Here is a 170673-nt window from a genome sequence, read left to right as displayed (position 1 = left end):
GCCCCACGGTGGTATAGACTCACAAACGCCGATCAGCAGACTTGGGCTGACCAAGGACAACCTCTTGAGGCTCCACACCTAGAGCATCGCTTCGCGACGGGTCCCTTCGTGGAGACGGGGGCGAGGGCTCTTCTCTGCGCCCCCCCCCGGCTTGAGCGAGGGACCTTGCAGACCTGGTGGTTTTCCCCCGGCGATTTTCTTTTTGCACGCCCGTACCAGTCTCGCCCACGGGCGGGGGCCCTTGCGGCGGAAAAAGCGCAGAACTTCAAAACCGAGCAGAAGACAATGACCACTATTATCGAAGCCGAAACCGTAGCCCGCCGCGTTCTCCGGCTACTCAATAGGCTGAGAAATCCCCGAGGGCGTTCGCAAGAGTTCGCGCGCCAGGGCGGATATCGATGAGCTCGCCTATCGGAGTATTTCCGACCGACGAGGGGGCGACGGTTACATTGACCATCACCCAAGTCGGTCCAGCGTCATCGAACGGATTGCCGTGCGCGAGCTCGCGCACGAACGAAGAGTGCCGTATCTGGTGCGGTTTCTGGTGCGGTCGTCGCGCTGACGGCAACGAAGACCCAGCAAGATGCTAATATTCTTGGTGGGCCCGGCAGGACTCGAACCTGCAACCAGACCGTTATGAGCGGCCGGCTCTAACCATTGAGCTACAGGCCCCGCCGCGAGCGGCTCGCGGGAACGCGCGGCCGGCAACGGTGCGCGGTTCGTTTACAGGGATGGGGGCGGGGGTGCAATGCTGGCCCGGGTGGATGGGAACGCCGAAGCAGCAATTCCGACGATTTCTAGATAAACGAAATGGGGGATGATGCCTGTATACCCCTGTTTTGCCCGACGAAGCAAAACCGCCTCCTGAAGGCTCGTTTTTCGGGTCGCTAACCCATTGAAATGACTAGCCTCGTCTACTGTGCATGGGGTTGTTTTGCAATATTTTGATGGGAGGGGCCTCCCGAGCCCCTCCTCGTGTCGTGCCGGCGGTGCCGCCAGGCCCTTCGCTAATCCACCGAGACCCCGGCGAACTCCACCACCTTGCGCCACTTCTCGGTCTCGTCCGCGACCAGCTTGCCGAACTCGGCCGGCGTCATCGGCTTGGGGAGGCCGCCGACTTCCGTGAGGCGGGCGACCACCTTCGGGTCCTTCAGCACTTCGCCGACGGCCTTGTTGAGGGTCTCGACCACCTCGCTCGGCGTGCCCTTCGGCGCGGAGATGCCGTAGAAGCCGACCGATTCGAAGCCCGGCACGGTCTCGGCGATCGCGGGCACGTCAGGCACGCTCGGCCAGCGCTGCGGCGAGGTCACGCCCAGTGCGCGGACGTTGCCGCCTTTCACCTGCTCCAGCGCGGAGGGCAGATTGTCGAAGATCAGCTGCACCTTGTTGGAGATGATGTCGGGGAAGGCGATCGCCGAGCCGCGATAGGGCACGTGGATCATGTCGCACTTGGTCATCGCCTTGAACAGCTCGGCCGACATGTGCACCGAGGTGCCGTTGCCGGAGGAGGCATAGGAGATCTTGCCGGGATTGGCCTTGCAATAGTCGATGAACTCCTGGACCGTCTTGGCCGGGAACGCGTTGGAGACCACCAGCATGTTGGTGAGCTGCATGATGCTCGCCACCGGCACGGTGTCGCGGATGAAGTCGAACGGCAGCTTCTTGTAGAGCGAGGTCGAGATCGCGTTGTTGGGCGCGACGAACAGCAGCGTGTAGCCGTCGGGCGGCGAGTTGATCGCAGCCGCGGCCGCGATGTTGCCGCCGGAGCCGGCCTTGTTCTCGACGATGAATTGCTGGCCGAGCCGGTCCGACAGCGCCTGCGCCATGATCCGCGCCACGATGTCGACCGGGCCGCCGGCGGCGAAGCCGATGAACCAGTGCACCGGGCGGTCGGGATAGGCGGCGGAGGCCTGAGGGGTGGTGCTGAAAACACCTAAGAGAACCGCGAGCCCGAAAACACCCCGACGCAAAATTCGCAACATGACGCCTCCCATTGTTCTATTGTCGTTGGGGGCATGCTTTCACAAAATCGGCTCGCTGCCTACATCGCCGCAAGTCGGTGTTGACGCAGGCTCCACGGGAATGACCATGAGATTCGCGATCATCGTTCTCGCAGCCGTGCTGCTTGCCGGCCCCGCTGCTGCGCAAGCCGGAGGCACGGCCATTTCGACCACGACACTCAGTCTGGGGACTGCGACACCCGGCGGCGGCTTTCCGCTCTATGGCAATGCCTTTGCCGAGGTGATGAACGCGGCCGATCCGCAACTCTCCATCGCGCCCCGCAACACCAAGGGCAGCAACGAGAACATCCCGCTTCTGGAGAAGGGCGAGCTCGATCTCGCGCTGGTCGCGGGCGAGCCGGCCTATGAGGCCTTCGCCGGCATCGGCCGTGCGCCGGTGCGGCTGAAGATATTGACGGCGATCTATTCCAACCCCGGCATGTTCGTGGTGCGCGCAGACAGTCCCTACCGGACCATCCGCGATCTCGTCGGCCAGCCGGTCGCGTTTGGCGCCAAGGGCTCAGGCCTGCCGATCCTGGCGCGCTATGTGCTGGATGGGCTCGGTCTCAAGCAGGACGAGGACTTCAAGGCGATCTATCTCGACCGCGCCGGCGACGGCCCCGCGATGGTCGAGGACGGCCGCGTCGCCGCGCTGTGGGGCGCCGGCATCGGCTGGCCCGGCTTTGCCGCGGTGGCATCGAGCGCGTCGGGCGCGCGCTTCATCGCGCCTGATGCGGACGAGATGACGCGCATCCGCGCCAAGCACTCCTTCCTGAAGCCGCTCTTGGTGCCGGCGAACAGCTATCCGCAACAGACCACGCCGATCGCCTCGCTCGGCTCGTGGAGCTTCGTGCTGACCCGCGAGGATCTGCCCGACGATGTCGCCTATCGCCTGGCGAAGACGCTGCACGGCGTCGAAGCGGCGTTTTGCAAGAAGCTCGCCCAGGCCTGCGAGACCACCGCGTCGAACACGGTCGCGGCTGCGCCGAGGGCGGAGCTGATCCATCCGGGCGTGATGAGATATTTCCGCGAGGTTGGAGTGATGAAGTAGCTCGCGACCACACCCGAGGTCGTCATGCCCGGGCTTGACCCGGGCATCCACGTTCTTGGCGCCGCACGAAAGATCGTGGATGGCCGGGACAAGCCCGGCCATGACGACATTCCGTGGTTTTGCTAGCTGTCTACTTCTTCACCATCGCACAGGCCGGGTCCGGCGGGCCGAACGCCTTGTCGCCGGAGATCGTGGTGAGGATCTTGTAATAGTCCCACGGATATTTGCTCTCCTCCGGCGTCTTCACCTGCACCAGCCAGAGGTCGTGCACCATCAGATTGTCCTCGCGAAGCTTGCCGTTGCGGGCGAAGAAATCCTCGATCGGCTTTTCGCGCATCTTGGCGGCGACCTTGAGCGGATCGTCGGTGCCGGCTTCCTTGATGGCGTTGAGATAATGCATCACGCTGGAATAGACGCCGGCCTGCCACATCGACGGCATCTTGTTCATCTTGGCGAAGTAGCGCTTCGACCATTCGCGGGTCTTGTCGTCCATGTCCCAGTAGAACGAGGTGGTCAGCAAGAGGCCTTGCGCCGCCTGCAGGCCGAGGCCGTGGATGTCGGTGATCAGCGCCAGCAGCGCCGCCATCTGCTGGCCGCCCTTGAACACGCCGAACTCCGAGCCGGTCTTGATCTCGTTCATGTTGTTGGGGGGACCCGCCGCAATGCCGATGATCTTGGCCTTGGAGGCCTGCGCCTGCAGCACGAAGGAGGAGAGGTCCGGCGTTGCCAGCGGCGGCCGCACCGAGCCCAGCACCTTGCCGCCATTGGCGGTGACGACGGCGGAGGCATCGCGCTCCAGCGAATGGCCGAAGGCGTAATCGTCGGTGATGAAGAACCAGCTGTCGCCGCCGCGCTTGACCACCGCGTCCGCCGTGCCGACCGCGAGCGCGCGGGTGTCGAACACCCACTGGATCGCGTAAGGCGAGCAGAACTTGCCGTGGAAGTCCGCGGTGCCGGTGGAGTGGGTGATGAACAGCCGCTTCTTCTCGTTGGCGATGTTCTGCACCGCGAGCCCGACCGCCGAGACCGGCACGTCGACGATCAGGTCAACCTGCTCGACGTCGTACCAGCGCCGCGCGAGCGAGGCGCCGATGTCGGCCTTGAGCTGGTGATCGCCGACCACGATGCTGATCGGCTTGCCGAGCACGGTGCCGCCGAAATCGTCGATCGCCATCTGCGCCGCCGTCACCGAGCCCTGGCCGGTCGGCGCGGAGGCCGGGCCGTTCATGTCGGTGAGCACGCCGATCTTGACGATGTCGTCGGAAAGCTGCGCCGATGCCGCGCCGGACAGCAATGCCGCCGTCAAGGCGGCCGCGACCGGCAGTCCAAATCTGATTGGATTCACGCTTGTCCTCCCCTGATCCGGCGCGTTGGCCGGTGTTGCCCCGGGTGTGCCCCCGGCTGAATTGGTTTCTTTTGCAACTATTTGGGGGCGGGCGTCAATGTCAGGCTGCGAAGCGGATCTGGCCTGCGGGCGAGGGATCGTAGCCGGTCAGTTCCTCGGCGCGCTGCCGCAGCCGTCTTTCGCCGAGAAACCGGAGCAGGGCCTGCATGGCGGGGCGGAAATAGCTGCGCTGCCGCATCGCAAGGTCGAAGTTTTCCCAGACCAGCGGCACGAAATCGAGGCCGGCGGAGCGCGCGGTGGCGCGCGTGGCGATGCCGCAATCGGCCTGTCCGGCGCGGACCAGTTCGGCAAGGTCCGGACCGGTCAGGCACGGGGCCTCGGCCCGGCGCAAATCGCGTGTCGAGGCCCCCGCGCGCTTCAGCAGCACGTCGAGCAGCATCTGCGCGCCCGTGCCCTGCTGCCGCATCGCCATCCTGGCGCCGCGCGCGAGCACGTCGGTCAGGCCGTGCAGGTGCTTGGGATTGCCTTGCGGCAGCACGAGACCCTGCTCGCGGCGCGCGAACGCGACCAGCACCACATCATGCAGGTCGGGGGCTGCGCGCAGCGCTTCGACACTGGCGGCGCCGGCGAGATCATCGGTTGCGTCGAGGCCGTGGAAGTGCACCGCCGCCGCCATCACCTCGTTACGCTGCAGGCGCTCGAGCCCGCGCACGCTGCCCTCGCTCATCGATCCCAGGCCCGAGCCGGATTCGCGCAAGGCCCAGTCCAGCAGTTCGTCCTGGCTGCCGCCGACGACCGGCGGCGGCTCCGCGATCAGCATGCCGGCCGGACGCGCGAGGCCCGACAGCACCCAGAGATCGAGCTCGTGCCGTGGGAAGAGCCACTTCCCGGTTACCTTGGTGCAGGGGATCGCGCCGGTGGTGACGAGTTCATAGAGCTTGCGTTCGCCGAGCCGAAGGTAATCGGCGGCTTCGCTGGTCGTCAGGAATTCCATCCTGCATTCCTATGCAAATTCTTGCTTCTTTTTGACGTTCGACGCAGGTGGAATTCTGCATTTCATCAGTTCGTGTCGCCAGGACCATGCCCGATCATCTCGCTGCTTTGCAACACATCCGCGCACGCGATTTCCGCTTTGGTGAACGATCTCAACGCATGCGCAGCCTTGCCGAAATTTCCCGATTTGGAGAACGCATCGGCGCAAGCGCGTCACGAGGGCGGCGCAATCGATCATCATCATGATCGTGTCACGAAAAATGGGAACCTGATCATGGGCCGCCTGTCCGTTGCATTCGCGCTCTTCTGCGGTCTCACCGCGGGCGTTGCGGCCTCAGCCGCGGAGGACCGCGGCATCGTCCTCGCCACGACGACCGCGACACAGGAGTCCGGCCTGCTCGACTATCTGCTGCCGATCTTCCACGACAAGTCCGGCATCGAGGTGACCGTGCTCGCGCGGCGCGCCGACGAGGTGCTGAACGGGCCGCGCAGGGGCGAGGCCGACGTCGTGCTGATGCATGCCCGGCCGCAGGAGGAGAAGTTCGTCGCCGACGGGTTGGGCGTGAAACGCTTCGACGTGATGTACAACGACTATGTGCTGATCGGGCCGAAGAGCGACCCCGCGGCCGTGAAGGGCAAGGACATCGCGACGGCGCTGAAGGCGATCGAAGCCAAGGGCGCGCCGTTCGTGACGCGCGGCGACCGCTCCGGTACTCACGCCGCGGAGCTCGCGCTCTGGATCGTCGCCGGTATCGACATCGCGGCCGCCAAGGGCGCCTGGTACCGCGAGGCCGGGCAGGGCATGGCCTCGGCTCTCGACGCCGCGCGCGCCGCCAATGCCTATGTCCTGTCGGATCGCGGCAGCTGGATCGCCTTCCGGGATCGCGGCGATCTCGACGTCGTCGTCGAAGGTGACAAGCGGCTGCTCAATCAGTACGGCGTGATGCTGGTCAACCCGGAGAAGTTTCCGAACGTGAAGAGGGAGCTGGCGCAGACCTTCATCGACTGGCTGATCTCGCCGGAAGGGCAGGCGGCGATCGCAGGCTACAAGGTCGACGGACAGCAGCTGTTCTTCCCCAATGCGGGCAAGTCGGGCGGTTGACGTTCTCACCGCCGGCGGTTGCCAAACCGTGCGATGCATGGTCCATCATGGCGCATGACCCAGCGCCTGCCGCCATCGCTGACACCGCTCGACACCGCGCTCGCCGCGTTGCTGCAAGGCGTCGGTTCGCTTGCACCGATGCACTTGGCGCTGACCGACGCGGCCGGTTGCATCGCCGCGGGCACTCCGCTGCTTGCGGCCCATCCGCCGCACGACGTTGCCGCCGCGGACGGCTGGGCGCTCCGCGCCAATGATCTCGTCGGCGCGTCCTCCTATTCGCCGCTGCCTCTGACGAAGCTGCCGGATTGGGTCGAGGCTGGCGATGCGATGCCGGCGGGATGCGACTGTGTGCTCGACGCCGACGCCGTGGAGGTGTCGGGACCGCTCGTGCAGGTGCTGGCGGAAGGCGTGCCGGGGCAGGGCGTCAGGCGTGCCGGCAGCGACATCGCGGAATGCACGCCTGCAGGGGCTGACGGCTATCCAATCGGTGCGGCTGACCTGCTGCTCGCACGCCTTGCCGGTTTGGAGCAACTCGGCGTGCGGCGGCCCCGGCTGCGTATCGTCAACGTGCCGGGCGCGACGGCGACGATGCATCTGGTCGCCGGTCTCGCGCGTACAGAGGGACTGGACGTGGAAACGCGTCAAGCCGGTGCGCGCGATGAAGCCTCGATTGCCGAAGCGCTTGATGCGTCCGCTTGCGATCTCCTGCTGATGGTCGGCGGCAGCGGCGTCGGCCAACGGGATGCCGCCGTTGCGGCCCTGGCCCGGCGCGGCGAAGTGATGGCGCACGGCCTCGCGCTCCAGCCTGGGCGTACCGCGGCGGTGGGCCGGCTCGGACGGGTTCCCGTGGTCGCCTTGCCTGGCTCGCCTGATCCGGCGCTCGCAGCCTGGTTCGCGCTCGTGCTTCCGCTCGTCGATCGCCTCTCGGCGCGTCGGACGCGCCGGCAGGTGACCTTGCCGCTATCGCGAAAGATTGCGTCGAGCGTCGGGATCGCCGAGATCGTGCTGTTGGCGGAGGAACATAAGACATGGAGGCCGCTTGCCGTGGGCGAATGGCCGCTCCAGGCGATTGCTCGTGCGGACGCATGGCTGCTCATTCCCGGCAATCACGAGGGATTCGCAGCAGGTGAGCTGGTCGATGCTTATCTGATGCGGCAGTGATATGGGTTCCGCATGACGATGATCCCGAAACCGCCAGAGCGCAGCGCGCTCGAACAGGAGCAATTCCTCAAAATCCTCTCGCGCGAGGAGGCGCTGGCGCGCTTCGAGGCGGCGCTGTTCCCGCGTGCGCTTCCGTCCGAAACGCGCAAGCTCGGTGCCGCGCTCGGCGCAGCGCTCGCGGAAGACGTCACGGCGCCGATCGACGTTCCCCCGTTCGACCGTTCCAATGTCGATGGCTTCGCCGTGCGTTCCGCCGATCTTTCCGCGGCCGGCGAGGGCGCTCCTCGGCGCCTCTCGCTGAACGGTGAGACCATCCACTGCGGCACCGCGCCGGCGCTGCAAGTCGCGGCGGGAACCGCAACGCCGATCGCCACCGGCGGTCCGCTGCCGCGTGGTGCCGACGCCGTCGTCATGGTCGAGCACACCCAGCCTGCCGGCCTCGATGCGATCGACGTGCGTCGGGCGGTCTCGCCTGGACAGTTCGTTTCGTATGCCGGATCCGACATCGCGCGCGGGGAAGCGCTGCTGCGCGCCGGCACCATCATCGGCTCGCGCGAGATCGGCATGCTGGCAGCCTGCGGCATTGCCGAGGTGATTGTCGCGCGCAAGCCGCGCGTGGCCGTGATCTCCACCGGCGACGAGCTGGTTCAGCCCGGCGGCGCCCTTCCGCCCGCCGCGATCTACGACACCAACGGCGCCATCGTTGCTGCTGCGATCGACGAGAATGGCGGCGAGGCCGTCTTCCTCGGCGCCGTTGCCGACGATGAAGCCAGGCTCGAAGCTGCCATGCGCGGCGCGCTTGCGGATGCCGACATGCTGGTGCTGTCAGGCGGTACCTCGAAAGGCGCCGGCGACCTGTCCCATCGCATCATCGGCCGGCTCGGCCAGCCCGGCATCATCGCGCATGGCGTCGCACTCAAGCCCGGCAAGCCGCTGTGCCTTGCGGTGTGCGACGGCAAGCCGGTTGTGATCCTGCCGGGATTTCCGACCTCGGCAATGTTCACCTTCCACGACATGATCGTGCCGGTGTTGCGCAAGCTGGCCGGCCTGCCGCCGCGCTCCGATGCCAAGGTGAGCGCGACCGTGCCGGTCCGCATCGCCTCCGAGCTCGGCCGCACCGAATTCGTCATGGTCTCGCTGGTTGCGGGCAAGCACGGCCTGATCGCCTATCCCTCCGGCAAGGGGTCCGGCGCGATCACGTCGTTTGCGCAGGCCGACGGCTTTCTGCGCGTCGACGCGCTCGCCGACCAGATGCCCGCGGGGACCAAAGCCGAGGTGACGCTGTTCACGCCGCATGTGCGCGTGCCTGATCTCGTCGTCGTCGGCAGCCATTGCACCGGCCTCGATCTCGTCACTGCGCAGCTTGCACATGCGGGCCTTGCCGTGCGCTCGATCGCCGTCGGCAGCCTCGGTGGTCTCGCGGCCGCCAAGCGCGGCGAATGCGATCTCGCGCCGATCCATCTGTTCGACGACAAGAGCGAGACCTACAACACGCCTTATCTCGTCGATGGGCTCGAGCTCGTGCCGGGCTGGCGGCGAATGCAGGGCATTGTCTTCCGCAAAGGCGACAGGCGTTTCGAGGGACTTGATGCGAAGGACGCCGTCACTGCGGCGCTCGCCGATCCCGCCTGCATCATGGTCAATCGCAACCAGGGAGCCGGCACGCGCATTCTGATCGACCGCCTGCTCGGCGGTGCGCGGCCGGAAGGCTATTGGAACCAGCCGCGCTCGCACAACGCAGTCGCGGCGGCCGTCGCACAGCAGCGCGCCGATTGGGGCATGACCATTGCGCCGGTCGCCCATGCGGCCGGCCTCGGTTTCATTCCGCTTGCGGAGGAGCATTATGACTTCGCGCTGGTGACGGCGCGCAAGGACAGGCCGGCCGTGCGGGCGTTTCTTGAGGCCCTCGGCTCAGACGAGGCGCGTGCGGCGCTGGAGCGGGCTGGATTTCGGCCCGCGTGATGGACGACGCGGCATGCAAGCCGCGCGACAGGGTGGGGGACGCGATGGCAAGGCCGCTTTCGGTTGCGATCGTGGGTCCCGGCATGGGTGGGCTTGCGACCGCCGCGGCGCTCATGCGCGTCGGTGTCGACGTGATGGTCTACGAGCAGGCCTTCCGGTTCGCACGCGTCGGCGCCGGCATCCAGATCGGCTGCAACGCCATGAAGGTGTTGCGCGCGCTCGGGCTGGAGGAGCGGATGCGGGAGCACTCGTTCTATCCGCGCTCCTGGAACAACCGCGACTGGAAGAGCGGCGACATCAAGTTCGACATGATCTTCGGCGAGAGCGCGGAAGAGAAATTCGGCGCTCCCTACCTGCTCGCCCATCGCGGCGATCTGCATGCGGCGCTCGCGAGCGCCGTGCCGGAACTCGTGAAGCTGAACCACAAGCTGGTCGGTCTCGACGAGACCGGCGAGGGCGTCCGCTTGAGCTTTGCAGACGGCAGCAGCGCCGTCGCCGATGCCGTGGTCGGCGCGGACGGCGTCCATTCGACAATGCGCGACATCCTGTTCGACACAGCGCCGGCCAAGTTCACCGGCCGCATCGCCTATCGCACGACCTATCCAGCGACACTGCTCGTTGGGAAGACAATCGACGACTGCACGAAGTGGTGGGGCGAGGACCGCCACATCGTGATCTATTACGTTAAGTCTGATCGGAGCGAGGTTTATCTCGTCACCAGCCAGCCCGAGCCTGACTTCCGCATCGAGTCCTGGTCTGCGAAGGGCGACGTACGCGATCTGCGCGCCTCGTTCGAGGGCTTTCATCCGGAGGTCGGCAAGGTGCTCGCCGCGTGCCCCGACGTGCACAAATGGGCGATCATGGACCGCGAGGCGCTCGACCGTTGGGCAGACGGCAAGGTGACCCTGCTCGGCGATGCCTGTCATCCCATGACGCCCTACATGGCGCAGGGCGCGGCGATGGCGATCGAGGATGCGGCAGTGTTGTCGCGATGCCTCGACGGCATCGACCGCGATGGCGTCGCAGATGCATTCCGCCGCTTCGAGGCAACCCGCAAAGCACGCACGACCCGGGTGCAGGAGACGTCTCGCGCCAACATCTGGCTGAAGGAGCGGACCGATACAAGCTGGGTCTACGGCTACGACGCCTGGTCGGTGCCGCTGGCGGCTTGAGCGGCCTGCTCGCGCCGGCGCTCCCGTTCCTCGGCTTCGGCCAGCTCACACTGTGCGGCGGCCGGTAACGGTTTCGGGTCCGGCGGGACATCGACGGTGTCAGGCTTGCTCTGCTGTTTCGTGCGATCAATCACGTCCGAGACATCGAGCGTGAAATCGATGACATCGAAAATGACTTCCAGGAGAGAGTCGGCCATGGCGCATCCCGGAGCAACGTCCCAATCATTGGTCGTTCGCTTGTCTGCTCCGGTTCAAGGTTGATGAACTTGGGCTGGTCTTCACGCCGCCGCAAGGCGTTCGGGCTCGGCGATATCCTCGATCGTGTAGGCGTTGAAGAACGGATAGAACGTCTCAGTCACACGACAAATCTACCAATTCTGGAAAGTGACATCGCGCGACAGTCCACTGCAGGTAGTTCGCAAGCGTGGCGGGCAACTTACTAATGGCCGTGAAGATTACGGCTCACTACTTCTTCCCAATCACCCTGTCCAACAGTCTTGAGAAGGCTTGGGTAGCCAAGCGAAGCTCGTATTGCGACGATCGAGACGTCGCTACAGGTCTGATCTGCCATCTGAGATAGAACCGAAGATAGGGGTCGCTTATATCAATTTTGCGTTCATCAGCATCCCAGTCGATCCCTGCATCATTGCCAATATTCTGGGAGATGCTTGCCAGATGTTTCAACGCGGATGTTACTTCGTGCTTTTGCGGTGGATCTTCCGCGAGGAGATCAACTAGTCCAAGCCTTAGTTCTTCATATGAAATGCTTGCGTTTGGCCCCGTCGCGGAGATCGCCATAAGAATAGCTTTGTAGATGTCCGCCGTTCCTCCCGATTTTAGCCGTCGTTTTCTTCGAGACTTGCGGCTCTGGGGACCAACTTCGAGTTTTTGATAGATTGGATGCCCGAAATCGCGCGACAGTCTCTCGCATATTGGAACGAAGTCATATTGATCTGAGATTGTGATTGGGTCGCTTGGCCTTTGATCAACCCCAATTCCTGCGCAAATTTCCCAGCACAGCTTTTGCATGAGGAATGGACTACCCTGTGCCTCATCGGCTAGTCTGCTCAGGATGCGCGCTGGGCAAATGATGTTCAGTGCTGCGAATCCTCGCTCGCCAATCATCTTGAGATCAGCGATATCCCATGGGGGCGAGATGACTGAATAAACGCGCCCCTGTAACTCGTTCTCAGCCTTAACAGCGTCGAGGCCTCGATGTGTCACGGAGAGCAGCACAAGCTTTAATCCATTAAAGACTGGGCCCTTGATATTTCTCAGGAACGAAGTCCTGGCTTCCGGAGGCAAATAGTGAAAATCGTCCACGACTAACGTGATCATGCGATCAGATAGACGCTTGATCGCCGAAGACATGGAGTCGATCTTATAAGTGCGCTTTCCCTCTTCGCTGCTGAGCAACGAGCCTTCCACCGAGAAAAAGTTCTTCAAGCCGGCGGTAAATCCTGCTTTTCCTTCCTCTCGATGAGATTTCGAAATTTCGACCGGGTAGTTGAGGATGTAGCAGATCTTGTCCCAGATTTGATGGGACGATTCAATTTGGCCACCTTCGACCCATACGTACTCTTTGTCGCCAAGAATCTCCTTACAAAGAACCGTCTTTCCTGTTTTAGTCGGTCCGGCGAGAGAAACAATTTGGTTAGGTACCTTGAGCGCCCTTTGCAGGTCGTCTCTGATCTTGAGGTGATCGCGTTCGACGTAAGTGACGGATGGTTGGCCGCCGGCGACGAAGACCGTGTCACGAGTGACGGGACTCTTAGGAGCTGCTCTTGCCATGATAGTGCCTTACGACCCGCGCTGACATCGAGTTTGGACCGGACTTGTTGCGTTGATGTTATCGGATCAGAATGCCCATTTCCATCGCTGTTACGAAATCAGATATCTACCTATCCTGATCCCAACAAAATTAGGGATGTGGTAGGTCAGAGTACTACCTAGCTTCCGCTATGGGCCAGCAGCCTTCTCGGTGTACGACCTTGCCACGCGTACTACTAGAACACCTCATCCAGAGCCGCCAGCCGCTCCGCCTCGGCGATATCCTCGACCGTGTTGGCATTGAAGAACGGATCGAGCGGCGCGGTCGGCCACGTCACCGTCGCCAGCGGATAGCGCGCGGTCCAGCGGTCGATCTTGCGGAGGTCTTCGACGACGAGCGCGTGGCGCAGCTCGTCGCGCAGGGCGACCTTCCAAAGACCGATCACGGGGTGCGATTGCTCGCCCGAGGCGGCGACCGCGAGCTGCGCGTTCTCGCGGCTCCGCGCATCATGCAGGCGGGCGACCAGATCGCGCGGCAGGAAGGGGCAGTCGCCGGCGGCGCTGAGCACCCATTCGATCTCCGGCCGGTTCGTCGCGGTCCAGTCGAGGGCGGCCAAAATACCGGCGAGCGGGCCTGGGAAGTTGGGCACGTCGTCCGCGATGACCTGCAAGCCGAATGGGGCGAAGCGCGCGGGATCGCCATTGGCGTTCAGGATCAATCCGCTGCATTGGGGCGTCAATCGCGCGATCACGCGTTCCAGAATGGTGCGGCCGCCGATGGTGCGCATTGGCTTGTCGCCGCCGCCCATGCGCCGCGCCAGGCCGCCGGCGAGCAGCACGCCAAGAGTTGGTGGAATGTGCGTGGCCGGGAAATCAGTCGTCACCACCTTCACCCTTGCGCTTGTGCTTCGCCGACTCCTCCTCGACGTAAGCGAGGTCCTGGTCGTAGACGATGCGCTCCTCGCCCGCGAGGACGATGAAGCGCTTGCCGCGGGTGCGTCCGACCAGCGTCAGCCCGACCTGCCTTGCGAGATCGACGCCCCAAGCGGTGAAGCCGGACCGCGACACCAGGATCGGAATGCCCATCCGCACCGTCTTGATCACCATCTCCGAGGTGAGGCGCCCCGTCGTGTAGAGGATCTTGTCGCCGGGGTCGACGCCGTGGCGGTACATCCAGCCGGCGATCTTGTCGACGGCGTTGTGCCGGCCGACGTCCTCGGTGTAGCAGAGCGGGGCGCCTTCTTTGCACAGCACGCAGCCGTGGATCGCGCCGGCCTCGAGATAGAGCGAGGGCATGGTGTTGATGGTCTGCGTCATCTGGTACAGCCAGGAGGTGCGCAGCTCCGCCTTCGGCAGCGCGACGCTCTCGACTGCCTCAAGCAGGTCGCCAAAGGCCGTGCCCTGCGCGCAGCCGGAAGTCTGCGTGCGCTTCTTCAGCTTGGCCTCGAAATTGGTGTGATGTTCGGTGCGCACCACGACCACCTGGAGATCGTCGTCGTATTCGACCTCGGTGACGGCGTCATTATATTTCAGCATGTTCTGGTTCAGCAAATAGCCGAGCGCCAGATATTCCGGATAGTCGCCGATCGTCATCATGGTGACGATCTCCTGCGCATTCAGGTAGAGCGTCAGCGGCCGCTCCATCGGCACCTTGATCTCGACCCTGGCGCCGGTCTGGTCGGTCCCGATCACGCTCTGGGTCAGGCGCGGATCGTCCGGATTGGGGATGATCAGGGGCACCGGGGCTTTGTCGATCTTCATCATGGCGGTGAGGTTAGCATGACATTCGCGTCAAGCCGATATAAGCATGAGCGAGAATAGGTAAATCCCTCCGTTCGTCATTGCGAGCGTAGCGAAGCAATCCAGACTATTTCCGCGGCGACGGTCTGGATTGCTTCGTCGCTTCAGTGCAAAATTGCTGCGCAATTTTGTCACGAGCACCTCGCAATGACGGGGAGGAGCTGTGGTTCCACCACAGACCATGCGACCTGCTGAGACGGAGCTGGAATGAAGGTCATCGGCCTGGCGGGCTGGAGCGGTGCGGGAAAGACGACGTTGTTGACGCGGCTGATCCCGCATTTCAACGCGCAGGGCCTTCGCGTCTCGGTCATCAAGCACGCGCATCACCAGTTCGACGTCGATGTACCCGGCAAGGATTCCTGGCGGCATCGGGAGGCCGGCGCGGCCGAGGTGCTTGTGGCTTCCTCGAACCGCTGGGCCTTGATGCACGAACTGCGCGGTGCGGCGGAGCCGCGGCTGCCGGAACTGTTGGGCAAGCTGTCCGCCGTCGATCTCGTCGTGGTCGAGGGCTTCAAGCGCGAGCCGCATCGCAAGATCGAGGTGCATCGCGCGGCAAACGGAAAGCCGCTGCTGTTCCCAGACGATCCCGGGATTGCCGGGATCGCGACCGACACCGCCATTGACACCGGGCTGCCGACTGTCCATCTCGACGACATCGAAGGCGCGGCGGCCTTGCTGCTGCGCGCGGCGATGCCGGTCGAGGAAGCGGTGGCGAAGAGCGCCGCGATACGCTGACGAGGCACCATGGCGCAACTCTCTGACGATTGCTTTGCCTTCGGCGGCCCGATGATGTCGGTCGACGACGCCGTCGGTCTCATCACGACGCGCGTCAGCGCCATCGCCGATCTGGAGACAGCGACGCTGGTCGAGGCGGACGGGCGCGTGCTGGCGCGCGACGTCGCGGCGCCGCTGCCGCTGCCGCCCTTCACCAACTCGGCCGTCGACGGCTACGCCGTGCGGACCGCCGATCTCCCTGTTGGCGCCGAGCATGCGCTCGCGCTGGACGGCCGCATCCAGGCCGGCGGGCTTGCCCAGGCAGCGATCAAGCCCGGCCACACCGCGCGCATCTTCACGGGCGCGCCGATGCCGCCGGGTGCGGAAACCGTCTTCATGCAGGAGGACGTCCGCATCGATGCTTCAGGCAGGATCGTGCTGCCGCCGGGGCTGAAGCCTGGAGCCAATGTCCGGCCCGCGGGCGAGGACATTGCCCAGGGACATGTCGCCCTCCGTGCGGGCCAGCGCTTGCGGCCGCAGCACGTCGCGCTCGCGGCGGCGTTCGGACTTGTCAGTCTCGACGTCGTCAGGCGCATTCGCGTTGCGGTGTTCTCGACCGGCGACGAGCTGGCGTCCCCCGGCGAGCCGCGTGCCGCCTCGCAGCTGTTCGATTCCAACCGCTTCATGCTGATGGCGATGCTGCGCCGTCTCGGCTGCGAGGTCAGCGACCTCGGCATTCTCCGCGACGAGCGGACCTCGCTTGCGGACGGCCTGAAGCAGGTGGCGGGGCAACACGATCTGATCCTCACCACCGGCGGGGTCTCGACCGGCGAAGAGGATCACGTCAAGGCCGCGGTCGAGAGCATCGGCTCGCTGGTGCTGTGGCGGATGGCGATCAAGCCCGGCCGGCCGGTGGCGATGGGCATCATCGACGGCACGCCGCTGATCGGACTGCCCGGCAATCCCGTCGCGAGCTTCGTGACCTTCGTCCATGTGGTGCGGCCGACACTGCTGGCGCTGGCGGGCAGCTTGCCGGAACCATTGACGCCGATCCCGTTGCGCGCGGCGTTTACCTACAAGAAGAAGGCGGGCCGGCGTGAATATGTGCGCGTTTCCTTGCGGCGCGCGCAGGACGGCGGGCTCGAGGCCATCAAGTTTCCGCGCGAGGGGGCGGGGCTGTTGTCCTCGCTGGTCGAGACCGAAGGCCTCGTCGAGCTCGGTGAAGAGGTGACGCAGGTCGAGCCGGGGCAGGACGTAGGCTTTTTGTCCTATGCGGGTCTGTTCTAGAGAGTCCTCTCGTTGACGCCATCGCTCCCTCCCGCCATGTTGCCGCCATGACCAGAACGACGCTCGATCTCACGGGACTGAAATGCCCCTTGCCCGCCCTGAAGACGCGCAAGGCGCTCAAGCCGTTACAGCCGGGCGATCAGCTCGAGGTCCATTGCACTGATCCCTTGTCGGTGATTGACATTCCGAACCTGATCCGCGAGACCGGCGACAAGGTCGAGATCACCGAACGCAACGAGGCGCGCATCGTGTTCCTGGTCGAAAAGAGCGGCGCCTCGTAGAAAGGCGAATGTTCACGGCGGCGACGTTTGACTATGTTGCAGCTGCGGAGGAACGGTCGGGACTTCGCTGCAATGCGAAAGCACCGCTGTATGCGGTGGAATGAGCTCAAACCTAAACTCTCAAACCCAAGACATCGGGCATGACTTTCTCAACATCGAGGGCAAGCGTTGCCGCAAGTCCTGCGGTGGGGCGCGAGCCTGCCGTCAAGTCCGGCAAGACGGCTGCAGGGCCGGAGTTCGGGGCGCTGGCGCAGGCCTCGATCCTGATCGTCGACGACGAGCCGGGCATGCGGAATTTCCTGGTGCGCACGCTTGGACCGCGCTGCAAGCTTGTGGACGAGGCGGCCGATACCGACCAGGCTTCGCGCAAGCTCGATTCCAACCGCTACGACGTCGTCATTCTCGACAACATCATGCCCGGCAAGAACGGCGTCGATTGGCTCGCCGAGCAGCGCGCCGTCGGTTTTTTCGCCGACGCCATCCTGATCACCGCCTATGCCGACCTCGACACCGCGATCCAGGCGCTGCGCGCCGGCGCGGCCGATTTCGTGCTCAAGCCGTTTCGCTCCAACCAGATCCTCAACGCCGTGGCCCGATGCCTCGACCGTGTCCGCCTCCAGCGCGAGAATTATGTCCTGCGCTACGCCCTGCGTGCCTCGTCCGACCGCACCTTCCTGCGCGACAATCTGATCGGGCAGTCGGCGGCCACGCTGCGCGTGCGCGAGACCATCGCCCGCGTCGCGCGCCTGCCGACCTCGGTTCTCCTCACCGGCGCATCCGGCACCGGCAAGGAAGTGGCAGCACGCTCGATCCACTCGCTATCCGACCGCGCCGACAAGCCCTTCGTGCCCGTGAATTGCGCGGCGATCCCGCCGGATATGATCGAGGCCGAGCTGTTCGGCCACATCAAGGGCGCCTTCACCGGCGCCGATTCGGGGCGTGAGGGCCTGTTCCTGTACGCGCATGGCGGCACGCTGTTCCTCGACGAGATCGGAGAGCTGCCGCTGCCGATGCAGAGCAAGCTGCTCCGCGTGCTCGAAGACCGCCGCGTCCGTCCGGTCGGCTCCGAGCGCGAAGTTCCGGTCGACCTGCGTTTCATCTTCGCAACCAATGCCGAGCTCCAGAAGGAGGTCGAAAACGGGCGTTTCCGGGCCGATCTGTTCTATCGGCTCAACGTGATGCAGATCCCTTTGCCGCTCCTGAAGGATCGCGGCGACGACGTGCAGGAGCTTGCCGCCATCTTCATGAGCAAGCTGTCGGCTCAGCTCGGCATGCCGCCGGTGCCGATCGACGCCTCGGTGCGGGCGGCGCTCGCAAGTTATGACTGGCCAGGCAACGTGCGCGAGCTGCGCAATTTGATCGAGCGCACGCTGATCCTCGGCGCCTTCCCCGACGATTTTGCCGGTCCTCGCAACGACGGTCAGTCGGCGCCTGCCGACAGTCTCGCGGAGCTCGAGCGCCGTCACATCCTCGGTGTGCTGAAGGAGGTCAATGGCAACCGCGAGGAGGCGGCCCGGCGCCTCGGCGTGTCGCGCAAGACCATCGATCGCAAATGCGCGTTATGGGATGTCTGATGGTGCCCGCCGCAGCGACGAGCTTGTGCGGAGACGCTCCGTCCGCTTCCGGTTGCTCGCGATCGCCTTGCTGCCGATGCTGGTCATCCTGCCGCTCCTGCTCGGTGTTGCGATCTTTCGTTGGAACGCGAAATTCGACGCGGCCCTGATCTCCAAGGTCAACGGCGATCTCACCATCGCCCACCAATATCTCGCTCGTATCCTGGAAAAGACCGGCGTCCAGGTCCGGGCGCTCGGCCTGTCGGCCCGCTTCCACGAGGTGCTGGCACCGGATGCGCGCGGCTCGCTGCGCGATCTGCTCGACGAGACCCGCAAGGAGATCGGTCTCGATTTCCTGTACCTGACCAACGATCGCGGCGACGTCCTGGCCTCATCGCCGCCGCTGCAGCGTCGACCGAGACATGACTGGCCGATCGTCATGGCGGCGCTGTCGGGCAAGGTCGCTGCGACGGGCGTAGACATTTTCGGCAATGACGAGCTCGCCGCAATTTCGCCGGCCCTGGCCGAGCGGGCGCGATTGGACCTGGTGCCGACCCCGAACGCGGTGCCGACCGACCGCAGCACGGAGACGCGCGGCATGGTTGTGCACGCGGCGAGCCGGGCGATGCTGCCCGACGGTGGCGCCGCCGCGCTGGTCGGCGGCACGCTGCTCAACCAGAACCTCGAATTCATCGACACGATCAACGATCTCGTCTACCGCGCGGCGAGCCTGCCGGAGGGCAGCCAGGGCACCGCGACGCTGTTCCTGGACGACGTGCGGATATCGACCAACGTCCGTCTGTTCGAGGGACGTCGCGCGCTCGGCACGCGCGTGTCGGCGGCGGTGCGCTCGGCTGTGCTGGGCGAGGGGCGCACCTGGCTCGACAGCGCTTTCGTCGTCAATGACTGGTACATCTCGGCCTACGAGCCGCTGGTCGACAGCTTTGGCAAGCGGGTCGGCATGCTCTATGTCGGCTTTCTGGAGAAGCCGTTCAGCGAGGCGAAGTACCAGACGCTGGCGATCATCATCGCGGCGTTCATCGCGATCACCGCTGCGACCGTGCCGATCTTCCTGCGCTGGGCGACCTCCATTTTCATGCCGCTGGAGCGTGTCACGGCGACGATCGGCGAGGTGGAGCGCGGGAACCTCTCCGCCCGGACCAAGATGCCGGTGTTGGGCGACGAGATCGGCCGCGTCGCGGTTCATCTCGACAGCCTGCTCGACCAGATCCAGGAACGCGACCGACAGCTCCGGGAATGGAACGAGGAGCTGAACGTCCGCGTGCTGGAGCGCACCCGGGACCTCGAGCACGCCAATCTCAAGCTCGAGGCAACCACCAAGCAGCTCATCATGTCCGAGAAGCTGGCTGCGATCGGCGAGATCACCGCCGGAGTCGCGCACGAGATCAACAATCCGATCGCGGTGATGCAGGGCAATCTCGACGTCGTCCGCAGCGTGTTCGGGGCCGACGCCGACAAGGCGAAGGTCGAATTTCGCCTGCTCGACGAGCAGATTCACCGCATCAGCCAGATCGTGACCAAGCTGTTGCAGTTTGCAAGGCCGGAGGAATATGCCGGCTATGTCGAGCGCCATGCGCCCGCGAGCGTCATCTCCGACTGTCTGCCGCTGGTGCAGCATCTTCTGAACAAGACAGAGATCGCCGTGGTCAGGGACGACCGCGCCAGCCGGCTCGTGCTGATGAACCGGAACGAACTGCAGCAAGTCCTGGTCAATCTCATCGTCAACGCGATCCACGCCATGCCGGACGGCGGGACCCTGACGCTCCGCTCCTTCGACGCCGAGCGCGACGGCCATCAAGGCGTCGCCATCGAGGTCACTGACACCGGCATCGGCATGAGCAATGAGGTGATCGAGAAGATATTCGATCCCTTCTACACCACGAAGCGGCGGCAAGGCACCGGACTGGGCCTCTCCATCAGCCAGACCCTGATCAAGCGCCAGGGCGGACAGATCACGGCCGAGAGCCACCTCGGTTCCGGAAGTACATTCACGATGTGGCTGCCGGAAGCGACCTGACTGGACATTTTGTCCCGGGAATTCAGGACATTTTGTCCGACGTGGCACGTTGCGCTGCGGGAAGCCGTTGAATCAACACGATGCGACCTCTGGCACGCGCGTTGCTCATGTCGAGACAGGGTGTTGAGGGGGGATGAGGGCGCGATAGCCGTCACTGCAACGCTGTTGGCCGGCGAAGGGACATCGCCCGCGATCAGTTGCTTGCTCGGCGCACAAGACGCGATGCGCGCCATACGATTCCACTTCGGCATGAATGAAGACGGACCTGTCATGCGCGGCTGCCAAGCACGCGTATGACCGGTTTCAAACCGATGTGCCGGCAAGGCCGCGCTTGGGAGGTAATGCTGATGACGACTGCCGATACCGTACTTGCACCGGTTGGTGCTTCCGGCTTCCTCGATCGTGAACGCACGATCGCGACCGCCGGCTTCAATCGCTGGCTGGTGCCGCCTGCGGCGCTGTGCATCCATCTCTGCATCGGCATGGCCTACGGCTTCTCGGTGTTCTGGTTGCCGCTGTCGCGTGCGATCGGCGTCGCCGCGCCGAAGACCTGCGGTGACATTTCGCTATTGCAGGAGCTGTTCACGACCAGCTGCGACTGGAAGGTCGCCAGCATGGGCTGGATGTACACGCTGTTCTTCGTGTTGCTCGGTATCGCGGCTGCGGTCTGGGGCGGCTGGCTGGAACGCGTGGGACCGCGCAAGGCCGGCTTCGTCTCGGCGCTATGCTGGTGCGGCGGCCTCTTCCTCGGTGCGATCGGAGTCTACACCCATCAGCTCTGGCTGCTGTGGCTGGGTTCGGGCGTGATCGGCGGCGTCGGTCTTGGCCTTGGCTATATCTCGCCGGTGTCGACGCTGGTGAAGTGGTTCCCGGACCGCCGCGGCATGGCGACCGGCATGGCCATCATGGGCTTCGGCGGCGGCGCCATGATCGGCGCGCCGCTGGCGAACCTCTTGATGAACTACTTCAAGACCCCGACGTCGGTCGGCGTCTGGGAGACCTTCGTCGCGATGGGCGTCATCTACTTCGTGTTCATGATGATCGGCGCGTTCCGCTATCGCTTGCCGCCGCCCGGCTGGCAGCCCGAAGGCTGGACCCCGCCGTCCAAGGCCAACGCGATGATCTCGAAGAACAACGTGCATCTCAATGACGCACACAAGACACCGCAGTTCTGGCTGATCTGGTGGGTGCTCTGCCTGAACGTGTCGGCGGGTATCGGCGTGATCGGCATGGCTTCGCCCATGCTGCAGGAGATCTTCGCCGGCAAGCTGATCGGCCTGCCGGACGTCGGCTTCAACGCGCTCGATGCCGGTCAGAAGGCGCAGATCGCGGCAATCGCCGCGGGCTTCGCCGGATTGCTGTCGCTGTTCAACATCGGCGGCCGCTTCTTCTGGGCGTCGCTGTCGGACAAGATCGGACGCAAGAACACCTACTACACCTTCTTTATCCTCGGCATCGTGCTCTATGCGCTGGCGCCGACCTTCGCGGCGATGGGCTCGAAGCTGCTCTTCGTGCTCGGCTTTGGCATCATCCTGTCGATGTATGGCGGCGGCTTTGCGACCGTGCCGGCCTATCTCGCCGACATGTTCGGCACGCAGTTCGTGGGTGCCATCCACGGCCGGCTGCTGACGGCATGGTCCACCGCGGGCATCATCGGCCCCGTCGTGGTCAACTACATCCGCGAGTTCCAGCTCGCGGCTGGCGTGCCGCGCGATCAGCTCTACAACACCACCATGTACATCCTGTGCGCGATGCTGATCGCGGGCCTGATCTGCAACTACCTGATCAAGCCGGTCGATTCGAAGTGGCACATGAAGGAGGCAGATGTCGCCAAGCTGCAGGCGGCGAGCGCCAGCGCTGCCGCCGCGGGCCCGCACGGTTCCTACGGCATCGGCTTTGGCGGGCTCGACGCCAAGGCGGCGCTGTTCTGGGCCTTCGTCGGCGTTCCCCTGCTCTGGGGCGTGTGGAAGACGCTGGAGAGCGCGGTCAAGATATTCTGATCGCCCATTCGTCGCGAGCGGCGGGAGCACACCATGCGCGCGCTCCCGCCGGTCGTTTCGCTTGTTTCAAAATCACCCTGGGGGAATTCGATGGTTCGTAAACTCGTTTGTGCAGCCGCCGTGCTGCTCGTCGCCGGCGCCCTGCAATCCGCATCCGCACAGACCGCGGCGGCACCGGCTGCAACGCCGCCCGCCGCGACCGAGGCCAAGCCCGGCAAGATCAAGCTGACGGTGCAGAAGCTCAAGGACATGAAGGCCAAGTGGAGTGCCAACAAGCCGAAGCTCAGGGAGTGCCGCAAGGACGTGAAGGCCAAGGGCCTCGCGGGCGACGATCGCTGGTTCTATATTGAGGAGTGCATGGGCAAGAGCTGACCCCATCAGCATCGGGGCATGGAGGGTCACCTCTAGCCTCGGAGCGGGAGTCGATACGATTTCGCTATCGCAGCATGGGAAGCCTTTATTGATCTCCAGACCAATTCAGGCTTCGTTCTAGCAGTTGGCGCGTTGGGCGAACGCAAGGCCGTATCCGGGCAGCGATCCAGGGTTGCCCTTGGGGCGCGCTTAACTGCTTCCGCGAGCATGATAATCTTCTTGGCATCTGGCATGCCAGAAGCTAGAACTGGAGTCGTTCTAAAAGACGGGATCGAGACGAATCGATGAGCCACGACGTGCATGAGGTCCGCTCGTTCGAGCATCCGGGCGAGGGGCGGAAGCGAGCCAAGGCCACGCCCAAGGGGCGGCAGGTCGATCCCACCGCCGCGCACGAGATCGAGCAACTGCTCGGCGACAGGCCGCGCCGGCGCGATCTGTTGATCGAATATCTGCACCTGCTCCAGGACAAATATCATCAGATCTCGGCCGCGCATCTCGCCGCGCTCGCCGACGAGATGAAGCTCGCCTTCGCCGAAGTGTTCGAGACCGCGACCTTCTACGCGCATTTCGACGTGGTGAAGGAGGGTGAGCCCGAGATCGCGCCGCTGACGATCCGTGTCTGCGATTCTCTCACCTGCGCGATGCTCGGCGGCGAGAAGCTGCTCGCGGATCTGCAGGAAGCCTCGGGCCCCGGCATCCGCGTCGTGCGCGCGCCCTGCGTCGGGCGTTGCGACACCGCGCCGGCCGCGGAGGTCGGGCACAATTTCGTCGACCATGCGACCGTCGCCAACGTGATGGCGGCCGCCAAGGCCGGTGACACCCACGCTCATCTGCCCAAATACATCGACTACGACGCCTATGTTGCCGGCGGCGGCTACAAGCTGCTCGGCCGCGTGCGGTCGGGCGAGTTGCCGACGGACGACCTCCTGAAGGGCCTCGACGACGCCTCGCTGCGCGGCCTCGGCGGCGCCGGCTTCCCGACGGGACGCAAATGGCGCGCGGTGCTCGGCGAGCCCGGCCCGCGGCTGATGGCGATCAACGGTGACGAGGGCGAGCCCGGCACGTTCAAGGACCGCGTCTATCTCGAGAGCGATCCGCACCGCTTCCTCGAAGGCATGCTGATCGGCGCGCATGTCGTGCAGGCCTCCGACGTCTACATCTATCTGCGTGACGAATATCCGGCCTCGCGCGAGATCCTGGAGCGCGAGATCGCAAAGCTGCCGCCGGGCGGGCCGACCCTGCACATGCGCCGCGGGGCCGGCGCCTATATCTGCGGCGAGGAATCCTCGCTGCTGGAAAGCATCGAGGGCAAGCGCGGCCTGCCCCGGCACAAGCCGCCTTATCCATTCCAGGTCGGCCTGTTCGGCCTGCCGACGCTGATCAACAACATCGAGACGCTGTGGTGGGTGCGCGACATCGTCGAGAAGGGCGCCGAGTGGTGGAAGGGCAACGGCCGTCATGAGCGCCACGGCTTGCGCAGCTTCTCGGTCTCCGGGCGTGTCAAGAATCCCGGCATGAAGCTCGCACCGGCGGGCATCACCGTGCGCGAATTGATCGACGAATATTGCGGCGGCATGGCCGATGGCCATCAATTCTACGCATACCTGCCGGGCGGTGCCTCCGGCGGCATCCTGCCGGCGTCGATGGACGACATCCCGCTCGATTTCGGCACGCTGGAGAAATACGGCTGCTTCATCGGATCGGCCGCGATCGTGATCCTGTCGCAACAGGACAGCGTGCGTGCGGCCGCATTGAACCTGATGAAGTTTTTCGAGGACGAGAGCTGCGGCCAATGCACGCCATGCCGCGTCGGAACCCAGAAGGCGGCGCAGCTGATGCAGAAGCCGGTCTGGAACCGCGCTCTGCTGGAGGAATTGAGCCAGGCGATGCGCGATGCCTCGATCTGCGGGCTCGGACAGGCGGCATCGAATCCGCTAGCCACCGTGATCAAATATTTCCCTGACGAGTTCAAGGAAGCGGCTGAATGACCAAGATTGCGTTCGAGCTCGACGGCAAGCAGGTCGAGGCCAAGCCCGGCGAGACCATCTGGCAGGTGGCGAAGCGGCAGGGCCGCGAGATTCCGCATCTGTGCTATTCACCCGCGCCCGATTATCGGCCCGACGGCAATTGCCGCGCCTGCATGGTCGAGATCGAGGGCGAGCGCGTGCTGGCTGCGTCGTGCAAGCGCACGCCGTCGATCGGCATGAAGGTGAAGACCGAAAGCGCTCGTGCGACCGCTGCGCAGAAGATGGTGATGGAGCTGCTCGTCGCCGACCAGCCGGCGCGCGAGACCAGCCACGATCCCGATTCGAAATTCTGGCACTGGGCCGAGACCACTGGAGTCACCGAGAGCCGCTTCCCCGCCGCCGAGCGCTGGGCGACCGACGCCAGCCATCCGGCGATGCGCGTCAATCTCGACGCCTGCATCCAGTGCGGCCTGTGCGTGCGTGCCTGCCGCGAGGTCCAGGTCAACGACGTCATCGGCATGGCGTATCGCAATCACGATTCCAAGATCGTGTTCGACTTCGACGATCCCATGGGCGAGTCCACGTGCGTCGCCTGCGGCGAATGCGTGCAGGCCTGTCCGACTGGCGCGTTGATGCCGGCCGTGATGCTCGACGACAAGCAGACCCGCGTGACCTATGCCGACAGGAAGGTGGATTCGCTCTGCCCGTTCTGCGGCGTCGGCTGCCAGGTGACCTACGAGGTCAAGGACGAGAAGGTGATCTATGCGGAAGGTCGCGATGGCCCCGCCAATCACAATCGTCTCTGCGTCAAGGGTCGCTTCGGCTTCGATTACATCCACCATCCGCATCGTCTCACAAAACCGCTGGTGCGGCTGCCGAATGCGAAGAAGGATGCCAACGACCAGGTCGATCCCGCCAATCCCTTCACCCATTTCCGTGAAGCGAGCTGGGAAGAAGCGCTCGACATCGCCGCCAAGGGCCTCGTCAAGATCCGCGATGAGAAGGGTGCGAAGGCGCTGGCCGGCTTCGGCTCGGCCAAGGGCTCGAACGAAGAGGCCTATCTATTCCAGAAGCTGGTGCGCACCGGCTTCGGCTCCAACAATGTCGACCACTGCACCCGCCTGTGCCACGCCTCGTCGGTGGCGGCGCTGTTCGAGGGCCTGAGCTCAGGCGCGGTGTCGGCACCGTTCGCGGCTGCGATGGATGCCGAAGTCATCATCGTGATCGGCGCCAACCCGACCGTGAACCATCCGGTCGCCGCGACCTTCATCAAGAATGCGGTCAAGCAGAACGGCGCGAAACTGTTCGTGATGGATCCGCGGCGGCAGACGCTTTCGCGGCATGCGACCAAACATCTGCAGTTCAAGCCGGGCTCCGATGTCGCCATGCTGAATGCGATGATCAACACGATCATCACCGAAGGCCTGACCGACGACCAGTATATCGCCGGCTACACCGAAGGCTTCGAGGACCTCAAGGAGAAGATCAAGGAGTTCACGCCGGAGAAGATGGAGGCGATCTGCGGCATCCCGGCGCAGACCCTGCGCGAGGTCGCGCGGACCTACGCGCGCGCAAAATCGTCGATCATCTTCTGGGGCATGGGCATCAGCCAGCATGTCCACGGCACCGACAATGCGCGCTGCCTGATCGCGCTGGCGCTGATCACCGGTCAGGTCGGCCGTCCCGGCACGGGCCTGCATCCGCTGCGCGGCCAGAACAACGTGCAGGGCGCCTCCGACGCCGGCCTGATCCCGATGTTCCTGCCGGACTATCAGCCGGTCGGCCGCGACGATCTGCGCGGCAGCTTCGAAAAGCTCTGGCAGCAGGATCTCGATCCCGTCCGCGGCCTGACCGTGGTCGAGATCATGAACGCGATCCACGCCGGCGAGATCACGGGCATGTATATCGAGGGCGAGAACCCCGCGATGTCCGACCCCGATCTGCAGCATGCGCGTCACGCGCTTGCCATGCTCGACCATCTCGTGGTGCAGGATCTCTTCGTCACGGAGACCGCGTTCCACGCCGACGTGATCCTGCCGGCTTCGGCCTTCGCGGAGAAGGACGGCTCCTTCACCAATACCGATCGCCGCGTGCAGCTCGCGCGCCAGGTGATCAAGCCGCCCGGCGATGCGCGGCAGGATCTCTGGATCATCCAGGAGATCGGCAAGCGCATGGGCCTGCCGTGGAATTATGCCGGTCCCGGCGACGTCTTCACCGAGATGGCGCAGCTGATGCCGTCGCTGAAGAACATCACCTGGGAGCGGCTGGTGCGCGAAGGCGCGGTGACCTATCCAGTCGACGGCCCCGACGTGCCCGGCAACGAGATCATCTTCACCACGGGCTTCCCGACCGCCAGCGGGCGCGGCAAGATCGTGCCGGCCAAGGTGATCCCGCCGGACGAGATCCCGGACGACGAATATCCGATGGTGCTCTCGACCGGCCGCGTGCTGGAGCACTGGCACACCGGCTCGATGACGCGCCGCGCCCAGGTGCTCGACCAGATCGAGCCCGAGGCGGTCGCCTTCATGTCGCCGAAGGACATGCGCAAGAAGAACCTCGCACCCGGCGATTTCATCCGCCTGGAGACCCGCCGCGGCGCGGTCGAGGTCAAGGTCCGTTCCGACCGCGACGTGCCCGAGAACATGGTCTTCATGCCGTTCTGTTACGCGGAAGCAGCGGCGAACCTGCTGACCAACCCGGCGCTCGATCCGTTCGGCAAGATCCCGGAGTTCAAGTTCTGCGCGGCGCGCGCCGAGCGGGCGGAGATGCGGGACGCGGCGGAGTAAGAGCCATCGTTTGGCGGCGCGGTGCCGCCAAACCAACGGTGTCGTCCCTGCGAACGCACGGACCCATACCGCGTGATCTATCGACTGCCGACGGTCGCAGTCCCTGACGCCGGGTCTTCGCCAAACTCCTCCCTGGGGTTATGGGTCCGTGCGTGCGCGGGGACGACGGTTGAATGTGTGGCGGGCATAGCTGCCAAACCGTCAATGCGAGTGAAGCAATCCAGACTGTCTCTCCGACGGGATTTCGGATTGCTTCGCCGCTTCGCTCCTCGCAATGACGGTGGTAAACATCGTCCATGTCCAAAGTCACCCCAGCCACGCGCGCGCTCACAGCCGCCGGTGTCGCCTTCACCGTTCACACTTACGACTATGATCCCGACGCCGAGAGCATCGGGCTGCAGGCGGCGGCCGCGCTCGGTGAGGACCCAGGGCGCGTATTGAAGACGCTGATGGCGCTGGTCGACGGCAAGCCGGTCTGCGTGATCGTTCCGTCGGACCAGGAAGTCTCGATGAAGAAGCTCGCCGCTGCGGTCGGCGGCAAGTCGGCGCAGATGATGAAGCCGCCGGAGGCCGAGCGCGTCACCGGATACAAGGTCGGCGGCATCAGCCCGTTCGGGCAGCGCAAGCAGGTACCGACCGTGATCGAGCAGAGCGCGCTCACCCACGACCTCGTCTATCTGAACGGTGGCCAGCGCGGCTTGCAGGTACGGCTGAAGCCTACCGACGTGCGGGATGTCCTCAAGGCGGTCGCCGCCGATGTGCTGGCGTGAGGACGGCGGAGCGCAATCATGATTCGGCCGCAGTTCCTGTGGCTCGCGGCTGTGCTCGGGCTCTGCCTGCCGGCTGAGGCGCATCAGGTCAACCTTGTGACGGCTCGTGTCGCGCTGGCCGGAGATCGTACGGTGAGGGTCGAGTTGGGCCTGAAGGGCAGCGATATCGATCGTCTGATCGGCGCCAAGGTGTACGATGCGCGGCAGGACACGGTCGATCCGGCCGCGATCGGTGCGGCCAAAGCTGCGATCCTCAGCTATTTCGAGACGCACCTGGCCGTGATAAGCGACGGCACAGCTTGCCCGCGCGGCGATGTCGCGATCCTGCCCGATGGCGACGGTGTCATCTATCGCACCCGTTTCGCCTGCACCGGGGCCGGCGACATCGTCTACCGCTCCAGCGTGCTGACCGGGAGAGATACGGCCGCTCGCCATGTCGTTCTGATCGCAAGAGACAAGTCCGAAACGCAAGCTTTGCTCGACGCGGGCCATACGACGGTGACGCTTTCGGCGGCGCCGTCGTCGTGGTCGACCGTCGAGCGTTATCTGCTCACCGGCATCGAGCATATTTTCCTTGGCTACGATCACATCGCCTTCCTGATCGCCGCGATGCTGTGGGCCTGCCGGTTGATCCCCGTCATCAAGATCGTCACCGCTTTCACGGTCGCACACTCGATCACCTTGTCGCTGGCCGCGCTGGATCTCGTCGTCGTCACCGGCCGCATCGTGGAACCGACGATCGCAGCGTCGGTCATCGTCGTGGCCGTCGAGAATTTTATCTCGCGCGATATCGACAGGCGCTGGCGCGTCGCTTTCTTGTTCGGCCTGATCCACGGCTTCGGCTTTGCCGGCGTGCTTCGTGAAGTCGGCTTGCCGCCGAATGCGATCGTGCCGGCTCTCGGTGCTTTCAACATCGGCGTCGAGATCGGGCAGATCGCGATCGTCGTGATTGTGCTGCAGGTGCTCGGGCTGCTGGACCGGCTGCCGGTCGCGTCGAACCGGTGAGGGCGGCAAGGCTGGTCTATGCGATATCAGCGGCAATCAGCCTGCTGGGCAGCTATTGGTTGATCATGCGCGTCTTCGAGGCTTGATCGCGAGCCACGCGTCCGGCTCCACATTCCATCGTCGCGCGTCAGGCCTCTCTCCTCTGCAGGGGCATTCCTTCCCACGATTGCGGTGTGGACTTGAGTTCGCTCGCGAGCCCTGTATAGATCTGGATTAGAAATAGAATATCGTTCTATCTGACAGAACGACGGCTTCAAGGGATGAAACGATGGAATCCGAATGCGTTCGCCGCGACGCCGATCCGCCGGTGTCATTCACGCCTGACGCCGTTCTTGCGGCTTTCAAGGCGATCCCCGATCTGCTGGTGCGCGATGCGGCGTTGACTGCGCGCGGCCGGTGGCTGGACGTCGACTGTCTGCTCGGGCCAAGCACGCAGCCCTTTCACGTCGCGATCCGCGCCGGCCGGATCGTCGATATGACGCCGACGCCGGTGCTGATGCGCTCCTGGCGCTTCGCCTATCGCGCGACGCCCGCCGCGTTCGCCGCCTATTGGCAGACGATGCCGCCGGCGGGATGGCACGATCTCCTGGCGTTGACCAAGCGTGGGCAGGCAACGCTCGAAGGCGATCTGCATCCGTTCATGACGCATCTTCAGTACTTCAAGGACCTGCTGGCGCTGCCCCGGCGGAGCGCCTTTGGAGGTGTGTCATGAACGGCTTTGTAGAGCCGATCGTCGGGCGCTACGTCCATGTCGAGATCGATGGCGAGGTCAACCGGATCTATTTCGAGGAGAACGGCAGCGGCATCCCATTGGTCTGCCTCCATACCGCCGGCTCGGATGCGCGGCAGTGGCGTCACCTGCTCGTGGACGATGAATTCACCAAGCATTTCCGCGTCATCGCCTTTGACATGCCCTGGCACGGCAAGTCCAATCCGCCCGACAGCCAATTTGGCAGCGAATACCGGCTGACCACTGCCAGCTACACCGCGACCATCCGCGCGTTCTGCAAGGCGCTCGGGCTGGACAGGCCAGTGGTGATGGGTTGCTCGATCGGCGGCCGTATCGTGCTCAATCTCGCTATCGCGCATGCGCACGACTTCCGCGCCTTGATCGGGCTCGAGGCCGCGGATTTCCAGCAGCCATGGTACGACACGGCGTGGCTGAACCGGCCCGACGTTCATGGCGGCGAGATCTGCGCTGCCCTGGTGTCGGGATTGATCGCGCCAAACGGCCCCGAGGCCGCGCGCAATGAAACGCTGTGGGGCTACAAGCAGGGCGGCCCCGGCATCTTCAAGGGTGATCTCTATTTCTATCGCGTCGATGGCGACCTGCGCGGACGCACCTGTGCCATCGACGTCAGCCAATGTCCGCTCTACCTCCTGACCGGCGAGTACGACTTCTCCTGCACGCCCGAGGACACGCTGCGCACCGCCGCCGGCATCCCCGGCGCGAAGGCGACCGTCATGGAGCGGCTCGGCCATTTTCCGATGAGCGAAAACCCTGACCAGTTCCGCCGCTACATCGCGCCGGTGCTGCAAGACATCCTCGATAAGCAGAAGTTGTAAACGGGAGGCGTATGTTATGAAGTTGCGTTGGGTGATGGCGGCCGTTCTGGCCGTGCAGGCGAGTGCCGCAATTGCGGCCGACAATGTTATCAGGATCGGCGTGCTCAACGACCAGTCCGGCGTGTTCGCGGACAATGGCGGACGCGGCTCGGTTGCGGCCGCAAAGCTCGCAGCCGAAGATTTCGGCAACGAGCTGCTCGGCAAGAAGATCGAGATCATCTCGGCCGACCACCAGAACAAGCCGGACATCGCTTCGGCCACGGCGCGAAAATGGTTCGACAACGAAGGTGTCGACATGATCGCGGACGGCGCGGCATCGTCCGCCGGCTTTGCCATCCTCGAAGTTGCCAAGCAGAAGAACAGGATCTTCGTCATCTCCGGCCCCGGCTCGTCCGATTTCACGGGAAAATCCTGCTCGCCAGTCAGCTTCCACTTCAACTACGACACCTATGCGCTGTCGAAGCTGACCAGTGACGCGATCACGCGTGCCGGTGGCAAGACCTGGTATTTCGTCACGGCCGACTATGCCTTCGGTCACGCGCTGCAGCGCGACGCCACGAAGTTCATCGAGGCGGCCGGTGGCAAGGTGATCGGCTCGGCCGCGCATCCGCTGGGCACTGCCGACTTCGCCTCGTTCCTGTTGCAGGCGCAGGGCTCCAAGGCCGACGTCGTTGGTCTCGCGACATCAGGCGCCGACGTGCAGACCGCGATCAAGCAGGCCGGCGAGTTCGGCGTCGTCGAGGGCGGCCAGAAGCTTGCCGGCCTGCTCGTCTTCATCACCGACGTGAATTCGCTCGGCCTGAAGGTCACGCAAGGCCTGCAGGTGACGACCTCGTTCTACTGGGATCTCGACGAGCAGACCCGCGCCTGGTCGAAGCGCTACGCTGGCCTGATGGACGGCAAGGTTGCCAGCATGGTGCAGGCCGGTGTCTACAGCGGCGTCCATCACTACCTCGCCGCCGTGAAGGCCGCCGGCACCACCGACACGACGGCCGTTGCCGCCAAGATGCACGAGCTGAAGGTCAACGACATGTACAACAAGGATGTCGCGATCCGCCCCGACGGGCGCGTGCTGCACACGATGTACCTGGTCCAGGTGAAGAAGCCGGAGGAATCCAAGTACAAATACGATTTCTACCGGGTCGTCAGCTCGAAGCCGGGCGGGGAGGTTTTCCGGCCGATGAGCGAGGGTGGTTGCCCGCTGGTGAAGTAAGTGCGGCGACCGGACGGCTTGGTCGCCGTCCGGTCGCAGGATTTCGAGGAGAATACGGAATGTCTGGTTCGATTGGATTCATCGGTCTCGGCGTCATGGGCGAGCCGATTTGCCGCAACCTGTTGCGCAAGAGTGGACGAACGGTGCTTGCGTTCGACCTCGATGCGGAGCCGTTGGCGCGGATCGTAGCCGACGGCGCGACCGCGGCGAAGTCGATCGGGGATGTGGTCGCCGGTGCGGAGACGATCTTCCTGTGTCTGCCCAGCGCCAAGCACGTGACGTCCGTCTTCGAGGGCATCCTGCCGGCGATCAGGCGCGGCCAGACCGTGATCGATCTTGGCACCTCCGATGTCGGCCAGACGCGGTCTTTCGCCAAGCAACTCGCCGACAACGGTGCACTCTGGATCGATGCTCCGATCGCGCGCACACGCCAGGCCGCGCAGGACGGCACGCTCAGCGTCATGGTTGGTGCGACGCCCGAGCAGTTCGCTGTGGTCGAGCCGCTGATCCGGCATTTTGCCACCGATGTCACGCTCTGCGGCGGGACCGGCGCGGGGCAGGTGACCAAGATCCTGAATAACATGGTGCTGTTCGAGACAGTCAACGCGCTGGCCGAAGCCGTCGCGCTCGCCAAGCACAGTGGCGTCGAGCCGAAGCTGCTGCTGGAGACGCTGTCGAAGGGCTCCGCAGACAGCTTCGCGCTGCGCAACCATGGCATGAAGGCGATCATCGCGAAGGAGTTTCCGCTGCGGGCCTTCTCGACCGAATATGCCATGAAGGATCTGTCCTACGCGCTGGAGCTGGGCGCCCAGGCCGGCCTGAGCTTGCGCGGCGCGGCGCTGATGCGCGAGATTTTCCAGGAGACGATCGACAAGGGCATGGGCGATGCGTATTTTCCCGTCATCGCCAAGCTGATCGATCCCTCTGGATTTCCCCAATAGGAGACCCGATGCCTTCGCCCGGTGTCGCCGCCGTTGACCGAGCCCTGAGCATTTTGGCGGCCTTCGAGGATGCGCCGGAGCCGATGACGCTGGCCGAGCTCGCCCGGCGCACCAAGATGTACAAAAGCACGCTGCTTCGGCTGATGACGTCGCTGCAGGAGTTCGGCTATCTCGTGCAGTTCGCCGATGGCCGCTACCATCTCGGTCCGACGCCGTTCCGGCTCGGTGCGGTCTACCAGCGCAGCAACAACATGCATGACCGGGTGATGCCGCTGTTGCGTCAGCTCGTGGCCGACGGGACCGAGAGCCCCTCATTCCACGTGCGGCATGACGCCAGGCGCCGGCTCTGCGTCTTTCGCGTCGATTCCCAGCATTCGACGCTGGACCGGGTGGAAGCCGGCATGCTGCTGCCGCTCGACCGCGGCGCGGCGGGCCGGGTCATCCTCGCCTTCGACGGCGAGAAAGGCGAAGCCTATGACGAGATCCGCGAGGGCTGCATGGCGGTGTCCTTTGGCGAGCGTGATCCCGATTGCGCCGGGCTCGCCTGCCCGGTGTTCGGACCCGGTGGCAAATGTGTCGGCGCCTTGTCGCTCTCGGGGCCCAAGCCGCGCTTCACGCGGGACAACATCAAGGCGATGACCACACTGCTGTTGAAGGCCGCCATCCGGCTGACGCGCGCGCTCGGCGGGCCGACCGAAGCCCTTGATGGCGTGCTGGCCGCCGCGGCCGACGACGCGCGGCCTTCGCGCCGGGCACGACGATAGATTACTGCCTCTGCAGCAGCTTGAGCCGGCAGCGCAGCGCCTCCCGGATATGGGCGCGCGCGAGCTGCTCGGCCTTGTCGCCATTGCGTGCGGCGATCGCCGCGATGATGGCCTGGTGCTCGTCATGGCTGGTCGAGGGACGGCCCGATACGGTGAAGGTGGTCGGGCCGAGCAGGGCGATCCAGTCCTGCAATTCGCGCGAGGCATTGTCGAGATAGCGGTTGCGCGCGGCGCGGCAGATCGCCTCGTGGAAGGCGCGGTTGAGGCGCGCCATCTCGGCGGCGTCGGCCTCCTTGATCTCGACGGTGGCCTGCTCGATATCGCGCAGCGCATCGATCTCGGTGCTTGACGCGTGTTCGGCGGCGAGCCGGGCTGCTGCGCCTTCCATGATCTCGCGCATGGCGTAGAGCTCGAGGACTTCGGAGATATCGAGGCTGCGAACGATCAGCCCGCGGCGGGCGGGCTCGACGAAGCCGCGCGCGGCGAGCCGGCCCAGCGCTTCACGCACCGGCGTGCGGCTGACCTTCAGCCGCTGCGCCACTTCCTCCTCGCGCAGGCGGTCCCCGGCGCGATAGCTGCCGGCCTGCAGCGCTTCGCAGAGCGAACGGAATACCGCTTCGCCAAGCGCCACGCCGCCCCCGCGCGCGATCGGTCCGCCTGCCTTCACCGGACGTCTGGCCATGACCCTCGTTCCAGCCGGCTGCATCCTGCCCATGCAGGGATGCCGCTTGCATGAGTCATGTATATCTTTGTATACAATAGTACGCAATGGCGCCCGCCGCGACCGGTGGCCGCCGCGTGGTAGAATGTTTCGAGCTTGGTCGCATCGGACAAACGGCATGAGCAGCAAGTACGACGTGCTGGTGATCGGCGGCGGCAATGCGGCGCTGTGCGCGGCGATCGCGGCGCGCCGCGGCGGCGCCTCGGTGCTGGTGCTGGAGGGCGCGCCAAAATTCTACCGCGGCGGCAATACCCGCCACACCCGCAACATGCGCTGCGCCCATGACGCCGCGACCGAAATCCTGACCGGTCCCTACACCGAGGAGGAATTTTGGGAGGATCTGCTGCGGGTCACCGGCGGGCAGACCGATGAGGAACTCGCGCGCCACATGATCCGGGAGTCCAAGGACATCCTGAACTGGATCGTGGAGCAGGGCGTGCGCTGGCAGCCCTCGCTCGGCGGCACTCTGAGCCTCGGCCGCACCAACTCCTTCTTCCTCGGCGGCGGACGGGCGATGCTCAACGCGCTGTACCTGACCGCGGAGCGGCTGGGCGTCGACGTCGAATACGACGCCGAGGTCACCGACCTCGTCATCGAGGACGGCATGTTCCTCGCCGCGCGCCTGAAGCGGCCGATCAAGGGCGAGACCGAGATCCGCGCGACGTCGCTGGTCGCCGCGGCCGGCGGCTTCGAGGCCAACATCGAATGGCTGAAGCAATATTGGGGCGAGGCCGCCGACAACTTCCTGATCCGCGGCACGCCCTATAACCGGGGCTCGATCCTGAAGATGCTGCTCGACAAGGGCGTGCAGGAGGTCGGCGATCCCACCCAGTGCCATGCGGTCGCGATCGATGCCCGCGCGCCGAAGTTCGACGGCGGCATCATCACGCGACATGATTCCGTCGTGTTCGGCATTGTCGTCAACAAGCATGCCCAGCGCTTCTACGACGAGGGCGAGGATATCTGGCCGAAGCGCTACGCGATCTGGGGCCGGCTGGTCGCGGCGCAGCCCGACCAGATTGCCTACATCATCTTCGATTCCACCGTCGTCACCAGCTTCATGCCGACGCTGTTTCCGCCGATTGCAGGACAAACGATCGCCGAGCTTGCCGGCAAGCTCGAGCTCGATCCGGCCGCGCTGGAGAAGACGATCACCGAATTCAACGCCGCGGTGCGGCCCGGCACCTTCGACCACACCATCCTGGACGACTGCGTGACCGAGGGCATCACGCCCCCCAAGACGCATTGGGCGCGCAGGATCGAGACGCCGCCTTATCTCGCCTATCCGGTGCGTCCCGGCATCACCTTCACCTATCTCGGCACGCGCGTGACCAAGGAAGCGCGGATGCTGATGGCTGACGGCAAGCCGTCCGGCAACATGTTCGCGGCCGGCGAGATCATGGCGGGCAACGTGCTCGGCAAGGGTTATGCCGCCGGCATGGGCATGACCATCGGCAGCGTGTTCGGGCGGATCGCAGGACGGGAAGCGGCGAAACATGCACGGAACTAGTATCCTCGACGAAGCCGACCGTCTGATGACGGTCTGCAATTCCTGCCGCTATTGCGAGGGATTGTGCGCGGTATTTCCCGCGATGGAGATGCGGCGCGCCTTCTCCGACGGCGATCTCAACTATCTCGCCAACCTCTGCCATTCCTGCGGCGCCTGCTACGTCGACTGCCAGTTCTCGCCGCCGCACGAATTCAACGTCAACGTCCCGAAGACGCTGGCGGTCGCACGCGCGGAGTCCTATGCGGCCTATGCCTGGCCACAGGCGCTGTCCGGCGCCTTCGCGCGCAACGGCCTCGTCATCAGCATCGTCGCTGCACTCAGCATGGCGGCCTTCATCCTCGGTTTTGCGGCCTTGAACGACCGCGGCGTGTTGTTTGGCGTGCACATCGGTCCCGGTGCGTTCTACAGACTGATGCCGCACAACGCGATGGCTGCACTGTTCAGCGCCGCATTTCTTTATGCCATCCTCGCGCTTGTCATGAGCGTACGCGCTTTCTGGCGCGACATCGGCACGCCGATCGGCGGCAGAGCCGACGGCGGCTCGATCTTCCAGGCGATCCGTGATGCCGGCGAGTTGCGTTATCTCCATGGCGGCGGCGTCGGCTGCTACAACGAGGACGACAAGCCGACCGACCGGCGGAAGCTTTTCCATCACCTGACGTTCTACGGGTTTCTGCTGTGCTTTGCCGCGACGTCGGTGGCGACGCTCTATCACTACCTCCTCGGGCGTGAGGCGCCGTATCCGTGGTGGGATATGCCCGTCGTGCTCGGCACGTTCGGCGGGATCGGCCTCATTGTCGGACCGATCGGGTTGTTCGTCGCCAAATCTCGCCGGGCGCCCGAATTGCTGGACGAGAGCCGCTACGGAATGGATGTCGGCTTCATCGCCATGCTGTTCCTGACCGGGCTTACCGGCGTGCTGCTTCTGATCCTGCGTGAGACCGCTGCCATGGGACCGCTATTGGCGCTGCATCTCGGTGCGGTGTTCGCGCTGTTCATCACGATGCCTTACGGCAAGTTCGTGCACGGCATCTATCGCTTCGCGGCCCTGGTGCGCTATGTGCAGGAGCGGCGCAGCGAAGCCGGCTCCTGAGATTCGGACGGCCGGAATTGGCCTTCGCGCAGGAAGGCGATCGTCTGTGCGATCGCGACCGCATGATTCGGCAGCCCGGTATGGGATGCCTTCACCACGACATGGTCGGCCATGCCGGCGAACATCGCGCTTTGCACCGAGACCCGCCCGTCATTCGGCCTCGGGAGGACGAACTGGCCGGCGACAGGATCGATGAAGCGATTGCCTGCGATCACGCCGACGGGATAGTCCACGGCGGGCAGGGTGTTCGTCCGGGGCGCGGTTGTGAGCTCGAGGCCGGCAGGCCCGTAGAAGGCTCTGAAGAGGCGAGATCCGCTCAGGAGATCGGCGACCTCACTACCGCCGTTCGGCGTGCCCAGCATCACGACGCCGCCTAGCCGCTGCGGTCGATGTCTGGCGATATAGGCGCGTGCCACGAGACCGCCCATCGAATGCGCGACGAAATGTAGCGGCGTGGTGCGTTCGGCGAAACGGCTGATCTCCGGCTGGATGTCGTCGGCGAGCGCCGCGATCGGTTTTCTGCGGCTCGCATAGTCGATGTTGAGCGTCGCGAAGCCGCTCCCCTGGAGCGATCGCTCAAGGCGTCTCATGGATGCCGAGGTGCGCGCGATGCCGTGAAGCAGAACCACTCCCGGGCATCGCGCGTCGCCTGAATGAGGCGCCTCGTGCATCTGGCTTACGCCACCTCGCGCTCCGGCGCAGACGCCTGCTCGCGGGCCATCGTCGTTGCCGTGACGTAGTCGGTCTTGCCGGTGCCGAGCAGCGGCACCTTGTCGACCACCATGATCGCGGCGGGAACGGTGAGCTCGGACGCACCGATCGCCTTGGCCTGGCCCTGCATCGCGCTGCGCTCGGCGGTCTTCTCCGTCGTCAGCAGCACGATGCGCTCGCCCTTGCGCTGGTCCGGGATCGACACTGCGACCGAAGCGGCCTGCGGCCACAGCGTGGCCGCGATGGCTTCGACCGCCGACAGCGACACCATTTCGCCTGCGATCTTGGCAAAGCGCTTGGCGCGGCCCTTGATGGTGATGAAGCCGGCAGCGTCGATCGCGACGATGTCGCCGGTGTCGTGCCAGCCCTCGGGGAGCACTTCGAGAACGCCGGGATTCTCCGCCCGCAAGTAGCCGAGCATCACGTTCGGGCCGCGCACCGAGAGCCGTCCACCTTCCTCGATGCCGGGCACCGGATCGAGGCGGCTTTCCATCAGCGGCGACAGACGGCCGACGGTGCCGGGGCGGTTGGCCATCGGCGTGTTCATCGCCAGCACCGGCGCCGTCTCGGTGACGCCGTAGCCTTCAAGGATGCGGATGCCGTAGCGCTCCATGAACACCTGCCGCGTGCGATCCTTGACCGCCTCGGCGCCGGCGATCACGAGGCGCAGGGTGCGGAAGTCGTAGGCATGGGCCGAACGGGCATAGCCGGTGAGGAACGTGTCGGTGCCGAACAGGATCGTCGCGCCGGTCTGGTAGATCAGCTCAGGCACGATCCGGTAGTGCAGCGGGGAGGGGTACATATAGATCGGAATGCCCGCGAGCATCGGCATCATCATGCCGCCCGTGAGCCCGAACGAGTGGAACACCGGAAGCACGTTGAACACCTTGTCGTTGGCGTTGGCATCGACCCGCGCCAGCGCCTGCGCCGCATTGGCGAGGATGTTGCGGTGGGACAGCACCACGCCCTTGGGCGTGCCTTCCGAACCCGAGGTAAACAGCACTACGGCCGGATCGTTAGCCTGGCGGACGATGCGCGGCGTCGTCCCGGCGAGCAGGCCCTTGACCTTGTCGGCCACGCCGATCGAGGCGCGGACGTCTTCGAGATAGACGACGCGCGCTTCCGCCGAGATCGCGGCCATCAGCTTGTCGAGCTTGCCCTTCTCGATGAACGCCTTCGAGGTCAGCACGGTCTTGACCTGCGCGGCCTTCATGGCGGCGAGCACGTTGACCGGGCCGGCCGAGAAGTTGAGCATGGCGGGAACGCGGCCGATATTCTGCAGCGCCATGAAGACGACGGCGACGCCCGCCGAGTTCGGCAGCAGCACGCCGACATTCTCGCCGACGTCGGTGCCGATCTCGAGCTTCCGGCTCAGGACCTGTGCGCCGAGGATCAGCTTGCGATAGGTCAGCTTGGTGCCGAGCGCGTCCTCGATGATCACCTTGCCGGTGTCGCGGTCGCGATAGGCGTGTCCGAGCGCCTCGAACAGCGAGTGATCGAGCATCGCGTTCTTCACCAGGGCGTCGATCATCACGTCCTGGAGCGCGGCGCCCGCGGCATTGCGGCGGGCCTTGCCCTTCAGCGCTTCATCCACCGGCAGCTTGACCGGCGGCAGGATGGTGACCGTCACCCGCGGAAACCACGAGCGCTTGATCTGGCTGGAGTTGAGGTAGCTGAGATGCGAGCGCTGGGCACCTTCGATGCGCACGGGCACGACCACGGCGTCGGCCTTGTCGGCGATCATCGCAGTGCCGTCATAGACCTTCATCAGCGAGCCGGAGACGGTGATGCGTCCCTCCGGGAAGATCACCACCGGCTCGCCGGCGGCAACGAGCTTGATCAGGTCGCGCGCGGCCAGCGGCTTGGTCGGGTCCATGGTGTAGTGCTTGACCACGCGCAGGAACGGCTTCGCCCACCAGGCCTTGGCGATGCCGGTATCGACCGCGAAGCTCGCATCGATCGGCAGTACGGCGTGCAGCAGCGGGCCGTCGATCAGGCTGACATGGTTCGGCGCGATCAGCATGCGCGTTCCCGGAGGCGGCAGGTTTTCGAGGCCGCGGATCTCGGTACGGAACAGTGCGCGGAACAGGAGGCCACCGAAGTCGCGCACGCCCTCCTTGCCCCACTTGGTCAGTACGAACCACACCGCACCGAAGCTGGCGACGCCGAGGCCGAAGAAGATCCAGCCGATATGAAGGCCAGCCGCCTGCAAGAGCGCGACGAACAGCGAGCCGACCACCATGAAGGCGGCCTGCAGCACGTTGCCGGCGGCGATGATGCGGGCACGCTCGGACGCGGCCGACCAGGCCTGGACCGCGGCAAAGGAGGGAACGACGAACAGGCCGCCGCCGAATGCGAAGGCGACGAAGTCGACCAGCATGCGCAGGCCTGCGAACGAGGTCGCGAAATCAACCGCCGCGATCTCCTGACCTTTGGTGGTCACGCCGATCGCCCAGGCGAGATCGAGGCCGGCAAACCCCATGATGATGGCGCCGATCGGCACCAGCGCGAGGTTGGGGCGAACGTGGCTGAGGCTGGCGGCGAACAGAGAGCCGATGGCAATGCCGATCGCGAAGATCGCAAGGCACAGCGTCACCACGCCTTCGGTGCCGCCCACCACCTCCTTGACCAGCGCCGGCAGCAGCGACAGCACGATGGCGCCGACCAGCCAGAACCAGGAGACGATCACGGTGCCGTCCCACAGCCGGTGGTCGGCGTGCAACGTCCTGAGCAGGCTCACCGTCGAGGTCCAGGGATTGGTATCGACGGGCAGGTCGGGCGCGGAAGGCGTCGTCTGCGGAATGCGGGAAGCAAAGGCCCAGGACAGCAGCGCCAGCACGACCACCGCGGATGCAACCCAGCCCATATGCGCGGATCCGGCCACGAACTGGCCGCCGGCGACGGTGCCGAGCAGGATGGCCATGAAGGTCGCGCCTTCGACCAGCGCGTTGCCGGTCGCCAGCTCGCCAAGCTCGAGCTGGTCCGGCAGCATGGCGTATTTCACGGGGCCGAACAGGGCGGCGATGGTGCCGAACAGCGCGAGCGCTGCGAACAGCAGCGGCACCGAATGCAGAAAGAAGCCCGCCGCGGCAAAGCCCGCAGCGAAGATCTCGGCGAATTTGAGCCGACGCGCCACGACGGATTTGACGTATTTGTCGGCGAGCTGGCCGCCGAGACCGGACAGGATGAAATAGGGAAAGATGAAGACGGCGCCTGCCACCGTCACCAGCGCATCGCCGTGGCCGGTCGCGGCGCTGTAAAGCAGGATGATGACGAGCGCGTTCTTGAGTACGTTGTCATTGAGCGCCGAGAAGAATTGCGCCCAGAACAGCGGCGCAAAGCGGCGTGACGACATCAATTCCCTGATCATGACTAGTCCTGTTTTGGAAAGGCAGAATGAGGTTCGTTACGTTGTTCTTGGAGCGTCACGACCGGAAGGGGAGGGGACGAACGATTGCGGGCGGTGATCGCCGCCCTGCCTTGTCCCCTCGGTCCCTCTGATCCTGTTGGTCTCCATGCGGTGTCGTTAGGTTCGCAAAATATCTGGTCGCGCCTTCCCGGGTATGCGGCGAACGATGAGGAAAAGCTGAACCGCGTCACTGAAGTCTGCCGAGATCGGCCGCGAACATCGGGACATGGTGAGTCCTTTCTTGCAACCAGTTCGTGCATTCGAGCCGACCCGCCTGTGCAGGTCGCGCGTGACTCAGGTGAGATGGGCGAGGTGACGAAAGGGCGAGAGGCGGCGGAGCAGGCCGAACCGGCGGCCCTCTTGACGCGCACGCGCGCGGCTCGCCCGCCACATCCGGAAGGTCGCCCGGCGTTCCGCGAGCACGCCCGCAACGTCGCAGGCATTGGCGATGCGATTGATCGGCGCCATTGCGACCCGCAGCAGGGCCTGGCCAAAGCCGGTCACGAGAGCGGCGGCGTCATCGATGAAGGTGGCGGCGATATCAACAGCGAGGGTTTGCATTTTGCAGGTCTCCGGGTTAATTTGAACAATGTTCACATGAGTAGCTTGAAAATGAACAATGTTCAAGAAGAATCGCTGCGAGACCAGAAAAAAAATCGGCGTCGGCTCCAGATCCTGGAGATTGCGCGCCGCATCATCGCAACTAAGGGATTGAGATCGTTGAAGGTTCGCGATGTCGCGGAGGCCGCCGGCTGTTCCGTTGGCAGCGTCTATAACGAGTTCGGGGACTTCGACGGGGTGATCCTGACCGTCAATCGGGAAACCGTTCAGGCTCTCACGGCCCGGCTGCGCGGGGTCCCGGCCGACGATCCGGTGCGCCAGCTCTACGGGCTCGCGGCCACCTATCTCGAATTCTTCGCCGAGCACGCCAACCTGCTGCGCTCGCTGTTCGAGCACCGGATGGAGGACGACCGTCCGTATCCCGACGACATCCTGCAGATGGTGATGGATGCTTTCGCGCTGATGCATCCACCCCTGGTGCGGCTGCTACCGAACGCGGACGACGTGAAGATCGCGCTGCTGTCGCGCACCCTGTTTTCCGCCGTGCACGGCATCATCTCGCTCGGACTGGAAGAGCGCATGGTCGCCGTGCCGCCGCAGATGCTGCGTCAGCAGGTGGAGCAATTCGTCGACACCCATCTCACGGGTCTCGGGATTCTGCCTTTGCGGTGAACGGAGCGGGCGACCTCAGGCCCGTGCAGCTTCGCGCGGCCGTGTTGCAACGACGATGACATCAGGTCTTCCACCGTCGACCTGAACACGGTTGCGTCCCTTGTCCTTGGCGCGATAGCAGGCGGCATCCGCGCGCCGCATCGCGTCCTCGAGCGTGGTGTTGCCCTCGGCGATGCAGGCGACTCCGATGCTGGCGGTCACCGCAAAGCAGCGATCGTCCCAGGCGAAGGTGAACATCTCCAGCGAGCGTCGCAGCCGTTCGGCGATATCGACCGCGTTCGCGGGCGAGCACTGCGGCAGGATCAGGCCGAATTCGTCGCCGCCGAGGCGCGCCACCAGATCGTGCGGGCGCCGTTCCTGTTGCAGGAGGCGCGAGACCTGGCAGAGCAGGCGATCGCCGGCGAGGTGCCCGCAGCTGTCGTTGACGTTCTTGAACTGGTCAAGATCGAGCAGGATCAGGCTCAGCGAACCTGCCGCGGCAACGTCCAGCTCGCCTTGCAGTCGCGCCTCGAAGGCGCGGCGGTTGGACAGGCCGGTCAGCCAGTCGTGCGACGCCTGGAAGGCCAGACGTTCCTTCTCGGCATGCAAGGCGTCTTCGAACGCCTGTCGTTGCAGCACCAATCGCCGGGTGTGCCAGATCAGGAGCAGGACGAGCGTGATGGCGGTGACGATGTTGATGCCGGTCAGCGTCAGCTTGATGGCGCGGGAGCCTTCGCCGAGGACGGTCGAGAATCGGTTGGCATGCACCGTGAACTGGGCGTTGAGCTCGGAGAGCCGTGACGACAGCACTTGCAGGCGGCGCGCGTCCCGAACAGGACCGTTGTCCCACTCGGAGCGGATGACCTCGCCGAAGACGCTCAGCTCCAGCAGCATGGGGTCGGTAGCGGCCCACTCCCGGATTGCTTCCTGCAGGAAGCTGACGCGGTTGAAATAGCGAAACAGCCAGATCAGTCCCGGAACGTCATCGGGATGATTGCCGCCTTGCAGAAAGCCGATGCGGGCCGCCTCGACGTCGACCGGATCGCGCTCGAGCGCCCAGCGCGCGAACTCGTCGCCGATGGGAACAGCGAGCGAGGCCTGGTATTGCGCGAACTGGCTGGCGTCGCCCGAATGCAGGTAGAGATTGAGGAAATAGACGGCGTTCTTCTGCGAACGCGACCACAACGCTTCACCCGCGACATAGGCCCGGACCGAAGACATCACCTCGAGACTGAATCCCGCGATCGCCGCCTGGAGCACGACGACCATCACGAAAGGCGAGACGAGCTTGATGACGTGAAGGAAGCTGCGTTCCTTCATCGACATGGCTGTTCTGCGAAACACTCTGACGTTCCCCAAATCGGCGATGCCCCCATCGGAGCGCTGCGCCTGCAACGCAAAGTAGATGAGATGGTTGCTTAACTCGATCTGAAAGACGCGGAGGACAGCATTGCAGGGTGAAGGCGTCGTGAAATGAATGTCCGCAGATTGCTTCAAATACCTGGGAATGGGGTGAACCGGCGTGTCACATCCGTCGTGCGTGCGTTGACGAAAGAGGTGAGGGCCGGGCTAGACCAGCACCGGCTTGCGCACGCGGCCGGCGTCACCGAACACGCGCAGGTAACGCTCGATCTCCGAGGGCATGCCGGTCGCCTTCTCCGGATTGTCGGAGAGCTTGACGGCGGGATGGCCGTCCACCGACGACACCTTGCAGACCAGCGAGATCGGATCGAGGTTGAACGAGCCGTCCGGCGTGCAGCCGACGAAGTCGTTGGTGAGGTTGGTGCCCCAGCCGAAGGAGAGCCGCACCCGGCCGGCGAAGTGGTGATAGGTCTCCTCGATCGAGCCGACATCCATGGCATCCGAAAAGACCAGCAGCTTGTCCCTGGGATTGCGGCCCTTCTTTTCCCACCAGGCGATGATCTCCTCGCCGGCCTGGATCGGGGGCGCGCTGTCGGGGCGGAAGCCGGTCCAGTCCGCGACCCACTCCGGCGCATCGCGCAGGAAGGCCTTGGTGCCGAAGGCGTCGGGCAGGGCGATCAGGAGGTTGCCGCCATAGGTCTGGCGCCACTGGTCGAGGATGCGATAGGGCGCCCAGCGCAATTCCTCGTCGTCCCTGGCGAGCGCGGCCGCGACCATCGGCAGCTCGTGCGCGTTGGTGCCGATGGCTTCGAGATCGTTGTCCATCGCCAGCAGCACGTTGGAGGTGCCGATGAAGGACGAGCCAAGGCCCTCCTTCACGGCTTCCACGCACCAGCGCTGCCAGAGGAAGCCGTGACGGCGGCGGGTGCCGAAGTCTGATAGGCGCAGATTTTCGAGCTTGCGGAGACGCTCCACCTTGGTCCAGAGCTTGGCCTTGGCGCGGGCATAGAGCACGTCGAGCTCGAAGCGGCCGCGGCCCTTGATCGCGGCACGGGAGCGCAGCTCGTTGAGGATTGCGAGCGCCGGAATCTCCCACATCGTGGTGTGGGTCCATGGCCCGTGGAAATGCAGCTCGTACTGGCCCTCGACCTTGCGCAGCTCGTATTCGGGCAGGCGGAATTCGGCCAGCCAGCGGATGAAGTCCGCCGAGAACATGTGGGTCTTGCCGTAGAAGGTGTTACCGGCGAGCCAGATCAGCTCCTTCTTGGTGAAGCGGATGGTGCGGGCGTGGTCGAGCTGGGCGCGCAGCTCACTCTCGTCGATGATGTCGGCGAGGCGCACATGACGCGAACGGTTGATGACCGAGAAGGTTACCTTCTGATCCGGGTAATCTTCCCGAATCATCTGCAACATCAACAGCTTGTAGAAATCGGTGTCGAGCAGGCTGCGGATGATGGGATCCAGCCGCCAGCTGTGATTGTAGGTCCGGCTCGCAATGTCGGTCACTGTCATGGGCGTATTTTAGCGTGGCTCCCCCTGCGCAACCAGTGGGTTTGGGAAGGGCAGTCTTGCGGAGGGCGGCACCTCAATCACGCCCTGGCGGCCGTCGCTGCGACAGTCTCGAGCTGGCTCCTGACCCAGCGATGGGCCGGGTCCTTCTGATAGCGCTGGTGCCAGACCATGAACATCGGCAGCTCGGCCAGCGTCCGCGTGCGGGACGCCAGCGGGATCCGCGTCTGCGCGAAATCGCGCATGATCCCGGACGCCAGCAGGCTCGGCATGCTCGCCAGCATCTGCGAGCCGCGAAGGAAGGACGGCACGCCGGAGAAGCTCGGCACGGAGATCGCGATGTCGCGGTGAAGACCGTTGGCGGCCAGCCGGCGGTCGAAGTCGAGCCGCTCATTGTCGGTATAGACGACCGTAATGTGCCGCGCCGCGAGATAGGCCCCGCGGCCGGCCGGGGCGGCGCGCATCTTGGGATCGAAGTAACAGACGTAATGATCGCTCAAGAGGCGCTTCTGCACGATATCGACACCGGATGGCGGCAGTGGCGTGATCAGGACGTCGCAGCGGTTTTCGCGCAACATCGCGGGCGAGGGCGACTGCGAGGGGATCACGCGCAGGTTCAGGCCCTTCACCTGCGCGGCGACATGGGTGAAGAACCGCGGCAGCAGCAGATCACGCTGGAAATCATTGGCGGCGATCGTCAGCGAAAGCTGCGCGCGGGCCGGCTCGAACGTGACGCCGCCGGCAAAGCTTCGCATCTCGTCGATCAGCGCCCGTGCCTTCGCGGCGAGGGCCTGGGCATGCGCGGTGGCGACGATGCCGCGGCCGGATTTCGCGAACAGCGGATCGCCTGCGATCCGCCGCAGCTTGTTCAGCCCGTGGCTGACGGCGGATTGCGTCAGGCCGAGCCGCGTTGCCGCCGCGGTGACCGATCCCTCCTCCAGCACGGCGAGGAACAGTTCGAGCGCGTGGCCGTCGAGGGCCAAATGATCGATTTCTTTCATGCAATATATTATAATTGATCTATTTATTCAGGGAATAGGCCGCGCCATGATCTCCCGATAAGCCGCGTCCGGACCCGGGCGCCGAAGGGAGAGACACGATGAATGCCCAGGCGCCAGCCTTGCGGGATCCCCGCCTCAACCGCCCCGAGCCCTTGACGCCGCCGCTCGGCGACGGCGGCTTCTTCCAGCGTGATCGCTCCATCCATCCGCCCGCACATGCGCCCGGCTACAAATCCTCGGTGCTGCGTTCGCCGCGGCAGGCGCTGCTGTCGCTGGAGAATTCGATTTCGGAGATCACCGGGCCGGTGTTCGGCCACAACGATCTCGGTCCGCTCGACAACGACCTGATCCGCAACTACGCCAAGGACGGCGATCCCATCGGCGAGCGCATCGTCGTCCATGGTCGCGTGGTCGACGAGACCGGCCGGGGCGTGCCGAACACGCTGGTCGAGTTCTGGCAGGCCAATGCCGGCGGCCGCTACCGGCACAAGAAGGACACCTATCTGGCGCCGATCGATCCGAATTTCGGCGGCTGCGGCCGCGCCCTGACCGACGACACCGGCTATTACAATTTCCGCACCGTGAAGCCGGGCCCCTATCCCTGGCGCAACTACGTCAACTCCTGGCGTCCTGCCCACATCCATTTCTCCGTGTTCGGCTCGGGCTTCGCGCAGCGGCTGATCACGCAGATGTATTTCGAGGGCGATCCCCTGATCCCGATCTGTCCGATCCTGACGACGATCCCGGACAAGGATGCGCTCGATCGCCTGGTCGCGCCGCTCGATCTCAACGCCTCGACGCCGTTCGACTCGCTCGCTTACCGCTTCGACATCGTGCTGCGCGGCCAGCGCTCCACCTATTTTGAAAATCGCACCGCGGGGAACTGAACCCATGCCGCAGCCGCTCAACTATCTCAAGGAAACGGCGTCGCAGACCGCCGGCCCCTATGTCCATATCGGCCTGATCCCGGCGATGGCGGGCTTCGACATCTTCGAGAAGAATTTTTCCAACGTGCTGGTGACGCCGAATACCGAGGGCGAGCGCATCACGCTGGAAGGCAAGGTGCTCGACGGCACCGGCACGCCGCTGCGCGACGTGCTGCTGGAGATCTGGCAGGCCAATGCGGCGGGTCGCTACAATCACCCGGCCGATCGTTCGGCCGGCGCGCTGGAGCAGGAGTTTCGCGGCTGGGGCCGCGCCGGCTCCGACTTCGAGAGCGGTCTCGTGACCTTCGAGACCATCAAGCCGGGCGCGATCACCGACAGAGCTGGCCGGACATGCGCGCCGCACATCAACGTCTGGATCGTCGCGCGCGGCATCAACATCGGCCTCAATACGCGGCTCTATTTCTCCGATGAGGAAGCCGCCAACGCCGCCGACCCCGTGCTCAATTTGATCGAGCAGCCGTCCCGGCGCGGGACGCTGATCGCCAAGCGCGGCGAGCGCGCCGGCAAGGTCGTGTATGCCTTCACGATCAATTTGCAGGGGCCCGAGGAGACGGTGTTCTTCGACGTGTGAGGCGTCTAGGCCTCTTCGCCATGGAGCTGCGCGCGGAAGGCGCGCGGTGACACGCCCGTGGCTGCGGCATAGACGCGGCTGAAATAAGCGGGGTCCTCGAAGCCGAGTGTGTAGGCGATCGTCGAGATCGGCAAATTGGTGTAGACGAGGTTGCGCCGCGCCTCGCGGATCATCCGGTTGAGGATGAGGTGCGAGGCGGTGTCGCCGGTCGCGGCCCGTGTGATCCGGTTGAGATGCGTCGGGGTCACGGCCAGCGCCTCGGCGTAGTCGGCGACGCTCCAGCGTTCCAGATGGTGCTGCTCCAGCAGCGCCTCGAAGCGGCGGAACAGGCTGGACTCGACCGTGCCGTTGCCGCCGCTCTCGCTCGTGAGCGCGCGTGCCACCAGCCCGATCATGGCGGAGGACAACGCGCGCAGCACATGGGCGCGGCCGAAATCGCGCGCGGCGTGTTCGGCGAAGATCTGCTTCATGGTGGCGCGGATCTGCGGTGTGCCGCGCACCACGGCCGAGCGCGACAGCGCACCGCGCAGGCCCTCGGCGGCGAGCAGCGCCTCGTCCAGGATTTCCGCGGCGATGGTCAGCACCCACCCTTGCGTGTCGGGCTCGAAGCGGAAGCCGTGGACGTGGCCGACGGGCACGTTGACGACCTGCATCGGCTTCAGCGGCACCACGCGTCCATCCAGCGTCGCCTCGCCGCCGCCGCGCTCGATCAGCAGCACCTGGTGCAGCCGGGCATGGCGATGCACGGCCAGGGTCCAGTCGTGCAGCACCGAGCGGGACGCGATGGTCTCGCAATGCACGACGTCGGGCAGATCGCCGGACTCGCCGAACAGATTGTAGATCCGGATCGCGGGGGCTGCGCTTCTCATGTTCGAATAGTACAAGACAATGGCGAAACCCTCCATCGGTCTGCGGCATCAAATCTGCAAAAAAGTGCCGACGGGAGGACGCAAAAATGAAAGTTCAGGTCTGTATCATCGGCGGCGGGCCGTCCGGGCTGTTGTTGTCCCAGCTCCTGCACCTCAAGGGCATCGACACGATCGTGCTGGAAAAGTACAGCCGCGATCACGTGCTCGCCCGCATCCGCGCCGGCGTGCTCGAGCACGGCTTCGCCAAGCTGATGCGCGAGGCGCAGTGCGGCGAGCGGATGGACCGCGAGGGTGAGATTCACACCGGGTTCGAGATCGCCCATGACGGCGTGCTGTCCAAGATCGACCTGCACAAGCATTCCGGCGGCAATTCGGTGCTGGTCTACGGCCAGACCGAGCTGACGCGCGACCTCTACGAGGCGCGGGACCGGCTCGGCGGCAAGGTCGTGCACAATGCGGAGGACGTGACGCCGCACGATCTGACGTCGGACCGGCCCTACGTGACCTACCGGTCGAACGGCGAGGCCGTCCGCGTCGATTGCGACTACATCGTCGGCGCCGACGGCTTCCACGGCGTCAGCCGCAGATCGATCCCGAAGGACGTCTTGCGCGAGTACGAGAAGGTCTATCCGTTCGGCTGGCTGGGCGTGCTGTCGCGCACCAAGCCGGTGTCGCCCGAGCTGATCTATGTGAAGCACGAGCGCGGCTTTGCGCTTTGTTCTTTGCGCTCGCAGGTGCTGAGCCGCTACTACGTCCAGGTGCCGCTGACCGACAAGGTCGAGGATTGGTCGGACGATGCGTTCTGGGCCGAGCTGAAGCGGCGTCTGCCCGAGCATGTTGCGGGCAACCTGATCACGGGGCCATCGATCGAGAAGAGCATCGCGCCGCTGCGCAGCTTCGTCGCCGAGCCGATGAGCTATGGCCGGCTGTTCCTCGCCGGCGATGCCGCGCACATCGTGCCGCCCACAGGTGCACGTGGTCTGAACAGCGCCGCGTCCGACATCTACTATCTCTATCACGCTCTGCTCGCGCACTATCAGAATGGCGATGATTCCGGCCTCAAAGGCTATTCCGCCAAGGCGCTGGCGCGGATCTGGAAGGCGCAGCGCTTCTCCTGGTGGATGACGATGCTCTTGCACCGCTTCCCCGACCGGCTCGACTACGAGGATCGCCTGCAGCAGACCGAGCTCGACTATCTGCTTTCGTCGGAGACGGCGCAGCGTCTGCTCGCGGAGAATTATGTGGGACTGCCGTTTTAGGGTGATGCTCACTTCACCCTCCCCTGGAGGGGGAGGGTCGATCGCGCGCAGCGCGAGCGGGGTGGGGTGATCTCTCCACACGGCCGCTGTTCGATGAGGAGAGACTGTCACCCCACCCCGTCTCACATTTTCGCTGCGCTCAATGTGAGCCGACCCTCCCCCTCCAGGCAGGGCTATCGCATGTGACCGATAAGGCTGAGAAGGAATTCGTCTTCCCAGCCTGCTCGTTTGACCTTCTGTCGCATGGAGATGCGGGCGGGGTGGGCTCGAATGAGATTGATTGCAGCTCGCCGCAAGATCGCGAAGTTCTCGGGGCCGTTGTTTTTTCTGGTTCGGCAAGCGTCTTCGCCAAAGACGACATCGAGCACCCAGTGCAACTGATTCTCGATGCTCCAATGGCCTCGGACGACCTGCAACAATCGTCTTGCGGGCAGGTATTTGGACAACAAGTAATATCGCACGGACGGCTTGCCGGCGGGTTTGCCATGCAGTCGTCGGCGCGAAGTGATGCGAGCCACGGCCGCCACTCCGGGAAAGCGGTTTGTCGTACCCAGACTGATGTTGCGCATGACGGTGGCGCGCCGGGATTCGCATCGATCGTGCGTGCTCGGCTCGCGTCGTTGAGCCACGCTGCGCTTGCCCGAGCGGGCAAAGCAGCGCTCGACCTCCGCGAACAGTTTGCTTTGATTTTCCTTGAGAGCCAGCACGTAGTGGGCGCCACGCTCGAGCACCTTCTTGGCGAAGGGACGATTGCAATGCAGGGCGTCGGCAGTGACGATGCAGCCTTCGAGCGAAAGCATTTGCAGCACATCCAGGGCACCTTGGGCCTCGTTGCGGCCTGGCGCCTTGCATGCAGCCAGGGCCATGCGGGCTTCGGTCGCAAAGACATTGACCATGTGCAGTGGCGTGGCGCTGCGACCGCGTTCGTAGGCTCCTCGAACAGCTTTGCCATCGACTGCCACCACGCCGGTGAGCTTGATCCCGTTGGCCTCTGCGAATGCTGCCATAAAGCTTCGGAAGGCTTGTTCGAAAGCCCCCGGATCGAGCGCGTTGAAGACCCGGCTGAACGTATCGTGACTGGGGATTCCGTGCTCCAACCGAAGGAATTGCCGCAACAGCTTTTCCTTGGACGACGCGAACACCTCCATATCCGTCGCGCCCTGTCCTCCGCACAACACCGTTGCCAGCGCGATGACGATGAGATCCAGCAGGTCGTGCAGTGCGTTGGGTGCACGCGGATCGGGCAACGTACTGAAGATACTGCGAATCTTGCGCATAGGACCCCCACGCCGAATCGGGAGTCCTCTTCAGAATCCATATCGCTGGACCGCGCAATACCACCCTCAAAACCACATGCGATTCCCCTGCCCCTCCAGGGGAGGGTAAGAGCGCCGTTACTTCCCTTCCAGCGTATTGACCGGTGTCCAGTCCGGGGGCGGGGGATTTGCAGCGAGCGCACGTGCGCGCTTCGCAAACAGAGCCGACGCCGGATCGACGTCCGCCATCTGGCCGAAGGCATCCGCTGCCTTCGCATAATCCCGCGCGCGCCAGCGGGCGAGCCCCTCCGCATAGGCTGCAGCCGCCTTTGCCTGATCGGCGCTCTCCGCGCCTTTCTCCGCCAGCGGCTCGAACACCCTGACCGCCTCGCCGCGGCCGAGCACCCTGATCGCGTCGAGCTCGCGCCAGGCGAAGGCATCGCCGGTCTGCGCCATCGTGGATTCCGATGCCATGATCGCGGTGCCGTAATATTTGTTGGCGCCCTCGAGCCGCGAGGCGACGTTCACGGTGTCGCTCATCACGGTGTAGTTGAAGCGGCGGCGCGAGCCGATATTGCCGACCACGGCTTCGCCGCTGTTCAGCCCGATGCGGTGCGACAGACGATGGCCGGCGAAGGCGGGGTGATCGGCATTGAGCTCCGCCAGCTTGTCGTGGCATTTCAGCGCGGCGCGAACCGCGTTGCGTGCGTGGGCGGGATCGTCGGCCGGTGCGCCGAACATCGCGACGATGGAGTCGCCGATATATTTGTCGACATAGCCGCCATGACTTTCGATGATGTCGGTCATGGCGGACAGATATTCGTTCATCAGCGTCACCAGCTCGCCCGGCGTCATGGTCTCGGCAATGGACGAGAAGCCGCTGAGGTCGGAGAAGAACATGGTGACGTTGCGCATCTCGCCGCCGAGCGCGGGCATCTTGCCGGAGGCGACCATGGTCTCGATGACCTCGGGCGCGAGGTAGAGGGCAAAGCTCTTGCGCAGGAAGCGCTCGTCGCGGTCGGCCAGCACGAAGCGGTAGCCGATCATCGAGGCGAGTGCCGCAAGGCTGGCGAGCGTCGGCTCGGTCAGCGGCAGTGCCAGGGCGTGGACGAAGGCAGCGACGGCAATCGCCGCATAGACGGCGGTCGATGCGAGCCAGACGATCGCGGCGGTGGTCGGCGCGAAGGCGCAGGCCGCGCAGACGATGATCGCGGCAAACGCGATCGTGAGGATGGTGCGCAGCGGAAAGCCGAGCTCGGTGACCGCGTCGTGCTCGATCAGGTTTCGCACGACCGTGGCGTGCACGAAGACACCCGCGACGTCGCTGCGGGCTTTCTGCGGCGGGCTTGCCGGCGCGGGCAGGGCGCACCGCTCTGCCGGCGTTCCATCATAGCCGCCGGACAGGCGCATCGAGGTGAGCTTGCGGTCCTCGAAATTCAGGATCGTGCCAAGCAGCACGACCTTGCCGTCGAACGCGCGGCGAAAGAAGTCGCGGTCCCCCTTTTCGACGCAGGCGCGCAGATCGACGAAGGAGTAGGTCGGGATGTCGCGTCCCAGTCCCCGGAAGTTGAGCGTCACGGTATTCGGCACCGCACTCGGAATCGCATAGCCGGACAATCCGGTCGCGCCAGACGGCGCAATTTCCGGCTTTGCGCCCGTCGCGCGGGCGGCGAGCTCGACCGCCATCGCGGGGACCGGTCGCCCCTCGATGGCAAAGCTCAGCGGCATGCGCCGGATGACGTCGTCAGGGTCGGTGTGAACATTGAGCGCCCGCACGGTGTTGCGCACGGCCACCTGCTGTGCGCGATAGGGCACGTCCGGATGGTCGTTGCTGAGGATTTCGCCGAGCACCAGTTTGCCGCTGTCGGAGATTTGCCGGAGCGCGATCAGATAGTCCCGGTCAAATCCCTTCAGCCGGGCGCCGAACGACGTGTCGCCGAAGGGAATCTCCGACTGCTCGATCGAATTCTTGAAGATGACGTCGAAGCCGATGACCTTGGCGCCGCCTTCGGTGATGCTGGCGAGCACCCGGCCGATCTCGCGCGTCCAGGTTTGCGTCGGCGATCCCTGAAAGGGTGGGGTCTCGTACGTCTCCCCGTCGATCGCCACGACGACGACCGGCGACGTCGCGGGATCGCGGCGATCGCGGACGAGCTTGCCGCGCAGCGCCGTGAGGATGTCGAGCGAGAGGCCTTGCAGGGTCTGCAGCGGCGGAGACGTGAAGATTGCGCCCGCAACGAGCGCAATCAGGATCGTTGCAACGATGTCCCGTCCCCCGATCCGCCGCATCGCCCCGTCGCTAGGTCTGCTTATTCGAGCCGCAGCAGGCGGCCGATGATCGGGGTCGGCGCGGCGGTGGCGCTGGCGTCGACCTGGAAGGTGTAACGCTTGCTGCCGATGCTCGCGAGATAGCTGCCGCCCGGGGTCAGCGACTTCCCGGCCTTGGCGAAATCATAGAACTTGCCGCGGGTCATGACGTCGTTCTTGAGCGGTACGCTGATCGTGGGCTCCTTGCCGTCGGTGCGTTCGATCACCAGCGTGCTGCCGCTCTTGGCCTGGACGATGGGAGCGACGCCGTAGATCGTCGGCAGCTTCGACGGAGCGGCCTTGGTGTCGGACCGCATGGTCCGGAACGTGGTTGCCGCACTCTGGTTCGCCTCGCGCTCGGAGAGCTGCGCCGCCTTGGTGTCACAGGGCACCTTGGCACGCTGGACGTCGCCGAGCTGCACGGTGCTTTGCTCGGCGCCGACGAGCACGACGCCTTCGCTGATCGTCTCGCGCAGGCACGATTTGAGATAACTGAGCGTGATGCTGGCCTTCGGTCCGAGCTTGATGATCTTGCCCGCAGCGACGTAGTCCATGAACTCGACGCCATCGACCTTGCCTTGCACATCCTCGACGATCGCAGCCGGCGTCTCTGCCAAGGCGGGGGCCGCAATACACAACGCGCCGACGACAGCGCCGATCAGGCTTCTCATGGGTCTTCTCATTCCATTCGACCGATACTTTGCCGGTCCCCGTCCCGGAGCGATGCCTAGCAGCGGATCGCCCGGGCAAGTGTGACCGGAATCACTCTTTGATATTGGTGCACTCTATCAGGAAGAGGTTCAAATCGGCGACCGGAGAAAAATCAAGTCGCGGCAAAGTGTTGGCGGGTGGATGCTGTCAAGCGGCCGGGATCGGCTGGTCGTCGACCGGACGTTTCTCCGCTGCACTCTCCAAAGTGGGAGCGAGAGGGGGCGCCGCTTTTTGAAAGGGCGTCGTTCGCCGACCGGTGGCGATCTCGATCACCTCGTCCCAGCGCGACAGAAAGGCCTCGACGCAGGCTGGATCGAACTGCCGGCCTTTGTTTTCGGCCAGGTAATTGCGCGCCACCTCGAGCGGCATCGGCTCCTTATATGGCCGCCGTGTCGTCAGGGCGTCGAACACGTCGGCGACCGCAACCACGCGCGCGGCGACCGGGATTTCATCCGCCCTGAGGCCGTTCGGATAGCCCGCGCCGTCCCAGCGCTCGTGGTGGCCTGCGGCAATTTGCGCACCGAGCCGGATCAGCTCGCAGCTGGAATCGGCCAGGATGCGCTCCCCGATCGTCGCATGCGTCCGGATCACCGCCATCTCGTCGTCGGTGAGCTTGCCGGGCTTGAGCAGGATATTGTCGGGAATGGCGACCTTGCCGACGTCGTGCAGGGGCGCGGCGAGATAGATGTCGCGGCAGAGCCGGGCCGGCAGGCCGAGTTGCTCGGCGATGATGCGGCTGTAGCGGGCGACCCGCAGCGTGTGCTCGCCCGTGTCGTTGTCGCGGAATTCGACCGCGAGCGCGAGCCGCAGGATGATCTCCTCCTCCCGCTCTCCGAGCTTTCGCGTCGCGGCCTCGACTTCGCTGGCCAGATGCGCGGCACGGTCGTTGAGCTTGCGCACGGCTGCACCGAGCTGAATCAAGTTCCGCAAACGCACTGTCATCTCGACGCTTTGCGGCTGCTTGGGCAGGAAATCGGTCGCACCGGCCTGCAGCGCTTCCATCTTGACGTCGTCGGTCTGCCGCGAGGTGATCATCGCGATCGGAATGTCGGCACAGCCGGGTAAGGTACGAAAGACGCGGATGAAGCTGATGCCGTCCATATGCGGCATCTCGTAGTCGACCAGCACGAGGTCGAAGACGCGCTCGCGTGCGCAGGCCAGCGCCTCCACGGGATCGAGGAAGGTGGTGGCTTCGACCAGACCTTCGGTTTCGATGTGGCGTTTCAGGAAGTTGAGGACGGATCGGCTGTCGTCAACCAGCAGCGCTTGGGTCAGCATCGGCGGCCGGGGCTCTCTTCGCTGGCAAAGACACGGACTCCACGCATAACCCGAGCGAGTTTAACGTGAAGCAAATGCGCCGTGTCGGCCACCACGTCGCGGGTGAGATTTCAGGCTGTTTACGCCTGCACACGCCTGCGCGAATTCCAGGACAATGTGACCCGTAGTTGTACGGATGTCCGCGTTAGGGGTTTGCTCACCCGATTCGCGTCAAACGAGTATCGGAATTTTTACAAAGGCGGATACCGCGATGGCGCTCAATCCCACGGAGCCGAAGTGGTCGTTGCGGTTACCCGCAGATTGCAGCATCGCGGCCATTCGCAATGTCTACGAGCTCATTCGCGAGGCGTTCGGCCGGCAGGAGCGGCTCGAGATCGACTGTTCGAGTGTCGACAAGGCCGACGTGACTTCGATCCAGCTGCTGCTGTCGACCGCCAAGACGGGCGAAGCCCAGGGCCGTCCGGTGGTCCTGACCTCCTTCTCGCAGTCCCTTCGCAATACCCTTCGCCGTGCCGGCTTCGCCAGCGAGGCGATGATCGATCAGCATTTCCCGCAAAAGAAAGATGGCACCTGATGGCCACGATTCTCACGGTCGACGATTCCCCAAGCATCCGGCAGATGATCAAGGTCGTGCTCGAGCCGGCCGGTCACAACGTGATCGAGGCCGGCGACGGCGCGCAGGGGCTCGCCAAGGCGCAGGCCGGCAAGCTCGACCTCGTGATCACCGACCTCAACATGCCCGTGATGAACGGGCTGGAGCTGATCCGGGCGCTGCGCAAGCTGCCGAGCGCGGTCGGCATGCCCATCGTGTTCCTGACCACCGAATCCAACGACACGGTGAAGCAGGAAGCCAAGAGCGCCGGCGCCACCGGTTGGATCACCAAGCCCTTCAAGCCGGAGCAGTTGCTAGCAGTGGTCGGCAAGCTGGTGCGCGCATGAGTGGGATGGATCCGACCGAGGTCTTTCGCCAGGAAGCCAGCGAGCTCTTCGAGGTTCTTGAGGGAGCCCTGCTCGATCTCGGTCAGCGTCCCGACGACCGCGAGCTGGTCGATTCCGCCTTCCGCGCCCTGCATACCATCAAGGGCTCGGGCGCCATGTTCGGCTTCGACAAGGTCGCCTCCTTCACCCACGAATTCGAGACCGCTTTCGACCGCGTCCGCAAGGGCGAGATCAGGCCGACGCAGGAGCTGATCTCGGTCGCGCTCGCCGCCAAGGACTACATCCGGGCGCTGATCGAAGATCCCCAGTCCACCGATGACATCATCGGCGAGGCCATCCTCGACGACCTCAAGCGCTTCGTCTCGGCCGACCAGCCTGCCGCTCCGGTCGTCGAGATCGCCGAGGCGCCCGCGCTGGCTCCGGCTGAGAGCAAGCAGGCCGGCTGGCATCTCCATCTGGAATTCGAATCCCACATCCTGCGCAACGGCTCGAACCCGCTCGACCTGCTGGAAGATCTCTGCAAGCTCGGCCCCTGCTTCGTCGTGCCGATTACCGACGGCATCCCCTTCCTCGACGAGATGGACCCCGAAGACTGCTATCTCAAATGGGACGTCAAGCTGCACGCGGCCTGCGACAAGGATGCGATCGACGACGTCTTCATGTTCGTGCAGGACGAGATGAAGCTGACGCTCTCGCCCCTGGAGCACTCCGAAGCGCCTGCGCCGGCGCCGCTGTTCCAGCTGCTCGACGAGGAACTGGCTCCCGCGGCCGAAATGCCTGCGCCGGTGGTCGAGGCTGCCGCCGCGCCCGTCGCCGAGCAGCCCGTCGCCGAGCAACCCGTCGCCAAGCAACCCGTCGCCAAGGCGGAGCCGAAATCCGAATCGAAGCCTGAACCGAAGTCCGAGGCCAAGCGCGACGATCGCGGCATTGCCACCGTCCGCGTCCAGGCCGAGCGTCTTGACGAGCTGATGGACCGCGTCGGCGAGCTCGTCATTGCCCAGGCGCGCCTGACCCAGCTCGCTTCGTCCGGCTCGGACCTCTCGATCAAGATGATCGCCGAGGAAATCGAGCGCCTTGCCTCCTCTCTGCGTGACACCACGATGGGCGCGCGCATGGTGCCGATTGGCTCGCTGTTCGGCCGCTTCCGCCGCCTCGTGCACGATCTGTCGCGGGACCTGTCCAAGCCCGTCGAATTCGTCACCTCGGGCGAAGACACCGAGCTCGACAAGACCATGATCGAGTGCCTGGCCGATCCGCTGGTGCACTTGATCCGCAACGCGATCGACCACGGCATCGAGGACACCGCGACGCGCACTGCCAACGGCAAGACCGAGCAGGGCCGCATCGAGCTCGCCGCCGTTCATTCCGGCGCGCAGGTGCTCGTCACCGTGAAGGACAATGGCGGCGGCCTCAACACCGCGCGCATCCGTGCCAAGGCGGAAGAGCAGGGGCTGATCGCGGCGGGCGCCGTGCTGACCGATCACGAAATCCACCAGTTCCTGTTCCACCCAGGGTTCTCGACCGCGCAGACCATCTCGGCGCTGTCGGGCCGCGGCGTCGGCATGGACGTCGTCAAGCGCACCATCGAGAACATGCGCGGCACGATCGACCTGTCGACCCGGCCGGGTCAGGGCACCACCGTGACGCTGCGCCTGCCGCTGACGCTCGCGATCATCGAAGGTCTCCTGATCCGCGTCGGCGAGGGCCGCTACATCATTCCGCTGTCCGCGGTGGAGGAATGCATCGAGCTGACCGCCGAGGACGAGCGCTCCCGCGGCCGCAACTTCCTCAACGTGCGCGGCAATCTCGTGCCCTTCCTCCGGTTGCGCGAGATCATGACCGCATCCGGTGCGCCCGACCGGCACCAGAAGACGATCATCATCTCGACCGGCGAAACCCACGTCGGTCTCGTTGCCGACCAGATCATCGGCAACCACCAGACCGTGATCAAGTCGCTCTCCAAGCTGCACTCCGACGTCACGATCTTCTCCGGCGCAACGATCCTGGGAGACGGCACGGCAGCGCTGATCCTCGACGTGGCGCAGCTCGTCGCGTTGGCGCAGTCGAAGGTCGAAAAGCAGCACATCAGCGAGGCGGCGTGATGAACGAGGGTTTGACTGGCGAGCGACAGTCGGGCGCGATGCAGGTCGTAATGATCGGCCTCGGCGAAGAGAAATTCGCGCTCGACGCCGGCCTGGTGCGCGAGATCATCGATCCCGTTCCCGTCACCAAGGTGGCAGGTGCGCGGGCCTTCGTTCCCAGCGTGATCAACGTGCGCGGCAACGTCATTCCGCTCGCCGACCTGCGCATTCGCTTCGGCATGCCGCAGCTCGACGATTCCGCCGACACGCGCATCGTCGTCATAGAGCTCGAGCTCGAAGGCGAGCCTGTCCTGGTCGGCGTCACCGCCGACAAGGTCTACGAGGTCACCGAGATATCGCAGACCGACGTGCAGCAGACGCCTCGCGTCGGCATGCATTGGAAGCCGGAGTTCATTCGCTTCATTGCGAAGTGGCGTGAAGAGTTCGTCATCGTTCCGAACATGGAACGTATCTTGAATTGAAACAAGGTCTCGGGGCGAGATCGGTAGGGGCTGAAGATGAGATTTACGGTCAAGGCAAAACTAGCCGTCGCGTTCGGCCTGGTCATTGTTCTGTCCATGATCGCCGGTGGCGTGGCCTACATGAAGCTCGGCGACATGATGGCGACGGCGGATAGCATGGTCATGCGCGCCAAGCGCATGGAGAGGGCCACCGAGATCGAAAAGACCATTCTGCTCCAGCTTCGAGCGGAGAAGAACGCGATTCTCGGGACTGACGCCGAGGCCCAGCAGTTTGCTGCTGACGCTGCCAAGCGCCGCGACGAGGCGATGAAGACCCGGGATGAAGTCTACGCGTTGGCGAGTGAAGCGGGCAAGAAGCTGCTCGACGCCTTCTCCGGCGTCTACGCCAAGATGAATGCCTACCAGGAGGAGACGATCCGCTTGGCGAGGACGGACAAGGCGAAGGCGACCGAGCGCTCGATGAACGAGGGGCGGAAGGTGGTCGCGGATGCGCTGGAGTCGATGGGCGTCTATGTGCAGAACACGAAGAAGCAGATGGCCGATCAGGCCGCTCAGTCGAAGGAAGAGGGGCATCAGGCGCAATTCCTGTTGATGACCCTGCTCGGTATCTCGCTCGCGATTGCGATTGGCGCAGCGCTGTGGATTTCGATCTCGATCAGCCGTTCGCTCGGCCGGGCGGTCAGTCTCGCCGGCGCGGTGGCCGATGGCGATCTCAATCAGACCATTCCTTCCGCCAGCAACGACGAGATCGGCGACCTGGTCAGATCTTTGAACGCGATGGTCGAGAAGCTGCGGCAGATCGTTGCCGAGGCGCTGACGGCTGCGCAGAACGTCTCCGCGGGCAGCCAGGAACTTTCCGCCAGCGCCGAGCAGCTGTCGCAAGGTGCGACGGAACAGGCTTCGTCCGCCGAGGAAGCCTCCTCCTCGATGGAGGAGATGGCCTCGAACGTGAAGCAGAACGCGGACAACGCCAACCAGACGGAGAAGATCGCGGCTCAGTCGGCCAAGGATGCGGAGGCATCCGGCGTCGCGGTGGGCCGCGCCGTCGAGGCGATGCAGACCATCGCTGAGAAGATCACGATCGTGCAGGAGATCGCGCGTCAGACCGACCTGCTCGCCCTCAACGCGGCAGTCGAGGCCGCGCGCGCCGGCGAGCATGGCAAGGGCTTTGCCGTGGTGGCTTCTGAAGTGCGCAAGCTTGCCGAGCGTAGCCAGGCGGCAGCCGCCGACATCGGCACGCTGTCGACGGAAACCGTGAAGGTCGCGCAGGAGGCCGGGGACATGCTGTCCAAGCTCGTGCCCGACATCAAGAAGACCGCCGAGCTGGTGCAGGAGATCACTGCGGCCTGCCGCGAGCAGGACGTCGGCTCGGCCCAGATCAACCAGGCGATCCAGCAGCTCGACAAGGTCGGCCAGCAGAACGCCAGCGCGTCCGAACAGGTGTCCTCGACGTCCGAGGAGCTCGCCTCGCAGGCCGAGCAGCTCCAGTCCACGATCTCGTTCTTCCGGATCGAGGACGGCGCGCGCAAGGAGAAAGCGGTGGTCGAGCCGATCGATCGCGCCGTGGGTCAGCTTCGCGCCAAGGCCGCGCACATGGCGGCCGCCGATCGCGGAGCGAAGAAGCCGATGCCTGCCCGCAAGCCGGCGCGTGCGATGAAGGTCGCCGGTGGCGGCGGTGGCTTCGCCTTCGACATGAACGACGGCGAAGACGATCGCGACGCCGAGTTCCAACGCTGATCAACCGGTCCGGCCTCGTGCCGGACCGCACTCGTTTCCAAACCCTCGGAACCCCGGACTGCATCATGGCCGCAACCTCGCAATATCTGACGCTCGGGCTTGCCGGCGAGACGTTCGGCATCAGCATCCGCAATGTCCGTGAGATCCTCGACATGCGGCCGATCTCGCGGCTTCCGCACGCCCCGAACTTCCTGCTCGGCATGATCGACGTGCGCGGCAGCGGCTATCCGATCGTCGATCTCAGGACCAAGCTCGGCCTGCCGACCGTAGCCGCCACGGAAGCGACCCGCATCATCATCCTCGACGTGCCGATGAAGGACCGTCTGGTCGGCGTCGGCTTCGTCGCCGACTGCGTGTTCGAGGTCACCGACATTGACGAGCAGGCGATTGAGCCCGTGCCCGAAGTCGGCGGGAAATGGCAGTCCGACTATGCCGCCGGCATCGGCCGCAAGGGCGAGAAGTTCGTCGTGATCTTCGATCTCGCCAAGCTGATGGCGAACGACAGGATCCCGGAAGCGCGCGAGGCCGGCGCGGATGCGTCGCGGGCTGCCTGAGTTTTTGTATCGCGTGAGCGTAAGCACCCCCAATTTGAAACCAACGAGACTGACATGAGATTCACCGTCAAAGCCAAGCTTGCCAGCGCCTTCGGCGTCGTCATCCTGCTGTCCATGATCGCCGGCGGCGTCGCGTACCTGAAGTTGAACGAGATGGTCACGACGGCCGAGCACCTCTCGGCCCGGGCCGGCCGGCTGGCGAAAGTCGGCGAGCTTCAGGAAGCCGTGCTGCTTCAGGTGCGTGCGGAAAAGAACACCATCCTGGCTGCCGATGCCGATCAGGACAAATTCATCGCCCAGATCACCCAGCTCCGCGAGCGCGCGATGAAGGTGAAGGACGAGGTCTTTGGCAGCGCAAGCGAGACCGGCAGGAAGATGATCGAGACGTTCGCTGCGGCATATGCAAATGCGAACAACGTCCAGGATCAAACACTCGCGCTGGCAAAGCACGATCGCGCCAAGGCGGGCGAGCGCTCGATGACCGAAGGCCTGAAGGCCACCACGCCGGCACTCAACGCGGCGAGCGATTACATCACCTATGTCAAGAAGCAGATGGCCGCCGAGAGCGAACAGGCCAGAGTTGAGGGGAGCCGCGCCACGATCATTCTGCTCTCCCTGATTCTCGCTTCGCTGGTGATCGCCGTCGGTGCCGCGGTCTGGATGGCGCTGAACATCAGTCGGTCGCTTTCCAGCGCGGTGAGCCTCGCTGACGCCGTGGCAATCGGCGATCTCAGCCAGAAGATCGAGTCTTCCAGCAATGATGAAATCGGCGATCTCATCAAGTCACTCAATACGATGACGGTGAACCTGAACCAGACCGCCGCCCTCGCCAACGAGATCTCGCAGGGCAACCTGATGGTCGAAGCCAAGCCGCTGTCGGACAAGGACACGCTGGGCCTCGCACTGGAACGCATGGTCATGAAGCTCCGCCAGATCGTGTCGGAAGCGCTCACCGCGGCCCAGAACGTCTCCGCCGGCAGCCAGGAACTCTCCGCCAGCGCCGAGCAGCTGTCGCAGGGCGCGACCGAGCAGGCTTCGTCCGCCGAGGAAGCGTCCTCCTCGATGGAGGAGATGGCCTCGAACGTGAAGCAGAATGCCGACAACGCCAACCAGACCGAGAAGATCGCCGCGCAGTCCGCCAAGGACGCGGAGGCTTCCGGCGCAGCCGTCGGCCGCGCCGTCGACGCGATGCAGACCATCGCCGAGAAGATCACGATCGTGCAGGAGATTGCCCGGCAGACCGACCTGCTGGCGCTCAATGCTGCGGTCGAAGCCGCCCGCGCCGGCGAGCACGGCAAGGGTTTTGCGGTGGTCGCTTCCGAAGTGCGCAAGCTCGCCGAGCGCAGCCAGGCCGCCGCGGCAGAGATCGGATCGCTGTCGTCCGAGACCGTGAAGGTCGCGCAGGAGGCCGGCGCGATGCTCGCCAAGCTCGTCCCAGACATCAAGAAGACCGCCGAACTCGTCGAGGAGATCACCGCCGCCTGCCGCGAGCAGGACGTCGGCTCGGCTCAGATCAACCAGGCGATTCAGCAGCTCGACAAGGTCGGTCAGCAGAACGCCAGCGCCTCCGAGCAGGTGTCCTCGACCTCGGAGGAGCTCGCCTCGCAGGCCGAGCAGTTGCAGTCCACGATTGCCTATTTCCGCATCGAGCAGGGCGGACGGGGCCCGGCGCCGATCGATCGGGCGGTCAGTCAGCTGCGGGCCAAGGCTGCCACCATGGCGGCCGTCGAGCGTCCGACCAAGAAGGTCGTGCAGGCCAAGCCGGCGCGGGCCGTGAAGGCCGCCGGTGGCGGTGGCTTCGCCTTCGACATGCATGACGGCGAGGATGATCGGGACGCCGATTTCCAGCGCTAGGACCCGCGAGGGCGCCTGCGGACCGGTTCGTTCGGTGCGGACCGGTTCGCTTTCAGTGGTTACGTGAACGCGTGGGATTCAACATGGCCAGGATGGCCCGACATTCAGTGCAGGCGGCCATCCCGGACGAGGGCCGTCGGCCATGATGCCTGCCATACAGGACACGGCCGTGCATCTGTCCGACCGCCACTTCCGGACCATCGCCGAATTGATCGAAGGCCAGGTCGGCATCAAGCTGCCTCAGGGTAAGCGGCTGATGCTGGAGGGACGGCTGCACAAGCGCGTGCGCGCGCTTAATTTCTCCGATCTCAACGAATATGTCGAGAACCTGTTCGAGGCGGACCATTTCGACACCGAGCTCACCCATCTCATCGATGTGGTGACGACCAACAAGACCGACTTCTTCCGCGAGCCGCAGCACTTCGCGTTCATGCGGGACATCGCCATTCCTGCCTTGCTGAGGTCGCACGGACGGAAGAACGCGAACCTGAAGATCTGGAGCTCGGCGAGCTCCACCGGCATGGAGGCCTACACCACCGCGATGGTGCTGGACGACATGACGCGGAACGGCTCGCGTTTCCAGTACCGCATCCTCGGGACCGACATCTCGACCGCGGTGCTGCGTCTTGCCAAGACGGCGATTTACACCCGCGACGTGCTCGCTCCCGTGCCGGAGCAATTCGTGAAGCGGTACTTTTCGTCGTCGCGGGACAAGTCGCGCGGTGAGGTGCGGGTCGTGCCGGAGCTTCGGCGCATGACGCACTTCATGCGGATGAACCTCATGGACAAGTCCTACCCGGTCGACCGCGACGTCGACATCATTTTCTGTCGCAACGTCTTGATTTATTTCGAACGGGAGACGCAGCGCAAGGTGGTGGAGCAGTTGTGCAGCCATTTGCGCCCGGGCGGCTATTTGCTGGTTGGACATTCGGAATCGATGATTCACAGTGCCGTGCCTGGGCTGAAGCAGGTTCAGCCAACCATTTTCCAAGTCTAGCCGGAGCGCCGCCCAAAATGCCGAAGCAGAAAGTTCGCGTGCTGATCGTGGACGATTCGGCGTCGGTGCGCCAAATCCTTCTGACGATCCTGTCCGAAGACCGCGATATCGAGGTGATGGGAACGGCCTCGGATCCGTTCGTGGCAGCGAAGCGTCTGCAGGACGAGATTCCGGACGTCATGATCCTCGACCTCGAAATGCCGCGCATGGACGGCATGACGTTCCTGCGCAAGATCATGGCGCAGCGTCCGATCCCGGTGATCATCTGCTCCTCGCTCACCGAAGAGGGCTCCAACGTGATGTTCGAGGCGTTCGAGGCGGGCGCGGTCGATATCGTTCCGAAGCCGAAGATCGACACGCGGCAGGCGCTGCTCGAATGCTCGACCCGGCTGCGCGAGGCCGTGAAGTCTGCGGCGCGCGCGCGGGTGCGTCCGCGTTCGGAGCGTCGGGTCATCGAGAAGAAGCTGACGGCCGACGCCATCATCCCGCCGCCGGTGCAGGGCAAGACCCGGCCGACGACGGAACGCATCGTGTGCATTGGCGCCTCGACGGGCGGCACCGAAGCGCTCAACGACGTCCTCGAGATGCTGCCGGCGCATTGTCCGCCGCTTCTCATCGTCCAGCATATGCCGGCCGGATTCACCGCGGCGTTCGCCAAACGGCTCGACAGCGTCTGCCAGATCAGGGTCAAGGAGGCCGAGGATGGTGAGCCGGTGTTGCCGGGCTGCGCCTATATCGCGCCCGGAGCCCGGCACATGCTGCTCCAGCGTATCGGCCTGCGCTACCAGATCGCGATCAAGGACGGTCCGCCGGTGTCGCGGCATCGTCCCTCCGTCGACGTGCTGTTCCGCTCGGCGGCCCAGCACGCCGGCGCCAATGCGCTCGGCGTCATCATGACCGGAATGGGCGACGACGGCGCGCGCGGGATGCTGGAGATGCGCAAGCTCGGCGCCTCGACGCGGGCGCAGGACGAAGAGAGCTGCGTGGTGTTCGGCATGCCCAAGGAGGCCATCGCCTTTGGCGGTGTCGAGAAGGTCGTTTCGCTGCACCATATCCCGCGCGAGATCATGCACTGGTATCAGGCCGGGCACGCTGCGGTGGCGGGTTGATGGTCATGTCGGTCGTTCCGGCCAGCACGCTCGCTGAGGCAACCGCCGCGATCGAGGACGTCTCCTCGCGGATCGAGGACGTCTTCGCGCGCGTCGGCAACGAGCTCGGACGCGGCCATCTCCTCTTCAAGGAGCTGAACCAGGGCCTGGCGACGCTCTCGGGCGAGCTCTCCGGTGCCGAGATCGAGGGCGCCGCGACGGCATTGCAGGAGATTGCCGCGCGGCTGAGCGAACTGGCGCAGGCGCTGCCGGCGGAGAGCGCGCTGCTGGAGACGATCGGCAAGAGCACGGCGGAGGCGTCCTCGCTGCTCAAGCCGCTGTTCAAGCATATCGGGATGATCACCATCATCGCGCGCAGTGCTCGGATCGAGGCGGCTTCCCTCGACGGCGACCGCGAGGGCTTTCTCGCCTTCACCCAGGAGGCCTATGATCTCGGCAGGGCCGTGCAGCGCTCGATCGAGGGCTGCGCGCGGGACCAGCAGCGCCTGTCCGAGGCGGTCGCAACCGCCTCCGGCCGCCAGAAGGAGTTCGAGAGCCGCTACCGGGCCCAGCTGATGTCGGAGAGCGCCGAGCTCGGCGCGGCCTATTCCGGCCTGCGCGACCAGCGCAGCAAGAGCAGCCATCTGGCCGACCGCGCAGGTTCGAGCACCAGGAAGATCGCCGAGGCGGTCGGCAGCGCGATCATCTCGCTGCAGGCAGGCGACAGCACGCGTCAGCGTCTCGAGCACGTGGCCCGCGGCCTCGGCCTTGCGTCGGACGCCGCGCCGAGCCTCGTCCCCGAACCTGTTGCGAGCGATGACGGCGTGCGCGCGATCTGCCAGTTGCAGGCGGCCCAGCTCAGGGATGCCCAGCGCGAGTTCGGCGGCGATGTCGGCCAGATCGTCCGCGCGCTGACCACCATCCTGCGCGATGCGGACAGCGTCGCCGGTCACGGCCGTACGCTGTTTGGCGGCGAGGAGGACGGCTCGTCGTTCCTGACGCGGATCAAGCAGACGCTGGCGCATGCGTCGAGCCTGATCGCCACCTGCGAGGGTGCAGGCCGCTCGGTCGACGAAGCGCTCGCGATCGTCGAGGACACGCTGGCAAGATTTCGCCAGGCGATCGCCGGGCTTGCCGAGGCGACGGTCGACATCACGCTGATCGGAATGAATGCCGGGCTCAAGGCGAGCCATCTCGGCAGCCGCGGCAGCGCCTTCGTCGTCATCGCCAACGAGCTCAAGGCGACCGCCGACCAGGTCTCGGCGGGAGCCGGGCGCCTGAGACCCGTGCTCGACGGTATCGAGCGCTCGGCCCATGAGCTGAAGGAGCTTCGCGTGCAGGGTGATCCCACGCAGCTGGCCAAGCTCGAGCCGCAAATCCTTCTGGCCCTGCGCGAGGTCGAGGCCGGCAATGAACGGCTCGGCAAGCTGATGACCCGGCTCGTGAACGAAGGCGCGGAGTTCGAGAGGCTGATGAATTCGGCCCAGGGCCAGATGACCACGCTCGGCGACAGCTCCGCGGCTCTGCCCGAAGTCGCCACGCGGCTCGAGACCGCGAGCGGCGGCGCGCAGCGGCTCCAGCCGGAGATGCAGGATCAGGCGATCCTCGACGATCTCTACGCACGCTACACGATGGAGCGTGAGCGTGACGTTCATCGCGACGTCCTGCAGGCGCTCGGACTTCAGTCGACCGCCGCCGCGCGGCGGGTCGAGGCGGTCGCGACCGCGGACGACGGCATCGAATTGTTCTGACGGCGCCGCCTCGGGCGGCGGCAATTTGACGGGTCGGCTTTGCAGGGCGTTAACCGTGGCGGAATGCTCGCCACCACGGTCATTGTCGCGCCCCAGAGTTGGTTGCAAATACCAGTAAATTTTACGACGGGTGTTTCCATGCTGAGAGAAGGCAAATACGCGGCCTGGTTCAGGACCCCGCGCGCCCAGGGCACGGGCATCGTGCATCTGGCCGAAGGACGCATCTCCGGCAGCGACAGCTTCTTCACCTATGGCGGCTCCTATCGGTTCGATGACGAGCAGCGCTTCACGGCCGTCCTGACGACGCGGCGCCATGCCGAGGGGCCACCGACCGTGTTCGGTCTGGACGAAGTCGAGGTCAACCTCGCGGGCGTGTGCAGCGGTGCGATGGCGACGTGCTCTGGAACGGCGAGGCAAGCGCCCGACGTGATGTTCGAGGTGACGCTGATCTACAGCCAGGACGATGCGCCGGCTGCGGAAGCTCGCGGCGCCGTCGTGAAGCTCAATGACAAACTGCCCAAGGGTCTCGACGGCCGTTCGCGGCCGCGTCATTTCCCGGCACCTCCGCGGCCTCCCGCATCTTAGTCTTGCGTTGACGCTGTCGCAGCGAAACGGGCTGCGACCGCGGCGCGATAACGGTGCATTTAGGCGCAGACGGCTAAGGATGAGGCCGCTTTCAAAGGGACGGACGAGAACATGCCTCAGATCTGGATGACATACGACGAACTGGCGACGCTCAGCGGCTGCACGCCGGCGGAAGCCAGACTACGGGCCATGCATTTGTCGCTCGACCGCCGCAAGAGCCGCGACGGCGCGACGCGGGTCAAGCTCGACCTCGCGCTGACCGCCAAGTTCTTCGCATCGATCCGCGAAGCGGATTTCGATCTCGACGGCGCCATCGCCGCGCTCCAGAGCACGCACAGGCACATGGCCGAACTACTGGCGCCAACCGGGTTCCGCGAGCGCGGGGCCGCCTAGGCACTCGCCTCGCAGGCTCGGATGCACCTGGACGTCCGATAGGTTTTCGCGAATCAGGCATAGTCTCGTCTTCGGAAGATATGGCCGGAACCGGGGTTTCAACCGAGACGGGTCATGGAGCCCGCAGGAGAATGCCATGAGGAACGCCACGTATCGGGTCGGGGTGACTTTGTTGGGAACGGCGGTGCTCGGCGGGCTGTTGACCGTCACGGCCGCGCCGTCACGTGCGGAAGTCGTCAAGCTGCGGGCCGACCTCAAGGGCAGCAATGAGGTGCCGCCGAACAGCTCTACCGGTTCAGGCAAGGCCGAGGCCACGTTCGACACGGAGACGAAAGTGCTGACCTATACGGTCACCTATGCCGATCTCACGGGGCCGGCGATGGGCGCTCATTTCCATGGTCCGAGCGAAGCGGGCAAGAACGCCGGCATCGCGCTGCCGTTCAAGACGGTGCAAAGCCCGATCCAGGGCAATGCCACGTTGACGGACACGCAGGCGGCCGATCTGCTGGCCGGCAAGTGGTATGCGAACATCCACACGGCCGCAAATCCGGGCGGCGAGCTGCGCGGGCAGATGATGAAGTAGGAGGACTGCGGCGCTGAACAGATCGTCAGCGCCGTGCGCTTCAGGCGGGCGGCCGGGGCAGGAAGGCCAGGATTGTCTGGGCGAGGATGACGCCGACGGTCCCGCCCGCCGCCTTTTGCAGCACGTCCAAAAAGCCCGGATCGCGATCGGGAGTCAGCGCCTGCAGGACTTCGAGCCCCGTTGCGACGGCCAAGACGAGCGAGCAGGCCAAGACCAGCCTGCCGGGCAACAGGAAGGCCAGAAGGAAACCCAGCAGGCCATAGGCGCTGAAACGTTCGATGACGACGATCCAGTAGGCCTCGCTATGCCCCATGAGCGCCGGCCGTCCCGCCAGTCTTGCCAGGGTGGCATAGACGATGAGAGCGAGGCAGATGGCCGCGGCCGCGATGAGGTGATTCCGACGCATGGCCTACCATAGCCGCTTGGCTGCCATCCCGCTTTGAAAGACGAGAATATCGTTAAAGGCATCCCGCCGTCGTCCGGGCGCGAACGGTCGAAAGCGAGCCGCCGCCGGGGCATCGGAGCCGTGGAAGCGCGCGTGGCGTACGATGAGATGTCCTCCGGCTGAGCCGGTCAGGCCACCAGGACATCGCCGGACGGCGCGACGGCTGCGGCGTTGCGGCGTGACTCGACGAGCTCGCTGAATTTGGCAAACGGAAGCGGTGCGGCGACGAGATAGCCCTGACCTTCCTCGACGCCGGACGCGATCAGGGCGCGGCGCTGCTCCTCCGTCTCGATGCCTTCGGCAACGACCGTCATCCGGAAGTCCTTGGCGAGCGCGACCAGCATCTCGACGATCGTCGTGGTCGATGCGTCCACGGTGATGGTGTCGACGAAGAACTTGTCGATCTTGATCGCGGTGGCGCCGAGCCCCTTCAGCCGCGACAGCCCGCTATGGCCAACGCCGACGTCGTCGATGGCGACGCGGAAGCCGTGGTCACGCAGCTCGGCCACCACGGCTGCCGCGTGCGTGAGATCGTCGAGCTCGTCGCGTTCGGTCACTTCGACCACGATCTGGCGCGCGGATATTCTGGCCGCCAGGACCGTGCGGCGCAGCGTTTCGACGAAGCCGGCACTCAGCAGGTGCTTGGGCACGACATTCACGGACATCTTGAAGCTCTTGTCCGCCCTCAAGACGGTCTGCAGGTCGGAGAGCGCCGACCTCAGGATCTGCCAAGTCATCGCCTGGATGCGCCCGCTGGATTCGGCCAGCGGAATGAAGTTCATGGGCGGCACCACCGTGCCGTCCCGACGAACCCAGCGCGCCAGAACCTCGCAGCCCGTGATCCGGCCCGTGGCGAGCTCGAAGATGGGCTGGTAGTACGGCTTGAATTCGCCGGCTGCGAGGGCGCGATCGAGATCGGCGACCGGCCCTTCCATCCGGCGGCTGCGCGCCAGCAGCATGCCGAAGAGCGCACCAAGTCCAAGGGCGAGCGCGAGCGCCGGCCAATACGACTCGCTGTTCCAGCTCGACAGAACTGCACGCTCGAGCCGGATGGTGGCGTGAAGCGGGAAGCGCGTGGAATGCCTGTCGAAGCTGATCGGCCCTGGCAGCGGCCTGTCGGCATCGAGCCGGAATGCGCCGAGCTTCTCGCCGTTGCTCAAGGCGAGGACCACTTCGCTGTGCGCGCGGAGCTCGGCGGGCATGAGATCGAACAGGCCGGCGTTGATGCCGACAATGGCGACCAGCGCCGAGCTCCGATTGACGTCCCTGAGCACGCCCAATGCGTCGCCGCCGAACTGCTCGACGCGGAACAGCGAGAGCTTCCTGTCGTGCGAGGGCAGCATGTCGCGGCGATCCGCCCATCCCTTGTCGAACTCGAGCGTCTCGGAATAGGCCGAGCAGATCACCGATCCGTCCGGATTGACGAGGCGGACGTCCTTGATCGCCGAGCGCTGGTAGACATGGAGCCGCACGGCTTGCAGCGCTGCCGGCGCGCAGCTGGCGAGATCACGCTTGGCGAGCTCGTCGAGGCTGGCCACGGCAAAATCGACGGCCAGTTCGGAGCGGCGCAGGACGACCTCGGTCAGCTCGTTGAGCTGGTGCACCTGCTGGTGGCGGATGACAGCCTCTGCCGCGAAATGGCCCGCCAGCCCAAAAGCCATCGTGCTCGCAAGCACGAGCGCCACAAATGGAAGGTTCGCTCGCTGGAGTCTCATCCGGTCCGGGCGGAATTCAGGAGAGGCTGGGGACTGATCTTGCGAATGATCCTAGCCAGAGGAGGCTAAGATAGGGTTTAACGGCCAGACCGGTCCGGAAGGGCTCCGAGTGGTTTGCCTGGCCAATGGTCGCGCGGCCTAAGCATGGAAAGTTGAGCAGTATGATCAGGACGTTAAGCCTCCTCCTGTCGTTAGTCGTCGGAAGCTCCGCGGCCTGGGCGCAGGGAACCAAAGACCAGCCGTCGGGCACTCAGCCCACCTCGTCCACCCGCAGCGGCACAGCGACGAATTCCAGCTCGGACAGTATGGGTGGAGCGTTCAAGGGGACGGGTACCCCCAACTACGGAACCAGTCCTGGGATGGGTTCACAGAAGAAGACGCGCAATTAGGCTCAACAGCCCCGGGGGACCGAAGGCAGCGCGCTGAGCCCGGTTCACCGTGGGCGGGCCGCGATGGCTTCTGGATAAGGTCTGCTGGACTCAACGGTGTGGGCCGCGGCGGGACCGCGGGCGGCCCGCAGCCGGAGCACGACAAAGGCGATGTTGATCGCCAGCCAAATCAACATTGCGGAAATGGCAAAATGGAGCACTGCCAGACCTCACTGCGACGTCTGGTGTTAACACCTCACGGTTGCCCTGGTTCCGTGCTGCAAGGCGCAAGGCTGCACGGGCTCCGCTTGGAGTGTTGCCGAAACGGCGGACAAGGAAAGCTGTTGGCCGCGAGGAGCTGTTCCCGGACTAGCTCTTCTTGCCCGGCTTCGACTTCAACGAAAGACCAAGCCGCAGAGCCATGCGCTTGATCGCATCAGGCGAGCGTCCGAGAACTTTCGCCGCCTCTTCCAGCGAAGCCGAAGACTTGGCCAACTCCATGAGCCGGCGGTCTTCCTTGAACGACCAGGGCTTGCGCGCCATAACCGAAATGATCCTCTTCGACACAATGACAAAGCCGCCAAGCGACCCATGTTCGCTCGACGGCTTTGCTTGGGTGGGGCCAGGCTTGGGGGAGCCTGGTGCGAAGATGGATATGCGTTTCGTGAGACTTCGCAACAAACAACGCGGATTAAGCTAACCTCTCAACCTTACCGCGAAGAAATCGGCACGCGAGGCACCGTATAACCACGGCATTTCCAGGGTGAATCCGATGCGCGCCGTCTGATGATCGTGGTTGGAGCCGGCGAAGTTGCGCCGACGCTCCAGCCGTCGCGCGCAGCGGCACCGGCCAATGTTTGAAGCGCCAGATGAACGAGGGTTCATGGTGCCGGCGTGTCGAGTTCTGGTAAAAAGAACTGGAGCCTCTTCGCCGCACTTCGTGCCCTGACGTGCCGACCACTCTTCGAGCACCATGTTGCACAAACTTCATCTTCGTCTGACAAAAGTTTCGGCGCTAGCGATCTTGAAGTCGACGCCACGAAAAGATGAAATGAGCGCGGGAGGAACGTTCCGGCAAATATGGGAACATTCCAAATGCTGGCTGTCTTGGTTCTGATTTCGATTTTCGCAGCGGGCTTTGGCTGCGGCTATGGTGTACGGGCGTGGCGCTCGCGGAAGCGATCGGCGCGATATCGTCTTTATGCGCCTTACACCCCCGCCGCGATGGAGACCGGTCGGCCGCCGCGGCCGTCGTGAACGCAAGGCGCGCGTCGCCCAACGGAATGCCGGTCGTTGCGACGTCGAAATAACCATGTGCGGTTAGGTTAATCCGTCGCCGCCCTTGAGCGCTCAGGAAAGGCAACCTAAGACGGAACAATTCACGGCGAGCTTGGGCCTTCAATTTTTGGAAGGCCGCGCGGGTAGGCGTAGATGACGTGGCTGATTGCGTTGCTGGGCGCGACGACCTGTGCCCTCGTTTTGATTGCGTTTGTTCTTGGCTATGGCCGGCATCTAGGGGATCTCCCAGGTCCTTGGATCATGAACGAGGGCCATTCGAATGATTGATCAACGGCACAATGCGCCGCGCAGGTATTTCGTTGATGCGCAGGGGCACCGCGTTCTGATCGGCCTTTCGCTGGAGGAGACGGCGGAATTCGAAGCCCTGGATCTTGCGCCAACGGAGACAGTGCAGCTCATGGCCCAATCCGGCATGGATAAAGTCGCCCCGGTTGACGACGTCCGGTGGCTTGAGCTCTATTCCAAGCACGAAGGCGCCTGGCGGGCGTGGATCGCACAAAGCCAGGCGGGGCGGGCGCGGGATTCAGGCTTTGTTAACTATGTCTGACCGATGGTAGCGGCTTAGATCTCGATAATGGGGATGGCCCACATGTTTCAGCTGTTCCTGAGAGCGCGCGCGCACAACCTTCTCGGCTCCCGCCGTGAAGACAAGGGCTTCAAGGCCCGCTCCGCCGAGCGTGACGCGGAGACGGACCGCGCAAGGATCGGCGCCGTCATGGCTGCGATCGACACGGCACTACGAGATGCGGAGAGGGAACAGGTCGGGCTCAACCGACGTGTCGACGATGCGCTTGCGCGTGCTTCCGTCACCTTCGGAAACGGCACCGACGAGTATCTCGAGCGCGAGGCGCTGGACAATCATCACCAGGATCTGTTCGCTGCCGACATCTCCAACGGCCAGCGCCGGCTCAAGGAATTGGCAAGCAGCATTGCGCATCTGAAGTTCGTCAAGACCGCAATGCTCACGCGCTTTCCCGATTTCAAGCCGCCGCAGCTGAACAGCTAGGATAGGCAGCCGCGCGCTCTGCGGCCATCCTTCGAGACGCACCGCGTGACAATTCGGCGCCGCTTTGCCGTTTGGCGCGTCGATGCTTTTTGCTATGGTTCCGGCAAGCACTCATGGTTTGAAGGAGCAACAAGGTGCCGATCAGGGATATGCGAAGGTTGTTTGGATTGGCATGTGTGCTGACATTGGCTGCGCCGGTGACGGCGTCGGCCATTACCGTCGAAGTGGCACGCGCCTGCGATGCGGCGGTGGCCAAGGCCTTCCCTCCGAGGCAGATCGGCAACCCCGCGGCCGGCAGCGCCAAGGGAACGGCCAAGGATCAGCGTGAATACTTCCAGAAATGCGTGGCGAACAACGGAAAGGTCGACGACGCGCCGGCTGAGCCGTCCAAGGACAGCAAGCCCGGCAAATAGCCGTCGGCTATCGCTTTAGCGCGGCGGCGGGCAGGGCGAATAGAACGCGCCGTTCGCCGCATTGATGCGTTCGACGCATTGGTTGGGATCGGTGACGGTGCCGGCCACGGTGAAATCGTAGCCCATGCCTTTGACGACGACGACGTAGCGTCCGGGCGACAGCGTGAAGCCGTCCTGCTCGGGTTGCAGCAGCAGCATCCTCTGCTGATCTTCGACCGGCCCCACCTTGTAGGGGTAGGACATGCTGCGAATGACCCAGGAATCGCCCGCGCTGACCATGGCGGCCTTGCCGGAGGCATCAACACCCATTGACCGCGACACTTTCGCGACGACGCGGACTTCGGTCACGCTGGCCTCGATGCTTCCGTCCGGCCTGAACACGATGAATCTGACGTCTCCGCTCGTCAGCGTCGTTGCGCTCGGCGTGCTTATGGCCGCTGAGATCGCAACGCGGCGGTCAGGAATCTTTCCGGGGACGGGCTTCAGTTCCTGCAATTGCCCCTCGTTCAACGCGTAGACGCCGAAAGTCGTCGGCAAAGGCATCGAGGGTTGTGCAGCGGGCGCGGGCTCCTTTGTGGTGTCGGGCGACCGCTCGACAGGCTCGTTCTCCGTTGGGGTCGCCGTGGCGGCCGGCGGGGGCTCGGGACTGGTCGGCACCGGCCCGGATGGCCGCGATGATTGTGTCAGTGCGGCCACCTGCGTCTTCAAACGCGGCCATAAGATCACCGCGGCGCTTGCTCCGGCCATGAGCAAAAGAATGCCGGCCAGTCGAACAAGAGAGGTGAAGGTGCCGCTCCGTTTGGGCTGATCGAGCGATGGCGGCGGTGCCACGGGACGGCGCGGGGTTCCCGCATCCTTCGGAACAGGCGGTGCAGCCGAAACGGGTGATGCCGGAATAGGCGGGGGAGGAGTGCTGGCGACCGGTGGGGGGGCCGAAACGGCGGCTGTCGCGCCGGCCTTTGGCGCCTCCGCTGCAGCGCTGCGCGCGAAGGTACGTTCGACCTCCTTGATGGCGCGTTCGAGGACCTGCTGAAGCTCGCGCGATTCCCGCGCGTCCGCGTGCGTGAATTGCTCCATCAGCTTGACGCGCGCCAGCTCGTAGACAATCTCCCGCATCTGCTGGGGATCGTCGGATACGGCGCGGATTCGGCTCGACAGGAGACGGATAAACCCGGCTTTGATCTGTTGCGTCGAAGGAGCGTTGTCCGCGGTTTCACCGGAGTCGGTCATCAAGGCCGATCAAGTAGCCCGGATGAGGCCATTTCGCTAGGATTTTCCGCTCGATACGTCGCGACGGAGACAGCTGTCCCGGCACGCCCAGGCTGCTCGTGTCGTTCGAAGATGCTTGCTTTTAGGGGAAAACCTGTGACATTTCGCGGAGCTCCTCATTCCGGTGTTCGACCATGCGCGGCGTTCTAGCAGTCCTCTCGGTTCTGACGTTCCTGGCTTCGCCTGCCGTTGCGCAAGGGACCAAAGATCAGGCCAACACCACGAGCTCCAGCATCATCACGACGCCTACGAAGAAGGCACAGACCAATCAGGCGGCCTCGCGGCCGACCGCCGTTCGGAACCTCTCGGGCAGCCTGCCTGCTGGAAAGTCGGCCCAGGGCGTATGGCGCGATGGCAAGCTTGTCGCCGTTCCCCGCTGAGGCCGCCGCCCAACGAACCGTGAAGGAACGGTGATCGCCTCCCTGACGTTCTTGCTCGGGAGATATCGTATGAAACGACCAGTTCTGATCGCCATTGCTATGCTTGTGCCCGCAGCTGCCTGGGCCCAGGGCGTCAACGATCCATCGACGCCCAACCGCAACGTGACCATCGTCAATCCGTCGCAGCCCGCGCCCCCCAACGCGACGCGCAATATTCCGAGCCGGATCGAGCCGCCCGTGACGACCGGCGGCGGACGCGCGCGGCCCTATTACGGGAACAGGACCCGGGGCAGCGGGTCGAGCCGTCGCTAGTCGCGCCTTTCACCCCTCGGCATGTCTTGAGCTATTGCGGGTTGACCTCGACCTCCAGGGTTGACGTCCCTGCATCGTGTCGGTTCTTGCCTGAGATCAGCAGCGTGAACTTGTCGGTGCCGTGCGTCTGGTTCTCGGCCGAATAGCGGAAGCCGGAGCCAACCACGGCCAACTGTCCGCGTGACGGTCCGCTCACGACCGAGACGTTGAAGATCTGCATGTACGACCAACGCAGGCCCTGGATGCACTCCGCGCCGGGCGCGATCGACATCGTCCATTTCACCGTGTCGTGCGACAGCGCGAACGGCGTCCGCTCCTTGATGCAGAGCGGGCTCGCCTGCGCAGCGAGGCAGGACGCAGCGAAAGCGGCAGCGGCTAGCAACAATATTGGTCCTGCGCGCATTGTCGGCGATCCCACGAGCGGATGCCGAAAGCTAGCAGCAATGAGCTAATGAGGTCTTAGAAGGGGGCCGGTTGCCTGTCTCTGATCATCTGAGGCGATCTCGGATACAGCAACGATCCGTCGGCCTGGCTTGGAACCAAACCATTCTGCCTCCGGTTTTGTCCGACGGGTCAACTTGAATTTCGGAAGGCGGCTTCGATTTCGGGAAATTGGTAACCCCTTGATTTGGCTCGGGCCGTCTACTGTGCATGGGGTTGTTTTTCGATTTTTGTCAGCCGGACCCGAAGCTTCAGGGCCAAAGCAGCTGACGGCGGATCCACCGTCTTGCAATTGGGAACCTGATGAGCTGAAGTTGCGGCGGCCTATGACTGCTGTTGGTCGTCCTTGGAGTCACCGGAGTGCAATTCACGCGCCGCAAGTCCGTATCAGATCGCCGGATGCCGGGAGATGCGCCGGTCAAGGCGATCTTGGCCGCCGCTGTCGGACTTGCCGTCTATGTTAGCGGTCCGCTCTCATGTCGTGCTCAGAGCGAACCCGAGCCCTCGCTCAGCGACTATCTTCCGCCAAGCGAGCCGGAAGTGACGCGCGACGCATGGCGGCAACGGATCGAGGACGCGCGCCGCCGCGCCAAGGAGGTCTCGCGCGAGCGGCGGGAGCATCCCGAGCTCTACAAGCCTGTCCCGGAAGACCCGGACCTCGTCGCGACCGAACGTCTGCTTCGCGACGACAGCCTGCAGCGAGGCGACATCGTCACGACCAAGAAGGGCATGTTCGTCTATCAGGGGCGATCCGACCAGCCGCGCCGCGATCAGGACTTCGTGCCGGTCAATCCGAAATCGGTGCGCTGAGGCTCAGTACCGCCGCAGGATCTCGTTGAACTTGGGATCGGTCACTTTCGTGGTCTCGAGCAGCAGCGACTTGCCCTGCGGCGTCGCCTGCACATAGGCCGCGATCAGCAGCGGCTCGTAACGGGAGCGATTGGCCAGTGCGGCGCGGATGTCGGATTGCGCCAGCAGCTTGATCTCTTCGTCGGTCGCAGCCGCGCTGGAGGTCACTGTCCGCACGCGCGCGAAGGCGACGTCGATCGGCACCGATCCGGTCAGATAGGACATCTTCACCGCAGGCGTCGCCGCTTCGCCGGCCTGGGCCTGCAGCGTGCCGAGCGTGAGCCAAAGCGCGGGCCTGATCGGCGAGATCTTCAAGGCCGTGACGATGGCGGCCTGGGCGGCCTTGTTCTCGCCGGCCCTTCCACCGGCATCGATTGCTGGGTGGTGAAGAACGTCGGCGGCCCTCGCCGCCGCGTAATTCGCGAGCAGGTCGCCATCCAGCGAAACCGAAGCCAGGACCCCGCCGGCCGCCAGCTTGGCCTTCTCGGGCGGGATCTCGCCCGAGAACAAATCACTCGCGCGAAAATCCGGTCGGACGAAATCGCCGTAGAACGCCATGGCGGCATGAAGCGCCAGCAAGACCGCGGTGCAGATGCCGATGACGCGAAGCAGGATCATGCGGTTCATGGTGAAATCGACGAGGCCTGTGAGGGCGGAGCGAATAGGGGATTCGAAGGGCAGCCGAAGCTCTTAAATTGCCATCAGACTATCGCCTTGGATCGTCAGCAGCGTCAAGTTTCCGGTCGCGTAGGCGCCGGTGTCGATATTGATGCGGTTCGGGCGAATATCGGGCACGCTGACCGGCGTATGACCATGGACGATATATTTGCCGAAGCGTTCCTCGGAGGCGAGGAACTCCTCGCGGATCCAGAGCAGGTCCTCGTCCTTCTGCCGCTCGAGCGGGACGCCAGGCTTGACGCCGGCGTGCACGAAGAAGAAGTCGCCGCAGGTGAACGACGAAGGCAATTGCTGCAGGAAGGCCAAGTGCTCGGGAGGAAGCGCGCGCTTCAATCCTTCGATCAGCTCGACCTGTTGTTCCGCGGTCGGGTTCATGGTCGGCGTGATGCCGTAGGAGACCAGCGTCAGCAGGCCGCCATAGTGGCGCCACTCCTGCAGGCGGACGGGGTCCTTGAGGACCTCGAGCAGGAAGATCTCGTGGTTGCCCTTGAGGCAAACCGTCTCGTGCGATTTCGAGCGTGCGATCAAGAGATCAAGAACGGCGCGTGAGTCCGGGCCGCGATCGACATAGTCGCCGAGGAAGACCTGGATGGCGCGTTCGGGAGCCGAGCGGGCAAGATCCGCGTCGATCACGGTTAACAGGGATTGAAGCAGATCGGCGCGGCCATGCACGTCCCCGATGGCATAGACGCGAATGCCGTCGGGAAGCCGCGGCTTGGTCTTCTTTCGAAAGCGTGAGGAAAGGCCCATCAGGTCGGTCGAATCGCATCCAGCGTCACGAGCGGAACGTCGTGACCGCTCTTAGCAGAACAAGTTACACATCGGTATTCTTAATTGTTTCCGACAAAGGTGCCCGCATTTTGATTAAAGGATCGCGCGGCCTTTGAGCCGTATTTCAAGACGTCTCGCGTAGCGTCTTCCCAACAAGAAATGGGGAGCGCGACATGCGCAAAGTTGTGAAGTTCCTGGCGGCCGTGGCCGCCATCGTCGTTGCTGCGGGGGTGCAGCAGCGCGCTGAAGCCGCTTTCGTCGGTGCGCCGATGGGGCTGCGCGGGGCCATCCAGTACATCAAGTTCGATCAGCCGACGCTGGCGCCGATGGCGTTCACGCTATTTTGCCTGAAGTACAAGGACGAGTGCAAGCCGCGTCCGCAGCAGATCGTCTTCCGGGGCGGTCGCCTGAAGCTTACGGCCGAGCGGTTGGCGCAGATGCAAGAGGTCAATCAGCAGGTCAATACCGCCATCCGTCCCGAGGCCAATCTGGAAGGGCTGCGCGGCGAGAAATGGCTGCTGCATCCGGTGAGCGGCGACTGCAACGACTACGCTGTGACAAAACGCCACGAGCTGATCGCCAAGGGCTTTCCGGCGCGTTCGGTGCTGCTCAGCGAGGTCGTGACCACCTGGGGCGAGCATCATCTCGTCGTCGTGGTGCGGACCTTCTCCGGCGATCTCGTGCTGGACAATCTCTCCGGCCACATCCTGCCGTGGTCGAAGAAGCCCTATCGCTGGGTTCGCATCCAGTCGCCCAAGAACCCGAACTACTGGGCTTCACTTGGCGACCGCGCGGTCTGATGATCGGCGCTCTATCGTGACGAGGATTGGCTGACGCTCTGCGACAGCCCCAATCCCACGATCACCGAAAGACACAGGATTGCCGCGGGCCGCAGCAATCCTGGCCCTGCGAAGCTCTGGACCAGCGCAAAGAGAAGACAGGCCGCGGCGGCCGCAGGGAAGAACGAGTCGCGTCCGCGCTGCAAGGCGCCGAAGAACAGGCGCACCAGCGCGATCAGGCCTGCCACCAGCGAGACAACGAGACCGATCGCTCCCATGCCGGCGAAGATCGCTGTCGCCGTCGACGGCGCCGTCAGGGCCGCGCCGGCATCGCTCTGATAGATCCTGGCGATGGCCGAGAAGGTTCCTGCGCCCGCGCCGAACCAGCGCGTATCCGCCAACATCCGCTCCAGCGCCGCGCGCGTCTCCGCCCCCATATCGGGTGTGAGCCGCATGAGGATCGGCCCGGAGCTCTGTTCGAACATGAAGGTCAGGACAATGGCGGCCCCGATCAGCGCGGCGGCCGCCAGCGCGCTGGCGGCCAATGGCGACAGATCGAGCCGGCGGATGACGAGGATCAGCAGGATCAACACAATGCCGAAGCCTGCCGCGACCGCATTGTTGGTTCCGGACAAGCCAAACACCGCAGCCGCGCTGATCAAGGCTCCCGCAAGGCCGAGCAGACCAAGCACGATCGAGCGGACCAGCGAATGACGCGTTTCGGCCCGCTCGGCGGCAAGCTGCATGATCGCCAGATTCAGGACGAGGCCGAAACCGGCCAGGGTCGTCGCGAACTCGGACGTTGCGGCAGTTCCTGCAACTGCGGGCGAGAGACGATGCAGATCCAGGGTCAAGGCGGAGACCGCGGTGACGCCACCGAGGACGAACAGGACCAGCTCGGCGCGGCCGCGATCGCGGACGACCACGATGGTCACGCCGAGCAGCGCGGTCGCGGCCAGCGCCAGCATCAATGCATTCAGGGTCAAGCCGAGATCGGCGGTGATCGGCCCGAGCGAGAGGCCACCAAGGACGTCGCGAGCGCTCGCCCAGATCGGGTGCGCCAAGCTCAATGGAAGCGGGGCGAGCTGGGCGGCGACAAGAACGGGGATCGCGATCAGGATCCAGCGCCCCCAGGAAGTCGCGCGCATATAGTGGTCGTAATCGGCCTTTCGCGCACTTAGCGTGGCTGCCAGCAGGCTGAGCGCGGCAGCCATCGTCCCGAGCTGCGCACCGAACTTGGCGCCGGCGATTTCGAGAGCGGAAGCGGAAACGATGGAAACGATGAGGGCAAAATAAGCGAGGGACAAACGGCGCGCTCGAAGGGAATCCTGAAACGGTCAGGTCACCATACAAGCGAGCGGGGGCTTTTCAAGCGAAGCTCGGTTCGGGCCAACAACTTGCCTGCCAACCCTTCGCATGCGCGCGAAAGGTTGATCGCAAAGAGAGATCAGCGCGCGCTCTTGACCGGCCGGGCAAACACGCGCGCGGCGCGGGCGGCGGCAAGGCTGAAGCGGGCGGCCGAGCCGAAGAGGTAGCCGGCCTGGAGCGCCATGGCGGCGAAGGCCGCAGCCTTCAGGCCTTCGAGGACGCCAAGACTGGTCATCAGGCTGACCGGCAGCACCGTGAGCACCAGGGCGAATGTGACCGGCAGCAGCACCAGGACGCGAAAGCGTTGGCCCAGCACGGCACCTACCAGAAAGCTGAAAATCAAAAGCGCGGTCATCCGAAACACTCCGTGTCTCGGACACTAGGTTCCCCACCCTAAAAAGACCCTTAAGCTGTATGGCTAAATTTGGCCTATTGACCGCAATTTGCCAGCAGCGAGTTATAGGCCTCCCGTAGCCCGTTCAGGGCGACCACGCCTTTGATCTCGCTGTCGCTTTCTTTGACGATCAGGGACAACGAGGCGGTCGTCTGCCACTTGCCGTCGGCAAAGGCCGAGATCTCGTCGGGCAGCAGCACCGCAGCGCCAGCGGCCGCCATGCTGGCCTCGACGGTCAGGGTGCCGCCGCCGCTCGTGGCGATGGTGACCTTGGGATGGCTCCGCGGCGGAAAGGGCCTGATCAAGGCCACCAGCACGTCGATCTTGCCCTTGGGCGCGCAGCGGACGATGAGGCCGGCAAAGTCCGGATCGGACTGGGTGGTGTCCGCGGTCTTCGTGATGGCCGCGAAGCTTTCGCCCTCCTTAACTCCTTGCGTGCGGCTGAACTTCCAGACGGAGGAGGGGGCAGGTGCGGCCACTTCCACGAGGGGGATACCCGTGCACGAGGACCGCGCGCAGGGACCCGCCGCGCCGAAGGGGCGGTCTGCGCCGCCAAGGAACGATCCTGCCAGGAGGGTGAACAGAAGGAGGCCAGGCACGAGGAAATCCTATCTTGCGGGTTCCAGCCTTTAGCAGACGGAGACGAGGTCAAGAAGGCCGGCGCCGACGCGCCGAGCCCTTCGCTTGGGCGGAGTGCTCGCCGACCAGGCACACGAAATACAACAAATGGTCACAAAGGGTTAAACCAAGATCCAAAACGTGGCCCGCACGCAACAGTCGGTGACCGATCGTCCGTTAACCATTCACGAACCCTTGTCGCACTGCCCGCGTCGCCGTACCACTTCAAGGTAATTGGGGTCTCCTGGGGCGCGATTCATGCATTCATTTGCCAAAGCTTATGTATTCACGCCGGCATTTCTGGCCGCCGCTTTGGCGCTCGGAGCCTGCTCGACCAATCCCGGCTCCGGTCCGCTGACGGACGACGTTAACAACAAGATTCAGACGGAAAGCGCGCCGGCCTATGAGCTGGTGCCGCTCAATCCGGCCACGGTGAAGATCCTGCACACGCATGAGCCCAAGGGGCTTGCCGGCGTGTTCACGGATCGCCGTCCGCCCGCCAGCATCGTGTTCGGCATCGGCGACGTCGTCAGCGTCACCATCTTCGAAGCGGCGGCAGGCGGTCTGTTCATCCCGGCGGAAGCCGGCGTCCGTCCCGGCAACTATGTGACGATCCCGGATCAGTCGGTCGACAATGACGGCTTCATCACGGTGCCCTATGCCGGTCAGATCAAGGCCGCGGGCCGCACGGCGGTGGAGATCCAGCGCTCGATCATCGAGAAGATCGGTAACCGCGCCATCGAGCCGCAGGCGGTGGTTTCGATGTCGTCACAGCGCACCCAGCTCATCAGCGTGCTCGGCGAAGTCAATTCGCCGGCGCGTTACCCCGCGAGCGCGGCGGGCGCCAAGGATAAGGTGCTCGATGCGATCACCCGCGCCGGCGGCATCAAGGGCCAGGGCTTCGAGACCTGGGTCATGCTGGAGCGTGGCGGACGGCGGGCTACCGTGCCGTTCGAGAATCTCGTGATGGCGCCCGAGAACAACGTCTATGTGCGTCCCGACGACAGCATCTACGTCTATCGCGAGCAGCAGAAGTTCATGGCGTTCGGCGCCAGCGGCCAGAGCGGCGAGTTCAACTTCGATGCCTGGCGCATCAACCTCGGCGAAGCCGTCGGCAAGGCTGGTGGTCTCCTCGATGGTCAGGCCGATCCCGCTGCCGTGTATCTCTATCGCCGCGAGCCGCGCGAGGTTGCAGCCCAACTCGGCATCGACGTGAGCAAGTACACGTCGGAGACGATCCCGGTCATCTTCAACGTCAACTTCCGCGATCCGGGCGGCTTCTTCCTGGCCACCAAGGTCATGATGAAGAACGGCGACATCATCTACGTCTCGAACTCGCGCAACGTCGAAGTTGCCAAGTTCCTGAACTACATGCGGGTGATCATGGCGACCGGCAGCGATGCCGTGAACCTCAGCAACGATGCGCTGATCTTCCGCAACAACATCAAGCTGGCGCCGTAAGACGCCGACTTGATCGACCAACAGCGATGGCACCGGGGCCTTGTCCCGGTGCCATTTTCGTTGTGCGATCTGATCAATATTGTCGGGCTTGCGGGATCCCTGCTGGGATCGCGGCACTACTCAGCAGGCGCCGGTCATCCGTTACCCCGCTGTGTTGCAAGGGGCTGCATGCGCTTTCGAACAATTGGGCGAATTCCGGCCCTCGTCTTGCTCGCTTTCGGGCTCGCACCGGCCGGGACGGCTCTCGGCGCGGCCGCGGAGCTGGGCGTTCGCCACCGCATCGACGTGATGGTCTCGGCCGAGCCCGATGCTCCGATCTTGTCGCGCCTGAAGGGAAGCAAGGGCGAGCTGTCCTTCACGGTCCGGCTATCGGCGAACTCCAAGGAGAGCAAATTCTTCGGAATGCTGCGTCCGTCTTTCCCTGACATCGTCATTCCCGACGGCGCGGGCAGACCGCTGGTCCAGCAGACCAAGCTCTGGGAGGAGGAGGTCTGCCACCAGCGCCGCGGCCTGCCCAAGGTCACGGTGACGCAGCTCGGCGGGCATTTTGGCGAGGGGGACGGGCGGATCGAGATTTCGGCCATCAACCGGCACATCGGCGTGCTGGTCCCGCCCGACGAATTAACCCCTGGAATAAAACTCGATCAGGGGAGTGATAGCTTTGGGCTATTCTATGCGTTCCGGGCCCAGACCCGGAACAGCCGTCTCAACGTCGATCTGAAGATCTACCCGATCGATTGCTTCCTCTAAGCTCAGAGCAAAGCTCGCAAGAAAGCTCGCAAGACACCACGATGCGCCTTTGGCCTCCCGACATCAGCTTGTCCAGGATTCGTTGGTCGTGGAGCCTGCCCGCGACCTTCATCCTGTTCGCAGTGGTGGCTGGCGCGCCGTTCCCGTTCGGCTCGACCAATGATCTGTCGATCGCGTTCTGGTGCCTCTGTCTCGGCATCGCGGTGATCTTCGCGCCGACGCGCGATCTGCGAGCGCCGCATCTGTGGCTGCTCGCCGGCATCGGCGTGATCGTCGCCGCTTACGCCTTCGTGCTGCACGAGCAGCTCTCCGACCATCCCTTCCTCGCGCCGTTTCAGCCGATCTGGAAGCAGGCCTCGGATCTCCTTGGCGTGCCGATCGCGCCCTCTGCTTCGATCGTGAAGAACGAGGCGTTCTTCGCGCTCGGTGCGCCGCTCGCCAACATCCTCGCCATCGTGCTCGGCATCACCGTCGGTGCGAACCGCGATCGCGCGCGCCGCATGCTGTGGGTGATCGCGATCTCGGGGGCGGCTTACGCACTCTACGGCGTACTCTCGTTCCTGATCGAGCCCACCATGATCCTGTGGCGGGACAAGACGGCCTATCTCGGCAGCGTCACCGGCACCTTCATCAACCGCAACACCGCGGCGGCCTATTTCGGCTCGGCTGCGGTGATCTGGATGCTGCTGATCCTGGAGGACGTCCGCCGGCGCCTGCCGGAGCGGCACATCGAGTGGCGGCGCCTGTCGCTCGATCTGCGCACGATCCCGCCAAAACAGATCCTGCCGCAGCTCGGTTGCCTCCTGATCTGCCTGATGGCGATGTTCATGACGACCTCGCGCGCCGGCGTCGGCCTGTCGCTGCTCGCGATGATCGTTTCGTTCACGCTGTTCCTGCGGAAGGACCTGCCGCCGCGCACCGGCATCTGGATCTCGCTGGGCTCCGGCATCGCCGTCGCACTCGGCCTGTTGCAACTCCTGGGCGGCCGTGTCTCCAGCCGCTTCGACAGCCAGGGCCTGGTCGACGAGGGCCGCATCGAGGCCTGGAAATCGACGGTTCGGATCATCGGCGACAATCCCTGGTTCGGCACCGGCATGGGCACCTTCCAATGGGCCTTCCCACCGTACCGCAGCCCCAACATCTCGATTCGCGGCGTCTGGGACGCCGCGCATTCGACGCCGCTGGAGCTTGCCTCGGAGGTGGGCATCCCCATGGCGCTGCTGGTGGCGCTCGGCTGGGCCGTCATGCTGCTGGTGCTGGCGCGGGGCGTGTTCACCCGTCGGCGCGACGCCATCATCCCGCTCGCGGCAGCGGCGACCGCGACGCTGTCGCTGCTGCATTCGTGCCTGGATTTCACCCTGCAGGTGCCCGGCTACAGCATTCCGTTCTTTGCGCTTTTCGGCGCGGGCCTTTCGCAGTCCTTCCGCACGCAGGAAGGCCGGCCGGCGGCGGGGGCGGACCCCACCAGCCGGCGAGGCGAGGGCCGTCCGGCAACCGTGGACGCAGCCCCGAGCCGGGTGCCTCAGCTTCATAAAAGTGTCTAGATTTGAAGCAGTTGCGCCGTTTACGAAGTCTTTAGAATAAGTGGACAGCCCCTTCCTCTTCCGCTACGTTCCTGCAACGAGCACAGCCATTTGCCCGGGCCGAGGAAGCAATTCGGGGCAGCTGATTTTTGGAGGTTTGTTTATGAGCGTTATCAGGATTGCGCTTCGCATGGCTGCCGCCGCGGCCCTCGCCGTGACGCTTCAGTCGGCCGCCAGCGCCGCCGTTTACCCGCCGCAGCGCCAGCTGCCGGCCACCGTCATTTCCGACTTCAAGGCCGCGCCCAGCAGCCTGCTGCAGCAATATCCGACCGGCGGCCCGCAGCTGATCTCGCGCGTGCGCGACCTCGGCGCCTCCGATCCGACCACGCTTCCCGGCCTGATCGCGCTGCTGAAGGATCCCGCGACCACCAAGGACCAGATGCGCGGCATCGTCGCCGGCCTCGCCCAGGTCGCCCGCATGGCCGCCCAGTCCGACCAGGCCTATGCCAATGAGATCCAGGCCGCGATCGCCGGCACCGGCAACGCCGACGTGATCGCCGCCTACCAGGCCGCGACCGGCGACGTCGCAATCGCCGCGACCGGCGGCGGCGCGGGCGGCGGTGGCACCGGCGCGGGTGGCCCGACGGGGACCAGCGGTTTTGCGACCGGCGGCAATGGCGGTGGCGGCACCACCTTCGGCCGCAACACGACCGCCAACAACGCGCCCAACGGCGGCAACGGTGGCGTCGGCAGCACCACCAACAGCGTCAGCCCGCGCTAAGCGGAAACGGCCCTCGTGGCCGGCCCATATCACTTCACGGCAGCGGCGCCCGCGGGCGCCGCTTTGCTTTTGCGCCGTTAAGCCTCCCGCAAAAAGTCGCGCAAAGCGCGGCAGTGCACTGCATCGAACGCGTTCAATTGCAGGCCGGCTTGTGCTAGTGTGGCGCGCAGCGCGGTACCTCGGCATCCGGTTTGCTCCGGAGTGTCGGCAGGCTTTTGGCCAGCATTGATCTCAAGACGACAGATCGATCCATTTTCAGGAATTGCTAGATGTTGCAGGTGAACAAGCCGACCTCGGAGATCAACCGTGATTTCGCCGAGGCCGACGGCTCTCCGTCGCAGACACTGATCTCTTACATGGAGATCGCTCGTCGCCAGTTCCCGACCATTGTCGCGATCGTCTCGGCCTGCGTGATCCTGGCGCTGCTCTACCTCTTCACCGCCGCGCCGCTGTTCACCTCCACCGCCTCGATGGTGATTGATACCCGCAAGGTGCAGCTGTTCCAGCAGCAATCCGTGCTCGGCGATATCGCGATTGATTCCGCCACAGTAGAAACCCAGGTCGAGATCCTGAAATCCGAGAACATTAGCCTCGCAGTGATTCGCGATCTACACTTGACTGAGGATCCCGAATTCACCGGCAGCGGTGGCGGCCTGTTTGGGACCGTTATTACCTCGGTAATAACCCTCTTCTCTCCTGGTACCGCGTCTTCCGAATTTGAGCTGACACGCAGGGCGCTGGAGCGTTTTGAGAAGAACCGCACGATCAAGCGTCTAGGGCAGACCTATGTGATGGAGATTGGCTTCACCTCACGAGACCCTGTAAAGGCTGCACGCATCGCAAATGCCATCGCGGACGCCTATATTGTTGACCAGCTTGAAGCGAAGTACCAAGCCACTCGCCGGGCTAGCGTCTGGCTGCAGGACCGTATCAAGGAGCTCCGCACCCAGGCCTCAGCCGCGCAGAAGGCGGTGGTAGACTTCAAGATCGCGAACAATATCGTCGACAGCGGCGGCCGGCTGATGAACGAGCAGCAACTCGCTGAGGTGAACAGCCAACTCATTATGGCGCACGCGGCGACGGCCGAAGCCAAGGCGCGGCTGGATCGTATGAACGAGATCGTCAAGCAGGACATTCCGGACGCCAACGTCGCCGATGCTCTGAAGAACGACACCATCGTCAAGCTGCGCGGCCAATATGTTGACATGGCCTCGAAGGAGTCGATTTGGGCGATGAAATATGGTTCGGATCATCTTGCTGCGGTCAACCTCCGCCGGCAGATGGCCGAGATCAAGAAGAACATCATCGACGAACTCAAGCGTATTCAGGAATCCTACAAAAGTGATTACGACATTGCTGTCACGCGTGAGGAGGCCATCAAATCGAGTCTTGCCAGCGTGGTCTCGGAATCTCAGCTCACCAATCAGGCACAGATCCAGCTTCGCGAGCTAGAGAGTACCGCGCAGTCCTATCAGGCAATGTATGACAACTTCCTGCAGCGCTACATGGAAAGCGTGCAGCAGCAATCTTTCCCGATCACGGAGGCGCGAGTCATCAGCTCGGCCACCACACCTCTGATTAAGAGCTATCCAAAGACGTTGGTTATTTTTGGAGCGGCTGTGCTCAGCGGGTTCATCTTGGGTTTTGGAGCGGCAATGGGCCGCGAAATGACCGACAAAGTTTTCCGCACGACCGCTCAGGTCGAGAGCGAGCTCGGCGCTAATTGTGTTGCGATCTTGCCCGCTCTCGGTGCGCCAGCCGGCGCGGCGCTCTCAGGCAAGCTCGGTCGGAGGAAGAACAACCCAGAGCCTGACTTGCTTCGGTACGTTGTCGACAATCCCTTGTCTCGCTTCTCCGAGGCTGTTCGCTCACTGAAGGTGGCGATCGATCTCAATTCCATCGTCCGCGAGAACCGAGTTTTGGCGGTGACCTCGACTTTGCCCAACGAAGGCAAGAGCACGTTGTCGACCAATCTCGCGCAGCTTATCGCGCACGGAGGAGCGCGTGTGATCTTGGTCGATGCCGACCTGCGCAATCCCTCTTTGTCCCGCGCTCTGCGGCCCGACGCACAAGCTGGCCTCGTAGATGTTGTTGCGCACAAGGCGCAGCTTGAAGATGTCGTCAGCATTGATCCTCAAACGGGGCTGGCGATCCTTACGGCTGGCACCACTTCCAAATTGCTGCATACAAACGAGGTGCTTGCGTCTAAGCCTATGCGCGATTTAATTGCGCTGTTGCGGTCAAAGTACGATTACGTGGTGCTCGACATGCCGCCGATGGCGCCAGTAGTGGACGTGCGAGTGACCTCGCCCTTTGTTGATTCGTTCGTTTTTGTGGTGGAGTGGGGCAAGACCAAGATCGATGTCATCCGTCACAACCTGCGCAACGCTCCGGAAATACAGGACAAGTTGCTCGGGGTCGTCCTGAACAAGGCAGATACGAAGTTGCTTGCTCGATACGAATCTTATCACGGCCGCTACTACTACCAGAAATATTATGCGCGCTATGGGTACGTTGAATAGCGCTAGCGAGATACGAATGCTGAGGAGCCGGCCATGCGGTTGTTTTGAGGCTTCCGTTCGAGGGCCGTTATTGTTGCTTGGTCTTGCTGGGGCAATTTGGTCTTTCGTCTCGTTGCCTCAGTTTTGGCTTTCTTCGTCTACGGGACAGGTCATGGCGCGACTTCTCTCTGCGGACCGCTTTAAACTTGCGTATCTAGATGGAGTGATGACTTCGATCAATCGTAGTTCTCCCTCTATTCTCGCAAGAAGCGACGCGGCGCGCTTAGAAGCGCTTATCCTCCTGCAGATCGCCAAGGAATCTGGAGCACGATCGGGCAGTGAAGAATTGGACCGGACTGGAATGAGTGCAGTCTACACGATCAGGTCAGCTTTAACGTCCAATCCGGCGGACTCATTCTTGTGGTTAATGCTATACTCAACCGAGCTTACCCGCACTGGGTTCGACAACAGCCTTATTCGATACATCGAGGAGTCATATGCGTTGGCCCCGCTCGAGGGGTGGGTTGCACTCCAGCGCAACGGAATCGGACTCGCTACTTTTGAAAACCTGAAGCCATCGATGCAGGATAAGGTAGTGTCTGAGTTTGTGGGCTTAGTCGATGGAAGTTTTTTGGATGTCGCTGGAGTCAATCTGACAACAGTCGGTTGGGCGCAGAGAGAGCGCTTGTTGGCCAGTCTCACACGGCTAGATGTTATTTCTAGAGAGGCCTTTGCCAAGAAATTGTCGCGAGAGGGTTTGAAGGTGGCCGTGCCGGGTATCGAAGTAGACGATAGGCTATGGCGTTGAAGCGAAACGGGCTAAGAGCAGCAATTCGCGCGATGGCATTTTTGCTTTGCTTGCAATCCGCGTCTTACGGACAAAATGGCACCTCGCCTGCCTCAAGGCTCACGTTCCAAGGACCTGCGGATCAGTCGAGCTTGCCTCCAACATTTCGCGATCCGCTCGGGCGTTCATGCTTCGACGTTGAGGCAGTGGCGCGTGCCCACGTTGTTAGTCCGAATCTCATGGACCATGTAATTAGCATCAAGAATAAATGCGGACGGTTGATCGCCGTGAAGGTTTGCTATCTTAACTCTGAAAAATGCAATGATTTGCGCATTCCCAGCTATGGTCGGGTGGACACCATCTTGGGTACGATGAGCGGCGTCAAAACCTTTAGATACTCGATCAAGCAATAGCTCGACATCGGGGTCGCAACTCGCCTAGTGGCGAATATTTCGGCTGTCGTCAGTCTGCCAAACCTCAACCGATCGAACCCTGATGGGCGAACTCTTTCCTGAGCTTAGGACCAGGATTAGGTGCAAGCTGTCGAGCGGGCCGAACGCCCATGGCGTTTTCGATGTTGGCGGAGGTGGTTCATCCTTGAACATCGTCCAGGTGATCGATTGATTGCTTTGCTTGCCATCCAAAAAGAATGTCATACTTCCAGGACGGTCTGCTGTCGCTGGTATCCACAGAGCTCCAAATTTGTGGAACTTCATCCAATCTATATCGCTTGGACCGGTCTGGATACCTGAGGCATATGGGCTCCCATGGCCGCACAGCGGAGTTTTTGGACACATCCCTCGGGTCCCGTACCAATGGTGGATCCCCGCCCCATATTGATTTCGAGTACGTAGTCTCGATCCTTGCAAGTCGTACTCGAAAAAATCGACTTCTATCGTGTTGAAATAGCCAGGTGGTTGCCCCCTCCAAAACGTTTCTGGGACTTCAAGGATAGACTCAAGAGTCAAGGACCACCAAGCGGGCCAAACACCCTCTCTAAGATTTACCCTCTCTGGGTCGAATGAAATTTCTGCTTCGAAATAGGCACCACCGCCAAATGCCACGCCGGCAAAGTAAGGCCACTTTGAAATCTTTGTGACGGTTGTCATCGCGCCATCATAACCAAGCCCGCCCGTTATGAGCTCGCCGTTTTCGATTCTGGTCAGCCCCAGCTCATTTCGAGGCTTGAAGAAATTCATTCGATACCACTGGTAGCCAGATCTATCTGATCCACTCAGATCCACATTGTCGGAAGTGAACTGTCTCGTTGCGAACGTTTGGGTGTTATATCCAGCTTCTAGGGCTGCCTTCGGAGGTGCTGCGGAAGCAGGGAGGTATGCTAGCGCGCCGATAATGGCCGCGAATAGTAAGGTTATCCCGAAGGGGCGGGCAGGCTGACTCTTAAGAGGCTGTCGCTTCATGCAGGGGACCAGCCCCGAGACATATCTCTGTCTGATCGTGCAAAGAGCAGATCAACTTGGAGGACAAAATTTGTAGATCGAGCTCTTTTGATTTCGCAAAGATCGAAGAGCCGAAATCCTTTCTGCGACATGAACGCAACTACATCGGCAATCAGAGGGGCTCCCTCATTATAAGGGGCGACGGATGCTTCCAACAGAAACAATTCGCACGTTTTCAGTAGCTTCGTTCCTCCAGCAAGCACGTCAAGCTCAGCACCTTGGACGTCGAGCTTTGCGAAATCGATCTGCTCGATCCCGTTCCGCGCAACCACCTCGTCGATCGTCGTGCGCTGTTTGGTCACCTTAGTCCTGGGTACAGCGGTCATTTCAGGATACATTGAAGACCCGGTTTCCATTTCGTAGAACGTCGCCTCTCCCGGGGTGGATCCCACTAAAGCAATATCAACTTGAGCCTGGCCACGAGCGCCAGCTACAATTGCGTTAAGGAGTTCACGCTTGCTTTCCTGAGCCTCAACCATTAAAAATTTGGCTTCCGGAAAAATTCTGCGCGTAACCTCAGTCCAGCGGCCGACGTATGCGCCTACATCTAGGATGTTGTTGGGCCTGAAGCCTAGGTTTCGCAGGTTCGTCAAACGATCAGCCATAGCATTTCCGAAAAGTCGCTTTTGGACGACGGCCGGAACGAAATTCGAGATGGAATGGATAAGTGGTTGAAGCGTATCAATGGTTGTCATAATGGCTCTCCTACGGAGACTTTAGCAGGCATTTGTTTGAAGTTTGTACGAGGGAGGGCAGTCGGAAGCTAAGCTTTTCAGTATATTGTTAACTCTCCGCAAAAGGCGCTCAAGTTTCGACTACCTGTTAACTTTCGATGATGTCCTGACGATGAGCATATCAATTACGCTATGAAAGCAAAGTGCACGCAAACAAGGTTAGGTTGAATTTTTCATGTTTCGTGCGACTGCGCGTTATCTTGCGATCTTGTGCTTGTTAGTATCGCTCTGGAGCGCGATACGCGTGGCTGGCATCACGATTTTTGACGTTCTGGCCCCTGTCTGCATTGCTGTTCTTTTGTTGGCCTCTCCAGCGGACAAGACAATTTCCGATGATAGGGATCTTCGCCTGATCGCCGAGAGTCAGTTGTTCTTTGTGATTGCATCGATAGCGTCAGCGATACCTAGCGCGGCAGTCGGTGAACACATTGCTAAGTGTATCGTCATCGCCATAGCGATGATCGCGATGTTTGTCATGGCGAGTCTGATAGTTCGTAAGTGTATTTTGAGCTTCAACGAAGCAGCTTTTTGGCTGGCTCTCTCGGCGGGTATTTCGTCTGCCTTTGTTATCCTGCAGGGGCAATTTCGTCTCTTTACAAGCATCTCGCCCGTGTTCAACACCGGGACGCAGGAGTGGCTGCGCGCCACCGGCCTGGCGGAACATCCCATTGAGGCCGGAGCTATCGCCGGTATCGGCATGGTATTGGCCTTACATCTGTTGCTTGCTCGGAGGGTAGCTAGGCACCCCTTTACAGCTGGCGTTTTGCTCGCGGCAATATTCGTCGATGCCTATTCCATGATCTCCTCTGCGTCGCTGACTGCGGTTGGGTCCGTCGCCGCAGCTCTGGCTGCACAGCTAGTGCTCGCTCGCCGGTACGGTCTCCTCATGGCGACGATCGCTGCTATTCCTGCTATTGTTCTTCCATATCTTCTTGCTTCGTCTAGCCTTCTTGGAGACCGCCTCCTTCAGCTGCTGACTTTGGGAGATCGGTTTACGACCGTTCAATCGCGGCAGTCACAGTTGTCGGAGACGCTCGGCCAGATCGATTTCGCTTCATTTATTCTTGGGCACGGGTATTCCTTCAACGATCTCCCGCAAGGGTTGGAGATTCATAACGCAGCACTTGCAAGCCTTTATCATTTTGGTGTGCTTGGCTTGATTAGCCAGATTTGCATTTGCGCTTACCTTCTCCGGAAGGTCATTTCGCCATACCCCGCCCCTATGCGTGGGGCCTTGCTGGGCGTTCTGCTTGTCTTTTTCGGGGAGTATCTTACCGGCCCTGTTTTTGCGCGGAGGTCCGATTGGATCACGGTGATTGTGCTAGCATCTTTTATGCCAAGCGCAACTTCTCGCCGAAACCAGAGGCTTCGTGATCCAGGCGTGAGCAGCTTTGGATACTATCCAAAAACAATTGATGTCAGCGCAGAGGCGCAGGGCCGGCCGTATCGAGATGGTGCTGGTACATGCGAGTCTTAACGATCGTAAAGGACTTTGATATTGGGGGGACGCAGCGTGTCGCTCAAAACCTTACACTTGGAGTCCAGCGAGCGGGCATTGACGTGGCTGTACTCGGCTACGACAGGCGAGGCTCACGCGAGCGGTTTTATCAGGAGCATGAAGTCCCCGTATTTGGACCCGACGAAGGTCGCTCAAGTGACTACATAAACGAAGCGCTTCGTTGGCAGCCGGACATCGTTCACATCCATAGAACCGGCTATCCCAACCACTTCGAAACGAACCTACTGAGGGAGTTTCGCAGTCATGGTACGCAAATAGTCGAGACTAATGTGTTTGCCCGTTACGACCAGACTGAAGCGCGTAATTTAATCGATGTTCACTGCCTACTGTCGCGCTGGTGCTGGATGAAGTGGACAATGTGGCGCTCCAACCGCGATCAGTCTGCCGCGACTATCTTGCCTAATGCTGTCGACGTAAGTCGGTTCGAGCCATTAGGTGAGCGGGAGCGACAAGCTCTTAGAACTGCTCTCGGCGTACCAAGCTCGCGTTTCCTTTTCGGGCGAATTGGCCAGCCTTTATCTCCTAAATGGTCTCCCAAGATTTTCCCAGCTTTCTCAGAAGCGTTGGCACGCGGAGGTGATCTTGGCCTTTTGCTTGTCGGCGCTCCCATCGAGTATAAAAGGCTTGTCGCAGACCTTGATCAATCTATTCGAGGCCGCATCGTGATGGTTGATGCGGTTGATGATGATGCACGTCTAAGTGGCTTCTATTCAGCAATGGATGCTTTCCTCCATCTTGCCGAAATCGGCGAGAGTTTTGGAATGGTTCTTTGCGAAGCCTTACTCTGCGGCACTCCGATTATCACCCTCAGTACTCCCTTGCGGGATAACAGTCAGCTCGAGGTCGTTGGACACGAGCGAGGGGGGTTAGTTGCTCGTGATTTAGAAGGTGTGGTGGACGCGATGGTTCGCGTCCAAGAGGATCAAGCGCTAAGGCTGCGTGTCCGAAACGAGGCTCCTACTTGGGTCGCAAGCCGATTTGCCGTCGACGTGGTTGCGTCCAGTGCGATCCATATCTACGAGGCGCTTATGGCAGCAGCAGACAAGGCGGACCTGCAGCGCCGCCTAAATGCCGCAGGCGAGGGGCCCCCCGATCTCGCGTGGCTAAACGCAATTCAACTTGACGGGCTCGGCGCGGCGCCGACGGCTTTTCAAAAGGTGCTATTTCGCTTGTTGCATATGCCGCAGTTTTATAGTGCTTACCAATTAATAAAGACCGGGCTGGCTGGGGTACGGCGGTAGCACTTGCACCTGCTACGCATAGTATTGAACTTTTGCCTCTAGACTAGGACAATGAAGAGCTGTGTTTCGGAAAATCGGTCATAATGTGCTGGCGATCGTGCTGGTACAGGCGATAAACTTCATTGTTCCACTGGTGGCCTTGCCCCATATCGCGCGCGCTCTCGACGTGCACAAATTCGGAGTCTATGTAGTTCTGCTTAGCTATGCCAATTATGTTCTAATGGTTTCGGATTTCTCGTTCAATGTGAATGGTCCTTTGCTTGTAGCGGAGTCAAAGAGAGACGGGCAGTTGCGCCAGCTAGCGATTGATACGACGGCTCTTAAAAGCATGTTGTTGATTCCTGCTCTGCTCGTCTTCGCAATTTCTGCGTATTTAATAGCCGACCAGAATTGGCTCTACGTTCTTTTGAGTGGCATGATACCCATCACGACAACCTTTACGCCACGCTGGATCATGTACAGCGTGGGGCAGATTTATGTTTTTGCTGGGCTTAGTGCAGTTAGCAAGGGTCTGTGGATTTTACTCGTTTATCTTCTAGTGCAAGCTCCTGATGACGTTGGGATCCTTCTTGCTATCACAGCTCTGACGCAGCTCCTGCTTTGCGTGTTGTGTATTGTTTTGGTGTGGAACGAGAGCGAAGGCGGATCTCCACCAACTTTGTCACGGATATGCGCCATCTTCCAGAACGACTTCAAACAGTTTGCTGCATCCATTGCGACGTCGTCTCTGAAAGATCTTGGAGTTGTAGCCCTTTCTGTGTCGAGTAGCGCGGTGCAAGTGTCGCTGTACGCGCTTGCTGACCGAGTTCGCTTTGCCCTCTTAGGAGTTGTTGCGCCAGTAAGTCAGTCTTTGTTTCTTGTCACAGCGAGGCATAAGCTTAGCGGAGGAGTGCAGCAGCGAATCCGTGGGCTCGTGAATATGGCGGTCACGATCGGAGCTGCAATGTGTGGAGTTGCGGTCTTTTTGTTTTCGGAGGAATTGGTAGCCCTGTTGGGAGGCGGAGCTTTCGCCCATTCGGCACCGCTGTTGCGTATTGTAGCATTCGCTCCAACGTTCACGGCGCTTACTTCGGTTCTGGGCGTCAATACCTTGCTTGCCGAAGGTTTCGCGGCCGAGTATGCATCTGCGCAGCTTACTTGTGCGGGTCTGGCTGGTCCAGTGCTGCTCCTGTTGGTGCTGCTGTTTGGAGCCACTGGCGCCGCATTAGGTGTGTTGCTCGCGGAGATAATAGGCGTTTTAGTGCTTGGTAGAGCATGTCAAAAATCCGGAGTCATTGCGAAGGCATTTTCGCTGCGCGGCAAATAAACAGCGTCGTACAATGCCAGGTCAAATTGCGAGAGCCAGCGCAACGCTCAGAACGGGTAAAAGATCAAACTGAGGACAAGCCATAAGAGCACTGCGCTGAATACAAGCAGCACTGCGCGCAAGTTGAACATCGCTTTCTGGCCTCAATCGGACGCTCAAGTCAATTCAAACTGGGACTGTTTTGGTTTAGTCGAGCCACCAGAACTAATTGTCAGACGCTCGGGCTTGTTACGATTTCGATAAACCTTCGGTAGTGGCCAGATAAATAGTAGTCTCCATCCGCTGGAATGGCAGAGGTCAATTCTTTATACCTACGCCCGCCGTCAGCGGTTAGCATGCGGATGGTCTCTATCACGCTAGATGCAGAGAAGTCGCAAACGTAACCCAAACGTCTTTGCTCAACAACCTTCGCTGTAAATGTCCCGCGGTTTGTCAGGATGGGCCGTCTGAAGGCACCAGCGTGATAAATCCGGTTAGGAAGTAGCCACCGCTCATTGTCGTCTGCATCTTTGTCGAGTAGGCCAAATATCAGATGATTCTCGGCGTGGATGCGATGCAAGTCTCGCATGTCATACTTTCCGTGCAATGTGACGTTGGGCAGGCTCTTTAGGTTTTCGTATTCTGCTTCCTCAGCTCCATTGCTACAGAAGCCGTACAGGTTGAATTCGACCTGTTCCGGTAGGGCAGAGGCCACTTCCGCTATAATTTGTAGGGCCCGTACTGAGCGGAAAATTCCAGTATACACTATCTTGAACTTAGCTAGGTCTGGCGGGGAAGGTACTTCAGATGGCTGCTGTCCTGCGAGCAGGTTTTCTATGACTTCTACCTTGGTAGAGCTTAGCTTCATCGAATAGTACTGAGTTAAAAACTCTGGAGAGGTAAGCAAGAGCCAGTTGACGGTGGGCAGGAGAGTCCGTTCGATTGCGCGAAAAAAGCGGGCTTTAAGCGATTTGCCAAGGAAATGAGGATTAATATCAGATATATCCCAGATAATCGTCTTCTTTCGTCTGACGATTTTTGCAACCGAGCCGACCAAGCAAGCATCAATTCCCCAGAGCCAGAAGACATCGGCCTTCGAGAAGAGCAAGACGAAGAATAACCGAATATAGGTTAGCTTAAACGTTCGCTGAAGAAGCGTCTCTATGTTCTTGTCGGATCTCGTTTTATAAATCGTGAGATCAATCGCGGCGCCGCTAATGTCCTGTAGGCGTCGATGGTGGGACGAGTGATTTGGTGCGAAGCTGACGAATAGAACCGCGCTTTTTTGTTTACTCATCTAATGTCGAGGGATGTTAGTTTTTCGCGTGCTGCGGCGTGCTGCGCCGCTTGAATAGGAAGTCTGCTTGCAAGGCGCCTTTGATGTGGTGCTGGTATTGATTATACACCCCTTGAATTTCGAAGCCGTGCTCCCGCATGAATTCGAGAACGTCTCCAGCCAAAGCCTGGCCCTGATAGAGCTCGACATAAGAAGCTTCTACATAGACAGTTTCGAATAGGCTCAGCAACTCTTTAGAGCCTTTCAGGACGTCCAATTCAAAGCCTTGAACGTCAATTTTCAGGAGGGCGGGGGCGATTATCTGATCAGTTCGCAATACAGAAGCGAGCCGACGGAGCTGTATGTCCTTTGTGGCGCTAACAGTAGTTCCGAACGCTTCGATTTGCATTGCCGCCGGTGGTAATATCGATGAAGAATCGTTAGCGTTCGCAACGTTGATTACGACTTCAGTATCTTCGGTGCCGATGCCACAGCGGAAGAGTTGCACCCGCTCGTCTTGATCAAAGATGCTAGCGAACGTATTCCAACAATCTTCTAATGGCTCAAAACTAAACACTCGTGCATGGGGATACTTCTCGCGCGCGAATAGAGCGAATTGTCCGACATTGCCGCCTACATCAACTACTGTGTTGTATTGGCGGCCGTCCAGGGCGACGCTGTGTTCAATGCTAGCCGCGACACCTTTTTTCAGGGCGAGTCTTCCCGATTGAGAGCCGAGGCCATGGAGAAGCTTTTGAATACGGACGAGGAATAGATTCATGGCACGGGCAGCCCAGGCAGGCGGATTGACTAATAAGCTGTAGGACGTGCCAGAGTTACCATCGCTGTTCGCAATAGAATCCTGACATCCAACCACAAGCTCCAGTTATTAATGTACCACAAATCATACTCCACACGCTTCTCCATTAGCTCCAGCGTGCGGGTTTCTCCGCGGTAACCATTAACTTGGGCCCAGCCGGTGATGCCGGGCTTGACATGGTGGCGGAAGGCGTAGTTGCCGATGATCTGCTCATATTCGGTGTTGTGGGCGGCCGCGTGCGGGCGGGGGCCGACCAGCGACATGTCGCCCTTGAGCACGTTGAAGAGCTGCGGCAGCTCGTCGATCGAGGTCTTGCGCAGCCATTTGCCGATCGGCGTGACGCGCGGGTCGTTCTTCTCAGCCTGCTTGATCTTCGGGCCGTCCTCCAACACGCGCATGGTTCGGAACTTGAAGATCTTGAACGCGCGCCCGCCGAAGCCGTGGCGGGTCTGGCGGAAGAACACCGGGCCCTTCGAGCTCAGCTTGATCAGAGCTGCGGTCACCAGCATCACCGGCGCGAACACGAGAAGCGCAACGCTCGCGCCGACGAGGTCGAGCGCCCGCTTCAGCGCGCGCTCCTTCCAGGACAAGGGCGCGCGGCGCAGCTCGGCGGTGAAGGTGTTGCCGGTGGAGACCAGCGGATAGCGCAGGAACCGCGCGGCGTGGGGGTCCGGCACCAGGTGCACCGGGATGGGGAGGATCTTCAGCACGTCCAGAATGCTGTCGATCGCGTGCTGCCGGCCCCAGTTCATCAGCAGGAAGACGTGCTCGATTCGGTTCTCGCGCGCGTAAGCGATCAGCTCCTCGAACCGCGGCGCCAACGATGAGAGCAGCAGCGGCGAAGCGAGGTCCTTGGGTCGGATTTCCATCACCCGCATCAGGCGGTAGCCGTGCTGGCCGAGGTCGTCGACCGCGTTGGAGGAGCTGGCAAGGCCGAACTCGGCGATCATGATCGCGCGGCCGTTGGCGAAGGCGCCGGTGCGCAAGGCGCGCGCGGTCCAGCGCGCCGCCAGCGTCTTCCAGGCGAGCAGGACGGCAAGGCCGACCAGATAGAACGAGATCGTGGTGCCGCGGGAGAACTCGTCGCTGACCTTCATCGTGAAGGCGATCGCCAGCAGCGCCCCGAACAGCCCGGTCCACGTCGTCAGCGTCATCCGGAACGTGCGGGGCAGGTTGGTGATGTTCTTCAGGCGATAGCCATGCTGCACGACCGTCAGCAGGACGAAATTGATCGCCACCATCACGCTCGCCGCCGCATAGACGTCCGCCTTGCCGAGCGTGCCCGCTGTCGCGATGTGATAGCCGACCGCGCACCCGATCCCGCTGACCATGATCAGCGCCGCGTCGGCCACCGCCATCGCCCGCTCGACAACCACAGGGCGCAGCCATCTCGGCGCAAAACCTGTGGAGGTCTCCGTATCTTGCGCGACCACGGTGATTTCCGTCGTAGTATCAGCGACGGGCACCGGTCGAGTGGAAAGAATGGTCATCCTGCCAAGCCCATTGACGCAAAATTCATTTACCCGAACAAGCCGTGCTATCGGTCAAAATCGCTGTTAAAACAAGGCGAAGGAAAAATTAACCTTACCCCACACGCTGCATTGTAGCCCATCTCGCCTCGACTGATATGTTAAATTTCACAACCCGTTAGGAAGTCCTCGTTGTCTCGAACCCAGTCCCGGCGGCGGCCCCGGCCGAAGGGGAAGCGCACCCTCGCTTTTGGCCTTGCTGCTGCGGCATTGGTGGGAACCGTGCTTCTCCTGCTTCGCCCTGATGCGGTATCCGTACGAACTTCGACGGCTCCGTCTGCGGCCGCGGTCAAGCTCCTGTTGGACGGGCCATACGCGGCGCGGTTCGCCGGCGAGCTCTGTGCATCCAGGCAGAACTATTTCTCCTCCCGCATTGAGTTGGCCGCCCAACCCGACCCGGACTTCGTCCAAACTGTTGCACGCCAACATGCCATCGGCGTGACGAGCGGCCACAAGTTCCTGCTGGCGACCTGGCGCGGCGTTCCCGTCACGGCCTTTGCCGCAAGCTTCCTCGATACCTCCGTTGCGATCTTCACGCTCGAAAGCTCGGGTTTGCGGCGGCCGGCTGATCTGGTCGGAAAGCGGGTCGGGTACCGCCGGGCGAGCGAGGGCGACGTCGTTTTCGATGCCATGATGGCGCAGCTCGGACTTCCTCGAAGCCAGATCACCAAAGTCCCAGACCGTGACAGCTTCGAAGCCCTGCGCGCCGGTGAAGTCGATGCCATCATCGCGGCAATTGACGAGCAACCGGATCCCGCCAGTTCCGCTTTCGCGAAGCTGAATGTCATTAAACCGCAAGACTACGGTATCCATGTGCCTGGCTTGGTTTACTTCGCGAGTAACGCTCTCGTCCATGAACAGCCATCCATGATCGCCGATGCCCTTCAGGGCCTCATTCGGGGATGGCAATTCACCTACGCGGACTATGCACGGAGTGTGCCTGTCCTCGCTGGTACGGGACCCGCCAGGCTAAACCCTGAGCGACTGAGATTCGAACTGCAGCAGCAGCGCCCGCTGGTGCTTCCGACGGGCGGGCGGATCGGCGACTATGAAGAGAGTCGCTGGCGGACGCTGCGGGATATCCTTCTCTTCGCCAAGCTCGGTGAGGAAGACGTGCCCCTGGCTCAGTCCGTCAACTACCAGTTCCTCCGGGACGTTTACCGACGATCGCCCGATCTCGCCGCCCCAGGCGCCTGGAGCGAGGAAAAATAGGACCAAGAAGCCACACTTGCGCGCCATATCGTCCCAAAGGCCCTTCGGGGGCCCCTGCATCGGTTGCATTCGCGCCGGTGGCCTTGGTAAAGTTCGGTTCACTATTTGGGCTGGTCGCGGAGTGGTCTTGCGATCCGGTGACGTCGGTCGGCTGGGATCTGACGCGCACGGTGGGGGATCAACTCCGCAAGGGGCAAGGAGCTATTTTGGATGTTTAAGACGTTGATGCGAGCAGGCCTTTTGGCCGCGACTGCTACGTTCTGCGCAGCGAGCGGAGCGAACGCCGCGATGCAGATGCCCGCACCGGCTGCCCTGCTCACGGGCCAAAGCCAGGCGACGCCGGTGACGTTCTGGGCGCAGCCCTATCCCTATCGCTACGCGCCGTGGCGCCGTTGCCCGCTGGTGCGGGTCGAGACGCCCTATGGCTGGTACATGGACCGGGTCTGCGCGCCTGTCGGTCCTATCCTGCGCCGGGCATACTGAGCTCGAGCTAACCAAGCGGCGGCTGCCGCTTTCAACGATCTTCCAGGGCAGCCGCATGGCCGATGCGGCTGCCTTGCTCGTTTTTGTTTCATCGTGTGCCGACCATTTGTGCGCGCGGCGCAGGTTCACCATGAATATCTTTGCCTGGTCGGAACAGGCTGTCGCATGGTGAAGATTGTGTTAGCTGTTTGGCGGGGCTGCATCGGCAGCGTGATTGCGTGACGCGGCGGTGGCTGGAACTCACAGAGGTGATGATCCCGGCGAACCGACGCTTGTAGAGGATGCGATGACAGGGGTTTCAACCTACGATCTCACGGGCAAGCGTGTCTTTGTCGCGGGGCACCGGGGCATGGTCGGATCGGCTGTCGTCCGTAGGCTTGCGTCAGAGAACTGCACCGTGCTGACGGCCGATCGGCGCGAGGTGGACCTCACGAAAGAAGAGCCCACGCTGAAATGGCTCGAGGCCAATCGTCCCGAGGTCGTGGTTCACGCCGCTGCAAAGGTCGGCGGCATTGCAGCCAACAACAATTTCCCGGTCGATTTTCTCTGCGACAACCTTGCGTTGGAATTGAGCGTGATCCGCGCAAGTCACGCAGTTGGCGTGCAGCGTCTGCTGTTTCTCGGCTCGTCCTGCATCTATCCCAAGCACGCCAAGCAGCCGATGGCCGAAAGCGAATTGCTGACGGGGCCGCTTGAGCCCACCAACGAATGGTACGCCATCGCCAAGATTGCCGGCCTCAAGATGTGCCAGGCGTATCGCCGGCAATACGGCGATGATTTCATCTCGGCCATGCCGACCAATCTCTACGGCCGCGGTGACAATTATCATCCGGATCATAGTCATGTGCCGGCTGCACTGATCCGTCGCTTCCACGAAGCCAAGCTTGCCAAGGCGCCGACAGTCACCGTGTGGGGCACGGGCACGCCGCTCCGCGAATTTCTCAGCGTCGAGGATTTTGCGGATGCCTGTGTTTTCCTTCTGAAGAATTATTCGAGTGATCTGCCGATAAACGTCGGCAGTGGCGATGAGGTTTCGATCGCAGACTTCGCTGCGGCCGTAGCGGATGTTGTCGGGTACGAAGGCAAGTTGATCTTCGACACGTCCAAGCCGGATGGGACGCCGCGCAAGCTGCTGGATAGTTCGCGTCTTCGAGCGCTCGGCTGGCGCGCCACCACCTCGCTTCGGGCAGGACTCGCCTCGGCGTATGACGACTTCCTTCAGGGCCATGGCCGTCATCTGGAGGTTAGCCGGGCGAGCTGAGCTGCTCACGACTTCGATTGAACAAATTTTTGATCTTGAATAGCAACTTGGATTCCATTGATGCGTATTCTGCTGGTCGGCATCAATTATGCGCCCGATCTCATTGGCGTAGCGAAGTACAATACGGAGCTGTGCGAGAGCCTCGTCGACGAAGGTCACGAAGTGCGGGTGATCACTGCTCCGCCCTATTATCCCGCCTGGAAGATCCCGCATGGATTTGGTGCGTCTTATTTCAGGGCAACGGGTATCAATGGCGTCCGCGTTACGCGCACGCCGATCTATGTGCCTGCGCAGCCATCGGGCGGGAAGCGTTTGGTTCATCACGCATCCTTTGCATTGAGCAGCATGCTGCCAGTCGTGAAGGAGGCCCTCAGCTGGCGTCCCGACATCATGCTCTCCGTCGCCCCTTCGTTGATGTCCGCTGCATTGGTCTCCTTCGTTGCGCGGCGGATTGGCGCGCAGTCTTGGCTCCATGTGCAGGACTTCGAAGTCGATGCGGCTTTCGATCTGGGCTTGCTCCAGAACGAGAAGCTGCGGACGGTGATGCTGAAGACGGAAGCGGCTATTCTTCGCTCCTTTGACAGGGTTTCATCAATCTCCCCGCAGATGGTCGATCGCCTGCGCGGCAAGGGGCTGGACGCAGAGCGCATAACCGAGGTGAGAAACTGGATCGATACGGCCGCGATCTATCCTGCCTCCAGGCAGACCACATATCGCCAGGAGCTCGGCATTCCCGACACCGCGATTGTCGGGCTCTACTCAGGCACGATGTCGAACAAGCAGGGGCTGGACCTTGCAATCGATGCGGCTGCCGCCTTGGAAGAGAGGCGCCCCGACATTCATTTCATCCTCGCGGGAGAGGGCCCTCACAAGTCAAAGCTGATCGAAATGGCGGCCGGCCGTTCGAGAGTCCATTTCCTGGGCTTGCAGCCTGCCGAGAGCTTCAATGAATTGATGGCGACGGCCGATTTTCATCTCATTCCTCAGAAGGCAGAGGCCGCCGATCTGGTGCTGCCCTCAAAGCTCGGGGCGGTTCTCGCATCCGGGCGACCGGTCATTGCCATGGCGAGCCAAGGCACCGGCCTTGCCGCTGAAGTTGAAGGTGCTGGGCTGGTCATTCCCCCAGGCGATACACCGGCGCTCGCCGCAGCAATTGAGAGCCTAAGTAAGGACCCCGCGCTTTGCGAAAAGCTGGGTGCTGAGGGGCGAAGGCGCTCCGTCGAGCGTTGGGATCGTCGAACGATCGTCCGGCGCTGGATCGAAGACATGGCAGCCCTGAAGGTGCCAAAGCCCGCTTTGTCGCCTACACCCGTCTCAATTCCAGTGAAGGATGTCGTTCCCCAGCCGTGATGATCAGCAGTCGGCGCAACACGTCGTAAATTGAAAAGGGCAGGAGAGCATTTCTGCTTCCCGCCCTCCTGTTCTTACGCTTGCCGCCGTTCACTCGTGGCGCGGATAATATCTGAAGCCGTGCTGCTTGATGAGCTCATCCCGTTTTGCGGATTCGAGATCTTCTTTCATCATTTCTCGAACCAGGCTTTCGAACGATGTCTTGGGCTCCCAGCCGAGTTTCTGCTTGGCCTTCGACGGATCACCAAGAAGCGTCGCGACTTCGGTGGGGCGGAAATAGCGCGGATCGACCGAAACGATGCACTTCCCGGACTTGGCGTCATATCCCTTTTCGTCGACGCCGCTTCCCTCCCAACGAACAGTCATGCCGACTTCATTCGCTGCGACATTCACAAAATCCCGGACAGAGTGCTGCACGCCGGTAGCAATCACGAAATCCTCCGGCTCGTCTTGTTGCAGCATCAGCCATTGCATTTCGACATAGTCACGCGCGTGTCCCCAATCGCGCAAGGCATCGAGATTGCCGAGGTAAAGTCGTTCCTGAAGGCCCAAATGGATGCGCGCCAGAGCGCGCGTGATCTTTCGGGTCACGAAGGTTTCGCCACGAACCGGAGACTCGTGGTTGAAGAGAATGCCGTTGCAGGCATACATGTCATAAGCTTCGCGGTAGTTGACCGTAATCCAGTAGGCGTAAAGCTTTGCAACGGCGTACGGCGAGCGGGGATAAAACGGCGTGGTTTCCTTTTGGGGGATCTCTTGGACCAGGCCGTAGAGCTCAGAGGTCGAGGCCTGGTAGAAGCGGGTCTTCTTTTCCAAGCGGGTGATGCGGATAGCTTCAAGGATGCGCAACGCGCCAAGGGCGTCGGAGTTTGCAGTGTACTCCGGCTCCTCGAACGAAACGGCGACATGGCTCTGCGCCGCGAGATTGTAGATCTCGTCTGGCTGGACCTGGCCGACAATCCGGATCAAGCTCGAGGAGTCCGTCAAATCGCCGTAGTGAAGGCGGAAGGGCGGATCGGGCTCGTGGGGATCGAGATACAGATGGTCGATGCGATCGGTGTTGAAGAGCGAGGTTCGGCGCTTGATGCCGTGGACCTCATATCCCTTCTGCAAAAGAAGTTCGGCCAAATAGGCGCCGTCTTGTCCGGTAACTCCGGTAATTAATGCGCGCTTCTTCGTCATCTAATTCCTCAGGGGGGCAGTCAATTCTAGCTCGATCACTAACTGTAGGGATATCGCGTTTGTAGCGAGGCGGCTAGCAAATCGTCGTCAAAGTTAATGTCAACTAGCGGCTACGCAGTTCCTCATATCATGATACTTCAAATTCGATCGTGGCGAGTTAGTCGCGCTCCGGCAATACATATAATCCGTGGCTTTTTAGGTGCTTAATACTCGGGGGAGTGATGCATTCAGCCAACCGGGCCGCGCGCTCGGCGCGCAGCATCGCCTGCAGCGTGGTCACATTGTCGGGAAGAGAATCATCGGCGCTCATCGCCGACCAGAGAATCACAAGACGCGATCTCTGTCCGAACCGCCGATCGTGCCACCGATTCAAATCCCAGCGATCAGCCCGCCGCCTGCGGTCGCCAGGTATGTTGCGGCATCCGCCAGTCGATGCCCTCCAGCAGGTAGCCAAGCTGGGCTGTTGTGATCGTCACCACGCCATAAGCCGGCGACGGCCACAGGAAGTGGCCGCGCTCAAGCCGCTTGGCGTAGAGCGACATCCCGAGCCCATCGTGCCAGAGGATCTTGATCAGCTTGCCACTCTTGCCTCGGAAGACATAGAGATCGCCGCCGTGCGGATCTCGCTTGAAGGCTTCCTGCACCAGCAAGGCCAGCGAGTTCATGCCGCGACGCATATCAGTGTGGCCGGTCGCAATCCACACCAGCACCCCCGACGCAATGGGGATCACCGCGGCCGTCCATCTGCCAGTGCCGCAACCGCTGCCTTCAGCGTCGCCGCGTCGACCGTGCCCGTGATCCGCATCCGAGCCCGGCAAAAAACTCGATCTCGATCGACCCGCCGCTGCTGACCGGCGCGATCGGACAAGGCGCCGGCCCTGCTTCCGCGACCACCATCGCCGGTACGAAGCCAGCTTGATGAGCAGTATCCTTCTCAGGCAGAAACGACCGTCGCCATCGCAGCAGCAATGAGCGTGAAACACCATAGCGCCGCGCTGTTGCCGCAACTTGGCGCGGTGCCTATAAGCTCTCCAGGACGATCTTGAGCTTCTCGTCCTCGGACCAGCGCCGCCGCCGGCCCGTGTCCACCACCTCAAGCCGTTCGACTTGGGCACTGCGCCTATCACTGTCCATAAGGACAATTCTCAACAACACGCCTCATTCGGCAAGGCGGCCTTCACCGGACGGATACTAAGATCTCATGGGAGATGAAGAAGCAGAAGGCTAGCGCGTAGAAGCACGGTTCAGAACATTGCAGCTCGGGCACCTAGCCACAGCGCCGCGCTTGCCAAGACTGCAACGATGACCAGCTTGGGTGGAAGCCACGATTGGAAATTAGAGTAGTCGCTGCGAAGGCGCAGTACGACACTGCCGATCCCTACAATTACAGCGAGAGTCATCAGCCAGAACGCGCTTCGGTCGTGCCCACCTGCGAACAGGAAGATCGCAAAAAGCGCTATCAACCAGTCCATCCTTGCTCACCTCAGTTCGCAAATGGCCCCCTCCGGGCGGGAGCCGGACAGCGTACGTTTCGGACTATGACGCATTTAACCTGCCAAGTCAGCCGAGCATCGAGAGCCGATCGTGCCAATCCTCCTGTGCACCAACGAGTTCCAAGATGACGTCTTGACTCCCTACTGCAAGGATGCTCCTCACCTTGTAAATTCGACATAGAAAGCTATGCAGGCGCAACGATGGATAAGCGGATATTCCTGATCGTAGAGAGAGGCCGCCAATCTAGTGCTATCCTGACAGCCTTTATGCTTCCCATAACAACGACTGGCACCGCAATCGCATTGACCCTTTTAGCTGTATTCAGCCTGTTTTCGGCCAGCCAAGAAGATTGGCGTCACATATTGCGATTTCCGGCTGCGACACTCCCTATATCGTTGTTCGCCCTCCTTGCCATCAGTATGCTTTGGTCACCTCAGCCGTTCGGACCGGGTGGGGTATCGCACTACGCCAAGCTTTTGCTAATTCCCATTGTCATGGCAGGCACATACAGCCAGCGGCAAGCGATGCACATCGCATATGGCTTCGCTGCGGCTTGTATGGTCTTACTTGTGCTATCTATTGCCTCACTCTCGTGGGGTTCAGGTCCTTGGGGTTGGTTCAAGGGCCCTGGAGTACCTGTGAAGGACAATGCCGTTCAAAGTACCTGTTTCTCACTATGTGCTTTTGGCTTAGGAATATATTCAGTTCAACTCTTGCGAGCAAAGCAGAATTTGACAGCAGTTTGCGCTGGCGTTGTTGCCGTCGCTCTTTTCGCTGATGTTTTCCTGATCACCCTATCTAAGACAGGCGTGCTAATCGCTCTGGCTTTAGCCATACGACTCTTGGCATACATCGACGGGTGGCAAATTCGCGTCGCCGTAGCAATTCCATTATGCCTCGTTGCGGGGCTCGCGGTGAGCTTTTCTAGCGAAGCTCAGCGTCGAGTTAAAGAGATCAGCACCGACCTGCGTGCCCTGAAAGCTGAATCGTCTGAGACTACAAAGCTCGGCGCGACGCAGACACCCTCCCCTCCCCACAAGCCAACAACCGTGTCTCCTAAGACCAAAGAAATTGAGTCCCTTGGAACCATCAGCGCGGAGAGAGCGGAGGTCGTCCTCTCCGGAAAACCCACAATGTCGACTGCAAGTCGGCTCGACTTCTGGAGCAAGGCAGTTGAATTCATCTGGCAATCGCCCATCCTTGGGCATGGGGCCGGAAGCACCAAATCGTTGTATGCTTCTGTTGAAGCGGACAGACCCTCGCCTTATGGTGAGGCGGTTCCCGACCCTCATAATCAGTTTCTTGCCATCGCTATACAAGCCGGGCTTCTCGGGGGGGCCCTTCTCATGAGTATGTGGACAGCACACCTCGTTCTTTTTTGGGGCACCAGTGTTCCTCAAGTGCTGGGACAAGCAGTAGTGCTTCAGAACGTCTTGGGATCACTTTTCAATAGCCAGCTCTCCCAAGTTACCCAAGGTACGCTGTACTGCCTAGCCGTGGGCCTACTACTCGCAATGCTTGTACGACGAGAACCAAACCTTCGCCCGGACGCCTATGCCCTAGATGTGGAGCCTCAAGAGGTTGTCCTTGGTCAGCCCAAGTCTGCTGATCGGCGTTTGTGAGTCTATACCACCGTGGGGCCGGTGCCAGTTGTATTGATGCAGCCAGATCGGTAGCTCTTCGGCGCGTCGATCCGAAGTGGGGTAGGCTTTGGCGTAAGCCCATTCCCGAAGTGCAGTCTGGATGAAGCGCTCGGCCTTGCCGTTTGTTCTGGGCGTGTAAGGCTTTGTCCGGATGTGTTTGATGCCGAGGTCTCGACAAGCGTCGCGGAAGGCAAACGACTGATAGCAGCTGCCATTGTCGGTCATGACACGCGTGACGGTGACGCCGAGGCTTTTGTAATAGGCCACAGCCGCCTTGAGGAAGGGAACAGCGCTGGCCGCCGTCTCGTCGGGCTTGATCTCGGGGAAGGCGACGCGGGAATGGTCGTCGATACAGACATGGACGAAATCCCGGCCGGCGCCGCGGCTCTTGTTCGGAGCACTCGGATCGCCGGTGATACGGTGGCCGATACGCTGGAAACGCCCGAGCTTTTTGATGTCGATGTGAATGATCTCGCCGGCGTTCTCGCGCTCATAGCGGCGCTCCGGCTCGGCCGGCTCCAGATCGCGTATCCGGTTCAATCCCAGGCGGCGTAGGACGCGGCTGACGGTAGCCGGCGAGACCTCGACTTCGGCTGCGATCTGCTTGCCGGTGTGGCGCTGCCGGCGCAAGGCTTCGATCGCGGTGCACGTGGCTGGCGGGGTTTGGCTCGGCGATGAATGAGGTCGCGACGAGCGGTCGAGCAAGCCATCCACACCTTCTGCGCGGAAGCGCTTGACCCATTTGGCGACGGTCTTCGGCGTCGTGTTGAAAAGGTCAGCCGCGCCGGCCTGGCTCAACCCACCCTCGACCACGCTTCGCACCATCGCCTCTCGACCTTTGGGCGTCAAAGGCGCATTCTTATGCACGTTCATCTGGTCTCTCCTTGGAACACTGAAGCTTCGCAACCTCAGCTTCCTCGGTTCAGACCAGATGGACAACCTCCTGGCAGACCACAGCTAGTCTAGTGCGGAAGAAACTACAAAGAGCTTCATAGGTAGGCTCCTTTAAGGCGCCAAAACAGGTGCATTTCCCCAGAGAAGTTGACTTGAGGGCGAGCCTAAACATGGATTACACCAACGTTGCGCCAAGGTTGGTCGAAGTGTGACGCTCCCAGGGCAGCCGTCCCCGAGCCCCGAGAGCTTCCGCTCATCGCGCAGAACTGCTACAAACCTAAAAGTGGCGAGATAATGCAATGTACGTTTGTTGCGCCTAGGCCGATTGAGCCCTGTGCCGGTTGCGGTTGCTTATACACGTTGCCCCCGGATGGGTCCGAATGAATGAACAGATTAAACCGCTATTCGTTGCAACAGCGCCCTTCGCTGAGCGGCCCCGCCACGCGGGAAAATCTCGACGATTACTGGCTCGACTGTCCTCACTTTCTGCGACCGCAATTGATAAGATTGAATGGTTTGGCGTCACCATCCAGAAGATCGCAAACACTTTACGCTTTGAGCAATTCTGGAAAGAGAGGATCGCAAGAGATCAACGTGTGACGATCGTACCGACTTTCAATAAATCGACCGGAAAGCACCCCATCTGGAATATCGCGCTAAATTGGGTAAATGCGAATTCTTCTTCAGGAACGCTCCTTGAGTTGGGCACAAACAATGGCGGATCACTGAAGTATTTCGTCGATCACCTCCCACGGACATTTCGTTTAGTTGGTTTTGATTGCTTCGAAGGCTTACCGGAATCCTGGGATGGATTGCCGGCCGGATCGATCAAAGGTTTCGGCGGCCCCGTTGAATTGTGGGCCGATGACCCCCAAAAACGCCGAGAGATCGTGGCTAACCTGGAACGCGGGATTGGGTTTCCGCCACCGCCGCAACCAAACGTCAATATTGAGTCAGGCCTGTTCAGTGAGTCGGTGACTCGCTATCTCTCCAAAAACGGCTGGCCTGACGACTTGCGGCTTATCCATTTCGACGCAGATCTATATATTTCTACGCGACCTATCCTGGATACGATCTGCGGCCCTCTAAAATACCGCTACATTATCTTGTTTGACGAGTTCTACTCGGCGAACCATGAATTCAAGGCATGGCGGGAATTTGTGGATCTTTACAGGTTTTCGGATTGGCGCGTGCTCTCGGCAAGCGAAGATGGCTCTCAGGTATTGATTGAAATGAACGTACACGCCTCTCTCGGCTGAGAGTTAGGCTTGAGCAAAGCCTAAACTTGGTAAACAGCTCAAAGTATCCCACATACGCCCCTTTAACGGTTCATTAAGCAAATTGTTCTGCTATGAATAGAATCGGCATCGAATCAAGGGACTGATCATGCTTGGGAGCGCGGTTCAGAAGTTCGAGACATTCCTCTACAATGATGTAGTAATGTACTACGCGGCTGCCATAGGCATCTGCGCTTTCATAGCGCTATATTATGTTGGCGATTATCTGTTCAGGGATCGGCCTCCCGAGCCGGATTTTTCGTCCGATTCGACGTCTTAACCGAAAGAGGCGCGGCTTAAGTCGCGTCTCAATCTGAATGCTTAGACGAATGGGCATTCGCCTATCCCCCCCGCGAACGGACAGTGGTCGCGCCAGATGGGAGCATGGAAGCCTTTGCTTGCGCTCTTCGTTGACTACTCGGAAAAGGTCTGGCCGCCACGGCGGCCCCTCCAACTAGACGTTATGGTATCTGCGAAACCATTTGACGAACTTCCTGATTCCTTCTTCGGCGCTGGTTGCCGGCCGGAAACCGACGTCTCGCATGAGATCATCGACATCGGCGTATGTCGCCGGGACGTCGCCAGGCTGCATCGGAAGCATTTCCTTCGTTGCAACACGACCCAGTTCCTTCTCAAGCAGGGAAACGACGTACATTAGTTGCTCGGGCCTGTTGTTTCCGACATTATAGATCCTCCAGGGCGCGGCGCTGCGGGAGGGATCCGAAGCGTCCGTCGGAGCCTGCTGCCCGGGAGCGGGTGGCAGATCGATCAGCCGGACGATAGCCTCCACGACGTCGTCGACGTAGGTGAAGTCGCGCGACATCTGCCCGTCATTGAACAGCTTGATGGGCCTGCCCTCCACGATCGCTTTTGCGAAAATGAACATCGCCATATCGGGCCGCCCCCACGGTCCATACACCGTGAAAAACCGCAAGCCCGTGGTCGGCAGGGAGAAGAGATGGCTGTACGCATGAGCCATCAACTCATTTGCTTTCTTGGAAGCCGCGTAAAGGCTGATCGGATGATCGACGTTGTCATGGACCGAGAACGGCAGCTTCTTGTTCGAGCCGTAAACAGACGATGACGAAGCGTAGAGAAGGTGCCGAATTTTCGTATGCCGACAGCCCTCAAGGATGTTCATGAAGCCTTGCAGGTTTGCGTCGACATAAGCATGCGGATTCTCCAAAGAATATCGCACGCCAGCTTGAGCCGCCAAATGTACGACATGGGAAAATCGGGACTCGGAAAAGAATGGAGCAATTGCGTCGCGATTGGCAAGATCCATCCTAACAAAGTGAAAGGACGGAAATTCCTGCAGCACACGAAGGCGCGCTTCCTTCAGCGCGGGATCATAGTAGTCGTTGACGACATCGAGCCCAATCACTTCCCGACCAGCCGATGCAAGCCGATGCGCAACGTGAAAACCTATGAATCCGGCGGCGCCGGTCACCAGTATCTTTTGATCAGTCATTGCGCCCGTTACCTGTTCAGAAGCTAGAGTCGCCAGAGTTCTATTTCAGCCGGCTTGCTCGCCCGGTCTAGGCGGGCCTTGACGTCAAGGACCAGACCCTGCCCCTCTTTTAGGAGCGATTGCAAGAATGGCCAGCCTAGATTGACGAAAGTGTCGTGCGCGACGGCGAGCACGACCGCGTCGGCCGGTTGAAGCTCTTCTAAATCGGAGAGCTCAATTCCATACTCGAGGAGGGCCGCGGCGCGGTCCGCCCAGGGATCACCGACCTGAACCTTGATGCCGAACGATTCCAGTTCGCGGACAATGTCGACGACCTTGGAGTTGCGCAGGTCCGGCACGTTCTCCTTGAACGTCACGCCCAACACCGTGACAATCCCACCGCGAGCCCCCCTCTTCAGGAGACGCCGAATGCACTCTCGCGCAATCCGTGCGCCCATGTCGTCATTGATGCGCCGCCCCGCAAGGATGACTTGAGGATGATACCTCGCCATCTCGGCGCGATAGGTCAGATAATAGGGATCGACCCCAATGCAGTGCCCGCCAACCAGCCCCGGCTGAAACGGGAGAAAATTCCACTTTGTGCGGGCAGCCTCCAGCACATCGCCGGTATCGAGATCAAGCGCATGAAAGATCTGCGAGAGCTCATTCATGAAGGCGATGTTGAGATCTCGTTGCGTGTTCTCGATCACCTTAGCCGCTTCAGCGACCTTGATCGAGGGCGCCTGGTAGATGCCGGCCCTGACGACAGCGCCATAGACATCGGCAACGATCCTGAGCGAATCGGCATCCTGCGCGGACACCACCTTTTGGATCGTCTCGAAGCGATGTTCCTTGTCTCCGGGGTTGATCCGCTCAGGGGAATATCCGACGTGGAAATCAACGCCAGCCTTGAGTCCGGAGGCTCGCTCGAGAACCGGCACGCACTCCTCTTCGGTCGCACCGGGATAGACCGTCGACTCGTAAACGACGATGTCTCCCCTTTTCAAGGCGCTGCCGACGGACATGGATGCGCTCAACAGCGCACGGAGGTCGGGCTTGTTTGCACCGTCAATCGGCGTCGGAACCGTGACGATAAAGAAGTCCGCCGCGTTCAAACCTCCCGGATGGTCCGTGTATTCGATGCGTGCCGCGTGCAGTTCCGACGTCTCGATTTCGCGCGTACGGTCTTGACCTCGACGCAGTTCGGCGATCCGCTCCGCGCTGATGTCGAATCCGATGACCCGATATCCGGCCCGACCAAACGCCACCGCCACTGGAAGGCCGACGTAGCCAAGGCCTATGACGCCAATATTTCGGATAGTTGGCAAACCGGTCCGCTCCCGCCAGAACTGCGCTGCAACGTCTCGTTAGCTAGGAAGCATCTCCGTTGCAATCCCCTATCTTTCGCGACGGGCCTCGCCCAAGCCGCTAGCTCTTGAGGCGGCCTACCTTTAAAGCTAGCTATAGTGTTGCAACCGCGGTTCGGAAGTCAGTTCGCCCCATGCCCAAGAAAGCGCTAATTTTCGGAATATCGGGACAGGACGGCTCGCTATTGGCCGCGCATTTGCTCAAGCTCGGCTATGCGATCCATGGAACGTCCCGCGACAAGGAACTCGGCATCTTCGCGAATCTGCAGCGGCTGGGTATCCGCGACCAAGTGACGCTCCATTCCGTGGATCCTGCCGATTTCGGCAGCGTCCTGCGCGTCATTTCCGAGACGACTCCCGACGAGATCTACAATCTGGCGAGTCAATCTTCCGTCGGCCTCTCATTTGACCAACCGATCCAGACTCTCGAATCTACCATTTTTAGCGCTCACAACATCGTCGATTCCGTCCATCGATTGAAATTGAGCTCTCGCGTCTATAATGCGTGCTCGAGCGAGTGCTTCGGCAATACCGAGTTGCCTGCCGACGAATCCACCCCGTTCGGTCCACGAAGCCCGTACGGCGTTGGAAAGGCCGCGGCATTTTGGACCGTTGCGAACTACAGAGACGCACACGGGCTCTTTGCGTGCTCGGGGCTCCTGTTCAACCACGACTCGCCATTGCGTCCGCAGCGCTTTGTCACGCGAAAGATCGTGTCAGGCGCCGCCGATATTGCCGAGAGGAAGACGGACAACCTGCGAATTGGGAACCTGAATATCTCCCGGGACTTCGGCTGGGCGCCGGAATATGTTGAAGCCATGGCGATGATGCTCCAGGCCGATGCCCCCGAAGATTTCGTGATCGCAACAGGACAAACCAATACGCTCGAGAGCTTCGTTCGCGAGGCATTCAGCTATTTCGGACTCGATTGGCAAAAGCATATCGACTTCGACGAAAGCCTGCTTCGTCCGATCGACCTGAAGTGCAATTCGGCCAACCCCGCCAAAGCGAGACGGATCCTCGGCTGGGAAGCAAAGGTCTTCATGAAGGACGTCGTCAGGCTGCTGGCAGACGGCGAACTCGAGTATCGCCGTGCAGCGGGGGCAAGGCCATAGCGCTTCCCGAGCCTATCACCTATCTAGTGAGATTGCAGAAACGCTCGCGCGGTGCGCCGCAATTCCTCATCGACACTGAAAGGCGGTTGCCAGCCAAGCATCTTGCGGGCCTTCCGATTGTCGACGCAAAGCGAGAGGCAGAGCCGCTGCGCCAGCGCCCGCTGGCCTGCTAATGCGAACGCGCTGCCCAATAGACTAACGGGAACGGGTAGCAGGCGGGCCTTGGTCTCGAGGGCCACCGCCAGCCTTTTCAAAAGTTCTGGTGTCGACAGGTCTTCACCATCGCTGGCCATAAAGACTTCTCCGGCCGCCGCAGGGTGCCGCAAGCAGGCGCAGATCAAATCGACCATATTGCCAACACCGATCAGACTGCGCCGATTTTCGATGCTGCCAAGCGGCAGCGGGACTCCGCGCCGCAACCAACGCATCATCGATAGAAAATTCGCACGCACGCCCGGTCCATAGATCAGGGGCGGACGCAGGACGACGACCTGCATGCCCCTCTCGCGGCCGAGCTCAAGCAAGCCAGTTTCGGCTTCGAGCTTCGACAATCCGTAGGGGTCTTGCGGGTGCGGCGTTGCTGATTCAACGAAAGGCGCGTCGGGAGCTGTGGATTCGCCGCATACTTTGACCGAGCTGAGAAACACGAAGCGGCGAACGCCGGCAGCGGCGGCCTTACGTGCAAGACACAAAGTCCCGTCCACATTGACACGACGATATGCATCCAGTGCATTTGCACTACTTTCGCGCATCACATGCACCCGGGCACCCAGATGCGCGATGGTGTCACATCCAGCGACCGCAGATGTCCAATCGAAAGGGCCTTCGAGATCAACATTCTCGGCAACATCGGTCACGCCCGGCAGGTCGCCGCGATTGCGATGGACGGCAGCGCGGAAGGGAATTCCGTCGGCGGCGAGCCGACGGACCAGATGCCCGCCAACAAACCCTGAAGCGCCGACGACCAGGACTTTCATTGCGTCAGAAGCTCGGAATAGATCGCAAGCGTCTGGGCAACGACGATTTCCTGGGAAAACTCCGCCTGAACGAGTTTTCGGCCTTGCGCTCCCATACGCCTTCGTTGCTCCGGGTCCGCCAGCAGTTGCTCGATGGCCTGGGCGAGCCGGCCGACGTCTCCTGCCGGGACGAGCATACCATTGGCACCATCCGTCACGATCTCCCGGCAGCCCGGCACGTCATAGGTGACGATGGGGCACTCGCCCGCGGCTGCTTCGATCAGGGTCTTGGGAACCCCCTCCCCGTACGTGGTCGGCAGACACACGATCGCCGCCTCACGGATTATCTCGGGGATGTTGTCGCGATGTCCCCACCACTCAACCAGTCCATCTTCGTGGAATCGCCTGAGAACGGCTTGAGGAATGGAGTGCGGGTTTTCGGGGTCGGGCGCGCCCGCAAGGACGAACCTTGCAGCCACGTTCTTCTTCCGCAGCTGAGCTGCGGCCCGCACGAAATCCTCGACCCCCTTCTCCTTGATCATCCGGGACGCCAGGAGCACGGTGGGTGGAGCACTCTCCCGACGCATTTCGGAGAACTGCGCGAGATCGACCCCCGATCCCTTTACGAGGCGTATCTTCTCCGGTGCGACGCCGATGTCATCGGCCAATACCCGCGCGTCATCCCTGTTCTGGACAATTGTCAACGCCTGCCGCTGGTTCAACGCATACCTTAATAGCGGAGCGATCAGGCGGCGAAGGGTCTGCGCATAGACCGCCTTCGACGAGAACACGAAGCCCAATCCCGCCAGGTTATTGACAATTGCGGCCACGCCCACAAGCCGTGCCGCGATCGAACCGTACAGGACAGGCTTCATCGCCACATGATGAACGATGCTCGGGCGATAGCTTCGGTAGAGCGTCACCAGTTCAGCGATGCTCGCCAGTTCGCGGAACGGATTTCGGCCGGAGCGCCGCATGCGCTTCAGGCCGATGGGAATGAATCCTTCGCGTACGATGGCATCGGCCTTCTCGCCAAGTCGCGTTGCCACGAATACCTCGTAGCCGGCGGCCGACGCCGCCCGGGCGATCGGCAGGCGGTGGGAGACAAAGTACCAGTCCTCTGTCACGACGAACAGCAACCGCTTCCGATCGAGAACGGACGCCTCCCTCACACTGGCCTCATGATCACGCGGATTTCGCAAACCATGAAGTCCTCATCGGCAAACGGCCGAAATTGCGGTGCCATCCGATCACGAGCCAGCGGCAGTTCTGGCCATCGCTGCTCGGAGATAACCTCGACGCTGAAGCCGGCCGCCTTCATCATGTCGATCATTTCCCGCGGACGGATGCGATTGGTGTAGAAGCCTGAGGTCCGGAATGCCTGGGTCTCCCAGACTTCATCTCCAAAGCGCAGATTGTTCAGGCCGCCCCCAAGATGATCGCGGAAATCGATGCTGTGAACACCGATCCCGTTGAGGGCCACGACCCTGCGCAATTCCTTCATGAGGGCCGGAAACTCGTCGCGGTAGATGTGCTCGAGCACGACCTGGGACCAGGCGAAATCGATCGACTGGTCAGGGATTGTCTTGAGCGAGCTCGTGCCTTCCGTCAGATAAACGACATCGTACTCCTGCATCGCGTCCGGAAGGGTCGCCGACTTCAGCGGCGCAATGGCCCGCCCGCGCGAGGCAAGCAACTCGAGAAGTGTGCGGCATCCAGCGATGTCGGTTTCAGCGAAAGGCCCTGCATCCGCTAGCCACGCCTTTTCGGCACCGAACGCGCGGGCGACGAAGCCCGACAGGACCGAGTCTCCCGGTCCAAGCTCGAGAGAACGAAACTTTGCAGGAAGTTGTCCGTGCTGCACGGCGGACTGGAAATGGCTCTCGAACGCGGAGATTGCACGGTCCGGAACCATCATCTCGCCATGGCGGAACAGTCCAATGCGTTTCCAGAGGGCGTAAGGGACAGGCAGGCGCGCAAGCCCAAGCTTGATGCCCAGCTTGGCCCACCACGGCACGCAGGAACTCAGACCCATCGCCTTGCCCGCTCAAGCCACAGATCGAACATCAGCACGGTCCAAAGCTGGCCACCGCGGTTCACCCGGCCGATCTGATGTTGCTGCCAGTTATCGCCGATGGCTTGGCGATCGAAAAACTCGTCATTGCCAGAGGACAGCCAATCCAATGCCCAGCCCTTCAGCGGACCACGCAACCAGCTATCGATCGGTATGCCGAAGCCCATCTTCGGGCGCTCGAACAGCTCACGCGGCACATACCGCTCCAGCAAACGCCGAAGAATGTATTTTCCGGAATGATTCCTGAACTTCAAGGAGATGGGAATCTCCCAGGCGAATTCGACCATGCGGTGATCCAGGAGCGGCACGCGCGCCTCGAGCCCAACACGCATGCTTGCCCGATCGACCTTGGTCAGGATGTCGTCCACGAGATATGTCGATGTGTCCCAGGCCATTTGCTCCGCGGTCGCAGGAAGGTCGGGCGCCAGCGCCAGGGGCGCAGGTCTTGCAAGAGCGACGCCGTCCGACGAGACCAACACGGTTTCGGGATTTGCCCATTGCGACACCAACCTGCTCTGCAGTTCGTGCAAGGTTGAGGATGCCAGCACGGACGCGACCTTATGGATCTTCTGCCCCGGCAGCGCGGGCTGCAGATGTGGCGGCAGGACGTAGCTCAGCGCGCGAAAAGCTGCGTCCCAGCTGGCAGGCGAAGCCGAGGACAAACCGGACGCGGCCATGCGGCGCAACGTATGGGGAATCCTGGTCAGACGTTTCCAATAGTCGGAGACGAACAAATAGCGGTTGTAGCCGCCGAACAGTTCGTCGCCACCATCACCGGACAGCGCAACCGTTACCTGCTGTCGCGCGAGTTTCGAGACAAGAAATGTCGGTATCTGCGAGATATCCGCAAAGGGCTCATCATAGATATCGGGGAGCGAGGGAATGACGGCCATCGCATCGGCATCCGAGACGTAAAGCTCGGTGTGGTCGGTCTGAAGATGCTTCGCGACGTCGGCGGCATGCTTGGCTTCGTTGTAGCTTGGATCGTGAAAACCGATCGAGAATGTCTTGGTGGCCGTCCCACCAACGGCCTGCATGATCGCGGTGACCGAACTGGAATCGATGCCGCCGGACAGGAACGCCCCCAGCGGCACGTCGGAGATCATGTGCTCGGCAACGATGCTGCGCAGGCGCTGGTCCAGCTCTTCCAGCACCTCCTCTTCGTTCGACCGCTGCCTCGACATGCCGCGCGCGACGACCTCCGGAATCGACCAATAGGCTATCGGCTCGCTCGCATGACCCTCGCGAAATCTGAGGGTGGTCGCGGCGGGCAACTTGTACACGCCCTCGAAAATGCTGAAGGGCGCCGGAACGTAACCGAGGCGCAAGTATTCGGACAAAGCCGCCAGTGAAACCGGAGGAAGCTCTCCGCACTGCACCACGATCGGGCGCAGCTCCGACGCAAAGATAAGCGTTCCGTTCGCAACGCGATAGTACAGCGGCTTGATGCCGAGCCGATCGCGCGCGAGCACAAGCGTGCGTTCGCGCTCGTCCCAGACGGCGAGCGCAAACATGCCGGCACACCGCGAGATCGTCTCATCGATGCCCCAATGCTCAAAGCCCGCAATGACGACCTCGGTATCCGAGTGACCATTGAATTGATGGCCCTTGGCCTCAAGCTCGCGGCGCAGGTCTCGGTAATTGTAGACTTCGCCGTTGTACGTCAGCGCATAACGGCCGGACGCCGAAACCATCGGCTGCGCTCCGGCGGATGACAGATCGATGATCGAAAGCCTACGATGGCCAAATCCGGCGCCGCCGTCCTCGCTGATCCAGTGGCCGTCGCCATTCGGTCCGCGATGAGCAAGCGCATCGGTCATCCGGCGAAGAACCTGGCGATCGATCCGGCCTGCCTTACTCCCCACAATACCAATGATACCACACATTATTGCGTTTCGGATTTCTGGCGTGGGGTGATCGACGTAAGGATCGACGCGAACTTCGCAGCGATGGCAGACCACGACAACTCGCTCATGGCGTGAACCTTCGCCGCCGCCCCATAACGCAGCCGCAAGGCCTCGTCATCTACGAGCCGGCCGAGCGCGGCAGCAAGCGCGGCAGGCGTCGCGTCTGCGGCGACCAGACCGGTTTGCTCATGCAGGACCTGCTCGGCAAGCCCTCCGACGGGAGTCACGACGGCCGGAATTCCGGCCGCGCCTGACGTCGCGAGCACGGCGGACTGGCTCGCGCCGCGATATGGCGCAACGACGATATCGATTCCCTCGAAGGCCGCACCGACATCCTCTTCGGGTATCCATCGATTATCAACGAAGACGTCCTCAAGCCCGGCGATCTGCGCCCGATACGGCTCGATATCTCCTGGACCGATGATGCGAAGCCCGACATCCTTGCCCTCGCGCTTCATGATTTTGTAGGCGTCAAGAAGGATATCCAGTCCTTTGTACGGCAACAGGCGTCCGAAAAAGAGCAGCTGGATCTTACGTCCGGTTGGCATGGGAGCCGGGCTTCGAGTTTCGGCATAGGGGAAGACCCCCAGCGGGGCGGTCCAGACCCGTTCGGTAGGAAAACTGTTGTTCGTCGTAACCGACTTCTGCGTGTACTCCGTCAGAGCAACGATGCCGTCGCTTGCGGCGATTTCGGTGTCGAGCATCCATTTGCGAATGGCGATGTCGTCCCCGGCGTGCGGCTTTGGATCATGCAAAACGAATACGTAAGCAACGTCTCGGGGTCTGCGCCACAAGACCGGAACATTCCACAAATGGCTCATGGTGCACACCACCACGGAGATGTTATGCTTTTGAATATAGCGCCAAAAACGACGTCGTACGATCGGCACGCGTAGCAATGCAAGAATGGCTGACGAGACATTCGTATAGGTATCAACGTGATAGCCCGGCAATCCGAGCGCGTCGAAATCGGCAACGATCTCCCCTTGCCGCGAAAGCGACAAATGCAGCTCGAGCTCCGGACGCTTTCTAAGCTCTCGCACCAACTCATAAGTATACCTTACGCCGCCGCCGCGTCTCCCCCAATGCCAGATAAGCACCTTGCGAGGCGTTGGTGTCCTGGGCTTGGGTTCCACTGCCTCCAAGAGCGCCGACGATGCTTCGATTGCCATAATATTATACCACCAAAACGCGAGCTGCGAAAAGCACGTTAGGCAACCCCCAAAGAATGGTTGTGACCCCCGAGCTTTAAGCCATAGACCTAGGTTTGCGGGGTCTCAATATTCGACCCCAGGGCTCGTGTCGATGAAGAGCTTCGAATTGCAATCGACGAACTGGGCCCGGTCCAGCGCGGCTGCAGACGCTCAGTTAGACCGCTTATAGGACCTCATTTTCCACCAGATTCGGCGGATGCCCATCACAAGTTCAATAAGGATAATCGGCACATTATGCTTCCGCAAGACCCGGCCAAATTCATCCATTGTGAGATCTAGATTGGTCGCCGAAACGCCGGACTGCCGCATCACCGTCATTTCGACCTCGATATGGTTTGGCGGGTAGCGGTCAAGAAGACGCAAAATGAGGTCATGATCAGCCGCAATTCGAAAACTCGCGTCATAGAGCCCGGCCAGCCGGTACTGTTCTGCCGAGACCAGCAAGGACGGGTGCGGAAGAAAGGCAGAGAGATACAACGGCCACTTCCGGTACCGATAACTCTGACTGAATCGGCTCCCATCGGCATTCAACCGAATTAGATCGGCATAGTTGAGCGCATTAGGAAGTAACTTGGGGACAATTCGGCCTAACACATCGTTGGAAGCATAAAAGTCATCCGAATTCAACAGATGGATCCAATGCCCACGAGACATCGCGATGCCTTTGTTCATTGCATCGTAGATGCCGCGATCGGGTTCGGATATCCATCGAATGGCGGGACCATATTCTTTGAGAACGTCAATCGTGCCATCCGTCGATCCTCCATCAACAACGATGTGCTCGAAATCCTGAAACGTTTGCTTTCGCACACTCTCCAACGTATCGCGCACAGTGCTAACACTGTTGTAAGTCGCTGTTACAATTGATAAAAACGGCTCGCGTCCGCCCTCGACATGGGCAGCCGCTGGAACTTTCTGGTCGCCGTCTGACATCATTTTCTATCCAATTGGCGTTTGACCGGCCTGCTTTCAGCTGCCGTGATCAACCGGACGTCGTACGTCTTGCTCAGATCAGCTGGGCGGCCACGCTCCGACATCTCTTTGTACGAACGCTTCGCCGGTGAACCTCCTGCTGCTGCAGAGGCCAGGATCAGGACAACGGAGTAATATCCCCACCATTGGGGAACATAGGTGCCGTTTGCGACCGATGCCGCACCGTAGCTTAACAGGCAAAGCCAGATTGTGATTGCGTTTGGGTCAGACCTCGAAAATGATCGCACGAAGAGTCGCAAAGCAAGCCAAATAAAGAACGCGCAGCAAAGCACGCCACCCAGAACGCCGGAGTCAATCAGGAGATTTAGAATTGTCGTGTGCGGCGACGGGAACCCGCTTCGCACATAGCCCCCGACGCCAGCGCCATAACCAAATAGCGTGTTCAGCACGACCAGAAGTTCTGGAGGCAAGACATTCGCAAGCGGAGGCACCCAAAAGGAACTGGCCCTCGCAGAATCGTACAGTGCCGCCGCCACGTTGATCGAATTCTGTCCCAGGAGTGGAAGGGCGTCTATGGCCGATTGGATCAGGCCTGATCGATCACTTACGTCGAAAAATCGCCCCTTGATGCTGAGAGCTGCGGCATTGCTATCTCCAAGCAGCGCACGTATCGCTGCCGGGAAGGATTCGAAGTAAAAGCCTAGATAGAACGCCGCTACTGTGGAAGGTAGTATCAGCAGAGCGTTCCTTCGCGTTGTCGACTTTAGAAAAAAGCTGAGGAGAATACCAATCATGACAATCCGGGCCGTACGGCTTCCGGTGATGACGACAAGCCAAGGTGCCAATTGAAGATAGACCCAGCCAACTTGCGTCCTGATCGGATTGCTTCCGCTGCGCATCCAGAGAAGCACCACCGGCATGACTGCGACGAAAAACATCCCGAGATTGACCGGTCCTGGCATGGTCGACTTGTAGCGGTCATAGAATGCCAGACCAAAGACTGTGTCGTTTCCTTCCTGAAACGGCAAAATGAACAGAAGCGGTAGTGCCAGGACCGCTATCACGCACTGCCCGATCGCTCCCCATGCTAAGCCATCGACCAAGCCATCGACCACCTCCCAACGCCCCTTGCCGCAGGAGCTAACTCCCAGGATCAAAATGGCGAGCATCGAGAAAAAGAGCAGAAAGGACACACCCATCTTCAATTGCCAGATGTTTTGAAACAGCAGGAAATTGACCAGCGTGGAAGCCGCACAGACGACGAGATAGGCAGCGTAAATGCGTGCAAACGCCGGAGCTCGTTCCTTCGGGCGAAACGCAATCCAATACAGCAGCACTGCCACCGCGCTCAGAACTATCAGAAAGTGGGCGCCGTCTCGCACGAAGGGCAGTGTAGGAACTTCAGGTAACACCCCTACAGTGGAACCTAGTCCGAGCAGCCAGAACCGATCTTTCCGAAGCAGGAAGAACGACAACGACGAAATTGCAAAGACCGCAAAGAAAGCCAACCTGATCCAGAGGGGCACTGCATTCTCGAGGATCTCGCCCGAAGTCGACCTCACAACAAAGCTCGAGCGCACAACAGCCCAAGATGCACTGACGAAGAAGAGCCAAATCGTGAGAGCCAGCTTCTCGCCGAGGCTAGCGGACAACGCCGGCCGAAGGAAAGAAAGCGCTGATCGAACTGTAGAAGGCACGAAGTGCCCGGGAGCGTCTTCGCGATCTCGCCCGGTCATGGCCTTACCCGCTAAATTCGACATCGAGAAGTCGCGGCCTGCGCAGCCATTTCAAGTAAACGTAGCAAGACCAAAGCAGAGCGGACAAATCTTCAGTTCCAGCCTGATGGCGGTCGGCGAAATGTCTTATTGCGGCTGGATTCAAGGCACTTTGAACCGCTGAAAGTTCCAAGAGCTCGTCCCGCATTCGCCCATCCTTCATCCACTTGCGAATTGGCAACAAGAAGCCCTGCTTTCGGCGCCCGACGATTTCAGGAGGAAGCAGGTCCCGGAACGCTTCCCGGAGCAGATGCTTACGTCGACCATTGGCGATCAGATAGCTTGCGGGCAGATTTAAGACGAATTCGACAAGCCCAGAATCTAGATACGGAAGGCGGACCTCTAGACTGTGCTGCATACTCGCCAGATCAACCTTCTTGAGCATATCAGCGGGCAGGTTGAATTCGATGTCCGTCACCAAGAGATCGCGCAGAGAACGTATACGACGGCTACGGATTGGCAGCTTGTCACCGGAGCGCTCCGGCACTCCCAGTGCTTCGAGTTGCGCGGAATTCGCATAGGAGCGCCATGCAAGGTACTCTTCCGTGGCGGAGCAGCGAAGGTGCTTGTGAAACAAGGCAGCTCCGCGGAGCAGTGGATTTCCGATTGCAACAGGATTGCTGACCGTGGGAATGCGCGTGAGCACCGCCTTAAGCCAAAATGGCATGCGAGCACTCCACTGCATCGCCGAGTATGTCCCGTAGCCAGCAAAGATTTCGTCTGCGCCGTCGCCTCCGAGAACCACCTTCTCCCGAACGTGCGAGCAGACGAACGCGGTCGGAATCAACGACGCGTCTCCATACGGTTCACCAAGAAGAGCAAGGGTCTGGTCCGTAAAGTGGGCAAGTGCGTCCTCTGTTACGTTAATAATCTGGTGGTCGAGATTCGGATAGCGATCCGCGACCAAACGCGCATAGCCGCTTTCGTCGAATTCAGGATCGTTCGGGAACGCGACTGAATAAGCCGTCACATTATGCGCACCAGTCTGGCTCGCAAGACTCGCTATAACTGACGAATCAAGACCGCCACTCAAGAAAACCGAGACCGGAACATCGGAGGCAAGGATCCGATCTTCAACCGCTTTTGTCAGGCGTTTTCTCAACTGGAGCTTTGCGCTCTCGAAAGATGGAGATGATTTTGACCGCAAGCGCGTCAGGCGGACCGGAAGATCGTAGTAGCGACTTTTCCTGCTCTCCCAACGGTCGACATCGAGTTCGAGCCAGCAGCCGGGCTCGAGCTGATGGGCACCCGCGAACGGCGCCGCCGGCGCAGGAAGATACGAAAAGCGAAAGTACAGCGGCAATGCGGAACTGTCGACCTGCAGACGTTGGGGACCTGCAAGCGCTTCGACCGCGCGAAACTCCGATCCGAAAGCAAAGAGTGAATCATCATGGAAATACTGAAGCGGCTTCTCGCCAAACTTGTCGCGCGCCAGGACTAGCTTCCGCAATTGCGAATCCCAGATGGCGAATGCGAACATTCCCTCGAGGCGCTCCAGGCAGGAGATGCCGTCAAGCGCGAAGGCCTTGAGCAGGACTTCGGTGTCGGAATTAGTCGAGAATGATACGCCCCGCTCCCGAAGTGCGTCTCTCACTTCCCGATAGTTGTAGATCTCCCCATTATAGATTATGGACATCGCACCACTTCGCATCGGCTGATTGGAGCGCGGATCAAGATCGATGATGCTCAACCTGCGGTGTCCGAGAAACACTCCGTCATGAAGTTCGATCCCCTCGGCATCTGGGCCGCGATGGGTCAACCAATGGAGCGCCCCGCGGGCCGCCGCCTCACCTACCCCAGTTCCGTCCCGCCATATCCCGCCGAGCAGACCGCACATCGCATCAACTCTCCAACAGCTCACGATAAAGCGAATGATACCGGTCGCGATTCGCGGCAATTGAATATTTATTTTGAGCGCGCTGCCTTGCCTTCTCTCCCATGATGGAGCGAAGATCCCGATCGCTGATCAACATTGCTAATTTGGCTGCCATCAAGTCGGTGTCCCTCGGAACTACGAAGCCTGTCTCACTGTCCCGATGGCATTCGCTCACGCCGGGGGCATCCACAACGACGCTCGGCAACCCCAATGCCATTGCCTCAAGGACCGAGTTACTCATTCCCTCCATTCGAGACGCATGCACGAAGATGTCACTGTCGACCATACGACAGACGATATCCTTAACGTGACCAATCAGATGTACTTTGCTCGCTACTCCACGTTGCTGAGCGCATTCCATCAGATTGCGGCGCTCCGGCCCTTCACCCGCAATGACAAACTCAAGATTTGGCCAGCGTTGAAGCAGCTGTACGAAAACATCGAGTAGAAATGCGTGCTCCTTGTCCTTAATCAGCCTGGCAGATGAAATAAGTCTCAGTGAATCGTCCGAACGCCGCTCTCCGCATCCCTTGGCAATTTCACGTAACTGCTCCAAATCGATGCCATTCTCGAGAGCCACAACTTTGCGCTTCCCGGCAAGAGGCCTCAGCGACTCTGCGGATGCAATGGATACGCCTGCGATGATTTCATACGGCCAGTACAAGATCTTGAAAATAGGATGCGATCCTGCGCGCGACTTCGTTCCACGATGGATGTAAACGAAACGGACATGACGCAGAAGGCAAGCTGCCAACCAGCAAGCCACAGCAGCCTGCAAGCCGTGAACCACACAGATGCGGTGATCTCTCGAACCTATCATAATCAGCATCCGCAACTGCAATATCGGCGCGAGCAGAGCAAGAAGCGCAAGCTCCGTAGCCAGGCTAGGGAAAGCCGATGCACGAAATCCGAGCACCGTCCTCAGCTTCAATCCATTGATGCGCGCGAAATATTCCGCGCAGCTCGGATTGTCATAGAGCGAATAGAAGGTATTTTCGTAAACCGAGCCGGCTTCGGCAGCGAAGAGCTGCGCGAGCTGCCGTTCGCCGCCGCTCACGCCGTAAGTCCGCAATACGTGCGCTACTGAGGTTGTCATGTGCGTAACGGCATCCTTGTAATAGTTCAGAGATTGGAACGGCCACTCGCCGCATAATCACGAACCGGCGATTTCGGCGGTATCCGATGAAAGATCCACGGTTAGCCTTTTCCAACGTCGGAGAGGTCAGGCCGAGCCCGTGCCGCTAATTCTCGAAAAAGCTCGACATAGCGTTCCCCACTTTTCAGCAAATCAAAATTACGCCGAGCGAAGGCGGCGGCATTCGCGCCCATCTTGCCGTCCCCGACTCGATTGAGAATGTAGGCGATGCCCCGCGCAAGCTCCTCGCTAGCACCTATTGGGGCGAGATATCCATGGCTCTGGTGTTCAACCGCATCCGGAATTCCGCCGGCAGCAAATCCCACCACCGGCGTTCCGCACGCAAGGGCTTCCAGCACGACGTTCGGCAGATTATCCTCAAGTGATGGCGCGACAAGGGCGTCAGCGGCTGAGTAGACGTTCGCCAGGGAGACGTGATCGTCGATTGGCCCTAAATGACGCACCGGAAATCGCGAGATCTGCGCCGATCGGTTCGCCTCATCACTACCAAATGTGACAAGCGTCAATTGAAGATCACTCGTTGCAGCAAGCCTTTCCAGCGCGGCGCGAAGCTGAGCATACCCCTTTCGAGGGTCCGTCGTTGCTCCAAGCGCGCCGAACGCAAGGAGATCCCCTTCGATCGGCAAATTGAGCTGAGCTCGCGCCGTCGATCGGTCACGAGGGTAGAATACGTTAAGGTCCACGCCGGTCGGAATGTGCTCAACGCGCAGCTTTCCGAACAGGTGCGAGCGCCGCGCCAGATCGGCGATCCAGCGGCTCGGCGCAACTACGGTCAGATCTAGGTTGCGAAATCCGACCTCACGCGAGAGGATTCCCGATCGAGAAATATCATTGTCGGACCTGCTGCCAAGTTGCGGGCAGCATCCACATGCCCGCTCGAACCCCACGCAGCTACCTGGATAGTGACACCCACCGCTGAATGGCCATGCATCCGACAGCCTCCAGACCATCGGCTTCCTAATCGCCTGAAGCTGACGCGCTCTTAGGAACCCACCGGCAATCCAATGAAGGCACACCACGTCGGCCCGCGACAACAGCTCCGAATCCAAGCGACCATAGCTGAATCGCATCAGCGAAAACGGTGCACCGCTTCGATCTCGATATCGCCGAAGACCGCTCGCATTGAGATAGGCCACGACATCGCTGACGAAATCCCCGACTCCCAGCAAGTGCGCCGGTACGACGGAGGGATCATCGAGATGCTTACGTCCACAATGGAAGATTGACTCCATTCCAGCACGCAGAAGACTGTTGTGAAGGCGATACGCAGCCTTATTCGCTCCGCCCTCACTGTCAGATTGGGCCAGATGAACGACGCAGAGTCGATCGGGCGCCATGTCAGGCGCGTGCGACTGCGATGAGAGATTGTGCCCTTCGGAGCCGAGTCGCAATCCTCGAAGTAAAATAACGCAAGTAGGAAACGGCGCTCGGCCTGCCGGCTTCAAATGTCCGCGTCTCGGTCTTGACGACTTGGAACCGATGCGCAACCAGAGCGGCGGAGAGGCTGGATGCAGACCAGCTCCTCACGTGCTGCCAACGATGGAAGATCGTGTTCGAAGCCGGACAATACACCATGTTGTCCTCGAGATTCTCCTCGTTCGGCGTTGTGACAAACAAGATGCCGCCCTTCTTTAGAAGGGCATGCACCTGATCGAGGCTCTTGGCAAGCCAGTGATCATCCAAATGCTCAACCACTTCTATCAGAAAGACTGCGTCGAACTTTGTACCTTCCGCCAGGAGTTCATCGATCGTCAAAAATCCCAAGAAATTCTTCCGGCCGCTGAGTGAAACAGCTGATCCCATGGTGTCGCGGCTGATATCGGCTCCTTGCACCACAAATCCAGCATCAAGCAAATGCGGCAGCAGGTGACCCGGACCGCAGCCATAGTCGAGCACAGTTGCCCCATCGGGAAGCTGACGCTTCGCATATGCGACAAGACTCTTGCCCTTCTGATGGCTAAAGTAGTTCTCGCTAAACTGCGAATGAAACGCCCAGAAGCGAGACAGTGTCGTCTCATCCCAGACCAGCATTTTCGGTGGAGGTAGAGAGACCATATCCTGAATACTCACTCGTGGAGTTAATCTTGACCGATCCGAGAAGCCAAATAATCTATCTCTTCGGAGTTCTCGGCCCAGCGCGCGAATTCATCAAGATCGCCATTGCGTCCGATATCTGCATCGCTTGCGACGACCGGCACCAGATTCTGAAACAGGGGGTCAAGGACATTTGGTCCAATCTCCGTTTTGAAGCTTTTATAGACCCAGGGACGCCTGACGAACAGCGCATGAGCGTGGACTCGCGCAAGGTGCACTTTCGCGGGGGTGAGCCGCGGCACGTCTTCAAGCTCGCTGAGTGCGCCCAGATAGCTCTCGCGAGACGAATGTTCTTCGGTGAAGCCGAAGCCTGAATAGCGCCCTGTTCCTGCAGTTATCACCGGTACACCGAAACACGGCAGCTCGTACCCAATACTGCCCCGGACTGTAATCCCGACGCTAGCCATTCGGAATAACGAAAGTGTGCTGTAACGCGTGTCAGCCAAAATCAACTTCACATGGGGCGGTAAGTCGCCAACGCTCTCGCGGATAATACTTAACTCGCCATATTCGCCCGAAACTCCGGAGAGTCTACGCTTCCAAATATTCGCAGGATGCAGCTTTATAATCCAGTTGACCCGCGGATTGGCGGCGGCAGCTTTTACGGTCTGGGCAAACCAGTCGCCATAGTTCTCGAATAGGTCTTTTCCATAGAACAGATTCGCGTCCCAAAGCACATGCGAGAACAGCACCGCTACGGGCTTCTGATCAAGCCCCAGTTCCTGCCGGATTTCGGCATCCGCGACATCAACCGTCCCCGGCTGATTGCGCGCTTGCACTTTCCAGACGCCTCCGTAACGCTTCCTGAACTCGTCATCAAGTTCTGATTCCTGTTGGCCCCCCCAAGGCTCCCTCAGAAGCCACTCAAGAGTCTCGGGCGTAATCGAGTTAGGATGGATACGACGCGTTTCCTTAGTGAGCTTCTTATGCACGAGCGCATCTTCGCGTGAAGGCTGGGTGAAGTGAACTGTCGGAATACCCTTCTTGATCGCGACGTCGACGAACGGCCCCAGCGTATGATAGTTTGGTTCATTGACGAGGATCAGCGAAGGCTCGAGCTCGGCCAGACATCTTTCAGCGGCGTGCACGAATCCAACGGATTGCTTAAGCTTCTCGATTATTGCTTCGCGAATTTCAGGCTTTCGCGGATCCGGCGCTCCATCGAACCCCCCTCGCGATACAGACGATAGCAACTGCGGTCCGATCCATGCGTCTCTGTACCGCCACTCCATGACCGATTGGAAATCCATCGACATGTTGCTGCGCCGCTGGGCCTCGGCGATCGCCGCCGCCCTCGCGTCCTTGACGTTGACCAACTTCTCGAAGGGAAGAAGATCAACGATACCATACGCCTGATAGAGGCGCTTGGCGTGAGTATAGATGCTGGATGTCAGAACCTTGATGCGCCAGCCCCTTCGTCGAAAAGCCAGGGCCTGCATGCATTCCAATTTTGCCGTGTAGGTGTTGTTGGTCATGCTCAAGACCAACACCGTCGGTGCGCCGGGCCGAGGCGCCGGCAGCTCGCGCGCGAAGGCCATTTCGGCAAACGTACGTTCGGCCTCATCTCGGAGTCGCCGATATTCGCTGGCATTCGCCATCCGCTCTCTAAGATCGGCAAGCCCGCCGGCAAACGGACTACGGCGCAGATATCGCACGATTGCGTTCATCGGACGTAGCCAGTCCGTAGCAGATGATCGGCGAGCCTAAGCTCTTCCGGCGTATCGATATCGAGGGACGACAACTCGTCCATTTCGTACCCGACGATAGAATCCCCATAGAGCAGGCCGGCGTCGAGAACTGAACTGCGGACAATCAGCACAGCCGGACCATTTCGGGCGAATAGAAGTTCCTTTTCTTGCCGCGTGGTCCTTCCGATGCCTCCCCCGAAATATGGTGATAGAAACCCATCCTTCTCCCGCATCTGTCCTTCGGGAACGAAGCGATGCGGTACACGCACCACGCTCACCAGCGACTGAGCCTGGTTTTCGCGGAACTTTGCGATACTCTCACGCACGTGGTGCGCACGGCGAAACGGTGATGTCGGCTGCAACAGCACGATCGCCTCGATCGTCTCGCCCGCCCGAGTCAACTCGGCAAGACAATGCTGCATGACCCCCAACATTGAGGCAGCGTCTCCAGCCAGGTCCAGAGGTCTGAGAAATGGCACTTCGAGACCCAGCGCCCGGCCGGTCTCGGCGATGTCCTGGTCATCCGTTGATAGTACCGCGCGATCGACGACGCCAGAATGCAACGCGGCCTCGGCAGTCCAATCCAGCAAAGAACGTCCGCCGCATAGCGCAAGGTTCTTACGGGGAATGCCTTTCGAACCACCTCGCGCAGGTATGAGGGCCACGAGGGTCATTTGGCATCAGCCTCGTCTTGGCCGAGGCGTCTCAGGCTCAATATGTGATGCATTTTTGGACTGCGACCCTCTCGGCGGCAAGGACGTTAGCAATCTTGGGACCAGCTGTACCGTCGCCATAGATCGGATTCATCGCGTAGCGGCCGTGCTCGACTTGCTTTGCAATGGCTCTTGAGATTTCCCGCTTGTCATAGCTTACTTCGATTACGTTATCACCGCGATCGCGCATGTTCTGCCGGGAACCGATATTCACGACGGGCGTGCCGATGTACGCCCCCTCTCGAATCCCGCTGCTCGAATTTCCGACGAGGCATGCCGTCGAGTGCATGAGATTAACGTAGACATCGATGGGCAGGTTCTTGAAAAAGTGCATGCGATCGTCAAGCTTCCGCTCGCGCCACTTCCGGATACCGCGCGAGATATCGTCAGAGCCCGCATCGGCATTCGGCCACAATACAACCGCCGCCAAGCCTTGGTCACGCACTGCTTCCAACGTCATCGTGATTTGCGCCTCACCATCACCATACTCGGTCGTAACCGGATGCTGGGAAATGAGCGCAAACGGCTCGTCGATCGAGAAGCGCTGACCAACACCATCATCGAAAAGACGGTCGAAGATATTTGCGATCGGATTTTTCAGAATTTCGGCAACTAAATCGATGCGCGGACAGCCGACCATGTGCACATGTTCCGGCCGCTCACCAAGTTTGATGATGCGCTCCCGCGCTCCCTCACTTGCGGGGAAGTGAATGTGCGCAAACTTCGTCACCGCATGACGAATGCTTTCGTCGATGGTGCCGCTCACCTCGCCGCCCATGGTGTGGGCCACAGGTATATTCATGTACGCGGCTGCCAGCGTGGTCGCCATGGTTTCGAAGCGATCTCCGACTGTCAACACCACCTCCGGCGCCAGCTGCTCGAAGAGGGTCGGCAGTTCCAGCAGGCCGAGGCCTGTGGACTTAGCCATAGTCGACGGCGTCTCTCCCTCGATCAGCATCGTTACGCGAGCATGCGGGATAAAGCCGTCCTTTTCGATCAAGTTGACAACAGAGCCGTAGCGGTCGAGCACGGCCGACGCAGCTACGATCAATTGAAGTTCGAGGGCTGGATGCTGCTGTATGGCACGCATAGCCGATTTGATGGAACTGTAATTCGCGCGGGAGCCGACTACTACGCAGATCTTCTTCTTGCTCACGCAAAGTCCTCCTCTTCGAACTTGTGATCCTGCGGGAGGGAGCGCACCAAGCGTCGGCCTATAAACTCCCGGTACCGGGCGGCGGGAATACCGTCTCCTGGCTTTTTGAACGCGAGGTGTTGCTGCTGAATTTCTGTCCCTTCGGCGAGGTCCGCGGCAGCGACAATGCTCTTCTCGAAGATCCGCTTCATCTCCAGCACAGAAGAAAGGTCATCCTTCTCCACCGGAGCTGCGATCATGCGTCCCGCGAATTTCAGTTCATCGCAAAGAAGCCGGAACTGGTCTGGATCCATGCTGTGCTTTGCATCACTTCCATACATCAGCTTCGAAAAGGTGAAGTGCTTCTCAACCACGGTGGCTCCCAGCGCAACGGCTGCGATCGCAGCAGCAAAGCCTAGCGTATGGTCCGAGAATCCGACAGGAACATCATAGCGTTCACGCATCTTCAGCATGACGTTAAGGCCGACTTGCTCTGGAGGACATGGGTAGACCGAAGTGCACTGGAGCAAGGTCACGGCGCAGGACGAACGAAGTGCCGCAACAGCGGCGTCCAGTTCGCACCAGTTGCTCATGCCGGATGAGAGCAACACAGGCTTCTTCGTCCGAGCAATATACTCCATCAAGGGCAAATTGCTCACTTCACCAGAAGGAATTTTGTAAGCACTAACGCCGATACGCTCCAGCATATCGACCGCTTCAAGCGAAAACGGAGATGAAAGGAAATCGACCTTACATTTCTTGGCTAGTTCCGCCAGACGTCCCCATTGATCAACCGAGAAGCCGGTTCGCCTGAAATACTCCGCACGCGGCTCGGCTGAAAAATACGACGGTGAAGGCGCATCCAACAACGTCTCGGCTTCTGCGATGTGGGTCTGAAACTTAACCGCGTCCGCGCCGCAATCGGCTGCCACTTCTAGCAGACGACACGCATTTCCGAACGAACCGTCGTGAACGGATCCGATCTCCGCGATTACATAAGGCATTTGACGGCCGGCAGTCATGGCGCAAGCTTTCGAAACAAAAGATGAACAGAGAAGAGTCTCGACATACTGGACTATTGCATCACAATCAAGCGAAGCTAGGCATTAGACCGCATTCAGCTGCGCATCTATAGAGATCCGGAGACGGTTCCCCTCGGTTCCTAGCCTTATGTGGCAGCTGGCATGCTTAGCGTCCCAAAAGCCTGTAAGACAAGCCATAAAGCTTCGTGGTTGCGCGGTAGGCTCCTAGTGACCAAAGGGCCCTGACAACCCTCGGCTGATGGAGACCAAACTCTTTCCGGAGAGCACCACGAATGCGCTCCCGACGCTTTGAATCGAGCACTAGAACTCCGAGCGAGGACATCTCCAACGACCGGGCAGCACCTTCGCGGATCGCCACTTCGATCTCACGCTTACGCAGCTCGCGCCAGCGAGGCCCAGGCTCAGCAAGCGCTGTTTCGTAGAAAACCTCCGTGCCGAACTGCTCAAAGAACGCTCGCTCTCCGCTCCCAACCGTCAGATTGTGAATGGCCATCAGGCGAACATTTTCGGCCAGACCGGCAGCCATCATGGAAATAGCCGGCCACCCCTTCGGACCATCGACTAGAAAACCGACCCGCGCGCCTCGCAGCCTATCCGCCCAACGACCGAACTCTTCGTAGGCACTCCCTTTGACAAGCTCAATTGGCAGATGCGCTAGACGCCGGCGACAAGCTGCGGCTCGTGCCGGATCCTGCTCCAAATCTATCGAGACAAGCTTGCGGCCATTGCGCCTGGCCCAATCACCCAGAATTTCCGTCGAGTAGCCATCCTGCCGGCCGGATTCCACGACGACCGAAACGTCCTCAGTCATGCAACGAGCCAGGAAAAATGCCACCTCGCAGGGAAAAATCGCCCCCTCGACCCATCGATCGACATAACCTTCGAGCAGAAGCGCCGCTGCAGTCTCTGCTGCGGCTCGGAGAGCTCCCATATCGTATTTCGCCACGAGTTGCCCTCTTCAAATGTTCTGGATCGTTGCTTGAGATCGACTTTGCAGAACGCGAAACAGGTCGATAATGCGCTCTCGTTCGACGACGCCTGTGACCGCGCACAGCGCTATGCATAGAGCGATTCTTGTCGCAAGCGAGGGCGCCATGTACTCGTTGAAGAGCCAGCTTAGGATGATTACAGCGCCCCCGCAGACTACCCGACTATCGTCAAAGCCCCGAAATCGCTGAAAAGCAATCGACCTCCAGTAAATGTAACCCCGGAACAAAGCCGCTTCAGCGAGAAGGACGAGAATGACTCCCGCCAACCCAAGGCTGCAGCCGACCCCAGCCACCTTACCAACGACAAACGGCAGCGTGGCGAGGCAACAAATCGAAATCAGCGAACTCGCGTTGGTGAGGTTTCTCGCCTCGTTGTTTGCATAGAGGGTCGCATTTTGCACTCTGCCTGAAATGTGAAGCAGCAGAAGCAACGCAAACCAGGGCACGAGCTCCGCAGCGGGAGTCAACCGGTCATGCGTCAGTATGGAGACGAAGTCCTTACCGAAGCAGGAGAACGCCACGCCGAATAGAGCAATCAGGATATGAATTGGTATCCACACACGCTTGGTTAGTGTGAAAAGCCCCCGCCCATCCCGCGCCTCAGCCAGCGAGGCGGACCAGACATTAACCGCAACCGCATTGGTGCCAGCGAGCAACGTCCCATAGTAGAGCCGGGCATGGCCAAGATATCCGACAGCAGAAATGCTGAGATTTGCCGCCACCACCGAATTCTCCCCGATGCTGCGGAATCCCCCCGTGAAGCCCGCGACAAGCGATGTGAGAGTGTGGGCTCGAAGGACCGATAACCATCGACGGCTAGGTACGTGCCATGGTTCAGCACCCAGCGCCGCCACGGCTACCAAAACAGAGCACGCTTGCCCGACAACTGCCCCCACGAATAGTGATGAAACACCTAAGTGCAGACCAAAGAGCGAGATCAAAGTGCCGGCAAAAGATCCAACTGCCTGCAGAGCGATCTGAGCTGCAACCGCATTCCCCCGGCCAGCAACGGCAAAAACATTGGTCGAGAGAGACGTCACAGATTTCAGCGGAATGAGGAGAGCTGTCAGCACAAGAGTCGCGCGTGAAGTCTCTTCCGCGACCGATATCATCTCTTGCAGGGACGGCCAAGCAGCCACGAGCAGGATGGCCAGCCCCGAGCTGGTCAGGAGCGAGACCAAAAAGAAACTCGATAGCATCCGCCGGCGTTCAGTCGTCGAAGCAACGGAATAGTTTGCCGGAAGTGCAAGGGAGCCACCTGCATCGCCAAACGCGCTAGCCAGCGCGGCCCACGACATCATCAAGGCAAAATAGCCGAAGTCGGCTGCGGTCAATACAAGCGTTGTTAAAGGCAAAATGGCGACAGACATGAGGGCTTGGAAAACTGTCGCGCTTACAAAGAGCAGAACGCGCCCCGCAAAACGGCCGCGAAGCGCTATTAGCCAGCTCACGCGGGCGAACTCCCGCTGGCGTTGGCGGTGAGACCGACACAGACGAAGGACATCTGCATTCCCGTCTGCACGAAGGGTTCAAAACGAAAATGCGGATACGCTTCACAGAATTCACGCCAAGCTCGTCGCTCACCACGATCAGGGTCCGCCCAGAAACAGTTCCAATCGTCGAACACGATGATCGTACCAACCTGCAGGAAATCGATGATGAAGGAGAGGATGGGAACAGTGGATGCGTAGAGATCGCAATCGATATAGACGACGGCGGCCTTGGCCGGAAGGAGCTCGCGAGCAAGATCTGATGTCAGACTCACATCATAGAAACCTTTTACCGTGCGCAGTCGATCTGTCGGCATACCATGACGACGACATATTCGCTTGAAGTCCGCCTCAGCAGTTTTCAGCTTGCCCTGCTCCCAAGCGTCCTGGCGATCGATTTCCGATATAGCTGGCAATCCCTCGAAAGAATCGAAAGCCACATACCGCCAGTCAAACAGATGATGGAAACTGTCATATGCAAGCCTCATGGTGTTGGCGCCGAAGCTGCCAAATTCCATGTAGTAGCCTTTGATCGGCCGATTCACGTTCGCGAAGCGAGCTACGCAAAGAAACAGATACCTCCGCTCCCTGGCGACGTGACGCAAGTAAGTAAAGCGGACCCAGCGCGCGCGAGCTGAGAAAAGTGGCCCCTGGAGGACAGCAAAAATTCGCCGCGCGAGCCGCTTGGAGCCGCTCGGCAGCCCCTCATACGTCGGCAGCAAAGATGCACGTAAACGATCCTGCCAGTTCATAGCCTCACGTACCCTTGCATATCAGCTGACAATCCGATCTAAATCCGAGGTCCACGCATCAAGCAAAGGAAGCTCGGCAGCGCCGACCAGCTCGCATTCGACCAGGGCCTGATAACAGCGACGCACGTTCTCCCTGATGTGATCGGGCCCGCCGTTAATCGGCAGATCCTCGAGCATCAGTCGAATGCGATGATTATTCAGATAGCCCGGAATCTCGTCCTCGAAGTCCTTCATCAGATCGTGTTCATTGCGGTCCTGCCAGACAGTTGGCCCATGGAAGAGCACATGCCAACCGTTTGCCCACGCGATACGCTGAGCAATCAGGCTGCGCCAGATGTCTGTCACTCGGAAATTGCAATAGGACGGAAGATACATCAGCGGAAAGGCGCTTGGCCACCAGCTCGTGTTCTGGCTGTTGAACGGAACCCACGAGCCGGGTCCAAATGCCACGACCCGATCGGTCCTGAAGTTATGAGGCAAGGGAAGCACTAATCGATAAAGTGCATCGACATCGGGATCTCCGTCGGCAAGCCCCTGCTGAATGGGACAGTCTACCTCGGCACGCTCCAATTTCGCAAAATCGGGAACAGGTTTCAGAACGTGATCCAGAGGCAAACCGCGTGGCCAAATATTCCCATCGGAGAAATACCGATAGGCGTTGACCCAACCATGTCCCGACACTACCGGTGCGGTCAGCGTGCGGCTTCGGCTTTCGAAGAATTGCGGTCGCGCGAAATTGTCATCATCCGTCTCAATGACGACCTGCGCACCGTTCGCGATGGCCGCCAGATAGCCGATATTCTTGCGTGCGTAGTTTCTGACAGGCGCGAGATTTGCGTATGCAAAGCCAGAGTTTGCCTGATCAGCGATCCCGAGAAAGCGGCATCCATCAATCGAAAAGTTTGCCGGGGTTCTTGTATCCCCAACAACGAAGAAGTCAAAGCCAGACCGTAGAGCATCTGCCGCTATGCTCCTCATGACGTCGTTAGGAGGATTGATCGAAGTAATAATAATTGCTTGATTCATTCGTCCCGGACCGCCTATTTTGCCACTTCTTCGCTAGGAACATGGAGGCGCAGTTGATATTGGCCTCCTCGCAAACTATTCCGGCATTATCAAGCTAAAAATGGCCCTTGGACAAGGGATAACCGCATAAAGCCAGCCTTTGCTGAGGAGTTATAAGTTGCCGCGACGTAGGCGAATCGTTCTTTGCACCAAAGGTGTTCCGGATGAACGGGAGGGGGCTAGCCTCGTTATCATTCATAGCTTTTTGCAGGGCATCCGTGCTCAATCATTCGACATCCTCCACCTCATTCTGCTCGACGAAGGCGAGAAGGACCGGAAGGCTTTTGAGGCATATCGCAGAGCCGTGGCAGACGAGCATTTCGAAGTGATGGCAGAAAGCACCGGCCAACTTGTTATCCAGGGGGCGAGGAAGCACCGGATTGATTTCTCGCGGGCCGCAAAACTAATCGAGCGCGGTCGAGAATTTGCCGCAGACCTGTTTATCGCGTTTGACGTCCTGCCCGCATGGATTGGGTTGGAGATACCCGCCACACGAAAGCTCGCCTGGCTGGGTGACCTGAATTTCCAGACGACCTATTACCATGGTCTTTACAGCCTTCAGGAGCGCCCATGGCGAATTTTCAACTTCGCGAAATACTGGTTAGCAGCTCGAAACTGGAAACATGTCTATGCACATGTCTTGTCATGCTATGACGAGGTCATCGTCTCGGCGGCGTCGTCTGAGGACCAGCTAAGCAGGTTGGGGCTCAGGAATCATCAATATTGCCCCTACCCTTGGCCGGTGATCGATGCTCCGGCTTCGGGTCATGTAAAGCCGGCGATACCTACTTTTTTGTTCTTCGGTAATCTGGTGGGTCTTGGTTCGCGCTCAGCACTGCACTTCATGGTCTCGAAGGTATATGGCCCGCTGCTCCAGGTCTGGGGACCTCGCGGCTTCAAAATTCTACTGGCCGGACGGGGAAACTTGCCTGAGTGGTTTGCTGAAGCGATCAAAGACAAGCCAGAGTTTGTCCGCGTAGGTTTTGTCGAGAACCTTCCATCTACTTTGGCCGAATGTCACGCGGCACTGGTCCCCATCGACGTTCCAGTCGGCAACAGGACTCGCATCCTTTATGCACTAAGCCAGTCAACCCTCGTCATTGCCCATAAAAATGTTGCGCTCGGAAATGTGGCGCTTGTTGACGGTCAAACTTGCGGGCTGGCCGCTTCAGGTGGGGAGTTCGTCGCGCGCATGAAGCGAGCTGTTGACGATCCCCTTTGGGCGCGTCGCGTCGCGGAATCCGGTTGCCGAGTATACAAGCAATTTTTTAGCCCTGAGAACGCGACGGCGGAATTCATTAAGCGAATCAATAGGTTGTTTTCAGCCGCATAACTGGCCTAACTACCGCCCCTCCTTTTGATCAGCAACGTCACGGCCGCCATCGTCAGGGCTAAACCCGCGCGGAACATAGCCGGCCGCACGGCTGGTCAGAAACCACTGATAGGTGGACTCCAATCCTTCGCGTAGGGACATCTTCGATTGCCAGCCCAGGCTCGTAAGCCTGTCTGTACTCAGCAGGCGGCGAGGCGCCCCTTCAGGCTTTGATGTATCGAAACTAATGCGCCCAGTAAATCCGGCGACGGCAGCAACTAAGGTCGCAAGTTCTCGGATCGAAACGTCGAGACCGCTACCGATGTTGATAATATCCCCCGACGAATAATTCTTGAGAAGAAAAACCAGCGCGTCGGCGCACTCGTCGACGTAAACGAATTCACGACGCGCAGTTCCCCCACCCCAGACCACGACCTCATCCAGTCCACTGCTGACAGCATCGTGAAAACGGCGAATGAAGGCCGGAATGACATGAGAATTCTCATTGTCAAAGTAGTCACCCGGTCCGTAGAGATTCCCGGGAACCGCCGCTATGAAATCCAGGCCACCTTGCTGTCGATATGCGGCGCATTGCATCATGCCAGCGATCTTTGCGACGCCATACCACACATTGGTGGGCTCTAGAGGGCCAGTCATCAGGGCTTGTTCGCGAATAGGCTGCTCAGCCAAACGGGGATACACGCACGAAGAACTGACGAACAACAGCTTCTTGACGCCCCGAGCCGCGGCCGCCTGGATCACATTGTCTTGGATCGCGAGGTTGTCGGACAGAAAGCTCGCGGGATACCTGCTGTTCGCAAGCACTCCGCCCACTCGGGCCGCAGCCAGCACAACAACCTCCGGATGCATTTTGGCATACCACGCCTTGACTGCAGCTTGATCACCAAGATCCAGCTCTTCGCGCCCGACTGTTAGGATTTCGCAATCTTCGCTCGCGAGTCTGCGCACCAATGCCGAACCCAACATCCCGCGATGTCCAGCCACCCAGACGCGGCGTCCCCTTAGATCAAATGACGAATCTGGCATCGCAGCACTCACAATCAGCCCAATTTGGCGCATGAATATTCAGGACGCTTATAAACGTGCATCAAGCTCGGGGCAACCGTCGCTTTCCCCGCCTTCTTGCGGCGCCGAGATGGGAAATCGACTTTACTGGAGAGGCGTCCTATGGACCCCTAGCTCGATCGTCAGCTTTGTGCAGCCAAGACCGGTGCAACGCGCGTGCCAGAAAATTACGTCACGGTGCAGGCAGGCGGTCTGCAGTCGTGCGGCTCAGAGCAGCATAAAGTCGTGCAAGTGCGCCACAGGATTGAGACTCTCGTGGCCCTGCGATATCAGTGAGCCGCCTGCAGGACTGTCGGAGAAGCTACCGCTAGGGTCGATCGCTAGCGATTGATTGCTCAAGGCGGTTGGCTGAGAGGCAACAGATGACGCGGACGAGGCGGCCAATGAAGTTGCGGCCCCGGCAAGTTTACTCGAGATTTCGGTTGCAACACCTGTCACCAGGTTCTGCATCAAGATCATCGGGCCGTTAGTGCCATGTAGGTCCAGCAGCCCAGCGACCTTCCAATTTTGACCGGGGGTTCCGATGTCCTTCCAGTCAAATGCAAGCCCCTGATCATTCACAAACCACTCGACTAAGCGGCCACTCGTCTTATTCTGCCATAGCAGGTCCACCCGGCCATCGGCATTGAAATCAGCCGATGCAACAACATCCCAGCCCGCACCCATTGTTCCAAATCTTTGCCAGCCCACTGCGAAGCCGTTCTTGCAGAACCATTCGAGACCATCGCCGGTATTGGTGTTCTCCCAGAGAATATCCGTCGTTCCATCCTGATTAAGGTCGACGGTCGAAGCCACTTTCCAATCGGGAGTCATAACGCCGAACTTCATCCAAGACGTTGCGTATCCGTTTTGGAGAAACCACTCTATTCCTTCGCCCGTGGCCTTGTTTCGCCAGAGCATATCATCCGTTCGATCACCATTAAAATCGCCAGAGGATATGAGCTGCCAGTCCGAGCCCATGACGCCAAAGTCGAATGTCGCCGTGATTTGCCCGGCCGTAAGAAGGCTCTCGCGAGCCTGACCGGTCGTTTGGTTCTGCCAGAGAATATCGACGTTCCCGTCGTGGTTGTAGTCACCATGACCGATAACGACCCAACCCTGACCCGGTGTGGCAAACTGGCCCCAGCTGGTCACAGCACCGTTGGCGAGATAGGCGATTTTCCCGGCTCCTGTTGACGGCTGTAGCCAAAGGATGTCGTCGTGGCCATCGCCATTGAAATCTTGGTCGATAGTAGCTACCCAGCCAGCCCCTGTAGGCTGCAGATTATTCATCAACGTCGAGGTAGCCAGTGTACCATTTCCGAATTGGAAGTTCTCCACACCAGTAACGATGTCAGTCCCGTCCGGTGAGCCGGAACGCAGGTCAACGACCGTGAATGCCTGCGTCGTAGAGTTATAAGAAATGGCGTAGCTGGATTCGTCCCCCGAATACACTGCGGTGTCGGTGCCCGAACCGCCGATAATGGTGTCGTTGCCCGCCCCGCCCGTGATCTTATCGTTGCCGGCGCCGCCGTTCAGCACGTTGGCGATGGCATTGCCGAGGATGGTGTCGTTGCCGGATCCGCCGATGGCGTTGTCGATGTAGGAGCGTCCGTCGCCGTTGTAGAGATAGGCGTTGTAGACGTTGCCCGACGCGTAATGGCCATCGCCGAGATACGCCAGTTGCACGGACGAGAACACCGACGAAGCGCCGGGATTGAGGTTGATGCTCAGGTTCGTCGTGTAGTTCGACAGGTCGTAAGTATCGACGCCGCCGCCGTCCCAGACCGTCTCGTAGATGCGGTTGGCCGAGCCGCCGACGCCACCGCCCGGTGCGAGCTGGCCGACACCGTTGATGAACTCCTGGCCCGTGGTCGGATTCCAGGTGTAGACCGTGTTGGTGCTCTGGGTCGTGAAGTCCGCGCCGTACATCGTCTGGAGCGCGAGGATATCGTTGGCCATATAGGTCTGCGAATATCCGTACGCTTCGTTGGTGTAGCCGGACGTGGTCGAACCGCCGACATAGCTGCGATAGCTCATGACGGTGTATTCGCTGTCGTCATGCGCGCTCGGCACCGCGACGTTGGCGGGGCCACCGGTCTCCTGGCTGTGCTTGAGGCCGACGGCGTGGCCGAGCTCGTGCAGCGCAGTGGTGAAGTAGTAGTTGCCGAGCTTGGCCAGCGAGAAATTGTACTGGGTGCCGAACCAGATGTCGCCGCCGGGCGCGTAGTTGCCGGGATAGTAGGCGTAGGCGGTCGGGCTGGCCGCCGGCGACTGCGCGATCATGATGTCGGCGCCGTTCGTGCCCGCGTACTGGATGTCCGCGTTGGTGTAGCTGAGGATCAGGCCGATCGCGTAATTGATCGCCGCCTGGATCTGCGTGGGCACCGCTGCAAAGCCCGACGTGGTCGGCTCGCCGTTGCCGCCGCTATAGGGATTGGCGTAGTCGCTCGCTACGTCAGGAAAACTGTAAGTGATCGTGCCAGACCATTTGGCGCCCGACAGCAGGCCGTCGATCTCGGCGTTGTTGGTGGCACTGACATTAACAGCGGTAGCCAAGGGACTCTCCAGAGCAGAGCATCGCGCGTGATTCGCCGCGACGGCACATGATTCTAGCTTGAGAGTTGAACGTTTGGTTTAAATTGGGCAGCGGCGCCCGCACCCCTTCCATAAGGCCCTGTTAGCCATCAAATCCCGTAGTCATACGGGAGAAGAGCAACGGTCTCCGTTCCCACATGACCCGTGATTTGCAGGGGCTTCATGAAGCGATGTTTACTTCCGGCCGGCCTGTTGGGCGCCCTGATCGCGCTCGCCGGACTGCCGCGACAACCCTTCGGAGGACTGCCTGTCATGGTGGAAAAGGCCAAGGCGGACGACAGCGGCAAGGCGGTGCGCGCGCCCGCCATGCCGATGGCCCGCGACCCCGCCGTCGCGGTGGCGGAGGAATACGAGGCCGCCCTCGGGAAGGGAACGCGGGAAGCCCTCGAACTCTTCATTGCACGCCACGGCGATGATCCCCTGGCCGAAAAGGCCCGCGCCGAACTGAAGCGCCTGTCGCGCTGATCGGTCGGGCATCGGATCAGGCATGGCATTTCGGCAGGCGGGGCCGGCGCCCGCCCGGGCTTGTCGCATGACCTTTCGGCACTATGGTAGGCGCCGAAATCTGTCCCGGAGCCTCTCAAGATGCCCTTTCCGCATGCCTCGGAAGCCCTGTCGCGCTTCACCGTGCTCGATCTGACCCGTGTTCGCTCCGGGCCTACCTGCGTGCGCCAGCTGGCGGATTGGGGCGCCAATGTCGTCAAGATCGACGCGCTGACCGAGGATGCCGGCGGCGAGCAGCCGGGTGGGCCGCGGCGCGGTTCCGACTTCCAGAATTTGCACCGCAACAAGCGGGCCATGACGCTGAACCTGAAGGACGAGCGCGGGCTCGCCGTATTCAAGCGCCTCGCCGCCAAGGCCGACGTCGTGGTCGAGAATTTCCGGCCCGACGTGAAGAAGAAGCTCGGCATCGACTATGAGAGCCTCGCCGCGATCAACCCGCGCATCGTCTATGGCAGTATCTCCGGCTTTGGCCAGGACGGGCCCTATCACAAGCGGCCGGGCTTTGATCAGATCGCCCAGGGCATGGGCGGGCTGATGTCGATCACCGGCGCGCCGGGCGAAGGCCCGATGCGGGTCGGCATTCCCGTGGCCGACCTGACGGCCGGCCTGTTCTGCGCCATGGGCATCCTCACCGCGCTGCTCGAGCGCGAGGTCTCGGGCAAGGGCCAGTGGGTGCAGACCTCGCTGCTGCAGGCCCAGATCTTCATGCTCGACTTCCAGGCCGCGCGCTGGCTGATGGAGAAGGAAGTGGCCAAGCAGGCCGGCAACAACCATCCGACCAGCATCCCGACCGGCGTGTTCAAGACCTCGGACGGCTACATCAACATCGCCACGACCGGCGGTCGGATCTGGGAGCGCTGTGCGCAGGCGATCGGCGCACCGGAGCTCTATGCCCATCCCGACTACGCGACGGCCCCTGCCCGCTCCAAGAACCGCGACGCGCTCAACGCCGAGATCGCGAAGCGCACGGTGACAAAGTCGACCGAGACCTGGGTCCGCGAGCTCAACGAGGCCGGCGTGCCGTGCGGGCCGATCTACGCCATCGACCAGATGTTCGAGGACGCCCAGGTCAGGCATCTCGGCATCGCGCAGGATGTGCCGAACGACGAGGGCCGCCACATCCGCCTGGTCGGCCAGCCCGTGACGCTGTCGCGCACGCCGAGCAAGATGGTGGCGCGGCCGCCGGAATTCGGCGAGCAGACCGACGAGGTGCTCAAGGAGTTCGGCTTCGATGCCGGCGAGATCGCAAGCCTAAGAGAGACCCGAGTCATCTAAATTCGTTTCAAGCTACGCTTTCAAATGCATTTGTAAACGCGAGGGCCCGCTCTCTCTATGCTAAGACAAATGGTGTAAGCTTTTTGGACACAGCCTTGACCAGTTGAGGGCATTTCTCTGGTTGCTGGGCTTGGAGCTAACTAATTGATGGCGGCGAAAACCCGGAGTGACAGTCTTCTTTTCTAGCCAGAATCGGGAGGGTATCCCCGCTCCTCTGATAGTCCGCCGCTAGTCGCCACCCAGCGATGTCGTGGGCTATACCGCACGCGCCGCAACGCAGCTTCTCTTCGCCTAATAGGCGTTGCCCTCGCGCGAGAGTCGCTTTTGAGGCCGGCTTGAGACAGCTGGGACACACAAGCGGCAGACGCCTAGCTTTCAAATGGTCTATGAGGCTGAACAGACCTCCGAAAGCCCAGAAGCGAAAACGATCTACTCTCATCGTATGCTCGATTTGCGGGGGTCTACTGGCTAGAATTGGCTTCGGACAACCGAAGCACTCGGCGCAGATTGTACACCGGTAAGCACCCATGCGAAAGCCTGCCGCCAACCAAGGGGGCTTCCCGCTCCTTTAGATGCTCGGGAGCCAGACGCTAGACTAGCGAGAAGGTCGCGGAGTAGACCGACAATTGAGCTACGCGAACCGGTCGGAGCTGGAGCCCGCGGCCGCATCTAGCCCATTGCCTAGATGTCGAGGATGCGCAGTTCGTGCCGAAGCATGAGGGCCGCCGTACGCCAAGTCGGCCACCCGTGACGCTGTCACGCGCGGAGCAGGACGGTGGCACGGTTCCGAAACTCGGAGTTCGGCTGGACAAGTTCGCGCAGGCTCCAGGTCGTACCGCGACAATCGCGCCGGCGGCGCTTCATTTCTAAGGTGCTGCTGACACAGGACCAAAACTGCCAGCTTGGGCCCTTTGATCTGCGCGAGTTCACGGCGTGGAAGGACCGCGGATGCAACGGAGAGCATTTTAGCGCCGTTCGACTTGACGGCTCGATTTCTCGCTGCTCTTTAAGGCCGAGCATCAAGCGAGGACCGAGCTGAAGATGATCCAGAATTGGTTTTTGGCCCTCTTTACCGGCTCGATGGTTGTCGCCTGCCTATTCGGTGCTATTTGCCTCGACAGTATCTCCTTTAGGATAACGGAACAACGATCCCACTTCGCTTCTTCCAAGATGATCAGATGATTTTGAGCACACATGCGGTCGTCGGCGGCGCGGTGGCCAGCCTACTTCCATCTCACCCGGCAGCAGCGGCAATCGCCGGGTTCGCAAGCCATTTTGCCATCGATGCAATTCCGCATTGGGACTATCCACTTCGCTCAATAAGGCTGGGCAAAGGTGCTAACAATCGCCGCCTGTCCGTCAGCACGGCGACGCTGACGGATTTTGCAATGGTTGGCTTTGATGCGTGCGCTGGACTCGGCCTTGCGCTTTGGATGTTTGCAACGGAGGGGTCTTTTTGGGCGATTGCGATCGGCGCCTTCAGCGCCATGTTGCCAGACGCGTTGCAATTCGTTCACACCCTTTACCCGCATGGCTTACTTCATGCCCTCCAACGCTTTCATTGGTGGATACACTCTAAGCGTGCGTTGACGGGAGTATTTGGGGTGGGTTCTCAGCTCGCATTCGCCGGAATGATTGCTGTACTCGCGAGAAGTTTCCAGTGAACCCGGCAGCACTTTCAACCGCGTATTTCGATACGTCCGTTTTGTGGAAATCGATGCGCGTTTGCAGTATCGTAAAGGCAACTGAGGAGAAGGGCCAACTACGACCACCTCAGTCCGCCGACCCTTTGGGGCGATTCTTGGGGAATCGCCGAGCCGGCGGACTTTCGGGCGGAACTGGGAGTTGCGCCCCAATGCTATTCAACCAAGGCCGCATATCAAACTGCGATATTCATGCGACGAAGCGGAAATTAGTTCGAGATAGCTCCTGATGCGCCACTTGGCTCTAAATTGATGCTATTTTCGTTGTACTTATCTCGTTAAAGGTCATGGCTATCTAACCGGCGCCGACAATGCACGGCGAGATCCCTGGTCATCGAAGGCTGCTCGCGCTGGACATCAAGATCGCCACTATTGTGATCTAGCCGATTAGACCTTACGACTAGAACACCTCAAGGTGCTGCCAGAGCCGATCGTCGTAGCACGGAAGGCGTCCCCTGCACGGTTGCCCAGCACGCCCGGCATCGGCAGCAGCGCCGGAGGGGTGCCGTCTCCGCGCGACCCCGCTTTCGATACGGCTCTTGAAGAAGCTCCTGCAGCTCCGGCGAGCCATAGATCATGCGCAGATTGTACAAGCCGCGCCCCAGCGATGCCGCTTACAGATGGCCTGAAGAACCGACGAACATGAGGAGAGACGGCGCAAGAATCGCGACTCTAAACTAGAGATTAGGCCGACTTGCTGGCTGCCGGCTGGGCGGCGGTTCGTTCAAATCTCGCGCCCAAGGAGCACCTGTTACCGCTCTTTGCCTTGAAGACGTTTCGCCAGAGCTGACACAGGAAGAAGTCAGAAGAGTTGCCAGGACCGCAGCGCCAGCTCCCACGATCTTCAGTCGCGAAGTCAACTCCGAACGGCTCGATAGAGTTGAAGCTTCCCGCATCACAACCACCGACTGAGGCGATCGAGCCAGACTATCAGGAATGTGCAGGGCCGGCCAGTCTGAGACTGGCTAGGTAACTACTTGGACCAGAAACCAAGACGATCGAACCTGGCCTAACGAGGAATTCCCTGATAGCCCCCCTGCTGAACCTCAAGTACTGCAAGCAGGATGGTGGCGCGACCAACCGAGTTCCGCGAGCAGGCGAGTTCTTTGATGGAGTTCGGCGTCAGCGCGTCGGAGCCGACGAGATCTAGGAATTCAGGGAAATCCAAGTTGGTGTGACCCAGAACAGAAACGACAATGCCCCGGCAGGACTGCCGGGCATTGAAGGCGGCTCGCGACCACTCAGTATCTCGCAACGACGGGCGTCGGAGTGAAGGCATAGTTGAAGCCGGCACGCAGCACGTGATCGTGAAAGCTGACGTCCGCTTGGTTGGCGGTCCCCACGAAGTAAGTTTTACTTCCGAAATCCATGTAGAGATATTCCAGCTTGGCCGACCAATTGCGGGTGAACTTGCGTTCGACGCCCGCCCCCACCGTCCAGCCGACCCGGGTATCGGTGCTGCTCGCTCCTGCCCCGATCGGAAAGTTGAACCCGCCGAGCGGAGTCGTGCCGCCCAGCCCCGGTCCGAAGACCTGGATTCCAAGGGCGGTCGCGGACGAATATTTGAACTCGCCGACAGCGAGACCACCGGTCGCGTACCAGAGTGTCTGCGGATCCGACAGGACGCCGACGCGTCCGCGGAACGTCGCGAACCACTGGAGGTCGTAGGAGAGATTTGCAGTGAGCGTTGCAATCGAGTTGAAGTCGGCTCCCCCAGGAATACCGACGATATTCGAGCCATAGCGCGCGCTCGTCGTCGTCACCGTCCGCGACGACCGCTCGCCCATCGCCTGAATGTCACCCTCAAGGCCCAGGACCCATTTTGGATCCACCTGCCAATTATAGCCCAGCTGACCGCCGGCCACCCACCCATCGATATTCTGGCCAAACGCGCCGAACTGTGTAGCCGGGAACGGCAGCGCGATCGGCGCCACGGTCGTCTCCGCGCGGCCCCAGCTGTATCCGGCGTTCAAGCCGGCATAGAAGCCGGTCCAACTCCAAACCTGATCGACCAAGGCCGGGGCCTTCACATAGGGTTTCGATGCCAGATCAGCGGCCAATGCGCTGGTCGCAACCAATGACCCCACAATTCCCATCACAAGCTGCTTCATCGCAATGCCCCGTGAGAAATCAAGAATTCGACAGGGAGTATAAGCGCAAACGCCGGCCTAAACCGTTGCACATCCGCAACTGTCGACGACAACTACTAGGTGTCAGCGACCGGACTACGGCGACACACTGGCGCTAAGGTATTGCTTCAATTAACTTTTCGTGGTGGCATCCCTTTGCTCCGCCGTCCCCATCCGACGCGGGCGAGCAGGCCGTCGATCACAGGCCAGAACAGAAGCACGATCGCCAGCGTCGTGATCGAGCCGACCAGGCCGTTCGACCAGAACACCCCAAGATTGCCGCCAGAGCCGATCATCGACAGCCGGAAGGCATCCTCGGCGCGGTTGCCGAGCACCAGCGCAAGTGTGAACGGCGCCAGGGGAATGCCGATCTTCTTGAAGACGTAGCCGACGATGCCGAAGCCGAGCATCAGCCAGATGTCGAACATCGCGTTCTGGATCGCGTAGGCGCCGATTGCGCAGGACACCACGATCATCGGCGCCACCGCGGCGAACGGCACGCGCAGGATCGAAGCGAAGACCGGCACCGTCGTCAGCACCAGCACGAGACCGACGACGTTGCCGAGATACATCGAAGCGATCAGGCCCCAGACGAAGTCCTTGTGCTCGACGAACAGCAGCGGCCCCGGATTGAGCCCCCACACCATCAGCCCCCCGAGCAGGATCGCGGCGGTGCCGGAGCCGGGAATGCCGAGCGCCAGCATCGGCAGCAGCGCCGCCGTTCCGGAGGCATGCGCCGCAGTCTCCGGCGCGAACACGCCCTCGATGCGGCCCTTGCCGAAACTCTCGGGATCCTTGGAAAAGCGCTTGGCGAGATTGTAGCCCATGAACGAGGCCGCGATCGCGCCGCCCGGCGTGATGCCGAGCCAGCAGCCGATGAAGGAGGAGCGCAGCAGCGTCACCCAGTATTTCGGCAGGTCCTTCCAGACGCTGAGCACGACGCGCAGCGAAATGCTGGCGGCATGGCCGCGCAGAGCCAGGCGCTCCTCCATCGTCAGCAGGATCTCGCTGATGCCGAACAGGCCGATCACGGCGACCAGGAAGTTGATGCCGCGCAAGAGCTCGGCCGAGCCGAAGGTCATGCGCAGATTGCCCGACACCGTGTCCATGCCGATGCCCGCGAGCAGCAACCCCAGCGACATCGAGATGACGGTCTTGTGCTTGGCTTCGCGCCCGAGGCCGACGAAGGAGCAGAAGGTAAGTAGATACACCGCGAAGAACTCGGGCGGGCCGAACTTCAGCGCGAAGGACGAGATCATCGGCGCGAGGAAGGTGATCAGCAGCACCGCGACCAGCGAGCCGATGAAGGAGGAGGTGAACGCGGCGGTCAGCGCCTCCGCCGCCCTGCCCTGCTGCGCCATCGGATAGCCGTCGAAGGTGGTCGCGACCGACCAGGCTTCGCCGGGAATGTTGAACAGGATCGAGGTGATCGCGCCGCCGAACAGCGCGCCCCAATAGATACAGGACAGCATCACGATCGCCGAGGTCGGATCCATCGTGAAGGTGAGCGGCAACAGGATCGCAACGCCGTTGGGGCCGCCGAGGCCCGGCAGCACGCCGACGAAGATGCCGAGCATGAGCCCGACCATCATCAGGACGAGCGTCTTCCACGTCAGCAGGACGGCAAAGCCGTGAAGCAGCAGACCGAACGCTTCCATCGCGAATTCCGCCTAGCGACCGAAGGCCGCTTCGAGCGGCCCTTTCGGCATGATGACGTCGAAGGCGATGTCGAAGGTGACGAACATGATCGCCGTGAACACGAACGCGGTGAGCAGCGACTTCCACAGCGCGATCTTGCCGACGAAGCGCATGAAGCCTGAGATCAGGAGGAAGCTCGCGACATAGAGGCCGAGGAACTGCGTGACGAGGCAGAACAGCAGCGTCGGCACGAACACCGCCAGCACGCGGCGGCCTTGCGCGCGCGTGACGAAGATTTCGGCCGCCTTGCGGTGCGCAACCAGCGCCGCGACCAGGCCGTAGAGGCTGCCGCCGCCGAGGATGATGGAGAGATAGAACGGGAAATAGCCGGGCTCCGGCCCGGTCGCATCCCAGGACGCGCCGGTGCGCCAATTGTCGTAGCCGAGCGTGACAGCCAGCGCGAGCAGCAGCAGACAGACGACGATCTCGATCGTGCCGGACGAGACGACGGAGGGCGAGTCGTCTTCAGGCGCGGTCGGATCGTCGACGACGATTTCGATATCGGTTTGGGACATGAGTTCCGATGTGAGGCTGGAGACTATTCATCTCCCCGTTCTTATGGGGAGAAGCATAGGCCGCCGATGGCGGCCGTTTTGAAGGACGCCGAAGCACAGCTTCGGCGCTGGCGAAAACGCCGGCTGAGGGGCTCTCTCCACAGGACTGACCGCGGAGAGAGCCCCTCACCCCGACCCTCGCCTCGCAAGAACGGGGCGAGGGAGAAGAACGAAGAGACGATTATTTCGCGACGAAGCCGGCTTGCGTCATCAGCGACTTGTTCAGCGCATCGTCCTCCTCGAGGAACTGCACCATGTCCTTGCCGGTGAGGAAGATAGGCTTCAGCGCCTGCTTCTCCATGTACTCCTTGTACTCGGCGGTCTGCGTCACCTTGTGGAACAGCTCGACATAGAACGCCTGCTGCTCGGCCGGCACCTTGCCGGGCAGGAACATCGCGCGCAGCATCAGATATTGCACGTCGACGCCCTCCTCCTTGCAGGTGGGGATGTCGGCCCAGGACTGGGTTTCCGTCACCTTGGCGGTGTAGGAGATGCGTTCCTTGTCGAACACGCAGAGCGGACGCACCTGGCCCGCGCGCCAGACTTCGAGATTTTCGCTAGGGTTGTTGACGTTGGCCTCGGTGTGGTTGCCGACCAGCTGGGTCGCGGCCTCGCCGCCGGACTTGTAGGGCAGATAGGAGAACTTCGCGCCGGTCTTCTGCTCGAGGAACACGGTCAGCACGTGATCCTCGCGCTTGGAGCCGGTGCCGCCCATCTTGAACGGCGCGCTCGCAGCCTTCGCGGCCGCGACGAACTCCTTCACCGTCTTGGGACCGGCGCTGTTGTCCCACAGCACGAACTGGTCGAGCGCGATCACCGAGACCGGGGTCAGCTCGCGCCAGTTGAACGGGATCTTCGCCGACAGCGGCAGCATGTAGATCAGCGAATAGGCGATCAGCACCTTGTTCGGATCGCCCTCGCTGGATTTCATGTACATCAGCGCTTCCGCGCCCGAGGCGCCGCCCTTGAGCGAGACGACGATCGGCTGCTTCATCAGATTGTTCTTCTGGATCGCGGCCTGCATCATCCGCGCCATCTGATCCGAGGCCCCTCCCGCGCCGGCGGCCACCACGATCTCGACCGGCTTTGCCGGCTCCCAGCCGGCGAATGCCGGCGTGCCGCACAGCGCCGCTGCCAGCACAATCGCGGCCTTCATTCCATGTCCCACGCGCGTCTTCCCTATGTTCTTGTTCGGATTTGGAAATTCAGAGATGAATTCGGGGACCATTGTGCTGGTGAACGCAGCCAAGTTCAAGCCGTCCTGCGTCACCTTCGTTATGACTTTGGAATGAGATGCGAACGGAGACAAGCCTCGCGTAATTGAGTTACAAGCGGCCGGCCGGGCTTAGAGGCGCAGAGACGAATTGAGGGACATGCCCGGGGGCCAAAAACTCTGCAATGGACAGAAAATTCGGTCATCAAGAATATTCGAAGAGAGAGAAAAGAAAGAAGCTGAGAGAGACGAAGCGATGCCACGCCTGCTCTACATCAACGAAAAATTCGGTCACGACGCGACGATCATATTGGACAGCGGAGACGCCTGCTGGATTTCCGTAGGCAAAAGGGGTGTCTTAGTCCGTTCGCACAGGCCCAGCTTTTGGGGCGGATTGCTGGGGAGCGTCTTTGGTCGCAAGCTTTACCAAGAGCGGAATATCTACCAGGCACTCAGCGTCGCTCAGGCTCTCGCCGCCACATTCCGGCCGGTTCCACAAATTAAGTGTAAGGACATGATGCTGAAATCTTTCTGTACAGCTGCCTGGCGGTGCTCATCGCCGGAACAGGTAAAAGCCGTACTAAACGATCCGGAGTTGCTCGCCGCGTAAATGCTGCGCCTCACCAAGCAATTTGCTACAACGCGGCGCTTACGATCTTCTGATCTAACCATATCCGTGAAGTATGAATACGCGTAGAAAAGTGAGTTTAGATCTCGACCACGAGCGGCGGAGAACACGGTGGAAAGTCCAGTGGGGAGTTCCCGCCCGTGCCGCTGGCGGCACCGCAAGGGCGGCCGCACTATCAAGTGACGAGCGACGGGAGATTGCTCGGAAGGCAGCCAAGGCGCGTTGGGCGAGGGACCTGCCGCAGGCGACGCATCAAGGCGCCCTGCGGTTTGGAGACATCGAAATCGAGGTTGCCGTCCTCGACAACGGTCAGCGTGTGATTACTCAAACTGGCTTTATGGCCGGCCTTGGTCGCATTCGGCCCGTCAAAGGAAGAGGACGTCAATATTACAGGAACAGCGCCAATCTCCCTGCTTTCTTGACAGCGCAAAATCTAAAGCCCTTTGTCAACGAAGATCTTTCTATGATAGCGAGCCAGATCGAATTCCGCACCAAACAGGGCATTAAAATATTTGGTTACGCGCCGAACTTCCTCCAGAGGGTCTGCGATGTCTTTACGCGGGCCCAACATGCTGAGGTCTTAAAAACCACTCAGCATAACATTGCCAACCGCGCCCGAATTATCGCCGAGCAGCTCGAACGCTCATGCACAATGCGCCTCATAGATGAAGCGACGAGTTACCGAGAAATTCGCGAGACACAGACGCAGCGGAATTCTTGTCGGAGCGAGGATTGATGATGAGGCTCTCTCGGATTTTCGGTTCTGGGGTATCGATCTGGGGGCGGGCTATCAGCGCCGAGCCAAAGCGAGATTGGGCGAACTGAAGCGGACGAGGTATTTGCTGCCGTTTAAGGACTACGTATGAGCTTCCTTCACGGTGCCCTGGTTGTCTTAATGCTGGTCGGCGCTGGTCCAACCGTGTTCGCCAGGGGCGTGCCACAGGATCCAAAACCTCAATCGCAATGCCTTGTGAATGCCTCTGAACTGCCCCCGGGAACACCAGCGGTCATGTGCCCAACTCGCAGCTCACCGGGAAGCTTTTGCGTCTGCCCCAAATTCAATAGGGACGGCGAGGCAGACGGATACTTTGTTGGGACGGCAAGATAGCCAACCGCGTCCCTAAGCTACTTGCCCTTCCAGACCGGCGCGCGCTTGTTGAGGAAGGCGTCCATGCCCTCGCGGAAATCCTCGCTCATATAGGCCTTGAGGATCAGATCCTCGCCTTCCTCGCGCGACAGCGTGCGGCGGATGCGGCGCACCGCTTCCTTGGTCGCCTCCAGCGTGAGCGGCGCGTGGCTGGCCACCAGCTTTGCGGTCTCGTCGGCGCGGCGCTGCAGCGTCTCGACGTCAGGGACGATCTCGGTGAGCAGGCCGAGGGCGAGTGCTTCCTGCGCCTCGACCAGGCGTGCCTTGAAGATCATATCCTTGGTGCGCGCGGGACCGACCAACGCGACGACGCGGCTGATGTTGGACATCGACAGGCAGTTGCCGAGCGTGCGCGCGATCGGAAAACCCATCCGCGTCGTTTCGGTGCCAATGCGCAGATCACAGCAGGCCGCGATGCCGGCGCCGCCGCCGGTGCAGGCGCCGGCAATGGCCGCGATCACAGGCACGCGGCACTGCTCGAGCGTGCCGAGCACGCGGTCGATGCGGGCCTCGTAGTCGAGCGCGTCCTGCGCGGTCTTGAAGGCGCGGAACTGCGAGATATCGGTGCCGGAGGCAAACGCCTTGTCACCGGCGCCGGTCAGGATCAGCGCCTTGATCGAGCGGTCTGCGTTGATCTCGGTGCAAATCTCCGCCATGCGGTCATACATGGCGAAGGTCATGGCGTTGCGCGCCTGGGGGCGGTTGAACGTGATCCGCGCGATGCCGTCCGTGACGGAGTAGAGCAGGTCTTCGTTGGTCGTCGTCGGTGCGTTCATCGCGCGCTCTCTTTCCAAGCTGGTTCAGGCCACCTGGGCCTTTAGGCTACTTGAGCCTTGGTCATCGGCACCGCGTCGCGTCCCTTCAGGACGTCCATGGCCGCCAGTACGCCGCCGCTCCGGTGCGGAATCTTTGCAAGATCCAGACCCATTTCGACGCCGGCGAGCGTGCCCATCAGCATCAGATCGTTGAAATGGCCGATATGACCGATGCGGAATACCTTGCCCTTGACCTTGTTCAGGCCGGTGCCGAGCGACATGTCGAAGTTCTCAAGCACCACCTTGCGGAAGGCGTCGGCGTCGTGACCTTCAGGCACGCGCACGCCGGTCAGCGCCGGCGAATGCGCGGCGGGGTCGGCACACTGCGTCTCCAGGCCCCAGACCTTGACCGCGGCACGCGTCGCCGCGCTGTGGCGCTTATGACGGGACCAGACGTTCTCGAGGCCCTCCTCCTCCAGCATCTTCACGGCTTCGCGCAGGCCGTAGAGCAGATTGGTGGCGGGCGTGTAGGGGAAGGTGCCGAGCTTGTTGAAGGTGATGACCTCCTGCCAGTCCCAGTAGGAGCGCATGCCCGGGTTGGCCTTGGCAACGCTGAGCGCCTTCTCCGAGACGGCGTTGAAGCCGAGGCCGGGCGGCAGCATCAGGCCCTTCTGCGAGCCGGCGACCGAGACGTCGATGCCCCAGGCATCATGCTCGTATTCCATCGAGCCGAGACCGGAGATGGTGTCGACCATCAGGAGCGCCGGATGCTTGACGCGGTCGAGCAGCTTGCGCACCTCCAGCGGCGGCGTCACGCAGCCGGTCGAGGTCTCGTTGTGCACGACGCAGACCGCCTTGATCGTGTGCTGCTTGTCGGCGACCAGACGTTTCTCGATCTCGGCGAGATCGGCGCCGTGGCGCCAGTCGCTCGGGATGAAATCGACGTCGAGCTTGAACTTGTCGGCGATGCCGCGCCACAGCACGGCGAACTGGCCGGTCTCGCACATCAAAACCTTGTCGCCGGGCGAGAACACGTTGACCATCGCCGCTTCCCAGGCGCCGGTGCCGGACGAGGGAAAGATGATCACGGGCTGCTTGGTGCGGAACACGCGCTGCATCGCGGCAAGCACGGCGAATCCGAGCTCGGCGAACTCCGGACCGCGATGGTCCAGCGTCGGCATGTCCATCGCCCGCAGCACCCGGTCGGGCACATTGGTCGGTCCTGGAATCTGTAGGAAATGCCTTCCAGTATGCACGGTCATCGGCGTCCTTCCCGGTCTCTGAAGCTTGTGTCGGCGTTGGCGTCGGAGGGCCCGAATTCGGGGCTCCCGCGAGCCGCTCGCATATCACTATTCGCCGGGCTTGTCCCTCGCCCGGCGGGGTCCGTCAATGCACAAGAAGCAGGGCTCGCTTGCCAAGGGCCGTGGCGGGAGGCAAGACGGTGCCGGCGAACAGGCGAAGGCGGATCATGGCGGCGGAAGTGACTGGAAAATCACCGGAATCGGCCCGAAAGGACGGCCTGGCGGCATGTCTGGCCCGGGAGATCACTGGCGACGTCCTGTTCGACCGGTTCAGCCGCGGCCGCTATGCCACCGACGCCTCGTTCTACCAGATCATGCCGGCTGGCGTGGTGGTCCCGAAGACCATGGACGAGGCCCTGCGCGCGCTGACGATCGCCCGCGACGAGGGTGTCAAGGTCACCCCGCGCGGCGGCGGCACCTCGCAATGCGGCCAGACCGTCAATGACGGGCTCGTCGTCGATCTCTCGAAGCATCTCAACAAAATTCTATCGCTCGACGTCGAAGGCCGCACCTGCGTGGTCGAGCCCGGCATCGTGCTCGACAACCTCAACCGCCAACTCAGGAAGCACGGCCTGTGGTTTCCGGTCGACGTCTCCACCGCCTCGCGCGCCACCATCGGCGGCATGGCCGGCAACAATTCCTGCGGCGGCCGCTCGCTTCGCTACGGCACCATGCGCGACAACACGCTGTCGATGGAAGCCGCACTCGCCGACGGCACGCTGAGCCGTTTCGGCGAGGTCTCGCGCGATCTCTCCGACGTCGTGGTGCCCGACAGCACCCGCGCCCTGTTCCGCGACATGCTCGATCTCGGCACGCGCGAGGCCGACGAGATCGCCGCCCGCTTTCCGAAGGTGCAGCGCCGCGTCGGCGGCTACAATCTCGATGCGCTGGTGCCGCGCAATGCGTCGAACAACATGGCGCATCTCCTCGTCGGCTCCGAAGGCACCCTCGCCTTCACCACCAAGGTCGAGTTGAAGCTGTGGCCCGTCATCCGCAACAAGGCGCTCGGCGTCTGCCATTTCGGCAGCTTTTACGAGGCGATGGATGCGGCCCAGCACCTCGTCAAGCTGAAGCCGATCGCGGTCGAGCTGGTCGACCGCACCATGATCGCGCTCGGCCGCGACATCGCGATGTTCAAGCCGATCATCAATGCGGCGATCAAAGGCGATCCGGACGCCGTGCTGGTGGTCGAGTTCGCTGAAGAAGACCAGGCCGACAACCTCGCCCGCCTCAAGCAGCTCGGAGAGCTGATGGGCGATCTCGGCTTCGGCTGGACCAACGAGCCGCGCAAATGGGGCGGCGTGGTCGAGATCATCGAGCCGGCGCTCCAGGGCGGCATCGCCGATTTCCGTGCCGCCGGCCTCAACGTCATGATGTCGATGAAGCAGGAGGGCAAGCCGGTCTCCTTCGTCGAGGACTGCGCCGTGCCGCTGCCGCACCTCGCCGACTACACGGCGCGGCTGAACGAGGTCTTCGCCAGGCACGGCACCAGCGGCACGATGTATGCACACGCTTCCGAAGGTTGCCTGCATGTGCGGCCCGTGCTGAACCTGAAGCTGGAAAAGGACGTCAAGGCGATGCGCGCCATCGCCGAGGAGGCCTTCGCACTGGTGCGCGAATACAAGGGCTCGCATTCCGGCGAGCATGGCGATGGCCTGGTGCGCTCCGAATTCCACGAGACCATGTTCGGCGAGCGTCTCGTCGCCGACTTCAGGGAGGTGAAGCAGCGCTTCGATCCCGATGGCGTGCTCAATCCGGGCAAGATCGTCGATGCGCCCAAAATGGACGACCGCTCGCTGTTCCGCTTCAAGCCCGACTATCGCGTCGGCGAGCTGAAGACGAAGCTCGACTGGTCCGCCTATCCCGGCGCCGGTGGCGGCTTCCAGGGCGCGGTCGAGATGTGCAACAACAACGGCGCCTGCCGCAAGCTCGAGGGCGGCGTGATGTGCCCGTCCTACCGCGCCACGCGCAACGAGAAGGATGTCACGCGCGGCCGCGCCAACACGCTGCGCCTTGCGATCTCCGGCCAGCTCGGCCCCGATGCGCTCTCCTCCGACGAGATGATGGAGACGCTGAAACTCTGCGTCTCCTGCAAGGCCTGCCGCCACGAGTGTCCGACCGGCGTCGACATGGCCAAGATGAAGATCGAGGTGCTCGCCGCGCGCGCCGCCTCCCACGGCCTGACGCTGCGCGACCGGCTGGTCGGATATCTGCCGCGCTATGCCGGCCTCGCAGCGCGCTTCGCGCCGCTGGCGAATTTGCGCAACAGCAGCCCCTTGCTGCGAAAACTGTTCGAGCGCTTTGCCGGCATCAGCGCGCGCCGCGCCCTGCCCGCCTTCCGCAGCGACGTGTTTGTGCCATCAGCGGAAGCAATCGGTCCTGAGACCGGCCGCGAAGTCGTGCTGTTCGCTGACACGTTCAATCGCATCTATGAGCGCGAGAACCTCGAGGCGGCACTGCGCGTGCTCGCGGCCGGCGGCTATCGCGTGCATCTGCCGAAGCCCGTGAGCGGCAGCCGCCCGCTGTGTTGCGGCCGCACCTTCCTCTCGGCGGGTTTGGTCGATGAGGCTCGCGCCGAGCTCGACCGGCTGGTGACTGCCTTCGCGCCGTTCGCCGCGCGCGGCGTGCCGATCGTCGGCCTCGAGCCGAGCTGCCTGTTGACGCTGCGCGACGAGCTCTCATCGCTGCGCAAGGACGATGACGCCAGGGCCATCAGTGCCCATGCGCTGACCTTCGAGGAATTCCTGGTGCGCGAAGCCGAGGCCGGCCGGCTGCAACTGCCGCTCGGCACCGTCGCCGACAAGGCGGTCGTGCACGGCCATTGCCACCAAAAATCCTTCGGCGCATTCAAGCCGGTCGAGCAGGTGTTGCGGCTCGTCCCAGGTCTCAAGGTAGAGACCATCGAGTCGAGCTGCTGCGGCATGGCCGGCGCGTTCGGCTATGGCGCGGACACCTATGATGCCTCGATCGAGATGGCCGAGCTGTCGCTGCTGCCCGCCGTGCGCCGTGCAGATCAGAACACGCTGGTGGTTGCCGACGGCACCTCCTGCCGGCACCAGATCCACAACGGCGCCCAGCGCGAAGCCCTTCACGTCGCGCGCGTGCTGGCGCTGAGCCTCGACCGCGCCGAGACCCATTCCACTTCTCCAGCTCAGAAGGAAACCGACCATGGCTGACCTCACGCTCGACACCGCCCGCAAGATCCTCGACGCCGCTTTCGCCAAGTCCGGCGAGCTCAAGCTCAAGCCGCTGGTGGTCACCATCCTCGACGCCCGCGGCGTCCTCAAGCTCGCAGCCGCCCAGGACGGCACCAGCCTGATGCGCGCCGAGATCGCGCACGGCAAGGCCTATGGCGCGCTCGCGATGGGCATGGGCTCGCGCGCCCTGTACCAGCGCGCGCAGGAGCAGGCCTATTTCATCGACGCCGTGAACACCATCGCCAAGGGCGCGCTGGTGCCGGTCCCCGGCGGCGTGCTAATCATGGACGGCACGACCCTGCTCGGCGCGGTGGGCGTGTCCGGAGATACATCGGACAATGACGAGGCCTGCGCGTTAGCCGGCATCCAGGCCGCGGGGCTGAAGGCGAATGCTGGATAAACTCGTGGGCAGCACCGGCGATCACAAAGGTGCACCGATGCAGAGAGTCGCGGGCTCGACCATGGGACCAGAATGAACCGCTTATGGAGCTCTTGCGGCACCCGACCGACTTCCGGGCATCGCAAGGCTCAATTTCCCTCGTTCGAGCCCAGATGATGTGAGGGTGGGCCACGCCGAACCTGCGACCCCTGCGTCCCGAACGTAAATAGCACGCGAAAAGTTCAACAAAAACAATGGAATTCGTTCGCAATTGACCCCCTTTATCGCTGTTTGTTCACGGGGTTTCGGTGGTCAATCGGTGGTCAGCCCTCCAGCAGCTCATCTCATACTGCGAAGACCTGCTGCCACTGCCGCGCGGCATTAGAAGTTTGATGGGATCATTTTGACTCACGGTACGTTTGGATCGACGCTTCGTCGTTACGCACGTCGGTCGGTCCAGTCCATCATCGGCCAATTTGAGCTAACTCAAGCTAATTTACGGCGGTTCGGGCCTATAGGGCAGTCCAAGCAGGCATCCGGTTCCACCGGAATAGAGAGCGAGTGGCGGCAACACCGCCGGCTGTAAAAACCGATCATGATTTTGAGCAGTTGCATGGCGGCATTGCCTGTCCAGCTGCCGCCCCTCACAGCACCTTCGAAGACCCGCCTACCTGCGACCCCAGCCGCCACCGTCGGCAGGGCATTGTAGGGAGAAATCAGTTGCCGGCGCGCGCCACGGTGGGTCTTGGAGGACCAGAAGCAATGCCGTGCTTTCAAGCAACGGATGCGAAGCTGCCCATCCCACCTACCCCTCGGGCTTCGGCTTACGCTGCTTTGCTCTGGCTTTGTGCTGTTTGGCTGGGAGGTCGGCGTGCTGACGCCGATGATGCGGAGCACATAATTCATTGCCTGAACGTGCTGAGCGCAGATAAGCCTGCAATCTTCACAGCCGCGTCCATGCCGGTTGAAGTGGAGCCATTTCTGCAACGCTATGCGGCCCCGATTGCTTCACCGGAGACTGAGCGGCATCTCCACCGCTGAAGAGCCGCGATGCTTCAACTGCCCTACGAACCTCTTGAGCTGAGAGGACGAGGGTCCGACGCACAACGGGTCACCATAAGCACGGGTTCTCCGGTGCCGCGAAGTAGCCGACCCAAGTGCAAGACGGGGCCACGCACTGTTGGTACATGGCCCCTATCCCTCGCGTCATGCGTGCCACGCGGCCGACACCGTCCCCTGCAGAGCCGTGTCGTTCGGCAACACATGGATGCTCGCGCTCGTCGGATCGAACCCCGTGTTGTTGGCCGAGTAAGTCGCCATCGCCTGCACCAACTGCGATATCTGGCCGTCGATCTTGAGGCCGCCGGCCGTGATCTCCTGTAATGCCCCCGCGCTACCGGAGAACCAGTTGCTGATTGTCGCACTGGTGGTGGTCCCGAGGAGATCGATCTTCAGATCGTTGCCGGCATGCTCGAACCACAGATTCTGACTCGTGATACCGCTGAGGAAATCGACCTCGTTCGTCGAGCCTTGAGCAGATGACAGATTGATCTGCGCCTGTCCCGAACTCGTGGTAACTTGATACACATTGCTCCTGGCGCCGCCATACGTCGTTTCGATCCCGGCCCCAAACTGAAAGACATTGGATCCGTAGTCGTTGCCCGTGAGAGTCGTATTGGTGGCGCTGCCCGTCCACGTGAATATCGACGTCGCATCGGCCAGGTTCGATCGGCTCCAGGTGCTTCCGTTCGCGAACTGAACATGCGTGAGCCCCTGAATCTGGCTGCCGTCGCCCCAGTATTGATAGTTCACGCGGAAGGAATCGCCGGTCGATGGCACGCTGAGTGTCATCGCATCTCCACTGCGGCTGAACTGCACCTCCCAGGGATTGATGTCCTTCAAGACTAGCGTGTCGTCCCGGTTGTATCCCGAACCGGGATTGGTCAGCGTGTCATGGCCATACCCTTTGGCGAAAATGATGCGGTCCGAGCCGTTGCCGGACACGGTGATCGTATCATCGCCCGCTCCCGCATCGACCGTGACGCCGGTGGCCGGGAGCGTGAGGGAGTCGTTGCCGGAGGTTCCTCGTACCCAGGCATTGGCAGCGATCGCCGTACGATCCCAGATGGTCCCATCGGAGAACTTGATCGAACCAAGGCCATAACTGAGGCCATCGGCGTAGAACTGCCAGAGCGCAGTGAACGTCTCGCCTGTCGCAGCCACCTTGACGAGCAGCTGGTTTCCCGAGCTCGACAAGACAATGTCCGACGGCAAGAGTCCCACAAGGTCCAGCACATCAGTGCGCTGATAGCCATTGCCTGGGTTGTTCAGCACGTCATGACCGGACCCTACACCGAATACGATGCGGTCGGAGCCATTCCCCGAGACGCTGAACGTATCGTCTCCGGCGCCGGCATCGACGATGGCAGCGTTCGCCGGCAGGGTAATCGAGTCGTTACCCGCAGTGCCTCTGATCCAGGCGTTCGACGCAATGAACGTGTAGTCCCACGCCGTCCCGTCCGCGAACTGGATGGCGCTGATTCCGTAGGAATTGACGTTGCCGAACACGAGATCATTGTGGATCGTGATCGCATCAGTCGTATCGTTGCGGAATTTGACGATCAGATCGCCGGCGCTATTCGACCCAAGGATGACGTCCTGTGCCGACACGTTGCTGCCAAATGCAATGATGCCCTTGCCGCCGTTGAGCTGAACATCGGCGAGCCCGTCGCCCAGATCATACCGAATCGTATTATTGCCGTCCCCGCCGTTGCTCGCATTGCCGAACGTGATCGAACCGTTGCCTTGGGTGATCTCGAAAACATTCGAGCGGATGTTGCTGCCAACCAGATTGTAGTTATTGGCTGTGCCGATCCAGGTGAACGCGGACGGCCCCTGGCTCAGGTCCAGAACGGCGCCATCGCTGAACTTCAGGGTCTTGATCGCGCTGGTCACGACACCGTTGGTAACATGCAGATCGCCCAAGATATTGATGCTATCCGCCGCATCGCCTCGAATCTTCATGGTCAGGTCGCCCCAGCTGTTGACCTGCCAGTAAACGTCTTGCATTCCGATGCCCGGCCCGAGGTCCAGCTCGCCATTCAAGTTATTGGACTGGACGATCAGGTTTTCCGCACCCCGATCGTACTTGACGATGTTGATGCCACCGACCGCGCTGGCATTGGCGAAATTGACGGTGCCGCCGGCCGTGACCTCATAGACATTCGTGCCAAAGGTGGTACCGGTCACATTGAAGTTTGCGGTGTTGCCGAGCCACGTGAAAGCGCCGGGACCGTGGGTCATATCCAGAACAGTGCCGTCGCTGAATTTCAACGACTTGATCGCGCTGGTATTGACACCATTCACCAGATGCAAATCGGAGAGGATATTGATGCTGTCCGTAGCATCGCCCCGGATCTTCATGGTCAGGTCGCCCCAGCCGTTGGCCTGCCAATAAATGTCCTGAGCCGTGATACTCGCCCCAAGGTCCAGTTCGCCGTTGAAGTTGTTGGACTGGACCGTCAGGTTCGCGGCGCCCCGGTCGTACTTGACGATGTTGATCCCGCCGACAGTGCTAGCGTCGGCGAAATTGATGTTTCCGGCGGCGGTCACCTCATAAACGTTGGTGCCGAAAGTCGTTCCGGTCACGTTGAAATTCGCGGTGTTACCAAGCCATGTGAACGCCGTCGGCCCGTGGGTCATATCCACCACGGAGCCGTCGCTGAACTTCAACGTCTTGACCGCGCTGGTGTTGGCACCATTCACCAGATGAAGATCGGCCAGGATATTGATGCTGTCCGCAGCATCACCCCGGATCTTCATGGTCAGGTCGCCCCAGCTGTTGGCCTGCCAATAGATATCTTGCGCCGTGATGTTTGGCCCGAGGTCCAGTTCGCCATCAAGGTTGTTGGACTGGACAGTCAGATTTGCGGCACCCCGATCGTACTTCACGATGTTAATACCGCCAACACCGCTAGCGTTTGCGAAGTTGATGTTGCCCGCCGCCGTCACCTCGTAAACGTTGGTGCCGAAGGTGCTTCCGGTCACATTGAAATTCGCAGTATTACCCAGCCACGTGAACGCGGCAGGACCGTGGGTCATGTCCACCACGGAGCCATCACCGAACTTCAGGGTCTTGATCGCGCTGGTGTTGGCGCCATTGACGAGATGCAGATCGCCCAGGATGGTGATGCTGTCTGCAGCATCGCCCCGGATCTTCATGAACAGGTCGCCCCAGCTGTTGGCCTGCCAATAAATGTCCTGAGCCGTAATATTCGGCCCAAAGTCCAGTTCGCCGCCGAAATTGTTGGACTGAATAGTTAGATTCTGATCGCCGCGGTCGTACTTGACGATGTTGATTCCATCAACCGCTGCCGAATTGGCGAAATTCACCGTACCGCTGGTCGAGATCTCATAGACGTTGGAACCGTAGACGCTTCCCGTCAGGTTGAAGTTGCTTGACAGTCCGAGCCAGGTGAACGTGAGCGGCAGGCCGGTGCCGGCACTCGGCTCTCCCAGAGCCAGCGATGTGCCATCGCTGAACTTCAGCGTCGCAAGCGTGCTCGAAGCGCCCCAGGCGTTCGTGGTCAGCGCCCCCGGGACAGTTATGCTGTCCGTAGTGCCGCGCAGTTTGACGATGAGATCCCGGCCGTTGGCCTGAAGCAGGATGTCGTCGGCCGTGATGCCGTTGCCGAGCCGGATGCTGGCGACCGTCTGGTTGACGGTCACCGCGCCATCGCCGCGGCTGAAGAGGAAGAGGCCGGCATCTCCACTGGCAAGGATCGCCTTGACCTGATCTGGAGTCCAGCTCACTCCGTCGGAGAAGGTGATCGCGCGCAAGCCCCAATTCGTGGCGAATTCGTTCTGAACAGTTACGGTCTTGCCAGTGCTGTTGACCGTGATCAGCAGGTTGGCGCCGCTGTTTGCGGCAGGCCGCACCAGCGTCACGTCCGTCGAGGCAATGTCGGTGAACTGCAGCGTCGAGCGAAGATTGCTGGGGTCGGCGACCACTACGTTGCCGCCGGACGAGCTGTAGACGTAGGTGTCCTGTCCGCCCGAGCCGTTCAAATAACGGTCGATCGTGCCGGCAACAATGGTGTCGTCGGCGCTGAAGCCGTAGATCGACGTATCCGTCGACGCGGTCTCCTGCACCAGCCACATCGCGCGGAGATCGGCCTGGGTCCATGTCGTGCCGTCGTCGAAGACGATCTGCTCGACGCCCTCAACCGCACCTCCCTGCTCGCGCTTGAGCAGGATCGAACCTCCGTCACCGGCGCCGGGCGCGCTTTCGGCGATCACGAGCGTCATGTCCGCGTCGTTCCGCGTCAAATGAACCGCCGATGGAACGATGTTCTGCAGCCTCAGCGTGTCGAAGCTGCTGTAATTGCCGAGCCACACCTCGTAGATCGTGTCATTGCCATCTCCGCGGGCGTAGACATAGGTGTCATCGCCGGATTCGCCGTGGATAACATCGTCTCCCTTGCCGCCGCGCAGCGTATCGTTGGTCCGAAAGCCGTCGATATCATCGTTGCCATCGGTGGCCGCCTCGGCCAGCACGCGGACCCGCAGATAGTCCTGGGTCCAGAGCGTGCCGTCGTCGAAGACGATCTGCTCGACGCCGGCGGCAAGTCCGCCATTCAGGTCGGATTTCAGGAGAATGCTGCCGCCATCGCCCGCGCCGGGCGAACTTTCCGCGATGACGAGCGTCAGATCTTCGAAGTTACGCACCAGGCTGACTGCGCCGGGATCGATACCGTGGAGCTTCAGCGTATCGAAGCTGCTGTAATTGCCGAGGAAGACCTCGATAATGGAGTCGTTGCCGTCACCGCGCGTGTAGATATAGGTGTCGTCCCCGGCATTGCCGACGATGGTGTCGTCGCCGCGGCCGCCCTCGATGATATCGTTGGTGTTGAAGGCGACGATCGTGTCGTTGCCCGGCGTTGACGCCTGCGCCAGCACCTTCACGCGCAGATCGCTCTGCGTCCAGACCGTGCCATCATCGAAGACGACCTGCTCGACGCCCTGACGGAACCAATCGTCGAGCTCGCCCTGCAGCACCACCGAACCGCCGTCGCCCGCGCCCGGAGCGCTCTCGGCGAACACCAGGGCCACGTCGTTGTAATTGACGCGGGTAAACGAGACGTCGCCCGGATTGATGCCGTGGAGCACCAAGGTGTCGAACTCCGGTCCTTGCGCATCCGCGATATCGTAGACCGTGTCGTGCCCGTCGCCGCGGGAATAGACGTAGGTGTCGTTGCCCGCGCTTCCGTAGAGATAGTCGTCTCCGACACGGCCCTGCAGCGTGTCGTCGTAGCCGAAGCCGTAGATCGTGTCGTTGCCGCTGGTCCCGGCGGCGTCATCGATCTGCACAAGGATATCGTGCCATCCCAGCACCGTGCCGTCGGCAAAGGTGAAAGTCTCGATCCTGTTCTCCTCCGTCGCGATAAAGCCGTAGATGATGCTGAATTCGCCGCGGATGGTCAGACTGTCGTCGCTTCCGTTGAACGTGATCCGCAGGTCGCTCGTGTTGCCATCGTGATGGAACGCAAGGTCGCTCCGGGAAATCCCGGCCTTGAACTGCACGGTGTCGTCGGTCCCGCTCAGGATGAAGCCGACCCGATCCTCGATCGTATCCGAACCATAGCCGCGGCCGAACACATAGGTATCGTTGCCGTTGCCGCCGCTGAGGGTGTCGTTACCGGCACCTCCATCCAGGATGTCGTCATAATTGAAGCCGGTAATGACGTCGTCGCCGGAGGTTCCGGCGCCCGCATCCAGCGCCTTGATGATGTCTTCCCAGCCGATGTAGCTGCCGTCGTCGAAGGTGAAGATCTCGATGCGGTCCTGATGGGTGTCGAACAGGCCGTAGGCGACGCCGAACTGACCGGTAATAGTCAGCACATCGTCGGTGCCGTTGATCTTGGCCTGGAGATCGTCGCTGACGCCCACGCGCTGGAACGTGACGTCATCCTCGGTGATGCCCGCCCCGAAGTGCACGTAATCGTTCGAGGCCTGCCAGATCCACACCTCCCTGTCCTCGACGGTATCGTGACCATAGCCGCGGCCGAAGAAGTAGTGGTCGCCGGAATCGCCGCCGGACATGTAATCGGTGCCGGCGCCGCCATTCATGAAATCCACGTCAGGCGAGCCGATCAGGTTATCGTCGGTCGCATATGACTGCATGCCGACCACCCTGGCGATGTCGAGCTGGTCCCAGGTGGTGCCGTCGGCGAATTTGATGAACTCGATCTGCTTGTCGAAGTCCTGGAACGCGGTGACGAGGCTCGGCCTGCGGCCCGCGAATTCGTCGACAATCCGGATCTGGTTGTCGGTGCCGTTCTGCGTGATCAGGAGATCAAGCCCGTCACGGGTGAAGGTCAGATCCGCCACGTTGAGATGGGCGAACCAGAGGCTGTCCTCCTGGTTCTGCCCCAATCCCTGCCAGACGTCCTGGATGACGTCGTGCCCGAAATTGTAGCCGACGACATAGGCATCGGAGCCGCCCTGTCCTTTGAGCACCTGGTCGGTGGAGTCGAGATAGAACAGGTCGGTGTTGCCGTCGTCGCCGACGAGCGTGCCGCCGCCGGTCTTGATCTTGGAGGCAGCAATGTCGAAGATCGACGCCGCCTGCTGCAGCGAGATCGCGAGCGGAACGTCCTCATAGGCACCGACCAGGTTCTGGAACAGGAACGCATCGGTGAGCTGATGGCCCTCATTGTCGCGCTGGAAATCGGGCAGCACGACATTGATGATGTCATGCCATTGCGCGAGGAGATCCTGCGCGCCGCTCGCCGTGGCCGGCGCGGCATGGAAGATCGCCTCCAGCATCGGCACGAGCTGGTGTTCCGTGGTCGGGCGGAACGTGTCACTCGCCACGCCGTAGGTGATGCCGGCGAAGAACGGCGCCAGCGGGCCTTGTGCGGCAAGACGGACGGCGAGCCGGTTCAAGGTGTTCCACGATGCGGTCAGGCCGTTCGCGACCACCTGGATCGCGTCCGCGCTCGGATTTTTGCTGATGACGAAGCCGAGATCGAGGCCGGTGTAGCGCTCGAGGAAGGCGATGTCCTGGGCCGTGAGCTTGGTCCAGCTGCCCTGCGCCGGAGGACTTGCCAGCACCTCCTCGATGGTTGGATGGCCATAGATGAGGGTCTTCGTTGAGTTGTAGACCGGCTGCCCGCTCGCATAGCCGTAATAGGGCACGTTCCCGGTCCCATACTCGCCCTTTTGAACGATGAAATCATAGGCCACGCCGCCGGTCCTGGTCACGTCACCGACGAACCAGAAATCCTGCGTCGCCTCGGTGCCCGGCGTTCCCGCCGGCACCGACACCGCGTCGGCCCAAGCGTAGAGAATGGTCCGGGCTGCATCGCGCAAGCTGGCGAGCGAGAGCGTGTTCAGCGACGGCAGCGCCGCGTCGACCGTCTGGACCAGGTTCGGAGTAAGCGTCATCGCCACGTGCAGGTCGGTCAGCGTGCCAAAACCCTTGAGATCAGGGCGGGTCGACGCGTCTGGACTGACCGAGCTGTCGCCCTGCCAGGTGGTATGGGTGTTATCGGTGTCGAACTGCACCTCGCCGATGGCGCCGGTGGTGCCGTCGCTTCGCTCGAATGTCCCGGTGGAGGCAATGATGTTGCCGCTGTCGGCGGTGTGGGTCGTGGTCGATCCGGTCGAGATCGAGACGATGTCGAGCGAGGCCAGCGACTTCAATTCGCCGGCATCGGTCTTGCCGTCCTCGTTGGCGTCGACCCAGACCTTCAACGTGGCGAATGTGTCGTTCGCGTCGACGACGCCGTCGCCGTTGAAATCGGCAAGGCCGTCGTCCAGCGCGCTGATCTTGCCGTCGTGATTGCCGTCCAGGCCCGCAAGCTGCGTGAATCCCGGCGTCTGGTCGTTGCCGAACATCTCGCCGATGTCGTCGATCTTGCCGTTGCCATTGAGATCGCGCACCAGCATGCCGTCGCCGCCGCGCACCCAGCCGACGCGCTCGGCAAAGCCGTCCTTGTCCACATCGAACGAGGCGTTGTTGCCCGCCATCGAGGAGAGATTGACGCCGTTGCCGTTGAGATCCAGCACCAACGGGTCGGTCCAGCTCCGGATTTTGCCGGTGAGCGCCTGGCCGATCTTCTTCATCGCCGTGAGAGCTGATGCCGCCGTCTCGAACCCAGAGGTCCAGCCGTTGCTACGTTCGATCCGATAAGTCACCTGGATGACGAACAGGCCCGCCGTGAGGTTGCTCGACGCGTCGGTCGTGAAGTTGAAGCCGGGGATGAAGGTTTCATTCCCCATCGCATCAAGAATTACCAAATCACCCTGTGCATTCCGCCCATAGCGCTCGCCATGGGCGCCATAAGCGTATGTGCTCTCAGTGCCCCACTGCACTCCCCCGGTAAGCGTTATGCCAAAATATGTGATGTGATCGCTCGTACTCGCGTCTTCGAATAAGAGCTGGCCATTGTGTGATATCTCGACCCGATCGCTTCCGGCGCCAGTATGAACGATTGTGCCAGGTCCGCTCGACCATAGAGTATCGTTGCCATCGCCCAGGTCGATTACCGTACCTGCGCTAGAGCTCCTGACCGTGTCATCGCCATCGCCTGCATCAATCCGCTGTATGCCTCCCGAAACCTCTATCGTATCCGCCTTGGAGGTTAGCTTCACTTCTTCGAAGCCTGTAAAGCTGACATTGCCAAGGACAATTTTGCCGTCGCCTGACTTCAGGTTGACGCCTGTCGATAACCCGCTGAAGTCAAGAACGTCTCGGTCTCCCTCCCCCTGATCGCCGCCATCAAAGATCACTTTGGATGGAGCTTGCTGGAGGCCATCCTGAACCTGCAAAGCATCCTTCGCACCAGTCAACTTGACGGTCTCGATTTCGGACGCCTGAAGCACACTCCCGTCGGCTATCGAGAGCTTTAGCTTGGGCGACGACCCGCTACCCGCGGTTGCCGGCTCAGTCGTCGCCGCAACCGATACGCCAGCATGATTGCCAGCGTAAGTGATCGTATCGTCGCCTCCTCCACCAACGACGTCGAGCTTAGCTGAGGAAATTCCCGAGAAATCAAACGTGTCAGCCCTAGAAGTCCCGATAATCTTGTCAAAATTCTTGAAATCCGTGTCAGTGCCGTCCAACTTGAGATTTGTTAGAGTGATCCCGGATGCAAATTGCGAAAAGTCCAAAATGTCGGGCTGATCATCCGGATTATCACCGGCATCGATCTCTTGAAGCGTCGACAGTAGCTCTAGGCCTTGCGTCCCGATCCGAACTGTATCCGCGTAATTGGTTAGCTTTATCTTCTCGATTGAGAACAATCGATCACTATCGCCGTAACCGTCATCTGAGACGATGATAGGAGTAAGGCCATCCATTGTGTCTGCGGGACCAACAAGCCCCGGATCGATGTCAACCGTCACGCCGTGGCTCGTCAGTTGTCCCCTGTCCCCTACGGAATAGTCCGCCACATCCGAACCGTCACCCGCGATTGGCGTTACACGATCGCCCCCATTTAGGACATCATTTCCGCTTCCTCCGTAGAGCCAATCATTCCCTACCCCGCCGTAGAGATAATCGTTGCCAGCGCCTCCATAGAGATAGTCATCTCCAGAAAATCCCATAAGAAGATCGCGAGAGCCATCCGCTCTAAAAGAGAGATCAAGACGATCCGGCGCCTTGTTCAAAGTAGAGTCGAAGTAAGCGATATCGATCGTCTGATCTTCAGAGTACGAGACTTCTTTATTTATGTATATTTGGTTATATGAGTTAATGCCGGCATCATAGCCAACACGGGAGTAGCCTGCGGGATACCCCATCTCTTGCATTATAGTATTTGCCAAGCGCTGCGTCTGGCCAATATGGTCAAACGCCGGGTTGTTGTACTCTCTGGCCGCGACGCCATAGTACGGCTGACCAAATGGATCTACTAAGTCAGGAGAGCCATAAATCGCATGAATAAGTTCATGGATCACAAGGCTCTGCAAATTCAAAAGGTGAATGCGGCCATCACTCCCCATGAATTGGTAGCCGGTGTCCGGCGCTACTTGGCTAAAATCAATTACCGCTATGTTGCTGGACGGGTACGCAAATGACCCAATGCTAGAGTTAGACCACCCCTGCAGAAACCAAATCTCATTTAGGCCTGCCCCCACATCGAGCAGGCTACGCGCAGTTTGTGAACCGGAATATAGCGCCTGGAGCGCACTTATAATGTCATTCTTTTGCCCTAGCGACAATTGTTGCCCTAGCTCGGAAGCCAAATGACCATTCACGACGCTGGGTTCACCATCCATACCATCTTCGCCCAAGCCCCAGAATCTCAGCTTCGAGCTAACATCCGACCAAGTCATTTGCTTCCCCGTTTCCGACGGACTTCCATGAAAGTCACTATTTCGGAAGCGACCTGAGTCGCTCCCGTTCAAACTCGGTGATCTCTTGCCGCCACTCGCGATATCGGGCCTCGCTTACCGGAAGCCCTATAAGATGAAACCCGAAGGCGTCCTTGTACATCGCTACAAAATATTCCTGCGCGAGCTGACGCGGCGTGCCGGGGCGTAGAGCATAGGTGTTACTTAGATCGCCTCCACCGAACGTAACACCCACGAGCTCTTGCTCTGGTCGCTTGCCACGAACAACATCGAGCACCCGCAACATAGCCGACAAGGGCTCCTGAGGTTTTTCGCGCGATGGATATCCGGATTGGTCGATACCAAGGAGAGATGCAGGTGGACCGATAAGCCGCACCTTGGCCACAACGATTTGATCTGTTGATGACGGGAGATTGGACTTCGGAACCTCAAGAGGCGCCTCATCCGCAAAGTAAGTGAGCGGGCCGTCGGCTGCCTGCACCACAGTCACCGTCCAAATCAGGATGACACAGACTAAACCACCACCTAGCCACCGAGCTACCATCGATATCCACCCGCTCGCTAAACCAGCTATCGATAATTCGTTCATGTCAACCGAGCCTCCCGTCCAACTACAAGGTTGCTTCTTGGTCCTGTCGCTCAATTTCTCGGTGTTCTACACGAATTTGCAACGCACGAAAAACAACGCGAAAGCTACCTTCGAAGAAATAACCGTCGCGTCGGAACAACGATACCTACCGCATTGAATAGGATTGTTTCGGGTTGAATTCATCAACGCGCTCATCATCTTTCCCTCAAGCTCTCCTGCCGATATCTCAACAACGGCGACATCACGTACTCGATGATCCTTCGCTGCCCCGTCTTGATCTCCACCGTCACCGCCATGCCGGGCGCAAGGTTCACCATCTTGTCGTCGACCTGCATCTTGGTGCCTTCGAGCGACACGCGCGCGGCGTAGAGCAGCTCCTGGCCGGCGGGCTCGCTCGATTCGGCGAGTGCGCCACCCTGCTTCGGGACTCCTACCCCGCCCGGCGGCTTGTCCTTGATGATCGCATCGCGCGACACGCTGATGACCTTGCCGTGCAGCAGGCCGTAGCGGGTGAAATTGAACGTG

Annotated in this window: 140 protein-coding genes, 1 tRNA gene and 1 pseudogene; 71 read left to right on the top strand and 71 right to left on the bottom strand. The window is 61.4% G+C overall.

The genetic code is table 11. The annotated features are described in order from the left end of the window. Nucleotides 1-596: 596 nt before the first annotated feature. Nucleotides 597-672, bottom strand: a tRNA-Ile gene (locus tag TSA1_RS33665). A gap of 335 nt (nucleotides 673-1007) precedes the next feature. Beyond that, nucleotides 1008-1982, bottom strand: coding sequence for a Bug family tripartite tricarboxylate transporter substrate binding protein (locus tag TSA1_RS33660; RefSeq protein ID WP_100181478.1), 975 nt, complete (start codon nucleotides 1980-1982; stop codon nucleotides 1008-1010). Between the two features lie 106 nt (nucleotides 1983-2088). On the opposite strand from TSA1_RS33660, the gene TSA1_RS33655 reads away from it, so the two are divergent. Then, nucleotides 2089-3051 carry a TAXI family TRAP transporter solute-binding subunit gene (locus TSA1_RS33655; RefSeq protein ID WP_100181477.1) on the top strand — a complete coding sequence of 321 codons (963 nt, stop codon included), beginning with the start codon at nucleotides 2089-2091 and terminating at the stop codon, nucleotides 3049-3051. A gap of 130 nt (nucleotides 3052-3181) precedes the next feature. Here TSA1_RS33655 and TSA1_RS33650 read toward each other — a convergent pair whose 3' ends face one another. Both TSA1_RS33650 and TSA1_RS33645 read right to left on the bottom strand, forming a co-directional pair. Then, the gene (locus tag TSA1_RS33650) at nucleotides 3182-4396 is read right to left on the bottom strand and encodes an ABC transporter substrate-binding protein (protein ID WP_100180078.1); all 1215 of its coding nucleotides are present in this window, start codon (nucleotides 4394-4396) and stop codon (nucleotides 3182-3184) included. A 100-nt stretch (nucleotides 4397-4496) separates the two neighbouring features. Beyond that, nucleotides 4497-5390, bottom strand: a complete 894-nt coding sequence (locus tag TSA1_RS33645; RefSeq protein ID WP_100180077.1) for a substrate-binding domain-containing protein — start codon at nucleotides 5388-5390, stop codon at nucleotides 4497-4499. 273 nt (nucleotides 5391-5663) lie between these two features. Here TSA1_RS33645 and TSA1_RS33640 point away from each other — a divergent pair, with 273 nt between their 5' ends. The 4 genes from TSA1_RS33640 to TSA1_RS33625 are packed head-to-tail and all read left to right on the top strand — an operon-like array spanning nucleotide 5664 to nucleotide 10786. Continuing rightward, the gene (locus TSA1_RS33640; protein WP_430649785.1) at nucleotides 5664-6491 is read left to right on the top strand and encodes an ABC transporter substrate-binding protein; all 828 of its coding nucleotides are present in this window, start codon (nucleotides 5664-5666) and stop codon (nucleotides 6489-6491) included. A 54-nt stretch (nucleotides 6492-6545) separates the two neighbouring features. Further along, the gene (locus TSA1_RS33635) at nucleotides 6546-7652 is read left to right on the top strand and encodes a molybdopterin-binding protein (protein ID WP_100180076.1); all 1107 of its coding nucleotides are present in this window, start codon (nucleotides 6546-6548) and stop codon (nucleotides 7650-7652) included. A 12-nt stretch (nucleotides 7653-7664) separates the two neighbouring features. Next, nucleotides 7665-9614 carry a molybdopterin biosynthesis protein gene (locus TSA1_RS33630; RefSeq protein ID WP_100180075.1) on the top strand — a complete coding sequence of 650 codons (1950 nt, stop codon included), beginning with the start codon at nucleotides 7665-7667 and terminating at the stop codon, nucleotides 9612-9614. Between the two features lie 44 nt (nucleotides 9615-9658). Then, a complete protein-coding gene (locus TSA1_RS33625) occupies nucleotides 9659-10786 on the top strand; it encodes an FAD-dependent monooxygenase (protein ID WP_100181475.1) in 1128 nt (375 codons plus the stop codon). Here the strand turns inward: TSA1_RS33625 and TSA1_RS33620 are convergent. The 4 genes from TSA1_RS33620 to fdhD all read right to left on the bottom strand — a co-directional run bounded on the left by TSA1_RS33620 (nucleotide 10753) and on the right by fdhD (nucleotide 14320). Then, nucleotides 10753-10983, bottom strand: a complete 231-nt coding sequence (locus tag TSA1_RS33620) for a hypothetical protein (protein ID WP_100180074.1) — start codon at nucleotides 10981-10983, stop codon at nucleotides 10753-10755. The genes TSA1_RS33625 and TSA1_RS33620 overlap by 34 nt on opposite strands. 268 nt (nucleotides 10984-11251) lie before the next feature. Then, a complete protein-coding gene (locus tag TSA1_RS33615; RefSeq protein WP_100180073.1) occupies nucleotides 11252-12577 on the bottom strand; it encodes a hypothetical protein in 1326 nt (441 codons plus the stop codon). Nucleotides 12578-12792: 215 nt separating this feature from the next. After that, nucleotides 12793-13449: a molybdenum cofactor guanylyltransferase MobA gene (mobA, locus tag TSA1_RS33610; protein WP_100180072.1), complete on the bottom strand. Its 657-nt coding sequence runs from the start codon at nucleotides 13447-13449 to the stop codon at nucleotides 12793-12795. Continuing rightward, complete coding sequence (gene fdhD, locus TSA1_RS33605) at nucleotides 13430-14320, bottom strand: formate dehydrogenase accessory sulfurtransferase FdhD (RefSeq protein ID WP_100180071.1); 891 nt, start codon at nucleotides 14318-14320, stop codon at nucleotides 13430-13432. Before fdhD ends, mobA begins: the two co-directional genes overlap by 20 nt. 243 nt (nucleotides 14321-14563) lie before the next feature. Here fdhD and mobB point away from each other — a divergent pair, with 243 nt between their 5' ends. The 16 genes from mobB to TSA1_RS33525 all read left to right on the top strand — a co-directional run bounded on the left by mobB (nucleotide 14564) and on the right by TSA1_RS33525 (nucleotide 33613). Further along, nucleotides 14564-15091, top strand: a complete 528-nt coding sequence (mobB, locus tag TSA1_RS33600) for a molybdopterin-guanine dinucleotide biosynthesis protein B (protein ID WP_100180070.1) — start codon at nucleotides 14564-14566, stop codon at nucleotides 15089-15091. A 9-nt stretch (nucleotides 15092-15100) separates the two neighbouring features. Beyond that, nucleotides 15101-16357, top strand: coding sequence for a molybdopterin molybdotransferase MoeA (locus TSA1_RS33595; RefSeq protein ID WP_100180069.1), 1257 nt, complete (start codon nucleotides 15101-15103; stop codon nucleotides 16355-16357). 47 nt (nucleotides 16358-16404) lie between these two features. Further along, complete coding sequence (locus TSA1_RS33590) at nucleotides 16405-16638, top strand: sulfurtransferase TusA family protein (protein WP_100180068.1); 234 nt, start codon at nucleotides 16405-16407, stop codon at nucleotides 16636-16638. A gap of 140 nt (nucleotides 16639-16778) precedes the next feature. Then, nucleotides 16779-18212: a sigma-54-dependent transcriptional regulator gene (locus tag TSA1_RS33585; protein ID WP_100180067.1), complete on the top strand. Its 1434-nt coding sequence runs from the start codon at nucleotides 16779-16781 to the stop codon at nucleotides 18210-18212. Continuing rightward, the gene (locus TSA1_RS33580; protein WP_100180066.1) at nucleotides 18205-20229 is read left to right on the top strand and encodes a sensor histidine kinase; all 2025 of its coding nucleotides are present in this window, start codon (nucleotides 18205-18207) and stop codon (nucleotides 20227-20229) included. Before TSA1_RS33585 ends, TSA1_RS33580 begins: the two co-directional genes overlap by 8 nt. A gap of 347 nt (nucleotides 20230-20576) precedes the next feature. Then, nucleotides 20577-22229, top strand: a complete 1653-nt coding sequence (locus tag TSA1_RS33575; protein WP_100181474.1) for an OFA family MFS transporter — start codon at nucleotides 20577-20579, stop codon at nucleotides 22227-22229. Between the two features lie 90 nt (nucleotides 22230-22319). Then, the gene (locus TSA1_RS33570; RefSeq protein WP_100180065.1) at nucleotides 22320-22601 is read left to right on the top strand and encodes a hypothetical protein; all 282 of its coding nucleotides are present in this window, start codon (nucleotides 22320-22322) and stop codon (nucleotides 22599-22601) included. Nucleotides 22602-22885: 284 nt separating this feature from the next. Next, on the top strand, nucleotides 22886-24589 hold the full coding sequence (locus TSA1_RS33565) for an NADH-ubiquinone oxidoreductase-F iron-sulfur binding region domain-containing protein (protein WP_100180064.1): 1704 nt from the start codon (nucleotides 22886-22888) through the stop codon (nucleotides 24587-24589). Then, nucleotides 24586-27354: a formate dehydrogenase subunit alpha gene (gene fdhF, locus TSA1_RS33560; protein ID WP_100180063.1), complete on the top strand. Its 2769-nt coding sequence runs from the start codon at nucleotides 24586-24588 to the stop codon at nucleotides 27352-27354. The genes TSA1_RS33565 and fdhF overlap by 4 nt, the downstream gene beginning before the upstream one ends. A 296-nt stretch (nucleotides 27355-27650) precedes the next feature. Next, nucleotides 27651-28124, top strand: coding sequence for a Cys-tRNA(Pro) deacylase (gene ybaK, locus TSA1_RS33555; protein ID WP_100180062.1), 474 nt, complete (start codon nucleotides 27651-27653; stop codon nucleotides 28122-28124). 18 nt (nucleotides 28125-28142) lie between these two features. Continuing rightward, nucleotides 28143-29129, top strand: a complete 987-nt coding sequence (locus tag TSA1_RS33550; RefSeq protein WP_245448479.1) for a HupE/UreJ family protein — start codon at nucleotides 28143-28145, stop codon at nucleotides 29127-29129. A gap of 268 nt (nucleotides 29130-29397) precedes the next feature. Next, the gene (locus TSA1_RS33545) at nucleotides 29398-29841 is read left to right on the top strand and encodes a hypothetical protein (RefSeq protein ID WP_100180061.1); all 444 of its coding nucleotides are present in this window, start codon (nucleotides 29398-29400) and stop codon (nucleotides 29839-29841) included. After that, the gene (locus tag TSA1_RS33540; RefSeq protein WP_100180060.1) at nucleotides 29838-30695 is read left to right on the top strand and encodes an alpha/beta fold hydrolase; all 858 of its coding nucleotides are present in this window, start codon (nucleotides 29838-29840) and stop codon (nucleotides 30693-30695) included. The genes TSA1_RS33545 and TSA1_RS33540 overlap by 4 nt, the downstream gene beginning before the upstream one ends. Before the next feature lie 16 nt (nucleotides 30696-30711). Next, nucleotides 30712-31908, top strand: a complete 1197-nt coding sequence (locus TSA1_RS33535) for an ABC transporter substrate-binding protein (protein WP_100180059.1) — start codon at nucleotides 30712-30714, stop codon at nucleotides 31906-31908. A gap of 59 nt (nucleotides 31909-31967) precedes the next feature. Then, a complete protein-coding gene (locus TSA1_RS33530; protein ID WP_100180058.1) occupies nucleotides 31968-32849 on the top strand; it encodes an NAD(P)-dependent oxidoreductase in 882 nt (293 codons plus the stop codon). Between the two features lie 8 nt (nucleotides 32850-32857). Then, entirely contained in the window at nucleotides 32858-33613 is a 756-nt protein-coding gene (locus TSA1_RS33525) for an IclR family transcriptional regulator (RefSeq protein WP_100180057.1), read from the top strand. 1 nt (nucleotide 33614) lies between these two features. Here TSA1_RS33525 and TSA1_RS33520 read toward each other — a convergent pair whose 3' ends face one another. Continuing rightward, on the bottom strand, nucleotides 33615-34295 hold the full coding sequence (locus TSA1_RS33520; protein WP_100180056.1) for a GntR family transcriptional regulator: 681 nt from the start codon (nucleotides 34293-34295) through the stop codon (nucleotides 33615-33617). A 157-nt stretch (nucleotides 34296-34452) separates the two neighbouring features. Here TSA1_RS33520 and tcuA point away from each other — a divergent pair, with 157 nt between their 5' ends. Both tcuA and tcuB read left to right on the top strand, forming a co-directional pair. Further along, nucleotides 34453-35844, top strand: a complete 1392-nt coding sequence (gene tcuA, locus TSA1_RS33515) for an FAD-dependent tricarballylate dehydrogenase TcuA (protein ID WP_100180055.1) — start codon at nucleotides 34453-34455, stop codon at nucleotides 35842-35844. Then, the gene (gene tcuB, locus TSA1_RS33510) at nucleotides 35831-36937 is read left to right on the top strand and encodes a tricarballylate utilization 4Fe-4S protein TcuB (RefSeq protein WP_100180054.1); all 1107 of its coding nucleotides are present in this window, start codon (nucleotides 35831-35833) and stop codon (nucleotides 36935-36937) included. Before tcuA ends, tcuB begins: the two co-directional genes overlap by 14 nt. Here the strand turns inward: tcuB and TSA1_RS33505 are convergent. After that, nucleotides 36901-37608, bottom strand: coding sequence for an alpha/beta fold hydrolase (locus tag TSA1_RS33505; RefSeq protein WP_100180053.1), 708 nt, complete (start codon nucleotides 37606-37608; stop codon nucleotides 36901-36903). The genes tcuB and TSA1_RS33505 overlap by 37 nt on opposite strands. 5 nt (nucleotides 37609-37613) lie before the next feature. Beyond that, on the bottom strand, nucleotides 37614-41018 hold the full coding sequence (locus tag TSA1_RS33500; protein ID WP_100180052.1) for an acyl-[ACP]--phospholipid O-acyltransferase: 3405 nt from the start codon (nucleotides 41016-41018) through the stop codon (nucleotides 37614-37616). Between the two features lie 651 nt (nucleotides 41019-41669). On the opposite strand from TSA1_RS33500, the gene TSA1_RS33495 reads away from it, so the two are divergent. Then, nucleotides 41670-42290, top strand: coding sequence for a TetR/AcrR family transcriptional regulator (locus TSA1_RS33495; RefSeq protein WP_174719359.1), 621 nt, complete (start codon nucleotides 41670-41672; stop codon nucleotides 42288-42290). 15 nt (nucleotides 42291-42305) lie between these two features. On the opposite strand, the gene TSA1_RS33490 is transcribed toward TSA1_RS33495, so the two are convergent. The 3 genes from TSA1_RS33490 to TSA1_RS33480 all read right to left on the bottom strand — a co-directional run bounded on the left by TSA1_RS33490 (nucleotide 42306) and on the right by TSA1_RS33480 (nucleotide 46141). After that, complete coding sequence (locus TSA1_RS33490) at nucleotides 42306-43613, bottom strand: GGDEF domain-containing protein (protein WP_100181473.1); 1308 nt, start codon at nucleotides 43611-43613, stop codon at nucleotides 42306-42308. 225 nt (nucleotides 43614-43838) lie between these two features. Continuing rightward, nucleotides 43839-45143, bottom strand: a complete 1305-nt coding sequence (gene pncB / locus TSA1_RS33485) for a nicotinate phosphoribosyltransferase (RefSeq protein WP_100180050.1) — start codon at nucleotides 45141-45143, stop codon at nucleotides 43839-43841. A gap of 77 nt (nucleotides 45144-45220) precedes the next feature. Then, nucleotides 45221-46141, bottom strand: coding sequence for a LysR family transcriptional regulator (locus TSA1_RS33480; RefSeq protein WP_100180049.1), 921 nt, complete (start codon nucleotides 46139-46141; stop codon nucleotides 45221-45223). 98 nt (nucleotides 46142-46239) lie between these two features. Here TSA1_RS33480 and pcaH point away from each other — a divergent pair, with 98 nt between their 5' ends. Together pcaH and pcaG are read left to right on the top strand one after the other, a co-directional pair. Further along, nucleotides 46240-47028 (top strand): protocatechuate 3,4-dioxygenase subunit beta, encoded by a 789-nt coding sequence (gene pcaH, locus TSA1_RS33475; RefSeq protein ID WP_100180048.1) that lies wholly within the window; start codon nucleotides 46240-46242, stop codon nucleotides 47026-47028. Nucleotides 47029-47032: 4 nt separating this feature from the next. After that, a complete protein-coding gene (gene pcaG, locus TSA1_RS33470; protein ID WP_100180047.1) occupies nucleotides 47033-47659 on the top strand; it encodes a protocatechuate 3,4-dioxygenase subunit alpha in 627 nt (208 codons plus the stop codon). Nucleotides 47660-47664: 5 nt separating this feature from the next. Here the strand turns inward: pcaG and TSA1_RS33465 are convergent, their stop codons facing one another. Beyond that, on the bottom strand, nucleotides 47665-48564 hold the full coding sequence (locus TSA1_RS33465) for a helix-turn-helix domain-containing protein (protein WP_100180046.1): 900 nt from the start codon (nucleotides 48562-48564) through the stop codon (nucleotides 47665-47667). A 50-nt stretch (nucleotides 48565-48614) separates the two neighbouring features. On the opposite strand from TSA1_RS33465, the gene pobA reads away from it, so the two are divergent. Further along, complete coding sequence (gene pobA, locus TSA1_RS33460) at nucleotides 48615-49787, top strand: 4-hydroxybenzoate 3-monooxygenase (RefSeq protein WP_100180045.1); 1173 nt, start codon at nucleotides 48615-48617, stop codon at nucleotides 49785-49787. A gap of 173 nt (nucleotides 49788-49960) precedes the next feature. On the opposite strand, the gene TSA1_RS33455 is transcribed toward pobA, so the two are convergent. The 4 genes from TSA1_RS33455 to TSA1_RS33440 all read right to left on the bottom strand — a co-directional run bounded on the left by TSA1_RS33455 (nucleotide 49961) and on the right by TSA1_RS33440 (nucleotide 55339). Further along, complete coding sequence (locus TSA1_RS33455) at nucleotides 49961-51064, bottom strand: ISAs1 family transposase (RefSeq protein WP_100175217.1); 1104 nt, start codon at nucleotides 51062-51064, stop codon at nucleotides 49961-49963. Between the two features lie 117 nt (nucleotides 51065-51181). Further along, a complete protein-coding gene (locus tag TSA1_RS33450) occupies nucleotides 51182-53332 on the bottom strand; it encodes an adenylate/guanylate cyclase domain-containing protein (protein ID WP_100180044.1) in 2151 nt (716 codons plus the stop codon). Nucleotides 53333-53352: 20 nt separating this feature from the next. Next, a complete protein-coding gene (locus TSA1_RS33445; RefSeq protein ID WP_174719189.1) occupies nucleotides 53353-54021 on the bottom strand; it encodes a hypothetical protein in 669 nt (222 codons plus the stop codon). Between the two features lie 187 nt (nucleotides 54022-54208). Then, nucleotides 54209-55339, bottom strand: coding sequence for an HD domain-containing phosphohydrolase (locus TSA1_RS33440; protein WP_100180042.1), 1131 nt, complete (start codon nucleotides 55337-55339; stop codon nucleotides 54209-54211). A 250-nt stretch (nucleotides 55340-55589) separates the two neighbouring features. Here TSA1_RS33440 and TSA1_RS33435 point away from each other — a divergent pair, with 250 nt between their 5' ends. The 13 genes from TSA1_RS33435 to TSA1_RS33375 all read left to right on the top strand — a co-directional run bounded on the left by TSA1_RS33435 (nucleotide 55590) and on the right by TSA1_RS33375 (nucleotide 68383). After that, on the top strand, nucleotides 55590-55913 hold the full coding sequence (locus TSA1_RS33435) for an STAS domain-containing protein (RefSeq protein WP_028178231.1): 324 nt from the start codon (nucleotides 55590-55592) through the stop codon (nucleotides 55911-55913). Continuing rightward, the gene (locus TSA1_RS33430) at nucleotides 55913-56278 is read left to right on the top strand and encodes a response regulator (RefSeq protein ID WP_008142319.1); all 366 of its coding nucleotides are present in this window, start codon (nucleotides 55913-55915) and stop codon (nucleotides 56276-56278) included. The genes TSA1_RS33435 and TSA1_RS33430 overlap by 1 nt, the downstream gene beginning before the upstream one ends. Next, nucleotides 56275-58380 (top strand): chemotaxis protein CheA, encoded by a 2106-nt coding sequence (locus TSA1_RS33425; protein WP_100180041.1) that lies wholly within the window; start codon nucleotides 56275-56277, stop codon nucleotides 58378-58380. The genes TSA1_RS33430 and TSA1_RS33425 overlap by 4 nt, the downstream gene beginning before the upstream one ends. After that, complete coding sequence (locus TSA1_RS33420; protein ID WP_174719188.1) at nucleotides 58380-58841, top strand: chemotaxis protein CheW; 462 nt, start codon at nucleotides 58380-58382, stop codon at nucleotides 58839-58841. The genes TSA1_RS33425 and TSA1_RS33420 overlap by 1 nt, the downstream gene beginning before the upstream one ends. 36 nt (nucleotides 58842-58877) lie before the next feature. Further along, nucleotides 58878-60578 carry a methyl-accepting chemotaxis protein gene (locus TSA1_RS33415; RefSeq protein ID WP_100180039.1) on the top strand — a complete coding sequence of 567 codons (1701 nt, stop codon included), beginning with the start codon at nucleotides 58878-58880 and terminating at the stop codon, nucleotides 60576-60578. A 65-nt stretch (nucleotides 60579-60643) separates the two neighbouring features. Continuing rightward, on the top strand, nucleotides 60644-61132 hold the full coding sequence (locus tag TSA1_RS33410; RefSeq protein WP_100180038.1) for a chemotaxis protein CheW: 489 nt from the start codon (nucleotides 60644-60646) through the stop codon (nucleotides 61130-61132). Nucleotides 61133-61186: 54 nt separating this feature from the next. Then, nucleotides 61187-62986, top strand: coding sequence for a methyl-accepting chemotaxis protein (locus TSA1_RS33405; protein WP_100180037.1), 1800 nt, complete (start codon nucleotides 61187-61189; stop codon nucleotides 62984-62986). A gap of 142 nt (nucleotides 62987-63128) precedes the next feature. After that, nucleotides 63129-63983, top strand: a complete 855-nt coding sequence (locus TSA1_RS33400) for a CheR family methyltransferase (protein WP_100180036.1) — start codon at nucleotides 63129-63131, stop codon at nucleotides 63981-63983. 17 nt (nucleotides 63984-64000) lie between these two features. Further along, the gene (locus TSA1_RS33395) at nucleotides 64001-65092 is read left to right on the top strand and encodes a protein-glutamate methylesterase/protein-glutamine glutaminase (protein ID WP_100180035.1); all 1092 of its coding nucleotides are present in this window, start codon (nucleotides 64001-64003) and stop codon (nucleotides 65090-65092) included. Between the two features lie 5 nt (nucleotides 65093-65097). Next, on the top strand, nucleotides 65098-66822 hold the full coding sequence (locus TSA1_RS33390) for a chemotaxis protein (RefSeq protein ID WP_100181472.1): 1725 nt from the start codon (nucleotides 65098-65100) through the stop codon (nucleotides 66820-66822). A 138-nt stretch (nucleotides 66823-66960) separates the two neighbouring features. Beyond that, nucleotides 66961-67407: a hypothetical protein gene (locus TSA1_RS33385; RefSeq protein WP_100180034.1), complete on the top strand. Its 447-nt coding sequence runs from the start codon at nucleotides 66961-66963 to the stop codon at nucleotides 67405-67407. A 111-nt stretch (nucleotides 67408-67518) separates the two neighbouring features. Beyond that, entirely contained in the window at nucleotides 67519-67800 is a 282-nt protein-coding gene (locus tag TSA1_RS33380) for a hypothetical protein (RefSeq protein WP_100180033.1), read from the top strand. A gap of 136 nt (nucleotides 67801-67936) precedes the next feature. Continuing rightward, on the top strand, nucleotides 67937-68383 hold the full coding sequence (locus TSA1_RS33375) for a CHRD domain-containing protein (RefSeq protein ID WP_100180032.1): 447 nt from the start codon (nucleotides 67937-67939) through the stop codon (nucleotides 68381-68383). A gap of 40 nt (nucleotides 68384-68423) precedes the next feature. Here the strand turns inward: TSA1_RS33375 and TSA1_RS33370 are convergent, their stop codons facing one another. The 3 genes from TSA1_RS33370 to TSA1_RS40175 form a co-directional block, all read right to left on the bottom strand. After that, complete coding sequence (locus TSA1_RS33370; protein ID WP_097662768.1) at nucleotides 68424-68789, bottom strand: VanZ family protein; 366 nt, start codon at nucleotides 68787-68789, stop codon at nucleotides 68424-68426. Between the two features lie 167 nt (nucleotides 68790-68956). Beyond that, a complete protein-coding gene (locus tag TSA1_RS33365) occupies nucleotides 68957-70543 on the bottom strand; it encodes an EAL domain-containing protein (RefSeq protein WP_100180031.1) in 1587 nt (528 codons plus the stop codon). A gap of 737 nt (nucleotides 70544-71280) precedes the next feature. Further along, nucleotides 71281-71454, bottom strand: coding sequence for a hypothetical protein (locus tag TSA1_RS40175; protein ID WP_174719187.1), 174 nt, complete (start codon nucleotides 71452-71454; stop codon nucleotides 71281-71283). A 1015-nt stretch (nucleotides 71455-72469) separates the two neighbouring features. On the opposite strand from TSA1_RS40175, the gene TSA1_RS33360 reads away from it, so the two are divergent. From TSA1_RS33360 to TSA1_RS33350, 3 genes are all read left to right on the top strand, one after another. Beyond that, a complete protein-coding gene (locus TSA1_RS33360; RefSeq protein ID WP_100180030.1) occupies nucleotides 72470-72757 on the top strand; it encodes a hypothetical protein in 288 nt (95 codons plus the stop codon). A gap of 42 nt (nucleotides 72758-72799) precedes the next feature. After that, the gene (locus TSA1_RS33355) at nucleotides 72800-73216 is read left to right on the top strand and encodes a hypothetical protein (RefSeq protein ID WP_100181471.1); all 417 of its coding nucleotides are present in this window, start codon (nucleotides 72800-72802) and stop codon (nucleotides 73214-73216) included. 134 nt (nucleotides 73217-73350) lie between these two features. After that, nucleotides 73351-73629, top strand: coding sequence for a hypothetical protein (locus tag TSA1_RS33350; protein WP_245448477.1), 279 nt, complete (start codon nucleotides 73351-73353; stop codon nucleotides 73627-73629). Nucleotides 73630-73644: 15 nt separating this feature from the next. On the opposite strand, the gene TSA1_RS33345 is transcribed toward TSA1_RS33350, so the two are convergent. After that, nucleotides 73645-74859, bottom strand: a complete 1215-nt coding sequence (locus TSA1_RS33345) for a hypothetical protein (RefSeq protein WP_100180028.1) — start codon at nucleotides 74857-74859, stop codon at nucleotides 73645-73647. Between the two features lie 173 nt (nucleotides 74860-75032). Between TSA1_RS33345 and TSA1_RS33340 the strand changes: the two genes are divergently transcribed. Further along, a complete protein-coding gene (locus tag TSA1_RS33340; RefSeq protein WP_100180027.1) occupies nucleotides 75033-75278 on the top strand; it encodes a hypothetical protein in 246 nt (81 codons plus the stop codon). Nucleotides 75279-75347: 69 nt separating this feature from the next. Then, on the top strand, nucleotides 75348-75590 hold the full coding sequence (locus TSA1_RS33335) for a hypothetical protein (RefSeq protein ID WP_142251755.1): 243 nt from the start codon (nucleotides 75348-75350) through the stop codon (nucleotides 75588-75590). A 31-nt stretch (nucleotides 75591-75621) separates the two neighbouring features. Here TSA1_RS33335 and TSA1_RS33330 read toward each other — a convergent pair whose 3' ends face one another. Further along, the gene (locus TSA1_RS33330) at nucleotides 75622-75972 is read right to left on the bottom strand and encodes an Ig-like domain-containing protein (protein ID WP_245448476.1); all 351 of its coding nucleotides are present in this window, start codon (nucleotides 75970-75972) and stop codon (nucleotides 75622-75624) included. 599 nt (nucleotides 75973-76571) lie between these two features. Between TSA1_RS33330 and TSA1_RS33325 the strand changes: the two genes are divergently transcribed. Continuing rightward, nucleotides 76572-76841, top strand: a complete 270-nt coding sequence (locus TSA1_RS33325; protein WP_245448475.1) for a hypothetical protein — start codon at nucleotides 76572-76574, stop codon at nucleotides 76839-76841. A 3-nt stretch (nucleotides 76842-76844) separates the two neighbouring features. On the opposite strand, the gene TSA1_RS33320 is transcribed toward TSA1_RS33325, so the two are convergent. Beyond that, a complete protein-coding gene (locus TSA1_RS33320; RefSeq protein WP_100180024.1) occupies nucleotides 76845-77507 on the bottom strand; it encodes a hypothetical protein in 663 nt (220 codons plus the stop codon). A gap of 63 nt (nucleotides 77508-77570) precedes the next feature. Then, nucleotides 77571-78308, bottom strand: coding sequence for a metallophosphoesterase family protein (locus TSA1_RS33315; protein ID WP_100180023.1), 738 nt, complete (start codon nucleotides 78306-78308; stop codon nucleotides 77571-77573). 194 nt (nucleotides 78309-78502) lie between these two features. Between TSA1_RS33315 and TSA1_RS33310 the strand changes: the two genes are divergently transcribed. Beyond that, complete coding sequence (locus TSA1_RS33310) at nucleotides 78503-79129, top strand: transglutaminase-like cysteine peptidase (protein ID WP_100180022.1); 627 nt, start codon at nucleotides 78503-78505, stop codon at nucleotides 79127-79129. Nucleotides 79130-79140: 11 nt separating this feature from the next. On the opposite strand, the gene TSA1_RS33305 is transcribed toward TSA1_RS33310, so the two are convergent. The 3 genes from TSA1_RS33305 to TSA1_RS33295 form a co-directional block, all read right to left on the bottom strand. Continuing rightward, complete coding sequence (locus TSA1_RS33305) at nucleotides 79141-80415, bottom strand: hypothetical protein (RefSeq protein ID WP_100180021.1); 1275 nt, start codon at nucleotides 80413-80415, stop codon at nucleotides 79141-79143. 140 nt (nucleotides 80416-80555) lie between these two features. Beyond that, nucleotides 80556-80831: a hypothetical protein gene (locus tag TSA1_RS33300; RefSeq protein WP_100180020.1), complete on the bottom strand. Its 276-nt coding sequence runs from the start codon at nucleotides 80829-80831 to the stop codon at nucleotides 80556-80558. A 74-nt stretch (nucleotides 80832-80905) separates the two neighbouring features. Continuing rightward, entirely contained in the window at nucleotides 80906-81469 is a 564-nt protein-coding gene (locus tag TSA1_RS33295; RefSeq protein WP_245448474.1) for a hypothetical protein, read from the bottom strand. Nucleotides 81470-81746: 277 nt separating this feature from the next. Between TSA1_RS33295 and TSA1_RS33290 the strand changes: the two genes are divergently transcribed. The 6 genes from TSA1_RS33290 (at nucleotide 81747) to TSA1_RS33265 (ending at nucleotide 89312) form a co-directional block, all read left to right on the top strand. After that, on the top strand, nucleotides 81747-82949 hold the full coding sequence (locus TSA1_RS33290; RefSeq protein WP_100180019.1) for a polysaccharide biosynthesis/export family protein: 1203 nt from the start codon (nucleotides 81747-81749) through the stop codon (nucleotides 82947-82949). 9 nt (nucleotides 82950-82958) lie between these two features. Next, a complete protein-coding gene (locus tag TSA1_RS33285; RefSeq protein ID WP_245448473.1) occupies nucleotides 82959-83699 on the top strand; it encodes a hypothetical protein in 741 nt (246 codons plus the stop codon). 68 nt (nucleotides 83700-83767) lie between these two features. After that, complete coding sequence (locus TSA1_RS33280) at nucleotides 83768-85243, top strand: O-antigen ligase family protein (RefSeq protein ID WP_245448472.1); 1476 nt, start codon at nucleotides 83768-83770, stop codon at nucleotides 85241-85243. Nucleotides 85244-85385: 142 nt separating this feature from the next. Continuing rightward, entirely contained in the window at nucleotides 85386-86003 is a 618-nt protein-coding gene (locus TSA1_RS33275; protein WP_100180016.1) for a hypothetical protein, read from the top strand. Between the two features lie 269 nt (nucleotides 86004-86272). Continuing rightward, nucleotides 86273-88525, top strand: coding sequence for a polysaccharide biosynthesis tyrosine autokinase (locus TSA1_RS33270; protein WP_100180015.1), 2253 nt, complete (start codon nucleotides 86273-86275; stop codon nucleotides 88523-88525). Between the two features lie 151 nt (nucleotides 88526-88676). Beyond that, nucleotides 88677-89312: a hypothetical protein gene (locus TSA1_RS33265; RefSeq protein ID WP_100180014.1), complete on the top strand. Its 636-nt coding sequence runs from the start codon at nucleotides 88677-88679 to the stop codon at nucleotides 89310-89312. Between the two features lie 416 nt (nucleotides 89313-89728). Here TSA1_RS33265 and TSA1_RS39145 read toward each other — a convergent pair whose 3' ends face one another. Continuing rightward, nucleotides 89729-90490, bottom strand: coding sequence for a LamG domain-containing protein (locus TSA1_RS39145; RefSeq protein ID WP_145984418.1), 762 nt, complete (start codon nucleotides 90488-90490; stop codon nucleotides 89729-89731). Between the two features lie 218 nt (nucleotides 90491-90708). Continuing rightward, a complete protein-coding gene (locus TSA1_RS33260) occupies nucleotides 90709-91446 on the bottom strand; it encodes an FkbM family methyltransferase (protein WP_100180013.1) in 738 nt (245 codons plus the stop codon). 283 nt (nucleotides 91447-91729) lie between these two features. On the opposite strand from TSA1_RS33260, the gene TSA1_RS33255 reads away from it, so the two are divergent. From TSA1_RS33255 to TSA1_RS33245, 3 genes are all read left to right on the top strand, one after another. Further along, nucleotides 91730-92962, top strand: a complete 1233-nt coding sequence (locus tag TSA1_RS33255) for a hypothetical protein (protein WP_145984417.1) — start codon at nucleotides 91730-91732, stop codon at nucleotides 92960-92962. Further along, nucleotides 92950-94245, top strand: coding sequence for a glycosyltransferase family 4 protein (locus TSA1_RS33250; protein ID WP_100180011.1), 1296 nt, complete (start codon nucleotides 92950-92952; stop codon nucleotides 94243-94245). Before TSA1_RS33255 ends, TSA1_RS33250 begins: the two co-directional genes overlap by 13 nt. A gap of 61 nt (nucleotides 94246-94306) precedes the next feature. Then, nucleotides 94307-95551 (top strand): lipopolysaccharide biosynthesis protein, encoded by a 1245-nt coding sequence (locus tag TSA1_RS33245; RefSeq protein WP_100180010.1) that lies wholly within the window; start codon nucleotides 94307-94309, stop codon nucleotides 95549-95551. A 211-nt stretch (nucleotides 95552-95762) separates the two neighbouring features. Here the strand turns inward: TSA1_RS33245 and TSA1_RS33240 are convergent, their stop codons facing one another. The 3 genes from TSA1_RS33240 to TSA1_RS33230 are packed head-to-tail and all read right to left on the bottom strand — an operon-like array spanning nucleotide 95763 to nucleotide 98984. Next, on the bottom strand, nucleotides 95763-96827 hold the full coding sequence (locus TSA1_RS33240; RefSeq protein ID WP_100180009.1) for a glycosyltransferase family protein: 1065 nt from the start codon (nucleotides 96825-96827) through the stop codon (nucleotides 95763-95765). Between the two features lie 16 nt (nucleotides 96828-96843). Next, nucleotides 96844-97587 carry an FkbM family methyltransferase gene (locus TSA1_RS33235; RefSeq protein WP_100180008.1) on the bottom strand — a complete coding sequence of 248 codons (744 nt, stop codon included), beginning with the start codon at nucleotides 97585-97587 and terminating at the stop codon, nucleotides 96844-96846. 29 nt (nucleotides 97588-97616) lie between these two features. Next, nucleotides 97617-98984, bottom strand: a complete 1368-nt coding sequence (locus TSA1_RS33230; RefSeq protein WP_100180007.1) for an undecaprenyl-phosphate glucose phosphotransferase — start codon at nucleotides 98982-98984, stop codon at nucleotides 97617-97619. A gap of 393 nt (nucleotides 98985-99377) precedes the next feature. On the opposite strand from TSA1_RS33230, the gene TSA1_RS33225 reads away from it, so the two are divergent. From TSA1_RS33225 to TSA1_RS33210, 4 genes are all read left to right on the top strand, one after another. Continuing rightward, nucleotides 99378-100367, top strand: a complete 990-nt coding sequence (locus tag TSA1_RS33225; protein ID WP_245448471.1) for an ABC transporter substrate-binding protein — start codon at nucleotides 99378-99380, stop codon at nucleotides 100365-100367. A 210-nt stretch (nucleotides 100368-100577) separates the two neighbouring features. Further along, nucleotides 100578-100850, top strand: a complete 273-nt coding sequence (locus TSA1_RS33220; protein ID WP_245448470.1) for a hypothetical protein — start codon at nucleotides 100578-100580, stop codon at nucleotides 100848-100850. 286 nt (nucleotides 100851-101136) lie between these two features. After that, nucleotides 101137-102111, top strand: coding sequence for a GDP-L-fucose synthase family protein (locus tag TSA1_RS33215; protein ID WP_100180005.1), 975 nt, complete (start codon nucleotides 101137-101139; stop codon nucleotides 102109-102111). Nucleotides 102112-102171: 60 nt separating this feature from the next. Next, the gene (locus TSA1_RS33210) at nucleotides 102172-103461 is read left to right on the top strand and encodes a WcaI family glycosyltransferase (protein WP_100180004.1); all 1290 of its coding nucleotides are present in this window, start codon (nucleotides 102172-102174) and stop codon (nucleotides 103459-103461) included. Between the two features lie 90 nt (nucleotides 103462-103551). Here TSA1_RS33210 and gmd read toward each other — a convergent pair whose 3' ends face one another. From gmd to TSA1_RS33190, 4 genes are all read right to left on the bottom strand, one after another. After that, nucleotides 103552-104643 (bottom strand): GDP-mannose 4,6-dehydratase, encoded by a 1092-nt coding sequence (gene gmd / locus TSA1_RS33205; protein ID WP_100180003.1) that lies wholly within the window; start codon nucleotides 104641-104643, stop codon nucleotides 103552-103554. A gap of 157 nt (nucleotides 104644-104800) precedes the next feature. Beyond that, nucleotides 104801-104971: a hypothetical protein gene (locus tag TSA1_RS39430; protein ID WP_161497296.1), complete on the bottom strand. Its 171-nt coding sequence runs from the start codon at nucleotides 104969-104971 to the stop codon at nucleotides 104801-104803. Nucleotides 104972-105026: 55 nt separating this feature from the next. Beyond that, entirely contained in the window at nucleotides 105027-105374 is a 348-nt protein-coding gene (gene tnpB, locus TSA1_RS40850) for an IS66 family insertion sequence element accessory protein TnpB (RefSeq protein ID WP_100180002.1), read from the bottom strand. 513 nt (nucleotides 105375-105887) lie between these two features. Beyond that, nucleotides 105888-106115 (bottom strand): hypothetical protein, encoded by a 228-nt coding sequence (locus TSA1_RS33190; RefSeq protein WP_100180001.1) that lies wholly within the window; start codon nucleotides 106113-106115, stop codon nucleotides 105888-105890. 222 nt (nucleotides 106116-106337) lie between these two features. Between TSA1_RS33190 and TSA1_RS33185 the strand changes: the two genes are divergently transcribed. Next, entirely contained in the window at nucleotides 106338-107759 is a 1422-nt protein-coding gene (locus TSA1_RS33185) for an O-antigen ligase family protein (RefSeq protein WP_100180000.1), read from the top strand. On the opposite strand, the gene TSA1_RS33180 is transcribed toward TSA1_RS33185, so the two are convergent. Further along, nucleotides 107697-108653 (bottom strand): IS481 family transposase, encoded by a 957-nt coding sequence (locus TSA1_RS33180; RefSeq protein WP_100179999.1) that lies wholly within the window; start codon nucleotides 108651-108653, stop codon nucleotides 107697-107699. The genes TSA1_RS33185 and TSA1_RS33180 overlap by 63 nt on opposite strands. Nucleotides 108654-109054: 401 nt before the next feature. On the opposite strand from TSA1_RS33180, the gene TSA1_RS33175 reads away from it, so the two are divergent. Beyond that, nucleotides 109055-109933: a hypothetical protein gene (locus tag TSA1_RS33175; RefSeq protein ID WP_100179998.1), complete on the top strand. Its 879-nt coding sequence runs from the start codon at nucleotides 109055-109057 to the stop codon at nucleotides 109931-109933. A 472-nt stretch (nucleotides 109934-110405) separates the two neighbouring features. Here TSA1_RS33175 and TSA1_RS33170 read toward each other — a convergent pair whose 3' ends face one another. Further along, a complete protein-coding gene (locus tag TSA1_RS33170; protein WP_100179997.1) occupies nucleotides 110406-111422 on the bottom strand; it encodes an NAD-dependent epimerase in 1017 nt (338 codons plus the stop codon). A 23-nt stretch (nucleotides 111423-111445) separates the two neighbouring features. Beyond that, nucleotides 111446-112720 carry a nucleotide sugar dehydrogenase gene (locus TSA1_RS33165; protein ID WP_430649806.1) on the bottom strand — a complete coding sequence of 425 codons (1275 nt, stop codon included), beginning with the start codon at nucleotides 112718-112720 and terminating at the stop codon, nucleotides 111446-111448. Between the two features lie 182 nt (nucleotides 112721-112902). Between TSA1_RS33165 and TSA1_RS33160 the strand changes: the two genes are divergently transcribed. Continuing rightward, complete coding sequence (locus TSA1_RS33160; RefSeq protein ID WP_100179995.1) at nucleotides 112903-113883, top strand: GDP-mannose 4,6-dehydratase; 981 nt, start codon at nucleotides 112903-112905, stop codon at nucleotides 113881-113883. Nucleotides 113884-113906: 23 nt separating this feature from the next. Here the strand turns inward: TSA1_RS33160 and TSA1_RS33155 are convergent, their stop codons facing one another. From TSA1_RS33155 to TSA1_RS33065, 19 genes are all read right to left on the bottom strand, one after another. Continuing rightward, the gene (locus TSA1_RS33155; protein ID WP_100179994.1) at nucleotides 113907-114860 is read right to left on the bottom strand and encodes a UDP-glucose 4-epimerase family protein; all 954 of its coding nucleotides are present in this window, start codon (nucleotides 114858-114860) and stop codon (nucleotides 113907-113909) included. Continuing rightward, complete coding sequence (locus TSA1_RS33150; RefSeq protein WP_210248330.1) at nucleotides 114857-115978, bottom strand: glycosyltransferase family 4 protein; 1122 nt, start codon at nucleotides 115976-115978, stop codon at nucleotides 114857-114859. Before TSA1_RS33150 ends, TSA1_RS33155 begins: the two co-directional genes overlap by 4 nt. A gap of 29 nt (nucleotides 115979-116007) precedes the next feature. Continuing rightward, a complete protein-coding gene (locus TSA1_RS33145; RefSeq protein ID WP_100179992.1) occupies nucleotides 116008-116874 on the bottom strand; it encodes a methyltransferase domain-containing protein in 867 nt (288 codons plus the stop codon). Next, nucleotides 116865-118799 (bottom strand): asparagine synthase (glutamine-hydrolyzing), encoded by a 1935-nt coding sequence (gene asnB, locus TSA1_RS33140; RefSeq protein ID WP_100179991.1) that lies wholly within the window; start codon nucleotides 118797-118799, stop codon nucleotides 116865-116867. The genes TSA1_RS33145 and asnB (TSA1_RS33140) overlap by 10 nt, the downstream gene beginning before the upstream one ends. Further along, entirely contained in the window at nucleotides 118799-119992 is a 1194-nt protein-coding gene (locus tag TSA1_RS33135) for a glycosyltransferase family 4 protein (protein WP_100179990.1), read from the bottom strand. The genes asnB (TSA1_RS33140) and TSA1_RS33135 overlap by 1 nt, the downstream gene beginning before the upstream one ends. A gap of 192 nt (nucleotides 119993-120184) precedes the next feature. Continuing rightward, nucleotides 120185-120970 carry a glycosyltransferase family 2 protein gene (locus TSA1_RS33130; RefSeq protein ID WP_245448469.1) on the bottom strand — a complete coding sequence of 262 codons (786 nt, stop codon included), beginning with the start codon at nucleotides 120968-120970 and terminating at the stop codon, nucleotides 120185-120187. After that, on the bottom strand, nucleotides 120967-122703 hold the full coding sequence (locus TSA1_RS33125) for a hypothetical protein (RefSeq protein ID WP_210421913.1): 1737 nt from the start codon (nucleotides 122701-122703) through the stop codon (nucleotides 120967-120969). The genes TSA1_RS33130 and TSA1_RS33125 overlap by 4 nt, the downstream gene beginning before the upstream one ends. A gap of 4 nt (nucleotides 122704-122707) precedes the next feature. Beyond that, entirely contained in the window at nucleotides 122708-124579 is a 1872-nt protein-coding gene (asnB, locus tag TSA1_RS33120; protein ID WP_100179988.1) for an asparagine synthase (glutamine-hydrolyzing), read from the bottom strand. 4 nt (nucleotides 124580-124583) lie between these two features. After that, the gene (locus TSA1_RS33115) at nucleotides 124584-125714 is read right to left on the bottom strand and encodes a glycosyltransferase family 4 protein (RefSeq protein WP_100179987.1); all 1131 of its coding nucleotides are present in this window, start codon (nucleotides 125712-125714) and stop codon (nucleotides 124584-124586) included. A 101-nt stretch (nucleotides 125715-125815) separates the two neighbouring features. Then, on the bottom strand, nucleotides 125816-127006 hold the full coding sequence (locus tag TSA1_RS33110; protein ID WP_245448468.1) for a glycosyltransferase: 1191 nt from the start codon (nucleotides 127004-127006) through the stop codon (nucleotides 125816-125818). A gap of 106 nt (nucleotides 127007-127112) precedes the next feature. Next, nucleotides 127113-127844, bottom strand: coding sequence for a class I SAM-dependent methyltransferase (locus TSA1_RS33105; RefSeq protein WP_142249486.1), 732 nt, complete (start codon nucleotides 127842-127844; stop codon nucleotides 127113-127115). A gap of 8 nt (nucleotides 127845-127852) precedes the next feature. Beyond that, nucleotides 127853-129535 (bottom strand): hypothetical protein, encoded by a 1683-nt coding sequence (locus TSA1_RS33100; protein WP_142249487.1) that lies wholly within the window; start codon nucleotides 129533-129535, stop codon nucleotides 127853-127855. Beyond that, entirely contained in the window at nucleotides 129532-130230 is a 699-nt protein-coding gene (locus TSA1_RS33095; protein ID WP_100179983.1) for an acylneuraminate cytidylyltransferase family protein, read from the bottom strand. The genes TSA1_RS33100 and TSA1_RS33095 overlap by 4 nt, the downstream gene beginning before the upstream one ends. 37 nt (nucleotides 130231-130267) lie before the next feature. Continuing rightward, nucleotides 130268-131425, bottom strand: a complete 1158-nt coding sequence (neuC, locus tag TSA1_RS33090; RefSeq protein WP_100179982.1) for a UDP-N-acetylglucosamine 2-epimerase — start codon at nucleotides 131423-131425, stop codon at nucleotides 130268-130270. Next, nucleotides 131422-132426, bottom strand: a complete 1005-nt coding sequence (locus TSA1_RS33085; RefSeq protein ID WP_245448467.1) for an N-acetylneuraminate synthase family protein — start codon at nucleotides 132424-132426, stop codon at nucleotides 131422-131424. The genes neuC and TSA1_RS33085 overlap by 4 nt, the downstream gene beginning before the upstream one ends. Nucleotides 132427-132592: 166 nt before the next feature. Further along, nucleotides 132593-133393, bottom strand: coding sequence for a hypothetical protein (locus TSA1_RS33080; protein WP_142249488.1), 801 nt, complete (start codon nucleotides 133391-133393; stop codon nucleotides 132593-132595). Between the two features lie 12 nt (nucleotides 133394-133405). Next, nucleotides 133406-134887: a lipopolysaccharide biosynthesis protein gene (locus TSA1_RS33075; RefSeq protein ID WP_142249489.1), complete on the bottom strand. Its 1482-nt coding sequence runs from the start codon at nucleotides 134885-134887 to the stop codon at nucleotides 133406-133408. Then, complete coding sequence (locus TSA1_RS33070) at nucleotides 134884-135678, bottom strand: TylF/MycF/NovP-related O-methyltransferase (protein ID WP_100179978.1); 795 nt, start codon at nucleotides 135676-135678, stop codon at nucleotides 134884-134886. Before TSA1_RS33070 ends, TSA1_RS33075 begins: the two co-directional genes overlap by 4 nt. 21 nt (nucleotides 135679-135699) lie before the next feature. Continuing rightward, nucleotides 135700-136704, bottom strand: a complete 1005-nt coding sequence (locus TSA1_RS33065) for an STELLO glycosyltransferase family protein (RefSeq protein ID WP_100179977.1) — start codon at nucleotides 136702-136704, stop codon at nucleotides 135700-135702. 157 nt (nucleotides 136705-136861) lie between these two features. Here TSA1_RS33065 and TSA1_RS33060 point away from each other — a divergent pair, with 157 nt between their 5' ends. Beyond that, nucleotides 136862-138076 (top strand): glycosyltransferase, encoded by a 1215-nt coding sequence (locus TSA1_RS33060; protein ID WP_142249490.1) that lies wholly within the window; start codon nucleotides 136862-136864, stop codon nucleotides 138074-138076. Nucleotides 138077-138085: 9 nt separating this feature from the next. Here TSA1_RS33060 and TSA1_RS33055 read toward each other — a convergent pair whose 3' ends face one another. After that, nucleotides 138086-139102, bottom strand: coding sequence for a GDP-L-fucose synthase family protein (locus TSA1_RS33055; RefSeq protein WP_100179975.1), 1017 nt, complete (start codon nucleotides 139100-139102; stop codon nucleotides 138086-138088). A 246-nt stretch (nucleotides 139103-139348) separates the two neighbouring features. Then, nucleotides 139349-141679 (bottom strand): FG-GAP-like repeat-containing protein, encoded by a 2331-nt coding sequence (locus tag TSA1_RS40170; protein ID WP_142249491.1) that lies wholly within the window; start codon nucleotides 141677-141679, stop codon nucleotides 139349-139351. Between the two features lie 291 nt (nucleotides 141680-141970). Here TSA1_RS40170 and TSA1_RS33045 point away from each other — a divergent pair, with 291 nt between their 5' ends. From TSA1_RS33045 to TSA1_RS33035, 3 genes are all read left to right on the top strand, one after another. After that, a complete protein-coding gene (locus TSA1_RS33045; RefSeq protein WP_347338560.1) occupies nucleotides 141971-142183 on the top strand; it encodes a type 2 periplasmic-binding domain-containing protein in 213 nt (70 codons plus the stop codon). A 120-nt stretch (nucleotides 142184-142303) separates the two neighbouring features. Next, nucleotides 142304-143497, top strand: coding sequence for a CaiB/BaiF CoA transferase family protein (locus TSA1_RS33040; RefSeq protein ID WP_100179973.1), 1194 nt, complete (start codon nucleotides 142304-142306; stop codon nucleotides 143495-143497). Nucleotides 143498-144675: 1178 nt separating this feature from the next. Next, nucleotides 144676-145161 (top strand): hypothetical protein, encoded by a 486-nt coding sequence (locus TSA1_RS33035; protein WP_100179972.1) that lies wholly within the window; start codon nucleotides 144676-144678, stop codon nucleotides 145159-145161. 1280 nt (nucleotides 145162-146441) lie between these two features. Here the strand turns inward: TSA1_RS33035 and TSA1_RS33030 are convergent. The 4 genes from TSA1_RS33030 to TSA1_RS33015 form a co-directional block, all read right to left on the bottom strand. Beyond that, nucleotides 146442-147311 carry an outer membrane protein gene (locus TSA1_RS33030; protein WP_100179971.1) on the bottom strand — a complete coding sequence of 290 codons (870 nt, stop codon included), beginning with the start codon at nucleotides 147309-147311 and terminating at the stop codon, nucleotides 146442-146444. A 146-nt stretch (nucleotides 147312-147457) separates the two neighbouring features. Then, a complete protein-coding gene (locus tag TSA1_RS33025; RefSeq protein WP_100179970.1) occupies nucleotides 147458-148987 on the bottom strand; it encodes a tripartite tricarboxylate transporter permease in 1530 nt (509 codons plus the stop codon). 12 nt (nucleotides 148988-148999) lie between these two features. Then, the gene (locus TSA1_RS33020) at nucleotides 149000-149542 is read right to left on the bottom strand and encodes a tripartite tricarboxylate transporter TctB family protein (protein ID WP_100179969.1); all 543 of its coding nucleotides are present in this window, start codon (nucleotides 149540-149542) and stop codon (nucleotides 149000-149002) included. Between the two features lie 220 nt (nucleotides 149543-149762). Next, nucleotides 149763-150737, bottom strand: coding sequence for a Bug family tripartite tricarboxylate transporter substrate binding protein (locus tag TSA1_RS33015; protein WP_174719185.1), 975 nt, complete (start codon nucleotides 150735-150737; stop codon nucleotides 149763-149765). A gap of 313 nt (nucleotides 150738-151050) precedes the next feature. On the opposite strand from TSA1_RS33015, the gene TSA1_RS33010 reads away from it, so the two are divergent. Both TSA1_RS33010 and TSA1_RS33005 read left to right on the top strand, forming a co-directional pair. Beyond that, entirely contained in the window at nucleotides 151051-151404 is a 354-nt protein-coding gene (locus TSA1_RS33010) for a hypothetical protein (protein ID WP_142249493.1), read from the top strand. A gap of 91 nt (nucleotides 151405-151495) precedes the next feature. Continuing rightward, nucleotides 151496-152158, top strand: a complete 663-nt coding sequence (locus TSA1_RS33005) for a hypothetical protein (protein WP_142249494.1) — start codon at nucleotides 151496-151498, stop codon at nucleotides 152156-152158. A gap of 389 nt (nucleotides 152159-152547) precedes the next feature. On the opposite strand, the gene TSA1_RS33000 is transcribed toward TSA1_RS33005, so the two are convergent. Continuing rightward, nucleotides 152548-153345 carry an enoyl-CoA hydratase/isomerase family protein gene (locus TSA1_RS33000; protein ID WP_097661851.1) on the bottom strand — a complete coding sequence of 266 codons (798 nt, stop codon included), beginning with the start codon at nucleotides 153343-153345 and terminating at the stop codon, nucleotides 152548-152550. Nucleotides 153346-153386: 41 nt separating this feature from the next. Then, nucleotides 153387-154586 (bottom strand): pyridoxal-phosphate-dependent aminotransferase family protein, encoded by a 1200-nt coding sequence (locus tag TSA1_RS32995; protein ID WP_100179966.1) that lies wholly within the window; start codon nucleotides 154584-154586, stop codon nucleotides 153387-153389. Between the two features lie 206 nt (nucleotides 154587-154792). On the opposite strand from TSA1_RS32995, the gene TSA1_RS32990 reads away from it, so the two are divergent. Further along, a complete protein-coding gene (locus TSA1_RS32990) occupies nucleotides 154793-157801 on the top strand; it encodes an FAD-binding and (Fe-S)-binding domain-containing protein (RefSeq protein WP_174719184.1) in 3009 nt (1002 codons plus the stop codon). Continuing rightward, nucleotides 157794-158222 (top strand): GlcG/HbpS family heme-binding protein, encoded by a 429-nt coding sequence (locus TSA1_RS32985; protein WP_100179965.1) that lies wholly within the window; start codon nucleotides 157794-157796, stop codon nucleotides 158220-158222. Before TSA1_RS32990 ends, TSA1_RS32985 begins: the two co-directional genes overlap by 8 nt. A 1185-nt stretch (nucleotides 158223-159407) precedes the next feature. On the opposite strand, the gene TSA1_RS40840 is transcribed toward TSA1_RS32985, so the two are convergent. The 3 genes and pseudogenes from TSA1_RS40840 to TSA1_RS32970 form a co-directional block, all read right to left on the bottom strand. Next, nucleotides 159408-169208, bottom strand: a complete 9801-nt coding sequence (locus tag TSA1_RS40840) for a calcium-binding protein (RefSeq protein WP_145984416.1) — start codon at nucleotides 169206-169208, stop codon at nucleotides 159408-159410. Nucleotides 169209-169578: 370 nt separating this feature from the next. Then, nucleotides 169579-170148, bottom strand: coding sequence for a hypothetical protein (locus TSA1_RS39140; protein ID WP_145984415.1), 570 nt, complete (start codon nucleotides 170146-170148; stop codon nucleotides 169579-169581). Nucleotides 170149-170342: 194 nt separating this feature from the next. Next, nucleotides 170343-170673, bottom strand: a pseudogene (locus tag TSA1_RS32970) (HlyD family type I secretion periplasmic adaptor subunit); the annotation flags it as partial.

Source organism: Bradyrhizobium nitroreducens (genome assembly GCF_002776695.1).
Classification (GTDB): Bacteria; Pseudomonadota; Alphaproteobacteria; order Rhizobiales; family Xanthobacteraceae; genus Bradyrhizobium; species Bradyrhizobium nitroreducens.
This window is presented reverse-complemented; position numbering and strand designations above follow the sequence as displayed.

Excerpts from the sequence above, each read along its gene's own strand:
- TSA1_RS33660 (WP_100181478.1), bottom strand. The coding sequence starts at position 1,982 with ATGTTGCGAATTTTGCGTCGGGGTGTTTTCGGGCTCGCGGTTCTCTTA.
- TSA1_RS33655 (WP_100181477.1), top strand. The coding sequence starts at position 2,089 with ATGAGATTCGCGATCATCGTTCTCGCAGCCGTGCTGCTTGCCGGCCCC.
- TSA1_RS33645 (WP_100180077.1), bottom strand. The coding sequence starts at position 5,390 with ATGGAATTCCTGACGACCAGCGAAGCCGCCGATTACCTTCGGCTCGGC.
- TSA1_RS33640 (WP_430649785.1), top strand. The coding sequence starts at position 5,664 with ATGGGCCGCCTGTCCGTTGCATTCGCGCTCTTCTGCGGTCTCACCGCG.
- TSA1_RS33635 (WP_100180076.1), top strand. The coding sequence starts at position 6,546 with ATGACCCAGCGCCTGCCGCCATCGCTGACACCGCTCGACACCGCGCTC.
- TSA1_RS33630 (WP_100180075.1), top strand. The coding sequence starts at position 7,665 with ATGACGATGATCCCGAAACCGCCAGAGCGCAGCGCGCTCGAACAGGAG.
- TSA1_RS33625 (WP_100181475.1), top strand. The coding sequence starts at position 9,659 with ATGGCAAGGCCGCTTTCGGTTGCGATCGTGGGTCCCGGCATGGGTGGG.
- TSA1_RS33620 (WP_100180074.1), bottom strand. The coding sequence starts at position 10,983 with ATGGCCGACTCTCTCCTGGAAGTCATTTTCGATGTCATCGATTTCACG.
- TSA1_RS33615 (WP_100180073.1), bottom strand. The coding sequence starts at position 12,577 with ATGGCAAGAGCAGCTCCTAAGAGTCCCGTCACTCGTGACACGGTCTTC.
- fdhD (WP_100180071.1), bottom strand. The coding sequence starts at position 14,320 with ATGATGAAGATCGACAAAGCCCCGGTGCCCCTGATCATCCCCAATCCG.
- mobB (WP_100180070.1), top strand. The coding sequence starts at position 14,564 with ATGAAGGTCATCGGCCTGGCGGGCTGGAGCGGTGCGGGAAAGACGACG.
- TSA1_RS33595 (WP_100180069.1), top strand. The coding sequence starts at position 15,101 with ATGGCGCAACTCTCTGACGATTGCTTTGCCTTCGGCGGCCCGATGATG.
- TSA1_RS33590 (WP_100180068.1), top strand. The coding sequence starts at position 16,405 with ATGACCAGAACGACGCTCGATCTCACGGGACTGAAATGCCCCTTGCCC.
- TSA1_RS33585 (WP_100180067.1), top strand. The coding sequence starts at position 16,779 with ATGACTTTCTCAACATCGAGGGCAAGCGTTGCCGCAAGTCCTGCGGTG.
- TSA1_RS33580 (WP_100180066.1), top strand. The coding sequence starts at position 18,205 with ATGTCTGATGGTGCCCGCCGCAGCGACGAGCTTGTGCGGAGACGCTCC.
- TSA1_RS33575 (WP_100181474.1), top strand. The coding sequence starts at position 20,577 with ATGACGACTGCCGATACCGTACTTGCACCGGTTGGTGCTTCCGGCTTC.
- TSA1_RS33570 (WP_100180065.1), top strand. The coding sequence starts at position 22,320 with ATGGTTCGTAAACTCGTTTGTGCAGCCGCCGTGCTGCTCGTCGCCGGC.
- TSA1_RS33565 (WP_100180064.1), top strand. The coding sequence starts at position 22,886 with ATGAGCCACGACGTGCATGAGGTCCGCTCGTTCGAGCATCCGGGCGAG.
- fdhF (WP_100180063.1), top strand. The coding sequence starts at position 24,586 with ATGACCAAGATTGCGTTCGAGCTCGACGGCAAGCAGGTCGAGGCCAAG.
- ybaK (WP_100180062.1), top strand. The coding sequence starts at position 27,651 with ATGTCCAAAGTCACCCCAGCCACGCGCGCGCTCACAGCCGCCGGTGTC.
- TSA1_RS33550 (WP_245448479.1), top strand. The coding sequence starts at position 28,143 with ATGATTCGGCCGCAGTTCCTGTGGCTCGCGGCTGTGCTCGGGCTCTGC.
- TSA1_RS33545 (WP_100180061.1), top strand. The coding sequence starts at position 29,398 with ATGGAATCCGAATGCGTTCGCCGCGACGCCGATCCGCCGGTGTCATTC.
- TSA1_RS33540 (WP_100180060.1), top strand. The coding sequence starts at position 29,838 with ATGAACGGCTTTGTAGAGCCGATCGTCGGGCGCTACGTCCATGTCGAG.
- TSA1_RS33535 (WP_100180059.1), top strand. The coding sequence starts at position 30,712 with ATGAAGTTGCGTTGGGTGATGGCGGCCGTTCTGGCCGTGCAGGCGAGT.
- TSA1_RS33530 (WP_100180058.1), top strand. The coding sequence starts at position 31,968 with ATGTCTGGTTCGATTGGATTCATCGGTCTCGGCGTCATGGGCGAGCCG.
- TSA1_RS33525 (WP_100180057.1), top strand. The coding sequence starts at position 32,858 with ATGCCTTCGCCCGGTGTCGCCGCCGTTGACCGAGCCCTGAGCATTTTG.
- TSA1_RS33520 (WP_100180056.1), bottom strand. The coding sequence starts at position 34,295 with ATGGCCAGACGTCCGGTGAAGGCAGGCGGACCGATCGCGCGCGGGGGC.
- tcuA (WP_100180055.1), top strand. The coding sequence starts at position 34,453 with ATGAGCAGCAAGTACGACGTGCTGGTGATCGGCGGCGGCAATGCGGCG.
- tcuB (WP_100180054.1), top strand. The coding sequence starts at position 35,831 with ATGCACGGAACTAGTATCCTCGACGAAGCCGACCGTCTGATGACGGTC.
- TSA1_RS33505 (WP_100180053.1), bottom strand. The coding sequence starts at position 37,608 with ATGCACGAGGCGCCTCATTCAGGCGACGCGCGATGCCCGGGAGTGGTT.
- TSA1_RS33500 (WP_100180052.1), bottom strand. The coding sequence starts at position 41,018 with ATGATCAGGGAATTGATGTCGTCACGCCGCTTTGCGCCGCTGTTCTGG.
- TSA1_RS33495 (WP_174719359.1), top strand. The coding sequence starts at position 41,670 with ATGAACAATGTTCAAGAAGAATCGCTGCGAGACCAGAAAAAAAATCGG.
- pncB (WP_100180050.1), bottom strand. The coding sequence starts at position 45,143 with ATGACAGTGACCGACATTGCGAGCCGGACCTACAATCACAGCTGGCGG.
- TSA1_RS33480 (WP_100180049.1), bottom strand. The coding sequence starts at position 46,141 with ATGAAAGAAATCGATCATTTGGCCCTCGACGGCCACGCGCTCGAACTG.
- pcaH (WP_100180048.1), top strand. The coding sequence starts at position 46,240 with ATGAATGCCCAGGCGCCAGCCTTGCGGGATCCCCGCCTCAACCGCCCC.
- pcaG (WP_100180047.1), top strand. The coding sequence starts at position 47,033 with ATGCCGCAGCCGCTCAACTATCTCAAGGAAACGGCGTCGCAGACCGCC.
- TSA1_RS33465 (WP_100180046.1), bottom strand. The coding sequence starts at position 48,564 with ATGGAGGGTTTCGCCATTGTCTTGTACTATTCGAACATGAGAAGCGCA.
- pobA (WP_100180045.1), top strand. The coding sequence starts at position 48,615 with ATGAAAGTTCAGGTCTGTATCATCGGCGGCGGGCCGTCCGGGCTGTTG.
- TSA1_RS33455 (WP_100175217.1), bottom strand. The coding sequence starts at position 51,064 with ATGCGCAAGATTCGCAGTATCTTCAGTACGTTGCCCGATCCGCGTGCA.
- TSA1_RS33450 (WP_100180044.1), bottom strand. The coding sequence starts at position 53,332 with ATGCGGCGGATCGGGGGACGGGACATCGTTGCAACGATCCTGATTGCG.
- TSA1_RS33445 (WP_174719189.1), bottom strand. The coding sequence starts at position 54,021 with ATGAGAAGCCTGATCGGCGCTGTCGTCGGCGCGTTGTGTATTGCGGCC.
- TSA1_RS33440 (WP_100180042.1), bottom strand. The coding sequence starts at position 55,339 with ATGCTGACCCAAGCGCTGCTGGTTGACGACAGCCGATCCGTCCTCAAC.
- TSA1_RS33435 (WP_028178231.1), top strand. The coding sequence starts at position 55,590 with ATGGCGCTCAATCCCACGGAGCCGAAGTGGTCGTTGCGGTTACCCGCA.
- TSA1_RS33430 (WP_008142319.1), top strand. The coding sequence starts at position 55,913 with ATGGCCACGATTCTCACGGTCGACGATTCCCCAAGCATCCGGCAGATG.
- TSA1_RS33425 (WP_100180041.1), top strand. The coding sequence starts at position 56,275 with ATGAGTGGGATGGATCCGACCGAGGTCTTTCGCCAGGAAGCCAGCGAG.
- TSA1_RS33420 (WP_174719188.1), top strand. The coding sequence starts at position 58,380 with ATGAACGAGGGTTTGACTGGCGAGCGACAGTCGGGCGCGATGCAGGTC.
- TSA1_RS33415 (WP_100180039.1), top strand. The coding sequence starts at position 58,878 with ATGAGATTTACGGTCAAGGCAAAACTAGCCGTCGCGTTCGGCCTGGTC.
- TSA1_RS33410 (WP_100180038.1), top strand. The coding sequence starts at position 60,644 with ATGGCCGCAACCTCGCAATATCTGACGCTCGGGCTTGCCGGCGAGACG.
- TSA1_RS33405 (WP_100180037.1), top strand. The coding sequence starts at position 61,187 with ATGAGATTCACCGTCAAAGCCAAGCTTGCCAGCGCCTTCGGCGTCGTC.
- TSA1_RS33400 (WP_100180036.1), top strand. The coding sequence starts at position 63,129 with ATGATGCCTGCCATACAGGACACGGCCGTGCATCTGTCCGACCGCCAC.
- TSA1_RS33395 (WP_100180035.1), top strand. The coding sequence starts at position 64,001 with ATGCCGAAGCAGAAAGTTCGCGTGCTGATCGTGGACGATTCGGCGTCG.
- TSA1_RS33390 (WP_100181472.1), top strand. The coding sequence starts at position 65,098 with ATGTCGGTCGTTCCGGCCAGCACGCTCGCTGAGGCAACCGCCGCGATC.
- TSA1_RS33385 (WP_100180034.1), top strand. The coding sequence starts at position 66,961 with ATGCTGAGAGAAGGCAAATACGCGGCCTGGTTCAGGACCCCGCGCGCC.
- TSA1_RS33380 (WP_100180033.1), top strand. The coding sequence starts at position 67,519 with ATGCCTCAGATCTGGATGACATACGACGAACTGGCGACGCTCAGCGGC.
- TSA1_RS33375 (WP_100180032.1), top strand. The coding sequence starts at position 67,937 with ATGAGGAACGCCACGTATCGGGTCGGGGTGACTTTGTTGGGAACGGCG.
- TSA1_RS33370 (WP_097662768.1), bottom strand. The coding sequence starts at position 68,789 with ATGCGTCGGAATCACCTCATCGCGGCCGCGGCCATCTGCCTCGCTCTC.
- TSA1_RS33365 (WP_100180031.1), bottom strand. The coding sequence starts at position 70,543 with ATGAGACTCCAGCGAGCGAACCTTCCATTTGTGGCGCTCGTGCTTGCG.
- TSA1_RS40175 (WP_174719187.1), bottom strand. The coding sequence starts at position 71,454 with ATGGCGCGCAAGCCCTGGTCGTTCAAGGAAGACCGCCGGCTCATGGAG.
- TSA1_RS33360 (WP_100180030.1), top strand. The coding sequence starts at position 72,470 with ATGATTGATCAACGGCACAATGCGCCGCGCAGGTATTTCGTTGATGCG.
- TSA1_RS33355 (WP_100181471.1), top strand. The coding sequence starts at position 72,800 with ATGTTTCAGCTGTTCCTGAGAGCGCGCGCGCACAACCTTCTCGGCTCC.
- TSA1_RS33345 (WP_100180028.1), bottom strand. The coding sequence starts at position 74,859 with ATGACCGACTCCGGTGAAACCGCGGACAACGCTCCTTCGACGCAACAG.
- TSA1_RS33340 (WP_100180027.1), top strand. The coding sequence starts at position 75,033 with ATGCGCGGCGTTCTAGCAGTCCTCTCGGTTCTGACGTTCCTGGCTTCG.
- TSA1_RS33335 (WP_142251755.1), top strand. The coding sequence starts at position 75,348 with ATGAAACGACCAGTTCTGATCGCCATTGCTATGCTTGTGCCCGCAGCT.
- TSA1_RS33320 (WP_100180024.1), bottom strand. The coding sequence starts at position 77,507 with ATGAACCGCATGATCCTGCTTCGCGTCATCGGCATCTGCACCGCGGTC.
- TSA1_RS33315 (WP_100180023.1), bottom strand. The coding sequence starts at position 78,308 with ATGGGCCTTTCCTCACGCTTTCGAAAGAAGACCAAGCCGCGGCTTCCC.
- TSA1_RS33310 (WP_100180022.1), top strand. The coding sequence starts at position 78,503 with ATGCGCAAAGTTGTGAAGTTCCTGGCGGCCGTGGCCGCCATCGTCGTT.
- TSA1_RS33300 (WP_100180020.1), bottom strand. The coding sequence starts at position 80,831 with ATGACCGCGCTTTTGATTTTCAGCTTTCTGGTAGGTGCCGTGCTGGGC.
- TSA1_RS33290 (WP_100180019.1), top strand. The coding sequence starts at position 81,747 with ATGCATTCATTTGCCAAAGCTTATGTATTCACGCCGGCATTTCTGGCC.
- TSA1_RS33275 (WP_100180016.1), top strand. The coding sequence starts at position 85,386 with ATGAGCGTTATCAGGATTGCGCTTCGCATGGCTGCCGCCGCGGCCCTC.
- TSA1_RS33270 (WP_100180015.1), top strand. The coding sequence starts at position 86,273 with ATGTTGCAGGTGAACAAGCCGACCTCGGAGATCAACCGTGATTTCGCC.
- TSA1_RS33265 (WP_100180014.1), top strand. The coding sequence starts at position 88,677 with ATGGCGCGACTTCTCTCTGCGGACCGCTTTAAACTTGCGTATCTAGAT.
- TSA1_RS39145 (WP_145984418.1), bottom strand. The coding sequence starts at position 90,490 with ATGAATTTCTTCAAGCCTCGAAATGAGCTGGGGCTGACCAGAATCGAA.
- TSA1_RS33260 (WP_100180013.1), bottom strand. The coding sequence starts at position 91,446 with ATGACAACCATTGATACGCTTCAACCACTTATCCATTCCATCTCGAAT.
- TSA1_RS33250 (WP_100180011.1), top strand. The coding sequence starts at position 92,950 with ATGCGAGTCTTAACGATCGTAAAGGACTTTGATATTGGGGGGACGCAG.
- TSA1_RS33240 (WP_100180009.1), bottom strand. The coding sequence starts at position 96,827 with ATGAGTAAACAAAAAAGCGCGGTTCTATTCGTCAGCTTCGCACCAAAT.
- TSA1_RS33235 (WP_100180008.1), bottom strand. The coding sequence starts at position 97,587 with ATGAATCTATTCCTCGTCCGTATTCAAAAGCTTCTCCATGGCCTCGGC.
- TSA1_RS33230 (WP_100180007.1), bottom strand. The coding sequence starts at position 98,984 with ATGGCGGTGGCCGACGCGGCGCTGATCATGGTCAGCGGGATCGGGTGC.
- TSA1_RS33220 (WP_245448470.1), top strand. The coding sequence starts at position 100,578 with ATGTTTAAGACGTTGATGCGAGCAGGCCTTTTGGCCGCGACTGCTACG.
- TSA1_RS33215 (WP_100180005.1), top strand. The coding sequence starts at position 101,137 with ATGACAGGGGTTTCAACCTACGATCTCACGGGCAAGCGTGTCTTTGTC.
- TSA1_RS33210 (WP_100180004.1), top strand. The coding sequence starts at position 102,172 with ATGCGTATTCTGCTGGTCGGCATCAATTATGCGCCCGATCTCATTGGC.
- gmd (WP_100180003.1), bottom strand. The coding sequence starts at position 104,643 with ATGACGAAGAAGCGCGCATTAATTACCGGAGTTACCGGACAAGACGGC.
- TSA1_RS33190 (WP_100180001.1), bottom strand. The coding sequence starts at position 106,115 with ATGGACTGGTTGATAGCGCTTTTTGCGATCTTCCTGTTCGCAGGTGGG.
- TSA1_RS33185 (WP_100180000.1), top strand. The coding sequence starts at position 106,338 with ATGGATAAGCGGATATTCCTGATCGTAGAGAGAGGCCGCCAATCTAGT.
- TSA1_RS33180 (WP_100179999.1), bottom strand. The coding sequence starts at position 108,653 with ATGAACGTGCATAAGAATGCGCCTTTGACGCCCAAAGGTCGAGAGGCG.
- TSA1_RS33175 (WP_100179998.1), top strand. The coding sequence starts at position 109,055 with ATGAATGAACAGATTAAACCGCTATTCGTTGCAACAGCGCCCTTCGCT.
- TSA1_RS33170 (WP_100179997.1), bottom strand. The coding sequence starts at position 111,422 with ATGACTGATCAAAAGATACTGGTGACCGGCGCCGCCGGATTCATAGGT.
- TSA1_RS33160 (WP_100179995.1), top strand. The coding sequence starts at position 112,903 with ATGCCCAAGAAAGCGCTAATTTTCGGAATATCGGGACAGGACGGCTCG.
- TSA1_RS33155 (WP_100179994.1), bottom strand. The coding sequence starts at position 114,860 with ATGAAAGTCCTGGTCGTCGGCGCTTCAGGGTTTGTTGGCGGGCATCTG.
- TSA1_RS33145 (WP_100179992.1), bottom strand. The coding sequence starts at position 116,874 with ATGGGTCTGAGTTCCTGCGTGCCGTGGTGGGCCAAGCTGGGCATCAAG.
- asnB (WP_100179991.1), bottom strand. The coding sequence starts at position 118,799 with ATGTGTGGTATCATTGGTATTGTGGGGAGTAAGGCAGGCCGGATCGAT.
- TSA1_RS33135 (WP_100179990.1), bottom strand. The coding sequence starts at position 119,992 with ATGGCAATCGAAGCATCGTCGGCGCTCTTGGAGGCAGTGGAACCCAAG.
- TSA1_RS33130 (WP_245448469.1), bottom strand. The coding sequence starts at position 120,970 with ATGATGTCAGACGGCGACCAGAAAGTTCCAGCGGCTGCCCATGTCGAG.
- TSA1_RS33125 (WP_210421913.1), bottom strand. The coding sequence starts at position 122,703 with ATGACCGGGCGAGATCGCGAAGACGCTCCCGGGCACTTCGTGCCTTCT.
- asnB (WP_100179988.1), bottom strand. The coding sequence starts at position 124,579 with ATGTGCGGTCTGCTCGGCGGGATATGGCGGGACGGAACTGGGGTAGGT.
- TSA1_RS33115 (WP_100179987.1), bottom strand. The coding sequence starts at position 125,714 with ATGACAACCTCAGTAGCGCACGTATTGCGGACTTACGGCGTGAGCGGC.
- TSA1_RS33110 (WP_245448468.1), bottom strand. The coding sequence starts at position 127,006 with ATGGAGTCAATCTTCCATTGTGGACGTAAGCATCTCGATGATCCCTCC.
- TSA1_RS33100 (WP_142249487.1), bottom strand. The coding sequence starts at position 129,535 with ATGAACGCAATCGTGCGATATCTGCGCCGTAGTCCGTTTGCCGGCGGG.
- TSA1_RS33095 (WP_100179983.1), bottom strand. The coding sequence starts at position 130,230 with ATGACCCTCGTGGCCCTCATACCTGCGCGAGGTGGTTCGAAAGGCATT.
- TSA1_RS33085 (WP_245448467.1), bottom strand. The coding sequence starts at position 132,426 with ATGACTGCCGGCCGTCAAATGCCTTATGTAATCGCGGAGATCGGATCC.
- TSA1_RS33070 (WP_100179978.1), bottom strand. The coding sequence starts at position 135,678 with ATGAACTGGCAGGATCGTTTACGTGCATCTTTGCTGCCGACGTATGAG.
- TSA1_RS33065 (WP_100179977.1), bottom strand. The coding sequence starts at position 136,704 with ATGAATCAAGCAATTATTATTACTTCGATCAATCCTCCTAACGACGTC.
- TSA1_RS33055 (WP_100179975.1), bottom strand. The coding sequence starts at position 139,102 with ATGCCAGATTCGTCATTTGATCTAAGGGGACGCCGCGTCTGGGTGGCT.
- TSA1_RS33045 (WP_347338560.1), top strand. The coding sequence starts at position 141,971 with ATGGTGGAAAAGGCCAAGGCGGACGACAGCGGCAAGGCGGTGCGCGCG.
- TSA1_RS33040 (WP_100179973.1), top strand. The coding sequence starts at position 142,304 with ATGCCCTTTCCGCATGCCTCGGAAGCCCTGTCGCGCTTCACCGTGCTC.
- TSA1_RS33035 (WP_100179972.1), top strand. The coding sequence starts at position 144,676 with ATGATTTTGAGCACACATGCGGTCGTCGGCGGCGCGGTGGCCAGCCTA.
- TSA1_RS33030 (WP_100179971.1), bottom strand. The coding sequence starts at position 147,311 with ATGAAGCAGCTTGTGATGGGAATTGTGGGGTCATTGGTTGCGACCAGC.
- TSA1_RS33025 (WP_100179970.1), bottom strand. The coding sequence starts at position 148,987 with ATGGAAGCGTTCGGTCTGCTGCTTCACGGCTTTGCCGTCCTGCTGACG.
- TSA1_RS33020 (WP_100179969.1), bottom strand. The coding sequence starts at position 149,542 with ATGTCCCAAACCGATATCGAAATCGTCGTCGACGATCCGACCGCGCCT.
- TSA1_RS33015 (WP_174719185.1), bottom strand. The coding sequence starts at position 150,737 with ATGAAGGCCGCGATTGTGCTGGCAGCGGCGCTGTGCGGCACGCCGGCA.
- TSA1_RS33010 (WP_142249493.1), top strand. The coding sequence starts at position 151,051 with ATGCCACGCCTGCTCTACATCAACGAAAAATTCGGTCACGACGCGACG.
- TSA1_RS33000 (WP_097661851.1), bottom strand. The coding sequence starts at position 153,345 with ATGAACGCACCGACGACGACCAACGAAGACCTGCTCTACTCCGTCACG.
- TSA1_RS32995 (WP_100179966.1), bottom strand. The coding sequence starts at position 154,586 with ATGACCGTGCATACTGGAAGGCATTTCCTACAGATTCCAGGACCGACC.
- TSA1_RS32990 (WP_174719184.1), top strand. The coding sequence starts at position 154,793 with ATGGCGGCGGAAGTGACTGGAAAATCACCGGAATCGGCCCGAAAGGAC.
- TSA1_RS32985 (WP_100179965.1), top strand. The coding sequence starts at position 157,794 with ATGGCTGACCTCACGCTCGACACCGCCCGCAAGATCCTCGACGCCGCT.
- TSA1_RS40840 (WP_145984416.1), bottom strand. The coding sequence starts at position 169,208 with ATGGGGAGTGATGGCCGCATTCACCTTTTGAATTTGCAGAGCCTTGTG.
- TSA1_RS39140 (WP_145984415.1), bottom strand. The coding sequence starts at position 170,148 with ATGAACGAATTATCGATAGCTGGTTTAGCGAGCGGGTGGATATCGATG.